Here is a 230686-nt window from a genome sequence, read left to right as displayed (position 1 = left end):
CAGCCCACGAGTCGATCGCCAGGCTCTACGCCGAACTGGATTTCCAGCAGGCCACCCAGAGTTATCTGTGGGCTTTGCCACTGGTGTCCTACGCCCAGTGGCAGGAAGAATTCCGCGACAAACTGGGTGCCCATAACGGCGACCTGATGGTGCTCAACAGTTACGAAGACAAGCTCGGGGTGATCACGGCCAACGCCACCACGCCGTATATCCTCGGGTTTGTCGATCTCAACGAAACCGGGCCGCTGGTGATTGAACTACCGCCAGGCCCGACTGCCGGTGGCGTGGGCGATTTCTGGCAGCGGGCGATCATCGACATGGGCCAGACCGGCCCGGACAAAGGCAAGGGCGGCAAGTACCTGGTATTGCCACCGGGTGCCGAGCCGCCAGCGGATGCCCATAAATACTACCTGGCCAAATCCGAAACCATGAATGTGCTGGTGGGCTTTCGTGTGCTTGATCCAGACCCGGCCAAGGGCAAGGCGCTGGTCGAGCAATTCAAGATGTACCCGTATGCCAAGCGAGCGGAGCCTGCCAGAACCAGACTGCTGTCTCCCGGTGGTAAAGCCTGGTCCGGCACCCAGCCTCGTGGCCTGGCGTACTGGCAGCGCTTGCACCAGATCATCCAGAAGGAACCTGTCAACGAGCGCGACCGTTTCTACATGGCCATGCTGGCCAGCCTGGGTATCGAGAAGGACAAGCTGTTCAACCCCAATGACAAGCAACGCGCGGCCCTGGAACAGGGTGCACAGGTCGGTGAACTGATCGCCAAGGCCAACACCTTCGCCAAGCGTTTCCCCAATGCCCGATTCTGGCCGGACCGGCAATGGGACAGCGTGCTGAACATCACCGATCCGTCCCAGCGCGTGGCCTATTACGACCAGTTGTGGGAGCGCAGCGCCTGGTTCTACGAGGCGGTGACCAACACCAAAGGCATGGTCTCGAAAACCCCGGGGCTGGGCCAGACCTACCTCGGCGCCTACACCGACAGCAAGGGCAACTGGCTCGACGGCGGCAAAAGCTATCGCCTGCACGTCGGCGCCAACCCGCCGGCCAGGCAGTTCTGGTCGATGACCGTATACGACATCGACAGCCGCTGCCTGATCGACAACCCGCAGCGCAAGGCCGACCTGTCGTCCCGTCAGGACTTGAAGAAAAACGCCGACGGCTCGGTGGACCTGTACTTCGGCCCGACCGCGCCAAAAGGCTTTGAGGACAACTGGGTGCAAACCCTGCCGGGCAAACACTGGTTCAGCTACTTCCGTCTGTATGCGCCGACAGAAACCTATTTCGACAAGAGCTGGAAACTCGATGACATCACGGCTGTGCAATGACGCCGAACGTTCAATAAGGGATGTATATGAATCACCGCATTTTGTTCACCGGCCTTGCGCTGACCCTCAGCACCAGCGCCTGGGCCGACTTCACCGCCACCCCGGACGAAGCCCGGGCCATTGCCAGGGAGGCCTACTTGTACGGCTTTCCGGTGGTGGAGATGTACAAGACGCTCTACACCCAGGCCGTGGACAAGAAGAGCCCGAACTTCAAGGCGCCGTTCAATCAGATCGGCAACACCGCCAAGGCCTTCACTGCCAGGGACACCGCGTTTGTCACGCCGAACGCCGACACGCCCTACTCCTTTGTCTGGATGGATTTGCGCGCCGAGCCACTGGTACTGACCCTGCCGCCCATCGAAGAGCATCGTTACTACTCGGTGCAACTGATCGACGCCTATACGCAGAACTTTGCGTACCTGGGCACCCGCAGCACCGGCAACAACGGCGGGCATTTCATGATCGCCGGGCCCAACTGGCAGGGCCAGCAACCGCTGAACATCGACCGTTTGCTGCGCAGTGAAAGCAACATCGCCTATGCGCTGTACCGCGCACAACTGTTCGATGAGAAGGATCTGGCCAAGGTCAAGCAGATCCAGAAGGGCTACAAGGTTGAAACCCTGAGTCATTACGACAAACACAAGGCGCCGGCCAAAGACCTGCAAAGCAATTGGCTGCCGGCACCGAACGGACCCTTCTACGGGATATTGCGCCTGTATTTGCCAAAACCGGAAGTCAGCAACGGCGAATGGAAAATGCCGCTGTTGAACCCCGTCAATCAAAAACAATAAGTGGAGTCAGTCATGATCAGGCCTTTCGTAGTGCGCCCCCTGTTGTTGGCGCTGTGCATGGTCAGCGGCAGCCCGTTGGTACTGGCGGCTGAAGGTGGTGTCGGACGGCCGATTACCGGCCAGCAGGTGTTCTCCAATGCCGGGATCGTGCCCCCGGAGCCGGGTTGGGTCATGTCCCTGACCAGCATCTGGTATGACGGTGATCTCAAGGGCAACGCCCAGGTGCCGATCGTCGGTGCCCTGAGTACCGGGCTGGACATGAAAGTGTCCTACACCATGGCCAACTTCACCCATGTCTGGGACACCGGCAAGGGTCGCTGGAATTACGCCTCGGCCATTGGCGTTCCGGTGCAGTACACCGACATCACCGCGAGTATCACCGGCCCTCGCGGCAGAACCCTCGGTTCTTCGGACACCGGCACCCAGTTCGCCGACATGCTGGTGACACCGATTGCCGCCGGTTATCACTTCGACGAACTCAACCACATCGCGTTCTCGCTGCCGATCTACGTGCCCACCGGCGCCTACAACGACGATCGCCTGGCCAACCCCGGGCAGAACAACTACACCTTCATGCCGACCGTGGCGTTCACTCATCTGGACGGCAAGGGCGGCGAATTCACGCTGTCGAGCGGCCTGGAGTTCTACACCGAGAACGACGCCACCGATTATCGCAACGGCAACATCTACACCCTCGATGCACTGTGGACCCACGGCTTTGGCAATGGCTGGAACGCCGGCATCGCAGCCGGCTACATCCAGCAAATCACCGATGACTCGGGGTCCGGCGCCGACAGCGGCTTCCGTGGGCGCTCCGTGGGTGCCGGCCCGACAGTGGGCTGGACCGGCAAGTTCGCCGACGCCCAGGCCAACTTCAATGCGCGCTGGGTGCCGGAATTCGACACCAAGAACCGCCCTGAAGGCAATGGATTCAGCGTCAACATGACCCTGGCGTTTTTCTAGGAGACCGCATGAGCGCACTCAACGACCTCAACGCCCTGCAAGCCAGCATCGCCGAAGCGGTGCTCGGGCAGGACCAGGTGATCCGGCAGATGCTTGTCGGTTTGCTCGCCAACGGGCATTTGCTCCTCGAAAGCCTGCCCGGCCTGGCCAAGACTCGCACGGTCAAGTCACTGGCCAGACACCTGGACGCGAAGATGAGCCGCATCCAGTTCACCCCGGACCTGCTGCCGTCGGACATCACCGGCGCCGAGGTGCTGCATCAGGTCGAAGGCAAGAACGAAATCCGCTTCCAGCCAGGCCCCCTGTTCGGCAACCTGATCCTCGCCGACGAAATCAACCGTGCGCCGGCCAAGGTCCAGGCGGCGTTGCTCGAAGCCATGGAAGAACGCCAGATTACCGTGGCCGGCAACAGCCATGCGCTGCCGGAACTGTTCATCGTGGTCGCCACCCAGAACCCGATCGAACAGGAAGGCACGTACCCGCTGCCGGAAGCACAGATGGACCGTTTCCTGATGAAAGTGCTGCTCGATTACCCGAGCGCGGAAAACGAAAGCCAGGTGCTGCGCCTGCTGCGCGAAGAAGAACAGGCCCTCGGCGCCAAAATCGCTGCCGTGCAGGGCTTCTCCCTGTCTCAGGACGTGGTGTTCGCCGCACGCCGTGAAGTCAGCGCCGTGCACGTTTCTCCGGCCATCGACCGCTACCTGATCGACCTGATCAATGCCACTCGCCACCCGGCCGATTACGACGCCGACCTCGGGCGCTGGATCAGCATCGGCGCCAGCCCCCGCGGCGGCATCGGCCTGGACCGTTGTGCCCGGGCCGACGCGTGGTTGCAGGGCCAGGATTTCGTTTCTCCGGACAACTTGCGCGCCGTGGTGCACCCGGTGCTGCGCCATCGCCTGCAACTGAGCTACGACGCGGTGGCCGATGGCGTCAGCGCCGATCAGGTGCTCGACCGTCTGCTCGATAAAGTGGCGATTCCTGCCTGATGTCCATGAACAGCGTCGACGGCCTGGTGTATGTCTCTCTGGCGCAACTGATGGCCCTGGAGTTCAAGGCTCGCGACCTGAGTTTTCTGGCGCGTCAGCCCCAGGGCAGCATCCTGGCCGGCAACCACGCTTCGCGTTTGCGTGGCCGGGGCCTGAACTTCGATGAACTGCGGCGCTATCAGCCGGGGGACGATTTGCGTCACCTCGACTGGCGCGCGTCCCTGCGCACCGGCAAACCGGTGGTACGGACATTCACCGAAGAGCGCGACCGCCCGACCCTGATCCTCGTAGACCAGCGCATGTCGATGTTCTTTGGCTCGCAACGCAGCTTCAAATCCGTCGTCGCCGCCGAACTCGGCGCCCTGGCGGCGTGGATGGTGTTCAACGCCGGCGACCGCGTCGGTGGACTGGTCTTCAACGATCAACGCATCGACAGCATCGCCCCGCTGCGCAGCCGCAAACGGATCGAAGCGCTGTGCAGCCGCATCGCCGAGCAGAACCAGGCACTCAATGCCGCCAACCCGGACACCGAAGGCGAAGACCAGCTCGACAAGGTCCTGCAGCACTGCCTGGCCGTGGCCGGTCACGATCACTTGATCTGCATCGTCAGCGATTTCGCCGGGGCCGGCGAACGCACCTTGCAACTGATGCGGCAACTGGCGGCGCACAACGATGTGATTGCCATGCAGGTCTACGACCCGCTGGCGCTTAACCTGCCGAAAAACGGCCGCGTGCTGATCACCCAGGGGCAATTGCAGGTGGAGCTGGCGGTGGATCGGCAACAGGTGCATCAGCCGCTCGGGGATTTTCTCAGCGGGCGGCTCAAGGACGTCGCGACCTTGCTGCGCCGCAGTCAGGTGCCGTTGATGATGTTCAGCACCGCTACAGAAGCCCACGAACAACTGCGTACCGAACTGGGCAAGTTTGCCGGAGGACGCCGATGAACCCCGCTATCCCGAGCATCGACCAACTCAAGGAAATGGCACTGCCGGCGCCAGTCAGTTATGCACCGCAAACCTGGGGTTGGTGGGCGTTGCTGGCGCTGTTGATCGTTACGCTGGTAGTGCTTGGTGCGCGGCGATACTGGCAATGGCGGCGCGATCGTTATCGGCGCGAGGCGTTGGTGCGGCTGGAGGAATTGCAGCAGCGCAGTAATGACCTGAGCGCGTTGCGTGAGCTTCCAGAATTGCTCAAGCGCGTGGCCCTTTCAATGCCCTCCGGTTGGAACACAAAACCTGTGGGAGCGAGCCTGCTCGCGATAGCGTCAGGTCAGTCGACACCACCTTTGAATGTCATGGCCTCATCGCGAGCAAGCTCGCTCCCACAGGGGTCTCCTGCGGCGTTGGGGAAAGAGGACTGGCAGGCATTTTTGCAGCGGCACAGTAAACAACCCCTACCCGCCGACTTCAGCCAACAACTGTCGCTGCTGGCCTACGCCCCCGACGCAACATTGCGGGCCATGCCGATTGAACAGCGCCAGCAGCTGTTCAGCACCTGCAAAACCTGGGTGGAGCGTCATCATGTGGCAGCTTGATTACCCCTGGCTGTTGATCCTGCTGCCGCTGCCGTGGCTTGGCTATCGCTATCTGCCCGATTACCGTGAGGCGCGCAGCGCCGTGCGTGTACCGTTTTTCGCGGCGATGAGCCGTGCTGTCGGCCAGGCCCCGAGCCAGGCCGGCACCCGCAACAACCGCTGGCAGTTGCTCCTGAACCTGCTGGTCTGGACGTTGCTGCTGGTGGCGGCGAGCCGGCCGGTGTTGGTGGAAAAACCCATCGAGCGCCAGCAGCCGGTGCGCGACCTGATGCTGGCCATCGACATTTCCCAGTCGATGGAAACCACCGATTTCACTGACGCCAACGGCCAGAAGATCAATCGCCTGGCCGCGGTCAAGGAAGTGGTGCACGGGTTCATCGACAAACGTAAAGACGATCGGATTGGACTGATCGTGTTCGGCACCGGTGCCTATCCGCAGGCGCCGTTGACCCTCGACCACGCGAGCCTGTCACTGCTGCTGGACGACACCGGCATCGGCATGGCTGGCCCCAACACCGCTATCGGCGATGCCATCGGGTTGAGCCTGAAACTGCTGGACCAGGCCCGTGAGCAGGAAAAAGTGCTGATCCTGCTCACCGACGGCAACGACACCAGCAGCGCCATCACCCCGGATCACGCGGCCGCCATGGCCGCGGCCAAAGGCGTGGTGATTCACACCATCGGCATCGGCGACCCGAATGCCGAGGGCGAAGCCAAGGTCAACCTGCAAGGCTTGCAGGAGATTGCCCACGCCACGGGCGGACGCTTCTTCCGCGCCGAAGACCGCAACGCCCTGGATCAGGTCTACAGCACCCTCGACAAGCTCACCCCGCATCAGGTGAAAACCCTCAGCCACCAGCCCAAACGCGATCTGTTCTGGTGGCCGCTGGGCGCTGCCATCGCCCTGCTCGCGCTTTATCACCTGGGCGCCCTGCTGCTTCCACGGCTGATGCTCGCCCGTCAACGGCAGGAGGCCTGACATGGACATCAACCTCAGCGACTTCCATTTCCTGCGCCCCCTGTGGCTGCTGCTCGCAGTGTTCGGCGCATTGCTGCCATTGCTGTGGCGGCGCAACCAGGACCTGCAACGGCGCTTGCGCAGCAACATCGCCGCGCACCTGCTGCCGCATCTGCTGATCACCCCGCAAGACCGGCAACGCCTGCGTCCGGTGCATCTGGTGTGTGCGCTGCTGGTGCTGGGCGCCATCGCCGCCGCCGGGCCGACCTGGGAGCAGGACCGGCCGGACTTTCTGGAAAACCGTGCGCCGCTGATCATCGCCGTCGACCTGTCGCCCTCCATGGACGCCAGCGATGTTCCCCCCAGTCGCCTGGAAGCGGTCAAGCACAAGCTCCATGACTTGATCCAGCGCCGCGCCGGTTCACGCAACGCCCTGATTGCCTACGCCGGCAGCGCGCATCTGGTATTGCCCGCCACCGACGACCCGGCGCTGCTCGATACGTTCATTCAGGCCCTGAGCACCGACCTGATCAACAAAGCGGGGAAAAATGTCAGCGCGGTCATCGATCAGGCCAAGCGCCTGCTCGCCACCGAGAAAACACCTGGCACCCTGCTGCTGATCACCGATGGCGCCGACACCTCGGCACTGGCCGGGCTGGACAAGCAACTGGCGGACAGTGCACTGCAAGTGCTGATACTGGCGGCTGGCAGCAGCGACGGCGGGATCATCCGCGATGCCAGCGGCCAGCCACGCACCGACAGCAACGGTCGCCCGCAAATGGGCAGCTTCGATCAGGGCGCCCTCAAGCAACTTGCATCGTCGATGGATGCGCCGCTGGGCAGCCTGACCCTCAACGATGACGACCTGGACTGGATCGAACTGCACGCCGAGCAGCACTTCCAGTCAGCCAGTGATGAACAGCGCGAACTGCACTGGAAGGACGCCGGTTACTGGCTGTGTTGGCCGCTGTTGCTGATCGCTTTCTTCAGCATACGCAGGGGCTGGAACCTGAACTGGATCGCCGGACTATTGCTGGCGGTGGGACTGGGCTTGCAACCGGCGCCGGCACAGGCCAACGCGCTGACCGATGCCTTTTTCACCCGCGACCAGCAAGGTCGCTGGGCCTTCGAGCATGAGCACTACCCTCAGGCGGCGGCGCTGTTTGTCGATCCGTACTGGAAAGGCGTGGCCGCCTACAACGCGGCCGATTTCGACCTGGCACTGGCCAGCTTCGCGCGGCTCGATACACCGCAGGCGTACTTCTACCTGGGCAACATCTACGTGCGCCGCTTCAAGTTCGATCAAGCCATCGCGTCCTATACCCAGGCGCTGAAATTGCAGCCGCAATTCCCGCAAGCCACGGCGAACCTGGCCCTGGCCATTGCCTTGCAAAAAGACACCGAAAGCGCCGAGAAAAACACGCCAGAGGTCAAACCCGACGAGATCAAGATGGATAAGGCGCCGGGTAAAGGCCAAAGCAAAAAGGTAGAGACCCAGCAAGCGGCCTCGGATGAGCAATGGTTGCAGAACCTCACCACATCGCCGGCGAAATTCCTCAAGCAGAAATTCAGTCTGCAGGATCAGGCGGGGGCCAAGCCATGATCGGTCTGAAAGTCCGAGTCGTGGCCTTCGCGAGCAGGCTCGCTCCCACATTTGATCCAGGCGCACCACAAATCCCTTGTGGGAGCGAGCCTGCTCGCGAAAGGGCCCGACCACTCACCACAACACTCGGCGCCCTGCTCATTGGCCTGATCAGCCTCAACACATTCGCCGCCGACCCTCAGCTGAAAGTCCAGGCCAGCCTGCAACCCGCCACCCAGGTCATGGTCGGCAGCCTGGTCGAGTTACAACTCGATGTCTTCACCGACTCCTGGTTCACCAGCGCCCCCACCCTGCCCGACCTGAAACTGCCCGGCGCATTGGTGATGCCACCGGACGGCCATGCCCAGCACATCAACCAGACCTTCGATGGCCAATCCTTCAGCGGCATGCGCTACAGCTACCTGATCACCCCGAACCTGGCCCAGGGCTTCGACATTCCGGCACTGACGGTACAAGCCACACCGGGTCAGGCCAGCCACGCACTCAGCGCCCAAAGCCAGCCTTTGCATTTCAACGCCGCGCAACCACCGGGGTTTCAGCCTGGTGAGGCGGTACTGGTGGCCCAAGGCCTGCGGTTTACCCAGAAGACCGTCAACTCGGCCACACCGCTGAAGGTCGGCGACAGCATCACCCGGGAACTGACCTTGCAGGCCGACGGTGCCCTGGCCATGGCACTGCCGACACCAACGCTGGACGACATCAAGGGTCTGAGCCGCTACCCGAAGGCGCCACAAATCCACAATCTGGACGACGGTCGCGGCAACTTCAATGGCGGCCAGCGCATCGACAGCGTGACTTATCGAATCGACACCGAAGGTCACTACAGCCTGCCCTCCGTCGAACTGAAATGGTGGGATGCCAGCAGTCAGCAAACCCGCACGGCCACGGTGCCTGCCGTGACCTTCGACGCGGCGGCCAACAGCGCTTACAAGCCGGTGTTTTCAATCACCGAAGACCTGAAAAAACTCGGCCAGCACAATCGCCTGCACCTTTCCGGGCACTGGTTCGGGCTATTGGCACTGGTGTTGGCGGTGGTGGCACTCGGCTGGTTCAGTCGCCCGCTCGTACGCCGCGCGCACCTCATGTGGCAAGCCCGACGCCACGCCCGACACGCCGCCTGGCTCGAGTCCGCCGACTATGCGTGGCGGCAGATCCCGGCACAAATCGAAGGCAAACCGGCGCAACTCAGCGCCCTGTACCTGTGGACCCGACGCAGCCGCCACGGCCTGAAACTGACCGGCCTCGGCCCGCGCCTGCAAACCTTCCTGCGGGCCTGCTATGGCCGCGAACCGGACAAAGAACAGGCGCTGCGCCAAATCGGGGAATCCTTGTCTACGCTGCATAGTCAGGCCGGGCGCAATAGAGAATCAGTCGTCTCTGCTCTTCATCCGCTCAACCCCGTTCACGAGAAGGACTTGCCATGACGAACTCGATATCGCTACGCCATCATCGCGCATTCAGTTTCCTGCTGACCCTGGCCTTGAGCCTGCCGCTGCTGGTGCAGGCCGCCGAGCCGCTGCCCTCCTGGAACGACGGGCCGTCGAAAAAGCAGATCATCGAATTCGTGCAGACAGTCACCGATCAAAACAGCAAGGACTTTGTAAAACCCGAGGAGCGCATTGCCGTGTTCGATAACGACGGCACCTTGTGGAGCGAGCAGCCGATGTACTTCGAGTTGCTGTTCGCCCTGGAAGAAGTCAAGCGCACCGCATCGCAGCACCCGGAATGGAAAACCACCCAGCCGTTCCAAGCGGTGCTGGAAAACGATCACAAGGCCCTGGCTGCCAGCGGCCTTGAGGGCATGATGAAAATTTTCGGTGCCACCCACACCGGGATGACCACCGAAGCCTTCGATGACTACGCCAAGACCTGGCTGAGTCAGGCCCGCCATCCGAAAACCGGCAAGCCGTACACCGAGATGATCTTCCAGCCGATGCTGGAAATGCTCGACTACTTACGCGGCAAGGACTTCAAGACCTACATCGTCTCCGGCGGCGACACCGGGTTCATGCGCGCCTTCGCCGAGAAGGTCTATGGCGTTCCGCCCGAGCAGGTTATCGGCACGACCTTCGTTACCACCTTTGATTACAAGGATGGCAAGGCGTCGATCCTGCGCACGCCGAAACTGGCGCACAACGACGATGGCCCGGGCAAACCGGTCAGCATCGACGCGGTGATCGGTCGTCGGCCAATCCTCGCCTTCGGCAACTCCGACGGCGACCTGCAAATGCTCCAGTGGACCGCAGCCGGTCCCGGCAAACGCTTCATGGGCCTGGTGCATCACACCGACGCCAAACGCGAATGGGCTTACGACCGACAGTCACAGATCGGTCGCCTGGACAAGGCCCTGGACGAAGCAAACAAACGTGGCTGGACGGTCGTCGACATGGCATCCGAATGGCGTCGAATCTACCCGTTCGATGCCGCCACACCTGAGCAAGTGCAATAAAAAGACGTAATGCAGGACCGCAATAAACGTTTGTCGCAGTACGCGACGCAAGTGAGCATAAGGAGCCAGTCAGATGACTCGCATACGTAAGTGGATACCGAAGCTCGCCTTTGTGGCAGCGTCGGTCATGGCAATTTCGGCAACTGCCGGGGCCGCCGAAAAACCCAACATTCTCGTGATCTTCGGCGACGATATCGGCCAGACCAACATCAGCGCCTATTCCATGGGCGTGGTCGGCTACAAGACTCCGAACATCGACCGCATCGCCAAAGAAGGCATGATGTTCACCGACTACTATGCGGAGAACAGTTGCACCGCCGGCCGATCGACATTCATCACCGGACAGTCGGCGCTACGTACCGGGCTGTCGAAAGTCGGGATGCCGGGTGCACCGGTGGGCCTGCAAAAACGCGACATCACCATCGCCCAGGCCCTCAAGTCCCAGGGCTACGCCACCGGTCAGTTCGGCAAGAACCACTTGGGCGACAAGGATGAATACCTGCCGACCAACCATGGTTTCGACGAATTCTTCGGCAACCTGTACCACCTCAACGCCGAAGAAGAGCCTGAGCGTCCGTACTGGCCCAAGGACGACCCCGCGTTCGTCAAGGCCTACTCCCCGCGCGGCGTGATCCACAGCTTTGCCGATGGCAAAATCGAAGACACCGGCCCGCTGAACACCAAGCGCATGGAAACCATCGACGACGAAACCACCGCCGCGGCGCAAGCGTTCATCGAGAAACAGGCAAAGGCGGACAAGCCGTTCTTCGTCTGGATGAACACCACCCGCATGCACTTGTTCACCCACGTGCGTGAATCGATGAAGGGCCAGAGCGGCATGCCCGGCAACGATTACGCCGATGGCATGATCGAGCACGACGGCGACGTCGGCAAACTGCTGAAAACCCTCGATGACCTGAAAATCACCGACAACACCATCGTCGTCTACACCACCGACAACGGCCCGAACCAGTTCTCCTGGCCGGACGCGGCAACCACGCCGTTCCGTAACGAGAAGAACTCCAACTGGGAAGGTGCCTACCGCGTTCCGGCGATGGTCCGCTGGCCAGGCAAGATCAAGCCGGGCGAAGTGTCCAACGAGATGTTCTCGGGCATGGACTGGTTCCCGACCTTGCTGGCCGCCGCTGGCGATGCCGACGTGAAAACCAAGCTGCTCAAGGGTTGGGCACCGACGTCCGGCGGCACCAACTTCAAGGTGCATCTGGACGGTTACAACCAACTGCCCTACCTGACCGGCCAGGCGCCAAAGGGTGAGCGCAAGGAGTTTTACTACTTCAACGATGACGGCGTGCTGGTGTCGATGCGTTTCGACAACTGGAAAGCCGTGTTCTGCGAACAGCGCGCACCCGGCGGTTTCAAGGTCTGGAGCGAACCCTTCGTATGCCTGCGCGTACCGAAGATCTTCAACCTGCGGATGGACCCGTATGAACGTGCCGACGTGGTTTCCGACCAGTATTACGACTGGCAGACCAAGAACGTCTACCTGGCGGCTGTAGCCGTCGAAAAATCGGCGACGTTCCTGCAGACCTTCATCGACTATCCACCTAGCCAGAAACCGGCCAGCTTCAGCATCGACCAGATCCGTGCTGCGGTAGACGCCAAAATCGCTGAAAAAATGAAAGCTGCACAGTAAGACCGCTGGACTACCGCTCGCCTTCATTGGCGAGCGGACTTATTTTCGATCTGGGACCGCATCGACTTCATTCGCGAGCAGGCTCGCTCCCACAGGGGCAGCATTGCAAATGTGGGAGCGAGCCTGCTCGCGAAGGGCCGGTGCGGTCACAGGCTATTTCGAATTGGAACAAGGCAATCCGCAATGACCTCACGTGTCGCCAGCAAGTCGTCGGCCATACCTGCCCCTCAAGTCGCCTCCCCGGCGCTGTTGATCCCCGCCCTGTTGCTGTTTGTCTCCGGCGCCGCCGCGCTGGTGTACCAGGTGCTGTGGATCAAGCAGCTGTCGCTGGTCGTAGGCGTCGAGGTCTATGCCATCACCACCGGGATCAGCGCGTTCTTTGCCGGGCTGGCCCTGGGCGGCTTGCTGTTCGGGCGCTGGGCGGACCGGATGCAGCAACCGGTTGTGCTCTACGCCGGGCTGGAAGTACTGGTGGCCGTGCTCGGAGTCGCTGCGACCTTTGCCATGAGTCTGGCAGCCAGCCCGTTTGCCTGGCTGGAAGAACACGTGGGTTTGCTGGCCTGGGTACTGCCGTTCGCGCTGGTGGGCATTCCCGCGCTGTTGATGGGCGGCACCCTGCCGGTGCTGGTTCGCTCCCTGGCCACTGACCCGCAACACCTGGGCAAGGCCGGCGGGCAGCTGTATGCGGCGAACACTGCCGGGGCCATCGCTGGCACCCTGCTCGCTGCGTTCTTGTTGATTGCCACCCTCGGCGTGCGCGGCAGCGCGCTGGTCGCCGCCATGCTGAACCTGCTGGCCGCCGCAGGGGCCTTGTGGTTCCAGCGCCAGCGCGTGGCACCCGTCGATGCCCCGGTGAAACATCACACTGAAAAAGCCCCCGACCGCCTGGCCCTGTGGCTGTACTCCATTGCCGGTGGCGTAGCCCTGGGCTACGAAGTGGTGTGGTCGCAATCGATCGTGCAATTCATGAGCACCCGCACCTACGCCTTTGCCGTGGTGCTGGCGACTTACCTCACCGGGTTGTTCCTGGGCAGCATGCTGCTGGCCCGTCGGGTCGATCGCCTGCGCGATCCCTGGGGGGTGTTCGGTTTGCTGATCGCCGCAGCCGGCGCGATTGCCTTGCTGGAAGTGGCGTTGCTCGGACGCTGGCTGGTGCTCGCCCAGACCCTGGCCGAATCCTGGGTATTGTCATTGGGCGGCAGTGAACTGGCGGGCATGAGCACACGCTTTGCCGTGGCCGCCTTGAGCATCGTGTTTGTACCGACCCTGTTGCTCGGTGCGGCGTTCCCGTTGGCCCTGCGTTTGAGCGTCGGCGGCGAACAGGTGGGGCGCAACGTCGGCGAAGTCGTCGCGTTCAATACCCTTGGCGGGATTGTCGGCGTGATGCTCTGCGGCTTTGTCCTGATCCCGATGCTGGGTCTGGTGCGGACCCTTGGCCTGCTGGCAATGATCGCCGCCGCTATCGCGTACCTTGCCGTGCGCAAGGGCCATGGCGTGAAGAAAGGCCGACGCCAGGCGGTGGTTGCCATCGGCCTGGTATCGCTGGCACTTGCCGTGTTCACGCCGGTCAACAAGCTCGCCAGCCTGCTGCCGGGAGCGCGCAACGGCACGCTGACGTTCTACGAAGAAGGCCGTGGCGGGACCGTCGCCGTGGTCACCCAGGGCAAGGGCGAAAGAGCGTTCCAGCGTTTGTACATTCAGGGCGTGTCCAATACCGGCGACGCCATGCCGTCCCTGCGCTACATGCGGATCCAGGCGCTGCTGCCGCTGTTGATCCACAACGGCGAGCCACGCTCGGCACTGGTGATCGGTTTCGGTACCGGCATCACCGCGGGCGCCCTGACCCGCTACCCCGGCCTGGAACATCGTGTGGTCGCCGAGCTGCTGCCTTCGGTGGTCAAGGCGGCACCCTTGTTCAAGGGCAATTTCAATGCCGCGGCCGATCCGGGTGTCGATGTGCGCTTGCGTGACGGTCGCCAGGAACTGCTGCGCAATCCGCAGCGCTACGACCTGATCACCCTCGAACCGCCACCGCCCTCCGCTGCCGGCGTGGTCAACCTGTATTCCCGGGACTTCTACCAACTGGCCGCCAGCCGTTTGCACAAACAAGGCCTGGTCGCGCAATGGCTGCCGCTGCCGACGCAGAACATCGACGACTCGCGCTCATTGGTGCGCAGTTTCCTCGACGTGTTCCCGTACGCGACCCTGTGGACCAGCGAATTCCACGAAATGCTGCTGGTGGGTTCGATGGAGCCGATTGAACTGGATGCGGCGAAAATCAATGCGCGCTTCCAGCAGGACAGCGTTCGCGGCACCTTGCAGGATGTCGGCGTCGGTTCGGCCGCGGCATTGCTCGCCACTTGGGTGACTGACCGTGCGGGGCTTGAACGCTTCGCTGGCGATGCGCAACCGGTGACGGACGATCAGCCCAGGATCGAATACGCGCCCTGGGTTCGTTCAAAAGAGATCAGCCGCGTGCTGCCGGCCCTGCTCGACTTGCACCAACCGCCAGCCGTATTGAACGCCGACGCCGGGTTCATCGAGCGCATGAATACCCAGCAACAACGCCTGATGCAGTTCTATCGGGCGAGCCTGCATGCCTACGACGGAAACCGTGACGCTTGGGCCAGGGATATGCGCGAGGTGATGCGCGGGGATTCCGGGAATCCGTATTACCGGTGGTTTGTCGGGGAGTGATGTAGCGCCTTGGCGGCCGTCATCGCGAGCAGGCTCGCTCCCACAGATGAATGTGTACCTTGTGGGAGCGAGCCTGCTCGCGAAAGGGCCATCAGCTTCACAGCATCTGCTATTTGACAGACGCCGACCATCCGGCAAAGCTGCATCAAGCGTCATCGCGCACCGCAAGGCAATCGCACCTGGACCATGGAAGTCGCAATGCCGAACCATAAAAATAAAGCCGCAACCCCAAACCCTGATTCGCAACCGACCCTGATCAACCGTTATCTGTTCCCCGTCACCATCGGCATCCTGCTCTTGGCCGTGGCAGGCATCGGCTGGTTTTTGCTGAGCAGTACACCGACGACGCCCAAGCCAGTCCCTGTCAGCGCCCCCGTAGTCGAACCGGCCAAACCGCAACCGGTCGCTGTCGCGCCTGCGAAAATGGTCGATGAGCAACAATGCCAGGGCTGCCACGGCGAACAGGTCAAGGACTGGCAAGGCTCCCATCACCAACTGGCGATGCAGCAAGCCAACGCTGATGCCATGCTCGGCGACTTCAACAACGTCACCTTCAAGGCCGAAAAGGAGACCACGGTGTTCTCGCGCAAAGGCGACGAATTCTGGGTCAACACGCCGGGTATCGATGGCAAGAATGCCGATTTCAAGGTGGCCTACACCTTTGGCATCGCCCCTTTGCAGCAATACCTGATCGAAGTCGGCGAAGGCCGGCTCCAGGCCCTCGCCGTGGCCTGGGATACCGAGAAGCACCGCTGGTTTCACCTCTATCCGGGCCAGGGCGTGACCTTCAAGAACCCGCTGCACTGGAGCAAGCCGAGCCAGAACGCCAATTTCATGTGCGTCGAGTGCCACACCACCGGCTACAAGCGCAATTTCGATGCGGTGAAAAACACCTTCGACAGTCACTGGAACAGCCTCGGCGTCGGCTGTCAGGCCTGCCATGGCCCGGCGTCCAATCACCTGGAATGGACCTCGAAGAAAACCGACCTGACCCATGCCGGGTTTGCCGTCGATCTCAAGGACAAGAACGCCACTGTCGAAATCGAAACCTGCGCCCGCTGCCACTCCCGCCGTGCGCCCCTGGACGATGGTTACACGGTCGGCAAGCGGCTGATGGATGACTACCTGCCGAGCGTCCTGACCCGCGAGCTGTACGCGCTGGACGGCAAGATCAAGGACGAAGTGTTCGAACACGGCTCCTTTGCCCAGAGCAAAATGTTCGACAAGGGCGTGCGTTGCAGCAACTGCCACAACCCCCACAGCACGCAGTTGAAAGCGCAAGGCAATGGCGTGTGCCTGCAATGTCACAACACCGCCGGCAAAACCACTGTGGAAGGCGTCGACGGCAAGGGCCTGCAAGCGAAAAACTACGATTCCGTCGAACACACTCGCCACACCATGGGCCAGCCGGGTTCGCAGTGCGTGGATTGCCACATGCCCGGCAAGTTCTACATGGGCAACGACTTTCGGCATGACCACAGTTTCAGCATCCCCAACCCCGAGCGGGCGAAAAAACTGGGGACGCCTGACGCCTGCCTGACCTGCCACCAAGGCAAGGCCGGCGACAAGGTCACCGAGCAGTTCAAGCTGTGGAACACCGCCAACGCCAGCACGGTACAAGCCCCGCGCTACGACGAAAGCCTGTGGCTGATTCGCAACGGTCAGGCCGGCGCCGCGCAGGCATTGTTCGAGCAATTGCAACGCAGCAACCTGCCGGCGATTCAGCGGGCGACGCTGCTGGCGGAACTGCCGGCGTACCCGAGCGAACAGGCGTTAAAACTGGCCACCAAGGACCTGGGCAACCCGGCGCCGCAAGTCCGCGAGAGCGCGGTGCGAGCGGTCAGCGCCTTCCTGCCGCCAGCGGAGCGTGCGCCATTACTGACGCCGTTGCTGAGCGACCCGGTGCGGGCCGTGCGCATTGCCGTCGCCCGGGACCTGCTCAGCGTGGCACGCAGTGGCTTGGGCAACGCTCAGGACAGCTGGAATGCCGCCATCGCCGAATACGAGGCGGTACAAAAGAGCCTGGCCGAGCGTGCCGAGGCCAACCTGAACCTGGCCATGCTCTATCAGGCCGATGGCCGCAGCGCAGAAGTCGAAGCTTTGCTGCGTACCGCCCTGCAGCGCGATCCGGACTTCTACCCGGCACTGGTCACCCTGGTGCAATGGCTGGAGGCCAACGGTCGCCGTCAGGAAGCCCATGCCCTGCTGGCGCAAAGCCTCAAGGACCACCCCGACTCAGGTCTGCTGCAACACACCCAGGGCCTGGCGCTGATTCGTGCGGGCCAGGCCGCCCAAGCCATGCCGTACCTGCGCAAGGCCGCGCAACTGGAGCCACAGAGCGGACAGTTCGGTTATGTGCTGGCGGTGGCCCTGCATGACAGCGGCAAGATTGACCAGGCGTGCGCAGAGCTGGAGCGGCTGCTGAAAGAACAACCGGCCAACCGCAATGCCCGCTTGTCGTTGATCCAGTACTACCTGGACAACGGCCAGGAACCCAAGGCCCAAGTGCTGTTGCAGGGCTGGAAGAAAATGAACATGGGGGATCCGGCGTTGAAGTGACGGGAGATTCTTGTAGGAGCGAGCTTGCTCGCGATAGCGTTACAGGCGACGCGTTTATCCAAAAAAATCGCGTTTTCGTTGACGTCCATCGTCGGAGCGCCGCCCGGAGCAAGCTCGCTCCTACAGGGACCGAATTCAGCGGCGCCTGAACAACGGCCGCGGCTCAATCACCGAACGCCCGTACAACACGCTCATCCCCGCCAATCCCTTCAATGCATCTTCTGCGGATTTGTCTTCACGCACGGCAAAGCTGTCGAAACCGCATTGGCGCATGTGGCTGAGTTGATCGCGCAAGACATCGCCGATGGCGCGCAACTCGCCGGCCCAGCCTAATCGGGTGCGCAGCAGATACGCCTGGCTGTACCCGCGGCCATCGCGAAAGCTCGGAAAATCCAGGGCGATCAAGGGCAGTTGGGCAAACCATGGCTGAAGGCTTTCCACTTCATCGTCCGGCCCCAGCCACACGCCGCTTTGCGACGGGTTTTCCAGCCAACGGCGCAGCGGCAGAATCGCGGCACCCACGGGCAGCGGTGCTTGCGGGTCGCGCACGAGCTTCCACGGATCATCCGCGACAATCCGCGCCATGCCCTCTTCCAGCCGCAGCAGATTGTTCATGCCGACACCTCCAGCACTTTCGCATAGACCGCCTCCTTGAACGGCTCTAGCCCGATCCGCTGGAAGGCGTCGACGAACAGTTCTTCGCTCTCGCGATAGCGCACGAAGGTGTCGATGATGCGCTCGATCACCTCGGGCACTTCGGCGGCGCTGAAGGACGGGCCAATGACCTTGCCCAACGCGCTGTGCTTGCCCTGGGCACCGCCGAGGGTGATCTGGTACCACTCGGCGCCGTTCTTATCGACTCCCAGAATGCCGATGTTGCCGATGTGATGGTGACCGCAGGCATTCATGCAGCCGGAGATATTGAGGCTGATGTCGCCCAGGTCGTGCAGGTAGTCGAGGTCTTCGAAGCGTGCGGCAATAGCCTTGGCGATGGGGATCGACTTGGCGTTGGCCAGCGCGCAGAAGTCGCCACCGGGGCAGGCGATGATGTCGGTGAGCAATCCGGCGTTGGCGCTGCCCAGATTGTGTCCGCAGGCCAGGCGCCACAGGGTGAACAGATCGGCCTTGGACACGTCAGGAAGGACGATATTCTGCTCATGGGCAATGCGGTTTTCACCGAAGCCGAAGCGTTCGGACCACTCGGCCACCGCCTCCATCTGTCCGGTAGTGACATCGCCCGGTGGCGCAGCGCCGCCGGGCTTGGTCGACAACACCACGCTGGCATAGCCCGATACTTTGTGCGGCTGCACGTTACGCTGCACCCAACGAGCGAACGCCGGGTTTTCGGCCAGGTGCGTGCCGAAATCGAGATGGGTGTCGGACAGATCACGATATGGCGGTGCGACGAACGCACTGGCCACACGCTCGAACTCGTCAAGGGTCAGTTGCGCCGGGCCGTCCTTGAGGTACTGCCACTCTTCCTCCACTTCCCGGGCGAAGGCCTCGATGCCCAAGGCTTTGACCAGTATCTTGATTCGCGCCTTGTACTTGTTGTCCCGCCGGCCATGGCGGTTATACACCCGCAGCACCGCCTCTACGTAAGACAGCAGGTGCTGCCACGGCAAGCCTTCGCGGATCTGCAAGCCGAGGATCGGCGTGCGCCCCAGGCCGCCGCCCACCATGACGCGCAGGAGCATGTGTCCTTCGCAACCTGGGTAAAGATAAAGGCCGATGTCATGCATCATGATCGCCGCGCGGTCTTGCTCGGCCGAGCAGATGGCGATCTTGAACTTGCGCGGCAGAAACAGGAATTCCGGGTTGATGGTCGACCACTGCCGCAGAATTTCCGCCAACGGTCGCGGGTCAATCATTTCGTCGGCCGCAACCCCGGCAAAGGCTTCGGTGGTGATGTTGCGCACGCAGTTGCCGGAGGTCTGGATCGCATGCATTTCCACCCCGGCCAGGCGTTCGAGAATGTCCGGCACCTGAGCCAGTTCGATCCAGTTGAACTGCATGTTCTGCCGGGTGGTGAAATGGCCGTAGCCGCGATCGTAATCCCGGGCGATGCTCGCCAACGTACGCATCTGCCGGGCACTCAGCGTGCCGTAGGGAATCGCCACCCGCAGCATGTAGGCGTGCTTTTGCATGTACAGGCCGTTCTGCAGGCGCAACGGCAGGAACTCTTCTTCGTTCAGCTCACCGGCCATGAAGCGCTCGACCTGATCGCGAAACTGCGCAACCCGTTCGAACACCAGTGCCCGATCGTAATCATCGTATTGATACATAGCTACCTCATCAGGATTGCGGGGCATCGGGCTCTGTGGCTCGTTCATAAGAGCGACTATGCGCCAGCGGTGCAGCACGTTACAGATTCACCTGAATCGTTAAAAACCGTATCAGAGCGCGCAAGATCGCCGCAGCAGCGCAATTTATCTGATCCGCACAAATGAAATATTCCTGAGCCTGTTTTGTTTTCGCCACGGTTTTTACAGTGCACGTCATTGCAACCGTGGAAGCATCGATCATGAGCACAACAACTATCGGACAGGCCTATAACTACAAGGTCGTCCGCCAATTCATCGTGGCGACCGTGATCTGGGGCGTCGTGGGGATGGCGATGGGCGTGTGGATCGCCTCGCAACTGGTGTGGCCGCAGATGAACCTGGACCTGCCGTGGACCACCTTCGGCCGCTTGCGCCCGCTGCACACCAGCCTGGTGATTTTCGGTTTCGCCGGCAGCGCGCAATTCGCCGCCAGCTATTATGCGGTGCAGCGTACCTGCCAGGTGCGGCTGTTCTCGGACACACTCGCCGCCTTCACGTTCTGGGGCTGGCAGTCGGTGATTGTGGTGATGCTGATCACCCTGCCACTGGGCTACACCACCACCAAGGAATACGCCGAAATCGAATTCACCGGCGCGGTGTGGATGACCGTGGTCTGGATTGCTTACGCCGTGGTGTTCTTCACCACCGTAGTGCAACGCAAGACCAGACACATCTACGTCGGCAACTGGTTCTTCGGTGCATTCATCGTGGTCATCGCCATGCTGCACGTGGTCAATCACCTGTCGATTCCAGTCGACTGGTTCAAGTCCTATCCGGTGTATTCCGGGGCCACCGACGCCATGGTGCAATGGTGGTACGGGCACAACGCCGTGGGTTTTTTCCTGACCACCGGTTTCCTGGGAATGATGTATTACTTCGTGCCGAAACAGGTGGGCCGGCCGGTGTATTCCTATCGCCTGTCAATTGTGCACTTCTGGGCGCTGATCACCTTGTACATCTGGGCCGGCCCGCACCACTTGCACTACACCGCGCTGCCGGACTGGGCGCAGTCGCTGGGCATGGCCATGTCGCTGATCCTGCTGGCGCCGAGTTGGGGCGGGATGATCAACGGTATGATGACCCTGTCCGGTGCCTGGCATAAGTTGCGCACCGACCCGATCCTGCGTTTCCTGGTGCTGTCCCTGGCCTTCTACGGCATGTCGACCTTCGAAGGGCCGATGATGGCGATCAAGACCGTCAACGCCCTCTCCCACTATACCGACTGGACCATCGGCCACGTGCACGCCGGGGCGCTGGGCTGGGTGGCGATGATTACCTTCGGTGCGACCTATCACATGGTGCCAAAGGTATTCGGACGCGATCAGATGCACAGCACGCCGCTGATCAACCTGCACTTTTGGCTGGCGACCATCGGCACCGTGCTGTACATCGCCTCGATGTGGGTCAACGGCATCACCCAGGGCCTGATGTGGCGCGCGATCAACGATGACGGCACGCTGACCTACTCCTTCGTCGAAGCCTTGCAGGCCAGCCATCCGGGATTCGTCGTGCGCTTTGCCGGCGGGGTGTTCTTCCTCAGCGGCATGCTGCTGATGGCCTACAACGTGTGGCGCACGGTGCGGGTAACGGACGTGGCGATGGCCGAACGCGAGGCGCGGTTAGCCTGATGATTGAAGTCATATTGAACATTCTGGGTGTGGCATTTTTGTGGTTCGCCATCGAGTATTGTCTGCGCCACCAGACCGCCGAGAGCCTGGACGATGCGAGCCTGATCCCGTTTGCGGATGACCCGGAAGTGGCGCGGCGGGTGGAATTGGCGACGGGCAAGACAGTGAATGCAGTGGTGCCTGAAGTGCCGAAACCGGGGTGGGGCAACCTCGAAATCTGAGGCACCGCCGACCACAGTAGGAGTGAGCCTGCTCGCGATGGCAGACTGTCAGCAACATACATGTTGAATGCTGAAACGCCATCGCGAGCAGGCTCACTCCTACAGGGTTATTTGTCTCAGGTACGCTCCCGGGGAATCAGGCTTTGCAGTTGTTGCGCCAGGAAGTTTGCATCGAACTCAAAAGTGTCCGGGTCTTTCAAGCCATTGGTCTTGCGCCACTGCCAGCTAGTGGATGGCGGCAGGCACACCAGTGACACGCTGCCATAACGTGCTGCTGTAAAGCCCATCACCGCCACGGAAATCTGCCCGCCGACACCCATCACCTCCGGCACGAATTCCACCGGTTTGCCAGCGATCAGGATGCTCAGCTTTTCGGTCTTGAATGGAGAGGTCTCCACCGGAACACTCGGCCCCGACGCGACATACACTTCGCGGTTCACTTCGAGCAGGTTAGGTGCCTTGACCGGTTCCAGCCACTGCTGGATCTGATCGAACAGCGCACCAATGCGCTTCGCCCACTCGGCCGATTGCGACTCGAACACTTGCTTTTTGTGCGCTTCGCTTTCGGCATAGTGGCGAAGCATTTCGCCCAGTTGCTGTACATCGTCCATAGCGGTGTTCCCTGAATAGACCGGTGTTGCGGACCTGGAGCATGGCAGATGCCCGAACGCTGCGTACGACTAAAACCTGACGACAGTTTGCACCGTCGCGTAATCGCGGGCACTGTAGGTGCGCACTTCACCTGACAAACGGAGCACGATATGCGCACCATCGGCCTGATCGGCGGCATGAGCTGGGAGTCCAGCGCCGAGTATTACCGCCTGATCAACCAGCAGGTACGCGAGCGCCTCGGACCGTTGCGTTCGGCGAAATTGCTCATGTACAGCGTCGACTTCGGTCCAGTCGAACAGGCCCAGCACGCCGGTCGCTGGGACGATGCGGCGCTGATCCTGGTGGATGCCGCGCAGCGCTTGCAGGCGGGCGGCGCCGATTGCGTGGTGTTGTGCACCAACACCATGCACAAGGTCGCCGGGCAGATTCAGGCGGCCATCGACATTCCCTTCCTGCACATCGCCGATCCGGCCGCTCAGGCTGCGGTCGAGGCCGGTGCATTGAAGGTGGGACTGCTGGGCACCGCGTTCACCATGGAACAGGACTTCCTCAAGGAACGCCTCGCCGCCCGGGGCTTGACCGTGCTGGTGCCGGAGGCCGGGGAGCGCCAGGCCGTGCACCGGATCATCTACGACGAGTTGTGCGTCGGCGTCATCAGCGAAACCTCGCGCCGGATGTATCAGCAGGTCATCGCTTCGCTGGAGCAGCGCGGCGCCCAAGCGATCATCCTCGGCTGCACAGAGATTGGCTTGCTGATCAAACCCGAACACAGCGCCCTGCCCTTGCTCGACACCACCGAGCTGCATGCGCAAGCTGCGGTGGCGTTCGCCCTGGGCGACTGACTCAACCGGCCTTGGGCGTGCGACGCAGGCGCGCCATGCTCAAGGTGTCCACCAGCACGCCGTCGCGCACGGCGTAATCACGGAACAGACCCTCGGTTTCGAAGCCGTACTTGCGGTACAGGGCAATGGCCGCTTCGTTGTCGGCATATACCGAAAGCTCGATGCGCTGCAGATTCATCCAGTTATCGGCAATATCCAATGCCGTTTCGAGCAACTTCGACCCTACGCCCTTGCCCTGCCACGCCACCGCAACGCCCATGCCGAAACTGCCGGCATGGCTGCGACGAATGCGTGAGAACTGCTCCAGGCCAATGTTGCCGACGACCGTACCTTGATGCAGGGCCACCACTTTCACCAAGCGTTCGTTATCCAGCGCCAGGCGACTGCGCCAGAGTTCGGTGGACTGAAACGGCATTTGCAGGGTTTGACGGGCGATTGCCGGATCGTTGTACAGCGCCGCAATGCCTTCGATATGGGATTCGTTGAAGCGTTCGAGGGTGATGACGGGTTCGGTGGTTGGCATGGGTGAATCATCCTTGAAGCAGGCATGGCCGTTCACTCTATAACGCTACCTGCGGGTGTGGCGAGAACCAATGTGGGAGCGGGCTTGGTCCCACATTTTGATCGCATTCAGTTTTCGAACCATTCGCGACGCTCTGCGAAGGTGTTTTCAATCAACTCGACGATCATCCGCACCTGCGCGTCGTCCCCGGAATGGGCGTTGACCGCCATCCACACCTGACGCCGCATCGGCTGGTCAAACAAGCCCGGCAAGGCAATCAGCCCGCGGTCGAAGTGGCTCATGTAGTGCGGCAACAGGCCGATGCAGGCACTGCAACGGATCATCTCCAGCATCAGCCCGTAGGATTGCAGTTGCACCGCCCCCGCCAGGCGTTGATCCACCAGTGCATTCCAAGGCCGGAAGCTTTCAACCTGACAGTCCTGTCGCCATTGCACCAGGAGAAAATCGGCTAACTCATCCAGGCTTTCCGGCCTGGAAGCGACCCGCGAATAGCGCTTGGCAATGTGCGGCAGGTATTCCAGTTGCACCAGACGCCGGGCTTCGGTGGTGGCAAAGCTTGGCCCCGGTAACGGCGACCCGGTTTCACCCAGCCACACCACCACGTCGGCGCTGACCGACTGCAAGGCCAATTCGCTGTCGAGCGTGATGATGTCCAGGCGCACGCTGGCGTTGCGCCGCAGCAGTGCAACCAGGTCACGTCCGAGAATGTCATGCAGGATCGAATCCGCCACGGCCAGGCGAATCAACGGCTGCTCGATCACTGGCAAATTGCGCTCATGGGCCAGGGCGATCAATTGTGCATGCAAGCGCAAGCCATCGCGGCTGAGGCTGAAGCCATTGTCGGAAGGGTTGAACAGTGAACACTGGAGCTGCGCTTCCAGCAGCACCAGTTGCCTGCGCAGGCGGGTGGCCTTGATGTTGAGACTGCGGGCGGCCTGCATGAAACAACCGCAACGGGCGCTGACGGTGAAATACAGCGCCAGTTCGGGGTCGATTGTCGCCGCCAACTGGCGCCAGGGCGCGTTTTTATCGATGGCTACACGATACTCGGCAGCACCCTGTTGGGCGCAGATTTCCATGACTGACATCGAAGACTCCCTGTCGACCTGACACTGACAGTTGCATCCTGCAGAACGTTCATGAACCTGCTGTGACAATGATTCAGGCGCTGGGTGTCTGCCGAAAGCTCACCGCCAGGCGATTCCAGCTGTTGATGGTGGTGACGGCGATGGTCAGGTCGACCATTTCGCTTTCACTGAACTGCTCCCGGGTTTGCGCGTAGACATCGTCCGGCACGTGGCTTTCGGAGATCAAGGTGACCGCCTCGGTCCAGGCCAGCGCGGCTCTTTCCCGCGGATTGAAAAAGTTGCTGTCGCGCCAGACCACAATGGAATACAAGCGCCGGTCGCTTTCGCCCAGGCGCCGTGCATCCACCGAGTGCATGTCGGTGCAAAAGGCACAGCCATTGAGCTGCGATGCGCGAATCTTGATCAGGTGCAGCAGGCCCTGCTCGATGCTCAGGCTGCTGGTCAGGGCCTCCATGGCGATCATGGCTTTCATCGCCTTGGGGGACGCGCTGTAGTAATCCAGACGGGGGTTCATGGAGCGATCTCGTGCAGGCGTGAGGTGATCTTCACGGTAGTCGCTGGCGCGCAGGCATGACAGATCCAATCAGGCGAATTCCCCGGGGACCACCGCCACCAGACCAATGGACGGTTTTTCCACTGCACAACTTCTGTACCACAAGCGGATAAGGGTAATCTTGCGCGACGCACACGCGCCTCAACAGCCCCGGAGCCTCGCCGGTATGGAACTACATGTTGTCATCAACGGCCGCAAGGACCTGGCCGGCCAGCTGTACAACCAACTGCGCAGCGCCATCGAGTCCGGGCGCCTGACCGCCGGGACGCAACTGCCGCCCAGCCGTTTGCTGGCCGAACAATTGGGTATTTCGCGCAAGACCATTTCCGATACCTACGCCCAGCTGACCTACGAAAACTTCCTCACCGGGGTGGTCGGCAAAGGCACTTACGTCAACGCGCGCGCGTCGAAGGTGCAGCGCAAACAGAGCCACACCGAGCTTGGCGGCTTCGAGGTGATCGAGTCCTGGCGCAACCTGCCGGTGTTTCTGCGTCATCCGACCCTGGAAGGCTCGCTGCGCTACGACTTCATTGGTGGCGCCACCAGCAAGGGCCAGTTCCCCCAGGATGACTGGCGGCGCTGCACCTCTCATGCGCTGCGCCAGATGGCCGGTTCCAAGGGTCTCTACAGCCTGCCCGAGGGCTTGCCCGCCTTGCGCAACGCCATTGCGCAGCACATCGCGTTCTCCCGCGGGGTCAATTGCCAGGATGAGGATGTGGTGGTGTGCAACGGCGCGCAACAGGCGCTGGACCTGATCGCCCGGGTGCTGATCAGTCCGGGCAGCCTGGTCGCCATGGAGGACCCCGGCTACCCGCCAGCGCGTCTGCTGTTCGGCACCCATGGCGCCACGGTGATAGGCGTGCCGGTGGACGCCGAAGGCATTGTGGTGGACCGGATTCCTCGCGGCACGCGCCTGATCTACGTCACCCCGTCGCACCAGTTCCCGCTGGGCATGCCGATGAGCCAGGCGCGCCGGGAAGCACTGCTGGCCAAGGCCTATGAGTTGGGCGCGATCATCATCGAGGACGACTACGACAGCGAATTCCGCTATGAAGGCCGCCCCACCGATTCCCTGCAGAGCATGGATGAACGGGGGATCGTCGCGTACGTCGGGACGTTCTCCAAAACCCTGTTGCCGGAACTGCGGCTCGGCTATGCGATCCTGCCGCCGGCGATCCTCGAGGCCGTGGTGCGCGCCAAACAGCTCACCGACCTGCACACCTCGACCCTGCCGCAATGGGCACTGGCCAAATTCATCGCCGAAGGCTGCCTGCTCAAGCACATCCGGCGCTGCCATACGATCTATGCCGGGCGCCGCGAGCGGATCCTGACGCGCATGGCCGGCGATCTTTCGCCCTGGCTGGAGGCGGTGCCGTCCACCGCCGGTTTCCACATGGTGGTGATGTGCAAAGCGCCGATGGATATTGCATTGGTGATCGAACTGGCGAAAAAAGTCGAAGTCGGGCTCTATGCCATAGACAGCTTTTTTTATCAGGAAACGCCCAGGGCCGGGCTTTTCTTCGGTTTTGGCGCCATTGAAACCCTCGACATCGACATCGCCCTGGACCGTTTGCGCGACATCCTGCAGCAGGTGGCCTGACGGATTGGCCTGCGACTTTATCCGGTGATTGGCTATTGGCGGTCCCGGGGGCCGGGCCTATCCTGCATAGGCGTTATCCCTCAGTGAGCAGGATTCGTCCGGCCTGATTCAGGAGTGTGAGCAATGTCCCATGAAGTGATCAATACCGTACAGGTGCAGGCCGCCGCCGGCCGCTCGGATGAACTGGGCAAGCAACTGCAGAAGATTGTCGAAACCCTGCGTGAACTTCCCGGTTGCGAATCCTATATGGTCGACCGCTGCCCCGAGGACACCAATCGCTGGACCGTCAGCGCCCACTGGCAATCGGAAGCGGCCATGCGATCGCATTTCAACTGTCCGCAGGTCCAGGGTTTTATCAGCCTGATCGATAGCCAGCTGGCCAATGCCGTGGACTTCAACAGTTTTCCGATCGTTTAACCATTTCCTGTGGTGAGGGAGCTTGCTCCCTCACCATCATTTTTTCTCCGTTGGCCCTTCTGCAATTGGTCCCCTCGCCTTCCAGAATATTGGCTGTTTAACCTCTACTGCTTGCGGACTACTGTTGTTTTCGACAACTAACCCACCGCAGGTAAAGAACCATGAACATGTCGCGCTTCTGTGCTGCCCCCCTTGCCGCCCTGGCCCTGATATTTTGCGCATCGGCCTTTGCCCATGACCCTTCGGAAAAGGTCACCGTTTTGCAGGACGAAATGCTGAAAAACGTGCCTGGTAAAAAAGCGCTGATGATCGAAGTCGATTATCAACCCGGCCAGTCGTCCATCGCTCACAAACACGATGGCACCACCATGGCCTATGTCATTTCCGGAGAAATCACCTCCCAGGTGAAGGGCCAGCCAGCGAAAACCTACAAGGCTGGTGAGTTCTGGTATGAGCCGGCGGGTTCGGAACACATGGTGTCGAAAAACGCCAGCGCAACCCAGCCGGCCAGGTTGCTGGCATTCATGGTTTTGGCCACGGACGAGAAAGTGTTGATCCCACTGGAACACTGATGGCTGAACGTACAGCTATAAATAAAAAGGCTCGAATCGCGGATTCGGGCCTTTTTATTTCCTCACGCAATTAACCGATGACGTTTAAACCAAACAAAACTATTGGTCGCCTGACAAGTGTGGATATTGGCTATTTAAATAAATCAACCTGGGTTTAGTCTTGAGTTACCGCCGGCACAACACCGGCAACTTTAACTTTCGACTGAAGTTGTTTCACTGGAGAAACACCATGAAACTTGCGCTCGCCAGTACATTAACGATAACTGCCCTATTAGCCGGTTGCTCCGTTCCCACCGCACCGACAGCTGTCTCTGCCCTGGACGGCATCTTCACTGAACCGGTTGGCCGCAGCGGTGCCGCGCATATCCCCAATGGCAGCGATGTCTCGCTGGGCGTTGTCTACAGCCGCAATACCCAGACCAATCGTGCATACCTTCGGGACTATCAGGCCAACGCCGGCACCGGCTTCGGGCAGAGCTTGCTGGTGCAGCCGATCCATGACGCCTATGTAGCCACATCCAATCCTGACTTCGCCATAGAAGGCATCAAGACCTCCTTGCAGCGTCGGTTTGGCTCGGTCACGGTGTACCCGGACATGCAAAGCCTCAGGGCCGCGAGACCGGATGTCGTGGCGATCGTCGACACCCGCAGTCAACTCATGACGTCGCGCAGTTCAGACATCGAGTCTCATGTCAGTGCAGACTTTTATGATAAAAACTTCAATTACATTGGCACTGCAAAAGGGTATGACGCCAAAGCACTCAGTCCGGTTTGGGCCGACTACAAACGCAGTGAAGAGATAGTTGCGGACATTAATGAGCAACAGAATGTACAAGTCAGGGCGCTGCAAAAGTTTGACCAGTCGCTCAGTAGTTTACTGACCAGCCCGACAAGTAATGTGTCGATGCTTGGTAATGAACCAGGCCAGAAGTTGTATTGATTTCACAGCCCTCTTCGCGAGCAAGCCCGCTCCCACAGTAATTGGTGTCTTACACACCACTCATGTACACCCCGATTACTGTGGGAGCGAGCTTGCTCGCGATGGCGCCGGTACAAACACCACAAGATTCCCAGGCGAAAAAAAACCCCGCATCTTTCGATGCGGGGCTTTTTCATTCAGCGCCTGATCAGGCAGCCGGTTCCAGCTCGGCGGCGACAGCGGCAGGCACTACCGCTTGACCGCTCAGTGCCAGGTCCAGCAGTTCGCGGTTGGCCACTGCGTACATGGCGTAGTCGGTGCCGCTGGCGGCACGGATTTCCACCAGCATGACGCGCCAGCGCTCGATCATGCTCTCGTGCTGCGCCATCCACAGGGAAAGCCGTGTTTCCACGTCCTGGGTGCCGTCGCCCTGTTGCAGGACCGAGATGGTGATCGCACGTTGCTGCCAGTCCACATCATCCCGGAACGCTTCACGGGCCAGGGCCTGCCAGTTGTTTTCAACCGGCAGAGCGCTGATCTGTTGTATGTACCAGGTGATGTCCAGCGCACTGCCTACGGCGAAGTAGGCCTTGGCCACTTCGGCCGGATCCTGGCCAGTCACGTCGGAAGCCTCGATGATCGGCAGCAGGGTGTACAGGTGCGAAGTACCAGCCACCATGCGCGCCAGCAACTCCGGCACACCGGCTTCGACGTACGCCTGATAACGGGTCTGCCAGGTTTCGCGGATCTCGCCACTGAGCAGCTCGTCGAGTTTGAGACCCAACTCTTTCAGGTGCGGACCGAAGTGAGCGACGTCACGGGCAGCGTTCTGCTCGTTGCGACGGGCACGCAGGAACCAGCGCGTAGCGCGACGGCCCAGACGCATCAGCTCGTCCATCAGCTCCAGTTGCACGTCGGCGGAGACCTGGTAGTCCAGGGCTTCGATCTGACGGAACCAGTGCGGGAGATGGAAAATGTCGCGCACGATCACGTAGGCGCCGGCCACGTTCGCCGGGCTCATGCCGGTCGACTCTTTGAGTCGTTGAACGAAGGTGATGCCCATGTGGTTGACCAGATCGTTGGCGATCTGGGTGCTGACGATTTCGCGCTTCAGACGGTGACGACGCATGGCCGCGGAGAACTTGCTCACCAGGGTTGGCGGGAAAGCGGTTTCCATGTCACGGGTCAGGTAGTCGTCGTCCGGCACCAGGGAACCCAGCAGCTGCTCCTTGAGGTCGATCTTGCTGTACGAGATCAGCACCGACAGCTCGGCACGGGTCAGGCCATGGCCTGCCGCAATGCGCTCGTTGATTGCATCTTCGGCCGGCAGGAACTCGATGGCGCGATCCAGCTTGCCACGGCCTTCCAGGTCGTTCATCAGGCGCTTGTATTCGGCAATCCGCGGCAAGGCGCGACGGGCTGCCAGCGACAGGGCCTGAGTCTGCTTGTAGTTGTTGCCCAGCACCAGACCACCGACTTCGTCGGTCATGCTCGCCAGCAACTGGTTACGTTGCTTGTCGGTCATGTCGCCGGCCTGAACCACTTCGTTCAGCAGGATCTTGATGTTCACTTCGTGGTCGGAGCAGTCCACACCACCGGCGTTGTCGATGAAGTCGGTGTTGGAACCGCCACCATTGAGGCCGAACTCGACGCGACCCAGTTGGGTCATGCCCAGGTTACCGCCCTCGCCCACGACTTTGCAGCGCAGTTCGTTGCCGTTCACGCGCAGTGCATCGTTGGCCTTGTCGCCGACATCGGCGTGGGTTTCGCTGCTGGCCTTGACGTAAGTACCGATACCGCCGTTCCACAGCAGATCCACCGGTGCCTTGAGCAAGGCATTGAGCAGTTCGGTCGGGGTCAGCTTGTCGGCCGAGATGTCGAAGCGTTCCTGCATTTGCGGGGAAATCGCAATGCTCTTCGCGCTACGGGAGAAGATGCCGCCACCTTCGGACATCAGGCTGGTGTCGTAGTCCGACCAGGCCGAACGTGGCAGGTCGAACAGGCGCTGACGCTCGGCGAAGCTGCTGGCTGGTTCAGGGTTCGGGTCGATGAAGATGTGCAGGTGGTTGAACGCTGCGACCAGTTGCAGCTTGTCGGACATCAGCAAGCCGTTACCGAACACGTCACCGGCCATGTCGCCGACGCCCACCACAGTGATGTTGTCTTCCTGGACATTGATGCCGCGCTCGCGGAAGTGGCGTTGTACGCCGACCCACGCGCCCTTGGCGGTGATGCCCATCTTCTTGTGGTCGTAACCGGCCGAACCACCGGACGCAAACGCGTCACCCAGCCAGAAGCCGTAGTCGATGGCGATGCCGTTGGCGATGTCGGAGAAGGTCGCAGTGCCCTTGTCCGCCGCCACTACCAGGTACGGGTCATCGTGGTCATGACGCACGACGTTGGCCGGTGGCACCAGGGCGCCGTCTTTCAGGTTGTCGGTGATGTCCAGCAGGCCCGAAATGAAGATGCGGTAGCAGGCGATGCCCTCGGCCGCGATCTCGTCACGGCTGCCGCCCAGTGGCAGGCGACGCGGCAGGAAGCCGCCCTTCGCACCCACCGGCACGATCACCGAGTTCTTCACTTGCTGGGCTTTTACCAGGCCCAGGACTTCGGTACGGAAGTCTTCTTCACGGTCGGACCAGCGCAGGCCACCACGAGCCACGTTGCCGAAGCGCAGATGCACGCCTTCGACGCGCGGCGAGTAAACGAAGATTTCGAACTTCGGTACCGGCTTTGGCAGCTCGGGAATCAAGTGCGGGTTGAACTTGAAGCTGAAGTACGACTTGTTATGGCCGTTGGCATCGGTCTGGTAGAAGTTGGTGCGCAGGGTGGCCTTGATCAGGTCCAGGTAGCGACGCAGGATGCGGTCTTCGTTCAGTACCTGGACGTCGTCCAGGGCGCTGTGAATCGCATGTTCCAGGCGTTGCTGCTTGTCGTCCAGATCGTCGCCGGTCAGCTTGCGCGCCAGGTAGAAACGGGTCTTGAACAACCGGGTCAACTCGCGAGCGATGTCCGTGTGGTTGTTCAGGGTGCTGGCGATGTAACCCAGGTCGAAGCCCAGACGAATCTGCTTCATGTAGCGGGCGTAGGCACGCAGCAGCGCCACGTCGCGCCATGGCAGGCCGGCGGTCAGTACCAGACGGTTGAACGCGTCGTTCTCGGCATCGCCACGCACGATGTGGACGAATGCATCCTGCAGCGTGTCGTTGAGCTGCTGGATGTCGAGTTCCAGGCCTTCGGCGGCGGTGAACGCGAAATCGTGAATCCAGAACTCGCGGCCACTGTTGTGGCGCAGGCGATACGGGAACTCACCCAGCACGCGCAGGCCGAGGTTTTCCAGGATCGGCAGGACGTCGGACAGCGCCAGCGGGGTATCGGCGTGATACAGCTTGCAGTGCAGCATACGCTGGCCGGAAACCTGGCCCAACGGCTGGTAGAAGCTCATCACCAGCGGATTTTTTTCGTTGAGGCTCAGCAGGTGCTGCATGTCGACCACAGCCGAGTGGGCTGCGAATCGCTCGCGGTAACCGGCCGGGAAGCCTTTAGGGAAGTCGGCCAGCACGTTGGTGCCGTGGGCTTCACCGAAGCTTTCAATGGTCAGGGCGGCGTAGTCGTCCTGCCAGCTGCGGCAGGCCTGCACCACTTCTTTTTCCAGCAGCAGCGGGTCGATATCGAGGCGATTTTTCGGATCGACGCGCAGGATCAGCTGCACACGAGCCAGCACGGACTCGGAGAAGAAGGTCCAGAACTCGCAATCGGTCGCTTTCAGGCGATCCATCAGCACTTGCTGGATCTTCTGGCGCACTTCAGTGGAGTAGATGTCACGCGGCACGTAGGCCAGGCAGTAGCAGAAACGGCCGTACGGGTCTTTGCGCAGGAACACGCGAATCTTGTTGCGTTCCTGGATCTGCACGATCGACATCACGGTGCTGAACAGCTCGTCCACCGGGGTCTGGAACAGATCGTCGCGCGGCAGCACTTCGAGCACCTGCGCCAGTTCCTTGCCCAGGTGAGCCTTGGCCTGGAAGCCGGAACGGTGTTCGATTTCCTCGACCTTGCGGCGGATGTACGGGATCACCCGCACGCTCTCGCCATACACCGACGAGGTGTACAGGCCCATGAAACGGCATTCCTTGATGACCTTGCCGTTGGCGTCAACTTCACGGATCGACACGAAATCCGGGTACGCCGGACGGTGGACACGGCTTGGGTGCGAAGCCTTGGCGAACGACAGCAGGGTCGGTTCGCGCAGGTAGTTCACGGCGTAGTCTTCGATGCGCAAGTCATCGTAGGTCAGGCCGGCACGCAGCAGTTTGGTCAGGCCGAGGAAGGAGTCCTTGTCGTAGACGATATGGCCGCCATCGGCTTCATCGCTGACCACGAACTCCTCATAACCGAGGAAGGTGAAGTGGTTGCCCACCAGCCATTCCAGGAAGCTCTTGATTTCGTTCTTCTCGTCGCCATCGACGGCGAACTGGCTGTTGTCCAGCATGGTCAGGATTTCCTGGACCTTGGCCTTCATCGGCTCGAAATCGCCGACGGCCACGCGGACTTCACCGAGCACCTGCTCCAGCTCTTTGCTCAGTACATTGAGCTCGGCGGTGTTGGCGCAGCGGTCGATTTCCAGGTACATCAGCGATTCTTGCTGAATGTCGTCGCCCTGGGTGCCTTTAGGCAGGATTTCCAGCAACTCGCCCTTGCTGCCACGACGCACGCTCAGCACGGTGGTTTGCAGGGTATGGATGCTGTAGCCGCGGCGGTTCAGCTCGGTACGCACCGAGTCCACCAGGAATGGCAGGTCGTGGTGCAGCACTTCGACCGCGGTGTGGGTCGACTGCCAGCCGTGGCGTTCGTAATCGGGGTTGTAGACGCGCACTTGCGGCTGCGCGTGATCGAAGCGCTCAAGCATGCGCCACGCAGAAAGGGTGCAGCCAGCAAGGTCGGACAACCGACGCTGGGTCAGCTCGTCAAGAGAAATGATGCCGAAGAATTGTTCAGCGAACAGCGCCACTTGTGGCAGTGCCTGTTCACTGATGTGCTGCGCCAGTGCCGCTTGCAGTTGGTGCTGGAAGTCGGCTTTGCTGGCTGCGGTGAAGAACGCCATCTGTGGTACTCCGCTTGGGCTTGTTATTGATGGAAGCGTCGCGTGCAAAACCCCTGTTCGGGGCTACCCGTCACCCTGTTCCTGATTCTCGGGCAGAGGAAACAGGGTGACAGGTGGGTGAAGCTGGACGAGACACTCAGGTCACATTCACCTTCCGTGAATGGGCATCTGCAAAAACGACTGGGCCAGGTGCAGCGCAATGTCTTTACGGGTGCTCATCCGTTGCGCAGCTTAACCAGTGCGGCAAGGCCCATGCTTGCGGTGCTGCGACATATTCGGTCATCGGTACGCAGCTCAAGGCATGCGCATCGAACAACACTAGCATCCGCACAGGAAAATGACGGTTTTCCGTCCGGTTTTACGGGACATGCGTACCAGAAATGACCAGTAACACTCTGTCCGTCCACGACCCGGTCATCGACACTCGGACGAGCAGAAATGTGCGCGGGCTGGCAGAATCGCCCTTTGTTGCGTTTACCACGCCCGCCGAGCCAGGAATTTCCCATGAAAATGAAAACCGCCCTCTTGATCGTCAACCCTTGCGACGACGAAGAAGACAACATGGCCATGCTCTGCTGCCACAGCGACCAGGGCGAAATGTTCCTGATGAGCCGCTACCCGGATGAAGACGAGCTGGAAATCACCCTCGACGGCGAACCTTCGACCCTGGATGGCGTGAAAATCACCCTCAGCCCTTCCCTGCTGAAGATTGAAATTGCTGCTGCGGATGCTGATGCGTTGAATGGGGATGATGTGCTGGAGATTACCTTTGATGCCGATATGGTGGATCTGGCTGAAGTGGAAGAGACTTTGCAGAACATTCTTAAAGGTACCGGGACTTACATCAGCGAGCTCTGATAGCGTTTGGGCTGGCCTCATCGCGAGCAGGCTCGCTCCCACAGGGGATCTCCAGCGGACGCGAAACTTGCATCCGGCACTGTCCCAATGTGGGAGCGAGCCTGCTCGCGAAAGCAACCGAAAGAACACCACCTCTCTCCCGCCCCATAAAATTCAAACAACTTTGCCAACCAATTCCCGCACTTTGCGCAAAATGCCGTTAGTCGCCGCCCCCCGCGATGGATTAAAGTAACGCCCCCAGCCCTGGCGTACTTCAAACGTCCTCGGCCACCCTTTTGCAGGAACAGTCATCGATGGAACATCGTGAAGCGCTGCTGGCGCTGCGAACCTTTCTTTCAACGCAGATTCTCGGCCAGGAAAAACTCATCGAGCGCTTGCTCATCGCCCTGCTCGCCGACGGCCATATGCTGGTCGAAGGCGCTCCTGGCCTGGCCAAGACCAAGGCCATCAAAGAACTCGCCGAAGGCATCGAAGCCCAGTTCCACCGCATCCAGTTCACCCCTGACCTGTTGCCGGCCGACATTACCGGTACGGAAATCTACCGCCCGGAAACCGGCAGTTTCGTGTTCCAGCAAGGTCCGATCTTCCACAACCTGGTACTGGCGGACGAAATCAACCGCGCCCCGGCCAAGGTTCAGTCGGCCTTGCTCGAAGCCATGGGCGAGCGGCAAGTCAGTGTCGGGCGCAGCACCTATGAGCTGTCGCCGCTGTTCCTGGTGATGGCCACGCAAAACCCCATCGAGCAGGAAGGTACCTATCCGCTGCCAGAAGCCCAACTTGACCGGTTCCTGATGCACGTGAAAATCGGCTTTCCCGATGCCACTGTCGAGCGCCGGATTCTGCAGCAAGCCCGTGGAGAAGCCCTGAACGGCGAAGCGAAGCCTGAGCGTCGGGTCACTCAACAGACGATTTTTGTCGCACGCAAGGAAATCCTCGGCTTGTACATGGCCGACGCCGTGGAGGAATACCTGGTGCAACTGGTCATGGCCACCCGCACCCCGGCCAAGTTCGATCCGGAGATGGCCGAGTGGATCGCCTACGGCGCCAGCCCGCGCGGTTCGATTGCCCTGGACCGCTGCGCCCGCGCCCACGCCTGGCTGGCCGGACGTGATTTCGTCAGCCCGGAAGATATCCAGGCCGTGCTGTTCGACGTGCTGCGCCATCGCATCATTCTGTCCTTTGAAGCCGAAGCCGCTGGCATCGATCAGGACCGGGTGGTCCAGCGGATTCTCGACGTCGTAGCCGTCGCTTGACCCTGATGAACGCCAGCCTGCCGCCCGAGCCGGGCATCCGTGTCAGCCTCGCCGACCTGATCGAGATGCGCCATCGCGTGCGCGAAGTGCAGCTGTTTTCCACGCCGAGCCAACGCAGCCCGCTGATCGGCCTGCACCACTCCAAATTGCGCGGCCGTGGCGTCGACTTCGATCAGGTGCGGGTCTATCAGGCCGGCGACGATGTGCGCACCATTGACTGGCGCGTGACTGCGCGCACCCAGGAGCCTCACACCAAGCTGTTCCACGAAGAACGTGAGCGGCCGATTTTCATCATGGTCGAACAAAGCCGCCGGCTGTTTTTCGGCTCGGGCCTGATGTTCAAGTCGGTGCTCGCCGCCCAGGCCGCGAGCCTGATCGGTTGGGCTGCCCTGGGGCACAACGACCGGGTCGGCGGCCTGGTGTATGGCGACAATGTGCACTACGAAATCAAGCCTCGGCGCAGCAAGCAAAGCCTGCTGCAGTTGCTCAACCGGCTGGTGCGGGTCAATCAGTCGCTGACCGCCGAAGGCGAGCCGGACCGCGACGCCTTTGGCATTGCCTTGCGCCGAGCGCGGGAGGTGTCACGTCCGGGCAGCCTTGTGATTGTGATTTGCGATGAACGCGCGCTATCGGAAAGCGCCGAGCAACAGCTGAGCCTGTTATCGCGTCATTGCGACCTGCTGCTGCTGCCGGTGTCCGATCCGCTGGATCATGCCCTGCCCGCCGCTGGCCTTTTACGTTTCGCCGAGCGTGGCGCGCAATTGGAACTCGATACGCTGAATTTCGATCTGCGCCAGACTTACCGGGCCCAGGCCGAAGCACGCATCGCCCGCTGGGAGCTGCTCGCGCAGAAACTGCGGGTCTTGCTGATGCCCCTGAGTACCCAGAGCGAGATGGTCGAGCAATTACGCGAATACCTGAACCCACAGAAACCGGGGAAAGGTCGATGAGCAGCCTTGATCAACTGCAACCACTGATATCCCCGCCACCGGTGGAATTCTGGCCTCCGGCACCGGGTTGGTGGTTGCTGCTTCTATTGGTGCCACTGATCGGTTTGGGCCTGTGGCAGCTGCGTCGCTTTATTCCGGACAAGCGCCCCGTGGTACGTGCTGAACAGCCGCTTGACCCGGTGCGCCTGGCCGCCCTGGCGGAGCTGGCCTTGATGCCCAAACCCTACGACGGTGCGCCAGCCGGTGCCTGGCTGCAGCAACTCAACGGCTTGCTCAAGCGCCTGTGCCGCAACCACTACCCCTACAGTCAGAGCCATACCCTCAACGGCCGCAAATGGCTGGCGTTCCTCGACAACCGCTGCCCGGCCGCCGGCCTGACCCGCTGGATGGTGCTTGTGGAAGGCGCCTACAAACCCGAATGCAAACTCGACGACAAGGCCATCGCCGGTTTGACCCAGGCCGTCGACACATGGATTCGCAAGCATGTTTGAGTTCGCCTGGCCGTGGATTTTTGCCCTGTTGCCGCTGCCGTGGCTGATGCGCATCGTATTGCCGGTGGCCGACAGTGGCGAACCGGCGCTCAAGGTCAGCTTCCTCAGCGACCTGGAAGGCCTCGCCGGGCGTCGCGCCCGGGCCAACCTGCCTGCATGGCGCCAGCAGGCACCGTTCATACTGCTGTGGATGTTGCTGCTGGTCGCGGCGGCGCGCCCGCAGTGGCTCGGCGAACCCTTGCCGATTGCCGCCAGTGGCCGCGATCTGCTGGTGGCAGTGGACGTTTCCGGTTCCATGGACTTCCCTGACATGCAGTGGCAGGACGAAGATGTGAGCCGACTGACGCTGGTCCAGCACCTGCTCGGTGATTTCCTCGAAAGCCGCGAAGGTGACCGGGTCGGCCTGATCCTGTTCGGTAGCCAGGCCTACCTGCAGGCACCGCTGACCTTCGACCGCCACACCGTACGCGTCTGGCTCGATGAGGCACGCATCGGCATTGCCGGCAAAAACACCGCCATCGGCGATGCCATCGGCCTGGCCCTCAAGCGCCTGCGCTCGCGCCCGGCAACAAGCCGCGTGCTGGTTCTGGTCACCGACGGCGCCAACAATGGCGGTGAAATCGACCCGCTCACCGCTGCGCGGCTGGCGGCCAAAGAAGGCGTGAAAATCTACCCGATCGGCATCGGCGCCGATCCGGAGCAAAGTGGCACGGTCGGCTTTCTCGGCGTCAATCCGAGCCTGGACCTTGACGAGCCTTCCCTCAAGGCAATCGCCGAGGTCACGGGTGGCCAGTACTTCCGTGCTCGCGACGGCAAGGAACTGCAGGCGATCAAGAACACCCTCGATCAACTGGAGCCCGTGGCTCAGCAACCGACCCAGGCCCGCCCGGCCCAAGCCTTGTATCACTGGCCACTGGCCTTGGCGCTGTGGTTGAGCATGCTGCTGGTGGCCCCCGTACTCTGGCCAGACAACCCGTTGCAACGCCTGTTTACCAAGGACCTGTATTTGCAAACGCAATTGCTGCCCGACTGGCGCCAGCGTCTTAAACGCCTGCGCCTGCGGAGGCGCCGATGAGTGCGCTGTGGCCTTACTGGTTCCGGCCCTGGTGGCTACTGTTGCTGCCGCTGCTTGGCTGGTTGCTCTGGCAACTCTGGCACCGCAAGAAGCGCGCCGGGCGCTGGCAGATGATCCTGCCACCGGCCTTTCACGCAGCACTGCTCAGCGGTGGCAGTGGTCGCGACAGCAAATTGCCCTGGATCGCCCTCGGTCTCGCCTGGCTGTTGACCGTGCTCGCCCTGCTGGGTCCGGGTTGGCAGCGTGTCGAGCAGACCAGTCAAAAGCCCGCCGATCCGCTGGTGGTGATTCTCGAGCTGACCCCGGAAATGCTCGCTACCGACGTCACACCCAACCGACTCGAACAGGCACGACGCAAGCTGCTTGACCTGCTGCAGATCCGCAGCGACGCGCAAACCGCCATCGTCGTCTACGCCGGCAGTGCCCACACACTGGTACCGCTGTCAGATGATCTTGCCACCAGCCGCAACCTGTTGGATGCACTGAAACCGTCGTTGATGCCAGAGGCCGGTCATCGCGCCGATCTGGCGGTGCTCAAGGCCCTGGCGCTGCTCGATCAGGCTGCTTTGGGCGACGGACGGATCCTGCTGATCGGTTCGTCCCTGACCGACCAGGAGCGACTGGGCATCCGTCGCGCGCTGAGCGGCAAATCGACTCAATTCCTGATGCTCGGCATTGGCACCGCCGAAGGTTCGCCGATCACCCAGGAAGACGGCAGCTTCCTCAAGGATGAACAAGGCGCCATTCTCGTGCCGCGCCTCGACGAGCCTGGCTTGAAAAGTTTTGCCAACGACCTGGATGGCCGCTATCGCCAGGCGCGCCTGGACGATAGCGACCTGCACGCCCTTGGCCTGCTCGACGGTCCACGCAACTTGCGCAACGACGGTCAGACCTTGCGCCTGGACACCTGGGCCGATCAGGGTTACTGGCTGCTGCTGCCACTGTTGCTGCTCGCGGCCTGCGCAGGACGTCGCGGTTGGCTGCTGTGCCTGCCGCTGCTATTGGCGCTGCCTCAACCGAGCTACGCCTTCGACCTTGCAGACCTTTGGCTTCGCCCTGATCAACAGGGCCTGCATTTACTCAAGCAGAAGCGCCCTGCCGAAGCCTCCCGACGCTTCGAAAACCATCAGTGGCAAGGCGTCGCGCTCTATGAGGCCGGCGACTACGCAGGCGCCGCCCAGCGGTTTGCCGAAGGCGACGATGCCCACGCCCACTACAATCGAGGCAATGCCCTGGCCAAAAGCGGTGAACTGGAGGCAGCCCTGGACGCTTACGAACAGGCACTGGAACGTCAACCGGATTTGCGTCCGGCACTGACCAACAAGGCGCTGGTCGAACGCCTGCTCAAGGAGAAAAACACGCCACCCGCTCCTGAGCCAGACGCAACCAGCAACGCCCGGCCCGAAACCGAATCGGCGGAGCCACCGCCCGGTGCCGCCGCCCAACCCTCGAGCAGCGGCGAACCGAAAACCGAGGGGCAACCGCCCCGCCCGGGTGAGGAACAATCGCCCACCAGACCGCCGAAACCGGGGACCAACGAGGTACCGGGCAGCGAACTGGGTGACGAACAACACACCACACCGCCCTTGCGCCCGGCCACCGACAGCATCGAAGGTGAACAGCGCCAGGCACTGGAGCAGTGGCTGCGGCAGATCCCGGATGACCCCGGTGAACTGCTCAGACGCAAATTCTGGTACGAACAGCAACAACATCAGGATCAGGAAGAAACTCGATGACCCGCTTCACCGTTTTATTGCTCGCGCTGCTGCATGGCCTGTTGTTCTGCACCGTTCAGGCACAGGCAGCAGAACTGGTCGCCAGTGTTGATCGCAGTCGCCTGAGCTCGGGCGAGACGGTCGAACTGACCCTGGAATCCAGCGATGTTACGCAGTTCGGCAAACCTGACCTGACAGCGCTGGAGCCGTTGTTCGAAGTGCGCGGCACACGCCAGGTCAACCAGCTGAACACCCTGAGCGGTGAAAACCAGGCCACCACCCGCTGGATCGTCACCCTCCTGCCCCGGCAAAACGGCAGCGTGGTGATTCCGTCACTGCAACTGGGCGAACTGCAGAGCCAGCCGATCACCCTGCAAGTGGTCGAGAGTGAAACACCGGACAACCCGGACAAACGGGCCCCGGTGTTCATTGATGCCAGCCTCGATCAAACCAGCGTGTACGTGCAAGCCCAGGCGGTCCTGACCCTGCGCATCTATCATTCGGTGTCGCTGTACGACGACAGCAGCCTGCCGCCCTTGCAGATACCTGACGCACGCATCGAACAATTGGGCGAATCACGCACCTACGAAAAAGACATCGACGGCCAGCGCCATGGCGTGATCGAAATGCGCTACGCGATCTACCCGCAACACAGTGGCGAACTGATCATTCCGGCGCAGGTTTTCAACGCCGCGCTGGTCGACCCACAACCGGTACAGGACACCGCCCAGGGGCCCAAAGCCGGCAAGCTGATGCGCGTCACCTCGACCGAACTGCTGTTGTCGGTCAAGGCCAAACCCATTACCTATCCGGCCGACGCGCCCTGGCTGCCTGCACGCAGCCTGACCCTGAGCGAAAGCTGGAACCCGGAGCCGGATCACACCCTGGTCGGCGATTCGCTGACCCGCAGCCTGACGGTGAAGGCCGAAGGCTTGTCCAGCACCCAACTGCCACCGCTGCCTGGCACCGATGTCGGTGGCCTGCGCCGCTACCCGGATCAACCGGTGCTCGGCAACCAAATCAGCGAACGTGGCCTGGTCGGCAGCCGTGAAGACCGCGAGGCCCTGGTGCCGACGCGGACCGGCGCCATCGAGTTGCCCACCGTCGACGTGGTCTGGTGGAACACCTTCGAAGACCATCTGGAACACAGCAGCCTGCCTGCCCGCACGCTGCACGTGGCGGCCAACCCGAGCCTGGTGGTCGACACCCCGTCCGGCACCTCACCGACCGATGCCAGCGCCGACAGCGAAGCACTGTGGCGCTGGAAACTCAGCACCTTGATCCTGGCCTGCACCACCCTGCTCGGCTTCGGCCTCTGGTGGCGTGGCCGCTGGCAACCGGCGGTGGCGCGTGCCGCTCAAACCGGCCCGAGCCCGCGCACCGTGCTCGACGACCTCAAGCGCGCCTGCCAGGCCAACGATTCCCACGCCACCCGCCAGGCCCTCGACGCCTGGGCCCGCCAACAACCGGAAACCCTGGCCGACATGGCCGCCCGCTTCGTGCCACTGTCCAACGCCCTCGACGGCCTGAACGGCGCGCTGTACAGCGAAACCGGCCAGTACTGGCAAGGTGACGAGTTGTGGCGGGCGATCAAGGCGATCCCGATTGCCGAACGGGTGCAGGACCCGGTCGGTGACAGTGGGTTGCCGCCGCTTTACCCCAAGTAAACACCAACCTAGAAGCAAAGATGCATTTGTGGTGAAGGGCTTGCCTGTGGCGAGGGGGCTTGCCCCCTCGCCACAGGCAATCTCCCTCGCCACAGAGCATTCCATTGCGCGACCGGGCATTTAAACCAGTAAACTCTCCCCCCTTTCGCCGCCTTCATTTTTCACGCGGCCATTACCAATTTTGTAGCGGAGTCCGCCTTGCGCTTGTTTCACACCTCCGACTGGCACCTGGGGCAGAACCTGCACGGCCAGGATCGCGATTTCGAGCACGGCTGTTTTCTCGACTGGCTGTTGCGCCAGCTGAAACTGGATCAACCGGATGTGCTGTTGATCGCCGGCGATATCTTCGACACGGTCAATCCACCGGTCAAAGCCCAGGAACGTCTCTACGACTTCATCGTCAGCGCCCACGAACAGCAGCCGTTGCTGACCATCGTGATGATCGCCGGCAACCACGATTCCGGCTCGCGGATCGAACTGCCCGCGCCTTTGATGCGGCGCTTGCGCACCCATGCCCTCGGTCGTGTGTTGTGGCTGGATGACGGGCAACTGGATGCCGAACGCCTGTTGCTGCCCTTGCCCGATGCCAGCGGTGAAATCGCCGGCTGGTGCCTGGCGCTGCCATTCCTGCGTCCCGCGGAAGTCACCGGTGCGCACTTGGGTGACAACTACCTGCGCGGGATCGGCCAGGTGCACGAATGGCTGATCGAAGCGGCCAACGCCAAGCGCCAGCCGGGCCAGGCACTGATTGCCATCAGCCACGCGCACATGGCCGGTGGCTCGGTGTCGGAAGACTCCGAGCGCAGCCTGATCATTGGCAATGCCGAAGCCCTGCCCGCCAGCCTGTTCGGGCCGAGCATCAGCTACGTTGCCCTCGGCCACTTGCACAAACCGCAGAAGGTCAACGACGAGGAGCGCATCCGCTACAGCGGCTCGCCGATTCCGCTGTCGTTTTCCGAGATCAGCTATCAGCACCAGATTCTCGACATCAAGCTCGACGGCGAAACCCTGGTTAGCGTCGAACCGAAACTGATCCCCCGCGCGGTCAACCTGCAGCGCATCGGCCCGGCGCCATTGAGCGAGATCCTGCTGCAACTGGCGGACCTGCCGAACATCGACCTGTTGGCCGAGATCCAGCGCCAGCCGTGGCTGGAGGTGCGGGTGCGCCTCGACGAACCGCAACCCGACCTGCGCAATCAAGTGGAAACCGCCCTCCAAGGCAAGGCCGTGCGCCTGGTGCGCATCGCCGTCGAGTACGCCGGCAACGGCGGCCGTGACGGTGCCGACGAAGGCAGCACGCTGATCGAACTGGACCAGCTCACGCCTCAGGAACTGTTCAGCCGCGCCTGGCAGGACAACTACGGCAGCGAGGTCGACGAGCAGACCCTCAAGGACTTCGCCGAGCTGTTGCAGGACGTGCAGATGGAGAGCGAACAGCCATGAAAATCCTCGCGATCCGCCTGAAAAACCTCGCCTCCCTGGCCGGGCCATTTGAAATCGACTTCACCGCTGAACCCCTGGCCAGTGCCGGACTGTTCGCCATCACCGGTCCCACCGGCGCCGGCAAAAGCACCTTGCTCGATGCCCTGTGCCTGGCGCTGTTTGGCGCCGTGCCACGCCTGAACAACACCGGCCGCGACGCCAAGGTGCCGGACGCCGATGGCGAAATCGCTACCGGCGACCCGCGCACCCTGCTGCGTCGCGGCACGGGTGAAGGCTATGCGGAAGTGGATTTCGTCGGTGTCGACGGTCGCCGCTACCGCGCCCGCTGGGAAGCCAATCGCGCCCGGGACAAGGCCGCTGGCAAGCTGCAGGCCAGTCGCCAGAGCTTGCGTGACATCGATCAGGATCAATTGCTCGCCAGCCAGAAAGGCGAATACAAGACTCAGCTTGAAGCCGCACTGGGGCTGAATTTCGAACAGTTCACTCGCGCAGTGATGTTGGCGCAAAGCGAGTTCAGCGCATTCCTCAAGGCCGACGACAACGACCGCAGCGAACTGCTGGAAAAGCTCACCGACACGGCGCTCTACACCCGCCTCGGTCGTCGCGCCTTCGACAAGACCAAAGAGGCTCGCGAGGCGCACAAGCTGCTGCAGGATCAGGCCAGCGGTGTGACGCCGTTATCACCCGAAGCCCGCGCGGAACTGGACGGGCGCTTCAACCAGGCGCAGCAACAACACAAGGCCCAGCAGGCGCAGCTCAAACAACTTGAACTGCAGGACACCTGGCTCAAGGACCTGCGTCGCTTGCAGGATGAACATCTGGCCGCCAGCGAACAACTGCAATCGGCGCAGACCCACTGGGAAGCCCTGGCCAGTGAACGCTTGAGGTTCACCCGCCTCGAACAGCTGGCCCCGCAACGGCACCAGTTCGCCCGTAAAGCCGAGGTCGATGCGCTGCTGACACCCTTGGCGGCGCAAATTGCCTTGCACACGCAGCAGCATGGCGAACTCGGCGAGCGTCAGACGCAGCTTGAGCAACAGCTCAGCGCCGCCCGAATCGCCTTGAGCGAAACCCAACAGCGACAAGCCGACAGCACGCCGTTGCTGCGTCAGGCCTTCGAAGCGCAAAGCACCCTCGCCCGCCTGGCCAAGGACACCGCCCTCAGCGCCGAAGCCAGGCAACAGGCGCAACAGGCCTGCACCCAGGGCCAGGGCACGATTCAGACCTTGCTCGATCAGCAAGCCCGCGGCGCCGCGGACTTGCAGCGCATCGCCAGCGGGCTGGAGCAAAGTACGCATCTGGCACCGTTGAGCGATGCCTGGAATGCCTACCGCGACCGGCTGCAACAGTTGATGTTGGTCGGCAACCGGTTGAATCAGGGTCAGGCCGAATTGGCCAGCCTGGAACAAAACGCCGCGAGCACCGACCAGGCACTCACCGCGCAGAAGCAGCAACTGGAGGTGCTGTTCAAGGAGGCCGGTGCCGAACCGGATGCCGTCGCCGAGCAGATCGGCATTCTGGGCAGCCTGTTGCAGGACAACCGCAAGCAACTGCGCGCCGTCGAAGACCTGGCGCGCCTGTGGGCCAGCCAGCAGGACCTGGACAAGCGCGGCGCCGAGCTGCAACAGCGCCAGCTCACCGCGCAGCAGGAACGTGAACGCCTGACCCAGGACGGGGTCAAGGCCAAGGCTGATCTGAGCGTTGCCGAACAGACCCTCAACGTCACCCGCGAACTGCTGGAGCGTCAGCGTCTGGCGCGCAGTGCCAGTGTCGAAGAGCTGCGCGCGCAATTGCAGGATGACCAGCCGTGCCCGGTCTGCGGCAGCAACGAGCATCCGTATCATCAGCCGGAAGCCCTGCTGCAGAGCCTCGGCCGCTTTGATGAAAGCGAACAGGCCAACGCGCAGAAGGCCGTCGACCTGCTCAAAGAAAGACTCACTGACTTGCGCGCCGAAGTCGGTGGGTTGATCGCCCAGCAAAAGGAACTGCTGCAACAGCAGGAGCAACTGGCGACCCAGCAGAAAGCCCTCGCCCCAAGTCTGGAAGCCCATCCGCTGGCGACCCAACTGCTGAATCAGGATGCCGCCAAACGCGACGCCTGGCTCATCCAGCAAAACAGTCAGCTCAACCAGAGCATCAGCCAGGACGAGCAACGGCAGAGTGCACTGCTCACCCTGCAACAGGATGCCGCGCGCCTGACCCAGCAACTGCGCCATGCCGAAACCGCGCACCAGCAAGCGGCTCAGCACCTGAGCAATCAACAGCGCGAACTGGGCAACGACCGCCAGCGCCTGGACGAAGAACTCAGCGCATTCGCCAGCCTGCTGCCGGCCGAAACCCTGCAAGCACTGCGCGTCGAACCGGCCGCGACCTTCATGCAGCTCGACCGGCAGATCGCCGAGCGCCTGACGCAACTCGAGCAACAAAAGGAAGAACTGGCCGAGCAGCAACAGCGCCAGCAAAACCTGGAGAAGGAACAGGATCGCCAGCAAAGCCGCGTGCAGCAATTGCAGGCCGCCGAACAGCAGTTCAGCGGGCTGGCCGAGCAGCAACAGGCGAGCCAGCACACGCTCGGGCAACTACTCGGTGAACACAGCAGCGCCGAGCATTGGCAGCAGCAACTGGAACAGGCCGTGGAACTGGCACGCAGCGCCGAAGCCAGCACCGCGCAGACATTGCAAAGCGTCCTCACGCAGTCCGTGCAACTCGCCGCCGAGCTCAAGGCCCAGCAGGAACGCGTGAACGCGCTGGAAGGCGAAGAACGTGAGCTCGCCGGCAAGATCGGCGACTGGCGTGCCCGTCATCCCGAGCTGGATGACGGCGGCCTCGAAGACTTGCTGCGCGTCGACGACACCCAGGTCAGCGAACTGCGCCAGCGCTTGCAGCACAGTGAAAAAGCCATCGAACAGGCCAGCGTCCTGGTGCAGGAACGCGACAAGCGCTTGCTCGATCACCAGGCACAACACAACGGCAACCTTGATGCCGAGCAGTTGGCCAGTTCGCTGATCGACCTGCAAAACCTCGCCGCCACCAGCGAGCAACACTGCGCCGAACTGCGCGCCGAGCAGGCCGAGGACCAGCGCCGGCAGAACGCCAATCAGGCCCTGGCGCAGCAGATTGCCGACGCCTACAGCGAGTATCAACGCTGGGCGCGCCTGAATGCGTTGATCGGCTCCGCCACCGGCGACACCTTCCGCAAGATCGCCCAGGCCTACAACCTCGACCTGCTGGTGCACCACGCCAACGTGCAATTGCGCCAACTGGTGCGCCGCTATCGCCTCAAGCGCGGCGGCAGCATGCTCGGCTTGCTGGTGATGGACACCGAAATGGGCGACGAACTGCGCTCGGTGCATTCTCTGTCCGGTGGCGAGACCTTCCTGGTGTCGCTGGCGCTCGCCCTCGGCCTGGCATCGATGGCGTCGAGCACGTTGAAAATCGAGTCGCTGTTCATCGACGAAGGCTTCGGCAGCCTCGATCCGGAATCCCTGCAACTGGCCATGGACGCCCTCGACGGCTTGCAGGCCCAAGGCCGCAAGGTCGCGGTGATTTCCCACGTACAGGAAATGCATGAACGGATTCCGGTGCAGATCCAGGTCCAGCGCCAGGGCAACGGCCTGAGCACCCTGGAGGTGAAATGAACACCCTGTATTCCTTCCGCCGCTGCCCTTACGCCATGCGCGCACGCATGGCCCTGCGCTACTCGGGCGTGGCCGTGGACATTGTCGAAGTCAGCCTGAAGGCCAAGCCCGCCGAAATGCTCGCGCTGTCGGGCAAAGGCACGGTGCCGGTGCTGAGCGCCGATGGCCGGGTGATCGACGAAAGCCTCGACATCATGCGCTGGGCCCTGGCACAGAACGATCCGCAGGACTGGCTGCTCAAGGATGATCCTGTGGCAGCGGCGCAAATCGCCCCCCTGATCGAACAGAACGATCAGGAGTTCAAGGTGCACTTGAATCGCTACAAGTACGCCGAACGTTATCCCGAGCAGCCGATGGAGGTTTATCGCGGCGAAGGCGAGGTGTTTCTGCAAAGGCTGGAGACGTTGCTGGAGGGACGCGACTACTTGCTGGCCAGCCATCCATGCCTGGCCGATGTGGCGTTGATGCCCTTCGTGCGCCAGTTCGCCCACGTAGACCGCGACTGGTTCGCGCAGACGCCGTATCAGCGGTTGCAGGACTGGTTGCAGCGGTTTCTGGAGTCGGATTTGTTTACCGGTGTGATGCGCAAATAAGAACACCACCACATAAGAACCTGTTGCCAGCAGGCTTCAGGCCAACACCTCACACATCCCTATCGCCGAGCAATCCACCTGGAACGGCCCGAACACCACGCCTTCATTCCTGATCGGCGGATTGCCGGTCAGCATGCGCTAGGCGCTGGCGTTTCGTAATTCTGACGTGTGGCTTTCAGTCGATTCTTGTCTTGCCAGACGTGTACTCTCTCTAGCTTCTTTTCAGATCAAGACGAATTCCGGGCACAGGCTCTCGGGTCCGCACGATAACTCAACACTCGGTCGCCCCCAAGGAAACGGGACGCCTCTGCACCAGAGTCGGCCACGAGTCTAACGTCGTCCAATCGATGCCTTTTTCTAGTTCAAATCGACAGACGGGTCCGCTCATCAAAATCTGCGTCTGGATGGCCTGCTCCGCGTCAGCGGTACATCCCCACGGAATAGCGTCCAAGTCCTGTAGGAGTCCCGTCAATATGTCCTGATCAAGGCAGTCGCCGAATCGAGCGACCAAAAGGTGTTTCGCGCGGCGAAATCGCATTCCGGTGCCGACCAGTTGCGCAGCCAAGAGCGATGCGCCATGGGCCGCTATAGCAATTTCGGGGGCATGCCGCACGATCATCCCCGGCATTCCCGATAGCATTGATCCCGCCGCCGCGACTTGCCGCAAGTCATCCGCCAGGTCCGAGCGTTTGAATAGGCAGGCTGCGATCAGGTCATCGCCGACATTGAAGACGCCCCGCCCGGCTAATTCCGAAAGCGCCTCCTTTGGCCACTTGGCCGCCAGGAAAAGGCTGGCCTGCCGGAGCGACTCATAGCGACCGGACCACCGTCCATTGTCCTCGGCCTCCTCATTCAGCCAGTACGCATACCCGTCAATCAAGGCCCGACAATAATCGAATCCCCTGCGTAGACAACGTAGCAGCAGACCGCGAACAATTCGGCTGCACGCCATCGCGGCGACCGTCGACGACATTGGCAGGGCGTGCAAGGCGACGTACTGCGCCCTGTCCTCGATCACCGCTCGATACCGTATCAGTGTGGTAAGTATCTCCTTCCATTCCAATCCGTCGAAACGTTCGGCGAAACCGTCCACGGCTTCGTTGGCGACATACGAGAAATCGTAAGAGGCGTCAAATAGCAAGCGCGTGGCGACCACAAAGTGCCAGAGATGCTCGTAATCCCAGGGATCTGATCCTTGCGCGTTGAGGCGGATGAACAGTGTCCAGGTACCCAGCACTTGCTCGCGCCGGACCGTCAGTGCCGGGAACATCCAAATTTGGAATCGATCCAGAAATACCTCAAACGCGAGGATCCGCGCGATTTCGCCCCCGGGGCAATCAGGTGGCTCCGTCCACTCTACCGAGATCTGCCGCGGCGTGAACACGTAGCTCGCCTTGTGAGTTCCCATCGGAATCTGAATCTCGAGCAACTCTCGCTCGAAACGCAGAACCTTCGTCGAGCGACTGCTGAACGTCGAACAGAAGTGTTCTAGCGCTTGTACGCGCCGTGGTAGCCCCAGCGCGTCAAGCCGCAGCCCCGCCAGGGAGTATTGATGAAGGAGATTGTGAAGAACGTGCGGATTCTCGTACCGTTGCGGCGTTCCATGGGAAACCACAATGGCGTCAAATTCGAATCGCCAATTGCGGTCCTGTATCTCGAATGACTCGGGCATCTCGTCATCAGTCCATTGACGCAGCCAAATTTGAAAACGCTGAAGCACTGCGGCATCGCGCTCAGACAGCGATCCGATGTTCAGGAATTCGATCCACCATTGCATCACTATGAGGTAGCGGCGGTAGCTGCCAACGTCGCCCTCTTCCACCGCTCGCCATAGCAGCCCTTTCAATGAGGCGTCATACGTTTCGACCAGCGACCCTTTGATCTGCTCAGCGACGTTTTCCAGACCGGCTTCGTACAGCGCACCCCGGAGTGTCAAATAAGTATCGTTGAGTTGCAGAGGAAGCCGCGCGGTCGTGCTGCCACCCGACACCATTTCTCTAAACGACGCTACTGACTGTCGGAATGCGTCCACTGGTTCGAGGACGGCGGGATTATCGAGAGCCTGCCGCGCAAGCAGGATCCCACTTGCGATCGGCAACTCCAAAGAACGGATGGATACCATCGATTCGACAAACAAGCCATCTTCAAGATCGTGTGCCAATGCAACGAGGTAGGAGACGGCGTCGTCCAGCTCATAAACCGGCAGTCGCGCACATTCCGTCCTGACGAAGGCCACGCTTTCAAGAATCAACACGGCGTTGTCACGCTGAAGCGCCTTCAATTGCACGGCAGCCGAATCGATCAGGCGCCGCAACGTTTGCGTCAGTAGCCAGGACGTCGCCGCTTCACAGTCGAGCAGTGCCAGGACAATACGAAGATCACCACTCGCGACCAACGTGCGTGTCGCGGACGACAGCGCGAACAGCGTGCGCAGTTCGCGCTGCGGCTCATTCTGTGACACTTGGAACGCACGTTGGTAGTCCCTTGCAAATTCAGTGAGCGCGAAGTATTCGCCGGCATACCCTGAATTCTTTGACCGCCAGATTGCCGCGAGCAGTGAGGGTGACTCCACTACTCCGTCGTCGCGTTGCATCCAACTCGCCGACATCGGCTGCTCGCTACGTGCGAACAGCCGCTCCTTGACTTCGAGCGCGATCGGCAAACAACGCAGCTGGGAAAGGACTTCGACGCAGTCTCGCGTCAGCTCGCCGCCAGGTGCCAGCACCTCATCGGTGAAAACAAGAGCGCAGTCGTCGGGCAACACCAACTCTCGGCGACGTTCACTCTGAATTGATCGCAGCAGCGTCGAGTCACCGAGAATGCAGGTGCCGCGGTCAAATACAACGCAGTCTGCTCCGGCTGGCATGCGTCGAGTGTCCATCCTGACGCAGGTAGTTTTCTGCTGGCGGAACATGATACCCGCGTGTTCCTCCGCACTGCCTTCGTCCACTAATACCACCGCCACGTCGGCCTGCTCGCGCGCGTTGAGCGCAAGATATCGGCGCCAAGCGCTCATGAGATCAGGTGCCACCAATGCGCGGCCCGAGGATTGTGCACCCAGCATCAACAAGCCGGCTTCCACGACATCGTAGCGACCGATCAATGTTTCACGACATGCATCAGTCAACACATCACGATTGCGAAAGGCATCATCAGAATACGCCGGCCGCGCCTGCAGCAGATGCAACCGCTGGACCGTCGTCGCGCGCAGATGGCGTGCGCGCCATAACCTAAGGTCTGAGCAAGCAGGACGCAGCACCAAGGCCGTCGCCAGCGAGCCGGTATTCTGAGCGCTGGCAAAACCGAAACCGATCGTATGCGCGACGTTCATCAGTTGTGGGTTTCGCGGCATGACGGTGGTCACGGACACGAAGCCAAGTGTCGTCTCCAGGCCCCATTCGCAATCGATCGCAATGAAGTCGAACGTCTGCATCAGTTCATTACATACCGCCTCCATGTGATCAAGAACGGCTGTGTCCAGATACGGCGAATGATCGCGACCGACATCGCCACAGACATCGATCTTCAGTAGCTGCTGCACAAAGCATGGAATTGCCTCGACATGATCGTAACGCCCCGAGAGCGCAAGTTGGCGTCGTGCATGCTCGGTCGATCCACTCATGGCCACAGTGGCAATGCACCGTATCAGCGCTTGTGGCTCGGGACATATCAGGCTTTCGTAGCCGCCGGCATTGACGTGATCCGTCAGGTCCTCGTTACCTGCACTACGCACGATCCAGGGCGCTGAACCACAAACGTCCTCCACGCTTCGCGTCAGCAGCGGAAAAGCCTCCTCCAAAGCGGCTGCGTAGATCGCTACCGCTTCATCCGGCTGTGCCAAGCCGCCCGCCACTGCGGTTGGCAATGGGGCAATCGGAAAGATAGGCAGGACAAGATTCCCCAGGGATTCGATGTTCCGGATGCGCAGGAGCCGATCCGCCTTGGGTCCGTAGAGTTGTTCTTCGTCTGTAGTCATGGTTTAGCACGCAAGATCCGATGATTGTGGTGGTGCGGTATGCAGCTGGGCCAGCAATTGGCATATATCAACCTCGCTGACTTTCGGCGCAGGCGCCTCTTCAAAGGGCCGCGCATTTTCATTTAGGGTCGCCCAGGTATCCGCCGCTCTGGTGAGCCCACAACCTCGCGTAAAGCCCCCCTTGCGCAAGCAGCGTTGTGTGATCGCCCTCTTCGACAACACGTCCCTCATCAAGCACGATCAAACGGTCCATCGCCGCGATGGTGGACAGCCGGTGTGCGATCGCAATCACAGTCTTGCCCTCCATTAATCGGTAAAGGCTTCGCTGGATTACGGCTTCGACTTCGGAATCAAGTGCACTGGTCGCCTCGTCGAGCAGCAGGATCGGTGCGTCCTTCAGCATCGCGCGCGCAATGGCGATACGCTGACGCTGTCCGCCCGAGAGCTTGACGCCGCGCTCGCCCACATGCACCTCGTAACCGCAGCGCTTGCCCGCATCGCTGAGATTCCGGATAAAAGTGTGTGCCTCTGCGCGCCGGGCCGCCGCCTCGATCTCCACCAACGTCGCATTGGGTCTACCGTAGGAAATGTTGTCGGCTACTGACCGATGCAGCAGCGAAATATCTTGCGTGACCATACCGATTTGGCTGCGCAACGAATCCTGCGTAGCGTGTGCGATGTTCTGCCCGTCGATCAGGATGCGACCGCTTTCCAGATCATGAAAGCGCAGCAGCAAGTTCAATAGCGTCGACTTGCCGGCACCCGAGCGGCCGACCAGACCAATTTTTTCACCAGGCCTGACCGTGAGGTCCAGATCGTCGATTACGCGGAGACCGCTTTCAGCGTAGCGGAAGCTCACTCGTTCGAAGCAAACCTCGCCACGGGTTGCTGCGAGATCGACGGCGTCAGGCGCATCGAGAACGGTAGGTCGGATCGACAGCGTCTTCATGCCGTCCTGCACTATGCCGACATTCTCAAATAGACTGGTCATCTCCCACATGAGCCATTGCGAAATGCCCTGCAGCCGCAACGCCATAGCGGTGCCGGCGGCAACGGCGCCCACTCCCACTGCACCTTGCGACCACAGCCACAACGCAGTACCCGTCGTGCCAATCGTGAGCCCAATGCCCAAGAGATGGTTGACGATCTCAAAGGCGCTCACTAGCCGCATCTCGCCGTAACCGGTGCGCATGAATTCGCGCATGGCCTCGCGCGCGAACCCTGCCTCGCGCTGCGAGTGCGAGAACAGTTTGACAGTGGCGATGTTGGTATAGGCGTCGGTCACACGTCCAGTCAACAGCGCACGCGCGTCAGCCTGCTCCTTGCCGAACTTGCCAAGGCGAGGCACAAAATAAAACAACGCGGTGACGTAGAGGACGAACCAGCCTACAAAGGGCCATACCAATTGCGTATCAAGTACGCCAACCAGGATGATCATGGACGTCACGTAGATACTCATAGCGACAATGACGTCGGCCAGCACGAAAATGGTTTCGCGCACTGCAAGTGATGTTTGCATCACCTTGGCCGTGATGCGACCCGCGAACTCGTCCTGATAGAAGGCCATGCTTTGTCCCAGCATCAGCCTGTGGAAGTTCCACCGTAGCCGCATGGGCAAGTTCACGGTGAGTGTCTGATGTTTTACGACGGTCTGCAGGGCCACTACTGCGATGCTGGCCACCATTACGGCGACCAGCCATAGTAGTATCTCGCCGCGCTCCGCCCACAGGCGCGACGGCACTTGGACGCTGAGCCAGTCGACGATGTGTCCGAGCATGGCTATTAGCATCACATCTAACGCCGACATTATCATTGTGAGTACCGCCATGGCTGCGATCTTGCCACGTACGCCCTGCGTGCAAGCCCAAAGAAAGGCGAAGAATCCCCGGGGCGGCGGCGATGGCTCGGAAGCAGGGAACGGGTAGAGCAGTTTTTCAAAGAAGCCGAGCAAAATTTAGCCTCACTGACAGTACACGACTGATGTAACCGCCCAACCAGATGTCGGGCAATGCTTCGACATACCAAGACAATGCGATAAATGCGCCGTTTGCGCGTCCGCTTAAGCTCGCTGGTTGTCAATCAACCTGGTTAACTTTTCGAAGGCGGCGGCCACACGTTCCATGGCGCTCGTATCGGCCAATAGCATGCGATGAGGCAAAGCGATGCAGGACCTGGAAAACTCTTGCGCTCTGGGCAATTGATAACGGGATGGATCAATCGCATCGGTAAATACCTTGCCCAACTCGAACCGGTTTCGCGAGAACGGCTTGTAGAGAGGATTCTGGTTAAGCGCGCTGTACATCGTCTTGCAGGGCAACTGGATTTCCGCAGACAGCGCCGCAGCGAACCATTCAGCGCCCTGCGTCTCCACAATCGACTGCGGCAACCGCACCACGTAGGTGTAGTGCGCCCTCTCCGTGGTGCGAGAGGAGGTAGCCTGTGGCAAGAAACCAAGAGAAACCAGAAAGCTATCCAGAGCGGCGGCATTACGACGCCGATGTGCCAGCTGCTCGTCCAACACCTCTAGTTGCGCCACCAAGATGGCGGCATGAAATTCCGAGAGACAATGGTTGTTACCCATGATCTCCGCAGTCTCAACCAGCGCCATCTCGTCTATTACAGGCGGCTGCGCGGAGAGCGTTCGGCCGTCGGCCCGCAGATGCGCCAGGCGGCGTGCGAGGCTCGCGTTGTTGGTAATCACCGCCCCACCTTCGCCGCTCGTCAGCAGCTTGCTATGCTGCATCGAAAAAGTACCTGCCGCGCCGAAGCAACCGACATGCCGACCGGCATAGCGGGCACCATGTGCCTGGGCGCAATCTTCGATTAATGGAATGGAGTGCGCTTGAGCGATCGCCACCAAGCGATCCATGTCGGCGACCGCCGATCCAAGGTGGACCACAGTGATGGCTCGGGTACGCGACGTGATTGCGCGTTCAAGTGCCACTGGATCAAGGCAACCGGTCTCGGACTCCACGTCGGTCAGGACGGGAATAGCATTGATCCCGAGTACCGCGGACGCTGATGCGACCCAGCTCACGCCCGGCACGATTACCTCGTCGTACGCCCCGACCTCGCAGGCCTCCAAGGCCATGCTCAAGCTGGCGGTGCCCGTCGAGGACGGCACGCAATACCCGGCGCCAGTGTAAACGGCAAACGCCTGTGCGAAGCGCTCTTCCCAAGACGGCCGCCCACGGTATTGACCACTGATGGACCATCGGTGGCTACTCAGCACGGCATCAACATTACGTCGAGTGTTGTCAGTGCTCTGGGGCCAATTGGGCCAATTCCCGTCGTGGACCGTAGCCCCTCCGTAAATTGCAAGTTTTTCCAACATGGATGCCTCCGTCAATCAGGGTTAATTCGGTCCGCCCATGACAGCCACGGGATCAGGCCAGCGGTTGTTTCGGATCACTTCTTTCGCTTAAACGGGTTCAACTCGTGCGGCGCCACAGGCGCTCCGCATATCGTGCGGTGCCAGTCCCGACACGGCCGGCATGTAGCAACATCTCAGCGATGGTGGATGCACTGGTCTGAGAGCGGTATCCCCACATGTCCTCGCACTTGCTTTCCAACACAACTTCGATGTCGGCCGTCAGGGCGGGTGTTAGGCCTTGAACGGCAAGCTGTCTTTCGAGTTGCGATAGCGGCAAGCTGGAACTGTAGGGAACGTCTTCGTAGTAAAGGACTTCAACGTGATCCAGCGCATCTGCGGCAATTCGTACGATCTGATGATCGACATGCCCGCCAAGACCGCACGGAGCAAGCACAATCTGAGGCACCCGACACGCCACGGCGTTACGGATCAAGTTCACGACGCCCTCGGTCCTAGGGTCATCGGTAGCGGCAATGCCAAGTTCTGTCGCTTCGTCATATCCCATTACAAAGCTGTCCGGACAGGGCAGAAGTTCGTAATCGATCCACCGTCGTGCGCAATACGCACGATCCTCCCGCTCCCGTTCTGCCGATATCGCATCTGCGGATGTCTCGCACGAAGCCTGCGGCAGTGCCCATCCGCTGTGGCCGAAAACTGTCATCAGATGGAGATCCGCTCGCATGGAAAGCCGCACTACAATGCCGCCTATGGAGTAGGCAACATCATCCGCGTGCGGTGAAAGCAGCAGGATTCGCTGGCCCATCATTGACTCCAGGGATGGCGGGATCATCGCTCCTCCTTGATCCAACGAATCGCTTCCTCGACAGGACCGACATCGTTGGCTCCGTCTATCATGCGAAAGGCAGCCTGGAAGCGCCGTTGCCGGCTGATCGACGCGGGGTCGCCTCGTCCGAACCATAGCGAAGTGACAGTGAGCCCTTTCTCGAAACGTTCGAGTAATTCGTCAAGCACGTCGCTGGTCGCGAGCGAGACAGCTTGATTGTCACCTTCGTACAGAAGTAGGCCCGCCATGGCGCAATTCGCGTACAGGGCCTGATCCAAAGCCTCGGTGGCACTCACGATTTGCAGCAATGGACCATCGCCGTATATCTCTATCGGCAGCTCCCTGCGTTGCACGATGTTGCGCATTTCGGCAGCCAGGGTCGCTCCGCACTGGACCAATCGCTGGTAACCGTCGTGGCTGTCCATGTAGTCCAGTGTGGCCAACGCCGCCACGATCGGGATCGTGTCAAAATAGGCGGTATAGGTAAATTCCTTCGCCGCGGCCATTACATCTGAACGGCCTACCAGGCACGATATTCGATGGCCATTCGCCAATCCTTTAGCGAAGGTGTACAGATCTGCGTGGAAGCCGACCGTCCTTGGAAATTGGGAGGCGGGTACCGAGCGGTAGCCTTGCTTGACGTCATCGCAGCACAGCAACACTCCCTCACGCACAGCGATCTGCGCCAGTCGACGCAGTGTGTCCGGTTGCAGGTGGACGTAGTCGGGAGACAAAATCACCAAGGCTGTTTGTCCGCGATACCGCTTGAGCACCTCTTCCAGCAGTTCTGGCACGAAGTAGAAGTCAATGACTCCACTCGCATTGGCTTCCAGCAGGTAGTCGCTGCTGGCCCAGTAATCGCCCCAGCCGTGATAACCCGCACTCGCGATGACGTGCCGGCCCGTGAATTGCCGCGCGACCTGAACGGCAGCCCGGCAGGCTTCCGTCCCCGTGCTGAACAGGGCAAGCCGTGCTTCGTCCATTCCGACGTCGTCGATAATCCGGTTTGTGAGCTCCTCATGCAGGTTGCTCCAGCAGGTTCCCGATGCCAGCCCGCGGTGTAAATGGCACGTAATCGCCGAATTCACTGCGGGGTGGTGGTGCCCGAGCGTGACGCTGCCTTTGCCATTCATCAGATCGATATACTGCTTACCGTCCGAGAGCGTAACCGTGGCGCCACTGGAACTGACGGCGCGCAGCCTAGGCTGTGCGGTGTAGATGTCGGTAACGATGTGGTGAGGTCTGTCCATGTCACCTCCATGAAGGCGTGTCGATCTCGGCCAACTCGGAAGTTGTCCTGATCAATTGATGAAAATCTTCGCAGAGGGTGATACGACCACTGTCGCTGGTTACTCTCACGCTGCGCAGCCTGGATTCGGCGATCATCAGCGCAGCTAGTGACAAGCCCTCCCGGACGCTCGACCAGGCGAGACCGCACAATGATGCGAGCTGCCCAGCGTCTTCGATCGCCAAGCGATTTTCGAGAATGAAAGCTGCCACCTCCAGCTCGGGAAAGCTGATATCGCCCCAGTTCGCTTCCAATTGAAAACGATGAAGCCTTCCGTGTCGGTCAACCTGCCAATGCCAACCACCGCAGGCATAGCGCAGTGACGAACGGAACGCTCTGCCCGCCCGCCCCGGCCACGGTACTGGCTCCGCTAGAAACGCGCGCAGTGGCCCAGATATCTCCTGCAGCGGATCGCAATCGCAGCAAACTCGCATGGTATCTGCCATTGCCGACCAGCGCGGATCAAGTGCCATTACCACGGGGCTGTGATAAGTATGCGCAATGGTTTGCCATGCAAGGACGTCCAGCCATGTCGCCGCTTGATGCAGTAAGTCGGCTCGCCTCGGCTGATTCGAGGCATGAAACTGCTCCTGGAAGGTTCGCGTAGCCCCGACGTCAACCGTAATTGCATAACCGTCAACTAGCCAGGCGGTGCCCGTAGATCTCATCTCTCGCACGCGCTCGAACTCCGCACGACCGAACACACCTTCACCAATGAAGCGCAGATGTAATAGTGCATCACCATCCGGCCCAAGAATTTCGATCGGAGTCTTGCGTGGGTTTACCAAAGGCCGATGCCCGGTCAAGACCTGCGGGTCGCTCCACGGAAGCCAGGCCCGACTGAACCCGTAACGCACCTCACCTTGTGGGCACCGGAAGCGCAGTCGCGCCTGGGTTGGGAGTGAAGGTATGCCTGCTGTATCCCGCAGTCGTGCGATAAATTCAGGTTGTTCACCAGGTAGCAAGCATTCCCAAAGCCGTGGTGCACGTGAGTTGCGCATCATGTGCGCCGGTGGGTATGTCGGCTTCGGATGACCCGCGGGACCACGCCAGAGCTTTCCGACGCTCGAGAACCATAGATCGACGCCGGGCTCGCGCAACCGTGCCGCTACGCGTTCCATGGTGGCCCCGGTATCCGGACGATCGTCCACCACCACGATCACAGGGGAGATTCGGTGCTCTATCCAAGCCCGAGCTGTTTCCAAGCCATCAGACGTTGCGCTTCCTTCTTGCGGTCGCACCGTACACCAGTGCACATCGACAATGCCCAATCCGGTCAGCACTGCCTTCCATAGCGGAGCAAGATATGCTCCACCGGTGCGGATCCCGACAATCAGGAAGGCCCGATCAAGGTGCACCTGCGCAGTCAGTCGATCAGCGTCACCAGCAATCAATGCCAGATCAGCAATGTCGTAGCCGCAACACTCCGGCATTGGCAGGTGGAGCACCTTTGCGAGGGAATCGGGTGATGAATTTACATGGAGGCCGACACTCACAGAGGCCATCTGATCGATGCTTTCGGATGCGGCCACAATCCGCCCCAGCATCACCTGTGCAACGCAATCGGCTTCGAGTTCGGCGTGCCGAAGCTGCTCTTCGAGTCCTTCCGTCGTTGTATCGTCGAGCACGCTGTTCAGTTTTGCCACAGCAAGCAGGTCGGCCCAGAATTGCACGCTGGCGCAGGTCACCAGATATCGATCCAGGGTTCCTGGGGCGGCTGCGGCACGTAGGTGACTCAGTACTCGCCCAATATCGATGCGCATCAGTCCAATAGGTACCGCGTGGGCAGACTGGTCAACAAGAGTATCGTTCATAGTCATCGCACGTATCGAGATCCATAGGCGCGTCGATCAAGAAACCTCGACATAGTTAGAGATCGGTTGGCCCGCCATAGGCCAGGGCATAAAAAGCGCACTTGTCATTGAGGACTTTCCTCGACGGCAACATCCTTGATCCCTATTAAGCAATCCTCAATGCAAGACTGAACTAGCGAAGCGTCGACCAGTATCAAGGGTTTACCGACCGGTCCGGCCGGAACCCCCAAGCTATCAAGAAGGATCATGGCAACTTGGTCAGGACGAGCGCAGACGTAACCTCGCTTGTTGTCCGTGCGCAGCAGCGACATCACCGCGGCAACAGTAACTCCTGCCGGCAACCTAACTGTCAGTCCGTTACGTCTAAGCAGCCGATGATGAAGACTCTGATCTGCTTCGCTCAGTCGCCCTAGGCGACTGGCAACTTCCGCTGCCACGATCATTCCGAGGCCGACGGCTTCACCATGCGGTACACGACCCTCCGCCGCCAGTTCAATAGCGTGGCCGACCGTATGGCCATACTCGAATATCAGGGCCTCTTTGCGTTCGCATTTGTCGGCCTTCATCACCTTTTGCTTTGCAAGCAAACCTGCCTCGACAATGACCATGAGTTCTGTATCGGAATAATTTGCGTCCGACTTCAATCCACTTTCGAGCAGCGGAATGCTTTCGGTGGCCACGGTCAATGCGTTCTTGATGATCTCGTACATACCGGACCGAATTTGCGCCGCCGGCAATGTTCGCAGGAAGTTGAGATCAATCAGAACAGCTGTGGGCTTGTGAAAACAACCCATCAGATTTTTACCCACAGAAAGATTCACTGCTTGTTTGAGCGAGGCAACTGAATCCGCTGCCGCAATCAACGTCGTAGGCACATGTACAAGACGAATGCCGCGAAACAGTAATGCTGCTATTAATCCTGCGAGATTCCCTACTACACCGCCACCCACGGCGACAATCACACTACCCCGGTCGATGCCAGCTTCTACCATTTGTTGTGCAAGATGCTCGACAGTCTCCAAGGATTTGAACGATTCGCCGTTGCCAACAACCCATAGGCTGGCAAGAGCTTGAGTCGAAAGCTGCTCGTACAATACGCCCGCATGCAATTGACTGACTGTTCTATCGCTTATCAAGTGATAGCTTGAGGCTCTGACCTCACACAAATTCGAAATGATTTCATCCAGGCATCGAACACCAATCAAAACCGGATAGTATTCATCTTCGAACTGCAGTTGCAAGTTACGCATAAGAACCTCTCAAGGTATGCAATAGCGTTGCTAGCAAGATGACGCTTATCGATACTCCCCCAGTCAACACGGCTACGGGATACTGCGCTATCCCTTGTGCGTCGTACCGAACAGAGCGTGAGCACTGCGAATATAAATGCGACTAAGGCTGCCGCTCCGTCAACAATTTTTTTATGCAATATGCAATATCTGAAAAGCACTACAGAGTCCTAGGACGCGTACTACACCTAACTCTTACATAAATAAATTTTGAAATTTTTAATTTTCAGAGCTCAGTTTCTCTGCTACGGTAATTCAACCTTGACGAACTGGGGCAACTCTTATCGATGGCAATTGATTGTTCTTCAGCAATCAGCCAAGTGCAATATTTGCCAGGACCGTACTACTCCCATGGTGGGAAACTACGCGACTACAGTTGATTTGATATAAAGCGCGGATTATTCACTCAATAGAAAAGCGAGATAACTTCATCGCACGCCTCCGTGTAACCACGTCAGAGGATGACATATAACAATGACTTCTTCCTTAGAGCAGCATGTCGAAGACCGCCCGCTCGGTAAGTCCCATGTTCATGGGCTGCGCTCAACCACTCTGTTGGATGATCCTTTCGACGTGGTCATCATTGGTAGTGGAGCAGCTGGTGCGGTTGCTGCAGACACCTTTGTTCGAGCCGGGCTCCGTACCCTATTGGTGGAGGAAGGAGCGAGACTCAAGACCAGTGCAATAAATTCTGATGTTGATGCACAGGCCGAGCACGCATTGGCTGGCAACGCCGCGCAAGGATGGAGTTCGCAGGGATGGCCGTGGAGCACACGCAATCTTGGTGGCGGCACGGTGTTCTACGGCGGAGCCTCGTTTAGGTATACCGAATTCGATTTCGACCCCAGTGAGCGCATTCGTGTCGAGGGATTACCGGTTAAATGGCCAATCGGCGCTTCCGATCTCGTTCCTTTTTACAACGAGATAGAGTCGATTCTTTCCATCGACCAGGCTGGGTTCGAGTGTAGTCGAACACAGGCACCTAATACCTTGAGCCTGCCCGCGGAGCATCTTTGGGAAGGGGCGCTCCGACTCGGTCTGTCCCCCCGCCCAACTCCTGTAGCGATAGATCGCAGCCGGTGCGACCACTGCTCCTTATGTATCACGGTACAGTGCACACGCGGCGCCAAGCGCGACGTGGTTAACGCCCTGCTCCGCCCCTTGACCGATATGCCCGACCTGCTGCTGCTGACCGGCGTGAAGGCCATGGCATTAACACAGGAACAGTGCAATCGCGCCAGCGCGCTTCAATGCCTGGACACCGCAACTGGTCAGACTCGTTTCATCCGTGGACACCGTTTTGTGCTGGCCTGCAATGCAATTCAAACGGCCGCGTTACTGCTGCGTTCGGTCACACCTCATGCGCCAATGGGGCTTGGCAATGAGCACGATATAGTCGGTCGAGGTCTTTGCATGAAACTCAGCGAGTATTCGCAGGGCGTGGTGCATGCAGACCGGCAACAAATCGACGATCATCCAATAGGTTATCGGGGGCCGTTCTCGACGGTCTGCACGCTTGACCATTATCTGGACGAACGCTGTCCGACCGGTGTCGGTGGGCTGATCTACGAAGCCAAGCACGATAACTGGAGCCGTCTACAGGGTGATGGTCTGGTATTACGTGTGGAAACCATCATTTCTGACCACCCGTCGCTAGGGAATCGGATCCGCCTCTCCAGTAGTACGGATTCATGGGGCCTACCGCGGCTCATGATCGACTACACGACAAACCCACAGGATCTGGCACGCCTCGCTTATATGGTGAAGCGATCAGCCGACTGGCTCAAAGCGGCTGGCGCGAGGGATATCCGACATGAAGCCTCGAACTTCGCAATGGGCAGTACTCACCTACACGGCACCTGCCGCGCGGGTGATGACCCGCGAACTTCCGTAGTGGATCGGGATGGCAAGCTCCATTCGCTGGATAACGTCTACGTTGCAGACGGCAGTTACATGCCCTACCCCGGTGGAGTGAATCCCACTCTGACGATCCAGGCCAATGCCTTGAGAATCGCTCGCCAAATCGCCCGCGACGCAACGGGTCATGTAAACACTGCAGCCTTTCGATAACTGATGATCAATCAAAAAGTGACCACACTCATGACACCCCACTTCATTCGCCAACTTGTCATTCACACAATCTGCAATGTGATTGGCGCGCCGCCTGAAGAGGTTACGGCCCTCGACAGGGTTGAACTGAATACACGCGATTGGGAGCAGGTCTTCAGCCGACTGGAGGCAACGCTCGACATCCAGACCGGTATGTTGACCTCGGCCGAGCGATCTTTTTCCATCTACGCGTTGACGTGTGTGCTGCACGCCAAGCTGACAGACGACATGATTACCTGACCGATACGTGATCGGAATCGTCGTGAGTCCTGACGCGCGACGTGACCTCATCCGGCCGGATCGCTGAGGACGTCGCATGATGTATTGCTTGAGCGTCTCACTGGGCATTGCGACGGGCACACTTATCGCTCACCCGCCTCTGCGCTCTTGAACTGCCATCGGCCCTAATTCATTTATCAAAGGCCTGATTCGTATGAAAGTCCTGAAGCTGACGCCCTTTTTCCATCATCCAGATGCTGACTCCTGGCCAGTCGCCTACGACTCGGTAGGCGGCATGCAGGTTCAGACCTGGCGACAGGCAGTTTGGCTCGCTCAGGAAGGTGTCCATCAACATGTCATGACCATCGGCTTTCCCGGACTGCCTAAGCTGCGACAGTTGCATCCGTTTCTCTGGGTAGAGCGCATGCTACTACCCATGCCGCGGATACGGTCCGAATTCAGCGGCTTGATAGGGCTGACGCAGTCGTGGGCGGTGGCAACACTGTCTGCGCTGCTCCAAAAAGGGCATAAGCATGATTTCGATGTCGTCCATACGCACCTCGACGGGCAAATTCCGGCGCTGCTGGTCGCTTGTTTAGCGCCTCGATTGCTACGACGTCCGTTGATCCTGACAGTGCACTGCTCTCGTCTCGCGGTCTACACGCCGCATTCTTGGCTGGACATGCTTCAGCACCGACTGGCCCGGTGGCTGGAACGCAAGGCCGTGGGCACGGCCTTCGCGGTAGTCGCCCTGACCCAACGAACCGCCTCCCACCTCACACGCGATGCTCGTCGTATCGAGATCGTTCACGACTTGGTCGACACCACTCAATTCGCGCCGCCCCAGCAAGAAGCAGTAACTGCGTTCCGCGAACGTCATAATCTGCGGCGGCAATCGGTGGGCTTTGTCGGCCGTATCGCGAAAGAAAAGGGATGGCAACATCTCATCCCGCTCGCTCAGGCCCTTCGCGAGCAAGAGTGCGGGTTGTTGATCGTCGGCGACGGGACGCAACGGGACCGGTTGCGGCACGCCATTGATAAGGCTGGACTGCAGGACTGGGTGACGGTTACGGGCTTCATCCCCAATCATGAAGTGCCCTTGGCGATGGCGGCCTGCCGTCTGATCGTGATGCCTTCTGCGTATGAAGAGTTCGGGGGAGCCAGCATTGAAGCGCTGGCTACCGGCGTCCCTGTAGTGGCTTTTGCTGTTGGTGGCCTTACGGAAATTCTGTGCGGCATTACACCCGAACTGCTGATTGCACCAGAAGATACGCCCGCGCTGATCGCACGAGTCAAGGAAGTGCTGGCTGGGCACCATTCGCAGAGTATTGATCCAGCCAGGTTACGTGCCTACGTTGAGCAACGTTTTGCCCCATCCGCAATGGGCGCCCGAATCCTGAATCTATACCGACTGGCGCTAATCAACTCTACAAAACCTGTCTGACCGTGAGTGCTGCGGCGCAGCAACTGCGCGGAATCGACAAAGGCTTGCCCAACGGAAAAACGACCCGCCACGGAGGTTTCTCGATGTCACTTATTCACCTTCCCAACACCGTTTCAGCATCGGAAGTGGTTCGGTGCCTGCGCGAGCACGGCTACGCCATCATTGATAAACTCGTGCCCGGCACCGCTATGGATCAAATCGCCGAAGAGCTTGAACCCTACACGGCAGTCACGCCTTTCGGGCCCGACGACATTCTCGGCAGGCGGACCAAACGCACCGGTGGCCTAATTGCGCGATCTATAGGGGCGCGTAACTTGATCCTCAATCCTACTATTCTCGAGACAACACGGCGTTTTCTCTCTCACGCTACGACGTTTCAGATCCATTGCACGCAGGTCGTGTCGATTCACCCAGGTGCAAGAGCGCAGACGCTGCATCAAGACGAGGTGGCTTGGGACATGTTCCCCTTTCCCAACGACTATCACGTGCAATGCAACACACTATGGGCCATGACCGACTATTCCGAGAAGATGGGCGCTACGCGCATCGTACCTGGCAGCCACCGAGCGGGACGCAGTGTCGAGTTTGAGATTGAGGCCAGCTTTCCTGCAGAGATGGAAAAGGGATCGGTGCTCGTTTACGACGGAAAGGTTTACCACGGCGGCGGACCCAATCACTCCGACCGAGTCCGATCAGCCATCAACCTGACTTATGCGCTCGGCTGGCTTCGGCAAGAGGAGAACCAGTTTCTGTCCTGTCCGCTCGAAATTGCCAGTACGCTGCCGGAAGAATTGCTGCGTCTTATGGGCTATCAGTGCGGAGCGTTTGCCCTGGGCTACGTACATGGGTTCGAGGATCCGATGACTGTGCTGGGGCGGAGTCAACCGGGCAAACTCATGGGTGCGGAGTTGATGCTGAAGGCCGAGCAGAACGAGGATCGCAAGTCTTTCCTGCGGGAAGCAAAATTCGATTGAGAACGGGGCGGCGTGACGTTCCGACAAGCCCCCTCGCCACAAAAGCCTTTCATCGACAGCGGGCTTCAGGCCAACACCCCACACATCCCGATCGCCGAGCAATCCACCTGGAACGGCCCGAAAACCACGCCTTCATTCCTGATCGGCGGATTACCGGCCAGCATGCCTTGGGCATTGGCGTTTTCGATGTTGCGGGCAATGTTGTGATTGGCTTCGATGGCCCGTGCCACCGAGCCCGCCGAGCCCTGGCCAATCCCCAACAGGGAGGATCCGTTGGTCATGAACGCCAGGAAGGCGATGACCCAGAGCCTGTGCCCTTTCATGCGCCGATGACTCCCGCGAGTTCAGCCTGATCAACGCCCGCGTTTTGCGCACGGTGTTCAAACTGGATGCCGGGGTGAGCGACCTGGATCGGCGCTTCGAAGGTGGATTGCGACTGCGCTGAAAGGCTGACCAGCAGCACCATGGCAAGGTAAAGACCGATCACCACATAGGCGCCGTGTTTGGCAGAAGTGAGAATTGCGCTGGCCATGATGTTCTCCGCAGGCATGTTTCAATACCCACAGAATCGATCAAAACAGCCTGGGTAACCACTCAGGGTTATCCATAGTGACCATCAACTTCATTGATCATTAAGCCAGACTATTTCAGTCTTCAATAAAACTTATCAAGCGCTCGCGCGCAGCCTCCGGCTCACCCGAAACAGGGTCGGCCGCCGACAGAATGGGGGTGGAATAGAGAAACAGAAGAACCAATGCCAGACGCGTCACCATGCTGCCGATCCTTGCCGTGAGGAGGAGTCAAAAAGTCAGCGTCAATTTAAACTCATGGCAATGTGATATCAAGCGCGATATTGATGGCAAACTGATGCTGTCGCAAATGCGTTATGCAGGAGCGACATCACTCTGATCGTTTTCAACACCCGTGTTTCAACATCAGTGTCTTCGATCATCAGTGACTTCGCTCCTGCATAAAGGCAGGGTGAGCGTTCAGGCTTGGGTTTTGTGATCCAGCGCGGCGTAGAAGTTGGCGCTCTGTTGCAGGTACTTCTGGGTGTAGCTCTGGGTGTGGGCTTTTTTGTCGCTGATTTCAACGTTGGCACTGGCTGGCAGCGCAACGGTGGCAGAAATGGCGGAAGCGGCGATGACAGAGAAGATGTTGAAGTTCATGGCGTTATTCCTCGGATTCAGTTGGCTTGCTTGCCCGGTGGGGCCGTGAAGCAAACTTAACCCTCGAGGGTCCGTGCCTTGAAATGCTTTGTAGCAGTACCAGATATCAGCGTCATTGATAAAAGCGGCAGGCCCCATCAACCGGGGCCTGCGGCTTATTGACGCAGCAAAAACCTGAGGTCGCTCGGGGCGTCCATCGGCAGTTTTTGCACGGTCTTGCCCAGCAAACCGGTCTTGGCGTCGCGTTCGACGACGACAATCTGGTTGCTCTTCTGGTTGGCGATCAACAGGAATTTGCCGCTCGGATCGAGGCTGAATTCCCGCGGATGATCGCCCTCCACCGCCCGCCGTTGCAGCTCACTGAGGTGGCCGGTCGCAGGATCGATGGCAAACACCAGCAGTTGATTGGCGGTGCCACGGTTGCTGACATAGAGGAACTTGCCATCAGCCGAGGCATGCAACGCTGCCGCAGCCTTGTCCGAGACCGGTTGCCCGGCAGCCAGATCGACCATCTGCGTCTGTTTGAGTTGGCCGTCGTGGTAATCGAACACCGCCACTTGCGCGCTCATTTCCATGGTCAGCCAGGCGTGTTTGCCATCGGCGCTGAACAGCAAGTGGCGCGGTCCGCTGCCCGGCGGCAGTTGCACGAATGCTGGGGTGGCCGGGGTCAACGGCAGCTCCGGGTTGGCCTTGGGGTCGAAGCGGTAGGCAAACACCTTGTCGGCGCCCAGGTCATTGGCGAACACGTATTGGCCGTCCGGTGAGGGGATGGTCGAATGCACGTGGGCCGAGGCCTGGCGCTCGGGATTGACCCGGCTCGCCGGGTGGCTGCTCATCTGCACCACCGGTTTGAGCTTGCCATCGGCCGCCACCGGCAATACCGCAAGGGTCCCGCCCGGGTCTTCGGCCACCGAGTAATTGCTGACGAACAAATGACTGCCATCGGTGCTGAGGCTGGAATGGGTCGGCTCGTTGCCCAGGCTTTGCACCTGACTGATCAGGCTCAGCGCATGGGTCTTGGGATCAATCGCGAAACTGCTGACGCGCCCTACCGGATCGGTCTGGCCCGGGCCGTTTTCGTTGACCACGAACAGGTGTCGCTGATCTTTCGACAGGGTCAGCCACGACGGGTTTTCGCTCTTGATCACTTGCAGGGGGCTGGCATCGATCTGCCCGGTGCGGCTGTCGAAAGCCAGGCGGTAGATGCCCTGGCTTTGACCGGCGGTGTAGGAGCCCACCAGCAATTGGACACTTTCGGCCATCGCCGTTTGCACGCCCATGGCGCCGATGCTGCCGGCCATCAACAGTGGCCAGAGGTTACGCATCGCCATTCGCGTCTTCACCGTCATCGTTGTCACCGCGAAATGCCGTCATGCACACCAGTCGGTGCTCGCCGGAATCGCCGGTGATCAGCCAGCTTTGCAGGGTTGGATCGAACGTCGCCGCCTGGATCTGCGCCAGCGTGAACTCCCAGTGTTTGGCCGCGCGGCCATCCATGCATTCGATATGCAGGTTGTCGATTTCATCGAGGGAGAATTCGAAAGCGTGCAAGCCGTCGATTTCCACCATATCGCAGTGTTCGAGGACGTTGAGCAGGGTGTCGGTTGCGGAAGTCATGGCAGTCAATCTTTGAATGGGAAAGCGCCAATGATAGCTCATTGTGTCCCGATCCAATGTGGGAGCGAGCCTGCTCGCGATAGCGGTATTCCAGTCGATGTAGATGTTGACGGGTAGTCCGCTATCGCGAGCAGGCTCGCTCCCACAGGGATTGTGGTCAACCGCTAGAGTGCCTCGCGGGACGATTGCACATCCACCAGACGCTGGATGCGCAGCGGATGGCCGTTCTTCAGCGCGTCCGGCAGCAAGCTGTCCGGGTAGTTCTGGAAGCACACGACGCTGGTGCAACTGGACGATGCCCGTAGCGCGCTGAATGTCGTACTCGGCTCCGAGCTGTCCTGAGCGACACACCGGCTGGTCACCAGGCACGATCTGACACACTTTTCGAGCGCTCAGGTGGTAGCGGGATACCGCACTTGCCTGCGACGAACTCGCCATTCTGGCAGCGAAACCACACTTCTTTCGCTACAGAACGGTATCCGATATGCAGAATCAATCCGCCGTCCCGCCAGACGAGAATCAGGGACAACCCACACGCCCCGCTACCAGCGACGCTCCCGCTCAAGCGGTCGCCCGCCGATTCGCCAGCCGACCGACGTTGCGCCAGGTCGCCGGACAACTACTTCACGACAGTATCCTGGAGCACTACCCGCCTCTGGCCCTGGATCTGGATGTCACCCGACTGGCCATACCCAACCGGACGGGAGGATGGGACCTCAAGCTATTGATCGACGTGGCCCTGGACTATCTGGGCAACAACACATCGCTGAATCTAACGGCAGAAATTGACGGACGCGTACACTTCCTCACCAACCGCGCTCCCTCGCGTCTGACCTACGAAGCGCAAGGGCCAAAGCGTCCCGACATGGGCGTTATCCAGGAAAAAATCCAGTCATTGGCCTTGACCCTGGGCACCCGGTTTCAGGATGCCCTGACGGCCTACTGGAACCAGGCGCACGACACCAGGGTCAGCCACTGGCAATGGTTGGGTGACCTGTTGGCAAGCGGTCTGAACAGTGCGGCGAGCCTTCTTCCCGCCGCTCAAAAAGATGACAGGACCGCACTTTACGAACTGGCTCGATATCCCGACCGTCGTGAGCGCCAGGCCATCCCCCACCCTGACGGTTTTGTGCATGCCTATTGCCTGGAAACCTGCTTGATCCGCAACGACGAAAGCACGTCCTTCACCTCGCCGGACCTGCTCGTGGTGCAAGGAAGCCGGACATTTTTGTACCGTGTTTCAGGCCGTCTGGAGTCGTACCCGAACGTGGAAGCGTTCAATCAGGCCTGGGGGCGTGAGGTGGAGCGCCAGTTCATCGCCGACAAAGTCGTCATCAAGTGCTCTGAGCCCAATGGCAATATCTTCGATACTCAGGCCGCATTGCTGCTGGAGCGTCAGTTGGAGAACCTGGACGCCATCCATCTTCCCGCCGACCAGGGTGTTCGCGCACTGGAAGAACGCTTCGCGGCCAGTACCGACCCGGCCCCTTACTTCAGCCATGCCCCGGCGCCTGACCAGCAACCTGTCGAAAAGATACGCGCGACCCTGCCCCAATGGCTCAAGGACGCCAGCGACAGCGAGCGTGCCGAATATCGTCAATGGCTGGTCGAGCAGGCGCAATGGCAACGACTGACAGGCGGCAAGTCCTTCCTCGACGGCATCGAAAACCTGCATGATTTCACCAACAATGCCTTGCGTGATCAGATGCGCCTGGACCATCCCGATTCCGATTGCGAACCTGGCGATCTGCTGCTCAATTTCCGGGTGGCGGCCGGTGATCTGGGCAGCGGCTTCATCACCCGCGTCCCCATGACGCTGACCGAACTGGCCATCCAGAACCTCAGCGCCACGCCCTCGGGCAGCATGACCATCACAGACAAGACCGGTAAAGCCGTCCCGTCGTGGCTGACCGCCGACTACATCCTGGGTGAAAAAGGCCTGTTCAGCAGCACCGAAGGGCTGGTCAGTCGGGTGAACATCGGCGAACGTTACCCGCACACCCTCAAAACCCTGCTGCTCGATGACAACAGCGAATCGCAACGTCGGGAAATCCGGTTTGGCCAGGCGCTCAAGGTACAGCTGCCACTTCAGGCGCTGGAACACACGATCCGCGGCGAGCACGGACTGAGCTTCCAGGGCTACCGATTTATCAAGGCCGTCTTGCACACCCAAGCCCCCGAGCGCGTTGTCGACGGCCAGGACATCGTCATCCGCGCGCTTGCCTTTACCCGCAAGGCCGGCGCGGCCGCCGATGTCGTCGACAACATGTTCATCATTGAGCCGCGGGACACCGGCATCGGTCCGCACATCCTGTATCGGCCCGTATACCAGGACGCCTTGCAGCAATTCTCCAGTCGTGAAGCATTGTTCAACGCCATTGCACAAGCCGGCCCCCTGCAAGACAGCGTACTGAGCTGGCTGCCGGACAGGGCCCGGCCGATCTACAGCAATGACGGGTTCAACAGCCCCCACATCCTTCGTTTCGGCCTGGGCGACGACACCGTCCGTTGGGAAAAACCGGAGTCTGCGCAATTGACTCAGGACTCCAGCACCGAAGAAATACCTGGTTCACTGGCACAGGCGCTGGCCACCGGGAATCTCACTCAGCACCTCTACGCCAGCAACGCACGGGCGCTCATCGACCTGGCTGACAGAGAGTCGGTTTCCAACGCCGAAAGCCGCTGGGCCATCGTGCGCGAGGGCGGCTGGTTGCTGTTCAACGCCTTGCTCCTGCCAGTGCTTCGTGGCCCGGCGATGCTGGCCGGCTGGATGCTGCAGCTGGCCGTCGCCCTGAAAAGCGATGTGACGGCGCTGCACAGCAATGACCCGACGGCCCGGGAACTGGCCTGGGTCGATCTGCTGCTCAATGTCGGGTTGATACTGCTGCATGTGTCGTCCCGGCCCCATCCGCCCGAGCTTTCGACACCCGCACCCCAGCAGCCACCGCGCCTCGCCCGCCTGCGTCGTCCACCCCAGGATGTCGCTCCTCCGACCGCCGTCATAGAGCAAGGCGTGGTCGGCTTGCCCGCAGAACCTCCGGCCGGCGATAAAACGCAGATCGATTTCATTCACTCCACCGCCAGGGATTCGTCAAGCCAGCGCCTGTTGAATGCATTGCTCGAACTCAAGGTCGCCTGGCCCGTCCCGGCTCCCGCCCCCGTTGAAATCGGCATGTTCAAGGGGCTGTACCGTATCGACCATCAATGGCATGCCTCACTGGGAGGATTGCTGTTCGAGGTCAGTATCGTTCCAGGGTTCGGCGACGTTTACATCATTCACCCCGAAAAGCCGCTCCATCCCGGCTTCAAGCTCAAGACGGACGGACAAGGCAGATGGTCGCTGGACACGGGTCTGAAGCTACAGGGCGGAGGCCCCAAGAATCGACTCAAAGCCAAACTCGCGGAAATAGACAAGAAACGTGAGCAAGCCACCGTTGAGGTCAACCGAATCGGTGGGACCGTATCGACGCTGGCAACACAGGCAACGGATATGGACCAGCAACTGGAAGCCGCCAAAGTCGCGTACGAAAGTGCCCACAACGAACTGGGAGCCGCTCGTATGCGTCTTCGCGCATCGCCCGAGGACCAGGCCCTCCAGGGCGACCATCGGCTCAAGGTCATTGCGCGCTCCCGCAGCCGGCTGGATTTCCAGGTATTGCAGGAAAGCGATCAGGTCATTGTCGATCAGTTGATCCAGGCCCGTCGCGATTTGATCCAGGCCTATCGACAACTCAAGGACGTTGACGTGCGCTTCGACTACGAGCAGAAAGCCACCGACGAGTACACCGCGATCCTGTCGCTTCATGAACTGAGGATTCGCCAACTGGCGTCCCTTTACCTGGCCAGCTTCATTTCCGAACAGGGCGAGTCGCTGATTGAGTTGCAATACAACATCAGTGACATCGAAGGCGCCCAGCGCATGTACGACCTTCTGGAAACCAACTTCGCCGCCTCCGAGCGACATGCGCAGGCAATCATCACGCTGGATGGCGTGCTGACGGAGCTTGCACAGAACTTCAAGACCGGACCGGCGCAACGCCTGAAATACCTCAAAGGCCACCCTGACCGCAGGTTCTCCAACCGAGTGGCCGCCCTCCTCGAATCGCTCGACGTACTCAACACCTTGAGCATTGACACCACCGTCGAGGCGAAAACGCCGCAGGAACAGTACTTTCTCAACGTTCATGAAGACCGTCTGGGCGCCATGTCAGCGCTCGAAGACTCCCACCTGGACCTGCTGAGCACGGATGGCTTTACCGCTCAGGAGCGCAAGGACGTCCTGATCAACCTGATCAAACACTACAAAAGGCGCCTGCAAATCAACACCTCACTGCTGGAGCTTGAGTCCCCGTTGATCCGCCCCCGCTATATGTCGCTGCTGATGGAGCGTCTGGAGATCACACGGGACAGTGCCGAGTCCGAACTGGCCGATCTGTTGCGCGAGGACGAATTTCTGCCGGTATCGCCCGTCGCCTTCAAACCCATCAAAGCACCGTCGAAGACCAAACGGGTGTTCAAGTCGCGGGATAACGGCGACCTGGTCGGAGAGCTGGAACCGGCGACCACCGGTATGCCGTTTGCGACCATCGTCACTCGAAACCCGGTCACCCTTCAGGTCAGTGGTCGGTTCATGGAGCACCCCAATGAGGGATGGGTCGAGATTGTCGACGCCGCGCCTGTGCGGCCGACCCCGACACTGCAACCGCGTTCGTTTGCCGCGCTGCGCACGGAGGGGCAGCGGCTGATCGATGAAATCCCGGCCATTGAACGCTCGATCGAATTTCAGAAAAGAAAGCTCAGTGATCCGCAACGGCGGGATGAGCTTAACCCCCGCGACTGGAGCGATATGCTGGAACACCAGGCCAAACGGATCGAAACGTTGGCCAGCGAATTGGAGCACGCCCATCCAGACAACCCGCAAATCAACAACGTGCTTGAATCATTACGAAGTACGGCCACCGCCACCCAGCTCAAAGGCCAGCAGCATTGCATCGAGGGATACAAGGCGCAGCGCCCCCGGCAGGAAAGCATCGAGTACCTTCGCGACCGACAGGCGGTGGACATCGGCCTTGTGCAGGCGCTCAAACGCACGGCAGCCAAGGACTACCTCACGGAGTTCGCCATTCGGGAGAAGAACTCGGTGAAGGTGCTGTGGTACGCCCATTTCCACTACGCCCAGGCGAACAGCGCGCCTTCGACTTACACGATTGCCCACCTCAAGCGTCCCGAACATCGCTTCGTGACCCTCAAGGATCTGATCGCCCAGGCCGGGCCTGACAACAAATTGATCATCCGTGACCTCTACAGCCCCATTACCCCGCCACGGGATCAACGGCTGTTTCTGGATCTGGTGCCTGATCAATAACGTCTAAAACGCCGAAAGCCGCGCCTTTTCGAGGCAGCGGCTTTCGGTGTCGGCACAACCACGCAATCAGTGGGCGAACAACGAATTGCCCTTCTGCCCCGCCAGTTTCTCCGGCTTGATCAGGAACCGCGCCAGTGCCGGCAGCAGCCACAGCGCACCGAACATATTCCACAACAGCATGAAGGTCAGCATCAGACCCATGTCGGCCTGGAACTTGATGGCCGAGAAGATCCAGGTGCACACGCCGATGGCCAGGCACAGACCGGTGAACAGCACCGCCTTACCGGTGGACTTCAGCGTCTGGTAGTACGCCTCTTGCAGCGGCAGGCCGGCACGCAGGAAGCTTTCCAGGCGGCTGTAGATGTAGATGCCGTAGTCCACGCCAATCCCCACCCCGAGCGCCACGACCGGCAAGGTCGCCACTTTCACGCCGATGCCCATGAAGGCCATCAGGGCGTTGCCGAGTACCGAGGTCAGCACCAGCGGCAGCACGATGCACAAGGTCGCCGCCCACGAACGGAAGGTGATCATGCACATGACCGCTACACAGATGTACACCAGGATCAGGATGGTCAGCTCGGACTTCTTGATCACCTCGTTGGTGGCCGCCTCGATCCCGGCGTTACCGGCAGCGAGGATGAACTCCAGGCCATCCTTGTTGTTTTCCTTGGCGAACTCCTGCACCGCATGCACCGCACGATCCAGGGTCTCGGCCTTGTGATCGTTGAGGAACACCAGCACCGGCGCCAGGGAACAGCTGTTGTTGTACAGGCCGTCAGCGCGGGCAATGGAGTTGTTCAGCACGTCAGGGTTACGCGACAGGGTCTCCCATTTCAGGTTGCCCTCGTTCATGCCCTTGATCATTTGCTTGGACACGGTCACCAGGGAAATCGCCGACTGCACGCCCTCGGTGTTCTGCATCTTCCACATCAGCTCGTCGATCGGCCCCATGGCTTCGTAGCGCGAGCAGCCTTCGGACTTGGTCTTGACCATCACCACCAACACGTCGGAGCTGGTGGAGTAGTTGTTGATGATGAAGTTGTTGTCCTTGTTGTAGCGCGAGTCCGGACGCAGCTCCGGGGCACCCTGGTCGAGGTCGCCGATTTTCAGGTTCTGGCTGTACCACAGGCCACCGCCAAAGGCGATCAGTGCCAGCAGAATGGAAACCGGGGCCACTTTCGCGCTGGCAAAGTTCGACAGCAGGCGCCAGAACGGATGCTCGCGAGTCGCGTCTTTCTTGCTGCGGTCGACGGCACGCTTGCTGATGCCGACATAGGAAATCGCCACCGGCAGCAGGATCAGGTTGGTGAACACGATCACCGCCACACCGATGGATGCGCCGATGGCCAGTTCACGGATCACACCGATATCGATGATCAGCAGCGTGATGAAACCCACGGCATCGGCGAGGATCGCGATCATCCCCGGCAGGAACAATTGACGGAACGTACGGCGCGCCGCCGTCAGGGCGTTGTCCGCCTCGCTCGATTGCAGGGCGATCCCGTTGATCTTCTGCACGCCGTGGGAAATACCGATGGCGAAGATCAGGAACGGCACCAGCATCGAATACGGGTCGAGCCCGAAGCCGAAGAAGTGCATCAAGCCTAGCTGCCAGACCACTGCCACCAGCGTCGTGCTCAACACGGCGACGGTACTGCGCAGGCAGTTGGTAAACCACAGCAGGAGGATCAGGGTGATGACGAAGGCGACGCCGAAGAACATCACCACCATCACCAGGCCGTCGATCAGGTCACCGACTTTCTTGGCGAAACCGACGATGTGGATCTTCACGTTCGGGTTCTGCGCTTCGAACTTGGTGCGGATCTTGTCTTCAAGCTCGTGGGAGAACTGGCGATAGTCCAGCGCCAGCAGCTTGCCCTGGTCCTGCGGGTCCGGGTAGGACTCCAGCAAAGGAATGTCGACGATGCTCGACTTGAAGTCGTTGGACACCAGCCGCCCGACCTGGCCGGACTTGAGCACGTTGTTGCGCAGCAAGTCGAGGCTGGCCTGGGAGCCGTTGTAGCTCTGCGGAATCACTTCACCGCCGGCGAAGCCCTCTTCGGTCACTTCGGTCCAGCGAACGCTCGGACTCCACAGCGACTTGAGGCCGGAACGGTCGACACCGGAGATGTAGAACACCTCGTCGTTGATCTGACGCAGGGTCTCCATGTACTCCTTGGAGAAGATGTCGCCATCGGTGGCTTCCACCGAAATCCGCACCGTGTTACCCAGGTTCGCCAGATCGTTGCGGTGCTCCATCATCTTCTGGATGAAGGGATGCTCCAGCGGGATCATTTTTTCGAAACTGGTGGACGGACGAATCAGCGTCGCCTGCCAGAACAGGAAAATACTGACCAGCAGACAGATCGTGATCACTGCCGGGCGGTTGTTGAAGATCAGGCGCTCGAGGAACGTCGCCTTGTCCTGATGATGAGTACTCAAGGAAGTCATAGCTCCGCCTTCTTATTATTAACCCGGCTCATTTACCCGACTCGGTGCCGTTTGGCGAGGTGACGCGAACGCCACCCTGCCCGGCCAGAACCAGATTGCCATTGCCTGCCGCCGTCACTGCCGAGACCGAAATACGGTCCGGACGGTTGACCACCTTGAAGGTTTCTCCATTGTCGCTGCTGCGAATCACCGAGCCGCCGTTGCCGACGATCACGATGGAACCATCGTCGAGCAGCGTGCCACCGGACAGCCCGAACTCCAGGTCGCCACGTTCAGCCTTGAGCTCGACTTGCTCCCAGTTGCTGCCGAAATCCGTGGAACGGTAAAGGTTGCCACGCAGTCCGTAGGCCAGCAGCGTATTGGGCTGCGCCGTGCCGATCACGCCAAACAGCGAGCCTTCGTACGGACCTTCGAGTTTCTCCCAGGTTTGGCCCCAGTCCGCGGAACGGAACATGCTGCCCTGCTCGCCGACGATGAACAATCCGGCGTCCTTGACCGCAGCGATCGAATTCAGGTGGTACTGGTCTTCGTTGTCCAGGCGGTCGCTGGCGTCTTCCCAATGCTTGCCACCGTCGGTGGTTTCCATCAGCGAGCCATAAGCGCCCACGGCAAAGCCGCTGTCGACGTCCTTGAACCAGACATCGAGCAGCGGCGATTCGCGAGTCAGATCTTCGAATTGCTTGGTCCAGGTCGCGCCGCCGTCGTCACTGGCGAGGATCTGCGCGTCATGGCCGACGGCCCAGCCGTGCTTGTCATCGACGAAAAACACCGACGTCAGCAGGGCCCGGGTCGGGACCTTGGCTTGGGTCCAGGTAGCGCCCTGATCATCGGAATACAGGATGTGCCCACGGTCCCCGACCGCCACCAGGCGCTTGCCGGCGTGGACGACATCGAGCATCAGGCTTTTGGCAGCCTTGGCCGATTCAATGGAATAAACAACATCGGATGCTGGCGCCGCCGCGGCCAGCGCAGGCGCCGACAGCATGGCAGAGCCCAACAGCGAGAGCGCTGTGGCCAGCAACGCGAATTTGCGTAATGCCGGCGGGCGGCAGATACCCACACCCATGACAGGCTCACTCATAGACCTTCTCCCATTATTATTGTTAGGTCGTTCAACCTTTCTGGGCGCCGCAAGGGTGCGTGTCTGGACTGGCTGTTTCAGAGCATAATCCTGAAACCCGCAATCCAGAGCCCCTTCGGAAGCTGGCTTATCCTATCGGTGTTTTTTCATGTCTGACAATCGACGCCACGTTATGTTTTGTTAACCGGGGGGGATGGGTGGTTGTTCTGAATGGTTGGGTATCAGGTGGGGTGATTGCGGTTTTGGGGTTTGGTGTTTGGTGTTTGGTGTACATATCCGTTGCTGCGGTTACGGCCGCTATTGGTTCCGCCCTTACGGCGGGTCACTTTCGAAAAGCGCGAAAGTAACCAAAGCGCTTTGCCCCTTACGTTCGGTGCCTCGCTTAGGCTCGGCATGCCCTCGCTCCGGTCCTGCTCCGTGGGCCCGCCGCCATCGGCCATCCATGGCCGGCGGCGGCTAACCCGGCATCCATGCCGGGTTGCCCACTGCGCAGAACCTCCACTCGGCCTCACGAGGGGGCAAGAAGATCAAAAGCCAAAGCCAAAGCCAAAGCCAAAGCCAAAGCCAAAGCCAAAGCCAAAGCCAAAGCAGCTATGGATCTCTGAAAATCCCGGTGCAAGCAGATGCGACTCGGTCGACTGGCAGGCCGCCATCGCGAGCAAGCTCGCTCCCACAGAAAGGCAAAGGCAAAGGCAGAGCGGCGTACACCGCGCCGCTTTTCACCACTCATCAGGCCGAGCGTTAGCTCGCCTGCAGCTTTTGATCTTGATCCACCCGCCCCCTCGGCAGGCTGAGCGGAGGCGTTCATCCGGGGGTAGGCGCGCAGCGCCGTTCGGCGCAGCCGAACACATCGAGAGGAGGTCGAGCGAAGCCGACCGGAGGCGATGCCCCCGGATGAATGCCGGAGCGAAGGAACCCCGAGCCTTAGCGAGGGGCCGTACGTTCGGGGCGAGCGTTTTTTTGGTTACTTTTTTTAGGCGCTTGTAAAAAAAGTGACTCGCCGTAAGGGCGAAACCACCAGCCGCCATTACCGAAGAAACGGATATGTACCCAATCAACCCATGCCCCTGGTCGGCCCGAAGGCCGCCAAGGTCAACAACAAACTCAGACCAAACTCTTGCTGACCACTTCAAACACATCACTGGACAACTGCCCCGAAGCCCGAATCCGCTCCAGCTCCCCCTTCATCAAAACCTGACGAGCACTGTCGTACTTGCGCCAGCGAGTCAAAGGCGCCAACTGACGAGAAGCAATCTGCGGATTAAAGCCATTCAACTCAATCACCAGATCCGCCAGGAAGCGATACCCGGAACCGTCAGCGGCATGGAAGTTGATAAGGTTCTGCCCGGCAAACGCACCGACCAGCGCCCGCACCTTGTTCGGGTTCTTGATGTTGAACGCCGGGTGCTGCATCAACGCCTTGACCCGCGCCAGACCACCCGGCAACACGCTGCCGGCCTGGACGCTGAACCACTGGTCCATCACCAGCGGATTGTCCTTGAAGTGTTCGGCGAAGCTGGCCAGCGCCTTGGCCTTCTCGGCTTCGAACGATGAATTGACCAACACGGCAAGTGCGGTCAGACGCTCGGTCATGTTGTCGCACGAATCGAACTGCTCCAGAGTCGCCGCCACAACTTCCGGCTTGCCGCTGAGCATCAGGTACGACAGCGCAATGTTCTGCAACGCGCGGCGAGCGAAGTGCTCAGCTTCGGCCACGTACGGCGTCTGCTTCGACAACTCGCGGTTGGCCTGGTAACGCAGCCACAGGCCTTCGAACAACGCATCGGCCAGTTGCTTGCGGGCAAACTCGCGAGCCGTATGAGTCGCTTCGACATCCGCCACTTCGCTGATCTCGGTCAGGTACGCCTCGCTTGGCAGCGAGAGCATTTCTGCGACCATGGCCTGATCCAGCGACTCATCCGAAAGCACCGTGCGCAGCGCCGACACCAGACGCTGATCGAGTACCAGCGCCTGGCCCTTCTGCTGCTGGGCGATCAATTCCTGCAGCACCTGCACCGACAGTTGCTGGCCGGCATCCCAGCGGTTGAAGCCGTCGCTGTCGTGCTGCATCAGGAACATCAACTGGTCACGGTTGTACGGGAAGCTCAGCTTCACCGGCGCCGAGAAGCCGCGCAACAACGAAGGCAACGGTTGTTCGGCGATATCGACGAAGGTGAAAGTCTGCTCGGCTTCGGTCACCGAAATGACCCGCGAGGTGCCTTGCGCGGCGGCTTCACCGGACAGACGCAGGGCAATCGCCGCGCCTTTGGAATCCAGCAGGCCCAGTTCGACCGGGATCACGAACGGCAGTTTTTCAACCTTGTCCGGGGTTTCCGGGCAGCTCTGGCGGAAGGTCAGGCTGTAGGTTTTCGCCGCCGCATCAAAGGACTCGCTCACCGCCAGACGCGGTGTACCGGCCTGGCTGTACCAGCGCTTGAACTGGGTCATGTCAACGCCATTGGCATCTTCCATGGCCTTGATGAAGTCATCGCAGGTCACGGCCTGGCCGTCGTGGCGTTCGAAGTACAGGTCGCTACCTTTGCGGAAGCCTTCGGCACCGAGCAAGGTGTGGATCATGCCGACCACTTCCGAGCCTTTCTCGTACACAGTCAAGGTGTAGAAGTTGGAAATCTCGATGAAGCTGTCCGGGCGCACGGCGTGGGCCATGGGGCCCGCGTCTTCGGCGAACTGGTGGGTGCGCAGGTACGCCACGTCCTGGATGCGCTTGACCGTGGCCGAGTTCATATCCGAGGAGAAACCGGCATCGCGGAATACCGTGAAGCCTTCCTTGAGCGACAGCTGGAACCAGTCACGGCAGGTCACGCGGTTGCCCGACCAGTTGTGGAAGTATTCGTGGGCGACGATCGCTTCGACCCGTTGATGCGCGGCATCGGTGGCGGTTTCGGCCTTGGCCAGCACGGCGCTGGAGTTGAAGATGTTGAGGCCCTTGTTCTCCATGGCACCCATGTTGAAGTCATTCACGGCGACGATCATGAAGATGTCCAGATCGTACTCGCGACCGTAGACCTCTTCGTCCCAGCGCATGGATTTCTTCAGGCTGTTCATCGCGTGCTGGCACTTGTCGATGTTTTCCGGCTCGACGTAAATGCGCAGCGCCACGTTGCGCTCGCTCATGGTGGTGAAGCTGTCTTCGACGCACCACAGATCACCGGCCACCAGCGCAAACAGGTACGCCGGCTTCTTGAACGGGTCTTCCCAGGTCGCCCAGTGCCGGCCTTCTTCACCGGGACCGGAAGCGATCGGGTTGCCGTTGGACAGCAGCACCGGATAGCTGTGTTGTTCGGCGACGACCGTGGTGGTGAAGGTGCTCATCACGTCCGGGCGGTCGAGGTAATAGGTGATCTTGCGAAAGCCTTCGGCCTCGCATTGGGTGCAGAACATCGTGCCGGACTTGTACAGGCCTTCCAGCGCGGTGTTGGTTTCCGGGTGGATCCGGACGCTGGTATCGACCGTGAAGGTGGTGCTGGTCGGGTGCAGGGTCAGGTGATTCTCGGTCAGCTGATACTGCGCCTCGGAAAGCTCCTGGTCAGCCAGAGTGACCGACAGCAGTTCCAGCTGCTGGCCGTCGAGCTCCAGCGGCGGCAGGCCCGGGCCACGCTCGGGGTTGCGGCGCATCACCAGTTGCGCATGGACCAGGCTGTGGTCCTCGTACAACTCGAAGGTCAGGTGCGTTTCGTCGATCAGGTACTCGGGTGCCTGATAGTCCTTGAGGTAGATCATCTTCGGTTGTTCGGTGCGCATGCTGGAGTCCTTACTGATGCACGGCGAGCTGGTAAGCCGTGTATTTACGAATATTGATCACGCCGGTATCGAAGATCAGGTATTGGCCCTTGACCCCCATCAGCGTGCCTTCGGCAATCGGGTTCTTGTCCAGGTTGAAGCTGACGATCTTCGCCGGGTACTGCTCGACCGGGTAGCGGATTTCCAGCGGTTCGACATCGGTCACCGGCTGGATCGCCTGCAAGCCAAATCGCTGCTGCAACCCGAGCAAGCCTTCAGCGCAGCTGTCGAACAGTCGATCGCGGACCTCGGCCAGGTTCACCGCCGCCGCATCGCCCTTGAGCAAAGCACGCCAGTTGGTCTTGTCGGCCACCTGGCTGCGGAACAGATCCTCGACGAAACCGGACTGCTGGCGGGTCGATACGCGCATGATCGGCAAGGCCTGACTCGCACCCTGGTCGAGCCAGCGGGTCGGCAGCTGGGTAGCACGGGTAATCCCGACTTTGACCCCCGACGAGTTGGCCAGGTACACCACGTGGTCGGTCATGCAGAACTTCTCGCCCCACTCAGGTTCCCGGCAGGTGCCGGCATCGAAGTGGCAACGCTCCGGACTCATGATGCACACGTCACACTGGGCCAGCTTGGTCATGCACGGGTAGCAGTAACCCTGGCTGAAACTGGTTTTGGTCTTGCGTCCGCAATGGACGCAGTGGATCGCACCCAGGTATTCCAGGCGCACCGTGGTGCCGATCAACGGATTGACCGGGACCTCGGTTTCGCCCAGACGGAAAGCGTATTGCACGTTCGGCCCGTCCAGACGCGCCGACATTTTGCTGATTGCACCGCGGCCAATCTCGATCAATGGATGGCATCCGACTTGAACAGGATATTCGGCACTTGAATCGACTTCGAGCTGCACTCCTGCGGACCCATGTAGCCGGTACGCTGGTCCTCGGGCAGGTTCTGGATTTCCCAGGCGATCATCGCCTGCAGCGACAATTCGCGTTGTTCCGCGGTGAGCTTGCCACCGTCGGACCATTTGCCGATTTCCACGGCCAGTTTCAGGCTCTCGTAGATATCAGGGGTGATGTTGTTGATCATTTCGTTAAAAGAGGACATTGGGTCTCCGTCTCTTTGTTGCATGTTCTGAATTAGGCGGCCAGTTTACGGCGGTTATACAAACCGCCCAACAAACCGCTGAAGCATCCGATGAGTAACCCGCTGACGTGGGCCGCGTTGGCGATTTCGCCGAAGCCGATCATCGACACCAGCCCGGACAGGCACAGCAGCAACCACACCAGCATCATCACCAGCACGCCGCGCGGCAGGCGATAAGCCGGGTTCGGTGCCAGCAACTGGAAGATCCAGCAATGCCCGAGCAGGCCGTACAGTACGCCGGACAAACCGCCGAACAAGGTCGGGCCGCTGAACAAATACTGGGCGAAGTTGGACACCAGGCTGAACAGCAAGGTCAGGCCGATCAGGTTGATACTGCCCTGGCGCGACTCGATACGCCGCCCCAGTTCCCAGTACCACATACCGTTCATCGCCAGGTGCAGGATGCCGAAGTGGATCAGCATCGGCGTGACCAGGCGCCACCACTGCCCCGCCGCCAGGCTGTCGGCCAGTGGCGTGAAGTGGATGTACTCGCCGACCACGCGGAATTCGAGGAAGGTCAGCCAGCGCATCGTTTCAAGGTTGTCACCCAGCAAGGTGATCGCGCCGACGATCATGCTCAGCAGCAATACCAGCGCGGTGGCCCTGGCGTATTTCAACTGCTCGACGAACCCCGGACGGTTGACGGTTTGCGCCAGCGGAATGTCCAGTTGCTGATCGGGATCGCCCGCCGGAAAACGTTCGTACAGTGCACGCACGTCTTCACTGATGTTCTGTGGCACCCATAACACCTGCTCGCCAGCTTCCTCGCTGACCCGGTGGGGCACTTGCATGCGCTTGAGCAGGGTGACGAACCCGCTCAAGTCCACCGCCAGGGGCAGACGCAATACCGCTACAGCACTCATTGCAGCACCTCCGGCCGCTCGACATCGACCCAGACGAATTTTTGCGGATCCAGGCGGGTTTCCTGATCCAGTCGGTAGGCAACCAGTTTGCCGTACAGCACCGCGCTGTAATCCAGGCAGGCCAGGTTCGGCCGGATCGGTGCCGGCTTGCCGCTGCGCCAGTAATGGCCAACGAACAACAGCGGCTCATCGATGCCGTAGCGCAGCAAACTGTTCTTTTCGGTGGACGTCAGCGGCGTCCGGGCCACGGGTTCCGGCAGTGCATCCGGCTGGAACACGATGTCGCCGTAGGTTTTCGGATCGTCTTCCCAGAACTTGGTCCGGAAGAACGAACGCACCAAGCCGTCGCCGCTGGTCATGGTCAGGCCATGGGGCAAGCGCATATCCGTGCCGCGCAGCAGCCGGTCGAATACGGTGCAGGCAAAAGAGCCCGACTCCGCCGACGCCTGGAGAAAATGCTCATCGACGCAACCGTTGGGGAACAACGCCCGCAGCGGCTCGATCAGCCCGGCGTCCCAACAGGCGTGGACCACGCGAAAACGCCCGGCATCGACGAACAATGGCAATTTGTAGAACCATTGCTGGAAGTCATGCCAGTCACCCGGATGGTGTTCGAACTGGGTCAGGGTTTCGTGCAGCAGGCGGGCATGGCGCGGCGTGTGCTCGCGCACGAACTGCTTGCCGCTGCCGGGCAGCGCCGGCGTGCTCCAGCCCAGCGCGTTGAATTCATGGTTGCCCATGATGCACAGCGCCTGACCGGCCTCGACCATGTCGTGGACGATATGCAGCGCCTCGCGAATACGCGGGCCGCGGTCGATGATATCGCCGACGAACACCGCCATGCGCGAGGCATGCCGCCAGACGCCACCCTGCTTGTGATAACCGAGTCGGTCGAGCAAGTGCTCCAGGGTCAGAGCGCAACCGTGCACGTCACCGATCAGGTCGTAGCTACGCGCGGGATCGAGCATCAGTCGCCTCCACCCCCCAACTTGCTGCCCCAGCCGAGCTTGGTCCGGCAGACTTCATAGTAGTTGTGGTCAAGCGGGTGAATCAGCCGCAGTTTCTGGGCTTTCTTACTGACGGTAATGGTGTCGCCCGGCGCGCAGGTGAAGTGGTTCTGCCCGTCGCACGAAACTTGCGGGTAAATCTGCATATCCTTGGACACGACGATTTTCAGCTCACTGTTACCATCGACCACGATGGGTCTACCTGACAAGGTATGGGGGTACATCGGCACAATCACAATAGCGTCGAGCTTGGGATGCATGATCGGCCCGCCGGCGGACAACGCGTAGGCGGTAGATCCGGTCGGCGTCGCGACGATCAGGCCGTCGGCCTTCTGGCTGCAGACGAACTGGCCGTCGATGTACAGCTCGAATTCGATCATTCGCGTGGATTTGCCGGGGTGCAGCACCACATCGTTCAGTGCATCACCCTGGCCGATGGCCTCGCCGTGGCGACGGACTTCGGCCTGCAACAGGAAGCGGTTTTCCACCAGATAGTGGCCGTCCAGCACTTCGGCGACCTTGGTTTCCAGCTCATCGGGACGGATGTCGGTGAGGAAACCCAGGCTGCCACGGTTGATGCCGAGCACCGGAATATTGTGCTTGGCCAGCGCCCGGGCGGCGCCAAGCAGGCTGCCGTCACCACCGACCACGATGACCATGTCGCAGACTTCGCCGAGCATCTTGCGCGACGAGGTTTGCAAGCCGTGCCCTGGCAGCACTTCGGCGATGGTGTCTTCGAGGATCACGTGCAGGTGACGATCGAGCAGAAACCGTTTCAGTCGGCGGACGGTATCCAGCACCTGGGAACTGCCCAGGCGACCGATGATGCCGATATTGCGAAATTGCTCCATGGGGCTCCTGCGGGGATCTGCGTGGCGGCGAAAACCACGATTATGGGCGAAAGCCGTCCGTAGACAAAATCCTTTCAGCTTCAAGGGTGTGCCCGGGTTTCGGGCTATGCTCGCAAGATGATGCTATTTCCCGATTTGCTCCACCTGCCCCATCAGTTACGCCATCCCGAAGTGCGTGACCTGGCGTGGGTCATCCTCGCGCCGCCCATGCTGGACGATACCCCGTGGCCGCAGCGCCACCCGCTGGCCGGCAGCGACTGGGTGCAGGCACCGGATCGGCTGGAGCATTGGCTGCGCCAGCTGGATCGGGACAGTTATGGCTTGCTGCACTGGCTGGCCCAGGCCCGGACCCGGCGTCTGGGCTTGTATTACGAACGCCTCTGGCAATTCGCCGTGCAGCATGCGCCGGGCATAGAACTGATTGCCGCCAACCTGCCGATTCGCCGCGAGGGGCACACCCTGGGTGAACTGGACATGCTGCTGCGCGACCGCGACGGCGTGCATCACCTGGAACTGGCAATCAAGCTCTACCTCGGCCCGCAATCCGGCGACGGACACGACACCGCCCAGTGGCTGGGCCCGGGCTGCCACGACCGGCTCGACCGCAAACTGGCGCACCTGAGCCAGCATCAGTTGCCGATTTCCGCTCGCGCCGAAAGCCGTGAAGTACTGGCGGCGCTGGATATCCAGGCGTTCAGCGCGCATTTGTGGCTGGGGGGTTACTTGCTGTACCCCTGGCCCGGACAGGCCGCCCCGCCGTCGGGTGCCCATCCACAGCATTTGCGGGGTCGCTGGTTGCATCAAAAGGATTGGCCGGCGTTATTGGCCCAGAGCCCGCCCGGTCGCTGGCAACCCCTGCCGCGCCACGCCTGGCTGGCGCCGGCGCATTATTCGGCCGAACACACCTGGAACCCGGGACAGATGCAGGCGTGGCTGGATGACCTGGACCCGTTGGCGCCGGCACAACTGCTGGTGCGCCTGACGGAAAATGCCAGCGGCGACTGGGAAGAGGCTGAACGGCTGTTTCTGGTGGCGGATCTTTGGCCGAATGTGCCGGGTAATGCCTGAGTTTTGCCGTGTATGAGCTGGCCCCATCGCGAGCAGGCTCGCTCCCACAGGGAACTTCAGTGGATACAAAACTTGCGTATGACTGAGATCCAATGTGGGAGCGAGCCTGCTCGCGATGGGGCCAACCCGGTCTAAACGGACAACCGCGCCGAATCACATCACAAGCGAATCACATGCCCCTCCACGGGTGGGACCTGGCCATGGACCAAGCGGGAAATGACCCTTTGCGCCGCCTCGTAACCCTGACTTTCAATGACTTCCAGCAAAGGCTTTTCGCTCCCGGTCACTCGCTGGAAAAACCGCACCAACCCTTCGCCGATATGCTGGCTGACCCCTTCCGGCCCCCATTCGGCATTGCGCTTGCGGATCTGGATCGGCGCAAAAAAGAACACCGGTTGCGGCCCTTCGATAGCCGTCAACCGTGGCTCATCGATACTTTGCGCAGAGCCTGCGAAACAACTGTAGAGCAGGTGCCCGGCAAAGTGCTGGTGGACCTGATCGCGTAGATTGAGGTCGCCGGAAAAATCCACGTACAGCGTAGGACGGTCACCGGTGAGGTTGGCCAACTCGGCATAGGGCAGCACGTGTTCGTAACAACCGAGGGTTTCGACAAAGGCTTTGTTGGCGGCGGACGTCAGCGCCACACGCTCCAGTTGCGGATGATTTTCCAGACACACGGCCGTGCCGTAGGCGGTTTTGCTGGAAGCGCTGGAGAACACCAGGCGGGTCGCATCGAAAAACCGGTTGTCCTGCAGGAAGTCCGCCAGCATCGATGAGGTCAGAAACAACGGCTTGAGCAATATCTGCAGATTTTCGGTTTCTGGCCTGTAGTACAAATCCCAACTGCAGCGCGTGTATTGGTTGTACGCCGAGGTCAACCCCGACCGGTGTTCGGCGCCATCGTAAAAGCCGCGCTCGGTGACCCGTTCCGGACGCATCCACAGGTGGCTGGCCAGCGGAAAGTAACCGTAGAAACGTTCGCCCACCTCGATGCCATCCACCATTGATGCAATGACGTCGGCAAACCCCCAGGCCGGAACGTGACCCCAATCCGCCAGGCCTGTAGGAAAGAAACCCCAGTAGTTCATTGAATCGCCATAAGCCGCGTACGTAATGTTGTTGGTGGTCAGTGCGCAACGATCAATCTTCAAGATCACCTCGCCGGCTGCCGGGATCAGGCTACGTTGTTCCTGCTCGATCCGGCTCTGGTCCAGGGCATTTTTACGAGTAATCAGGCGTGTTACCGTGGTGAAATCCTGCATGTTCGGTCTCCTGCTGCGACACAGTGGCGGGTCACTCAAGAGTAATCACAGCCGATGAAGAGTGGGTTCGGAAACACCAAGGGCCATTCGCCCACCCTCAATTCCCGCGCCAAGCCGCTGAAACGGCCGAGTCAGGCCCGGGCGATTTTCACCGTCGAGGCGATTTACGAGGCTTTTGTTCGGATTTGGCAGCGTGATGGCTGGTCAGGGCTGACCACCCGGGAAGTGGCATTGGAAGCCGGCGTGGCGATTGGCACGCTGTATGACTATTTCCCGAGCAAGGAAGCCCTGCTGTCGGGTTACATCCGGCATCGCCTGGATGTATTGCTGGCGCAAATGGATCAAGACGTCATCCAGCCAACCGACCTGGACTGGCAAACTCGCATCAAGCGTCTTGTGTGCCTGACCTGCGACCCTGACGATGCCCGACAACCCCTGTTCAACCATGCCGTGTCGCTCATCGAGCATCAGATCGCCGAACCCAAGCATCATCGAAGGGTGTACGAGGAACTTTCGCAAAAATGGCGTGAAGCCTTTGCTGCTTGCCGCGATTTGCCGATGCAGCCATCAGCACCGACTATTGAAGCCTGGGTGATCATGGCTTGGGGCGGTCGCCGCTATTGCGTCACGGCGCAACCGGCGGCGGAGCAAACTGCCGCCTGGTTGTTGGAAATGGAAACGATGATTTGTAGCCGGTTATCCAGCGCTTCGTAGGACAAAGCGCTGGCCAATGAACATCAAGCTTTCTTGTGCTGTTCGACCCATTGCCCATAGGCATTGATGAATTTTTGCAGGAACGGCTTGACCGACTCGGACAACCTGCCCGCCTCGTCGAACGCCGAACCGGCGTTCCCCAGATAGGCCTCCGGTTGCTGCATCATCGGCACATTCAGAAACACCATGGATTGACGCAGGTTGTGATTGGCACCAAACCCGCCGACGGCCCCCGGCGAAGCACTGATAACAGCCCCCGGTTTACCGTTCCAGGCACTTTTGCCGTATGGACGCGAGCCGACGTCAATCGCATTCTTCAGCGGCGCCGGCACCGAACGGTTGTATTCCGGGGTCACGAACAACACCGCGTCGGATGAGCTCACCTGTTGTCGGAAAGTGCTGTAGGCTGCCGGCGGTGAAGCGCCATCGATGTCTTCGTTATAGAGCGGCAGATCGCCAATTTCGACGATGTTGAGCTTGAGATTGGCCGGCGCCAGTTCTATCAGGGCCCGTGCGACCTTGCGGTTGATCGATTCCTTTCTCAAGCTGCCGACCACGACGGCGATCGTATAGACGTTGCTCATAAGAGTTTCTCGACTGTCCGATAGGAAGAGCTTGTAGTTATAGATGACGATTCAAGCAGCGGGCGACCGAAAACACCGTCCCTGACTATTTTTTTCCCGTAGGAAAACTTACCTCGCCCAAGTACGGTCTACAGTGCCGCAAATTGAGTGATTTATCTCCAGAGGTTCTAAGCAGATGGCAGCAGTACTCGTCGGTCAGTTCCATGCAAGAGACGCGGAGGGCCGTATTTATTCGGTGCACGAGTTCCAGGACTCCACCCCGGCGGTAGACGGTTCAGGCCCTGTCACCACCTACAAGCTGGCCATTGGCGACCGTGTCAACAAGGTCGACGACAATGAGTTCATGCTGGTGCAAACCGGCGTGACCATTACCCGCGAACCGCAAACCGCCAGCGTTTCATAACCCGTCGTTATGAGCAGAAGTCATAAGCGCGGACTTGGGGTAGGATTCAGCCACTGACTCCTCCACTTGCTGAACATGGACTTCACGCATGCGCTTACGCCATATCGAAGTGATCCAGGCGCTCTTGCAGACCGGTCACCTGGGCACCGCCGCCGAATGGCTGCAGTTGCCGGTGGCCGAAGTCGAGCACTTGCTACGCGACGCCGAGGATCAGTTGGGTTTCATGCTGTTCGCCAGCGTTCGCGGACGATTGCAGGCCACCCGCGAAGCGCGGGAATTGCAGGTGGAAATTGCCCGGGTCTACGATGCGCTTGAACCGGTGCAGCGCCTGGCCAACAGCCTCAGGCAATACCTGGCGCCGCCGCTGCGCATCATCTGCACCCCGCCTCTGGCCAACCAATTGTTGCCACACAGCATCGCTGCCCTGCGCCGACGCCTGCCCGACGCGCCTTGCACACTGCTGAGCCAGCCGACCCGCGACATCGTCAGAAGCCTGCTGCTGCGTGACAGCGATCTGGGCCTGAGCCTGCATGACCCCGATCACGCCGACCTCGATTGCCAGGTGATTGCCCAGGGCAAACTTCAGTTGCTCGCCCCCCATGGCTGGCTGCAACCGAAACAGAAATACATTTCGCTGCAGGATCTGGCCGGTCAATCAATGATCGGCCTGGAAGGGCACGACCCGTTGAGCCCGGCACTGGAAAACAAACTGCACGGCTTGCGCCCTGCCCCGGTGATTCAGACCCGGGTCCAGACGCATCAGATGATGCGCAGCATGGTCGAGGCCGGCGAAGGCCTTGCCATCGTCGACCCCTTCACCGCCCTCGGCGCCAAAGCCTCGGGACTGGACGTCTGCCCGCTCGCGCCAGCGGTCCCGATCAGTCTTTACGCCATGACCCTGAAAAACGCCGAACCGTCTGCGGCGGTTCAGGCACTGTTGGCCATCGTCACGGAACAAGCCGCGGCGATGCTGACGAACTGAACGGGTTTTCCAGCGGATTTTCGAACAGTCGATACCAGAACAGCGCCACTTCGGCGGTGTTCGGATCGATGCCGCGATAGCGCAGATGATCGATCCCGCCAATCAAGTAACCACAGCGTTCATAGAGCCTGCAAGCCCCCAGGTTGTTGTTCTGGGTTTCGAGCATGATGCCCGGGAGCTTTTTCTTGCGGCTCCAGAATTGCGCCACATCCAGCAGGGCCTTGGCCACACCATGCCGTCGGGCCGGTGCGTGCACCGCCAATTCATCGATATGGGCAAAGCCGTTCCAGTTGATACTGACCACCAGGTGTCCCACGGGCTGGTCATCCAGATACGCCATGAAAATCGCGCTGTCGGCGCCATCGCGAAAGCTGCTGAATTCCTCGGGGTCGATGCCGTAGCACTTGCGATAAGGCGTGATCGAGGTGACCGGCCACTGTGCCACCGGCTTGCCTATTTCGGCCGCACCGTAGGCCGCGACTTCAAAACTGAAATCACTGCCCCAGATATAGGCGGCAAAACCCTCGTCGGCAACCCGTACCGACAACCCTGGATAATTCGGATTTATAACCGGCTGCATACTGGGAAAGGTCCTCATTCCTTGATGCAATCGACGGTGTAGCACCGTCCACTGCCCTGATCTTCATGTTGCAATCCGTGCACATCAGCAACGAACCCCGGAAAACTGCTATCGAACGTGCGGGCAAATGCCAGGTAATCGATGATCGAGCGGGTTGATTCGGTAAAGCGCTCACCCGGCATGATCAGCGGAATGCCGGGCGGATACGGCACCAGCATCACCGCCGCGATCCGCCCGTCCAGCGCATCGATCGACACGGCTTCGACTTCACCGCGCACCAATTGATCATAGGCGTCCGCCGGCTTCATCGCGACTTCCGGCAGTACGGTGTACATGCGCTTGAGGTGCCTGGCGGTGGCGTTGCTGCGATAACAGGCATGTAACTGATCGCACAGATCACGCAGGCCCATGCCCTGATAGCGCGCGACATTCTCTTGCGCCACGCAGGGCAGGCAACTGGCCAGACTGACGTTGGCGTCGTAGCTGCGCTTGAACTCCAGCAGTTCGGTGAGCAGCGTGCTCCACTTGCCCTTGGTGATGCCCATGGAGAACAACACCAGGAACGAATACAGCCCGGTCTTCTCGACCACCAGGCCACGCTCCCAAAGGAACTTGCTGACCACCGCCGCCGGAATCCCGCGCGCGCTGAGGGCGCCACCGGCCGTCAACCCCGGCATCACCAGCGTGACCTTGATCGGGTCGAGCAACACATAATCGTCGGTCACGCCGCCAAAGCCGTGCCAGTCGGCATCGGGCTGCAGCAACCAGTCCTCGGTGACGACCCGCTCGATGCCTTGTGCCGACGGTGGTTGCCAGATCGAAAACCACCAGTCATCCGCGGCTATGTGCTGGCGCAAGTTAGCCAGCGCCCGGCGAAAACTCAGGGCTTCGTCGAACATTTCCTGCAACAGCGAACGCCCGGCCGGCCCTTCCATCATCGCCGACGCCACATCCAGCGAGGCGATGATGCCGTACTGCGGCGAGGTCGAGATGTGCATCATGAAGGCTTCGTTGAAGCGATCCCGGTCCAGTTGCCGCGCACCGCCATCGCGCACGTGAATCATCGATGCCTGACTGAAGGCCGCCAGCAACTTGTGGGTCGAATGGGTAGTGAACACCAACGGGCTGTCTGCATCACGGGACGTGCCCATGCCGTAGCGCCCGGCAAAGAACTCATGAAACGCCGCATAGGCGTACCAGGCCTCGTCGAAGTGCAACACCTCAACGCTATTGCCCAGTTGCTGCCTGATCAGCTCGGCGTTGTAACAGAGGCCGTCATAGGTGGAATTGGTCACCACCGCGAGCTTGACCTTCGGTGAACGGCCCTTGGTCAGCGGACTGGCGTCGATCTTGGCCTGGATCGATTCGCGGCTGAACTCACTCAGGGGAATCGGGCCGATGATCCCCAGTTCATTACGCTCCGGACACAAGTACAGCGGGATCGCGCCGGTCATGATGATCGAGTGCAGCACCGACTTGTGGCAATTGCGATCCACCAGCACCAGGTCATCGCGGGCAACCACCGAGTGCCAGACAATCTTGTTGGCCGTGGAGGTGCCATTGATCACGAAAAAGGTGTGATCGGCGCCGAAATTGCGTGCCGCGCGGGCCTCGGCTTCAGCCAGGGGGCCAGTGTGATCGAGCAAGGAGCCGAGTTCGGGCACCGACACCGAAAGGTCCGAGCGCAGGGTGTTTTCCCCGAAAAACTGGTGAAACGCCTGCCCGACCGGACTTTTGTGATACGCCACGCCACCACCGTGACCGGGGGTGTGCCAGGAGTAGTTGGAGTCCGCCGTGTGTTGCACCAACGCCTTGAAAAACGGCGGCAGCAGGCCATCGAGGTATTTGCGCGCAGCGCGGGCCACCTGCCGGGCGAGAAAGGGCACGGTGTCTTCAAACAGGTAAAGAATGCCGCGCAACTGGTTGAGCTCGGCCATGGCGTCGGCGGGGGCGTTTTCCAAGGTCACTTTTTCGCCCAGGGCGAAGATCGGCAGATCCGGTGCACGCACCCGCGCCAGTCCGATCAGTTCGGCCATGTTTTGTAACAGATGGGAGTGGGTGCTGGCGTCTTCAGAGGCAATCAACATGCAGGACAGGCCATGGTAAGTCGATGCCACCAGCCGGCCTTCGGTGTAGTCCACCGCCGAAACGACGCTGAACCCTTCCTGCTCCAGCTCCCGGGCAATCCCCCGCACACGGTCGCCGGCGACGCTGTCAGCCTTGATGTCGCGATGGACAATCAGGACCGGGAATTTCAAGTCTTTATACATGAGGCTCAGTGTCCTGAGGCGGCAGACCAGAGCCTGCCAATCACCTCAGGGTAGAGTGTTGCAGAGGATGTGGCGAGCGGGATGCCCTGAAATGGGTCACAAGGTGTCCCTTTTTTTGAAAGGGTCAAGCCTGCGCTTCAGCCTCGGCCAGTTGCACCCACAACGCCGGGGCACCCGCGGATTTGCCGATGATTTCCAGGCGCGCCGCGTGGCGGGCCAGGTCGTCTTCGCTGGCGCGGATGATGCGCGTCGGCTGGCGGTCCGCCGGCAAACGACGAATCTCGGTGGCCGAATTGTCCGCCCCTTCACCGGAGCCATTGCCATCGGAGGCGTTGCCGGCCAGGGACAGACTGGTCTGCCCCCCGGTCATGGTCAGGTAGACGTCGGCGAGAATCTCGGAGTCGAGCAAGGCGCCGTGCAGTTCACGACCGGAGTTGTCGACGCCATAGCGTTTGCACAAGGCGTCGAGGCTGTTGCGCTGCCCCGGGTGACGTTCCCGGGCCATCATCAGGGTATCGAGGATCGAGCAGTGCTGCGTGATGTCCGCGCGGTCCTGCTGGCCCATCAGGGCGAATTCGTTGTTGATGAAGCCAACGTCGAACGCCGCGTTATGGATGATCAGCTGCGCGCCCTTGATGAACTCGAAGAACTCTTCGGCCACTTCGGCAAAACGCGGCTTGCCCACGAGGAATTCGTTGGTAATGCCGTGGACGCCAATGGCGCCCTCGTCACTTTCGCGATCGGGTTGCAGGTACACGTGAAAGTGCCGGCCCGTCAGGCGTCGGCCGATCAACTCGACACAACCGATTTCGATAATCCGGTGGCCGTCGGTCACCGGCATGCCGGTGGTTTCGGTGTCGAGTACAACGGATCTGGTGGCCATCAGTGCTCAGCTCTCAATCGGTCAATCGTGCAAAAGCGGCGATGTTAACACGCTCGCCGGGGTCTTTCAGGTGGACCGTGTTGCGCCCTTCGCGAGCAGGCTCGCTCCCACAAGAAATCTTCGGCATATGGAAATCAACTGTGGGAGCGAGCCTGCTCGCGAAGGGCCGCAACACGGTGTATCGGTTGAACCGAATCAGCCCTGCTTGTACCCACGCACTTCATCGACGCCACGGTTGGCCAACTGGTCGGCCCGTTCGTTGCCGTGATGGCCAATGTGCCCGCGCACCCATTTCCAGGTGACCTTGTGACGGTTGACCTGCTCGTCGAGCAACTTCCACAGGTCAGCGTTTTTCACCGGTTCCTTCGCCGCGGTTTTCCAGCCGCGCTTCTTCCAGTTGTCCATCCACTCGTTGATGCCTTTCATCACGTACTGGGAGTCGGTCACCAGCAGCACCTCGCAAGGACGCTTGAGCTCTTCCAGGCCACGGATCGCGCCCATCAGCTCCATGCGGTTGTTGGTGGTATTGGCTTCGCCGCCCCACAACTCCTTTTCGACGCCCTTGCACACCAGCAGTGCGCCCCAGCCGCCAGGGCCGGGGTTGCCTTTGCAGGCGCCGTCGGTGAACAGTTCTACGCTATCGCTCATGCCAATCTATCCAGAAAATGCGCTGGCCCGCCGATCGCTGACCGACGGCGCCCGAAGCCGGGACAGGCCCGGCCGCAAATGAAAAGTGTGTATTACGGTTCGATGTTGCGCCGGTTGACCTTGGCCATCGGCAACGGGATCAGCTTGCCCATTGGCTCGCGCCGCTCCTGACGGACCGGTCGCAGGCCCACCACGATCTTGCGCGCCACCAATAAATAGAAGCCGCCGCCCGACAATTGCCAGTCACCGGCCTTGCGCTCCCAACCGGCCAGGCGGGTCTGCCACGCCGGCGACGCAAGCGGCGGACGATAGCACCCGAAGCGGCGTTTCTCCAGCGCGAAGCCCAGCAGGTTCAGCCAGTCCGCGACCCGTGACGGCGAAATGCAGCGCGCCTTGCGCAGCGCATCCTGGGCAAACACATGCCGCAAACCCCAACTGCTCCAGGGGTTGATGCCGATGATCAGCAGATGCCCGCCGGGGCGTACGCTGCTTGCCGCCTCGCGGAGCAGACCGTGAGGCGACAGGCAGAAATCCAGGCCATGCTGCAGCACCACCACATCGGCGGCATGTTCACTCAGCGGCCAGGCCTGCTCCTCACAAACGATCTCGACCCCCGGCAACGGCGCGCCAAGGCGCACATTGCGCTGCACCTGGGGAGCCGACGGCGGGGTCTGGGCCGAGGGACCGTAATGCACCAGATAGCCACCAAAGAACCGCCCGAGCTCGTCTTCGAGCATGCGCCGCTCTTCGTCCAGCAGAAATTGCCCGAGGGGACCGGCCAGCCACTCGCGGGCGGCGCTGATCAACGCCAGCCAGTCAGGATCGGCTTGTGCGAACGCTTTATCAGTCATTGCATTCTCCAACGCGCCAGGAAGTTCTAAGATGCGCCAATGTTTTCCGCTTGGCGAATCCGACGATGATACAGATCACTGCCCTGCCCGCCTTCACCGACAACTACATCTGGTTGTTACAAGACCACGGCAGCAAGCGCTGCGCGGTCGTCGACCCGGGTGATGCCGGCCCCGTACAAGCCTGGCTCGCGGCCAATCCGGGCTGGGTACTGAGTGATATTCTGATCACTCATCACCATCATGACCACGTCGGCGGCGTCGAACAGCTGAAAAAAGCGACGGACGCGAAAGTCTATGGTCCGGCCAGCGAAACGATCCCGGCGCGGGACGTTGCGCTCAAGGACAACGACAAAGTCAGTGTGCTCGGCTGCGACTTCGACGTCCTCGCGGTCCCTGGTCACACCCTGGGGCATATAGCCTATTACCATCACGGCTTGCTGTTCTGCGGCGACACACTGTTTGCCGCTGGCTGCGGACGTTTGTTCGAAGGCACGCCACAGCAAATGTACAGCTCGCTGACACGCCTCGCCGGGTTGCCGGATGACACGCTGGTGTACTGCACCCACGAGTACACCCTCGGCAACCTGAAGTTTGCCGCGGCCGTCGAACCGAACAATCCGGACACCGCCGAGCGCCTGGCCAAAGTCGCCCGCCAACGGGAATCCGGGATCATGACGCTGCCCTCGACACTGGCGCTGGAAAAGCTCACAAACCCGTTTTTGCGCTCCGGTGAAACATCCGTTAAAGAAAAAGCGGACGAACGGACCGGCACCGATAACTCGGCGCCCGATATGGTTTTTGCTGCGCTTCGAGCGTGGAAAGACAGGTTCTAAAGGGGCGTATCAAGATTGCAACAATTCTGAAAGGTTGACCGCGCAGGGTGCGCTTTCTAGAATCGCCCGACATTTTTGCCCGGAACTTACTTCCAGCCAATGTCGTCACCTATTCGCAAAGCCATCAGTTCAGACGCATTGACCCGCTTGGCTCAAGCCATTGCGGTGGCTGTGTCCGCCACCCTGGCGGGCTGTTCCAGCCATGCGCCGCAGACCGATGCGGCGCACGCGCAGAATATCGCCGCGCGCGCCAAGCAGAAGCCGATCTGGCTCAGCGAAAAACCCAGCCCGCAAATTCCCCAGGACGTCTGGGAGCGCATGCGCCAGGGCTTCCAGTTGCAGGACGGGCTGGGCGTCAACCCGCGCATCGAGCAACAGCGCCTGTGGTTCGCCAGCAATCCATCTTTCCTCGAAAACGCCGGCGAGCGTGGCAGCCTCTACATTCACTACATCGTCGAGCGCCTTGAAGAACGCAACATGCCGCTGGAACTGGCGCTGCTGCCAGTGATTGAAAGTGCCTACAACCCGATGGCCTATTCCCGGGCCAACGCGGTGGGTCTTTGGCAGTTCATCCCGTCCACCGGGCGTTACTTCAACCTGCGTCAAACCCGTTTCTATGATGGCCGCCGCGATATCACCGCGTCGACCACCGCCGCGCTGGATTACCTGACCCGCCTGCACGACATGTTCAACGGCGACTGGATGCTGGCCCTGGCGGCCTACAACGCTGGCGAAGGCACCGTCAGCCGGGCCATCGAACGCAACGAACGCCTCGGCCTGCCAACCGACTACTGGAACCTGCCGCTACCCTCCGAAACCCAGGCCTACGTGCCGAAGTTGCTGGCACTGTCGCAAGTGGTGATGGCGCCGGAAGCCTACGGCGTGAACCTCAACCCGATCGCCAACGAACCCTACTTCCAGGTCGTCGAAATAAACCAGCGCATGGACCTGTCCAAGGTTGCTGAAGTCGCCAACATCGACGAAGACGAACTGTTCCAGCTCAACCCGGCCTTCAAGCAGCGCACCACCACCCTTGATGGCCCGCAACATCTGCTGGTGCCGACTTCCAAGGCACAACTGCTGACCAGCAGCCTGCAGACCATGCGGCCTGAAGAACTGATCAGCAAGAAATCGCTCAAGCCAGTCTTCGAAGGTGCCGACGACACCCAGGTCGCCAGCGTCAAGCGTTCCTACCGGGTCAAGCGGGGTGACAACCTCGGCTCCATCGCCAAGGCCAACAACGTTGACGTAAAGGACCTGCAACGCTGGAACAAACTGACCGGCAAGAACCTCAAAGCCGGCCAGACACTGGTCATGCAGGACACCAGCAAACGCAGTTCCGGACGCGTCAACACCGTGATTGCGGCGAACACCAAGAAGCAGCAGACCACGTACAAGGTCCAGCAAGGCGACTCGCTGTATATCGTGGCCAAGCGCTTCAACGTTGAAATGCAGCACCTCAAGCGCTGGAACCCGCGTGTTGGTCAGGCGCTGAAGCCTGGTCAGATGTTGACGGTGGCCAATCCGCATTAAAAAACAGCCCCTGAATTCAGGGGCTTTTTTATGCCTGCGCAGTTTTGTGGGCAGCAAAAAAACCTGTGGGAGCGAGCTTGCTCGCGATGACGGAGTGTCAGTCGCCATCAATGCAAACTGATAGGCCCTCATCGCGAGCAAGCTCGCTCCCACAGGGTTTGTGACCCGGCCGAGATTGCGCATTAACCCCCCGTCTTTTTCCTGCCCATACAAGCTGTTACTGTACGGTCCACAAAGCCCAAGCCGCCTGGATCGGATCCCCTATTTGAAGCGTCCCCTGCCCCTGCTCCTGATCAGCCTGGCCTTGAACTCCACCGCAAGCGCGACGATCAGCGAAAGCCATGGTTATGCGCAGTTCGGCACGCTCAAGTATCCGGCCCGATTTACCCACTTCGACTGGGTCAACCCGCAAGCGCCCAAGGGCGGTACGTTGCGGGTCATGGCGTTTGGCACCTTCGATACGCTCAACCCCTACACCTTCAAGGGCACCAGCCCGGTCACCACGCCGAGTTTCCTGCAATACGGCATCAACGAACTCAACGAGCCGCTCATGGTCGGCACGGGACAGTACGCACCTTCGGGTGACGAACCCGCGTCCAGTTATGGCCTGATCGCCCAGTCGGTGGAGTACAACGAGAACCGCAGCTGGGTGGTGTTCAACCTGCGTCCCGAAGCACGCTTCCATGACGGCACGCCGATCACCGCCTACGACGTCGCGTTCTCCTATCGCGTGTTGCTCAAGGAAGGCCATCCGCTGTATCGCACCAGCCTTCAGGAGGTGTCGCGGGTCGACATCCTCAACCCGCAGCGGATTCGCTTCGTGTTCAAGCGTGCCGGCAATCCGTTGCTGATCCTGCGCCTGGGCGAAATGCCGGTGCTGGCGCAGCACTACTGGAAAGGCCGCGACTTCAAGGCCACCACCTTCGAGCCACCGCTGGGCAGCGGGCCGTATCGCATCGCCGCGTTCACACCAGGACGACAGATCGTCTTCGAACGGGTCAAGGACTACTGGGGCAAGGACCTGCCGGTCAATCGCGGCAAGTACAACTTCGACCGCATGGAGGTCGAGTTCTACCGCGACAGCGACGTAGCTTTCGAGGCGTTCAAGGCCGATGAATTCGATATCTATATCGAGCATCAGGCGAAGAACTGGGACAGTGGCTACAACTTCCCCGCCATACGCCGCGGTGACGTGATCAAGGCACAGATTCCCCATCAAATCCCGACCCAGACCCAGGGCCTGTTCATGAACAGCCGCCGTCCGGCTTTCTCGGACGCCAGGGTCCGTGAAGCGCTGGGGCTGATGTTCAACTTTGAATGGACCAACCGCACGCTGTTCGGCGGCGCCTACCAACGCGCCATGAGCTACTACCCCAACAGCGAGTTTTCGGCCAGCGGTTTACCGATCGGGCATGAATGGTTGTTGCTCAAGCCCTATCGCGAGCAACTGCCGGCCAAGGTCTTTACCGAGCCGTTCAACCTGCCGCAGACCGACGGCCACGGCATCCCCCGTGAGACTCTGCGCAAAGCCCTCGGCCTGCTCGCCGAAGCCGGCTGGAAGCTCAATGGCCAGCGCCTGCAAAACGCCGCCGGACAGCCGTTGCGCCTTGAACTGCTGCTGGTCAATCCGAATCTGGAGCGCATCCTCCAGCCTTACGTCGAGACCCTGGCCAGCATCGGCATCGATGCGCGGCTGCGCACGGTCGATCGCGCGCAATACAAGCAGCGCCTCGACCAGTTCGATTTCGACATGATTCTCATGACCCTCAACCAGACCCTCAGCCCCGGCCTGGAACAATGGCAGTACTTTCACTCCAGCCAGGCCGGGGTCAAGGGCAGCAAGAACTTCGCCGGCATAACCAACCCGGTGGTCGACCACTTGCTCGAGCAGTTGCTGGCCGCCCAGACCCGCGATGAACAAGTCGCCGCCGGCAAGGCCCTCGACCGCGTGCTGCTGTGGCAGCACTACATCGTTCCCAACTGGTACCTCAATTATCACCGTCTGGCGTACCGCAACCGGCTCGCCTTCGTCACCACGCCGCCCTACACTCTGGGCCTGAACGCGTGGTGGCTGAAATCTTCGGAGAAAGATCAATGAAACCCATCCGTGCCCTGCTCCTGCAGGCCAGCGGTCTGCTGTTCGCCGGGCTGGCCTGCGCCGCCCCGCAACATGCTGTGACCCTGTATAACGAGCCGCCGAAATACCCGGCCGATTTCAAACACTTCGACTACGTGAATCCCGACGCACCCAAGGGCGGGATTTTCCGTCAGGCCGGTTTCGGCGGCTTCGACAGCCTCAACCCGTTCATCAGCAAAGGCGTGCCGGCGGACGATATCGGCAACATCTACGACACCCTGGCCAAGCAAGGTCTGGACGAGCCGTTCACCGAGTACGGCTTGATCGCCCGCCTGATCGAGAAAGCCCCGGACAACGCCTGGGTGCGCTTCTACCTGCGCCCGGAGGCACGCTTCCATGATGGCCATCCGGTACGCGCCGAGGACGTGGTGTTCAGCTTCCAGATGCTGACCAAGGACGGCGCGCCGATGTACCGCGGCTACTACAGCGACGTGGCTGAAGTGATCGCCGAAGACCCGCTGACCGTGCTGTTCAAGTTCAAGCACACCAACAACCGCGAGCTACCGCTGATCCTCGGCCAGTTGCCGGTGCTGCCCAAGCATTGGTGGGCCGACCGCGACTTCAACAAGGGCAACCTGGAGATCCCGCTGGGCAGCGGTCCGTACAAGGTCAGCGAAGTGAAGGCCGGACGCTCGGTGCGTTACGAGCGGGTCAAGGATTACTGGGGCAAGGACCTGCCGGTCAATCGGGGTTTCTACAACTTCGACGTGATGACCACCGATTACTACCGCGACAACACCGTCGCCCTGGAAGCGCTCAAGGCCGGGCAGTTCGACTACTGGCTGGAAATGACCGCGAAAAACTGGGCCAACGCCTACAACACTCCGGCGGTCACCGAAGGTCGACTGGTCAAGGAACAGATTCCCAACGGCAATCCGACCGGCATGCAGGGATTCGTCTACAACCTGCGCCGCCCGGTGTTCCAGGATGTGCGCGTGCGTCAGGCCTTGTCGCTGTTGCTGGATTTCGAATGGACCAACAAGCAACTGTTCAACGGCGCCTACGCGCGTACCCGCAGTTACTTCGAGAACTCGGAAATGGCCGCCACCGGCCTGCCCGACGCCGGTCAGGTGGCGATCCTCGAACCGTTCCGCGCCAAGCTGCCACCGCAGGTGTTCAACGAAGCCTTCAAGAACCCGACCACCGATGGCAGCGGCATGATCCGCGCCCAGCAACGGCAAGCCTATCAATTGTTGCAGGAGGCCGGCTGGCGCATCGTCGATGACAAAATGGTCGACGCCACCGGCAAACCGGTGGTCATCGAGTTCCTGTTGGCCCAGACCGAATTCGAACGGGTGCTGCTGCCGTTCAAGCGCAACCTGAGCGACCTGGGCATCGACCTGGTGATTCGCCGGGTCGACGTCTCGCAGTACATCAACCGCGTACGCTCCCGGGACTTCGACATGATCGTCGGCAGCTTCCCACAGTCCAACTCGCCGGGTAACGAACAGCGGGAATTCTGGATGTCGGACGCCGCCGACAAGCCCGGCAGCCGCAACTCCATGGGCCTGAAGGATCCGGTGGTCGATCAACTGGTCGAGCAACTGATCAACGCCGATTCGCGCAACAGCCTGGTGGCCCACGCCCGCGCGCTGGACCGCGTTCTGCAATGGGGCTATTACGTAATACCCAACTGGCACATCAAGACCTGGCGCGTGGCGTACTGGAACCACATCGGCCATCCCAAGGTCTCGCCCAAGTACGACATCGGCACGGCCACCTGGTGGGTCAAGCCCGACATCAAGCCGGCGATAGAAGTCGAAACCACACTGCAGGCCGATCCTGCGGGCACGGAGTAATCAGATGCTGGCGTACATTTTTCGGCGACTGTTGCTGATCATTCCGACCCTGTTCGGCATCTTGCTGATCAACTTCGTGATCATCCAGGCCGCCCCGGGCGGGCCGGTGGAGCAGATGATCGCCAAGCTCGAAGGCTTCGAAGGCGCTACCAGCCGTATCGCCGGCGGCGGCGCCGAAGTCTCGGTGGCAGGTTCCGCCTATCGCGGCGCCCAGGGCCTGGACCCGGCGCTGATCAAGGAAATCGAGCACATGTACGGCTTCGACAAATCGGCGCCGGAACGCCTGTGGATCATGGTCAAGAACTATGCGTCCCTGGATTTCGGCGACAGCTTCTTCCGCGACGCCAAGGTCATCGACCTGATCAAGGAAAAGATGCCGGTGTCGATCTCCCTCGGGCTGTGGAGCACGCTGATCATGTACCTGGTGTCGATCCCGCTGGGGATCGCCAAGGCCAAGCGGCACGGCAGCCACTTCGACGTCTGGACCAGTTCGGCGATCATCGTCGGCTACGCGATCCCGGCGTTCCTGTTCGCCATTCTGTTGATCGTGGTGTTCGCCGGTGGCAGTTACCTGGACTGGTTCCCCTTGCGCGGGCTGACCTCGAACAACTTCGATGAACTGAGCATGGGCGGCAAGATCCTCGACTACTTCTGGCACCTGGCGCTGCCGGTGACCGCGCTGGTGATCGGCAACTTCGCGACCATGACCCTGCTGACCAAAAACAGCTTCCTCGACGAGATCAACAAGCAGTACGTGATCACCGCCAGGGCCAAAGGCCTGACCAACCACCGCGTGCTGTACGGCCATGTGTTCCGCAACGCCATGCTGCTGGTGATCGCCGGTTTCCCCTCGGCCCTCATCGGCATTTTCTTCACCGGCTCGTTGCTGGTGGAGGTGATCTTCTCCCTCGACGGCCTTGGCCTGATGAGTTTCGAAGCGGCGATCAACCGCGATTACCCGGTGGTGTTCGGCACGCTGTTCATCTTCACCCTGCTCGGACTGGTGGTGAAACTGATCGGCGACCTGACCTACACCTTTGTCGATCCGCGCATCGACTTCGAAAGCCGGGAGCATTGAGATGAACCTGTCCCCTCTCAATCGCCGCCGCTTCGAACTGTTCAAGGCCAACAAGCGTGGCTGGTGGTCGCTGTGGCTGTTCCTGATCCTGTTCGGCGCCAGCCTGGGCGCCGAGCTGATCGCCAACGACAAGCCGCTGGCGGTGCATTACGACAACAACTGGTACTTCCCGGCGCTCAAGCGCTACCCGGAAACCACCTTCGGCGGCGAATTTCCGCTGGAAGCCAACTACAAGAGTCCATACATCCGCGAACTGCTCAAGGCCAAGGACGCCTGGGTGCTGTGGGCGCCGATTCCCTACAGCTACCAGAGCATCAACTACGACCTGAAAGTCCCGGCCCCGGCCCCGCCATCGACGGATAACCTGCTGGGCACCGACGATCAGGGCCGCGACGTGCTGGCCCGGGTGATCTACGGCTTCCGCATTTCGGTACTGTTCGCCCTGACCCTGACCGTACTGAGCTCGATCATCGGCGTGATCGCCGGCGCCTTGCAGGGTTTCTACGGGGGCTGGGTGGACCTGGCCGGGCAGCGGTTCCTGGAGATCTGGTCCGGACTGCCGGTGCTGTACCTGCTGATCATCCTTGCCAGTTTCGTGCAGCCCAACTTCTGGTGGCTGCTGGGGATCATGCTGCTGTTCTCGTGGATGAGCCTGGTGGACGTGGTGCGCGCCGAGTTCCTGCGCGGACGCAATCTGGAATACGTGCGCGCAGCCCGCGCCTTGGGCATGCAGAACGGTGCGATCATGTTCCGCCATATCCTGCCCAACGCGATGGTCTCGACGATGACCTTCATGCCATTCATCCTCACCGGCGCCATCGGTACGCTGACCGCCCTGGACTTCCTCGGTTTCGGCCTGCCGGCGGGCAGTCCCTCCCTGGGTGAATTGGTGGCCCAGGGCAAATCCAACCTGCAGGCGCCGTGGCTGGGCATCAGCGCCTTTGCGGTGCTGGCCTTGATGCTGAGTCTGCTGGTGTTCATCGGCGAGTCCGCTCGCGATGCCTTCGACCCGAGGAAGTGAAATGAATCAGCACAATCTGATCGAAGTGCGCGACCTGGCCGTCGATTTTGTCGTCGGCAATCGCTGCCAGCGGGCGGTCGAAGGTGTCAGCTTCGACATCAAGCGCGGTGAAACCCTGGCTTTGGTCGGCGAGAGCGGTTCCGGTAAATCGGTCACCGCACACTCGATCCTGCGCCTGCTGCCCTACCCGCTCGCCCGGCATCCGTCCGGCACCATCGAATATTCCGGGCAGAACCTGCTGGACCTGAAAGAAAAAACCATTCGCCACATTCGCGGCAACCGCATTGCGATGATCTTCCAGGAGCCGATGACCTCGCTCAATCCCCTGCACTCGATCGAAAAGCAGATCAACGAGGTGCTGGGGATCCACAAGGGCCTGACCGGCAAGGTCGCGACCAAGCGCACCCTGGAGCTGCTGGAGATGGTCGGCATCCCCGAGCCGCACAGACGCCTCAAAGCCCTGCCCCACGAATTGTCCGGCGGCCAGCGCCAGCGGGTGATGATCGCCATGGCCCTGGCCAACGAGCCGGAACTGCTGATCGCCGACGAGCCGACCACCGCGCTGGACGTGACCGTCCAGCTGAAAATCCTCGAGTTGCTCAAGGAATTGCAGGCCCGATTGGGCATGGCGCTGCTGCTGATCAGCCATGATTTGAACCTTGTGCGAAGAATTGCGCATCGCGTATGTGTCATGCAGCAAGGTTGCATCGTCGAACAGGCATCGTGCGAAGAATTGTTCCGCGCGCCGCAGCATCCGTACACTCGGGAACTGCTGGCAGCGGAGCCCGGCGGCAAGCCTGCAAGCAACGTGATCGGCCCGCCCTTGCTGGCGGTCGAAGACCTGAAAGTCTGGTTTCCGATCAAGAAAGGCCTGCTCAAGCGCACGGTGGATTACGTCAAGGCGGTCGACGGCATCAATTTCAGCCTGCCCCAGGGCCAGACCCTGGGGATCGTGGGTGAAAGCGGTTCTGGCAAATCGACCCTGGGCCTGGCGATTTTGCGGTTGATCGCCAGCAAAGGTGCGATCCGTTTTGAAGGCCAGCAGCTAGACTGCCTGACGCAGCAACAGGTACGGCCGCTGCGGCGGGAGATGCAAGTGGTGTTTCAGGACCCGTTCGGCAGCCTGAGCCCGCGGATGTGCGTGAGCCAGATCGTTGGCGAGGGCCTGCGGATCCACAAGATGGGCACCGCGGCGGAACAGGAACAAGCGATCATTGCGGCACTCAAGGAGGTAGGTCTGGATCCGGAAACCCGGCACCGCTACCCCCACGAATTTTCCGGTGGGCAAAGGCAGAGAATCGCCATTGCCCGGGCATTGGTGTTAAAACCGGCGTTGATTTTGCTGGACGAGCCGACTTCGGCCCTCGACCGCACGGTACAACGCCAGGTAGTGGAGCTTTTGCGTTCGCTGCAAAGCAAGTACAACCTGACGTATCTGTTTATCAGCCATGACCTGGCTGTGGTGAAAGCGCTGAGCCACCAGCTGATGGTGGTCAAGCATGGCCAAGTGGTCGAACAGGGAGACGCGCAAAGCATTTTTGCCGCCCCCCAACATCCGTATACACAGCAGTTGCTGGAAGCCGCTTTTCTGGCTCCGGCCACTGCGCAATAACCTGAAAGAGGAGCAACACATGGGTTTTCTCGCCGGTAAGCGCGTACTGATCGTCGGTGTCGCCAGCAAACTGTCCATCGCATCCGGCATCGCTGCCGCCATGCATCGCGAGGGCGCTGAGCTTGCCTTCACTTATCAGAACGACAAACTCAAGGGTCGTGTCGAAGAGTTCGCACAAGGCTGGGGCTCGAGCCCTGAGCTGTGCTTCCCGTGCGACGTGGCCAGCGATGAAGAAATCGCCAAGGTCTTCGAAGCGCTGAGCAAGAAGTGGGACGGCCTGGACTGCATCGTGCACTCCGTCGGCTTCGCCCCGGGCGACCAACTGGACGGCGACTTCACCGAAGCCACCACCCGTGAAGGTTTCCGCATCGCTCACGACATCAGCGCCTACAGCTTCGTGGCCCTGGCCAAGGCCGGCCGCGAAATGATGAAAGGCCGCAACGGCAGCCTGCTGACCCTGTCGTACCTGGGCGCCGAGCGCACCATGCCGAACTACAACGTGATGGGCATGGCCAAGGCTTCCCTGGAAGCCGGCGTACGTTACCTGGCCGGCTCCCTGGGCCCGGACGGTACTCGCGTCAACTGCGTATCGGCTGGCCCGATCCGCACCCTCGCCGCTTCCGGCATCAAGAACTTCCGCAAGATGCTGGCCGCCAACGAAGCGCAAACCCCGCTGCGCCGCAACGTCACCATCGAAGAAGTCGGCAACGCCGGCGCCTTCCTGTGCTCGGACCTGGCGTCCGGCATCAGCGGTGAAATCATGTACGTGGACGGCGGTTTCAACACCACGGCCATGGGCAGCCTCGAAGAGTAATCTTCGGTCAGCCTAAAAAACCCGCCTCTTTTGGCGGGTTTTTTATGCCTGCGATTTTCCTGCCCGATGCACTCGCCCCTGTGGGAGCGAGCCTGCTCGCGATAGCGGTGTATCAGCCAGAAGATATGTTGAATGAGATTGCCTCATCGCGAGCAGGCTCGCTCCCACAGGGTCAGTGTTGAATCAGGCAGTTGGCAAACAACCGCTGAATCGGCTGATTACGCTGGCTGTAACGCTGCAACAAGATAATCTCTCGATAGAAGGTCAGCTCGCCTAAGCGGATCACCCTGACTTTCGCCCCATGCTCAAGCCATAACCCGGCTTCCGGCAACAGGGAAACCCCCAAGCCACACTCGACCATTTTCACAATCGCCTCCAGTTCATCCAGCTCAAGCGCCACCTGCACCTCGATCTGCCGTTCCCGCAGAAACCGCGTCACCAGCCGCCCGCCAAACGAATTGCGGTCGTAGCGCACATGAGGGTGCTCAGCGAGCAGTTGTAACGGATCATCACCGTCCAGATCCGCCGGCACGATCAGCACGAAGGGCTCCCGGCGAATCACCTGCGCGAACAACTCCTTGGGCAAGTCAAAAGGCGGCTTGATCAGGATCGCCAGGTCCACTTCTCCGGTGTCCACCTGGCTCAGCAGGTTCAGTGACACCCCGGGCACCAGCTTGGGTTCCAGCAAGGGTGCCTGTTGGCGCAATTTCAACAATGCCTGGGGCAGCAGGCCGGTCTGCACCGTCGCCACCGCGCCGATTTTCAATTCGCCACGGTACTCACTGACATCGTCACTGACGGCCATGCGGCTGAAGGTCTCGAGCATTTCCCTGGCCATCGGCAACGCTCGTTGCCCCGCCGCATTGAGCAGCGCCTGGCGCCCGGTGCGGTCGAACAGACGGATGCCAAGGGCCTGTTCCAGATTGCGAATCTGCGCGCTGACTGCCGATTGCGTCAGGCCGATGTGCATGCCGGCCGCGGCGAAGGTGCCGTAACGCGCCACGGCGATAAAGGTTTTCAGTTCTCGCAGCATGGCGACCTCGATTGATCGAAATAATTTGAGCTCGATGCAAAAATTATCGTCTTTCAATCAAAAATCACAGGACTAAACTCGACACATCCCCACCCACACCGAGGTTCGCCTGATGCAACTGTCCCCTTTTCACTTGGCCATCCCGGTCTACGACTTGCCGGCCGCCCGACATTTCTATGGTTCAGTGTTTGGCCTGGAAGAAGGTCGTTCCAGCGAGCATTGGGTGGATTTCAATTTCTTCGGCCATCAACTGGTGATTCACCTGGCACCGAAAAACCCTTCGCAGGAAGCCGCGCACACCAATGCCGTGGATGGTCACGATGTGCCAGTGCCGCATTTTGGCGTGGTGCTCGGAATGGCCGAGTGGGAGGCGCTGGCCGAGCGGTTGAAATCGCTGGGGACGCGCTTCGTGATCGAGCCGGGAATTCGTTTTCAGGGGCTGGTGGGTGAACAGGCGACGATGTTTCTGTTTGACCCTTGCGGGAATGCGCTGGAGTTCAAGGCGTTCAAGGACATTGGGCAGTTGTTTGCCAAATAGGTGTTGTCTGTCAGGACGCTTTCGTCGGATCGCCGCCCGGAGCAGGCTCGCTCCCACATTGGATTTGTGGCGTTCACAAAACCTGTGGGAGCGAGCCTGCTCGCGATGAGGCCCGAACAGGCACCGTTGTTCTAACGGCTCATCACCCGCTCGGCCTCACCCAGCAGTTCCTCGATTGAGTCATGAACAATGGGGTCATATTCGACCTGGGTAACACTGAACCGAATGTCATAACTGCGATGCGCCGTGGCGTTGCGCTCGTCGAGTATCTCATTGAGCCGTGCCTTGATCGCCGCAATCTCCACGGCAGTGGAACCGGTCAGCAGCGCCACGAACCGGTCGCCTTCGAGCCGGCCGACCACATCGTTTTCACGAAAGCCGATCCGCAGGACATCGGCGAACGTCTTGAGCGCATCGTCACCTTTGGCCCGGCCATACAGATAGCAGATGTGTTTGAATTCATCGAGGCTGAAGTACAGCAGCGTTGCCGACGTCTCCAGCTCCCGGCAAGCCTCCAGCCCGAGCCGGGCCAGTTCGGTGAAGCCGTGGCGATTGGACAGCAGCGTCAGCTCATCCATGCTCGCCATCTGCACGCCTGCCAGTTCTTGCTCGGCCTGGCGAGCCAGGTTGCGCAGCCGTTCACGTTCTTGCTGTGGCGTAAGCAACGGGTTTGCGGATCGGCCCGTTTTGCCCGTTTTGCCTGAGATCAACATCGTTCACTCCTTGGCGGGTATGTACGTTAGAGTCGCCCGTACCCGCATTGACTCCCTGTAAGCGTGCCGCTGGTCAGCTACCCGCCATCGGGCACGGCCCTCCTGCATCGGCCCAGCGTTTGAACTGGGTGACGAAGATATCGTGCGGCACCGGCACCGGCGCGCGATTGCCGCCGGGGTTCCAGCCCCACAGCACCAGCTTGTCGTCGCTGACGTGTTTGATCAGCGCCGTGAAATCCCGATCGCCATTGCTGGAGCGATTCTTGATCATCGCGCACAGCCGGTCGGCTGGCAGGCCGATCCAGGCCATCCGGTGTGCTGCCGGCGGCAGGCTCCAGTGTGGCGCCCCGGGTGGCGCGTGCGGGCCGTAACTGGCCGGCGGATTGCTTTGGCCATGGCACGTTGCACAGGGCAACCCGGCCGAGCCCTTGCCGTCCATACCCCGCACGACATTCATGGCGTGGGGCACGCCGGCATCGAATTGCAGCGGTGAATCACCGGGAATGTGGCAGTTCTGGCAACGGGGGCTCTGGAAGACCTTCTGCACCGTGTCGAACGCCTGCAAGGCCTCGCGGTCATCGGCGAACACGTGGGATGCGTAGGCGACGAGAAAGATCAGGATCAACGCCCCAAGCAACCAGTGATGTCGTTTCATCTCACACCCCCGATAGCTGCAAGGGCAGTTCCCGCAGGCGCTGCCCGGTCAAGGCAAACACCGCGTTGGCCACCGCCGGCGCCATGGGTGGCACACCGGCTTCGCCGATACCGCCGGGTTTGTCGCTGCTGGGCACGATATGCACTTCGACCACCGGCATTTCGTTGAGCCGCAGCACCTGATAGTCGTGATAGTTGGACTGCACCACCTGCCCGTCCTTGAGCGTCAGCTTGCTGTGCAAGGCGAAGCTCAGGCCAAAGGTGATGCACGACTCCATCTGCGCGGCGATGCTCTGCGGGTTGACCGCAATGCCGCAGTCCACCGCACACACCACCCGGTGCACACGGATGGCGAGGTTGTCCTGGGACACCTCGGCCACCTGGGCCACGTAACTGCCGAACGACTCATGCACCGCCACACCCAAGGCATGGCCATCCGGCAGCGGCGCCTTCCAGTTGGCCTTCTCCACCGCGAGGTTCAGCACACCGAGGTGGCGCGGATGATCCCTGAGCAAGGTGCGCCGATATTCCACCGGATCCTTGCCGGCCGCCGTGGCCAGTTCATCGATCAGCGACTCCATGACAAACGCGGTGTGGGTGTGCCCCACCGAACGCAGCCACAACACGCTGATGCCGGTTTTCGGTGAGTGCAGTTCGATCTGGTGATTGGCCAGTCCTTCGAGGTAAGGGCTGTCGGCCACGCCTTCGACGGAGGTCTTGTCGATCCCGTCCTTGACCATGCTCGCTTCGAGCGAGGTTCCGGCCATGATCGACTGCCCGACCATCACATGTTTCCAGGCCAGCGGCAGGCCGTCGGCGCCCAGCCCGATACGCGCATGGTGCAGGAACGCCGAGCGGTAATAGCCGCCGCGGATGTCGTCTTCCCGCGCCCACACGGTTTTCACCGGTGCACCGGCGGCCTTGGCGACATACACCGCTTCGCTGACGAAGTCCGAAGTCGGATTGGCCCGGCGCCCGAAGCCGCCGCCGAGAAATTCGGTATGGATCACCACCTGTTCCGGTTTGAGCCCGGTGATTTTCCCGGCGACCATCTGGTCCAGGGTCTGGAACTGGGTGCCGGTCCAGATTTCGCATTTATCCTGGGTGATGCTCACCGTGCAGTTCAGCGGCTCCATCGGCGCGTGGGCCAGGTAAGGCACGCTGTATTCAACGTCGATCCTCCTGGTCGCTTTCGCCAGCGCAGCCAGGGTATCCCCCGCCTGACCGGCGTTGATGCCGGGGGTGGTGGCGAGTTTGCGGAAACTCTCCAGCAACGCTTGGCTGTCGAGCCCGGCGTTCGGCCCTGGATTCCACTCGATTTTCAGCGCATCGCGCCCCAGCTTCGCCGCCCAAAAATGATCGGCAATCACCGCGATTCCCGTCGGCACTTGCACCACTTTGTGCACCCCCGGAATCGCCAGCGCTTCGGCGCCTTCAAAGGATTTGACGCTGCCGCCGAAGGTGGGTGAACGGGCGACCATCGCGGTCATCAGCCCGTCAAACTGCACGTCCATGCCGAACTTCGCCCGGCCGGTGATTTTCTCCGGTGTGTCCAGGCGCCTGGTGGGTTTGCCGATCAGCCGCCAGTCCTTCGCGTCCTTGAGTTTGATCGAGGCCGGGTCCGGTCGTGGCAACTGCCCGGCGTCATCGGCCAATTCGCCATAGCTGGCACGGTGTTCACCGGCAATGACCACCCCCGACTCTGTATGAATCTCGGACGGTGCGACGTTGAAACGCTTGGCCGCCGCGTCGATCAACATCAAGCGCGCCGCCGCGCCGGCCTGGCGATAGCGGTCGAACTCCATCCAGGTCGAGGTCGAGCCGCCGGTGATTTGCATCCCGCCAAAACCAGACAGGCCGTAATCGGCGGCCGAGGCCGGGGAATGCTCGACGCGGATCTTCGACCAGTCGGCGTCCAGTTCTTCGGCAATCAGCATGGTCAGCCCGGTCCAGATGCCCTGGCCCATTTCCGAGTGACCGAGCAACACGGTGACGCTGTTGTCGTTGCCAATGCGCAGGAAGGCGTTGGGTGCAAACACGTTGCCCTGGTTCTCCGCGCCCATGGCGAAACGGTGGGCGCCGGGCATGGCAAACGCCACCACCAGCCCACCGCCCAGCACGGCACTGCCCTTGAGAAAACCACGACGCGATAACGCGTTGATGCTGTTCATGCTCACCTCAACCCAGCTCGGCGGCGCGTTTGACCGCCGCGCGGATCCGCGGGTAAGTGCCGCAACGGCAGATGTTGCCGGACAGCGCCTGATCGATGTCGCTGTCGGTCGGTTGCGGAATCTTCGCCAGCAACGCCGCCGCCGACATGATCTGCCCGGACTGGCAGTAACCACACTGGACCACGTCAAGTTCCGCCCAAGCCTGTTGCACCGGGTGCGAACCATCCGCAGACAGGCCCTCGATGGTAAGAATCTTTTGCCCGTGGGCCACGGCCGTGGCCGGCGTGATGCAGGAGCGCAGCGGCGCGCCATCGACGTGCACGGTGCAGGCCCCGCATTGGGCGATGCCACAGCCGAACTTGGTGCCGGTGAGGTGGGCAACATCGCGCAAGACCCAGAGCAGCGGCATGTCGGCGGGGACATCCAGCTCCTGATCCTGGCCATTGATGTTCAGGGTGAGCATGGCGCGGTTCCTCAGACTCAGGGTGATCTGAAGGGGCGTCGCTGTGGTCCTGGAACACCTGCGCGCGCCTCGGGTTATCCCTTTAGCTAAGCGCAATTTTCCCCGGTGTCCTGATGCATCGACCACCGGTCACAAAAAAGCCGCCTCGATGGGCGGCTATGCAAGCTTGGCTTAGAGCCTCGGACGCCACAGTATCCTGGCATAACGCCACACGAACAGGCCAAACGCCGTACACCAGAGAAGCGCCGACAGCGCCAACCCATTAGTGGAAAATGCCACCAGCCCAACCCGGCACACCCCGGCCGCCAGCAGCACGATAAAACCCGCCACGATCATCCTGGACGGTTTCAACTCACGCCCGGTATGACCGAGACGGACCCGCGCGATCATCGCCAGGATCAACCCGCCAATACCGCCTACCGCCAGCGCATGAGTGGCCAGGGTTTGCTGATGGATCAAACCGGCATGCCACAGCGTCATGGCCAGCGTCGCGATCACAATCCAGGCATAGGCCAGATACAACGACCACAACAACGGCACCCGCCACAGTCCCCGATCATGCCAGCGCCACAGGCGTATCACATGCAGCGCGCTCATCAATCCAAACAAACCGGCCAGCCAAAGCCGGGGGACATCATTCAAACCACCGGCAAACGAAACCGCCGCGAGCATGGCGCTAGCCATTAGCATTTTGCCGGGTAACGGGTTCACTGCAGGCGCGGCAGGACGATTCAGTCCACGCTGGATGAAGAACGGAATCACACGACCGCCAATCACACTCATCAGCGCGCCGATCAACCACAAAGCGGCCAACACACCGTGCCGTTGCAGATCGGCGTCATCCAGGACGATGCCGGTCAGCGTCAATGCCTGACAGCCAGCCAGCAACGTGATCATCAACAGAATCGGATAATTTTCGCGCTTGCAGGCAGCCACCAGATCTCGCCCCAGCACCCAGGCCAACAGCGGCAGAAATGGAATTTCCATCACGAACAACAGCGACGAAGAAATCGGCAGGAACCACGCCAGACGCGCCAGCAGCCATACCAGCACCAGCCCGATCAGCGGCCAACCACTGAGCCCCGGCCGACCGGTCCAGTTCGGCACTGCGGTCAACAGGAACCCGGCAATGATCGCACCGGCAAAACCGAAGGGCATTTCATGCCGATGCCAGGCGAGCATGCCACCCACCGGTTGCGTACCGGATAAATGGCCGTACAGCCAGGCGGCCCAGAGGGCCACGGCAATCGCCGCGAACCCCGCTCCGGCGAGAAAGAACGGGCGAAAGCCCAGGCTGAAAACGGGAGCAGCGGCCAACTTGCGCATCAAGCGATCGCTCCGACTGCCGGTGCGTTGAGGCGATACTGGGACAGCAGCCGCATCACATAACCGATTTTCAGCAAGGTCGGACCAAGGATGATCATTGCATGCATCGACACCAATGCCGGGATTGATAGCGAGCCGGCGTACAGATAGGCGCCGTAGATGCCGGCAAGCAGCATGGCCAGGCCCACCCCGAGCACGTGACTCGACAGGTGCAAAACGTTCTGAGGGCTGCTGAAGAGTTGGGACATTTTCCGGTACTCCTGAAGTCGTTCAGTTGTACGGTTGTTGTTTCACGATCCGTGCCATCTCGACAGCCCTTGCAGATCGAGCCTCTTAGGCATCAGCAGTCAATATGACCAACACTAAAAATAGTCACAATGACCCAACATAAAGTCATTATGACTACATTAATTCCGACACGAGCTAAAAGCAAACCAATATCATTTGCACTGCTCATGGCCTTTTGCTTTAATCGCGATCAATTCTTATTTGCACAAGGGCGCGGATCGCCCACGGACATGCACTCACGATGACGGTTGCCGACACCTCCTGCGTCCAGAACCTCTACATCAGCCATCACCGCTGGTTGCACGAGCTGCTGCGTCGACGCCTGAACAATGCGTTCGATGCCGCCGACCTGGCCCACGACACCTTCATCCGCGCGCTCAAGCGCCCACAGGTATTCGACGGCGAAACCCACGAACGGTCTTACCTGGCGACCATCGCCCGGGGCTTGTGCATCGATCACTGGCGGCGGCGACAGCTCGAACAGGCGTGGCTCGACACGTTGGCCGCGCAACCCCAGGTGGTCCAGCACTCGCCGGAGCAGCGCGCGATCATCGTTGAGACGCTGTATGAAGTGGACGCCATGCTGCAACGCTTGCCCCAACGCGTGCGCGAGGCGTTCATTCTGGCGCAGCTGCACGGCCTGCCTTACCGCGTCATTGCCGAGGAAATCGGCGTGTGCGAGCGCATGGTGAAAAAGTACCTGGCCCAGGCCTTGATGCATTGCGCGATCCTTGAGGCCGAACTCGACGGCCTGTTGATTCAATGAACCGGATCGCCACCAACGCCATCAGCCATGGAAGCCTTGAGCAAGCGGCGCAGTGGTATGTGCAACTCAATGATGAGCAGGTCGGCGAGCAGGAACGTCAACACTGGCAGGCCTGGCTGGCGCAAAGCGGCGAACATCAGGCGGCCTGGCAGTATGTCGAACGGGTCGGCCAGCGCTTTGCCGCGTTGCAGGACGATCATCAGCAAGCGGCCGGCCAGGTGTTGCGCAACGCCGGGCGCATGCCAATCAGTCGTCGCCGGACCGCCAAGAGTCTGCTGATCCTGGCGTCGGGTGGTTTGTTGGGGTGGAGTACCTGGAGGGAAACCGCCCTGCCGCTCACACTGGCGCGCTGGACCGCCGACCTCTCCACCGGCACCGGCGAAACCCGCGAAGCCCGCCTCAGTGATGGCAGCCAGATCTGGCTCAACGCGTTGAGCGCAATCAACGTGCGTTTCGACGCCACGCAACGCCTGCTGCTGTTGCAGGCCGGGGAAGTGTTGATCGACACCGCCAAGGACCACGTTCGTCCGTTGCTGGTGCAAACCAACGAGGGCCGGATGCGCGCACTGGGTACGCGTTTCAGCGTACGTCAGGACGACCGGCAAACGCTGCTGAATGTCTACGAAGACGCCGTCGAAGTCCGCACCGCCCATGGGTTGGTGCAGGTGGTCGAGGCTGGACGACAACTGTCGTTCAGCGAACACCACCTCCCTGCCCCGACTGCTGCCACGCCAAGCCGTGAAGCCTGGCGCCGTGGACTGTTGCTGGCAGACAACCTGCCGCTGGGCCAGTTGCTCGAGGAATTAAGCCGTTATCGCCCCGGACATCTGGGCTGCGACCCGGCCGTTGCCGGGTTACCGGTCATGGGTTCGTTCCCGCTCAAAGATACTGACCAGGCCTTGCGCCTGCTGGAAGCGGCGTTGCCGATCCGGCTGGAAAAGCCGCTGGACTGGTGGGTCAATGTTGCCGCGAAAGCGTGAAGCTGATTTTTTTCGTCGTGCCGGTACCCTTTTCGGGTTTTCGCTCGGTTAACCCTTAAAGCCGTTAGATTGCCGGGAACTTCATGTCGCGCGTCACCCTTACTCGCCGCTCCTGCGCTTTGCACCTGTCGGTGCTGGTCTTGGCGTTCGGCTTGACGGGTTTTGCAGCGCCAACAGTCCGAGCCGACACCCTCTCGGGCATTGAACTATCCGGCGGGCAACAACGTCATTACGCGATCCCTGCCGGCTCCCTGGTCAGCGCCCTCAACCGTTTTGCCGAGCAAGCAGGCGTGTTTCTCGCCGGGCACAACGACCTGGCAACTGGCAAACGCAGCCCTGGCCTGAGCGGCGACTACAGCGAGCCGCAAGCGTTGCATCAATTGCTGCAAGGCACTGGCCTGCAAGCGCAAGCCCAGGGTCACGGCGGTTATGTGCTGCGCGCCGCGTCCGCCGCAACAGGCACGCTGGAACTGGGCGCCACGAACATTTCCGGACAAGCGCCGGGGCCAATCAGCGAAGATTCACATGCCTACACCATTGGTTCGACCTCTACGGCCACCGGTCTGCCCCTGTCCCTGCGCGAAACACCGCAATCGGTCACGGTCATCACCCGTCAACTCCTGGACGACCAGGGTTCCACCAGCATCGCCGACGCCTTGCGCCGCGTACCCGGCATCAGCGTGCAAAACTACGACAGCGAGCGCTGGGAGTTCTCCAGCCGCGGCCTGCCGATCACCAATTTCCAGTACGACGGCGTCAACACTGACTACGACGGTGTCTACGATTACGGCACCACCAGCACTGACATGGCGATCTTCGACCGCGTCGAAATCATCAAGGGCGCAACCGGCCTGATGACCGGTTCGGGGGATCCGTCGGCGACGGTCAACCTGATCAGGAAACGCCCGACCCAGGCATTCCAGGCCGCGGTCAGCACTGCCGTCGGCTCCTGGGACAGCTACCGCAGCGAAGCGGATATCGCTGGCCCGCTGATCGAAAGCGGTCACTTGCGTGGACGCTTTGTCGGGGTTTACCAGGACCGCAGCGCCTATGTCGACCACTACCAGAACACCAAGGACATCGCCTACGGCATTCTCGAAGCCGACCTGACACCGAACACACTGCTGACATTCGGCATCGACCAACAGAACACCCGCTCCCGTGGCGCCAGCTGGACCGGTTTCCCGATGTACAACAGCGACGGCTCACGCACCGACTTCTCGCGCTCGTTCAACCCAGCCACGGACTGGAGCCGCCGCGACTTCAACAACCAGACACTCTTCGCCTCGGTGAATCAGCAACTGAACAACGAATGGGTCCTCAAGGTGAGTTACGACCGCAAGCACCGCAAGCACGACACCTTCCTTGCCTCCGCCAGCGGCGGCAATCCGGACCCGGTCACCGGGGGCGGCATGTTCATGTACATGGGCAAGTTCGAAGGCGATCAGGTCCAGGACAATATCGACATCAACCTGACCGGCCCTTTCGCCCTGTTCGGCCGCGAGCATGAATTGATCGCAGGCTTCATGTCGATGAACACCCGCCAGGACATCCCGGTCTACGGCTCGGTTTATCCGCCCTTGAATGGCAGCATTTTCGACTGGCACGGCGAGTTTGCGAAACCGGACATTCCACGGGTGGGTGACAACGATATCGAGCAGCGCCAGACCGGCGTCTACCTGGCTACCCGACTCAAAACCAGCGACGACCTGGCGCTGATCCTCGGCACGCGGATCAGTGATTTCAAGGGTCATGATGATCTGGACTACAGCGCTCCGGACACCGCCGACATCCGCGACAGCTATCGCCAGACCGGCGTGGTCACGCCCTACGCCGGGCTGATCTACGACCTCGACGACACCTACTCGCTGTACAGCAGCTACACCAGCATCTATCAGCCGCAAATGAGCAAGGACGCCAATCGGCAATTGCTCGACCCGGTGCAAGGCAACAGCTACGAGGCGGGGATCAAGGCCGATTATTACGGCGGTCGCCTGAATGCCAGGTTCGCGCTCTATCGCATCGAACAGGACAACATCGCCGAATACGTCAGCGGCGTCGACGCCGAGTCGGTGTACCGTGCGGTGCAGGGCGCGACCACCAAGGGCTTTGAAATCGAACTGACGGGGGAAGTGAGCGAAGGCTGGAATCTGTCGGCCGGCTATACCTACAACCATACCCGCGATGCCCAAGGCGATTATGTCTACGGTTCGATCCTGCAAACCACGACACCGGAACAACTGGTGCGATTGTTCAGCACTTATCGGTTGCCGGGGCGATGGAGCCCCCTCACGCTCGGCGGCGGCGTGAACTGGCAGAGCGAGTTCTTTGGCAACGTGTTCCAGCCCAACCCCGCCGACACCGTCAATTTCGGCCAGAACTCGACCATCACCCAGCGCAGCTATGCGTTGGTGGACGTTATGGCGCGCTATCGCTTCAACGAGCACCTGAGCACTACGTTGAACGTGAAGAACCTCTTCGACAAAACCTACTACACCGGGCTGGGCAACTTTGGCACCGGCTTCTACGGCGAGCCTCGCTCCCTGCAACTGACCACCCGCTGGCAATTTTGAGCGCGGGTCGATCTACGGTACTGCCGAACTCCTCTGGGCTGGCTACGCTTTAAATCCAGCCTGCATAACCTGCCGAGGAGTGCCCGCCATGCAACGCGTTCAAAAACTCACGCCCTGCCTGTGGTTTGAAGATCAAGCCGAAGATGCCGCGAAGTTCTACTGTTCGATCTTCGATCATTCGAAAATCACCGGCATGACCCACTACGGCAACGCCGGGTTCGAGTTCCACGGCCGCCCCGAAGGCTCGGTCATGACCGTCAGCTTTGAGCTCGACGGGCAGAGCTTCACTGGCCTGAATGGCGGACCGCTGTTCAAGTTCAGCGAGGCGATTTCGTTCCAGGTCAATTGCCAGACCCAGGAAGAAGTCGACCATTACTGGGGCAACCTGTCGGCCGGTGGCGTGCCTGAAGCGCAGCAATGCGGCTGGCTCAAGGATAAGTTCGGGCTGTCGTGGCAAATCGTGCCCGTCGCAATGATGGACATGATAAAAGACCCCGACACGAAAAAATCCCAACGCGCCATGGCCGCGATGATGCAGATGAAAAAACTCGATATCGCCGCGTTGCAGCGAGCCTTTGACGGCGAGAGCTAATACACTCGGGCGCTGACCTGCCGAGGACCGAGCATGAAGCACACCGCCGCCAAACACGCTGACAAGGCCCCTCGCTTCTGGCGCGATGACGCCCTGCCCTTCATCGAAGCCCGCTCGATCGTCGACGGTCGCGAGGTCTGCTACACCCGGCATTCTCACGAGCACTTTTCCATCGGCGCGATCACCGCAGGCAGCAGCACCTATATCCATGAGCAGTCCGAGTTTGCGGTCAGCGTCGGCACCGTCGTGTTGATGAACCCGGGCGACGTCCACGCCTGTAATCCCATCGATGATCAGCCGTGGTCGTATGTGATGCTGTACGTCGATACGCCGTGGCTGACCGATTTGCAGCATCAGCTCGGGTTCAGTGACGACTTGGCGTTTCGCCGGTTTTCGGTCACCCATACGCGGGATGCGAGTCTGTTTGCAGGCCTCAACGATTTGTATGCGGTGCTGGTCGATCCGCAACAGGATGTCTTGCGCAAACAAAGCCTGGCGGTGGAGTTCTTCAGCGAAGTGCAATTGCAGCTCAACCCGGTAGCGCAGCCGTTGCGCGAGCCCAACTTCAAACTGGAACGCGCCGCCGAATACATCCGCGACAACTGCACGCACCTGCTCAAGCTCGAAGACATTTGCGCGGCGGCACAACTGTCGCCGTCCTACCTGATCCGGACGTTCAAACAACATTTCGGCATGACGCCCCACGCGTTCCTGGTCAACCGGCGCATCCAGTTCGCCCAGGATCAACTGCGCAGCGGCAAACTGATCGCCGACGTGGCACTGGAAGCGGGGTTTGCCGATCAGGCGCATTTTCAGCGGGCGTTTAAACAGCATTTGGCCGCGACACCGGGGCAGTATCGCGGCTGAACCCTGTGCTCAGGGCAGCAATAAATACACCGCACTCACCACCAACAGCATCGCCATCGCCCGGTTGAACAAGCGCATGCCGGCCGGGTTGTTCAGGTAACCGCGCAGGAACGTGCCGGCATAGGCCCAGCAGCCGACCGAGGCATAGCAGATCACCAGATACACCGCCGCGAACTGCCACACCAGCCGCGCCTCGCCATCGGCTACGAACGCCCCCATACCGGCCACGCAGGCCAGCCAGGCTTTCGGGTTGAGCCATTGCATGACCGCGCCGTACAACATCGACGGGGCACGCGCCGAATCCTTGGCCTCCACCTGTCCATTGTCAGCCGCCAGTTTGTAGGCCATGTACAACAGAAACGCCACGCCCGCCCATTGCACCGTTTGCGTCAACGCCGGCCACAACTGCAACAGCTCATGCAGCCCCAACCCCATCAACACCAGCAGCAAGACAAACCCCAGTGTGGCCCCGGCGACATGACGCTGGCTGGCCCTGAAACCGAACCGTGCCCCGGAGCTCAACGCCACAATATTCACCGGCCCCGGCGTGATTGAAGCGACCAGCGCGAACGCCGCCATGGACATCAACAGACTCATTGCACACCTTCTTCCATTCAGTTGAACCAGGCTTGAAGGTAATGACCCACCGTAACCCCGTATTGAAGAAAAATGCCCTGTGCTGGATTAACTGGCGAAAATCAGGTGTACAGACTGACGACCCTCTTCACTTTCACCAGCGCCTGGCGCAGTGAATCCATGTCCACCGACCCCAGCGCCAGGCGTATCGCGTGTGGCACATAGGCCGTGATCGCAAAGGGTTCGGCTGGCGAAACCGACACCTGCTCGCGCATCAGGGCCATGGCAACCTGATCGGCCCGAGCGTCTTCGGCCAACGGCAACCAGATGAAGTACGAAGAGGGATGGGTGATGTAGTCGAGCCCTTGCAGCACCTCGCGGGCCAGGGTTTGCCGGGCCTGCGCATCGGCGCGTTTTTGCGCCTCCAGATGGTTGACGGTGCCGTCGTCGAGCCAGGCAGTGACAATCGCAGTCATCACGCCGGGAGTGTTCCAGGTGGTCGCCATGATCGTGCGCTCGAACGCCGCCATCCATTGGGCGGGCGCGGCCACAAACCCGACGCGCAGTCCGGTGGCGACATTTTTCGATAAACCGGACACATACACCGTTCGTTCGGGCGCCATCTCGGCCAAGGGTGGCGGCACGTCTTCAGCCAGAAACGCGTAGGCGGCGTCCTCGATAATGATCAAGTCATGCTGACGCGCAATCGCCACCAAATGCTCGCGCTGATCGGCACCCATCACCCAGCCCAAGGGGTTGTGCAGGGTCGGCATCGAATAGATCGCCCGTACCGATCGGCTCCGGCAGAGTTTCTCCAGGGCCGGCAAATCAGGCCCATTGTCGGTGACCGGAATGGGCAAGACTTCGAGGTGCAGGGTTTCGGCCAGTGTCTTGAATCCGGGATAGGTCAATGCATCGGCCGCAATCACATCGCCGGGTTTGAGCAACGCCATCATCGTTACCGCCAGGCCATGCTGGGCGCCGCTGACGATCAACACCTGCTCGGCCAGTACGTTCAACCCACGCTCCACCAGATGCCGCGCCACCGAGGCCCGCTCGTGCAAACGCCCGGCGTGGGGCTGATAGCGCAGCAGGGATTCGAGATCACCGGACAACGCCAACTGGCGCAAGGCATTGCGCAGCAGGTCCGCCTGGCCCGGCAATGACGGATAGTTGAAGTTGAGGTCAATCATTCCTGCCGCCACCACGGACTGCGAAATGCCCTGGCCGGGCGGCAGCGATGTCTCCCGCACGAAAGTCCCGCGGCCGGTTTCGCCGCTGACCAACCCCATGCCCTCAAGCTCTGCATACACCCGGCTGGCGGTCACCAGCGCCAGTCCGTGTTCGGTGGCCAATTGCCGGTGAGTCGGCAAGCGTGTACCGGGCGGCAAAAGTCCCGAACGGATATCGGCGGCAAAGGCGTCCACCAGGGATTTATAGCGTGATCGCGACATGTCGAGATGTATCCATGACAATTTTTTGATTGTATCGGTAGCCGATCATACGATGGATTCCATGCAATCAAAACAGTGAGCGAACGCCGAATGGAACGGACATCTGACCTGCAAAAACACACCCTGGAAAACGCCACCCGCAGCTGGCTCAATGGCCTGATCGGCGTGGTGGTTTTCAGCGGTTCGCTGCCGGCGACACGGGTGGCGGTGCTGGAATTCGATCCGGTTTTCCTGACGGTCGCCCGCGCCACCATCGCTGCGATTCTGGCGTTGTGTTTGCTGTGGTTGTTCAAGGAGAAGCGCCCCGCACGCAATCAACTGTTGCCCCTGGCCATCGTCGCCCTGGGCGTGGTGATCGGTTTTCCCCTGCTGACTGCGCTGGCGCTGCAATACGTAACGTCCGCGCATTCCATCGTCTTCGTCGGCCTGTTGCCGCTGGCAACGGCGGTATTCGGTGTGTTGCGCGGTGGCGAGCGACCACGGCCGGCGTTCTGGATTTTCTCGGTGCTGGGCAGTCTGCTGGTGGTGGGCTTCGCCCTGTCCCAAGGGTTGACCGCCTCACCCGAGGGCGACCTTTTGATGTTGTTGGCGATCCTGGCCTGCGGACTCGGTTATGCCGAAGGCGCAAAGCTGTCCCGCACCCTCGGTGGCTGGCAGGTGATTTGCTGGGCGCTGGTGTTGTCGTTGCCGTTGGTCGCGGTGCTGACCTGGATGCGCATGCCCGCGTCGTTCAGCGGCATCAGCACCCCGGCGTGGTTCAGCCTGGGTTACGTGTCGCTGTTCAGCATGTTGATCGGTTTCGTGTTCTGGTACCGCGGGCTCGCCCAAGGCGGAATCGCGGCTGTCGGGCAACTGCAACTGCTGCAACCGTTCTTTGGCCTGACACTGGCCGCCACCCTGCTGCACGAACAGGTCAGCCTCGGCATGCTGGGCGTTACCGTGGCGGTGATCCTGTGTGTCGCCGGGGCGAAGAAGTTCGCAAGGTAGCCCGTTGTACGGTGGTTTGTGCCCCTGACTGTATGGGTCAAGCCACCACCGAACCGTGATAAAAATACGGTTCTTGCTTCAGGAGCCACCGATGGACATCGCCACTCTCACCCTGTTTCTGCCCGCCTGCTTCGCCCTCAACATGGCGCCGGGCCCGAACAACCTGCTGTCGGTCAGCAACTCGACCCGCTACGGCTACCGCACGGCCTGTGTGGCCGGCATCGGTCGATTGCTTGCATTCGCCGGGATGATCGCTCTCGCCTCGGCAGGCCTGGCGGTCGTGCTGCAAACCTCTGAGCTGTTGTTCTACGCGATCAAGATCCTCGGTGCGGCGTACCTGTTCTACCTCGCCTGGCAACTGTGGCGCGCCGATCCTGGCGTCGAAAACGTGATCAGCACCGCCCCGGTGGGGACACTGGCACTGGCCCGGCAGGAATTCCTGGTGGCGGCCGGCAATCCCAAGGCGATCCTGATTTTCACGGCGTTCCTGCCGCAATTCGTCGATTCGACCCAGGCCATCGCGCCGCAATTCTTCGTGCTGGGCACCTTGTTTCTGATACTGGAATGGATCGCCATCGGCGCCTACGCCTATATGGGTCTGCACATGCGTCGCTGGTTCGCCAAGCCGTCGGGCAAGCGGATCTTCAACCGTTGCTGTGCGGGCCTGTTGTCTGCGGCGGCTTCGGTGTTGCTGATGGCACGCCGCACCTGAGGCGCTTGGTTTAAATGCGGGAGCGACGGTACGACGATTCGACTTGCTCGCGAAGGCGTCGTGTCAGTCACTGCAATAGCGAATGATATGACGCTATCGCGAGCAAGCTCGCTCCCACAGAAGTTCTCGAGCATTCATGCCCCCCTGTGGGAGCGAGCTAGCTCGCGCTGAGTCCAGCCCATTCACCACAAGTCCACCTGCCCATCACCCTCTGTTATAGACAATGACACCACCCGCAACCCGGCGATCAGTTGAAACTGCTGGGTGGAGGCCGAGGTGCAACCGGACGACAAGCAGTTCGATGTCTACCCCGAAGAGTCCATCGCCCGGTGGCATGAGCGGCTCGGTCTGGCTTTCTGAGAATAATTATCAACATTTTTCACGCTGCAGTTCCCCTTTGCGTTTTTCGTTCGGTTAACCCCTCAGAAGCACTTCAACTACCGACCGATTCGACGCAAAGGGATCCCCATGTCGCACCAGCTTGTCGCCCGTTTCCGTTTTGCCTTGTGCCCTCTGGCGCTGGCCCTGCCCGCCGCCCTGCTGAGCCTCGCCGCCCACGCCGCTGAAACCGACACCGAGAGAAAACCGGCCAGGGACGACAGCGTCCTGCAACTGGGCGCGACGACCATTTCCGGCCAGGCGCTGGGCGCCACCACCGAAGGTACGCGTTCCTACACCACCGGCTCGACGTCTTCGGCCACCGGCCTGCCGCTGTCGATCCGCGAAACGCCGCAATCGGTGACGGTCATTACCCGTCAGCAGATGGACGACCGCGGCGTCCAGAGTATCGGCGACGCACTGCGCAACACCCCCGGCATTTCCACGCAGAAGTACGACAGTGACCGCACCGAGTTTTCCGCCCGTGGTTTTGCCATCACCAACTTCCAGTACGACGGCGTCAACATTCCCTATGACGGCGTGTACGGTGAGAACCCGAACAACGGCGACGACGCGTCCAGCCTGGACCGCATCGAAATCGTCAAGGGCGCGACCGGCCTGATGACCGGTTCGGGCGATCCATCCGCCACCGTCAACCTGATCCGCAAGAAACCGACCAAGGAATTCAAGGCGTCGATCAGCGGCACCGTCGGTTCGTGGGACGCCTATCGCGGCGTCGGCGATATTTCCGGCTCGCTGAACGATACCGGCAGCGTACGTGGTCGCTTCGTCGGCGCCTATTCCGACAAGAACTCCTACCAGGACCATTACAGCCAGAAAAAAGACCTGTTCTACGGCATCCTCGAAGCCGACCTGACACCCGACACCCTGCTGACTTTCGGCATCGACAAGTCAAGCACCACCCCGCGAGGCTCGTCCTGGACCGGCAACCCGGTGTACTTCTCGGACGGCGGCCGTACCGATTTCCCGCGTCACTTCAACCCGGGTGCCGACTGGAGCCGACGCGACTTCGACGACATCACCTACTTCGCCTCCCTGGAACAGGCCCTGGCCAACGACTGGAAGTTCAAGGCCAGCTTCGACCAGAAAACCACCGATCACGACACTCGCCTGGCCTCGGCCAGCGGCGGCAACCCGGACCGCGCCACCGGTGAGGGCATGTTCCTGTATTGGGGGCGCTGGGAAGGTCATCGCGTGCAAAACACCGCTGACGTGAACGTTACCGGCCCCTTCTCCCTGGGTGGCCGCGAGCATGAACTGGTGGCCGGTTTCATGGCGTCCCACTCGCGCCAGACCGGTGCGACCTACGACACCAGCGCCTTCGCAATGGTCCCGGGCAGCATTTATGACTGGAATGGCGACTTGCCGGAACAGAACTTCCCGAAAAACGGTAAATACGAGCGCACCCGAAGTCAGAACGGCCTGTACCTGGCCACGCGCCTGCATGCGACTGACGACCTGTCGATCATCCTCGGCAGCCGTCTGAGCACGTTCAAGTACAACGAAGACTATTCGTATTATCCGGGTGCGGGACTCGATGACACCCATGCCAGTTACAAGGAACATGGGGTGGTCACGCCTTACGCTGGTGTGGTCTATGACCTGGACGACACCTACTCGGTGTACGCCAGCTACACCAGCATCTACCAGCCGCAAACCTACAAGGACGCTGCAGGCTCGACCCTGGCACCGGTCGAAGGCGACAGCTACGAGGCCGGCCTGAAAGCCGCTTACTTCGACGGTCGACTGAACGCCAGCCTGGCCTTCTTCCGCATCGAGCAAGACAACGTCGCCGAGTCGATCGGCACCAACCTGGTCACCAACGAAGGCATCTACAAAGCCGTCGACGGTGCAACCACCAAAGGTGTGGAACTGGAACTGGCCGGTGAAGTGGCCGATGGCTGGAACGTGTCGGCCGGCTACACCTACGCCCGCACCCGTGACGCCGATGAACAGCGGATCTACGGATACCCATTGTCGACCACCAAACCGGAACACGTCGTCCGCACATTCACCACCTACCGCCTGCCTGGCGCACTGGATCAGGTGACCGTCGGTGGCGGCATCAGCTGGCAGAGCGCGTTCTACGGCCAGATCTACAGCCCGACCGTGGGCGACTACACGAGCATCAAACAAGGTGGCTACACCCTCGTCGACCTGATGAGCCGCTACGAGTACAACGAGCACCTGAGTTTCACCGTCAACGCCAACAACGTCTTCGACAAACGCTACCTGACGGGCCTGGGCAACTTCGACACCACGTACTACGGCGAACCGCGCAACGTGATGCTGACCACGAAGTGGGATTTCTAAGCTGAGCGCCCGGCCAGAAAACTGAAACCTGTCAGTTAAACACCAAAAACCGTGTGCGAGCTTGCTCGCGATAAGGGAGTAACTGTGACATCAATTTTGCATAACACTCCGCCATCGCGAGCAAGCTCGCTCCCACATTGACTCGCAGTGTTCAAAGGAGCGAAATTCACTGTCGATTCTCCGGTGGAGGTCGCCCATGCCGCGATCTATGCTGCGCCCATGAACCTACAAAAAACGCTGCTTCCGCCCCGTGCCGAGATGGTGCGCGCCATGCTCGAGCGAGACACCTCCTACGAGGGGGTGTTCTTTACGGCGGTCAAGACCACAGGCATCTTCTGCCGCCCCGGTTGCACCGCCCGCAGCCCGAAGCCGGAAAATGTCGAGTTCTTTGCCAACGCCGAACAATGCCTGGCGGCGGGCTATCGCGCCTGCCTGCGCTGCAAACCGCTGGACACCGCCGCCAGCGCGCCGGCCTGGGTGCAGACACTGTTCCGATCGGTAGACGCCGACCCGGAGCAGCGCTGGACCGACGCCCAGCTACTGGTCGCTGGCATCGAACCGCTGAAACTGCGTCGCTGGTTCAAGCAGCATTTCGGCATGACCTTCCACGCCTGGCTACGCGCCCGACGCCTGGGCATGGCGTTGGGCGGGATCAGACAGGGCGACTCCATCGATGACGTCGCCTTCGATTCCGGCTACGAGTCCCTCAGCGGTTTTCGCGATGCCTTCCAGAAGTCCTTTCACATCACCCCAGGCCGCGCGGCCAACAGCGAGCCGCTGCTGTTCACGCGCCTGACCACGCCGCTGGGGCCGATGATCGCCATGGCCGAACGGCGTGGGCTGGTGCTGCTGGAGTTTCTCGACCAGACCTCGCTGAATCCCGCGGTCGAAGCGCTGCAAAACCGTTTCGGTTATGCCGTGGCGCCGGGGCACAACGCGCATTTGCAGCAGATCGAAGCGCAATTGTCCGCGTATTTCGCCGGCACGCTCACTGAGTTCAGCGTGGCCTTGCACATGCCCGGCAGCGAGTTCTCCCGTCGGGTCTGGGCTGAACTGGCGAAGATCCCCTACGGCCGGACCACCACCTACGGCGCCATCGCGGCGAGCCTGGGCAAGCCCGGTGCCAGCCGGGCCGTGGGCCTGGCCAACGGGCATAACCGCTTATCGATTGTCGTGCCCTGCCACCGGGTGATCGGCGCCGACGGCTCGTTGACCGGCTACGCTGGAGGCCAGCCGCGCAAGGCGTTTCTGCTCAGGCTGGAGAACGCGGCGGTGCAGCTCACGGAGCAACTGGCGCTCTGATCCCCCCACAGATTTTTCATAAGGAAGGAAACTCGATGGACAGGCTCGACAATCAACTGCACCAACTGCATCACGAGGGTTTGCTGATCCTCACCAACGTCGCCGATGCCGCCGGGGCGCGACTGGTGGAGCAACTGGGCAACAAGGCCGTGGCCACCAGCAGCGCGGCAGTGGCCTGGGTGCATGGCTATCCGGACGGCAACACCCTGCCCCTTGAGCGCCTGGTCTCGACGGTCGAGTCGATTGCCCGGGTCATTTCGGTGCCGCTGACCGTGGACATCGAGGCCGGTTATTCCGATGACCTGGAACGGGTGGCCCAGGTGGTTGATGCGGTAATCGCCGCCGGCGCTGTCGGGATCAATATCGAAGACGGCTCCTCGCCGCCGGAGTTGCTGGTACGCAAGATTGAGATCGCGCGCCAGGTGGCCGACCGACGCAACGTGAACCTGTTTATCAATGCGCGCACCGATGTCTACCTGCGGGGCCTGGTGCCTGCCGAAGACCGCGTCGCCGAAACCCTCAGGCGCGCCGCGCTGTATCAGGCGGCCGGTGCCAATGGTCTGTTTGCCGCAGGCGTTACCGCGGAGTACGAGATCAAGGCGCTGTGCCAGGGCACCTCGCTGCCACTGAATGTGCTGGGGTTCCCGGGCCTGCCGTCGCCCGAAGCGCTTGAAGCACTGGGGGTACGACGCCTGACTGCAGGTTCGGGCATCGCCGAGTTCCTCTACGGCGCCATGGCCGGCATCGCCAAGAGTTTTCTGCAAACCGGCAAGTTCGATAGCCACGATCTGAAGGCTTTGACCTATGGCGAAGTAAACGCCTTGTTGAAACCGTCCGGGAAAGCCTGAGCCCATGGCCGACGGCTATCAGGCGGCCAGTGCCTTCCTTGCCGCCATCGATGACGACTGGCGCCGCCACATCGACGCCATCGGCCCGTGCCTGCACCAGCCGCATGCGGCGCGTGACCCGTATGAGTCGCTGGTGCGGGCGATTGCCTATCAGCAACTGCATACCAAGGCCGGCGATGCGATTGTCGGCCGGCTACTGGCGCTGTTCGGTTCGGGTTCGTTTCCCCGGCCGGAACAGATCGTCGCCACGGATTTCGACCGACTGCGCAGTTGCGGGTTTTCCGCGAGAAAGATCACGACCATCCAGGGCATCGCCCAGGCGTCGCTGGACGGCGTGGTGCCGGATTACGCCACGGCACTGGCCATGGACGATGAAGCGCTGATCGAGCGCTTGATCACCCTGCGCGGCGTGGGTCGCTGGACCGTGGAGATGCTGCTGATCTACAGCCTGGAGCGCCCGGATATCCTGCCGGCCGACGACTTTGGCGTGCGCGAGGGTTATCGACGGCTCAAGGGCCTGGAGGTGCAGCCGACGCGCAAGCAGATGATCGAGATCGGGTTGGCGTGGAGCCCCTATCGGACGGTGGCCTCCTGGTATTTGTGGCGGGTGCCCAACCGGTAGACCGCGTTATCGTTCATCGCGAGCAGGCTCGCTCCCACAGGTCTTATGTCGAACACAAAACCTGTGGGAGCGAGCTTGCTCGCGATGACGCCAGTAGCGACACCACATCATCCAAAACCAATCACAACCCCGACTTCAACCGACTGAACGCCCTGATCAACGCCCGGTTGAACGCCTTGCCATTGTCATTCTTGCTATACAGTGAAGCCCTCACCGCGGCCGGCGGATACGTCCCCGGATCGTTGCGAATCACCGGGTCGACCAGATCATCCGCCGCCGTGATCGCATTGGCGTAATGGATGCTGTCGGTGATCGGCGCAATCACCTCCGGGGTCATCAGGTAGTCCATCAATGCCAGGCCGGCCTTCGGGTGCGGCGCGTCCTTGGGAATGACCATGGCATCGAACCAGATCAACGTGCCCTCCTGCGGAATCCGGTACTTGAGCGAATACGGCTTGCCCGCAGCCTCGGCCTGGCCCGCCGCGATGGCCACGTTGCCGTTCCACGACATCGCCACGCAGGTGTTGCCGTTGGCCAGGTCGCTGATGTTCAGGTCGTTGTCGAAGTAGCGAATGTACGGCCGAATCTTCGCCAGTTGCTGCTCGGCCAGCTTCAGGTCATCGAGGTTCTGGCGGTTGATGTCCAGGCCCATGTACTTCATGACCGCCGCAAACACTTCGTTGGGATCGTTGAGCAGGCTGACCCCGCAATCGGCGAATTTCGACACCACGGCCGGGTCGAACAGCATCGCCCAACTGTCGGTCGGCGCGTCTGGCAGGCGCTGTTTCACCGCCTGCTCCTGATAACCCACGCCCGTGGTGCCCCAGGCGTAGATCCCGGCGTAGCGGTTGCCCGGATCGAACACCGCCATGTGCTGGCGAAACTCCTCGCCGACCCCGGCGAAATGCGGCAGTTGCTGCTTGTCGACCGTCTGCACCGCGCCACTCTCGATGGCCCGGGACAGATGCTGCCCCGCCGTCAGCACCAGATCGTAGCCACTGCGGCCGGTGAGCAGCTTGGTCTCGACGGTTTCCAGGGAGTCGAAGTGGTCGACCACCACATGGATGCCGGTTTTCGCTTCAAAATTCTTCAAGGTGTCCGGGGCCAGGTACTCGCCCCAGATGTACAGGTTGACTACCGGTCTGGCGGTGTCGGCGGCCTGCACACACAGGGGTGCAAGCACCAGCAGTATTGCTTGAGTCAGTTTGTGCAGGCCCATTTTTACACTCCTTTGCCCGCGTACTGCGGCATGGTGATGCACGCGACGTTGCCGCCACCGAGGAGGATTTCCCGGGAGTTTTCGATGCCGACGATGCTGTGTTTCGGGAACAGCTCGGCCAGGGTCGCCAGCGCCACCTTGTCGTTGCGATCACCGAACAGCGGCACCACGATCGAACTGTTGCCGGCGTAGTAGTTGATGTACGACGCGCAGATTTTCGTCCCGGCCTGGCGGGTATGGGTGCTGTCCTGCTGGTCCAGGCCTTCGGCTTCTTCGGCGGTCCACTCCAGCACATCCGGCTGCGGCAGCTTGTGCACGATCAACTCGCGACCGCGACTGTCGCGGGTGCTGCGCAGGATGTCGTAGGCCTCCTGATAGATTTCCCACTGCGGGTCGTCGCGGTTGTCGGTCCATTGCAGCACCACTTCACCGGGGCGCACGAAACACGCGAGGTCGTCGACGTGGCCGTCGGTTTCGTCGAACTTGCAGCCCCGTGGCAGCCAGATCACCTGCTCGGCACCCAGGTAATCGGTCAGGCGACGGGTGACTTCGTCCTTGCCCAGGTGCTGGTTGCGATTACGGTTGAGCAGGCATTGTTCGGTGGTCAGGATGCTGCCCTGGCCGTCGCTTTGGATGCCACCCAGTTCGGCGATCAACGGCGCTCGATAGCGGTCGAAGCCTTCGATTTCGAGGATCTTGCTGGCGATCTGGTCGTCCTTGTCCCACGGGTAGTACAGGCCGCCGTCGAGGCCGCCGTAGGCGTTGAATTCGAAGTCGACGCCACGCACTTCGCCGCTCTGGTCATTGACCACAAAGCATGGGCCGCTGTCGCGGAACCAGGTGTCGTTGCAGGTCATTTCCACCACGCGCACTTGCGGTGGTAATTGACGGCGCGCGGTGGCGAACTGTGCCGCCGAGGCACACACGGTGACCGGTTCGCTCATGGAAATGGCGGTGACGATCTGCACCCAGACTTTCTGCGCCGGTTTGGCACCGTTGCGCCAGACGTCGGTGCGCTCCGGCCAGCCGAGCCAGCAACCGGACTTGGCTTCGAATTCGCCGGGCAGACGGAAACCGTCCAGTTTGGGAGTGGTGTCGAGCAAACGGGCCATGGTCAAACCTCTTCAGCAGGGATTGGAATGACCACAGGCTAAGGGCGTTGGCGACTGGCTCGCCAACGATGATTATTTCGGAATACTTGAATCTAACTCATCAATCGAGCAATTGATCGTTGAACCATTCCAACATCTGCGCCACCGCCGGACGCTCCAGCCGCACCCGCTCGCACACCAGCGCATATTGGCCCAACGCGGTCATGCTCGAGGTGAACGGCCGCACCAGACGCCCGCTGAGCAAATCTTCCTGGGCCGTCAGGTTGTCGCCCATGGCCACGCCCTGCCCTTGGGCCGCGGCCTCCAGTGCCAGCCCGGCATGGGCGAAATACAGTTGACGGTCCGGGCGTTGGTCGCCGGCATGGCTGGTGAGCCACGCAGTCCAGGTCTTGCCGTCCTGGTCGTCGTGCAGCAGACAGTGGCGGGCCAGGTCCTTCGGGGTTTTCAGTGTGCCCTGGTTGAACAGGCCGGGGCTGCACACCGGGAAGAACTGCAACGCCGGCAGCGGCCGGACGAAATACGCGGAGCTGTCCACCGGACCGGTGCCGTAGGTGATCGCCAGGTCGATGTCTTCCCCGGGCGCCGTGGCATCGATCGGCTGTTCGTACAGATGCAAGGTGATGTGCGGGTAGCGCGCATAGAAATCCGTGAGCCGGCTCATCAACCACTTTTGCGCCAGCTCGGCGGTGACCGCCAGACGCAATACCGCCAAGGATGAAGGATCGCGCAGTTCATCGCAGGCATCGCCAATCAGTTCGAAAGCCTGCTGCAAGCTCTGCATCAGGCGCCCGGCGGCCAGGGTCGGGCGAATCTGCCGGCCCTCGCGCACGAACAGCGGCACGCCCAATTGCTCTTCAAGCTGGCGAATCTGGTGGCTGACCGCGCTGTCGGTAACACACAACTCGGCGGCCGCCCGACCGAAATGGGCGTGGCGGGCGGCGCATTCGAAGGTTCGCAGGGCTGCCAGGGAAGGTAATCGTCGCATCAGGTCATGTCCCGGTTTCGAGGGGGACATGCTGACTTGGCCTTTGGTGGGCGTCCAGTGGGACCGCGTTATCGTTCTTCGCGAGCAGGCTCGCTCCCACATTTGGAACGCGGTCCCCTGTGGGAGCGAGCCTGCTCGCGATGGGGCCCACCCATTCACCACCAACCCACCTGCCCATCACCTTCCCTTATGAACCATGACATCCACCCGCACCTGGCGCATGTTGAACCCTCAACCGGAGGGATTCGCCATGCTCAACACACTCAAGCACATCAACTCGACATCAGCCTTCAACCGCTGGGCCGGCTTCGAAGTCACCCGCGCCGAAAGCGGCGAAGCCGAGCTCTCCATGGCTTTTCGCGAAAACGACATGGCGCAATATGCCGGTTTCCTGCATGCCGGCCTGATTGGCGCGATGCTCGACACAGCCTGTGGCTTCGCGGCTGGCACCGTGGCGGGCAACGTGCTGGCGTCACACTTTTCAGTCAACTGCCTGGCGCCTGCCATCGGTGAAGTGTTCATCGCCCGGGGCCGGGTGGTGAAGGCTGGCAAGAAACAGGTATTTGCCCGCGCCGAGCTGTTCGCGCAGACCGGTGATCAACTGAAACTGGTGGCGACCGGCGACGCGATTCTGGTGCCGGTCGAGTAGCCCTGACGGTCTAGGCTGTTCGGGGTACGTTCCAGACAGCCGGAGGCTCCCATGCAACTCGAAGGTTCCTGCCATTGCGGCGCGGTGTCGTTCAGTCTGAACTGCGCCCACCCCTACCCTTACCAGCGCTGCTACTGCTCGATCTGCCGCAAGACCCAGGGCGGTGGTGGCTTTGCGATCAACCTCGGTGGCGATGCCGCCAGCCTCAAGGTTCGCGGGCGCAAGCACATCGCGATCTACCATGCGCGGCTCAAGGAAGACGGTGACAAACGCGCCCACAACAGCACCGCCGAGCGGCATTTCTGCTCGGTCTGCGGCTCGGGATTATGGCTGTTTAGCCCGGAGTGGCCGGAGTTGATTCACCCGTTCGCCTCGGCCATCGATACCCCGCTGCCGGTGCCGCCGGAGCACACGCACCTGCTGCTGGGTTCAAAGGCATCATGGGTGGAAGTCGAGGCGCAGCCCGCAGATCTACAGTTCGATGTGTACCCCGAAGAGTCCATCGCGCAATGGCATGAACGACTGGGTCTGCGTTGTTGATGGCCCCTTCGCGAGCAAGAACAACACCGAATGTTCAGGCCGCAGCCGGCACACCACTATGAAAACGGAATTCCACGTCCGGCGACTCGATCAGTTCCTGCTCGGCGGCGCGGACCTTGTCGATCACCTGGGCGATGTCCTTGGCGTCGCCATACTGGTACGCCAGTTTCAGGTAACCCTGGAAATGCCGGGCCTCGCTCTTGAGCAGGCCGAAGTAGAACTTGCCCAGTTCTTCGTCCAGGTGCGGCACCAGCGCTTCGAAACGCTCGCAACTGCGGGCCTCGATGAAGGCGCCGACCACCAGGGTGTCCACCAGTTTCACCGGCTCGTGACTGCGTACCACCTTGCGCAACCCCGACGCATAGCGCCCGGCGGACAATTGGCGCAGTTCGATCTTGCGCCGCTTCATCAGGCGCATGACCTGTTCGTGGTGCACCAGCTCTTCCCGGGCCAGGCGCGACATCATGTTGATCAGATCGACGTGGGAGTGATACTTGGCGATCAGGCTCAACGCGGTGCTGGCGGCCTTGAATTCGCAGTTCTTGTGGTCGATCAGCAGGGTTTCCTGATCGGCCAGCGCGGCCTCGATCCAGCCGTCGGGGGTGCGGCAGCCAAGGAACTCGTGAATTTCGGGAAGGATCATGGGGCTCACGGAAAAATAGGTTCAAAACGAAGGGCGCCGATTATACCGGCCTGCCCGCAGACCACCAGTCGCCAACCGTTGATATGCATCAAGTCCCCGAATCGCAGACAGCAACTATAGTTGTGCAACGCCGTGCTTTTTTATTTTCAGGAGATCGCGCACATGCAAGCCGTTCGCAGCATTCTGGTGGTCATCGACCCCGAGCATTCCGAAAGCCTGGCGCTCAAACGGGCGAAGTTGATCGCCGGTGTGACCCAGGCACAGTTGCATCTGCTGGTGTGCGACCCCAAGCACGATCACAGTGGCATGTTGGGTGTGCTCAAGGCCGCTTTACTGGAAGACGGTTACAACATCACCACTGAGCAAGCCTGGAATCAGAGCCTGCATCAAACCATCATCGATGTGCAGCAAGCCGAAGGCTGCGGTCTTGTGGTGAAGCAGCACTTTCCCGACAGCGCACTGAAAAAGGCCCTGCTGACACCCGAGGACTGGAAATTGCTGCGCCAATGCCCTTCCCCTGTACTGTTGGTGAAAACCGCTGGTTCATGGAAAGACAAAGTGATCCTGGCAGCTGTCGACGTTGGCAACACCGACCTCGAACACCGCCACCTGCACGACACCATCATTGATCATGGCTATGACATCGCCACCCTGGCCAAGGCCCACTTGCACGTGATCAGCGCCCACCCGTCGCCGATGCTGTCGTCGGCCGACCCGACGTTTCAACTCAGCGAAACCATCCAGGCGCGCTACCGCGAGCAATGCAAGTCGTTCCAGGCGGAATTCGACATCGACGATGATCACCTGCACATCGAGGAAGGCCCGGCGGATGTGCTGATTCCGTTCATGGTGCACAAGCTGCAGGCGGCGGTGACGGTGATCGGTACCGTGGCCCGTAGCGGATTGTCCGGGACCTTGATCGGTAATACGGCGGAAGTGGTGCTCGATGCGGTGGAGAGCGACGTGCTGGTGCTCAAGCCAACGGAAGTGGCGGATCACCTTGAGGAGATTGCCGACAAGCATTGAGATTTGTGGTGTTCGGCCGGACGCCATCGCGAGCAAGCTCGCTCCCACACTGGATCTGTGTCGCTCACAAATCCCCTGTGGGAGCGAGCCTGCTCGCGATGATCTTAGCCGCCAAACGCATCCTTGAGAAACCCCGGCGCAATGTAGCGCTGGTAATGAGCCTCGGAGAGCAGGAAAAATTCCCGATCAATGGCGTCGCGCAATTCCGGCAGGTTCCACTCGCGAAACTCCGGCAGCAACACCATCCCGTAGGCTTCCAGGTTGTTGATCACCCGCGCGCCCCGGGCGATCAACTGGTAGGCCCAGCAATATTCCGACTGATGGGGCACGAAGCGGATCTTGCGTTGCTCCAGCTGCATTCTCAGCAGTGCCGGATCGAAAATTTCCACCTTGGCGGCCATCACCTGCGACAGCAACTGCTCAAGACGCAGCCATACCGCGCGCTTTTCTTCCTCGTTGTAACCGTTCCAGTGGATCACTTCGTGGTGGAAACGCTTGCAGCCACGGCACACCAGGTCACCGTAAACAGTGGAGCAGAGGCCGACGCAGGGTGTCTTGATGGTCTGATTGGGCATAGATAGGCAAAACGCGAAAAAGCAGGACAGGCCGGCATGTTAGCCCTTTGTCGGCCATTGATCACCCCTCAAAGTTCAGGGCCCATGGAGAATCGGGCTCTGGTGACTGCCTCCACCAAAGTCCAATAAACACTGACTTACCTTTAATTTTTTTTTGCCGTAGAATCAGCCTGCCTTTTTAGGCGCCAATGTCCGTTAGAAGCTGTTTTCAAAGCGTCACGAGCACAGTCGTTCCTTCAGAGCGGTGTTGGCGAGGGGTTTTTCCAGCGGGGAAAAGCCCAACGCCAACCCTCATCAGCTCCCGTTCTGCAGGCGTAAAACTTTGAAAGCAGCTTCTGTAAGGAATTGTCGGTAATTCTGGCTAAGTGGCTCACAACGCCATGCAGCGCATGAGTACGGCAATTTCGGGATGAGCGTCCCGGACACCCATTTGGGACCACTGATGAGGGTAATAACTGTGCTTGAAGCCTACCGCAAACATATCGAAGAGCGCGCAGCACTGGGTATCGTTCCCCAGCCGCTAAACGCCGAACAAACTGCAGGCCTGGTCGAGCTGCTGAAAAATCCCCCGGCTGGCGAAGAAGCATTCCTCGTTGACCTGATCACCAATCGCGTTCCGCCAGGCGTGGACGAAGCAGCCTATGTCAAGGCCGGCTTCCTGTCCGCCATCGCCAAAGGCGAAGCCAAATCCCCCCTGATCGACAAGAAGCGCGCTGTTGAACTGCTCGGCACCATGCAGGGCGGCTACAACATCGTGACTCTGGTTAACCTGCTGGACGACGCCGAACTGGCTCCAGTAGCTGCCAAAGAACTCAAGCACACCCTGCTGATGTTCGACGCCTTCCACGACGTCGCTGAAAAAGCCAAGAACGGTAACGTTCACGCCCAAGGCGTGCTGCAATCCTGGGCTGACGGCGAGTGGTTCGTGAAGCGCCCGACCCTGGCCGACAAGATCAGCCTGCGCGTGTTCAAGGTCACCGGCGAAACCAACACCGACGACCTGTCCCCTGCCCCTGATGCCTGGTCCCGTCCAGACATCCCGCTGCACGCCCTGGCCATGCTGAAAATGGCTCGCGACGGCATCGTGCCTGACGCACAAGGCGTCACCGGTCCGATGAAGCAGATCGAAGAAATGCGCAACGCCGGCTTCCCTATCGCCTACGTCGGTGACGTGGTCGGTACCGGTTCTTCGCGTAAATCGGCAACCAACTCCGTACTGTGGTTCTTCGGCGACGACGTTCCTTACGTGCCGAACAAGCGTGCCGGCGGTTTCTGCTTCGGCAGCAAGATCGCTCCGATCTTCTACAACACCATGGAAGATGCCGGCGCACTGCCAATCGAATTCGACGTTTCCAACATGCACATGGGCGACGTGATCGACCTGTACCCGCATGCTGGCAAAGTCTGCAAGCACGGCACCGACGAAGTCCTGACCACCTTCGAAATGAAGACCCCGGTCCTGTTGGACGAAGTTCGCGCTGGCGGCCGTATTCCGCTGATCATCGGCCGTGGCCTGACCGAAAAGGCTCGCACCGAGCTGGGTCTGCCACCTTCGGACCTGTTCAAGAAGCCTGAAGCACCGGCTGAAAGCACCAAGGGTTTCACCCTGGCGCAGAAAATGGTCGGCAAGGCTTGCGGCGTGACCGGCGTTCGTCCGGGCACCTACTGCGAACCGAAGATGACCACCGTCGGTTCCCAGGACACCACCGGTCCCATGACCCGTGACGAACTGAAAGACCTGGCGTGCCTGGGCTTCTCGACCGATCTGGTGATGCAGTCCTTCTGCCACACCGCGGCTTATCCAAAGCCGATCGACGTGACCACCCACCACACCCTGCCTGACTTCATCATGACCCGCGGCGGCGTTTCCCTGCGTCCGGGCGACGGCATCATCCACTCGTGGCTGAACCGCATGCTGCTGCCAGACACCGTCGGTACCGGTGGTGACTCCCACACCCGTTTCCCGATCGGCATCTCGTTCCCGGCCGGTTCCGGCCTGGTTGCGTTCGCCGCTGCCACCGGCGTCATGCCGCTGGACATGCCTGAGTCGATCCTGGTTCGCTTCAAAGGCGAACTGCAGCCAGGCGTCACCCTGCGTGACCTGGTTCACGCCATTCCTTACTACGCGATCCAGGCTGGCCTGCTGACCGTAGAGAAGAAAGGCAAGAAGAACGCCTTCTCCGGTCGCATCCTGGAGATCGAAGGTCTGCCTAAACTGACCGTCGAGCAAGCGTTCGAACTGTCTGACGCCTCGGCTGAACGTTCGGCTGCCGGTTGCACCATCCAGCTGTCCAAAGAGTCGATTGCCGAATACCTGCAGTCCAACATCACCCTGCTGCGCTGGATGATCGGCGAAGGCTACGGTGATGCACGTACTCTGGAACGTCGCGCCCAAGCAATGGAAGCCTGGCTGGCCAACCCTGAGCTGCTGCAAGCGGACAAAGACGCTGAATACGCTGAAATCATCGAGATCGACCTGGCCGACATCAAAGAGCCTGTGCTCTGCGCGCCAAACGACCCGGACGACGCTCGCCTGCTCTCCAGCGTTGCTGGCGAGAAGATCGACGAAGTGTTCATCGGTTCGTGCATGACCAACATCGGTCACTTCCGCGCTGCCGGCAAGTTGCTGGAACAGGTCAAGGGCCAGCTGCCAACCCGTCTGTGGCTGTCGCCGCCGACCAAGATGGACGCTCACCAACTGACCGAAGAAGGCTACTACGGCATCTACGGCAAGGCCGGCGCGCGCATGGAAATGCCGGGCTGCTCGCTGTGCATGGGTAACCAGGCACGTGTAGAGCCGAACTCGACCGTTGTGTCGACTTCGACCCGTAACTTCCCGAACCGTCTGGGTGACGGCGCGAACGTCTACCTGGCTTCGGCCGAACTGGCGTCCGTGGCTTCCATCCTGGGTCGCCTGCCGACCGTCGAGGAGTACATGGAATACGCTGGCAAGATCGACAGCATGGCGGCCGATGTCTACCGCTACCTGTCCTTCGACCAGATCGCCGAGTTCCGTGAAGCTGCTGCGAACGCCAACATCCCGGTCGTTCAAGCCTAACGTTGCAACGCAATGAAAAACGCCGCCCATCGTGAGATGAGCGGCGTTTTTTTATGCCTCAAGAATGCTCATTTCCAGGAAGACCGAGGCGCTTGAATCGCGAGCAGGCTCGCTCCCACAGGTTTTGCGCGGTCCCTGTGGGAGCGAGACCGGCTTGCCGGCGATGGCGGACTCACAGCCCCGAAGAAATCATCAGGCGGTCAACGAATAGATCAACGCCGTGATCGCCACCAGGCCCACCGCCGTCACGAAGACGTTGGATGCCTGACCGCGATAGCGTGCCATCGCCGGGACCTTGCGGATGGCGTACATCGGCATCAGGAACAGGATCGCCGCGATCACCGGGCCACCGAGGGTTTCGATCATGCCGAGAATGCTCGGGTTCAGCGTGGCGACGATCCAGCACACCACCAGCATGAACGCGGCGGTCATGCGGTCCAGGGCCTTGGCGGACGGACGCTTGCCGCTCTTGACGATCAGGCCCTTGAGGCCTTCGCTGGCACCGATGTAGTGCCCCAGGAACGACTTGGATATGGCCACGAAGGCAATCAACGGCGCCGCGAAGGCGATGGTCGGATTGCTGAAGTGGTTGGCCAGGTACGACAGGATCGACAGGTTTTGCGCCTTGGCTTCAGCCAGTTGCGCTGGCGACAGGGTCAGCACGCAACTGAAGACGAAGAACAGCACCATCACCACCATCAGCAGGTGGGCGCGGGACAGGATCTGCGAGCTGCGCTCCTCGGCGTGCTCCCCGTAGCGACGCTTCTGGTCCACGGCGAACGCCGAGATGATCGGCGAGTGGTTGAACGAGAACACCATCACCGGAATCGCCAGCCACAAGGTGTGCAGCAACGCCGATGGCGCCGGCACGCTGCTCGCGGTGGCGAGGATGCCACCGTTCCAGTGCGGAACCAGGTACACCGCCAGGAACAGCAGCGCGACGATGAACGGATAGACCATCAGGCTCATGGCCTTGACGATCAATTGCTCACCGCAACGCACCACCGCCAGCAGGCCGAGGATCAGCACCAGCGACAGCACGGCGCGCGGTGGCGGCATGATGTGCAGTTGATGTTCCATGAAGCTGCCGACCGTGTTGGTCAGGGCCACGCTATAGATCAGCAGGATCGGGAAAATCGCGAAGAAGTACAGCAAGGTGATCAGCGCGCCGGCCTTGATGCCGAAATGCTCTTCCACCACTTCAGTAATGTCGGCGCCTTTGCGACCGGACAGCACGAAACGGGTCAGCCCGCGGTGTGCGTAGAACGTCATCGGGAACGCCAGCAACGCCAGGACCAGCAGCGGCCAGAAACCGCCCAGGCCTGCGTTGATCGGCAAAAACAGGGTTCCCGCACCAATCGCCGTGCCAAACAGGCCCAGCATCCAGGTGGTGTCCTGGCGATTCCAGCTCGAAAGCGTCGCGGGTGTCGCGTCTACATAGCGTTCGTTAACGCTATTGGCCTGATCATTCATCCGGTGGGATCTCCACATTCCGGTCACTTGCCACCCGGCCAGGACGCGTCGGAATACCCGACAGGCAGCGCCCGGCCGAAACAGGGGCGCGATTCTGGAGGATTAGTGAGCAGAAGCAAAGACTTAGGTGAGGAACGGTGGTACCAGATAGACGAAAATCCCCTGTGGGAGCGAGCTTGCCGTAGTTTTTCAGTATTTTTTGAAATTTTTTCATTATTGATTGGATTTAGAGCACTTCTCGATACTTTGGGCCGGACTGCAACTCCTCTGACAAAAGTAAATACTGGGGTCCGCATCGAAGCCATTTCTACTGATCTGTTGTATAGCAGCGAAACCATGCGTTTTTATACGGGCAGGGAATTGTCATCAACAGAAAAAACACGATCCCAATCCCGAGCGGCCAATGTCTTGCACACAGCTTCCAATCCTCCGAAGCAGCGACGTGAGACCACTTGCATGTCCTTGTCCGTTACGTATCGAATTGACCTTCCATTTTCATTGAGCAGGACTCCACCCGCACCTCTCAACAATGCATGACCTGCAACGACGTCATGTGCAGAAACTGGGTAGAGAGAGACACCACAAATGCCGTCACCTGCGGCCACTTTCGCAAGCCTGTAGGCAATCGAGGGCATCGCGACAAAGGCACTAGGTGAGCAGAGCTCCAGATTGATATCTGATTTGTTTACGGCAGCGGAACTGAGCATGACCCGGCTACCGCTCCACCAAGGCAGGTCCAGAAGTTTACGAACTAAGGGCTGCCCATTACGCAATAAAGCTGGCAATCCTTCAGCCCAAGCGATGCAATCCGAAATGCCTTCTTCCGTCACAGGAGCATAAACCACGCCTAGTACTGGAATGTGTTTGTAAAGAAGGCCGACTGAAATAGCTGAACCTTTCAGCCCTCTCAAAAAATCATTCGTGCCATCGTTGGGGTCAACAACCCAACACCATGGGTGTCCTGTAAGGGTATGGCCAGTTTCCTCCCCCCAAAAGTCGCAGAAAAACAGACCAAGTAGCTGCTGACGTAAAAGTTTTTCAATTTCGACATCGACAACTGCCTTGTCACCGTGCCCTCTTGGCCCCTCTACCCGCTCCCATTCTGCGACAAGAAGCTGCCCAGCCTGACAAACTGCATCGATGACGAGGGAAAGCAGCGCCGGCAGATCTAGTTGTTGAGGGCTGCCTGGCGCCCCGGCGATCCTGCCTATGGGCTCGCTCGAGGAACCCAATTGCAAGGCGACATCAAGAAAGCGATTCGAGGCATTTTTGGATCTCGAGGTCATCAACCGCTGAGCCTCCGTTTCGAATTGAAACGTCATAGCCCATTTCGTTGTTTTCGCTTTGCGTCTACCTTTCATTGCCAATCCCACCCGTGCGTGAAGAGAAACACATCGCGTCGATCAACCATTCGCTCTCCACCGCCTGCGCAAAAGAGCCGGCAGTTGGCTGAGTTCAACGGAACGGGATCACACGGTTCGAACACAAGCGGATCTCTTGTTCATTGCGCCAGCACTCATAGGCTTTGAAATTAATGATAAGCACATCAGAAAACGGCCAGCAGCTGCTGGCGATAGTTTTTCGAGAAGCTTATTTGATAAGTCGAGACAGGGTCTAAGTCGACCTGCGATGAAAACTTCTGCTTTGTGGTGACAGGTGTTGAGTTTCCTGGCTCTCCCGGGAGAGCTTGCGCGAAGAGATCCTCACCTTCTATTGAACAAGGCTCAAATTTAGGTGCGCTTACAGCGCAGACAACAGCCAAATCATCCGGCAAATCATCGGCGATGCGCTGGGAAAGTCGCCTCAGTGTCGGCTCTGCCAAGACGAACAACCAAGCCTGATCGTCAATGTCGCCCATACGTCGAAGGACTCTTCCCAGAACCTGACGATAATGCAGCTCAGTACGAATTCGACTGAGGTAGCAGCAGACCTGCAGACGAGGAATGTCGGTCCCCTCGCTGATCATTCCTACAGCTACGATCCAACGGCAGTCACTATTTTTGAACCTGTTGATTACCTGCTGTGAATTTGGGGTTCTGGTGGTCACTACTTGGAAACTCTCGCCCCTGCTTTTTAGCGCCAAAGCAACTTGGTGAGCATGGTCGATATTCGTAGCAACAACCAAACCCGCGGCATTCGGTTTCAGCATTCGTACTTCATCGAGCTTCTTGCTTCCCAGATCAAGCAACTGGCTGAGTGCCTCCTCATGAAATAACAGATCCTCGTATGAAACCGGAGATTCACGCAGTAGCTTAGCGATGCTAGGAAAAAATTTGACGGTGCTATCGTTTGCGAAATCTTCTTTTAGTCTCAGCATTTGGTTATCTAGCAGAACGATGCGAGGTGACCGGCAAACCCCGTCGAAAATGGCTTCTTTGAGACCGTAGCGATAGTCGCAAATCAATCGGCCTTCCGGGTTGGAGTAGCGAGCAAGAGCAATGCCTCTGTCATCGGAGCGCCATGGCGTGCCCGATAGAGCCAAGGTAAAGGCAGCACGATCCTGCATCTTCAGTAAAATCTGTTGCCCCCAAGCGTTGCTTAAAACCGGATCATATCCGGAGCAGTGATGGATCTCGTCGAATACCGCAAACACACGGTAGTCATCGAAAAGCCTCCAGAAGGCTTCATCCTGATGCTCCATCGATTGATAGGTACTTGCGGCTCCAACGGCACCAATAAGCCCATCCAAGCGCCGCCCTAATACAGTGGCGAATGTCGAGCGAAAACCGTCGACGACTTGGCATGAGGGAGCAAAGCAGAGCACGAGATCAATCTTGCCCTGCTCCAACAGTCGTCGAGCCAGCTCTGCGGCCATTCGTGTCTTCCCAGCCCCAGGAGTGGCTTGACAGAAGAAGTGCGGCGTTTCGGTGTAGTGCTCAAGCGCAACTTCAATGCATTGGCTCTGCCATTTTCTCGGCGATGCTTTCATCGTGCGGACATGACTGTCTTGAGCGTCTTTTCGACCGCCCGGAGATGTCCTAGAAGGCGAGAGCTTCGGTCTCGAGCCTCGAGATACTCATCTTCAACTTGGTCTTTCAGATGCGGCATTTCGTCGAGTAGTTGCTTATAGCGCTCCGCCTCTCCCATGGAGGAAAGGAAGTCGAGACGAATCTCTTTGAGTATGGATTCTAAGTGCTCGATCACATCCGGCCCAAGCTGATCTTGGTTGACGCTATTCGAAGGCTGCTGAAGCGGATTATTCACCGGTTTAGCCCTGTTCTCGTACCCATTATCTATGAGCTGCAACTGCAGATTCTCTGGAATACTTTGCCAGTGATAGATCTGTCCCCGCTTTTGTCGTTTTTCATCCTGAATGACCCATCCGGTACGCAGCATCCGCCTGATCTGCTCATAGATATATCTCCGCAGGTCGCTGCTGTTGAACGTGATACCCGCCAAGTGAGTGGCGTAAGCATTACGTAGGTCGTTGGTCGTAAATTGGCGTAGGTGCCCCTGCTGAAACAGGCCGTAAAGCCGCCTGTCGAAGATGAATGAATCGGATTTCATGCAGGCACCTGGAAGGGAAATTCACGGAACAGTCAAAATGCGGATTATAGTCCGTGGCCGATTCATCCGCAAACGCAAGATAGTGCCGCCTCAGTGGGGACCGAGGCGGATATGCATCAGCTTGCAAAGGAATTGGGCCAAAGAATACGGACACTACGGAAAGCCAGAGGATTTTCCCAAGATGCCTTGGCGCACTCCTGCAGTGTCGATCGTAGCTATATGGGGCGTATTGAGCGTGGTGAGGTGAATATCACCGTAGAAAAGCTTTATCGCATAGCCAGCGTTTTGGAATGCGAACCTCAGTACCTACTGCCCGAAACGCTTTCTCTTCAGGAGTTAGCTTCTGATCTGGCGGCAGGCGAATAAACCGGATTTATCGGAACTCAGTAACCAGAACTGACGAATTATTTATTTAAAGGCGCAGCATCCTTGGCAAAGTCCGCCATGGACCCTACCAAGGGTACGACCGTGCGTCAGCTTTCACTACGATTGGAGTTCTTTTCATTAGGAGCGGAGTCAACGCGAGCATTAAGTCGGCTGGAAAAGCGAGAGACACAGGAACCCTGTCTCCAAAACGAGTGAGCATCTTGCTGATGGAAGATCAGCCCTTTCAGCTCATCGCCGTCTCTCAACGACCATCGTCTGGCCTCTGCCCACCGCCTCCAGCTCGGTAGCGACGGGGCCCCTCAGACCAGCTAGGTCGTCCAGATCTACATTGGTTCAATGGGCAAAATGCTCGTGACACCTCATCTCAGCAGCAAGGCAGTCTGCCACCCGGGCACTGACTACATTGACCAATGCGCTCCCATGGCCTGCAATCTGCACACGCTGGCGATGGCCCTCCGTCTTGGTATGTCCGATCTTGCTGAGCCCCGTCATCCCATCGAACAAGACATAGAAATAGCCGGCGAACCTGTCAGGGGGGGGGCTCTTTGCAGTCCCGTGAGCTCGCGAAGCGAGACGCGGGAGGAATTCTTTTGCGGCTTGTACGAGATGTACCCAGTTCGGCGTTATATCGAAGCTCACTGGATCGATGCTCCACTGTTCAACATTGCGAGCGAAGTCGTCTGCGTGCGCCAAGCGGGTGGCCTTTTGGACAATCATGCCCCAGCCTAGGAGCGCCAACTCCCGCTGGAAGCGCGTCGCAGGCAGATCGAAAGTGGACGCCAGGTCGGCGAGCTCAACGTTTAGGACTTGCTTCGCCATGCCTTATGCCGCCTTGAGTTGTTGTGGTGCCAACTTCTCAGCCAACATCAAATAATTTTCCGAACTATGTCGCCCAACTGAACAGGGTAATCCGATCAGAGCTTGATGACTGCTTCCCAGAGGCAGCTTTTCCAATCCTGCTGCGCCAGGTTCAAGTTGCATAAACTCATGCGTTGCAGGCGGCGTTGAATCTATGGCGCTCTGACTAAGCTAGCAGTTTCCATGCATGAGTGTAGAAGGTGCATGTAGAAAGGGCAGCCTTTTGCCACGGCTCACGCTTAAAATTGTCCTTGGTGTCCCTAAAAAAAGGGCCTTAGAAGGGCCCCTTTGTTTGTACTCAAAAACCATCTCACTTTGTCAGCCAGGATTCGACTGTGGCTGAACCGTGCTCGGCCTTCCACCCTTTCAATGTTTTGTGATTACCACCCTTGGTTTCTACGACTTCACCAGTCTTAGGGTTCTTGTAGATCTTCACTTGGCGAGGTTTTCGCGTACCAGACTTGGGTTCATTTGCAGGAGGGCGACGCCCAGCCTGAGGGTCAAGCAAACCAATGATGTCTTTCAAGCTGTAGCCGTATTTGGCAAGCAATGCACGCAACTTCGTTTCGAATTCAATTTCCTGCTTGAGACCTGCATCACCTTTCAAGGCTTCGAGCGCTTGCAACTGCTCAGCAAGGTGTTTTTCTAACTGACGAAATTCTGCAAGTTTGGACATGGAAACCTCCGTTTGATTAGTACCCTTACAATACACCATTAACAGAATTAACAGAATTAACAGAATTAACAGAGATTCATAGAAATTGCGCCTCAAACGCACCCCTTAAGAGAGGATATTTTTGTAGCTATTTCGCCCACCTGCATCGCTAGACCACCTACTGCCACGCACTTTACTTTGAGAGTAAACGCCACTGTTAATTTGGAACCTCTCACATTCCTACCATCCGCGGCCATTCAATGCCTGGTTCCCTCAGCAGCTACCGCCATTGAAAATGCTGCTTTGGGGCTGATAATGGAGCGCCGTAGAAATCATCGTCCTCATAGTTACCCTACCCAAATCGCAGATGGCCAAAGAGCTAACTTGATAAGCCAGATGCCCTAATAAAAAGGTAATAGCTTCTGCTTGACCTTCTTGCTTTGCCTTAACCGCTACGGGATAGCATCATGGTCCCATCGGCCTCTCCAAAGCGGGCCCAGATAGCGGAATACTACACAGTGGAAAATGACGCGACATCGCAAGATCGAGACTTTCCAATCAGACTGCTGGAACAGCTCAAACGGTTAAGATCGGAATCTTTCTCTGGGGTCGGACTCGTCTTCTACTCTCACCTTGAGGAGTTGCCGAGCACGCCCCTTGGACATCGGACTGCGATGAAACCAGATCTACCGACCTCCGGGTTCGAGGCGATTGCCTGCATGCTAGCTAAAGTGTCAGACCATGAGTCACCTTGGCACGACGGATTCCACATGATCGACATGAAATCGCGATCACTGACACATCTTTCACAGTTTCTGGCCCCCCCGTTGGAGGACTTAGCACAGCCTCCAGAGGATCGACCTAACGGTGCAAGGCAGATGACAGCGCTGCTTACATCCCTGATTCCGGGCATTACGTATGTCGGTGTGCTCAGTACGGGTGATGAAATCGTTGTGTACAAAAATGGAAAAATCCTAGCGCGAGCACCAGAAAAGAATGAGTAACTTAAGCCTTACACAAACCGAACTGCAGCGGCTATTGAAGGTATACGTCTGCCTAGTTTTGGTTGTCGCAATCTGCCTTTATTTCGTCCTCTCCTTTTTAGGTTACGAAATGCTTACTGCTGGGTGGCGTGCCGTTTCATACGGTTTAACCTGTATCACTTTCCTATTCGGTGTTTTTTTCAAGCTGGCATGGAGGTCCCCCCGGATCGCGCGATGGATGCGTAGGCCGATAGTGCATGGGGTATGGCGCGGTACGCTTAGCTCAGACTTTAAGCAGGCGGGTAAGTCGCCGTTGCAGATACCTATCATTTTTGTGATCCGGCAGACGTACTTGACCATCTCGATAGAGTCGTTCACGAAGTCTCAAGAAGGCGAGTCAAAACTCGAAGCGTTGATTCAAAACGGTAGAACAGAGGCGACCCGCCTTTGTTATGTTTTCGAACTCAAAAGGCAATACCAAGGCGAAAACAAGCTCACCACAGGCGCTGGTGACCTCCGACTGATCAATGATTCCAAACACCTAAAAGGCCATTACTGGACCAACTCACCGACCTTCGGTGAGCTGCAGTTGGAACTGATTTCTCGTGAATGTGCTGGTGTAGATTGTTACGAGGTGGCTGAACGGAAATGGCCGACCACTATCACCCAGAGCACCTCCGTGTAAAAACTTGCTGCGCTACTGACGACTCCCTTGCCCTTCGGATGATGCCCAAAAAGCACCTAAAGCATAAGAAGATCGTTTCGCCCATTCCTGCGAGAAGGAGGATCGAGCTAAGTTGATTCGTTTAATTTCGACGATCTCCCTAGACAATTGCACCAGCTCACGTGAGCGACCATACTCGCCTCTTCACTCAAAGCTGGCATTTTAGTATCGGCCAATTGAAAAGTAACAAGGCCGCGCCCAGATTGATATCAACCAGCCAGATCAGGGATGCGCCATGTCGGTAAAGAGTAAGGACGTCAGAATCCTCAGCCTTAATGGTGGGGGGGCAAGAGGACTTTTCACTATCAATGTCCTGGCCGAAATCGAGCGCATCGTTGAGCAGAGGACAGGTCAAGCCGACGTTAAGGCCGGAAACTACTTTGACCTCATCACGGGTACGTCCATCGGGGGTATCCTGGCCTTGGGGCTGGCAGCAGGGAAAAGTGCGCGAGAATTAGAGGCGGTTTTTCGTGAACAGGCCCCGTTAATTTTCCCACCAAACAACTTTCTAAAGCGGAAATGGCGCACCCTTTTTGGTGCTCAATATCGTAGTCAACCGCTCCGTGACGCGGTGACTAGTATGGTTGGTGCACAAACTACTTTTGACGATTTGACTCGTCGAGTCATGATTCCTGCAGTAAACCTTTCGACTGGTAAACCCCAGTTTTTTAAGACTCCTCATAACCCCAATTTCAACCGGGATGGACGCCTGACTCTGGTAGATGCAGCTATGGCCACGTCAGCTGCGCCCACCTACTTTCCTCCTCACCACTGCGAAGCACTTGACTCGTATTTTGCTGACGGCGGCTTGGTCGCGAACAATCCCAGCCTGATCGGGTTGTACGAAGTGCTCCAAGATATGACTAGCGATTTTGACGTCACGGTTAATGACGTAAGGATATTGAATATTGGCACGCTGGGTGAGGAGTACACCATCAGCCCGGCCGCGTTTGAAAAGACTCGTAATAACGGCTACCTGGGGCTTTGGGGGTTGGGCGAGCGGTTGGTTCTAACCACCATGACGGCCAACCAACAGCTCCACAAATCGATGCTAGAACGTCAACTCAGGACCGTTGGGGCATCAGATAACTATGTATATCTGGACGACACAGTTCCTAACGAAGCGGCCTCGGATATCACGCTGGACAATGCCACCGCTAGCAGCCTGCGCAACCTCGCCAGCAGAGGCAAACAACTCGCTACAAATGAGTTCACTAAAAACATCCGGTTGCAGGCTTTCTTCGAACGCCCAGCCCTCCCCTTCAACCGCCTAAAACCTGTTCAACAGGAGCAAAATTCATGACTTGGGATTTTCACCGCTATTACAACGACAGCGCTGATGGACTCATCGGCAAGCTGACACTGGCTGATACTCAGGTCGTGACGCTCAAGGCTTTGCGCGAGTGTGTTCGCACCCGAACTAAGGAAGTATTTGAGGAGGCAAAAGAGATCGCGAGGACATCTAATGCCGCGCTTTCGCTGGAAAGCATCACGGAGCGTGTTGCCAACTCCCAACTCAAACACCTAAGCCCGGAAGCTCAGACTGAGGTGGCTAAGCTCATCCAAGATATGGATGAGGGAGTTAGAAAGGAGTTTTTGAAACTCTCGCCGCGGTTTTGGACGCAGGGTAGCTTCCAGTACGACACCCTCAACAATCCATACTCCACTCCTCCGCAGGAAATGGACATCGATGATGGCACCTACCTGCCTATGGCCATCTTCGAAGATCGCCCAATAATCGGCCATCGCTTGCTCCTCCTGCTTGTCGACTCCTCCCTACAGTCTCTAGCCCACGAAAATCCTGGTTGGAAATTTGAAGCAAAGCGCACGTGCGCTCGTATCAAGATTCCCGCGTTGAACACTCACATTGACGTTCCAATGTATGCCATCCCTGCAGACCAATTTCTGCTGAAGGAAGCTGCTTTGGCGAAGTCCATGGATATAGCTATGGAGTCGGTAAGCGGGATGGACGGATTTACGTACAACCGCGCCGGTTACGAACTTGATGAGGGATGCGTGAATCTTGCCCTTCGCGAAGGAGAAGAGAAATGGATGAAGAGCGACCCCAAGATCGTTGAAGACTGGTTTTTAGATAGCTGTAAACGGATTGGTCCACATTTGCGTAAAGTTTGCCGTTTCATGAAGTCGTGGCGCGATGCTCAGTGGAAGGACGGCGGTGGCCCCTCATCTATCTCACTAATGGCTGCGACTGTCAGCGTTCTCGATCGAATTCCACATGATAGAGATGATCTTGGGGCAACAATGAGGATGCTTGCAAAATACCTCCCTGACGAGTTCAACAACGGCGTAGAAAGTCCTGACCATACCGATGAGAAGCCGCTTTTTCCTCCCCGTACCGAGCACGGGGAACGTGAGCTTGCAATTATGGAAAGGCTTTTTGACTTGAGAGTGATATTGGTTGATGCACAGGGCTGTTCATCCAAGGAACTCGCTCTAGATTCCATTAACCGCGCGTTCGGTCGACGCGTAGTCAAAAGCGATTTGATCGTCAGCGCACCCTCCGCACCTGCGTTTGTGAGCGAGCCCTCGCGTGGTACTCAACCCGCGAGTATCAGCACAACCATGGCAAGCGGTTAATACTTCGTGCTTAGCGATCTACATCAGGCGTTGCTGAGTTGCGGGTACCAGTACACCAAAGCTCAGCATATTCCTAGTGGTACACCTCTACGTATTTCTGACACTGCCAAGGGGTTCTACGTCAAAAGCTATGGAACTGCGGGTGGTGAATTCAGCATTGCGTTGAGCTTCGCCGCAGATCCACATATCACGTTGCCCAGCGCCTATATTCTGAAAATTCCAGACCAGTTTAGAGGCCGATTACTGCCCCATATCAACATGGGATGGTACCTATGTTACGTGCAAGAAATGGAGGCGGATTGGGATGCTAATGACTTGCGAGGAACCTACTCTCTGGTTAATTCCCAAATTCAGCTCACGCTTGATGCTGCCGTAGCCTCTGCAATTCAGGGCGAACCGGATGACCAAGAACTGGAAGGAGAATTCTCTTCCTACTGGTTGCCCGATAAAAAAGTATTCCTGTTGTCCGATGCCGTAGAGAAAGTGGAGCTGCAGTGCATGGTGGCTGTCAACGGGCACGGTGCAGGGAAGTCAGACGCGTCAGGCGAGGAGTGGATCGCCTATGAAAAAGAAGATGAAAGCGAGTTTAAGGAGTGGATGAAGCAAAGGGAGTTGACGCTGCGTGATGACAAATCCTTTCTAACTAGCTACTTCAAAATTAAGCCTTCTCGGCTAGCTGGCGTGGTTTGGCCGCCTGAAGATCTGCGCTCGGTGATTCAATGGCTTACCGAGGTTGATCTTAGCGCCCGCGGTCGCATCTTGGACCATTTTGTTAACAATCCTGTTAAGCGACATGTGCTGCTATTCGATGTGCACCATCAGGACCTAGTGGGGCTCTATGTGGAGCTCAATATTGATGCAACAGGATTGAATACTTATCCCAAGAAAAATAATCGGAAAAAACGAACCGGCCGAGTCGCCAAATCCGGGACGCTGATTAGCTGTCTCTCCGCCAAGCGTTCTGTCATAAAGTTCATCCGTATTGGTGTCACGAGGGCGGACAAAAAGACGATTTTGAGTCGTAATCGACGCCGGTCAGCAATCGGAAACTTAAGCAACCAACGTATTGCTCTTATAGGCTGTGGCACTATTGGGGGATACCTTGCCGGCTTACTACTACGCTCCGGCGCTGGCTGTGGGAACGCGAGATTTGATCTTTATGATCATGACTCCTTTGGTCCTCAAAATTTTGGTCGCCATACCCTATCCACAGCAAATTTTGGGCAGAACAAAGCTGTTGCCATAGCTGCGTCGCTTAAGTCGTCCACACATCTAAGTTGTATAGTGGAAGGAAAGTCTTCTCGATTTTCGATTGATCCCGAGTTATTGAAACTGTACGACATCGTCATCGACGCTACGGGTCGCCCTCCTGTAGCGAAGCGATTGGCTCATGTGGTCCGTACGATGCCATTGACTAAAAGACCTAGGCTTGTCCACGGCTTTAACGATGGTAACGGCCGCGCTTCCAAAGTATTAATTGATGACGGCAGCTGTTGCTTTGGATGCCTTCTTGCGGACCCCGCTTTTTATAAAAATGGGTTGGACATGCGGTTCAGCGAGATTGACTCCAATGAAGAGCGATTCGTCAGTTGCGGCAATACTTTCACGCCTTATGACGCTGCAGTGAGCGTGATCACCGCCAGCATGATGCAGGAAGCTGTTCTTTCGATATTGGAGCCCAAATTGAGCTGGACATATAGCGAGCACATGCTAGATGGCAACCGCTCGAGGCAACCCCGCCACCTACCTCGTCAAACTACCTGCAAGATCTGCTATGACCAACTCTGAGCTGACGTTTACGGATGATTTAGGAGGGTTGCTGGTGATCATGCCCTCTGTCGTAAATAAATTGTTGGAGTATCGCCAAATGGATTCCTCCAGCAATGAGGCCGCGGGAGTACTCATCGGTGAGCGCCGAGCATCACATATTATTGTGTGTGAAATATCAGAACCTGGAGAGGGTGACATTAGGCACCGCTGCTTCGTTGACCGTAGAGGGCCACACCACCAAGCCGCCGTGAATGAGGCCTTTGCTCAATCTTCAGGGCAACTCCAATACCTCGGGGAATGGCACACCCATCCAGAGGATCAGCCTTCTCCATCCACTACAGATTTAGGCAGTTGGCGGCGCCATCTTATCGCGCAAGAGCAAATGATTTTATTGATCGTTGGTCGAAAAGAAATATGGGCTGCTAAGAAAATCAATAAGCAAATCGTCCCGCTTCTCAGGGCTTAGTACCCTTTAACGGCTTGTCCCTATCCTCCTCAAAGTGCTGAAGTTAGGCCGACATTCCGGGAGAAGCGTTGTGCGTTTTCGTTGGGATGACCCCAAGACGTTGCACAAGCTTCTCCAAGCTCTGCGCGCCATGTTTTCGGTGCTGGTGCACAGCATGAAGAGTTACAAGTCCTCGGGACCCAAATAGTTGATAGTCAACTCCCTAACATCATGGCCGACTTCGGCCGACAGCAAACCTTTATGCGCGATATTGATAAGGGAGTCGAATCGTCCGAGCGGGCTACCGTCACCACTGAGTACATGAACCTGGCCATTCCACCTATGTAGCTGCACAGGCGTTCCATGAGGTGGTGGGACATCCAGCCAAGTCACTCCACCGCGGTAGCTACGATTAGCCCAAACTTGACGCTCTTGGGGCTCGAAGCTCTCGGTGAACTCAATCCACAACTGTCTCGTTTCGGGGGTTGGCCAATTCGGTAGGGGGCTGAACAGAGCGAGTCCTACGGAACGGAGCCATTGGTGAAGCCCTTGGCTGTTATCAAAGGTTGCATTGGTATCAGTAACTGCTTTGATTGCGGCCAACCGAGAGCTAAATCCCGCTTGGATTAGCAGCGAAGCGGCGCGATTTAACGTACCTGTTTCGACGGCAGCGACTGCGACGCTTAGCTCAAAATCATCCATTGCCAAACAGAATACCGTATCGCCATTGGCCTGAGCCCTAACGCGAATTGCCTCCATAGCCCAAGGCAAGCGATAAACGAGGCCGTTCTCAATGAAGCGCATGGTTTCAGCGGCTTGGTCAGGGGTATCGCTGGTCAGAGCTTCACCTTGAAGCCATCTCCGAAGAAGGTCCCGCCAATTAGCAGGCAGTACATCGGGCTTGAAGGGATAGAAGGTGAAAACGTGTTCGGCTATGGCGGTGAGCGCAACAACCGCCGCCGCACGGTCATTCTGAAGTATCTGAGCGTTTGCCGTAACCAGCAGCGGATTGAGCGTATCTGCCCAAGCATCAAGAGTTTGGCCAGTGGTCAAGCCAATGCCCGCTAAGAAGTAACCCCGGCGCTGAGTGACAGTTGTTTGTCCCCAAATAAGCTCCGCCCGTGATTTGAGGCCAGCTTGCAAAGCTTGCTGCTCAGGCTCAATGCGCCGCAGCAATCGACGCTGCCACAGCGAAGATTGCAAAATATCATCAAGAGCTGACTCGATATCATGGTCCTCAACTTCATACTCGCCGAGTAAGCTCAGAACAGCTGTGTCGAGCGTCGCGATATGCCGCTCCCATTCTGCCCGGGCGGCCTCTATTTCCTCGGGTTTTTCCACATCTAGTACCGGAAAATCCCATGCGCTCGCATTATTGGTGACGTATTCAACTAACTGGTTGAGGTCGCCGCCGATACGTCTCCACATGCGGTTCAGCAGCGCAATGACAAGCTGGACCAGCCCGCTTTCCATGTTACGCGCCCCTAGATCGCTGATAAGCCCTTCCCAAGCGCGACGCCGCGCCGTTACCTTGTCAAATATGGGGAACAGCACCACACCCTCAACATCGACATACGCTCGGCCTGCCCGCCCGATCACGTTCTTAAACTCGGAAATCTCAATCCGCTCACCAGCTCGGTATAGCGAGTGCATAACCACCGCTGTCGCGGACAGATTTAAACCCTGCGCCAGGGTTGGAGAAGAGATAGTTACCTTGAGGATTCCGTCGCGAAGCAGACGCTCAACTTCCTTTCGGTAGGCTGTAGGCAGTGCGCCATGGTGCAGCGCGACCCCAATTCGCAGGCATCTAAGAATGGCGCTGTCAGCCCCAAGCCACTCTTCGCCCAGCGCAATGGCGGTGTTAAGTAGTGCCGGCTCGACCTCAAGCAGGGAGCGAAGCGCTCCGCGTTCGTGGAGATCAACCACTACGTCAGCGTAAGGTTCCACACTGCTGCGTTGTGGGCAGAAGATGAGCACGGTCTGGCCATCTTCAATCAGACGCCAAGCCGTGGCGAGGCACAGTTCACGCTGATCGCAAGGAAAAATTTTCGTCCGTCGGCGTTTTGGCCGCACCCAATCGGGGGGAACGAGCCCGAGCAGATATCGCTGCACCCACGGTCGCTCATCTCCAACTCGCAGATTGAGACGCGCTGCAGAGTGCGGGGAGCTCCAAATGACCTCGCCGAAACGAAGACGGGTCGGCCGCCATTCGTTTTTAATCACGTCACCTGGATGATCCTTACGCAGCCAATTGGAAAAGTCTTCCAGTTGGTCACCATCGGGAAGGATTGCCGAAAGGCACACAATCCGCCTGTGTTCCGCGTCAGGACGGCGCAGCAACCGCTGGATCTGCACCTCATAACGTACTTCGCGTTCATTCAGGCCGATCATGTGGCCTTCATCGAATACCAACAGCCCCACGTCGTCGAGAATGTCAGGGTCATTACGCAGCGCGAAGTCGATTTTCTCTGGAGTTGCAACAATTATGTTGCGGCCGCGAATCGAATCTTCGTCAATGCCGCTGACCCCGATGCTACCGTAAAGTGCCGAGATGGTTTTACCAAGGGGACCGAACGTCCTCTGTAGGGTGGCCTCAGTCTGGGCTGACAACGCGCGCAGGGGAGTGATAAAGACCACGCGCTTGCCGCCCGCCAAGCACCGAAGAATGCACAATTCGGCGATGCGCGTCTTGCCGGCGCTGGTAGGGAGCGACACCACCAGGTCATCGGTTTCGTCAGCGGCACGCTTAGCTGCTTCGATTTGGGAGGGCCAGAGATCGAACTCCGCACGAGGTCGCCGAAATAACACGGCGATGAATAGCTCGCGTAACTGGGCCCACTCCTGCGCTTCGCCACCGGCAGGTTGAGGTGGGACGTTAACGTGGAACGTACTAGACCAGAGGTCGGTTACCAAGTGGCTAGCGACACGATACGCCCACCAATGGGGCAGCATGTTCAACTCAGCAGAAATTGCGAGTCCAGTCGCAAAGCGTTCCTGGGCATGCTGGAGCAGTACCTGTTCGCCCCGCTCGATTGCTGATATGAACAAGGCCATAGCAGCCATGAAGGTATCCGTTAACGCGGTGTCCAGCCCTGCGAAGAGGAAGTCATCGCCATCGCCGGGTAAATCGCCCGCCGCGGCAATTCTATCCAAGTGGGCCTGGATGCCTGCGGCAATGACAGCATCGCTGCCGATCTCGGCTGCGCGATAGTCGAATACCTGCGCGCGCAGCGATTGAAAGTCCCTGCGCATCAGCAGAACAAGGGCACGCTCTGTTAGGGTGAAGTTCTCTCCACTCACGACCATTTGTAGCAACGAATAAGAGCGCGCAGACAGGTGCGCTAAGTGATAACTCGCCGCGGCCATGACAAAGTGAAAGTCGCGATCCACCTCGTCCGGATTACCTCTGGCAATTACCGCCTCCAGCGCGGTTGCCGCTTGCTCGAAAGCAATCCGCGCTTGGGCCGAGTCCCCTTGAAGCTCTCGGAGCCGCAGCCCCAACCCAAGAAGGGAGTAGCCATAGGAGTGCAAGTCGTAACTCAGTTGTGCTGCAAACTCTGGAGCATCCGGCGGCAGCACTCCGTCGCGCCAGATGATCGCTCTAGCCTGTCCACGAGCAATAAGGCGACCGCGGAACCCGGTGGTCGCAGCTTCCGCTATGCTCGCGACGATGGCTTCAGTTGTTGGCATTAGCGATCACCCGATCATAGACAGCACCCACAAAAAGTGCGTGTTCTTGCACCTGCAAGCCAACGGCTTGTTGCGTGATGTGACCCGGATAGTCTCGCAGAGCGCTGGTGAGCAGTCCTACAGGTGCATTACCCGAAAAAGTGAACAGCAGATGTTGAACCTCCTGTGGCTGGATGCCGTGCAGAAGTTGAGCATCATCGATGGCATCAGCCAGTGCCTCATTGCCTGTCTCTAAGAGGCGTTCAGCAACAAAAGCGAGTGCATGAGCGGAAGGCAATCCACCGTCCTTATCCAAGCCTACCCGGGCCTCATCAAGCACCTGTCTGGAAAGCGTGACACGACTTTTAGCTTCGGTTTTAAGGAAGCGCAGGCGCTGTGTGGCGGGGTCTTGCAGTATCCCGATGACATCGTCGCCGCGCATCGCCATGTTACGGTGATCCTTCCAGCGAAGTCGCTTGATCAGCGCACGGAAGCCTCCGCTCAGCGAGTCGATCCATTCCGTCGCGAAGATCTCACCCAAGTCACCCGAGCGAATCTGCTTGCTCGTCGGCAGCTTGCCTTCGATTAAGTCAGCTGCGGCGTGCTTACCCAGACGTGCAAGCGCCCGTGCAACACGTTCCTCTGAAGCGTAATGACCTGGAATGATCGACGCTGTCGCGTTGATCCCTGTCTGGCGGTTTGCCGCTTGTTCAGTCAACACCCTGCAGGAGTGGTTCCCCACCGCGCTATCCGTGCAATCACACCAATCGTTGAACTGCGCCATTCGTTGCTTCCCTGAACCCGTTTAACCAGCTGAATGCGGCATGACACCCCTGGACCATTCTCTCATCACTGCTCATCGAACTTGCTTCGATCATCTACTGGATAAGCATTCGGCTAGCCGCTTTACCTTTTTAGGTGATGACGAACGTCTGCCCCTCCGCAACCAGCACCAGCACCAGCATACGGCGGCAAGCTTGGCTTTTGCTGTCAGTGGTGCGCATGGCTGATACCCCTAACTAGATTTTAGATAGAGTAGCCTGTTATTCCATTCTGCTACCTCAGCGCACTGACGCCACCACCCCACACATGGAGGTGACAACGGGCTTAAAAAAAGGAGGTGATACCTGCATCGTGGCAATCCAGGATTTTTTTGCTTTTGAAGTGACCTCGATCACCCACAAGCCGACAGTGTTTCCAACCCCACGACCGGATGCAGGTATAAACCAAAAAGAACGCTCGCAGCCCTCTAGCTTACCGTGCGTGGCAATAAGCCAAAGGGCCGAGAGCGTAACTGCTAACCCAGCTCGCGCCTGAGTTGATGGTCACCTAGCGCACTACCCCCGCGCGCAACGAACCGCGTAGCAACGCCATGGCCAATCATGCTCATCAACGCCCGCCTTCAGAGACGAAGCGAAAATCACCTAAAACCAACACATGGCCTAGGGCGGCTGTCACATCTATAGATTTGAATCTCGAAACCAGGTCCATAAATATTCCACTAGTCAGCCAATGTTCCTTTGGAATTTACTGAAGAATAAACAACTACGATAGGCGCAAGTAGAGTTTGGTATTATTTATGGGTATTACTAGTTGGTGGCGATCTTATCTGCTACATGATTGGACAGCCAGCCTTTAACATCGATAGTCCCGATACCTTTCAGATGATTGTACGTTTTTGATTTTTCCCACCACATTCCGGTGCCTTCGGCAAATGCTGTTCGATAGCGAAGCATGACATCTTCCGGCTGCTGAACCAGACTCGCTCTTAGCTCTTCAAGAGACCACTCGATTCGCTCTACGCTTTTACCAATGACTTTTTCAACCACATCAGCCAGTTGGCCGTACGAAATAGTGTCCCCAGCGACGAAAACCACTTCGTTGATAATTCGAGGTTCTTCAAGAATTATAGCCGTTGTAAGCCGACCTACATCCTCCGGTGTCGTAACGGTGACACGGGTTTCCCAACTACCCAGCGCATGAACGGTGAGTTTTTCCAGATCCACGACATCGAATGCAGGCTCGAAGAGAAAGCTTGTGAACATTCCTGTTGATACAATCACCCATTCGGTACCTTTTTGCGAGCGTAAGAGTGTTCTAACATCATACTGCTCGTCGAATACGGGCTGACCACTACCTTTGCCCACTTGATCGTAATCGACACCAAATTGCCATGGGAAATACCGGGACACCCCGGCCTTTAGCACTGCCCGAGTGACTTTCAGTTGCGTGCCAGGTCCGACAACAAAACCTGTACAATTAACGACCGTATGAAACTTCCCGAACAGAACCGCAAGTTCGTCTTCCGTCGTCTCTGACAAGTCAAAGGGAATAAGGACCACACCGAGCGTATCGAGCTCGGCAAAGCTGCGCTTCTCGACCTCATTTGGGGTTGTAATGAAGGAGGGAGAGACTAGGACACTAATCGGAGTAGTCGCCGACTTTACCTTTGGCGCCAGCGCGCGAAGTACCGCGATACCGAGTTGACCTGCTCCGATTACGAGCATTTTTTCAATATCAACTCTATTATTATAGCTAGACATAAAATCCCCTAGAGCAATTTACTTGAAGTATTGACATCCATTAAGAATTTTATCCTTGGAATGCCGAACGAACACGGGTTAAAGGCGTGATTTATGCCTCAGGAGTTTTGATAGGCATTCGGCAATCTGCCACGCGCTCGCAAAACTATAGACTTTATGCCTATATAGCTAGGCTCCCCCTACAGCAAGAGCGGTGCCATGCTCTCGAATAATGCGCCAACTATCTAATGTTCGACGCCAAACTAGGCTCGAGAGCGTATTAGCTTGGTCTGTTACACCGTCTGATGTCTCAAAACTGGTCACAAACTGTACATCCATCACCGCCAGGTCACCAGAGATGAGCGTGTTAGGTTCACCAACCATCCTGTTAGTTAGCGTTCTCATCTGGGGAACCACTATGTCCCAGATGGCCGCGTACTCGGCAACGGTTTTGTTGATACGGCGCTGCGAATCAAAGTTATCGAAGAATTGCGTATCGGCGGAAGTCCAATCGTAGAAACGCTCCAATCGACCCTTAAAGTTGAACGGTTCGTTTTCGCCATGACGCCAACCGATTTCTACCCACTCTCGCACTAAACTATGCAGGACTTTTAGCTCATCTGCGGTGCTTATGGTTTCCGAGGTGTTTATTTGAGTCATTTTTGAGTATCCGATCAAAATGTCGTCTGATGATGGGTCAGTTCGGCAGCCTCCGACCAACCATTGGTTTACAGCGTTACCGCTGGATAAAGACTGGCACACATCAGGATGAAGATAATCGGCAGTTTTTGGTTTAGATTATTCGCAAATATGGCATAATCCGAATTCGCCCGTCTTCATAACAAGAACTGCACCGCTTGACAAACGACTACAGTGGCAACTGCTACACGACAAAACAGTAAAAAACTGAAACTTTAGATATGTGGGAGGCTGTATGGACCGGCTCCATGCTATGCATGTATTTGCACGAATAGTAGAAGTAAATAGTTTCAGGAAAGCGGCTGAAAGCTTATCGCTTCCAGCGTCGACGATTACCCGAACGATAAAGGAACTCGAGACTTACTTGGGTGTGCAACTGCTGCACCGCACCACAAGACGTCTGAGCCTGACCACAGACGGCCACCAGTATTATCAACAATGTCGACGTATTCTCGCCGACATAGAAACAGTCGAATCCGGATTTCAAACTGTGGCTGGGCGACCTAAAGGCAAACTGAGAGTCGACATCACACCTTCCTTAGCCCGTCTATATATTTTGCCAAATATTGACGACTTTCAAAATAAATACCCTGATATAGGGTTGACACTGACGCTGAGTGACAGAACGATCGACCTTGTTCAGGAGGGGATAGACTGTGTAATAAGAGCTGGTAATCCTCAGGACTCTACCAGCTTGGTTGCACTGCAGATCGCCAGTTTCAATTGGATAATTTGCGCATCCCCTTCCTATCTCGAAAAACAGGGAGAACCGATGTCCTTAGAGGATCTCCAGAATCATTATGCCGTTGGATATCTCCTGAGCAGAACGGGCCGCACAATGGGATGGGATTTCGTTGTGGAAGGTCAGCATCAGACTGTCCGGCCCCTAGAAAAACTGATTGTCAACGACACGGATGCTTATGTTGTATGTGGCTTGAAGGGACTGGGTTTGATCCGAGCGTCTAGCTACATGGTCTTACCGCACCTTCAAAACGGGAGTTTGATACGTGTGTTGGCAGAACTGAATGGGCCATCTGTCCCCCTCTCTGTGATGTATCCACAATCCAATCATCCATCACAAGTCGTGAGAGCTTTTGTCGACTGGACAAAAAACTTAATGACACCCCTTACTTCTCACTGGTTGAAAACCGAACTATCCATTAAGTAGCTCACAACGTTCATTTCAAGCATGGACTGCAGTCCCTCAGCGGCAAACATTGAGATCGATAGTGTCCAAAATAGCTGGCCAGAATATGGTCGGCTTATTATTTTTATCTAAAATCTCCCGATCTTTTTGAAACTCTGCTGGCAATCGATCAATATCTAACAACCAGTCTTAACCTTATCTAGAAGACGACGGACTCCAGGGGCTCGCTGACTTATAAATAACATCGTCATTTCCAATGTTATGCGCAGATCGATGCACCTAAGCCTTGAGCACATGGAACGATGCCGTATTGCTCCAGTTTTTACGCAAACTTCTGGATCGAACCTTACTGGAATCTGCCAGAAACATTAATGCCCCTGGCAGATCACAACTATATCAGTAGCCTTCGTTAATTACCTTTATCTGGGTGAACTCAGCTAATCCTAGATCGGCCCACTCAACACCAATTCCCGACTGTTTGGCGCCAGCAAATGGAATGTGCGGACCGAATTTCAAGTGCTGATTGATCCAGACAGTGCCGCACTGCATGCGCGCCGCTAATGCCCGAGCACGCTCTGCATCGGCAGACCACACCGACCCGCCCAACCCGTAAGGAGAGCAGTTAGCCCTGGCAAGTCCATCTTCCGCATCAACAATCCGCACGATAGGCAGCACGGGGGAAAACTGCTCCTGGTCCACCAATTCACTGCCGTCGGTGATGTCCCGCACGATCGTCGGCTTGACGAAGTAGCCAGGGCCCTCGCTAACGGTTCCGCCCGCGATAATGGTGCCGTCGCGCTTGGCCACATCGATAAAATACTGGGCTTTTTCAAATTGAGCAGCGTTTTGCATGGGTCCGATCTGAGTCCCCACGTCCAGTCCATTACCGATAACGGCGCTTTCAGCAAGTGACGCCATGGCTTCGCAGAACGCATCGTAGATCGAGTCTTCGACGTAGACTCGCTTGATCGCCAAGCACGCCTGACCGGCATTGTAAAAGGACGCATCAAAAACCTTCTGCGCCGTGGCAGCCACATCGACGTCACTCAATACCACAGCCGCATCGTTGCCACCCAGCTCCAAAGTCAATCGCTTGAGCGTGGCAGCACTGTTGGTCATGATTTTGCGGCCGGTGGCAGTAGACCCCGTAAAGGTCACTTTGGCCACGTCGGGGTGCCCGGTCAGGAAGGTTCCAAGGTCATTCTGATCACTCACCACGTTGACAACGCCGGCCGGAAAAATGGGTTGGGCAATTTCGGCTAAAAGCAACGTGCAAATCGGTGTGCTCGGTGCTGGTTTGAGCACGACGGTGTTTCCGCACAAAAGCGCAGGAGCCAGTTTGGCAATCGGCACTAGTGCCGGGAAATTCCAGGGACTGATTCCAACCACCACCCCCAGTGCACTATGACCGACTTCGATCTTGCCGCTGGCGTCGTCTTGAATGACCGACACCGGCAACGTCAAGTTGGCAAAGTGACGAACAAAGGCTTCGGTGTAATACACCTCGCCTTGAGCCTCAACCAGTGGTTTGCCCTGCTCACGTACCATCACCTCAACTAATTCCTGCGAACGCTCCCGGATCGCATCGGCGTAAGTCAGCAACAACGTCTTACGTGCCTCCCACCCCAGTGCTTCCCAGGCGGGTTGAGCCGCCTTCGCTGCCGCCACTGCAGCTTGCGCCTGTTTTTCGGAGGCACAGGCCACGACGGCAATAACGTCCCAGGTCGCCGGGTCCAACACTTCAATGGTTCGATCACCAGCAATCAACTGTCCGTTGATCAGCAACTTACTTGCAAAAGACATACATCCTCCTGTGGTTCGCCAAGTCGGTCATCGACCGTCTTTATGGATTACTTTGTCGGGCACTAACCTTGTCCTGCATCCCCCGCAAGTCGGCGTTGCGCTGAGCCAGGTAGTTGAGAATTTCATCCATCTGTTCGTCGTTCAGCTTGCCGGTGAAATTCGGCATGCCCAGTGGCGCAAGGGCGCCCTTGAGAATGACGTGGAAGTTTTCCACCTTGCTGGCACTGAGCATCCGCAGATCTGGCACGATGCCACCGCTGACAGCCTCCAGACCGTGACAGGCCGAACAATGGATCGCGAATTCGGTGTGGCCCCGTTCAACCTTTTTCGGATCGATCGAGGTAAGCAACGGCGTTACCTGCACGTTCTGCGCGATTTTCCTGGCTGGCAATTGCGCGCTACCTCCCAGTTTGTACACGAGGATTCGTGCATCGGCCTTAACCCCGGCGATATTGGAAATTACCCCGGAAAACAACGGAAACGCGCCACCCCAACCAGCCGCGACGGCGACGTATTGCTCGCCATTCACCTTGTAGGTCATCGGCCCGGCCATAACGCCGGTGTTAGCCGGAGTCTCCCAGAGTGACTGGCCATCATTCGCCCGGTAAGCAACAAACCGGCCGTCTGCAGTGCCCTGAAACACCAGGTTGCCTGCGGTCGCGAGCGTGCCGCCGTTGTACATGGTGATGTAGTCGTGACCCCATACCTCTTTCTGCTTGACCGGGTCCCACGCAATCAAGCGGCCAATCCAGCTTTTGCGTAAACGAGCTTCATCGGCAGCCAGTGCCAGGTTCGGAATGTCACTGGCTTTGGGCGCAGGTGCGCCCGGTTTGGGAGGCACGCCTGCAGCGCCCAGATAGCCAAAGTTATAAGCGCCAAAATCGCCAGCCTCCGGATACGGCGTATCAGGCAGTTGCTGGAAGTACCAGGCGTTAATCATGGCCGGGATGTACACGAGGCCGTTTTTGGGATCGAACGACATTGGGTGCCAACTGTGCCCGCCATAAATTCCGGGCGTCACTAGCTTCAACTTGCCGTCGTCATAGCGCGCAGTGGCGGCGTCAATGATTGGGCGCCCGGTCTTGGGGTCCAAACCCTTGGCCCAGTTAACCGGCACGAAATTCTTGCCCGAAATGAACTGCCCGGTGCGACGGTCAATCACGTAGAAGAAACCGTTTTTCGGCGCCTGCATGATCACCTGGCGCAATTTTCCAGCGATTTCCAGATCGGCCAGAATCAGACTCTGTGTGGCCGTGAAGTCCCATTCTTCTCCGGGGGTCGTCTGAAAGTGCCAGACATACTTGCCGGTCGATGCATTCACTGCGACGATGGACGACAAGAATAAATTGTCGCCCTTGCCAGCACTGCGCAACTTGCGGCTATGGGGAGAGCCGTTGCCGACACCGATGTACAGCAGATTCAATTGAGGGTCATAAGCCATTGCGTCCCAGGCTGTCCCTCCTCCTCCAAACCGCCCGTAGCGGTCACCAAACCAAGTGGGTTTGGCGATTTCCATCGCCTTGTCACCGGGTTTGACGGGCTCATCACCGGGAACAGTGAAGAAGCGCCAGGCCAGTGTACCGGTGTCTTCGTCATACGCCGAAACGTAGCCCCGAACCCCAAACTCGGCGCCACCGTTGCCGATGACCACCTTGCCTGCCGCCAGTCGCGGCGCCCCAGTGATCGCATAACTGCGGCCATGGTCGGTGAAGGTGTCGGTGCTCCACTTCACCTCGCCAGTCTTCGCATCCAGGGCAATCAATCGACCATCAAGAGCGCCCACGAACACCTTGCCCTTGGATACCACCACACCACGGTTAACGGCGTCGCAGCAGGTGCGATTTACTTGACCACGATCGATCTTGGGATCGTATTTCCAGATCAGCGTTCCTCGAATGGAGTCCAAGGCATACACAAAGCTGAAAGGCCCGGAGATGTACATCACGCCATCCACTACCACGGGGGTAGCTTCCATGCCTCGGTCATCGTCAACTTTGAAAGACCAGGCAAGCCCTAATTCCGCAACGTTGTGTTCATTCACCTCCTGCAAAGTGCTATAGCGTTGTTCGTCGGGAGTGCCCGCAGTGTTGACCCAGTCGACAGCATCTGAGGTACCGTACGACTGGGTTGATTGAGTGGCGAATACCTGACTTGAGTTTGTAGCCACGAGCATCAAAACCAGGCCGATTGCTTTAATTTCCACTATCGATCTCCAGTTATATTTTTTATTAGTGCACATCTAGTTGCCAGTCGGAAACCAAGATCGCACTGAGATGCAGAAATATATTTATCGGCAGAAATACCGTGAATGGCAGTCAAAGTCGACAGTAAGGGCTATATTGTTCCGTGCTCTGAAAATTGACTGCCAGCACGCCTCTACAACAATGGAATTGTATAGTTCACGACTAAACGATTTTGGTCCTGGTTGCGCACCGCATCACTTCGCAACATTGCGTTATACCAACCCAGCCCAACACCTTTGAACATTCCACTTTGGATGACGTAATCCAATGCAGTGTCTCGTTCCCATTCCTTTTGGCGACTGCCGTTGGCAACTTTGATATTGTCGCCATTCAAGTACATGACTGACGCCCTCAAGCCGGGAACTCCTAGCGCTGCAAAGTTATAAGAGTATTGTGCGAACCTGGTGTCCTCGCCAGCGCGCGTAAAGGTGGTCGCCAAACGGTCCGTCAGCAGCCAAAGACTCGCGCCACCGGCCCCAACATCACCGGCCAGACTACCTTGGTTCAATTGCACGAATGCACTGTTGTCAGAGACGCGTTGATAACCCGCCATCAGGCTATGCCCCCCTGTGGTATAGGTAAACGCCGCACTCCAAGTGTCGTTGTCGATTTCTCCCGTACCATTACGGGTGTAACCCGAAACTTGATAACCGGGCTTTCCGGAGCTGTTGGCGCCATCGGAGTCGGTCTTGAAGTATCTAAGATCGGTCTTGAACGACTGCCCTTCGCCCAACGGTAACACATGCACCAAGCCGGTGAAGTGTTGCTTGTAGTAATCCTCCAGCGTCGCGTAGTAGTACTGCAAAGTCAGCTGGGGCGTGGCTTTGAAGTCGGTGCCAGCAAAGTAAAAACCGTTACTTTCCTGCTGCCCGCCAGTCACTGCCAGCCCCGTGCGGTCGCTCGACCCACGACCGGTGGCCTGCTCGATCTTGCCAGCGACCAGAGTCAGCCTGTCGAAATCGTTGGAGGTGATCATCCCCCCTTGGAACGTTTGCGGCAGCAACCTACCATCATTGGCGACCAGAATCGGCAACTTCGGAAGGAGTGTGCCAACCCGGGCTTCAGTTTTTTTGAAGCGTGTCTTGGCGGTCAATCCAAGGCGACTCCAGGAATCGGCAGCCGAATCGCCGTTAGAAGGAATCATCGTGCTGCCAACATGACGTCCACCGCCGCTGTCCAGAGTAATCCCTACCAGCCCAAGCGCATCTACGCCGAAACCAACGGTGCCATCAGTAAAACCTGACTTGTAGTCAAGCACGAAACCTTGGCCCCACTCTTCGGTTTTGGAAGGCGCTGCATGTCCGTCTCGATTGTCGTTATTGAAGTAGAAGTTTCGAACTCCAAGGTTAGCCTTACTATCACCCAAGAAGTCGGCAAGTGCACAAACACTTAACAATTGCCCTACCACGCCAACACTTACTACCAACGAGCGTTTTGCACTGCGTGTTGTACTATTCATTTTATTATTATCCTCAAATTTAACAGACACCCACTCTCACGCGCTATCGAGACAACAGCCTCAATTCGATCAACCTTCCATTAGCGTTTCAAACAACTGAATGAATCCAAAGATCACTCAACCAACAAGCGAATCTTAAATAATGCTCAGCTCACGCAGTCGATCCAGCTGGACAGCGTTGTAACCCACTTCGTAGAGAATCTGCTCGGTGTGCTCACCGACCGTTGGTGCCCGACGATTAACTTCCAATGGTGTGCGAGACAAGTTCATCGGCGCCCGCACAATGGGGGCTGGAGTCGCAAGTCCGGGATAATCGATCCATTCGAACGCGCCCGTATCGGCAATTTCTTTATCCTCAAGCACCTCTTGCGGAGAATGCACTGGACCTGCCGGAATCTTTGCTCCTTCAAGTGCCGATAAGGCCTGTTGCTGCGAACGCCCTTCGCACCATTTGGCCATACGTGCAGACAGCAGTTGGCCATGCTCGCCGCGACTTTGATCACTGGCCAAGCGCGGATCATCCACCAACTCAGGCGCACCTATCAGGTGGGCCCAGCGCTTGAACATCCCAGTACCAATGACTTGCACAATGATCCACCCGTCGGTCACCTGGAAGATATCCGATGGCCCGGCAATCGGACTGCGATTTCCAGTGGCCTGACGGTTCGAGCCGAGTAAAGCTTCTTCTATCAGCAAACCACTCGAAAAATTCAACGCCGTTTGCAGCAGCGATGCATCTACTTTTTGTCCCAGTCCACTGCTTTTACGCTCGTACAGCGCGGCCAAAACACCCATTGCGCAAGCCAGTGCAGTGGCGAAATCCACTACGGGCACCATTGCCTTCATCGGCTGCCCCGCGAACCCGGAAACATGCACTCCCCCGCTCATGGCTTGGCCGACGCCATCAAAACCCAGGCGCTCGTTCATCGCATCGCTACCACCGAACGCTGACGGCGCAACCAGGACAATGTCAGCTTTCAGCTCACGCAACGACTCATAGTCCAGACCCAGTTTTGCCAACGTCTGAGCCGGCATATTCGCAATCACCACGTCAGCCGTCAGGACCAAACGCCGGACAATGACTTTGCCTTCAGGACTGTCAATGTCCAGGGTGATCGACCGCTTGTTGCGATTGACCTGCAAGAACAGCGCGCCATCACCGCCGGGCGTCACCGGCATGACGAAACGGTCTTCACTTCCACCGACCCGATCTATGCGGATCACATCGGCCCCTAGATCAGCCAACAATGCGCCACAAAATGGCCCAGCAATGTAACGACCAAAATCGAGGACTCTAATACCCTCTAGAACTTTCGACATGAGCACTTTCCTTACCTGAAAAATCAATCGTTAACGTTACCGATGTATGTCGCCACGCCTTGATCAAGGGGTGCCTTCGATGGATGCGAGAAGTTGCTCAAGCCGAGGCGCTGCATCCTTCAATGCCGGCTCAATACGCTTGCGCACCGAAACTAGGCTCGACCCGATATCGACCGCTCCGCAACTGAACCCCATCACCTTGCGTTCGATTCCTACCTTTACAGGCAGGGCGATGCCGAACGCATCGCGCTGGTAACCGCCACGTACAAAACAGGTTCCGGTACTGGCCAATTCAGTGAAACTTTTGTCGATGCCTGCCTGCATGGCGCTGGCCTCGCTACCAACCTCTGCTTGTAACGCGGCAAGCAGTTCGGTCTGTTGATCATCAGGCAGTCCCCACAAGTAAGCCCGGCCAATCGCGGTACTGGCCATTGGTAACAGCGAGCCAATACCCAAGCGCAACGTGGCGATATGTTTTCCGGAGCAGTAAGCCACGTACAGCATGTCCAGTTGATTGCCGGTGGCGAGTGCGACCGATACGTTCAGCTCATCAGCCAATTGCTGCATAAAAGGCTGGGCCAACTGAACAAGGGGGCTGGATTCGACAAATGCATGGCCAATACCCAAGGAGCCAGATGCGAGTTCAAACTGCCTTCCACCTGCCACATGCCGTAGAAATCCACTTCGGATCAACGTCGAGGTCAGCCTGGATACTGTCGACTTTGGCAAACCCGAACGCATGACTATTTGTGCATTGGACAGGGCGGCGCGCTCACCGCGGAAAGTGCGCAACACCTGCAGTCCCCGACTGACCGTCAACATGGTTTTGGCATTATCGTCATCCGAATCCATCTCCATGACACTTCTCACTTGAAGGACTGTTTCAGGTGGTTGGCCAACGAGGCCAGCTTTGGCCCCAATTCCCTAGAAACCCGCGCCTTATTCATACTGACCAACGAACCGAAGCATGCCAGCACGAAAGGAGCCCGATCGGTAATGGTCAACGGAGCGCAAACAATGCTCAAATCCGGCTCCACCAAACTTTGTGCCCGATAAAATCCCTGCACCCGGATCTGCTGGATGGCATCGCTGAGTTTCGGCTCTGTACCGGACCATTCCTCAGGCATGCGACGCTCGATGTTTTCCAGCAGATAGGTGCGCTCCAACGACGGTAATGCCGCCAGCAAGGCAAATCCCAACTGCGATGAAACCAGACTCATTCGGGAGCCGACACTCAAACTGTTGTGGCGTTTACCGCCATCCCATGGACAGTTGTCCAGTACCACCAGATCCAGACGATCACGCATGCCTAGCACGACACTGATTTTGTTAGTGTTGGCAAACTTGATCATTTCGCCACGCACCAGCCGCTGGATATCCGAATGCGCGGTCGCCGCATAACCCAGCGATAACACCGCTGCGGCCAACTGATACTTACGACGCTGGGCCGAATAACTCAGGTAGCCCAGGGCGGTGAGGGTCTTCAAAAAACGGGTCGTCGTCGGCGCAGGCAGGCCTGTACGGTTACAAATGTCCTGATTTCCTAACCAAGGTTCGTGAGCCGTAAACGCCGACAGCACTTCCAGAGCTCGCATCAGTGGTACCACGACTCCCGATCGCGAGGATGTTCGCTCGGAATGCACGTCGCTACCGAGCTCAAGTCGCGACGGCGGGTGATTGAGTGAGACGGGAGTATTGTCCATGGCCGGTTTCGCTCTTAAACGGGAGACGTTGGCGGGAATTTCGGCGTGCGCTTTTCCAGATGGGCATCGAGCCCTTCACGCACCTCAGGTCCTGAAAAGCCAAGGATCTCCAACGCAAGCGAAGTATCAAAAATCGGACCCGCGCTACGCAGCCAGTTGTTGAGTGCATATTTGGTCCAGCGGATCGCCGATGGCGCGCCCTCAGCCAAACGGATTGCTACCGCCAGGGCCTTTTCCTGCAATTCAGCCTCGTCGACGCTCAATGACACCAGCCCCAGTTGCTCAGCTTTTTCACCATTGACCGGCTCGCATAGCAACAAGTGATATTTGGCTTTGGCCATGCTGCACAGCAATGGCCAGATAATTGCCGCGTGGTCGCCTGCTGCCACACCCAGGCGTGTGTGCCCATCAACCAGTTTCGCGGTTTTGCTAGCAATCGAAATATCGGCCAGCAGGGCCGCCACAAGGCCCGCCCCGACAGCGGCACCGTGGATGGCAGAGACCACGGGTTTAGAGCAATTGATGATGTTGTAGACAAGATCCTTGGCCTCGCGCCATACGCGGCAGCGAACCTCGAATGAATCGATCATGTCTTCGACCATCTGAAAATCACCGCCAGCTGAAAAAGACTTGCCGGCGCCGCACAGAATAATCGCGCTGACACTTTCGTCCTCATCGGCATCACGCCAGACCCGTGTCAGTTCGGTATGCCCCAAAGCATCCAGTGCATTCAACTTTTCCGGACGATTGAGGGTAATACGCAATACCCCGGGGGCCGGACGATCGAATGCCAGGCGTTGGTACTTGGTATAAACATCAATATCAGTCATGACTCAGTTCCTTGCTATTCATGTCCGGCTCCTCGCTATGGCGACGAGCTCAACTGATCGACCGCCTGGACGTAATGCCCGCATCGACGGTGAAAATCGTACCGCTGGTGTATCCGGATTTCGCCGAGGCCAAAAAAACCAACAGATCGGCAATTTCCGCCACAGTGGCAGCACGACCCAACGGATAACCGTCCAACAAATCGGTAAATCGTGAGGCGTCGTTGAACAGCTTTTCCGCCCGAGTCTTGAGTACCTTGTTGATGCGATCGGTATCGACCGGGCCAGGGTTGACCCCCACCACTCGAATGCCATCGTTGAGGCTCTTGCCACCTAGCGCCTTGCTAAAAGCCATCAATGCCGCGTTACCGGTAGTGCCGGCAATGTAGTCGAAGTCGAAGTTTTCGCCGCCGTTGCCAATGTTGTTCAAAATCACACCGCCCCCACGCGCCTTCATGGCGGCATACACCAGGCGAGTCAGATTGATGTAGCCAAACACTTTCAGCTCCCATCCCTGTCGCCAGCGAGCCTCATCGACTTCCCAGAGATTTCCCCCTGGAATGCTTCCGGCGTTGTTGACCAGTACATCGATGTCGGCCGCAAACTCGGCAACCTCCTCGATGGCTTGCGGTGCGCACAAGTCGATAGCCAATGTATGTACGCATACCCCGTACTCGTCCTGCATCCGCTGGGCGATGGTCTTCAAACGCTCGGCGTTACGTGCGACCAATTTGAGTTCGCAACCTTCAGCAGCGAACGCCAGCGCCAAGCCTTCACCAATTCCTTGGGAGGCACCTGTGATGAGTACCTTTTTGCCTTTCAAACCAAGTTCCATGATCTGTCTCTTGAGTGTGATGCTTCACGGTCAGGGGAGATTCGCAGCGATCTGCTGAATGCCGTCCAGCGCGCCCGGATTGTCGAGCGACGAGATATCTCCCAGGGGCAATCCGCTGTAGATGTTACGGATCAATCGGCGCATAACTTTCGAACTGCGGGTCTTGGGCAGTTGTTTGACAACGTGTACTGCGCCAGGCTTGAACGGTTTGCCCATGCGCAATTCAACATGGCTGCAGACATGTTGACTCAAAGCGACAAGATCGTTATCAGCACCAACGGCGGTGACGAGAAACACCACCAGTTTCTGACCTTTGCTTGCGTCATCAATGCCGATCGCAGCAGCTTCGTTGACTTGCGGCAGCTCCAGCAAAACCTCTTCCACTTCTGCTGGCCCCACGCGCTTACCCGCAAGCTTGATGGTGTCATCAGAGCGGCCTAGCATGTAACGGGTGCTGCCCTTGCGCATCGCCAAGTCGCCATGAACCCAAAGACCCGGGATCGTGCGCCAGTACGCTTCGAGGTAACGCTCGTCGTCCTGCCAGAATGACTGAGTCATACCCACGAATGGGCGACGGATGACCAATTCACCGACGCTGTCTTCGATCGCCAGGCCCTGCCCATCGACGATGTCGACATTCACACCCGGTGAAGCTGTATTGAAACCGGCCGGGCTGATCGGTTTGACCACAACACTGGAAAGCAGCGCCCCTGAGACTTCGGTGCCACCGGTGTAGTTGATCAATGGGCAGGAGCCGTTTCCAAAGTTTTTCTGGAACCAGCTGAAGTGCTCAGGATCAATGCCCTCTCCCGCCGTGATTAACAATCGCAGGGATGACAAGTCACCTTGCACGGCGACGTCTTCGTTGGCGGCCAGGCCGCGGATCAGCGTAGGAGCTGAACCGAAATGGGTCACCCGATGGCGCTCTATCAGGCGGGCCATGCGCGACCAGTCCGGAAAGTCTGGGGCGCCGTCGTAGCAGACGAGGGTTGCGCCACGCATCAACGCGCTGCATAAAACCAGCGAGCCGGCGATCCAGCCCATGTCCGCCGGCCAGCAGAACACATCACCTTCTTTGACATTGAAATGCACGGCAGAGTCATGAGCGATTTTGAGTGGAAAGCCCCCATGGGTGTGTACGGTTCCCTTGGGTTTACCCGTGGTACCCGAGGTGTAGACGATCATGAAAGGATCGTTGGGCTCCATGATGCAAGCCGGCTGTTCACGATGCAGGCCGGACTCCAGAATAGACGCCCAGTTCAGCGCGTCCTCTATTTCTTCAGTCGGTTTGCCGTATTCGACGATAAGGCTTTTCAGCGTTGGCAGTGAGGCGCGGGCCTCGCGAATCGACGCCAGGATGTCCACCCATTTACCACGACGATGGAAACCGGCACTGGCAATCAGCATCGTTGCCGAACAGGACGACAAACGTGATTTGATTGCATCGACGCCAAAACCGCTGAATAACGGCACGGCAATGGCGCCCAGGTAAGCAATCGCCAGCAGCGACACGGTCGCTTCGATGCCGTTAGCCATCAACAGGCCGATCCGGTCACCCCGCTGAACACCCTGCAACGCCAGTCCTGAAGCGAATGCCTGGACGTGACTAGCCAGAGTGGCGTGGCTGATGCGTGTCGCATCACCGGTTTCGCGCTCTGAGATCACAGCATCGCGCTGGGCCAACTCGGGGGCATGAGCCTTGTCGATGATTGTCTGGACCCAATTGAGTCGACCACCAGGGAACCACTTGGGAAACTCTGGTCCCGCGGACTCATCGATGTAGGCATCGAATGGCGTGTGCCAGGAAATCGCACAAAAATCCACGACCTCACGCCAATAGGCCTCAGGGTATTGGATGGAATAGGCGTAATAATCATCGTAGTTCGCGATACCGAATCTACGCATCAGCGCCGTCACGTTGGATGAAGCGATATCGTCGACGGTAGGCTGCCAAACACAATCAAGAGCTTCTTTCATTTGAAATCCCAGTACGTATCCAGACGAAACCAAAGGGTCTGTCGCAGCTCTCACGGGCATACTCACATTCCCATATAAGCGCGTTGTACTTCTTCGTTTTTTGCAATTTCTGCAGCAGCACCGTGAAACACAATTTCGCCACCCTCCATTACATAGGCGTAGTCGGCGATCTGTAGAGCCGTCTCAGCGTTCTGCTCCACCAGCAAGACATCAACTCCGGTGTTGCGGATCTTTGCAATGACTTGGGCAATTTGTTCCACGATCGCAGGTGCCAGGCCGATAGTAGGCTCGTCGAGCAGCAACAAACGCGGACTGCTCATCAGTGCGCGCCCGACCGCAACCATTTGCTGTTGCCCACCGCTGAGCGACCCTGCCTGGTCATTTAAGCGGGTTTTGAGGTCCGGAAAGAACTCAAGACAACGCTCAAAATCAGTCGCAACCGCACTCTTTAGTTCACGACTGTATGCCCCAAGTAGCAGGTTTTCCTGCACAGTCATGCTCCCGAATAAGCGTCGACCTTCGGGAACTAAACTCAGCCCTTTGCGTAATAGCGCGTCCGGTTGCAAGTGAGTCACGTCGCAATCATCGAAACGGACGCTGCCCGCGCTACTCTTCAGCAGACCACTAATGCATTTGAGCAGGGTGGATTTGCCTGCACCATTGGCGCCGATCAGTGTCACAACTTGGCCTTTGGCGACCGTCATGTTGACCCCGCGCAATGCTGGGACACGCGCATAACTGGCGTTGAGCCCCTGCACGTCGAGGGCGTAGGGACTGCGGCTCATTGCACACCTCCCAAATAGGCAGAAATCACCCGAGTGTCTTGACGGATTTGGCTGGGAGATCCGCTGGCAAGTTTTTGCCCATGGTGCAGCACCACGATCCGATCGCAGACCTGCATCACTGCTTTCATATTGTGTTCTACCAACAAAATGGTGCTGCCGAACTCGTGGCGAATACGCCGGAAAATCTCGAGGGTCGCGCCCACCTCTGTCTGATTCAATCCGGTCAACGGCTCGTCCAGGCAAAGCAAGCGAGGACGTGTTGCAAAGGCGATTGCAATACTGACCAAGCGCTGCAATCCGTGCGGTAACGACCCGGCGATGTCAGTCAGGCGATCTTGCAAACCCAGTAACTCGGCGGTTTCCTGAGCGCGTTGCAGTCTGAGCTTGGCCGACGCACGCGATAAGGAGCCAATAGCGCCGATCAGAATGTTATCGAGCACGGTCATGCTGGGCATCAGACTGCCGTGCTGGAATGTGCGAGCAATTCCCAGCCGGCTGATGGACTCTGGGGCCATACCGGTAACATCAACACCATCAATGTTCAGCACGCCACTGGTAGGTTTATAGAAGCCGCTGATCAAGTTGAACGTTGTGCTTTTCCCGGCGCCATTAGGGCCGATCAAACCAAGTATTTCATTGGCATGAATTTCCAGGTTCAAGCTGGACACCGCGACAACACCGCCAAATGAACGGGTCAGTTCCCGGGTGGAGAGAATCGGATTAACCGTGCTGTTCATTGCTCAGCCCTCCGTACGACGGGTTTGACGACCGGATCAGCTCCACGAGCTTTGACCCATTTTCCTGCCAGCCCCAGAAGCCCCTTTGGAAATAGCAACATGCAGATCACGATCGCGGCACCGTAGAAGATGTGTTCACTACCACCAAACTCCAATGCCACGGCATTGAGCAACACCAACAAGGCGGCCCCGAAAATCGGCCCAAGCGTGTAGTCCTCTCCCCCCACTTTGAGGTACGCCAAAGCAAAAGTTGACAGCAGGAAACCAAAGTCTGCCGGACTGATGACGTTGTTGGTGTAAGCGTGTAGCGAACCGGCTATACCGGCGGCAAAAGAGGCTATGGCGAAGCACAGGATCTTGTTCAGATGCACACGAACACCGACGGACTTCGCCACGTTTTCGTTATCTTTAATAGCCGTAAATACACGACCCAGGTTGGAGCGCTCGATCAAATACATCCCGGCAATCAGCACCGCGCAGACCATCACCACGAACGCCGGCAAAAAGGCTTCCAGACGCTCGGGAACAAAGATTCCGATTAATCCCGAATTGCCTCCCAGCCAGTCCACCTGGGTGTAGATGATTCGCATCACTTCAGTGAAAGCAAAACCGATCAACAGGAAGTACGGCCCACTGGTTCTAAGCGTGATGAATCCGAACACAAGACTGACCACGCAAGCGATTAACCCACCGCTTAGCAAAGCAACCGGAAACGGCAACTCAAGCACTGTTGCAGCGACACCGGCACTGTAGGCACCGATACCAACGAACGCAGCCGTGGCGAAGTTCAGTTCACCAATCAGCAGGACGAACCGAAAGCTCGACGCAACTAAACCGGCAATTGCGATCCAGGTGAGTAGCTTGGCGGTGTAGCCGCCACCGACGAAGAGGCTGAGCACACTGATAGCGATCACGGCCAGGGTGCACGCCGACATTTTGAATTTATCCATGACCGAGCAACCCTTTAGGACGAACCAACAACACGAGCATAACCAGAACGAAAATCGCCAGGCTTGAACTCGACGGATCGAAATAGAACCCACCAAAGGCTTCGATGAAGGCAATCAGCAGGCTGCCGATGATTGCGCCCGGCACACTGCCCAGGCCACCGACGATCACTGCAATGAAACCCTTCACCAAAAAGCTGTCACCGAAGGTCGGCGAGACCGAAGAAATCGGCGCCACCAAAGCACCAGCGATGGCGCCGATCAATGTGGCAAACACAAAGCCGCGAAACGCAATGGACTTGTAAGGAATACCCTGGAGCATGGCGGCTTCATGATCGATAGACACCGCCCGCAATGCATTCCCGAACTTGGTTTTGGCCAAGACCCAAGTCAATCCTGCAGTCAGTAGCACCGCGATGACGCAAATCAGCAATCGTTGGGCACTTAAACGCACACCCAGAAAACTGACAGCGCCGTCGATCAATGCCGGTACCGAGCGCACTGCACCACCGAATACATCCAGGTAAATGCCTTCGAACAGCAATACAAGTCCGGCGGACAATATGAATGAACCCATCATGTCCCGCTGAAAGTACCTGAATCCAAGTTGGTAGATAACGGCTCCTAGCAGCGTCGCTAATAAAACACCCGCCATCAATCCCGTGATATAGGCGACCGACAAAGAATAACCATGACCCGTAAGCCAAGGAATAGCAACTGCCACAATCAGTGCCGACAAAGTAAAGAATTGACCATGCGCAAAGTTAACAATTTTCAATACACCGAAAATCAATGTCAGCCCCAGCGCAAACAATACATAGACAGCTCCAATCTGTATCGTAGTCAGGACAAGCTGTAACAAAGTGGCCATAAGACCCTCCAACTACCCATAGGTTGAATCATTATTATTGTTTACGGGCGACCAACTCCTCGGGTTGAATCCTCTCCACTTCCACTAACTGCCCATTCTTTATTTGCGTGACGATGACCGGAACGAGTATCTGCTGGGGAGTCCCATATATGCTCTGACCGCCAAATGCCGAAGGACCATAAAATGAGTCGAAGGAAATGGTTGGCAGGGTTTTGGCGACTTCCCGCGGATCAATGCTCTGAGATTTCTCAATAGCGGCCGCCAGTGCCTTGACCGAATCATAGAAACCAATCTGCACCGCATTCAGCGACTCCCCCGTCAACGCCCTGGCTCCATCGTTCAAACTGCGCTGATGCTCGGTGGAGTTGGCCGGGTCAAAAGTTATGGCCGCGCCCATATAAGTGTTCTCGACAGCACCATTGCCCGTGGCCAGCAAACCGTCGGACCCGGTTCCCACCTCAATCACCTTTACCCCATTCCAGCCCATGCCATCGAGCTCCTTGAAGACCCGGCCACTGTCAGCTGGCGGGCTGGAGCACAGGTCAATGACGTCTGGCTGCATGGCGGCCATCTTGGCGGCAATCGGTTGGAATTCCGCGGTACCGCGCTCGTACCAGTCACTGGACAACACTTTCACACCGACCGCTTCCCAGGCCTTGCGTGCCACTTGTTCAGTTTCCTGGCCGGTGGCATCGTTGGGATTCAACAGGATGACCGACTTAACTCCTTCGTTTACGCTTTTGACGTACTTAACCAACGGATAGGCGATCTCATTCGGCGTGCTCATCTGAGTGAATGTAAGCGGGTATTTTGGGCCCTTGATACTGGCGCCCCAGGCAGTTGTGAAAATAAGCACACCCTGGCGCTCGGATAATGATTGCAAAGCGCGCACTGGTGCTGTTCCAAGACTACCCGCAACAAATTTTACTTTGTCTTTGCTCAGTAAGGTTTGCGCAACTTTAGCACCGTCCGCAGCATTGTATTTATTGTCATAAGCCAAGCATTCAAAGTTAAAAACTTTGTCTCCGACTTTAACGCCACCCTTTTCAGATATTTCGATTGCCGCTTGCTTGCATAGCCAAAATCCACCGATACCCCAGTTGGCACCCGCGCCAGAAAGGGGCAATGACATGCCAAGCTTTATAATTTCGGGAGCGCTAGCCTGGCTTTGCACAGCAAACACCGAGCCCATCAACAAACAGGCGATAGATGTGATAGTTTTTATTTTTAACGTCATCACTGTTACCTCATTATTTTTGTCTTTTAATCATTTAAATCTCAGCCCGCGAGAGCGTCAATCAAACGAGACCAACTGTTCCGTACAATGAAATTTTTAGCGTCTGAATTTACAAAGCGCTGGCGCGACCGTGGAGCCGAGCCTATAGAGATACCTCCTAATAACTTGAAGTATTAAGCGACTTCCATTGTACGGAACATGCGCAACACTCCCCGGCACTGAGACCAATGGCGGGGCCAAATATCAATAACCGGGCTTAGGTCACCGGCGTCCGGTCGTCCAGTTCGTTACGAAACGCCGGATGAGCAATGGATAGCATCAGCTCTCTACGCTGCTTGAGCGTGCGCCCGCGCAAGTCGGCGACGCCGTGTTCCGTCACGATGATGCCGGCATCTGCCCGTGGAGTGGATACTGGGCCACTCAGGCATTCGACAATTCGGCTGACTGCACCTCCCATGGCCGTAGATGGCAAAGCAATGATTGGCAAGCCACCATGCGATAAGTGAGCGCCGCGGATAAAATCCATCGCACCTCCGACCGCACCGACGTAACGCCCACCCGCCACTTCGGAATTGATCTGGCCGGACAAGTCCACCTCAATCGCCGAATTCAGCGCGACAAATCGCTCTAATTGACCGATGACCGCCAGGTTGTGGGTGTAAGCCGTAGAACGAAACTGCACTCGTGGATTACGGTCGGCAAACTCATGGATTCGTCGCCCCCCCAACATCACACCCGCAATCGTCACATTGGTATCGATGCGTTTGCAGGCATTGGTGATCACTCCGCGCTCGGTCAGCTCGGCCACCTCGTCACCAATGGTGCCTGAATGTATACCCAGATGACGGTGACTTCTCAGGCCACCAAGGATCGCTGCAGGCAAAGCGCCGATCCCCAATTGCAGGGTCGATCGGTCCTCGATAAGCGCACAGACATTCTTGGCAATCGCCTGCTCTACCTCGCTGGCGCGGGTACTCAATAATTCAGGCAAGGGACGCGATACCCGAACGGCGTAGTCAATTTCATCTCTTGTGATCAGTTGCTCGCCATAGGTCCACGGCGCTTGATCGTTGATCTGTGCAATGACCAGTTTCGCAGACTTGAGCAAGGGAACAAGGTATTCATGGGCAACCGAAAAGCTGAATGTGTCAGGAACCGGGCCTTCCGCGACCTGAAGCATCAGGACATCCAGATCGGCAAGTTGCTCGGATAGTCCGGAATAGTGGCTGGGCAAAATATTCAAACCGTTCGCCTTCGCAAGCTCACGATTCTTGCCCATCGCACAATACGACATGAAATGGACGGCGTCGGCATGCGCAGGATTGACCGTGTCAGTCAGACTGGCACCGATGAACACCTTCATATCACCAATGGCATGACGATGTTCCATCAGTCGCTCAGTGAGGGCAAGCGGTTCCGCCGCGCCCTGCCCCCAGACAATCAAGGCACCTGGACGGACCAGCCCTACCAAGTCCAATTCTTCTAATGAGACTAGCTGCATGGCTGCTCTCCTCACCTGGCGCGTTCGAAAATCGCTGCCAGTCCTTGGCCGCCGCCAATGCACATCGTTTCCAGGCCGTAACGGCCTTGCCGACGCTCCAGCTCATGCAACAGTGTCGTCAAAATTCGCATGCCCGTAGCGCCAACAGGGTGCCCGAGGGAAATTCCCGATCCGTTGACGTTCAGTTTGTCCGGGTCATTCCAACCAAGCCCCTTCAGCACGGCGAGCACTTGGCAGGCAAACGCTTCGTTAATTTCCACCAGGTCCATCTGATCAATAGTCAGTCCGGTCTTGCCAAGTAATTTCTGCACCGCAGAAACCGGTCCAATGCCCATTACGGAGGGTTCGCACCCCGCCGCGGCCCAACCATTGAGGTAAGCAAGAGGCTGAAGACCTAACTCTTCAAGTTTGTCCTCAGCGACTACCAGGCAGGCAGCCGCAGCATCATTCTGTTGCGCAGCGTTGCCGGCGGTAACGGTGCCGCCCTGTATCAGCACTCGCAACTTCGCCAAAGAATCGGCGTTGGAGTCGGCGCGAAAACCCTCGTCCTGACTGACGATCTTCGGATCACCTTTACGCTGCGGCACGCTGATGGGTACCACCTCCTGCGCAAACCGACCACTGGCCCATGCTTGAGCAGCTCGTTGGTGGCTTCGTAGCGCGTATTCATCCGCCGATTCACGGCTGATACCGTAAGTCGTTGCCAGGTTCTCCGCAGTTTCGATCATTCCCGAGATGCGACCGAAGCGCCATTCCGGCTGGGAGCGTTCCCGCCCCCGATCCAAGCGGTCATGTAGTTGTGCCGAACCGGAACGCTTACCCCAGCGCATATCGGTACTGTAGTACTCGATCTGGCTCATACTCTCCACTCCACCTGCCAACACTACGTCAGCAGCACCGGTCTGGATCATCATGGCTGCGTTGATCAAAGCCTGCAGGCCACCGCCGCAACGTCGATCCAACTGCATGCCCGGTACCGAAACCGGCAATCCAGCCTCTAGGGCAATCCAACGGCCAACGCAAGGAGTCTCAGAGTTCGCATAGGATTGAGCAAAGACGACGTCATCGATCCTCTCTGGGACGAGGCCCGTTTTATCAAGAATGGCCCTGACCACAGCGGCGCCGAGCTTCTCCACCGGGACGCTGCTCAAACTGCCGCCAAAGGCCCCGACCGGGGTCCGCATGGGCGCTACTATTGCTGCTCTTCTCATGGTTCAAACTCCACAATCAATTCAGGAAAGCGCTTGAGTGAGCTCAGGCACCACATCGAACAGATCCGCCACCAGGCCGTAATCGGCCACCTGGAAAATCGGCGCTTCTTCGTCCTTGTTGATCGCAACGATCACTTTGGAGTCTTTCATGCCGGCCAGGTGCTGGATCGCGCCGGAGATACCGACGGCGATGTACAGCTGAGGAGCAACGATCTTGCCGGTCTGACCGACCTGCATGTCGTTGGGTACGAAACCTGCGTCGACCGCAGCGCGCGAAGCACCGACAGCAGCGCCCAGCTTGTCAGCCAGGGCGTACAGGTGTTTGAAGTTGTCGCCGTTCTGCATGCCGCGACCGCCGGAAACGACGATCTTGGCAGCGGTCAGTTCCGGACGATCGGACTTGGCCAACTCTTCGCCAACGAAGCTGGAGGTGCCAGCGTCGTGAGCCGCAGCAACGGTTTCAACCGAAGCGGAACCGCCTTCAGCAGCAACCGGGTCGAAACCGGTCGCACGCACGGTGATCACTTTCACTGCTGCGTTCGATTGCACGGTAGCGATGGCGTTACCGGCGTAGATCGGACGCTTGAAGGTGTCGGCGCTTTCTACCGAGATGATCTCGGAGATCTGGTCGACGTCCAGCGCAGCGGCTACGCGCGGCAGGATGTTTTTACCGTTGGAAGTGGCAGAGGCTAGGACATGGTTGTATATCGCGTGCTGCTCAATTACCAGGCTGGCCACTAATGGTGCAACGTTCTCCGGGAGTTGATTGGCGAAGGCGGTGTTGTCGGCCACAAGCACTTTCGCCACGCCAGCGATTTTCGCCGCGGATTCAGCCACGTTGCCAACACCTTGGCCGGCAACCAGCACGTGGATGTCGCCGCCGATTTTGGCAGCGGCAGCCACGGTGTTCAGCGTGGCCGGGGCCAGCACCTTGTTGTCGTGTTCAGCAATCACCAAAATCGTCATTAAATCACCTTCGCTTCGTTTTTCAGTTTCTCGACCAGTTCAGCCACCGACTTGACCTTGATACCCGCGCTGCGTGCAGCAGGCGCTTCGACTTTCACGGTCTTGTTGGTGGAGGCGGTGGAAACGCCCAAAGCGTCCGGAGTCAGCACTTCGAGAGGCTTCTTCTTGGCTTTCATGATGTTTGGCAGGGACGCGTAGCGCGGCTCGTTCAAACGCAGGTCGGTGGTGACGATGGCCGGCAGCTTCAGGGAAACGGTCTGCGCGCCGCCGTCGATTTCGCGGGTGACAGCAACGCTATCGCCGCTGATTTCGACTTTGGAGGCGAAGGTGCCCTGACCGTAGCCGCTCAATGCGGCGAGCATCTGGCCAGACTGGTTGTTGTCGCTGTCGATGGCTTGTTTGCCAAGGATCACCAGCTGAGGCTGCTCCTTGTCGACAACCGCTTTCAACAGTTTGGCAACGGCCAGGGAAGTCAGATCTTCGGCGGACTCGACGAGGATGGCACGGTCGGCACCCAGAGCCAGCGCGGTGCGCAGTTGCTCTTGAGCGGTAGACGGGCCCACGGAGACGACGACGATTTCAGTCGCAACGCCCTTCTCTTTCAGGCGTACGGCTTCTTCCACTGCGATTTCGCAGAATGGGTTCATCGACATCTTGACGTTGGCGAGGTCGACACCGGAATTGTCCGCCTTGACGCGAACCTTGACGTTGTAATCCACAACGCGTTTCACTGCGACGAGAACTTTCATTGAAGTTTTCCTGTCCAAATTGTTGTTATTGTTTGCGGGCTAAAATGCGTCTCGCCCGCTCAATAAGCGGACGATCAACCATGTTCCCGTCAACCTGAATGGCGGCACCTTGCTGCGAAGCAGCAACCACCGCTCGCGCCCACGCCAGGCTTTTCTCGTCAGGCTGGAATGCGGCCTGGATAGCCGATACTTGGCGAGGATGAATGGCCAGCTTCCCTCCGAACCCCAGATCAGAAGCGTGACGAGCCTCGTCGCCGATCAAAGCGACGTCATTCAGGTCCGTGCACACTCCATCTAACGGCGCGCTTAACCCCTGAATACGGCTAGCCAAAACCAGTTGCGAACGCATGTAGGCCAAGGCCTCCCAATTCGCAACGCACCCCAAGTCGAGCGCTAAATCCAAAGAACCAAATACAGCCAGAACGACCCCCGGAGCCGCCAACAGCGCCCGCAGATCAGCGAAGCCTTGAGCGGTCTCAACCAACACAATAACGGATACCTGACGGCCAAATTGAGCATGCACCGCAAGCACGTCCTCTGCTCGCTCGGCCTTGGCCAACAACAAGGCATCGAACTTCGTATGACGCAATGCATTGAGGTCCGCGACAAAGTCTTCGGTAAAACTGGCATTGATTCGTACAATCACTGGCACTTCAGTGATGGTGTGCGCTGCAACTGCGAGTCGCGCATCGACCCTGCGATCTGCAGTTACGGCATCTTCGAGGTCGAGGATCACCGCATCCGCACCACTGGTTGCGGCTTTATGAAACCGCTCGGGCCGATCCCCCGGCACGAACAATGGCGCGACAGGCGCCCGGATAACATGATTTACCATGTCGCCCTCGCCACCATGTTCAGTTGGTTGTCAGCACCCTGGGTCCAGCAATCGAACCCGCCATCGGCTGCTTCTTTTCCAGCCACATTGAACGCGCTCCCAGCCACCAGCGGAGCCTGCCCGCGGTAGCTGAACAGCCGGGGAATGCGCCCCTTAAAACGCGTAGCCAAATTCAACAGCAAGCTGGCTTGAAGTGGGCCCTGCACCACTAAACCCGTATAGCCTTCCACTTCTGTTGCGTAGGGTAAGTCGTAGTGAATTCGATGCGCGTTGAAGGTCAACGCGCTGTATCGAAATAGCAATGCCGAAGGGGTGTCGATGCTGACACTGACGTCATGTTTAGGCCTCGCCCCAGCCAATGGGGCCGCAGCGGTTGCCGGCGCTTGTTGATGTGCTCCACGATAGACGATGTCCTGGCGCTCACGAATCGCCACCTCACCCGCACAGCTGTAGGTATGCTCCACGCTCACAAAACACAGCAATCCGGCACGCCCTTCCTTCAACTGAACATCGCTGATTTTGGAAACACGCTTGACGAGATAGCCAACCTGCAAGGGCCGTAGATGTTCAATTTCACCACCTGCCCACATGCGTCGCGGCAAGGGCACCGGCGGCAGGAAATCTCCGGTACGTGGATGACCATCAGCGCCCAGGTCCCCAGTCGCTTCAATCGGCGGAGATAGACACCAGTGCAAACCGGGCGTTAAGAGTTCCGACTCGCTCACAAGCGGCGCCAACGTCGCCCGATAAGACTGCGCTAATCGAGGCGTGATGATGTCGGCGTCTTCTTTCGTACGCCCGATCCAGGTGCGCAGTTCCTGGGTTTCAACTGTAGTCATGGGTTGCTCCTCTCAAGACTTAATAAGACCGAGGCAAGCCGAGTACATGCTCCGCCACATAACTCAGAATCAAGTTGGTTGAGATAGGCGCAACCTGGTAAAGACGTGTTTCGCGGAATTTTCGTTCGACGTCATACTCTTCCGCGAAACCAAAACCACCATGGGTCTGGATGGAGGCGTTGGCTGCTTCCCATGACGCATCGGCGGCAAGCATTTTGGCCATGTTGGCCTCTGCGCCACAGTCCTCGCCGGCTTCGTATTTGCGCAAAGCATCCTTGACCATCAACTCAGCGGCGCGCATGTGCGCATAGGCTGTCGCAATTGGAAACTGAATGCCTTGGTTCTGCCCGATTGGCCGGCCAAACACCTGACGGTCATTGGCATAGCCGACGGATTTTTCGGTGAACCATTTTGCGTCGCCCACGCATTCGGCAGCGATCAGGATACGTTCCGCATTCATGCCCGAAAGGATGTAGCGGAAGCCCTTACCCTCTTCACCGATCAGGTTCTCGGCAGGCACACGCATGTTGTCGAAGAACACTTCGCAGCTGTTATGGTTCATCATCGTGCGGATTGGCCGGATGCTCAGCCCATTGCCTACCACTTCACGCATGTCGACGATAAACGCCGAGAGACCATCCGTCTTTTTGGCGACCTGGTCTTTCGGTGTGGTGCGAGCCAAAAGCAGCATCAGGTCCGAATGCTCTGCACGACTTGTCCAGACCTTTTGGCCATTGACCACGTAATGGTCGTCCTCGCGACGCGCAAAAGTGCGTAACGAAGAGGTATCGGTACCGCTACCCGGTTCGGTAACACCGAAAGCTTGCAAACGCAGCTCCCCACTGGCAATGCCTGGCAGGTACTTGGATTTTTGTTCCTCGGAACCGTGACGAAGGATTGTGCCCATGGTGTAGAGCTGCGCATGGCAGGCACCACCGTTGCAGCCACTTTGCTGGACGGTTTCGAGAATTGCTGCTGCTGCCGAGAGACCGAGGCCGGAACCGCCATATTCCTCCGGAATAAGTACAGAAAGAAAACCTGACTCAGTCAGCGCTTTAACAAACTCCGTAGGGTAGGCACGAACTTCGTCCAGTGCGCGCCAATAATCACCGGGGAATTTGCTACACAACTTCCGAACCTGTTCGCGGATTTCTTGATGGGTTTCAGCAATATTATTGTTCATTGTTGTACCTTCTTGTTCGAGAGCGTGGCTGTTCGCGCACGCGATAACACACAGATCGTGGTTAAACAGGATCCCAGCCGAAAACCGTGCCGCTGACCGCCAAATCCGAGAACGAGGACGACAGCGCTGGCATGGCATGTTCTGCAATGCCATCTGGTGTCCAACCCTCAGAACTGTGGATTGAACGCACCGGACGGCTCTGTCCCATCAGGAAAATTTCGTTGCGACGTACCGCGAAAATCTGTCCGTTGACATGGGCTGCCGCGTCGCTGGCGAGGTACACGGCCAACGGTGCATTCTTCTCCGGGGTCATTTGCTTGAGGCGCTCTACTCGCGCTTGCTCTTCAGCAGTCTGGTTAGGAATTGCGCTGGTCATACGGCTCCAGGCGAATGGAGCAATGCAATTGGAACGCACGTTGAAACGTTGCATGTCTAGGGCAATAGACTTGGACAATGCCACCACACCCAGCTTGGCGGCCGAGTAGTTGGCCTGGCCGACGTTGCCGATGAGGCCCGAGGTGCTGGTCATGTGAACGAAGGCACCGCTCTTTTGCTCACGAAACACTTCAGCTGCTGCCCGGCTTACATAGAACGTACCGTTGAGATGCACGTTGATGACCTGCTGCCAATCTTCGATCGCCATCTTGTGAAAGATCGCATCGCGGGTAATACCGGCGTTGTTGACCACTGCATCCAGTCGCCCAAAGTTATCCAACGCACAGGCCACCATTCGCTTGGCCCCCTCCCATTCGGCGACGCTGTCAGTGTTGATCACAGCCCTGCCGCCCAGCGCCTCGATGAGAGCTTGGGTTTCCTGTGCCGGCGTGGCGGAACCGCCGTCTCCTGCCAGTGATACCCCTACATCATTGATCACCACTGCAGCGCCGGCCTGCGCCATTTCAAGCGCTATGGCGCGACCAATGCCGCCGCCGGCGCCTGTGACGATCACTACCTTCTCTTGCATGCTCATACATTGACCTTCCTGTGTGTGCGCCCACTCAACCCGGAAGGTCGAGCAATGCTTTAGCCAGAATGTTTCGTTGCACTTCAGAACTACCGCCGTAGATGGTCGCGGGACGCGCCTGCAAGAACAGCGCGGCAGGGTTGAGGTTGCGGTTGCCGTCGATGGACTCCAGCAATGCGGCGTCTTCACCAGCGATTTCGAGCATGAATTCAGTGATGCGCTGGAAGAGTTCGGTCTGATGAACTTTCAACAAGGAGACATCGGCACCCAAGTTTTCGCCTTGACGCAGTCGTTCGGCAAAGGACTCAAATAGGGCCTTGTGATCATCCAGATCCAGTCGCAGACGGATGAATCGATCCCGATAAACCGGATCGTGTTCAATACCAATGTGCTGGGCTAACTGGTGAAGACGGATCAGTGCGTGTTCGGATTGCTTCGGCGAGCCAAGGAAAATTCGCTCGAACCCCAACAGCGCTTTGGCCATGGTCCAGCCAGCATTGATCTCGCCCACCAGGTTTTCCTTGGGTACGCGCACGTCGTCAAAAAACACCTCACACAATTCATCGTGCAGGTCCAGATTGAGCATTGAGCGCACGGTCACACCCGGGCTATTCATGGGCACCAGAAGGAAGCTGATACCCGCCTGTTTTTTGACCGTTTTATCGGTGCGCACCAACAGGAATATCCAGTCGGCATCCGTGGCCAGCGTGGTCCAGGTTTTTTGACCATTGACCACCCACTGCTCGCCATCGAGTACAGCTTCTGTGCGCAGGCTCGCCAAGTCAGAACCGGAGTTTGGCTCGCTGTAGCCCTGACACCAGATGTCTTTGCCAGCGAGAATTCGAGGTAGGAAAAATTGCTTCTGCGCCTCAGAGCCGTAGCGAATCAATAACGGCCCCAGCAGCATGATGCCGTGGTCAGGAGTACGTGCAACGCCGTACTTTTCAAACTCTTCGGTGTAGATCAGCTGCTTGGCTGCTGAAAGTCCCATGCCACCGTATTCAGTGGGCCAACCGGGAGCTAGCCAGCCGTGCTCGGAGAGCGTCATGTACCAGGTTTTTACTTCCTCCCAGTGCAGACGCTTGGGTAGGTCGCGTAAAGCTTCGGGGAAGTTGCCAGCGAGAAAATCTCCCACTAATTGCCGGAAGGCATCGTCTTCAAGTACGTTGAAATCAGGTAGTTTCCAGTCGTGTCGAATGCTCATGATCCGTCTCGTTCCAGTCTGCGGTGGCTTATGCGGTTTGAGATAAGAGGCTGTCGTAACGTTTGCGATGGACAGCCGCTGAGCCATAACTATTAGCCAGGGTCATTGCCTTGCGCAGAAACAGACCGATATCGCATTCGTCGGTATAGCCAATAGCGCCGTGCATCTGCACCGCCTGGCGAGTCACCAGCAGTGAAACGTCAGCAGCGCGGGCCTTGGCGCGAGAAACCGCAGCCTGTCGCAACTCTCGGGAACCACTGGAGTCCCAAAGGGATGCCGCGCTCTCGACACTGGCACGCAGCAGTTCCAATTGCAGTTTCAGGTCTACGGCGCGGTGCTGCAGTGCCTGGAAACTGCCTATCAACTGGCCGAACTGTTTACGAGTATTGAGATAGTCAATTGTCAGAGCAAAAGCCCTATCCGCAACACCTGACAAGTAGGCGGCAATCGCAAGAACGGACTCGTCCACTGCGTCACCCACAACTGATGACGATGCAGGCGCAATCGAAGCCTCGGCTCGTATCAACGTCAACGTTGCGAAGTGGCCGCCGTCCTGCGTCATCTCAGTGTCGATGTGGATGCCCGGCTGATTGGCTTCGACCAAGGCGATCCCTTGACGCGTGGTCACGAGAAAAGCATCGGCCGCCCCCCCCATGAATACGCATACTTTTTTACCCGTGAGCTTGTTGGCGTCGATCTGAATCGCAGAATCGACGGTATCCAGCGTCGCACGACTATCCTGCCAGGCCGGAAGGATAATGCGCTCCCCCGTCAGGATCGCCGTACGGGTTTCATCATCCGCCAAGCGCGCAGACATGACAGCCGCAAAAAAAGGCTCGGGTAAGAGGCTGCCACCCAATTCATGTGCCAGAGCGACGTATTCCAACATCCCCAAGCCCACGCCCCCTTGCTCCTCCGGCAGCGTAAGACCCAGCCAACCGTTTTCTGCAATTTCCCGCCATACCGTACGATCAATGCCAGGCAGCTGATAACGCAGACGCCGGACACTCTCCAGTTTATTGCGGGACGTAAACGATGCCGCGCTCTCGCGAATCATCCTAATGTTTTCCCGACGCTCTTGAGATGTACTCATCCTTACCTCCAAACATTCGACCAACCCCGGATGGGGCCTGAAATGGGATCACTCGAACGAAGCGTGACCGTTAGTAATTGCGGCCACATCGCGCTCCACCACCTGCACGTTGAAAGCCCCGTTATTCCAAATATCAAACCTCAACGTTTCTCCGGGAAATACGGGCGCTGAAAAACGCCCCGTCAGGTTGCGCAACGAATAGGGGTCGTAGCGCCCCAATACACGGACCAACGCGTGGCACGCCATACCAAAGGTGCAAAGCCCATGAAGAATCGGAACAGGAAATCCGGAGAGTCGGGCTACCGCAGGATCTGCATGCAGGGGGTTGTTATCACCATTGAGACGGTAATACAGAGCCTGTTCCGGACGGGTCGCCAGCAGGAGCGAGTGATGAGGCAAGAGCGACGTTGGCTCTACAACTACAGGGGGTAAAGTCGTTGTATTTCCCCCGCCAAAGCCCCCCCCCTCTCGGATGAATGTGGTGCTGGAGGTGACCGCAAGCAATTCACCCGACTTGGCGTCAAACAATTTCTTCCGGGTACGCAATAGCGCAGCTTTACCCGGTCCTTTGTCGACCACCTCGACAATACTTGTCTCACCAACAACGTCACCTTCGACAGGCAGGTGACCCAATAACTCGATTGTCTGCTCACCATGTACGACGCGCGTTGGATCGACACCCGATTCAGGGTCAGCCAGCCAGAAACCCGGGTGTCCCAACACCAGCGCCATCGAGGGGACAGCCACCTGGTCACGTAAAGGATCGACAAACCTTAACTGCTGCTCATCCAGAGGGTCACAACCGAAACCTATCGACAGGGCATACAAAGCGCTGTCTTTGCGGGTAAAGGTTTGACGCACCATCGGAATAGCGTAAGCCAGCAATTTTCTTGGATTTATTGGAGCAGTCATGCTGTTCATGCCTCAGGAAAATCATTTCACTGTTTGAAATATCATTTCACCATGCGAATTTTACTGCAAGCTGTTTTTCTCGAACGCCGGAGCGGCCACGAAAATCCAGGCGATTAACGCTGAATGACAGGCAAAAAAAATGCGTCGCTTGAGCGACGCATCCAAGAGGGAGAGGTATCAGCCGTCAGGGAGCGGGGCTAGGTGAAAGCGCAAGGCCATCTGCGATTTCATTGGCGGCCGCTTGTAGAGGCGCCACCAGATTTTTGCGAGCGTCATCAAAAGTCACCGCGCTCTTCAGCATCATGACGTTCATGGTCGCAAACAACTTGTCATCCTTTCTGATAGGCACACCGATAGCCCAGACATTACCGGAGAACACCGTGTTGGTATAAGCCTCACTCATTGTTGCAAATCCTTGCTCGCGAACCTTCTCCAGGATCAATTGGAGCTTCGCCGGTTCCCGAGCCAGATCGTTCCAGGGATCGGGAATCCCCGCGAGTCGTGCAATAATCTGCTGTCGCTCTTCTTCTGGACAAAACGCCATATAGGCAAGGCCGATGGATGTCACGAGTACCGGGGAACGAAACCCGGGCTGACGATTGAACGAAAGAGGCCCCTGCCCTCGAGATGTCTGAATAACCACCATTGCGTCCTGATCGAACAGTGCGATATCTGACGGCCATCCAATTGCATTGCGAAATCTGGAAAGTGTCGGTTCAGCAATGGTGCCAATCCAGCGCGGCTTGTCATATCCTTGGCTGAGCAACAGAGTCCGTGCGGTAACAATGTAAGTTCTACGCACCGGGTCGCGTGCGACGTACCCTTCATGCTCCAGGGTTTCCAGCATGCGCACGATAGTCGCCTTATCAAGCCCCGTGACTCTATGAATGGATGCAACCGTAGTCATCGGCTCTTCATTCACGACCCTCAGCACCCTCAGGGCGCGCGAGACAGCCTCGACGGGTTTGAACGATCTCATCAATTATCTTCCAGTCAATTTGCATACAGTGGCAACGCCCCGAATTGAGCGTGTAGAGTCATCAGCGTTTAGAAATGCCGATCCGCCGCCGCTTATTACAGCCTGCCGCCACAGACTGTCAATGACAGGTTAAAAAGGTCTGATTTAATGGGCTTGAGAAATATCGTCAAGATCATGCTCGACAACACCAGATAAACGCATCAAGAAAAGTGTTCCCTGGCAATTTCCTGCCCCAGCTTGAGTCACCGGTACTTGTCTAAGTAGAGGTCATCCGATCAGGCGATGATGAGTTGCGAGCGCGCAACCTCTCACTCGACGCGTGCTTAATTGATTGACTGCGCCAAAGCGTTAGATTCTCAATCAAAAACTACAGAGTGTTCCACATAGCCAGGATTTGCTTGTTATCAATTGAGCGTGCAGATAAATGCCCTTCACGCATGGCACTCACTAAATCACGGGGCGAGAGTGCATCTCCCACTGCGTAGACTTCCGGTACTCTATCGACTAGCTCGTCCCACAATGAACGCAATGGCTTGCGATACGTCACCAGAACAACGGTATCCGCCGCCACGCTTTCGGGCTCATACCCATCAATCGGACGCACATCCACCGAACCACAATGGATTGTCAGCAGTACGGAACTAGTAATAGTACGAAAACGCCCCAATGCATAGAGTCGGCGTAACGCGGATTGGGATCTGCCAGTCCTTTCCATTTCAGGAGCGAACACTCCGTGACGTGTAACGTAGGTCACGCTCACGCCTTGCTCCAATAGCATCTCGCAACAGCCGATAGCCTCGTAGTGACCTACATCGTCGAAAACCACCGCACTGCTTCCCACGACACCACAGCCCCCCGTTATCAACTCTTCGCAGGCAATGATATGGGCGCCTGCCTGCACTGACACCTTTAGCTGGGGCGCAGCTGTCTGGATAAGATCCGTGCCCGAAGACAATGAACCCGTAGATACGATGACGACATCAGGCTCCATGGCTAGGACTTCATTGACAGTATCGATGTAGGTGGAAAGCCGGACCTTGACACCAAGACGATAGACCTCCCGCTCCAACCAATTGGTCAAGTCGCCGATACCATGATTCTTGGGCAAACATTTAGCGAGATTGATCTGCCCGCCAAGACGGGCAGCGGCCTCTACGAGAATGACGTCATGTCCGGCCAATGCTGAAGTACGCGCGGCCTCCATGCCCGCCGGGCCACCACCGATCACCACTACCTTTTTGGTATGGGCAGCCGTAGTAATCAAGTGCTCTGCCAATGTTGCCTCGTAGCCTACCGCCGGATTAACAGTACAACTCATCCGGCCAGAAAACAGACCGCCGATACATCCTTGATTGCAAGCGATACAGGGGCGGACCTCGAGCGAGCGTCCTTCAATTTCCTTCTGCACCAAGTACGGGTCCGCGATGGTCGCGCGGACAAGATTGACCATCTCGACATGCCCTGTGCGTAGCGTCTGTTCAACATCATCCAGCGTGCCAAATCGCCCCACGACGATCCTCGGAATGGTGACGTTTTTACCGACATCCCTCGCTTGAGCAAGCTGATACCCGGCCACTTGATCCATGGCTGCGTATCGCTCGACATGGAAGTAGTAGTCACCGTGGGAGATATTGACGAAGTCGATCAACCCTTGAGCCTCAAGTCGCAAAATGACCGCGTTGATTTCCTGCGATGAGAGGACCTCTGGAGTAGAGCTGGCACCGAGACGAACGCCTAGCGCGAATTGAGCTGGAACACTGGCGCGTATGTCGTGAAGCAACTCTTCGAGAAAGCGGACGCGATTTTCGTACCTACCGCCGTAGGCGTCAGTACGCGTATTTAACAGGGGGGACAAAAACTGCGAAATCAGATAACCATTTCCCCCCAGAACCTCGGCACCGTCAATACCTGCCTGTACCAGTCTACTAGCCGCCAAACCGTAGGAGCGAATCAGCTCACCGATCTGTCGGGCGGTCATCGCTACCGGGGGCGTCCTTGCATAGCGGCTGGGTAGCGAAGTGGCCGACCAAGGTGGCCCGCCGTTGGACGCAGACTCTACATTGCCACCATGCCAAAGTTGCTGAAACAACTTCATTCCCGTCGGCTCAATTGCCTCGACCAGCCGGCTCAGAGGCGCAATAGCTGAGTCATCGCTCAGATCGAGAGCGAAGGTGGAGGATCGGTGTACCGAAGCCCCCTCCAGAATCGTCAAGCCTATGCCGCCTCTGGCACGCTCCAAATGGTAATTGATATGACTATCGTCAATATGATTACGTGAAAACAATGTCGCATGAGCGGTTCGCACCAACCTGTTCGGCACGGTGACTGACCCTATCTGGATCGGTGACATTGCAAGGCGGTAGTTTGTCGTCATCTATTACTCCGCGATTTTTATGGGGCCATTTTCCTTAATTTGCTTTTATGGCATCCCCTCTGCGAATGGAACCTTCCCTCCCCGTTTGTTCCGCATGTTGAAAATCGACTCGTAATAAACACAGAGACATAAATTCACCTGTTGAAATACAATTTCACTTGATGAATTATGTCCACATAACAATCCCGCACTCCTCGAGCGATCGACACAATCCCGCTCAACGTCTGTTGGCAAACCTGATTGAAGGAAACCTGATGAATCGTGAATACATGGAGTTCGACGTGGTCATCGTCGGTGCCGGACCCGCTGGCCTGTCCGCCGCCTGCCGATTGAAGCAGAAGGCCGCCGAAGCCGGTAAGGAAATCAGCGTCTGCGTGGTCGAAAAAGGCTCCGAAGTCGGTGCTCACATCCTGTCCGGTGCCGTGTTCGAACCACGGGCCCTGAACGAATTGTTCCCGGACTGGAAAGAACTCGGCGCGCCGCTGAACACGCCGGTCACCCGCGATGACATCTTCGTTCTCAAGAACGCCGACAGCGCGCAGAAAATCCCCGACCTCTTTGTGCCCAAGACCATGCACAACGAAGGCAACTACATTATCTCCCTGGGCAACCTGTGCCGCTGGCTCGCCCAGCAGGCCGAGAACCTGGGCGTGGAAATCTACCCGGGCTTCGCCGCCCAGGAAGCGCTGTTCGACGAGAACGGCGTGGTTCGCGGGATCATCACCGGTGACCTGGGCGTTGATCGCGAAGGCCATCCGAAAGAAGGCCTCTACACCCCGAGCATGGAACTGCGCGGCAAATACACGCTGCTCGCCGAAGGCTGCCGCGGCCACATCGGAAAACAGCTGATCAAGCGATTCAACCTCGACAATGATTCCGATGTCCAGCACTACGGCATCGGCCTGAAAGAAATCTGGGAAATCGACCCGGCCAAGCATCAGCCAGGCCTGGTGGTTCACACCGCCGGCTGGCCGCTGGACATCATGGGCACCGAGAACACCGGCGGCTCCTTCCTCTATCACCTGGAAAACAACCAGGTGGTGGTCGGTCTGATCGTCGACCTTTCCTACAGCAACACCTATCTGTCGCCGTTCGACGAGTTCCAGCGCCTCAAGCATCACCCGGTGCTCAAGCAGTACCTGGAAGGCGGCAAGCGCATCAGCTACGGTGCCCGAGCCATCTGCAAAGGCGGCCTGAATTCGCTGCCGAAAATGGTCTTCAAGGGCGGCGCGCTGATCGGTTGCGACCTCGGCACCCTGAACTTCGCCAAGATCAAAGGCAGCCACACCGCGATGAAGTCCGGCATGCTCGCCGCTGAATCCGTGGCCGAGGCGTTGTTCGCCGAGAAGGACGGCACCGAAGAGCTGACCACTTACGTCGATGCGTTCAAGAACAGCTGGCTCTACGACGAACTGTTCGCCAGCCGCAACTTTGGCCCGGCGACCCACAAGTTCGGCGCCATCGTCGGCGGTGGTTTCAACTGGCTGGACCAGAACATCTTCGGCGGCAAACTGCCGTTCACCTTGCACGACACCAAGCCGGACTACGCTTGCCTGAAGCTGGCGGCCGACTGCAAGAAGATCGACTACCCGAAACCGGACGGCAAGATCAGTTTCGACAAACTCAGCTCGGTGTTCATCTCCGGTACCAACCATGAAGAAGAGCAGCCTTGCCACCTGAAACTGACCGACCCGAGCATCCCTATCGCAAAGAACCTGCCGATGTACGATGAACCGGCCCAGCGTTACTGCCCGGCCGGCGTGTACGAAGTGGTGACCAAGGAAGACGGCGAGAAGCGCTTCCAGATCAACGCCCAGAACTGCGTTCACTGCAAGACCTGCGACATCAAGGACCCTGCACAGAACATCACCTGGGTGACACCGGAAGGTGCTGGTGGTCCAACTTATCCGAATATGTAACGAGTCGGTAAAGCTAAAACGATAAGCCTCGAAGGTCTTCGATAGCTACGTCGATTGCATAGTGCGGGTGTGCAACAACTGCCTGATCAGTGTGTGGCTGACAAAGTGATTTTGGTTTGAGTAAAAAAGGGCCCTCCGAGGGTCCTTTTTTTCATCTCATCCAAGAGCGGAAGTTAAAAGCTTCGTCAGCTTGCCTCCCCGCGAAAGCCGGTATCAGTTACAGGCAATAAGCAGCCGCCCCTCACGACAGGCAGCAATCTGGGTAATTGCACTGACTTGACCACCTGTTTGCATAGGACCTGACCAGTTGTTTGCATGGGACTTGACCAGTTGAGCCCCCCTCCGATTCCTGATGAAGGATTTGCCTATGCTGCTGTTCAGCGCCAGCTCTTACCACCGATGAGGAGACTCGCAATGCGTGATCTTATGGCGGAACTCAAAGAACTGCGTCTGCATGGCATGGCCAGCGCCTGGGAAGAACTAGCCTCGCAAGGAGACGCTTCGACGGCATCCTCGAAATGGCTACTTGAGCATCTTCTCCAACAAGAACATGCGGATCGAGCGGTGCGCTCAGTGAACCACCAGATGAACATGGCCAAACTCCCCATGCATCGTGATTTGGCCGGCTTCGACTTCAGCGCTTCCAGCGCAGATGCCCGCCTGATCAGGGATCTGTCCAACCTGGAGTTCACCGATACCGCGCAGAATGTCGTGTTCATCGGCGGGCCTGGAACAGGCAAAACACACCTCGCCACCGCCTTGGCTGTGTCCGGGATCACGACGCATCACAAACGCGTGCGCTTCTACTCCACGGTGGATCTGGTCAATTTGCTGGAACGCGAAAAGTACGACGGCAAGACGGGCCGCATCGCTCAAGGGCTGCTACGAACAGACCTGGTGATACTCGATGAACTGGGGTATTTGCCCTTCAGCCAGAGCGGTGGTGCCCTGTTATTTCACCTGCTATCCAAGCTATACGAGCACACCAGCGTGGTGATCACCACCAACCTCAGCTTCTCGGAATGGTCGAGCGTGTTTGGTGACGCCAAGATGACAACGGCGTTGCTGGATCGGCTGACACACCACTGCCACATCGTCGAAACGGGCAACGAGTCCTACCGCCTGCAACACAGCAGCTTGGTCGCCCAGACCAAGATCAAATCACGTGAACGAAAGCGCAAAGACAATGATGGTGCCGAGGACGATGAGCTGTTTTGATCTGCACCAAAAATACCCTGCCGCATGCCCACATGCGGTGGGGCTTTAATGCCTCTTCCACCGGGACACGACTGCCCAAATGGCAAAACCATGGCGCAGCGAATGTTCGCTTCTGAACACAGCACTGTAAGACCAGTACGTTGAGGGTACGTGTCCGACGGTCACGGTGGTTCTCCACTAGAAAGAAAAAGGGCTACGCCCACGCCCAACATCAATCGGCTAGTTTCAAAATAAACTCAACACAAATCGTCACTTCGAAAAGCCCACCAAGATCTCAGCTACAACAAGAGCCGATCACGGCAGGCACTCCCCATCAGAAATTGTACTTATCGAAACGACGCTTAAAGGCTTCTGCCGATCCTTCCATGATGTCGAGCACTGCGGTCGTAGTCTCAATTTGATCAAGCCCACCCACGGCCAGTCTGGTGCCTCGTCCTTGCGCAACCGCCAAGGCATACACCAGGTCCGAATCGGCATTGACGGGAAGGTTGGCGTTATGAGTGGCCAAGATCAACTGACGCTGATTTTTTACCTTGCGCAATAACGGCACCAACTCGCGATAGATAAAATTGGAATCCAATTCGTCTTCCGGCTGGTCGATGATGATCGGGCCTTCCCCTTTGGCCAGTAATAAATTCAACACGGCCGTGTTGCGCTGCCCTTCTGATAAGGCATTACTTTGCACACTTCCCACCAACGTGCGATCCGCCCGATACAACTCAATGTCGACCCGCTCCTCAACTCGGGTCAGTCGGGCATTGCGCCATTGATGCTTCTGTTCGTTGAAGTAAAGTATTAGCTCTCCCTTATACTCCAGCAGGGGTAATGGCAACGCACGATCATCGGCCAGGATTTCTCGAATATGCGCCCAAGGCGAATCAGCCTCGGGATGAACCTCTTTTAGGTGTCGCAAAAAACTTTCAAACAACACCTTGCCAATGTGCTCCCACGCTCGCCCCAACCGACTGCGACCATCGGGCGCCATGAGGTTCCATGCTTCAAGAAAGCCTTGATCATCCGCCATTTGTTGAATGAGCACGCGAATGGAGCCTCGAGCCTTGTCGCTAATCTCTGCGGCCACCCGCTGTCGAACCGCAAACTGTCGAACCCATAACAAGCTCATGTCGTGTAACGCTACATTCAGGCGGTCGCGTTGTGGAGTCAGGACGTCCAGGCGCTTTTGCTTGTCTTGCAACAAGAGCTGCTTGGCCTGACGGGCTTTGTCAATTTCCTGCAGCCGCGCCACATCCTGTGGTTGTAAACCCCGTTCATGACACGCAGTCAGAAAAGCTTCTTTGGTGCCATCCAACTCTGCCGACACTTGATCCCAGCCGTCCCCTTGCTCAAACAATTGAATCGCGTCTTGGCGCATCTGCTGCGCCAGCGCCGCCACCTGCGCCTGGTAACTTTGTCTAAGCGTGTCGGTTTTTTGCGTCAGCGCATTGAACCAATCGGCTCTGGGCCATGCTTCAACCCGCCCGTCATTGAGAACGCCGCGAGCGGACAATTCCTCCGCAAGTGTGGATAAGCGATTGATATCCTCAGTCACTTGGATATTGACCTGCTCGACGTAACGCCGTGCAGTTTCGGCTCGCTGGTACTGTTGAGCCTCCGCCAACACCTCACTGCGAGCTTGCCATTGCCGATTCAATTCCTGCAGCTCTTGATTGAGCACCTTCACCTCCGCGTTCAAGGCGCTGAGCTGATCCATGGCGGCGAACAGTTGCTGAATCTCCGCACGCAACGTGTCCTCTTGCCCTTTGAGCCCTTGCAGTTCCGCCGAGCACGCCTCATCAATCATCGTTAGTAGGCTGCCGCCGCCATGCACACCGGTGAGTTCACTGATTTGCTGTTGGCTGTAAAACTGAACGGGCAGCTGGCGCAGATACACCGAAAAGTCGTGGGCTTCTCCTTGGAGCAACGCGTGCCCCAGCGGTGGCCTCAGCGAGATGATGTCGACTTGACCGGGAATACTTTCCCAGCCCACTTGTATTTCAGACTCATCGGTGTAGGTGGCTTTTACCCGATCGAACTTCGCGCGCACCGAATCCGAGAAGACGTCGCCCTGATCTCTGCCGAAGGCGAACCGAAGGAGCTCCAGCGCCGTAGACTTTCCGGTGCCCCGGCCGCCAATGACCGTATTGAGATTGGGTGAAAAGTAGATTTCCAGGTCGGCAAGGTACTTGAGACCCCGGCACTTCAGAAATACGATCCGTGGATGGGTTTGCTCATCGGAAGGGCGCGGGGCTTGCAGACGAAGTCGTGATTTGGCATCCAGAAACGCTTGCCGTAACGAAGACACCGAGGGTTTGGAGGACTTGACCCACGTGTGACGATAACCCAGCGCATTCGGGAGCGGTCGACCCTCTGCGTCTACTTTCAGCGACTTGGCATCCGAGGACTGCACATAGGCCGGTTGCAGGCCCACACGCGACCAATCTTTGTTACGCCCCTCAAGGATGGCGCGGTACTTTTCTGAAATGGGGTAGCCGGTCAACTCCAGCGCGAGCAAGCCTGGCAGCTGATAGTCGTCAATATTCCGCGAAGCTGATAACAAACCATCTTGCTGATCTGCATGCGCCGCGATCACGATTCCGCCATGCTCCTTCTGCACCGTATCGAGCAAAGTTTTCAAGCTGATCGCCTGCTCGCCTCGGCGAAGCGCTGCGGGTTCTCCCCCCTTGAAGCGCTGGTTCTCCGCCAACCCCAACTTGATCAAGATCATGTTAACGCGCTGCACGTGGCGCATTTTGGTAGCCGGATCGAAGAGGCATAGAACGTGGTAGCCGATGTCGACTTCAAAACCGGGCAGAATGAAAAGGGGCGCACGGCCAAGTTCCTTGGCGACCGATTTATTTTGCTCAACCAGATGGGTGAGAAACCAGTCGCGCGGCTCGGATTTTTCCGCGAAGTTGTGGTCGGTGATGCCAATCACTTCCAGTTCAAGTTCATGGCAGCGTGTGAGAAAGCGCTTAGCTTTGTGCTGAATATCTTGCTCGTCAGGTACACCATTCTGCAGGGGTCGCCGAGGACTCAAGAGACGCAAGTCATCATCCGCCCAGTGCTTGTTGTCCTCTGGGGTTTGCACCTGAAAATCTGTTTTGAACCAGCGCATGCCTCGATATTCGCTCACCCCGACCTCCTTTTCTCTCGCGAGCTTGTGCAGTTGATGTCAGCCGTATTTGGCGTGGAGGAAATGCTTTACTACCCCCGGATCGAATTCAAGATACACGCTCTAAGGGCAAAAGAAGATAAGCTTGGACACAGGTTCCGCCCGGCAGATCATCCACCTGAGGGCGATCGGTATCGAACGTGGAGTCGCGGCAGGCCAGTCAGTGCTAACTCCAAGATTTCCATGAGTGAGAGATACCCGCAAAGGCGTTTACCTGCCCCCCTAAAATGCCAACTTGTTCTCCTACTTGAAGTCAGTCTTCCTGCCACTAGACGAGAGCCCTAGCTGGTGGAAAGCAGTGCATTGGGTTCTATGTTCGAACAGCGCCTCTTGGATTGCTGAGCTAGTGCCTGACAGTGCTGCCATTCCCAAAAGAGCACCTCGGCCAAGGCGATGGTGTGCACATGACAGAACAAGTGATCACGCTCATGCGCCAACCGAGTGGCCGGATAGTAAGCGAAAGGATCTGGTGTCTGGGTGCACTCAGGTTGTACCGTGTCTCGACACTCGCGCCAGAGTCCCCCCTCAGTGATGAACTCATGGATGTCCTGCTCAATAGCGTCGAGGGGGGATCCGCCGCCGCGTTACCAGCGGGCAATCCTCATATGCCTATAGAGGACATACACGCATTAACACTGTGACATTCACGAGCCCACCCAGCGGAGCCTCACCAGCGAGCGGATCAGGGTTATACAACCAACTAAGCCTTTAACGAAGCAGTTCTCCAAAGGGAGCGGTGGTATCAATGTATCGCATGGCCGACTTCACATCCCGCCAGCCGACATAGTCCATCAATTGCTTGGTGGTCCAGTTGTCGTTGTTCGCCCAGGTAGCAAATCCACGGCGCAATGAATGCCCAGTATAGGCATCACCATCCAGACCGCTGCAAGTAAACGCCTCCCGCAGCACATAGGTCACACCATCGGGCTTGAGCCCTTGAGTGCTTATTTGCCCCCACTGGTTGATGGGACGAAATACCGGCCCAACCTGCAGTTCGCTGATCGAAAGCCACTCCTCGTAAGCCTGCACCGGACATAGACGCTTCAATGCCGGCAGCACGACAACCTGCCCTCGGTACTCTCGATCAGTCTTGCTCCCGCCCAGAAACACCTTCAGCTGCTTCCCGCTGCTTAGCGTATTGTGCTCCACCCGCATTCGACACAGTTCGTCAGCGCGAAATGCCCGCCAAAACCCCATCAAAATCAGCGCCTGATCACGGTAGGCACGCAGACGTGCCGCCGGGTTATCACTGGCGATTATTTCCTGCAGGCCTGCGACACAGCGCTCCAGTTCCGCCAACGGCAGTGGCTCGGCCTGTTTGACCAGACGAGGGTGTTGCGCCCGGATATTGCGCAGCACTTGGCGTACCTTGGCGCTTTTGGTGGGGTCGTCAAAGCCGTGGCTGTGATGCCACTGCGCGAGAGCGGCCAGGTGAAGGCTCAAAGTGCTGCTGGACAGGGTTTCTGCATGTTCTCCCAGATAACGCACCACTGTTTCGCTGGACGCTGGCAGGCAACTGCCCCAACCCTGCTCGAAATATCTCACCACACCCTGATAGCGCCGTTGGGTGCTATCACGCTGCACGGACCTTAAATAACGATTCGCCGGTTCTGTCATGGGAGTTCCCTCCTCGCGTACCGCAAAAAACCCCATCTTGAAAAAATTCCCTATAACTCTGGAGAAATCAGCATTCTCCAGAGTTATTTCGTCGCCTCGCCCGTCGCATTTCGGGCATTTGTACACCTGTACTTCCATACTGCGTAAAACACTACGAAATCGTAGGAGAGCACGCCATGGCGCGCGGCGGCATCAATAAGGCAGTGGTTCAGATCGCACGCAACGCCCTGCTCGCCCGCGGCCTACACCCCAGCATCGACGCGGTGCGCGTTGAGCTCGGCAATACCGGCTCGAAATCCACCATCCAGCGCTATCTCAAGGAACTTGGAGAGGCCGAGGCGCCTGCGCCGGAGATGCCGCTGGATGAAGAGCTCACCCGCTATATTGGCAGTCTAGTCCTGCGCGTCAGACAACGCGCCGAGGAGGCTCTGGCGGCCGAGCGAGCGGCCTTCGACCGCCAGCAACTGGCGGCCCGACAACAACGGGAAGTGGAAGCCGCCCATCTGGAGCACCTGCAACTGGCCCACGCCACCTTGGAGCAAGCCCGACAGGCAGGCTTGATCCATGAGCAGAGCCTGAGCGGTCAATTACAGGCGTGTGAGCTGGAACGCCAGCGGTTGCAGGAGGCCCATGAGCAACAACTGCGCCTGCTTGAGGACCGAGCGGGGCAGATCGTTTCCCTTGAGGGGAAACACCGCCTGACTCAGGAGTCCCTGGATCACTATCGGGAACAGCACGTGCTCCAGCGTGAACAGGAGGTCCAACGTCACGATCAACAACTTCAGCACTTGCAGCGTGAAGCCCGGACAATCCGCGACCAATTGCTCAGCAAACAGGAAGAATTAAGCCAACTGTACCGTGATCTAGAGCGGATGAGCGGCGAACAACTGCGCCAGCATCAGGAGACGCGCCGCCTGGAGCAGGCTCTGCAATCAGCCGAGGAGCAAGCGCAGGCCGCCGACCTCGAACACCAGAGCGATCTGCGGCAGATGCAGGCCATCGCCCACAAGCTGACGGCCTTGCGCGAGAAGACCAAACAGCAGTTGTTCAAACTGCGGCAGACCCAGCGCGAGCTGCGGGCCCGGACTCGCCACATCAGCCAACTACAGACGCTGGTGGAGCATTTGACTCGTTCACCCCCGACCCGCCCCGATTGACCGCGGGCTCGACCGTTGACTCCCGCCTTGTGCCGCGCCGTCCCAGGTACTGGCACCCGGTCTCCCCGAAGACTACGTATCGATAAACAGCCGGCACCGCGACCGTCCGCTCAAGCAGGCCTCTTCTCGCTTGCGCTTTCGCGCCGGCGTTTGCCGTCCGCGGGTAATCCTTCAAGGCTTATTTGCAGCGGTGGAGACAAGTATCGCTTTTCCTTGGCGGTCAATTCCCGCCGGTTCCAATCCGCATCCCAGTACAAGCCATAGCCGAAGCGCACCGCCTCAAACCCTTCAGGATCAGCCCAGAAAAAACCTAGCTCAAGTTCACCCTCGATGTTCACCCGTTTCATCAACCAGCGCGGAAACCCGTGAAACAAGCGCACATCGTTTGCAAATTTCTCGGTACTGACCGGCCACCCCGCCGGCGATGCCAAGTGCCCTTCACCGATATGATAATCCAGGAGTGGATACAGCCATTTCGCCGCATCGGTGAATTCGCGCTGCACGCAGATCAAATGGAGATAGACCATGAAGCGCGCCTGCACAAACTCGCGCGCCCAGCGGTATTTATCCAGGTCACTGGCCAGAATCACCAACCAAAACCCCAGATCCCGCCAGTCGGCGGTCGTGATCCGGCGCTGCAACCGCGGACGCCGCAGTCCGTGCAGTGGCTTGCCATGCAGTCTGAGCTTCATCACCAATGTCTGACCATGATCGCTCGACACTTCCAGCAAGTGCAGAACCGCCCAGAGGGGGTTGTTCAACACCTCCTCCAGTGCCGGAAATTCGTTGATAAGGGCAGACCGCAACTCTCCTTTTGGCAAAACCCCGCGGAGATAACTCTTCCACTTAACCGGTTCTCCACCGCCAAGCCCGATCAATCCCAGCCGCGCCTCGAAGGCTACACCCCAGCACTGCAGCGCAGCGGGGGTCCTACTGATACCAGCCAGAAAAATGAGTTGATTGATAAAAACAATCGCCCTGAGTTGATGGGCGAGGTGATGTACGGGGCTGGTCACTTCGACCGTCCTCCCGCGTTAAAATTATCTAACAGCATAGCTTGCACCGCATAAAAAAAATTTGATGAGGGCAAGATAGTGGCAAGGATACACAAAACGGAAATACGGCCAGAAAAGGCTAACCATTGGACAAAATCGGCGTAAACGAACAAAAAGCTACGTCAAGATGGCGAATTTTACTGCGTTGTTGGGGTTATATTTTTTAAAGTTTTGCGCCAAAACGCCATTTCTTACCGGAAACAGGGGGCGAATAATCTCAGCACAACCGATCTGGTTGCCACTTCCAGCGCTAAACAATGGGAGGAGAACATGATTGATGTAACGGTAAAGGCGGTAATTACTCCCAGGTCTGTGAGTTTGGGCAGCAATTGCAGCAACGCGTTGAATGGCTCGCACTCGGGAAGCGGAGATGGCTGCCAGTCATCCCCAACACCATCGCGCGCCCTTCATCCTGTATCCAGAGCAACTCGTTCCGTCCCGACCAATGATGGCACCTCAAGTTCGTAAACGAACATGGCGGTGTGCTGCGCCTGCAGGGTGTGCAGCTTGGCCTAGCACGGCCCTGACCGGTGTGCTGAAGCTAATGCTGAACGGTCGCTTCACGGCACGCCCTGCAAGAGCGCGGCCGGACACAACGGCGACGGCTGCGCTTTGATCAGCCGAGAGCATGAGTAGGTTCTTTTATTTAAGGAGTCTTCGCATCATGAGCGTAAATACCACGGGTAAACACTGCGCATCTGCCACCATTCTGATCGAGACACGGCAGATCACTTCCAACCTAGAAAAAGCATGCGGCCAACCTGGGCTGCGCTGTTTCCTCTCGACGGCATGGGATCTGCTACACGACTGTCCGATCAACCAACGCGTCTCTTATGATGGAACGCTGGCCAAGGCGACGATCAGGTCGCCGGAAATGCTGTCGAAGTCCTCTACCGATGCCACCGGCCGTTCGGGCCAGTGCCATATCAAGCGCTGGTACGGGTACCACGGTATCCCCTACGAGGTGTGTTTCATTCACAATGGTCGCGTCTGGTTGCGGCCCATTGGAACAAGGCGACTCGCGGCCAACGTCGGTTCTTATGATGCCCGTCCTTCTAAGCATGATTTGGAGCGCCAGGGCACGTCTTCAGCCTACGTGCGCGTACAGCCGGTCAAAGGCCAGCGTCTGCGCAAATCTCAGGCGTCCTTTGCGCAGCAACCATCCGAAATTCAACACCTGGTTGGCTATTATTTCGAGTCCAAATACTGCGTAGCAGGTGGGACGAAGTCTGAATTGGCCCGGCGGATGCGGGCAGAAATTCAGGCGATGAACCTCTCTCGCCCTAGCGATAAGCAGTTGAACATTCCGCCTCTCAAAACATTGTGTTTTTTCATGGACGAGTACTACTTTTTTGCGCTGTCCAAAGGGCGCGCCGCCAAGCGCACGATGTTCAAGCTGCTCGCTGGCGTAAGTAGCAAACCGTTGGATCAGCAGGCAGACCAAACGGGAGAGCAGTCGCCGCCCGAGCTTGAAGAGTAGCACCACACAAACTGCGCACTCCTTGCGGCTGGGCTCCATGTGGGCAAGGTGTGTACTGGCAGGTCGGATCAAATAACACGACTTGCCGGTGATGTGCCTGTGCTCATCGAATGTCAGCCAATGTTTTTGGCGAAATGGGACAAACGCAGCTCCGTGTCAGAGGTCCCGCCGTTTAAACGGCCATCCCGCCATCTGTTGCTTGCGGCTGTGAGTACAGAAATGAGGACAAGCGCCATTCACTGCGCTTGTCCTGTTTCTTTCTGCGTTGCGTTGACCGAAAAGGCAACGCAACCAGGTGAAAGGTTTTCCCTCGGCGAGGACTAAACGATGAAGACCGAACTGTTCTTTCGACAACCCGAGTCTGTCCGCGACGTGGAGGTGCGTCTAATCAAACCACGGCGCTGCGGATCGCCCTTTCAGCAATTGGTGGTGTTCCAGTCAAGGAAAAACGGCAACCATTTACGGATGTCGCCCACCCTGCTGGATTTCTGCCTAATGCTGGAACGCAGACGCGACATCCGCTACTACCAGCCAACCCCATACACGTTAATTCAGCCCAGCCGGGCATTTCGGTACACCCCCGCCGTATGTGCCTATGGCGATGATTTGGGGCTGGTCTTTTTCGAAACCGCCAGGTTTATGTCCGACGGCTGTGAAGACCAACTCGTTCGTCATGAAGACTGGTTCGGGGAGATGGGCTATCTCTTCTGCCCTTGCCAGCCATACACGAACATCAGCTACTGCGAACTGCTTCAATGGCGCTACCTCTACAGCTATTCCTTCAGCTTCAACGCACAAGGCCCTAGCCTCGCGCTGGATATCCTCAAGCATCACAACGACTGCACGGTCCAGGAGCTCTTAGACGCCAGAGCTGATTTCAGCGACATTGCTTACCAGCTCTTCTACGGAGGTGCAACCGCCGACCTGCGTCTCCCCATCACTCGCACGTCTGCCATTGCGTTAACGAGTGCACGGTCATGAACAACGAAGCAGGTGGCCTTGAACTGATTGTCGGTGAGGAGTACCGCTACAACGGGCATGTCTACGTGATCGCGAACGTGTCCTGCGGGTTCGTAGAACTGCACAGCAGCACGCACCCATCGAACATGCGTCTGCAGAAGCTCGAACGCCTTGAGCAAGCCGCGAAACGCCACCGATTTGTAAAGGTGCGTGAAGCTCCATTTTCTGGCCGATACCACCAGATTGTGGCAGCCCTCGATCAGGACAGTCGTGTGGCATTCGATCGCCGCATTGCATACGTACGAGCCGCCGTCGAACGATTCAATAGCCGGTTGCCAAGGGCAGCCTGCAAAGCACTGATCGCCGATGTGAAAGACATTATCGGTGACACCAGCCCGCCGTGCTTCAACACGCTGCGTAACTGGGTGCACCGCTACCTGGAACGCAATGAATCGGTGACCGCCTTGATTCCCTTAAAAAAGCTACACAAGGATCAATGGGAGCGACTGCCGGAGATCACTCGAGAAACGATCGAGGAGTGCCTGGACAAGTACTACTACATACAAGAACCCGAATCGATCCGCGACATCATTGGGGCGATCGAGTCCGCGCTGGAAGCATACAACGCGCTTCGGCCGCCAACTGATCAGCTTATCATTCCGTCCGGCAGCACTCTCCGTCGACGGATCAAGGAAAATGGTGAGTTTCGCCGCCTGCTAAAACAAAAAGGCGCGCAGGAAGCAATCAAGGCCAGCCGATGGAGCGTGAAGCTCAGACGTCAATACCGTCTCCTGCAGCGGATTGAAGGGGATACCCACACTCTGGATATCGAACTGGTCAATGAGTATGGAGACACGATCGGCAAAGCCGCGCTCACCATCTTGTTGGACGTCGCGTCTCGGCGTGTGATTGGTTGGGACATCTCGATCAACCCCCCCTCGGCACAGAAATCGATCCGCGCACTCAAGGACTCCCTCCACCGGGTGGGTGTCGGTGAAGAATACCGGGTAGACAATGGCTCAGAGAACACCAAAAAAGATGCGCTGGATGGTCTCTTTCCCCTGCTCGGACCCAATATCCTATATTGCCGGGTTAGGTGCCCTAACGAAAAACCTTACGCAGAGCGTTGGTTCAAAACGCTGACGACTGGGCTCACACACAGGCTGCGCGGTACCACCTTCTCCTGCCCCGAGGAGCGCGGCGGTTATTCTTCGGAGAAAAAGGCGATCTACACCCTTGAGGACATAAAGAAACGCTTCGAGGATTGGCTGGAAAATGTCTATCACAAGCGTCGGCATCGTGGTATCGGCACGTCGCCAAACAAAATGTGGGCCAAGCTAGCAAAACAACAACCGCCCTTGCGGCTGATCCCTTCCGAGGACATGTCCCGCCTCTTCTTGAGTCAAACAAGCTCCAAACTCGTCGAAGGCAAAGTCCGTTTCAAAAACCTTCAATGGAGCTGCGGTGAGCTGAAAAACCTCCACGATCTGGGGACTAAGGATCAGCTTCTCACCATTTTTTACGACGCAAGCGACCTCGGGCAAGTGGTGGTTACCCACCCCGATTACCCCGGAAAAGAGTTTCGCGCCAAAGGCTGTGAAATGAGTTATCAAGATGGTCTTACCCTAGACCTGCATCTGCTGTTAAACGCCGCTCAAAACAAGGAGGCCAAGGGACTCAACTTCAAAGAGGCACGCGATCACAGAACCCGCATCATGCAGGAACGCTACGACTACGAACACAAACGAGGGCGTCGTAAAGCGGCACAAACGGACGAAAAAATTGGTCAGGCACGCCCCGCGTCGAATACCCCTCGCCGTCCCAAACCGCCCGATAACGCTTATCTTCCTACTACCGATATCGAGAAATTTGTTGGTACGTATACCGCGCCCGCTGTAGGCGACATTTCGGAGGTTACGAAAAATGATTGATATCACCAAACAGCTGAAGTTATTTGAATCACAAATTATCAATTACCGGTCTTATAACCTTGCCTACATGACTGTCATGCGTTCCATTCAGGCCACGCAAATGCGCGGTATTCCCTCTTGCGTGGTCCTCGTAGGAGAGTCTGGCTGCGGAAAAAGCACTTTGGCAAGTCAGGTCATATCGACATACCCTCGGGAGAGTTCAGGAAAAGATGAGCGTGGAGCATGGAACAGGCGACCTACGATGTATTGCGGGCTCCCCACCAAAGCGACGATTAAATCCTTTGCCAAAGCTCTCTTGGAATCCTTGAAGTTTGAAGCATATTCGGGAGATGCTTTCGAACTGACTCAGCGCGCTATACGACAGATCCTACTACAAAAGGTGGAGGTGGCTTTTCTAGATGAATTCCAAATGCTTGCAGACAAAAAAGCCGAACAGGCACGCATTGATGTAATCAACTGCGTCGCACGACTTGTTGATCGCACCGGCATCCCTTTCGTCATACTTGGCACGCCAGACATTGAAAGCTTCTTTTACGAAAAAGACATACTTCGGCGCCGATTTCCTTTTTTTGCCCGTCTCACGCCTCTTCAACTCGATCTAACAGAACCGACCTCAGACTTCCAACTTGTGCTACGTGGTCTTGATAAGAAAATGTACGAAATTGGGAAATTGAACAAAGGCGTCCATTTGCATGAACCTGACATCGCTCTTCCATTATTTGTTGCGTCTGGAGGAATAATGGAGGATCTAAGACTGCATTTGTCGAATGCGTTTTCTTTCTCATTATATCGAGGGGACGCAATTTTGCGGCGTGAAGATTTTTCATATGCTTTTGAAATCACACGCCATGACCATTGTATCTTGTCGGAGGGAAATCCTTTTGAGGTTACTAAAAACCGCCTGCTCGATATGACGAGCGGTGACAAATGAAAATTTCCTTTCTTTCCTTCATACCGTTTCCTTTGCCCGATGAAAGCCCCATCAGCGCCATCCAGCGCACCGCCAAAGAAAATGGGTTTAAAAATTGCCACGCTTTACTGACCTGGCTTAACAAAGCGACACACCAATCACCTTACGGCAATTTTTTGCTGGCCAATTCAGCGATATCCAAGACACTTCAAGTTTGCGCACCAAAGTACGCCAAACATATTATAGCCAACTTTTATCAACCAACACACCCTCTGATAAAACGCTCTAATGCAATAATAAAAGGCATAGAAATTACATATTCTAATTTGAGGTGCGAAGGCTCTGCGCTCTGCACCCAATGTCTGAAGGAAGGCTATGAAAAATTTCCGAAGAACATAAGTTTTTTTATGAGCTGCCCTTTTCATAATCGCGCTTTTTTATTTTGCTGCCCTACTTGCGGTACCAAAATAAAATGGAAGGTGCAGCTAACAAATCGTTGTGAGTGCGGTCACTATTTGGTCAGCCCAAAACTGCCAAACTCCGAAATGACACCCGATCAGCATTTATTGCAATTATTTCAATTGGGTAATGCAGAGAAAATCGCATCTATACAGCGAAACCTTGCAACGCTAGAACATGAAACGTTCGCTGACGAAGAAGCAATGAAAACCGCCCGGCGCAATTTAGCCATAGCAATTAGCTGCGAGGATGTGGATGGTATGAAAGATGCGATCCATGATTTTCTTCCCAGCAGTTCGGCAGAAGAAATAGATGTCATCTTAGCTATCTTCGCTAACGAAATCAAAAGTACTACCGCCGCAACTCTCCGACAGAAATTGATTTCGACAACCTCCGAGCAGAACGCCCACGTAGCAAAAATCACACTTAGCTTGGGAAAACTGCTCGTCTATATCGGTATATCTCAGAGCGCTTGGTACAAATTAAAGCACCGACACTCTTTTTTCAAAGGCATCGGCAGAAGAGCGCAAATCAGTCTAAAGGATGCAATAAATCTAAAGAAGGTTATGGCTTCCGAAAACAAGCTAGACAATGACCTACACCAAAGAAAACTAGACTCCGGATATAAACAAATTTTCTCGCTCGCCGCAGCGAGTTTTTTAACTGGCATTCCAGAGTCAACCATCAAAGTCTTAGCTCTAAACACAAACCTGCTCGGACCTAAAACAAGGTACATCAAACTAGCCGAAAAAGGATTAGAACTAAGATTTGGCCGAACCAACATCGAATTCTTCAACCAGCATTACGTGTGCAGCCAACGGCTAGCGCGGGAGTGGAACACCCCAGCCTCTGTAATCAATAGTACAATACTAAAACATAAGTTCCATGTTGAAAAAAGCAACTTTAGCGAGGGAACAGTCATCATTAAAAAAACACTTTCATTTAGACTCTCCACCATTATCAACGAACGTCAATCTAGACACGCTCCTGAAAGAAGAAAACGCCTTGACGTTCCCCGTGTCGAAATGCAGGACACCTCGAACTTTTTAACCTGCGTTGAATGTGCGAAACTGTTATCCATTTCGACGAGTGAAATAAACTATTTGATTCGAGAACAGCTCATTTCCTGCCAATTCAGAGGTAGCCGAGGGCGTTACCTTATTTCAAAAGAAGAAGTTTTGAATTTTAACAAGAAATACGTTAGAATTTATGAGCTATCAGAAAAGCTTAACACTTCTCCTCAGCAGGTCTCGCACCTTCTCAGTGCGGCTGGGATAATGCCTATAAGCGGCCCGCTTGTAAATTCCGGAAGAGTCCTCATTTATAACAAAACCACCCTTCCGGACACCACTATTAATTCACTTAAAAACCGACCAAGCGCAATAACACGACCTTTAAGACATAACATCACAGACATCAGCGAGCCTGAGTACTGCATCAATACAAACTCAATCTGCGAAAGATTTTCGATTTCAAAGTCATTGTTTTATCGAAAATTTCTAGCCACCGGATTAGCCCGGTTCAAAACATTTAAATCTGCAAGATATATCACTAAAAAAGATAGTGCAACGGTTTGCAATATCCTCCAAAATTATATTTCTTACGAAGAAGCAGAAAGAATCTTAAATGTCCCCCATGGTTATATTCGACATTTAGTCAAAAAAAAGAAACTAATTTTTAACGACGTTACATTCCCCCTAGGAAAACGACTTGGACTAGTGCCGCGGGACCAACTTGATGAGTTTCGCATACAACGGGCTCAAGTTACTATTACTCTGCTCTGATCTAGTGAAAATCACCTCACACGAACACTTAAACATGAGAACGCGTAAAATAACACATTAACCGTGATCACTGTGACGACTGACATTTTATCAAAAGAGTAAGTTGGATAGGTTAATTTTTAATTACCCTACACGCCTTTTTGGCCTACGAGTCGTCAGCACCACGTCATCGCAACTGATCCGCTAAAATATATTTTACGTGGATATCTCCATAACAGGATCAAAGTGACTTTGAAAAATCCCCATAACTTTTTTGTATTTAATTCGTTGCAAGGAGAGTGCTCGACGAGTAACACATTTCAGCGACGAACGTTTAGAAAAATCCATCACTCTACACCCAGCCACCTTTTAGGTCACACGCCATAAGTCCGTCGTCAGAGTCATGCCTCGGTGATCACCCCTCCACCGAAAAACTGCCAGCAAAACCTACCATCATTCATTCCACATAATCATGAGTGAGCACAAGCATGTCCGGGTCTTGCTTCGCAACGGCATCGTGCCTGCTCCGGCATACCAGGAAAGAATGCCTAAACAAAACCGTGTACCAATTTTCCTGAAAAACATATCCAAACTTAATGGCAAATATCACTGCCTTAGTACCTAATCTCGCATTTGTCATGCCAATAAATAATGGAACCCTATGCTTGCTCGCGATGGCTTTGGCACATCCAACATCTACTTGCCAGACACACCGCCATCGCGAGCAAGCTCGCTCCCACAAGGAATTGCAGTGTTTTTGAGGCTACGTTTCATCGCCAGACAGCATCCACCACTTGATAAAGGTCAAACGTCATGTATTTTTAACCGACCTGCATTCCTCCTGGAGTCTTCCCATGCCACTGGTTCGCGTCGATATCAAAAAACATCAGGACCCCACCCACGCCAAACGCATCGGCCAATTGATCTATGCCGCCATGCGCCAGACCATTGGCGTACCGGAACACGACAATTTCCAGATCCTGGCCGAACACGACGAGCAGCATTTCATCTTTGACCCCGGTTATCTGGGCATCAACCGCTCGGACCAGTTGGTGGTGATCCAGATCACCATGAGCGAAGGACGAACCGTCGAGCAGAAAAAACGCCTCTACAAAACCATCGCCGAAAGCCTTAATGCAGAGCTGGCCGTGCGCCTGGAGGACGTTTTCATTAATCTGGTGGAAGTGAAAAAAGAGAACTGGTCGTTTGGCAACGGAATTGCCCAGTACGCCCTCTGATGTTCAACCTGCAAACCGAGAATGACCCATGCCCCGAGTTTCCCGCAAACAAGCCGACCTCAACCGCGAGACCATCGTCGAAGCCGCCACCCGGCTGTTTCGCGAACGCGGCTTGCACGGGATCAGTGTGGTCGATGTGATGGCTGCCGCGGGCCTGACCCACGGCGGTTTCTACGGGCACTTCGAATCCAGGGAAGCCCTGGCGCAAGAGGCCAGCGGCCGGGCTTTCGAGCAGGCCGCGCAACGCTGGCAAGCGCGAGTGGCCGAGCATGACAACAAGGACGCCGCCCGCCGCGCCGTGGTCGAACCCTACCTGTCCAGCGAAAGCCGGGACAATCCGGGCGACAGCTGCCCGGTGGTGGCCTTCGCCGGGGACATGTGCCATGAGGCCGCCGAGAGCGGATTGCGCCAAACCTATCTGCAGGGCCTGAACAACCTGCTCGACTCCCTCGGCTCGCTGCTGGACTCAGAGGACGAAGCCAGCAAGCGGCAGCAGGCGCTGGTGCAGTATTCGCTGATGTTCGGTGCGCTGATGCTGTCCCGAGCCACCCGCGGCGATCCGTTGTCGGATGAGTTTCTTGAGGCCGCCCGGGCCGCTCTCACGCCGTCGAAGTGAAGCGACTTCCCCCCACGCAATAAAAAGCTCGCAGGCTTCGCCAGCTCCTGCACTGCGATCGCTGGTGGTTGCCAAGCCACCCTGAAATCAGCAATCTCAAGTGACATTCGAGCCGATTTACGATGCCACAGGGAGCCAAGCATGCCTGTAACCGTCCTGGTACTGGTTGAAACCATCAATGATTACCTGTCCATCCTCGAACATCAGGGCTTCCACCTGATTCTGGCCCCGACGCCCGCCGAGCGCGCCGAAGCCATCGCCCGCCACGCCGGGCAGATCGACGCCGTCCTCACCCGTGGCCCGTTGGGGCTGTATGCCGATGAAATCGCCGCCCTGCCCAACCTCAAGATCATCTGCGTGATCGGTGCCGGCTATGAACACGTCGACCTGCAGGCCGCCGCCGACCGGGGCATCACCGTCACCAATGGCGCCGGGGTCAACGCCTCGTCCGTCGCCGACCATGCCATGGCGCTGCTGCTGTCGCTGGTGCGCGACATACCCCGCTGTGATGCCGCCGTACGGCGCGGCGAGTGGCCGAAGATCATGCGCCCTTCCCTCGCCGGTAAACGCCTGGGCATCCTGGGCCTCGGCGCGGTCGGCATGGCCATCGCCAAACGCGCCAGCGCCGGTTTCGACATGAACATTTGCTACCACAATCGCCAGCATCGCAGCGATGTGCCCTACACCTTCTGCTCGACGCCGACCGAACTGGCGCGCGCCTCGGACTTCCTGATCGTCGCCACGCCCGGCGGCCAGGGTACCAGGCACCTGATCAATCGCCAGGTACTGGACGCGTTGGGCCCCAAGGGGTTTATCGTCAACATCGCCCGGGCCAGCGTGATTGCCACCGCTGACCTGATCGCCGCCCTGGAGCAACGCCGGATCGCCGGCGCCGCGCTGGATGTGTTCGATCACGAGCCGCAAGTGCCGGATGAGCTCAAGACCCTGAACAACGTGATCCTCACACCCCATGTCGCCGGGCTGTCCCCGGAAGCCACCCAAGGCACCGTGGAACTGGTGGGCAAGAACCTCGTGGCGTTTTTCTCCAATCAACCGGTGCTGACGCCAATCGACTTGCCGCCCGCCATGAGCCGGGTCGCCCATTGATGGCGATTCAAACAGCTGTATCAAAAACAATGATTGGCCGGCAACACGCTCACCTATAAGAGCCGTTCGCGGTTGTGGGTGCGCCGTGTGCGCATTAGATTAGCCAATAGTTTCAGGCCTCCAGAATAAGCAGAAGGGATAAGCATGGCGCTTAACGACCAGTCCACCCGTATCCGCACCGGCGAAGAGCTCGATGCCAGCCTGATCGATCCGTACCTCAAGGCCCATATTCCGGGGCTCAGCGGTTTGCCGCAGATCAGCCAGTTTCCGGGCGGCGCTTCAAACCTCACCTACTTGCTGGAATACCCCGAACAGGAATTTGTCCTGCGTCGCCCGCCCTTTGGCCACAAGGCCAAGTCGGCCCACGACATGGGCCGTGAATTCCGCATCCTCAATCAATTGCGCGACGGTTTTCCGTACTGCCCGAAAGCCTACGTGCACTGCACCGACGAATCGGTGATCGGTGCCGAGTTCTATGTCATGGAACGGGTCAACGGCATCATCCTGCGCTCGGACCTGCCACCGGAGCTGGGCCTGGATTCGGCGAAAACCGAAGCCCTGTGCAAGAGTTTCATCGACAAGTTCGTGGAACTGCACCGCGTCGACTACAACGCCTACGGCCTGGGTGACCTCGGCAAACCCGAAGGCTACGTGGCGCGGCAGATCAAAGGCTGGAGCGATCGCTACGAAAAGGCCCTGACCCCCGATGCGCCACAATGGGATGTGGTGAAAGCCTGGCTCAACGACAAGATGCCGGCCGACCATCCGACCTCCAGCATCGTGCACAACGACTACCGCTTCGACAACGTGATCCTCGACCCGAACAACCCGATGCAAATCATCGGCGTGCTCGACTGGGAACTGACCACCCTCGGCGACCCGCTGATGGACCTGGGCAACACCCTCGCCTACTGGATCGAAGCCGATGATCCGGCGCCGGTGCAGATGATGCGCCGCCAGCCAAGCCACGCGCCGGGCATGCTGACCCGCCGCGAGTTCGTCGATTACTACGCCGAACGTTCGGGCATCCGCATCGACAATTTCGACTTCTACTACACCTACGGCCTGTTCCGCCTGGCCGGCATCGTGCAGCAGATCTACTACCGCTTCTACCACGGCCAGACCCAGGACAAACGCTTCGCGCAGTTCATTCACATGAACAAGTTGCTGGAGCAGATGAGCTTGCAGGTCATTTCGAAATCCAGCCTCTGACCTTGATGCGATCCCCTGTAGGAGCGAGCCTGCTCGCGATGGTCTTTAACGATAACGCTCGCTCACTGACCAAACGCAGCAACCCGCCCCTACCAAACAGCATCAGCGACACCCCGGCATTTGACTCAACAACAAGACTTTTCATAAGGGAATCCCATGTCCAAGACTCAGTTGTTCGACCTCGACGGCAAGATCGCTTTCGTCTCCGGCGCCAGCCGTGGCATCGGTGAAGCCATCGCCAAATTGCTGGCCCAGCAAGGCGCCCATGTGATCGTCTCCAGCCGCAAACTCGAAGGCTGCCAGCACGTCGCCGACGCGATCATCGCCGCCGGCGGCAAGGCCACCGCCGTTGCCTGCCACATCGGCGAAATGGAACAGATCAGCCAGGTCTTCGCCGGCATCAAGGAACAGTTTGGCCGCCTGGACATCCTGGTCAACAACGCCGCGACCAACCCGCAGTTCTGCAACGTGCTGGACACCGACCTCAGCGCCTTCCAGAAAACCGTCGACGTGAACATCCGCGGCTACTTCTTCATGTCGGTCGAAGCCGGCAAGCTGATGCGCGAAAACGGCGGCGGCAGCATCATCAACGTCGCCTCGATCAACGGCGTTTCGCCGGGGATCTTCCAGGGCATCTACTCGGTGACCAAAGCAGCGGTGATCAACATGACCAAGGTGTTTGCCAAGGAGTGCGCGCAGTTCGGGATTCGTTGTAATGCCTTGCTGCCGGGTCTGACCGACACCAAGTTTGCCTCGGCACTGGTGAAAAACGAAGCCATCCTGAACACCGCTTTGCAGCAGATCCCGCTCAAGCGCGTGGCGGATCCGAGTGAGATGGCAGGTGCGGTGCTTTACCTCGCCAGTGATGCTTCGAGCTATACCACTGGGGTTTCGTTGAATGTGGATGGTGGGTTCCTGTCCTGATTCGGTTTCCGAATGAAAGAAAGGCAGTCGATTGACTGCCTTTTTACTTTCGACGATGAACGTTCACTCTTTTTCAATCATCTGACGAGGCGATTATTTATTTATCTCATTCTCACTCGGCGATGTAACATTCAAAAGCAACTTCCCCACATATTCCTTGCCATCCATTGTCATTACCGCAGAACATTCTCGTTTACCCGAAAGCAATATATATAGCTGAGACGCGACCCCGTCAGAATTGGTAGTTCTCGTTGTAGGGGTATAACCATAAACATTAAATGTAACAGAGACTCCCACTACCGGAGAATTGTCGGGTCTTCTAACTCGGATAAGCATGTAGTAGGTACCTGTCACCACGTTTATTTCAATCGGAGGACCGGGTAGCTCTATATACTCACCCCCCACCAGCGCCAAGTACCTCAACCTATAAGCAGGCACCAATCTGTTAGTCGGTGTAAGCAGTGTGGCCTGCGCTCCATCATTGAAAATTTTAAATTTGAACGTTCCCTCCTTTTCAGCGCCAGTAATGCTCCACTCATGCCTACTGGACAGTTCTTTAAGAGGTGGCTTACTTTGAAGATCCTGATATTGAAGTCCGCGGTTGGGAATCCAATCGAGCGCTAATGGAACATCTTGCAAATGATTGCCATTTTTGTAAGCCAAGGTGATTTTTTTTGTTTCGCCGCTGATAAGATCCACACCGCTTTCTGGTATTGGAATACCGTTCAGTAAAGGCACAGCTTCGTCGGCGAGATCGATCGAAATCACACTGCTTCGGTGCTCCCACGACTCCAGCACTTCCCTGCTGAAAAAAACCAGGGTGATACGACCGCTCTTGCCAGCGACCGGCGTAATTTTCCAACTGAACTTGCCATCGACGGGAACCACCCAGTTGCCAAAATCCGGCGACGCAACGATGCTCAAGCCGCCGTCCTCAGCCAGCCCCAAATTGAGCTCCCTGGCGAGCGCGGGTGGAGCCTCCACCGTCACATCGTTCACCTGCCCACGGAGAAAAACAGGTTTCGCGCCCCACTCCACTTTCTTTCCGTTGATCAACAACGTGGCATCTTCCCAAGGGCTTGTTGCAGCGATTGCAGCTTTTAGATTGGTGGTCATGGCGGCGTTTCCCTTTTCAACGGTGTTCATGAAAAATCAGTCCGTTAACTATCAGGAAAAATCGACACACCGGAAACTGTCATAACTGACAGGTCAACTAGAACAAGTTGCGATAAAAACCGCCTATGACTTACAAATCATTCAGTTTTTTTGAGATGACGGGTGCAGTGCTGTACCTCGCCAGGAACGCCAGTCGGCCACAGCCCTAGGAGACGTGGCGCCAATCAGCAAGTCCCGGGGCACCCCGCCGCCCAAGACGACCATGAAGGAAATCACCATCACCCCGAGCAGCCCGGGTTTACTGCGTGACGCAACGAGTCGTGGTGGTGACTCGGGTCACTTGCCCGTCTTCGGCCCGTACATCACCGAGGACATCGGTTTTATCCATGGCCTGGCAGGTGCGTTCAGGAGGTGGCGGAGTGACTGCTGGAGGGGGTGGCGGACTGGCACAGCCGCCGAGGATCGCTACGCACAATGCCAGCGACAAAGGTGAGATAACGCGTTTCCCAAGAGCTTTCATAGGTTGACCCGCGATAAGTGATAGACACATTTTTTGTGACAACAGAACCGGCGCGCAAAATCCACACACCTGTCACAAAAATAAAAATCTGCGAATCACTTATAGCCCGGCCGGTGGCATTTGCACCTTTAGCGCTGCCCCTTGGGCCGCCATTCACTGGAGAACAGTCCCCGCTCCCGCGCCCAGACAATCGCTTCACTGCGGCTGTGCACTTCGAGCTTGGAATACACTGCCGCCAGATGGTTGCGCACGGTGTTCGGCGCGAGTTTCAGGCGCGCGGCGATTTCCTTGTCGGCCCGGCCTTCGCATATCAGGCCCAGCACATCGCGTTCACGGGTGGTCAGGTCGGTGAAGGACACACTGGGCAACCTCGGTGAATTGACGTTCTTCACGTTGGCCAGTTTTTCGATCAGCGTACGGCTGAACCATGAGGCGTCCTTCATCGCTTCCTCGATGACCGACACCAGCTCCAGCTCGGTGCGCCTGCGCTCGGTGATGTCCATCAGCACCAGCAGATAGCAGGGGTTGCCTTGAATGTTCACGGTGTCCGCCGACACGGTGCAATCGATCAACCCGGCATCTTTTCGGCGCAAGCGCACATCGATGCGGTCCAGGCGGCCGGTTTTCTCCAGCGCGGCGAACAGCCAGATGCGCGCGTTTTGGTCATCGATGAAATCGATCTGCGCAATGCTGCTCCCAAGCACATCCTCCCCGGGATAACCCAAGGTATCGAGGAACGCTTCGTTAACGTCCAGCACCCGTTGATCAGCCGCACCGCACAGCAGAATCGGCACCGGCGACAGGCGAAACGCTGTGGCGAAACGTTGCTCGGTGCTGGCCCGGTCAGTGACATCGTCCATGATCAACACCAGCGATTCCGGCTCGCCGTGGTTGTCGGCCAGTACCAGGCTGTGCACGCGATGGACCCAGGACCGCGCTTCGTCCGCCACCGAAGTCACCTTCACCAGCACATCGCTGAACGTCTCGCCACGGGCCACCCGGTTGATCGGGTAGCTGTCGGCAGGCACGACCTGATTGTTGCGATCACGCAGGGCAAAGCGTTTGGCATACGCCTTGGCATTGCTGCCCAGATCGCTGGTCTGCGAGGCACCGTGCATGGCCAGCGCCGCTTCGTTGGCCCACAGGATGCTCTGGTCGGGATCGAGCAGAATCACCCCGTCGGACACGCCGGCGATGATTTGCTGCAACTGGCGGCGATTGGTATCGGTGCTCAGAACGTCCTGGCTCATGGGCTCTCCACACACGCGACGGGCCATTTTGGCCCCTGTGAAGAGTACGACCGCAGCGGTTGATGATCGTGCAGTCTGGCCAGGCAACCGACGTAGGAGCTGCCGAAGGCTGCGATCTTTTTAGGCTCAGGCCGCCAACTCGCCCTTCGCCACCGCCGCCGAAGCCGCCAGCATCGCCCGCAACAGCACCGCACAACCGGCCGCCAGGTCATCCGGCGCGGCGTTTTCGATTTCGTTGTGGCTGATGCCGCCTTCGCAGGGCACGAAGATCATCCCGGCCGGGCCGAGTTCGGCGAGGAAGATCGCGTCGTGGCCAGCGCCGCTGACGATGTCCATGTGCGACAGGCCCAGGCCTTGGGCGGCGTCGCGCACGGCTTCGACGCAGCCTTTGTCGAAGTACAGCGGCGGGAAGTCGGCCGTTGGCGTGAGTTCGAAGGTCAGGCCGTGTTCGTCGCAGGTGGTTTCGATGACTTCGCGCACTTCGGCGATCATCGAGTCCAGGCGCTCCGGTTCCAGATGGCGGAAGTCCAGGGTCATGCGCACTTCGCCGGGGATGACGTTGCGCGAGCCGGGATAGGCTTGCAGGCAACCGACGGTGCCGCAGGCATGGGGTTGATGGCTGAGGGCGGCGCGGTTGAGCGCACCGACGATCACCGCAGCGCCGACCAGGGCGTCCTTGCGCAGGTGCATCGGAGTCGGGCCGGCGTGGGCTTCGACGCCGCGCAGCTTGAGGTCAAACCATTTCTGTCCGAGGGCGCCCATGACCACACCTATGGTCTTGCGTTCGTCTTCAAGGATCGGGCCTTGCTCGATGTGGGCTTCGAAGTAGGCACCGACCTTGTGGCCGCTGACTTTACGCGGGCCGGCGTAGCCAATGGCATTCAGTGCTTCACCCACAGTCACGCCCTCGGCATCGACCTTGGCCAGGGTTTCCTCGAGGGTGAATTTTTCCGCGAACACGCCGGAACCCATCATGCACGGGGCGAAGCGCGAGCCTTCTTCGTTGGTCCAGACCACCACTTCCAGCGGTGCTTCGGTTTCGATGTTGAGGTCGTTGAGGGTGCGCAACACTTCGACGCCCGCCAGCACACCGAAGCAGCCGTCGAACTTGCCGCCGGTGGGCTGGGTGTCGATGTGGCTGCCGGTCATCACCGGTGGCAGGTCGGGATTGCGCCCGGGGCGACGGGCGAAGATGTTGCCGACAGCGTCGATGCTGACGGTGCAGCCGGCATCGATACACCATTTGACGAAGATGTCCCGGGCCTGGCGGTCGAGGTCGGTCAGGGCCAGGCGACACACGCCGCCCTTGACCGTGGCGCCGAGCCTGGCCAGTTCCATGAGCGATTGCCACAGGCGGTCGCGGTTGATGTGCTGATGGCTGGACTGCAGAACGTCGATGGCCGCGTTCATGATGATCTCCTCAGGCTGTTCTTGTGTGTTTCTTCAGGTGTTTCGTCGGTGAACTTGAGGCCGCCATCGCGAGCAAGCTCGCTCCCACAGGGTTCTCGGGTGTTCACAAAACCTGTGGGAGCGAGCTTGCTCGCGATGAGGCCCTCCCTTACACCGTAGATTTAGCGACAGATGGGCTAGGCCGCATCACACTCAACCCATAATAAATAACCCCACCCAGCGCCGAGCCGGTAAACCAGCCATAGCTGTAGAACCAGCTGAACGCATCGCTGCCCAGGGACAGCAGCGTCAGCACCACCGGCACACCAAACGCGATGAACCCGCTCCAGTTCCACGCCGGATACACGTCGTCCCTGTAGAGCCCGGCAAGGTCGAGTTGCTGCTTCTTGATCAGGAAATAATCCACCACCATGATCCCGGCGATTGGCCCCAGCAGGCTGGAATAACCCAGCAACCAGTTGGAATAGACGGTTTCGAGACTGACGTCCGAGACAATCAGGCCCAGTTTTTTCAGCAGCTCATGGGCCATCAATGCCAACCCGACAAACCCGGTGAGCAATACTGCCTTGGTGCGGTTGATCGCCTTGGGCGCGATGTTCTGGAAGTCATTGGTCGGCGACACGATGTTGGCTGCGGTATTGGTCGACAGCGTGGCGATGATGATCAGCGCCATCGCCAGTGCGACCCAAACCGGGCTCTGGATATGGCCGATCAGCGTCACTGGATCAGAAACCGTCACCCCCACCAGTTTCACCGAGGCCGCGGTCATCACCACGCCGAGGGACGCGAACAGGAACATGGTCAGCGGCAAACCGATGATCTGCCCGACAATCTGGTCCTTCTGGCTTTTTGCGTAGCGACTGAAGTCCGGAATGTTCAGTGACAACGTGGCCCAGAAGCCGACCATCGCCGTCAGCCCGGCGGCGAAGTAGCTGGCCACGCCGGCGCCTTCGGGACGCTTGGCCGGGATTGCCAGCAATTCGCTCATCGACACGTTGGGCATGGCCCAGACCAGCAGACCTGCGCCCACCAGCACCAGCAGCGGCGCCGACAGGGTTTCCAGCCATTTGATCGACTCGGCGCCGCGAATCACCACCCACAGGTTCAGTGCCCAGAACACCATGAAGCCGATGACCTCGCCGGTACCGCCCAAAGATTTCCAGCCCTCGAACACCGAGCCGAGGAACAGGTGAATCGCCAGCCCGCCGAACATGGTCTGGATACCGAACCAGCCACACGCCACCAGGGCGCGGATCAGGCACGGGATGTTGGAGCCGAGCACGCCGAAGGACGAGCGCAGCAGCACCGGAAAGGGAATGCCGTACTTGGTGCCGGGAAAGGCGTTCAGGGTCAGGGGAATCAGCACGATGATGTTGGCAAACAGAATCGCCAGCAGCGCCTCGCCGACGCTCAGGCCAAAGTACGCGGTCAGCACGCCACCGAGGGTGTAGGTCGGCACGCAGATCGCCATGCTCACCCACAGCGCGGTGATGTGCCATTTGTTCCAGGTGCGTTCGCGCACCTTGGTCGGTGCAATGTCGTGGTTGTAACGGGGACTGTCGAGGACATCGCTGCCGGCTTCGAGCTCGAACAAGCCGTCGCGCTCGGTCACTTGCGATCTGATCTGTTGCATGGCCGCTCCACTGTTCTTTTGATTATTGTTGCTCATCAGGGGCTGGCGGCATCAATAAACGTGCCGTGTACCCCGATCAAGCATCGGGCAGTTCCATAAACACATTGCAACCAACTGATGTTTATCAGTTTTATTCGCTGACTCGACTATTTGTCAGGCCACTCAGGCCGAATGCCAGGCAAGTTGTCCGGACAGTCAGGACTCAAACTGGTGCGTTGATCTTTTTTTCAATGGCTGCGCATCAACCATAGACCATACTCAAACAGCTGATTTCACATAAGAAATCTTGACTATTTTTCGATCCTGTCAAGTGCGTCAAAATGGTGAACGGCCTCACCATTTTGGTGATTCTTTTATTTAATCGTTAAATATCAATTAGTTAATAACAGCATAAGCTTATAAAAAATATTCTTGCCGATTCGGATAACTGCAGCTAGCGTTTAATCCTGACAGCGCTGACAGGAATCAATCTGTCCGGGCTGTTTTTAAATAGAACATCTAGAACCGGCATAAGCCGGTCATTGCCTGCGAGGAACTCGGAATGTCTCTGTTGATCCGTGGCGCCACCGTTATTACCCATGATGAAAGTTATCGCGCCGATGTGTATTGCGCAGACGGCGTGATCAAGGCCATCGGCGAAAAACTCGATGTTCCTGCTGGCGCCGAAGTGCTCGACGGCAGCGGCCAATACCTGATGCCCGGCGGCATCGACCCGCACACCCACATGCAACTGCCCTTCATGGGCACGGTGGCCAGCGAAGACTTCTACAGCGGTACGGCGGCGGGACTGGCCGGCGGCACCACCTCGATCATCGACTTCGTGATTCCCAATCCGCAGCAATCCTTGCTCGAAGCCTTCCATCAGTGGCGCAGCTGGGCCGAGAAGTCGGCGTCGGACTACGGTTTTCATGTCGCCATCACCTGGTGGAGCGAACAGGTCCGCGAGGAAATGGCCGAGCTGGTCAGCCAGCACGGCGTCAACAGCTTCAAGCATTTCATGGCATACAAGAACGCGATCATGGCCGCCGATGACACCCTGGTGGCGAGTTTCGAACGCTGCCTGGAACTGGGCGCGGTGCCGACCGTTCACGCGGAAAACGGTGAACTGGTGTATCACCTGCAACGCAAACTGATGGCCCAGGGCATCACCGGGCCGGAAGCGCATCCCCTGTCGCGCCCTTCCCAGGTTGAAGGCGAAGCCGCGAGCCGGGCGATCCGCATTGCCGAAACCCTGGGTACGCCGCTGTACCTGGTCCACGTCTCGACCAAGGAAGCCCTAGACGAAATCACCTACGCACGGGGCAAGGGCCAGCCGGTCTACGGCGAAGTGCTGGCCGGGCACCTGCTGCTGGACGACAGTGTCTACCGCGATCCGGACTGGCAAACCGCCGCCGGTTATGTGATGAGCCCGCCGTTCCGTCCTCGCGGCCATCAAGAGGCACTCTGGCATGGCCTGCAATCGGGCAACCTGCACACTACCGCCACTGACCACTGCTGCTTCTGCGCCGAGCAAAAAGCCGCTGGCCGCGACGACTTCAGCAAGATCCCCAACGGCACCGCTGGCATCGAAGACCGCATGGCGGTGTTGTGGGATGAAGGCGTGAACAGCGGACGCTTTTCGATGCAGCAATTCGTCGCGCTGACGTCCACCAACACGGCGAAGATCTTCAACCTCTACCCACGCAAAGGCGCGATTCGTGTGGGCGCCGATGCCGACCTGGTGCTATGGGACCCGCAAGGCACACGGACCATTTCCGCCACGACCCACCATCAGCAGGTGGACTTCAACATCTTCGAAGGCAAGACCGTGCGTGGCGTGCCCAGCCACACCATCAGCCAGGGCCGCGTGGTCTGGGCCGACGGCGACCTGCGGGCCGAACGCGGGGCCGGGCGCTATATCGAACGGCCGGCGTATCCGGCGGTGTTTGATTTGCTGAGCAAGCGGGCTGAGTTGCACAAGCCTGTTGCTGTGAAACGCTGAGAGCGGCCTTCGGCCTATCGCGAGCAAGCTCGCTCCCACAGGTTTTGTGAACACCCGAGATCCACTGTGGGAGCGAGCTTGCTCGCGATGAGGCCCGCACAGAAAACACAAAAAACAATGCCCATTCAGAGGCAGCACCTCAAATAACCGTGAGGCCAAAACCGTGATCAAGACCCTGGACCACCTCCCGCATCCCCATGAGAATGCGGCCACCCTTGCCGGCCACTTCACCGATCTGGCGCCGCCGCTCAACGAGCGCCAGGCGCACCTGGAAGCCTCGCGCTGCCTGTATTGCTACGACGCGCCCTGCGTGAATGCCTGTCCGAGCGAGATCGACATTCCTTCGTTCATCCGCAACATTGCGCAGGACAACGTGCAAGGCGCCGCGCAGAAAATCCTCTCGGCCAACATCCTCGGCGGCAGTTGCGCCCGGGTGTGCCCGACGGAAATTCTTTGCCAGCAAGCCTGCGTGCGCAACAACGCTCACGAATGTGCACCGGTCATGATCGGCCTGTTGCAACGCTACGCCGTGGACAACGCCCACTTCAGCACGCACCCCTTCCAGCGTGCTACCGCCACCGGCAAACGCATCGCCGTGGTCGGTGCCGGTCCGGCCGGTTTATCCTGCGCCCACCGCAGTGCCATGCACGGGCATGACGTGGTGATTTTCGAGGCGCGGGCAAAGGCTGGCGGCCTCAATGAATACGGGATCGCCAAATACAAACTGGTGGATGACTACGCGCAAAAGGAACTCGACTTCCTGCTGGAAATCGGCGGGATCGAAATCCGCCACGGACAGAAACTCGGGGACAACCTGACCCTCAGCGAACTGCACCAACAGTTCGATGCGGTGTTCCTCGGCCTCGGGCTCAATGCCAGCAAACAGCTGGGCCTGGCCCACGAGGACGCGCCCGGCCTGCTCGCCGCCACCGACTACATCCGCGAACTGCGCCAGGCCGATGACCTGAGCCAACTGCCCCTGGCCGACCACTGCATTGTCCTCGGCGCGGGCAACACCGCCATCGACATGGCGGTGCAAATGGCCCGCCTCGGCGCCCACGACGTGAATCTGGTGTACCGCCGTGGCATCGAGGACATGGGTGCCACCCATCACGAACAGGAGATTGCCAAGGCCAATCAGGTGCGGCTGATGACCTGGGCACAACCCGAAGAAGTGCTGCTCGATGACCACGGCCGGGTGCGCGGCATGCGTTTCGCCCGTACACATTTGGTAGAAGGTCGCCTGCAAACCACCGGCGAAACCTTCGAACTGGCCGCCGATGCGATCTTCAAGGCGATCGGCCAGGCCTTCGATGGCAGCGCCCTCTCCGATCCGCTGGCCCGTGAACTCAAGCGCCAGGGCGAGCGCATCGAAGTCGATGAAAACCTGCGCACCAGCATCCCCGGCGTGTATGCCGGCGGCGACTGCACCAGCCTCGATCAGGACCTCACCGTGCAAGCCGTGCAGCATGGCAAGCGCGCCGCCGAGGCGATCAACGCTCAACTGATGCTCAACGTGGAGGCTGCGTAAATGGCCGATCTGTCGATTGTCTTCGCCGGCATCAAAGCACCCAATCCATTCTGGCTGGCCTCCGCGCCGCCGACCGACAAGGCCTACAACGTGGTCCGCGCCTTCGAGGCCGGCTGGGGTGGCGTGGTCTGGAAAACCCTGGGGGAAGACCCGGCGGCGGTGAACGTGTCGTCGCGCTACTCGGCGCACTTCGGAGCTAACCGGGAGGTACTGGGCTTTAACAACATCGAGCTGATCACCGACCGCTCGCTGGAGATCAACCTGCGGGAAATCACCCAGGTCAAAAAGGACTGGCCGGACCGCGCGCTGATCGTGTCCTTGATGGTGCCCTGCGTCGAAGAATCCTGGAAACACATCCTGCCGCTGGTGGAAGCCACCGGCGCCGACGGCATCGAGCTGAACTTCGGTTGCCCCCACGGCATGCCGGAGCGCGGCATGGGCGCGGCGGTCGGCCAGGTGCCGGAATACGTGGAACAGGTCACCCGCTGGTGCAAGACCTATTGCTCGTTGCCGGTGATCGTCAAACTGACGCCGAACATCACTGACATCCGAGTCGCCGCCCGCGCCGCCCACCGTGGCGGTGCCGATGCGGTGTCGTTGATCAACACCATCAACTCGATCACCAGCGTCAACCTCGAACGCATGGTCGCCAACCCCATGGTCGGCAGCCAAAGCACCCACGGCGGTTACTGCGGCTCGGCCGTCAAGCCGATTGCCTTGAACATGGTCGCCGAAATCGCCCGCGACCTGCAGACCCAGGGCCTGCCGATCAGCGGGATCGGCGGCATCGGCAACTGGCGCGATGCTGCGGAATTCATCGCGCTCGGCAGTGGCTCGGTGCAGGTATGCACGGCGGCGATGCTGCATGGCTTCCGGATTGTCGAAGACATGAAGGACGGTTTGTCACGCTGGATGGACAGTCAGGGCTACGCCAGCATTTCGGAGTTTTCCGGCCGCGCGGTGGGCAACACCACGGACTGGAAGTACCTGGACATCAACTACCAGGTGATCGCGAAGATTGATCAGGAGGCTTGTATCGGTTGCGGTCGCTGCCACATAGCTTGTGAGGACACCTCGCACCAGGCCGTGGCCAGCCTCAAGCAAGCGGACGGCACTCACAAGTATCAAGTGATCGATGAGGAGTGCGTGGGCTGCAACCTGTGCCAGATCACCTGCCCGGTGCAGGACTGTATCGAGATGGTGCCGGTGGAAACTGGCAAGCCGTTCCTGGACTGGAATCATGATCCGAGGAATCCGTATCACGTCAGCCCTTGAGGTTTTCAGCGTCTGAGATGACGCCATCGCGAGCAAGCTCGCTCCCACAGGTTTCTCTGGTGTACACAGGATTTGTGTACGACATAAAACACTGTGGGAGCGAGCCTGCTCGCGATGGGGCCGGCAGCCATACCACCCAACCTCAAGGCTCCAGCCCAATCCCCCGCAAAATCACACTGGTCACCGTCTGCACCGCCTTTTCGAACTGCATGTCCGACAATGGCTGATGATCATTGAGAATATTCACCTGGTGATCGAAGTCGGCGTAGTGCTGGGTCGAGGCCCAGATCATGTACAGCAGGCTCGAGGGCTCCACCGGCAGGATGCGTTTGTCCTCCACCCACTGGCGGATTTTCGCTTCCTTCATCTTGGCCCAGTCGTACAGGCTCGCATCCAGCGCCTCGCCGAGGGTCGGCGCGCCATGGATGATTTCGTTGGCCCAGACTTTCGAACCGTAAGGCCGGCTGCGGGAATGGTTCATCTTGGCGCGGATGTAACTGCTGAGCACCACACGCGGGTCATCGAACATCTCGAAGCACAGCGCGTCCTGCTTCCAGACTTCCAGCAAGTCGAACAGCACGGCACTGTACAACTCGGTCTTGGTGCTGAAGTAGTAATGCAGGTTGGAGCGCGGCAGTTGCACTTCAGCGGCGATGTCGGCCATGGCGGTGCTGCCGAAGCCCTTTTCAGCGAAGACCTTTTCCGCCCCCAGCAGGATTTTTTCGACGTTACTGCGACGAATCTCGATCTTGTGATTGCCCATGCGGATCCCCGACAACAACGTTGAGCAAGACTAGCATCCGCTCTGGACCGCGGCGACAGGGGAAAACGAAACTTCGTACAGCCGCTGTCGTAAAGCTAAACTCGGCGCACTTGGAAACTGCCTGAGGTACCCACGATGCTGCTCAAGAAAACCCTGACCGTCGCTGCCCTGCTCGGCTCGATGATTGTGAACAGCGTCTGCAGACACTGCGCGCCAGCGTGATGCTGGAGTGGATGCTGAGGCTTGGCGCAGTGGCGGCGGTTTCTTTACTCGGCACGCTGCCGCCGATGATCTCCAGCTAACAATCCCGTTCCCTGTGGGCCTGGGGTTTTTCTGCATCGAACCGGTGAGCCACCCGCTCAACGCGCACCACCTGCCCGGTCGGCCGGGGTTGCGTTTGCTGGAACAAGGCCAATCCACCGAACCGGGCTTCACCCTGCAATATCGGCCGCTTCAGGCAGATGCCCCCAACAATTGACTCAACACCGCTCGCAACTTGCCGGGCTTCACCGGTTTGTTCAGCAAGGGTGCGTTGAGCCGCTGCAACGCACGCCGACAATGGTCGGTGCGGTCGGCGGTAATGATCACCGCGGGAATGTCCTGGTGAAAATGCTCGCGCAAATGTCGCACCACATCACAGCCGACCACCCCGTGATCGAGGTGATAGTCCGCGAGAATCAGTTCCGGCGCCTGCCCGCGTAGCGCCGCCAGCGCAGCCTCTTCATCGGTGGCGACCAGAACGTCGCAGCCCCACTGCCCGAGCAACGCGCTCATGCTGTCGAGAATGCTCACTTCGTTGTCGATCACCAGTAAACGGCGGCCCGGCAGCGGGTTGCCGGTGCCCGGTTGTGGCACCGCCTGGCTCACGGGCAGCGGAACCTCATCGGATATCGGCACCTCGATGCTGAACATCGAACCCCGCCCCGGCAACGAGTACACGCCGATCCTGTAGCCAAGGATCTTGGCGATGCGCTCGACAATCGCCAGCCCCAGGCCCACGCCCTTGCGGTCGGCGGCGCGGCCGACGTCCAGCTGGTTGAACTCGAGGAAGATCGAGTCGAGCCGGTCGGCGGCGATGCCACGCCCGGTGTCCCAGACCTCCAGGCGCAACATCTCGCCCCGACGCCTTGCCGCCAGCAGGATGCTGCCTTCATCGGTGTAGCGGCAGGCATTGCTGAGGAAGTTGCGCAGGATCCGCGTCATCAGGCGCAAGTCGGTGCTGATGGCACAATCGGCCATGCGCACCCGCAGGTTCAAGCCGGCCGCCTGGGCGACGGACTGGAACTCCGACACCAGCGGCCCGAGCAGTTCGTCGAGGCGGTACGAGGCAACGTCCGGCTTGACCGCAGCCTGATCGAGCCGGGAAATGTCGAGCAGATCCGTCAGCAGGTCTTCGGCCCCTTCCAGCGCCTGGTGAGTGCGCTCCACCAGCACCTGTTCGGCTTCCGGCAACTTGCGTTCGCGCAAGGTCGAAATCAGCAACCGCGCGGCGTTCAGCGGTTGCAGCAGGTCGTGGCTGGCGGCGGCGAGGTATTTGTCCTTGCTGTGATTGGCGGCCTCGGCGGCATCGCGGGCGTCGCGCAAGGCCTTGGCGATCTGTTTACGCTGGGTGATCTGCTGCTGAAGGTTACGGTTGGCTTCGAGCAACTCATCGGTGCGTGCGACGACGCGCTGCTCCAGTTCGTCATTGAGTTGCTGCAGACGTCGCTGGGCCAGCTTGCGCTCGGTGATATCGGAGACGAAGCCTTCCACCAGCCCTTCCTGGCCGGGCTTGAGCAGCAGGTTCATCAATACATCCACATGACTGCCGTCCTTGCGCCGCAAGCGGGTTTCATAGCCGTGCAAGTTGCGCTGGTGCCGGAGGATTTCGCCGATGGTTTCCAGCTCCTGCGCGCCGTCGACGAACAGGGTGCTGGCCAGGTCGGTCAGGGAGAACAGCACCTCCTGCGGGTCCTGGTAGCCCAGCATGCGTGCCAGCGCCGGATTGGCGGCGCGCATGCCGTCGTGCAGGCTGGCCTGGAAGATCCCGTGCACCGCGTTTTCGAACAGCCACTTGTAGCGGTTACGCTCGGCTTCCAGATCATCCAGGCGCGCAGCCAGCTCCGGGTAATGACTCTTGCGCGCCGAATGGCTGCCCAGCCCCAGCAGCCCGGCCAGGGCCCGTTGCTGCTCGTCAGAGGGCTTCGCCATAGACGACCTCGACATCACGCTGGCTGGATTCACGCGGGTTGGTCAGGATGCACGGGTCGTGCATCGCATGCTGCGACAGGAACGGAATGTCCGAGGTCCTGACGCCATGCAAACCGAGGGTTTCGTGAAAGCCGATGGCGTGCTTGAGGGCGATCAGGTGTTCGACCAGGCGCCCGCAGATCTGCCGGTGATTCAGGCCTCGGCAGTCGATGCCGAAGGTCTCGGCGATCACCTTGAAGCGATCTGGCGCCGAGTTGTAATTGAAGGCCACCACGTGCTCGACCAGCACCGCGTTGCACAGGCCGTGGGGCAGATCGAGAAAGCCGCCGAGGCTGTGGGACATGGCATGCACCGCGCCGAGAATCGCGTTGGAAAACGCCAGCCCGGCCTGCATGCTGCCCAGCATGATCTTCTCGCGCAGGGCAATGTCGCTCGGGTTGGCGATCATTTGCACCAGGTTGCCATTGATCAGGCGCATCGCCTCCAGCGCGTGGGGATCGGTCAGCGGCCCGTGGCCGGTGGACACGAAGGCCTCGATGGCATGCACCAACGCGTCGATGCCGGTACAGGCCGACAGGAACGGATCCATGCTCAGGGTGGTTTCCGGGTCGATCAGCGAAACGTCCGGCACCACGGCCTTGCTGACGATGGAGAACTTCATGCGCTCCTGCTGGTTGGAAATGATCACGAATTGCGAGACATCGGCCGAGGTGCCGGCAGTGGTCGGAATCAGGATCAGCGGCGGGCTGGGCACGCGGATGGTGTCCACGCCCTCGAAATCGAGAATGCTGCGGCCATGGGCGACGACGATGCCGATGCCTTTGCCGCAGTCCATCGGGCTGCCGCCACCGACGGCGACGATCACGTCGCAGTGGTTTTCCCGGTACAGCTCGGCGCCGAGCATCACCTCTTCGACCCGAGGGTTGGGCGAGACATCGGAGTACAGGCAATACTGGATGCCCAGCGCTTGCAGGCTGGCCTCGACATCGGCGACCCAGCCGGCGGCAATCACACCGGGGTCACTGACCACCAGGACCTTACGTGCGCCAAAGGTCTTGGCGTAATTGCCGACACTGTGCCGGCTACCGGCACCGAAGATGATTTCAGGGGAAACGAATTTGCGCAGCTGGTTGAGACTCTGGCTCATTGGAAAGCCTGTTTTTATTGTTTTGGAAGGTAGAAACCACACTAAACCATCCAGCTGTGAATGCAATCAGACCAAAGATCAAAGCGCCGCCCTTGTAGGAGTGAGCCTGCTCGCGATAGCGGTTCAACATTCAACATGTTTGTTGGCTGACACTCCGCCATCGCGAGCAGGCTCGCTCCTACAGGGGATTGGTGTCGCCAGGCTTATCCGCGGTAGATCAGCTGCGAAGCCTTCGCATTGCGCAACGTCAGGTGTTCGATCCCCAACCCCGGCGCCTCCGCTTCCTCGCGAGCCTTGAGGATCACCCCGTGGTGCGGCGACTTGCTGCACACCGGGTCGGCATTGCTGGCATCGCCCATCAGCATGAACGCCTGGCAGCGGCACCCGCCCAGGTCCTTGTGCTTTTCATCGCAGGAGCGGCACGGCTCCTTCATCCAGTCATCGCCGCGAAAACGATTGAAGCCGAACGAGTCGTTCCAGATGTGCGAGAGGCTGTGCTCGCGCACGTTGGGAAACTGCACCGGCAACTGCCGGGCGCTGTGGCAAGGCAAGGCCGTGCCGTCGGGGGTGATGTCGAGAAACAGGTTGGCCCAGCCGTTCATGCAGGTCTTGGGGCGTTCCTCGTAGTAGTCCGGGGTGACGAAGATCAGCTTGCACGGGTGGCTCTGGGCTTCAAGGCGTTCGCGGTATTCATTAGTAATGCGCTCGGCACGCTGCAATTGCTCGCGGGTGGGCAACAGGCCGACGCGATTCAGTTCGGCCCAGCCATAGAACTGGCAGGTGGCCAATTCGACGAAGTCCGCTTCCAGCTCCAGGCACAGCTCGATGATCTGCGCGATCCGGTCGATGTTGTGCCGATGGGTGACGAAGTTCAGCACCATCGGATAGCCCTGGGCTTTCACCGCACGGGCCATGGCGAGTTTCTGGGCAAAGGCCTTGCGCGAGCCGGCGAGCATGTTGTTCACCGCCTCGTCGGCGGCCTGGAAGCTGATCTGGATATGGTCCAGTCCGGCCACCTTGAAGTCGCGCACCTTCTGCTCGGTCAGGCCGATGCCGGAGGTGATCAGGTTGGTGTAGTAGCCCATGTCCCGGGCGGCCTTGATCAGTTCGGCGAGGTCCTGGCGAACCAAAGGCTCGCCGCCGGAAAAGCCCAATTGCGCGGCGCCCATGTCCCGCGCTTCGCGGAATACGCGAATCCATTCTTGCGTGCTCAGTTCCTCGCCGTGCCGGGCAAAATCCAACGGATTGGAGCAATAGGGGCATTGCAGCGGACAGCGGTAGGTCAGCTCGGCGAGCAGCCACAAGGGCGGCCCCGGCAGCGTCTCACTCGATCCAGAATTGCGCATGGGCCACCTCCAGAAACGCCAGCACGTCTTCGTCGATCCCGGGTACCCCGGGGAAATTCGCGCTCAATCGCTCAATGATCGCCGCCACGCTGCGCTGGCCATCCACCAGGTCTAGAATCTGTCCGGCACTGGCGTTGAGCTTGATCATGCCTTCGGGGTACAGCAGCACGTGGCAGTCCTGACGGGGCTCCCATTGCAGCCGAAAACCGCGACGCAAGGCCGGTGACTGCTGGCGATCGATCAGGCTCACAGGGCGATCCCCCGGTGCCAGACGTTGTCGCCGGTGACCGTGTGATACGGCTGGCGCCCAAGCTCGTAGGCCATGCTCATGGCATCGAGCATGCTCCACAGCACGTCGAGCTTGAACTGCAGGATCTCCAGCATGCGTTGCTGCCCCTCGGCGGTCACGTAGTGCACCAGGGTGATGCGCAAGCCATGCTCGACATCGCGCCGCGCCTGGCTCAGGCGCGTGCGGAAATAGTCGTAGCCAGCAGCGTCGATCCACGGGTAATGGGTCGGCCAGGCGTCGAGTCGCGACTGATGGATCTGTGGGGCAAAGAGTTCGGTCAGCGAACTGCTGGCCGCTTCCTGCCAGCAGGCGCGACGGGCGAAATTGACGTAGGCGTCCACGGCGAAACGCACACCGGGTAGCACCAGTTCCTGGGACAGAATCTGCTCGCGATCCAGCCCCACGGCTTCGCCCAGGCGCAGCCAGGCTTCGATACCGCCCTCGCTGCCGGGGACGCCGTCGTGGTCGATAATCCGTTGCAGCCATTCCCGGCGCACGTCGCGGTCCGGGCAGTTGGCGAGAATCGCGGCGTCCTTCAGGGGGATGTTGACCTGATAGTAGAAGCGATTGGCGACCCAGCCCTGGATCTGCTCGCGGCTGGCGCGACCGGCGTACATGGCTTGGTGGAAGGGATGATGGATGTGGTAGTAGGCGCCCTTGGCGCGCAGGGCGGCTTCGAATTCTGTGGGGGACATGGCGGTGTCAGTCATTTTGTTCTCCGGGAATTTTTGCTGTGCCTGCGCAGGCCTCTTCGCGAGCAGGCTCGCTCCCACATTGAACAGGCGGTGCTCCCCCTGTGGGAGCGAGCCTGCTCGCGATGGGGCCATCGGCTACAGCTCAATACTCATGCCGTCATAAGCCACTTCAATCCCCCGCCGCTCCAGCAGCGCCCGCTCGGCCGAGTCTTCATCGAGGATCGGATTGGTGTTGTTGATGTGGATCAGCACCTTGCGCTGGCGGTTGAAACCCTCCAGCACTTCAAGCATCCCGCCGGGGCCGCTTTGTGGGAGGTGCCCCATTTCGCTGCCCAGGCTCTGGCCGACTTCGCAGATACGCATCTCGTCGTCGCGCCACAGGGTGCCATCCAGCAGCAGGCAATCGGCACGCCGCATCCAGCCCAGAACTTCATCGTCGATTCGACCAAGGCCCGGGGCATAGAACAGCGAGGCACCGTTGCGCAGGTCCTCAATGAACAGGCCAACGGTGTCGCCCGGTTGCGGGTTGCCGCGATTGGGCGAATACGGCGGTGCGTTGCTCACC

The 230686-nt window shown here is 58.6% G+C and carries 189 protein-coding genes and 3 pseudogenes (2 of these 192 only partly in view); 89 read left to right on the top strand and 103 right to left on the bottom strand.

Features of this window, described 5'->3' with window-relative positions; translation table 11 throughout:
• The 13 genes from WHX55_RS13795 to WHX55_RS13735 all read left to right on the top strand — a co-directional run.
• Positions 1-1334, top strand: partial view of a DUF1254 domain-containing protein gene (locus WHX55_RS13795; RefSeq protein WP_353742896.1) — the 3' portion only. The gene continues 118 nt to the left of window position 1, outside the view; the window shows 1334 of its 1452 coding nt (coding positions 119-1452); its start codon lies off the left edge, out of view; the stop codon is at positions 1332-1334.
• Between the two features lie 26 nt (positions 1335-1360).
• On the top strand, positions 1361-2125 hold the full coding sequence (locus WHX55_RS13790) for a DUF1254 domain-containing protein (protein WP_353742895.1): 765 nt from the start codon (positions 1361-1363) through the stop codon (positions 2123-2125).
• 12 nt (positions 2126-2137) lie between these two features.
• The gene (locus WHX55_RS13785) at positions 2138-3088 is read left to right on the top strand and encodes a transporter (RefSeq protein ID WP_353742894.1); all 951 of its coding nucleotides are present in this window, start codon (positions 2138-2140) and stop codon (positions 3086-3088) included.
• Positions 3089-3096: 8 nt separating this feature from the next.
• Complete coding sequence (locus tag WHX55_RS13780; protein ID WP_353742893.1) at positions 3097-4077, top strand: MoxR family ATPase; 981 nt, start codon at positions 3097-3099, stop codon at positions 4075-4077.
• A 5-nt stretch (positions 4078-4082) separates the two neighbouring features.
• Positions 4083-5021, top strand: a complete 939-nt coding sequence (locus WHX55_RS13775; protein WP_353743049.1) for a DUF58 domain-containing protein — start codon at positions 4083-4085, stop codon at positions 5019-5021.
• Positions 5018-5611: a DUF4381 domain-containing protein gene (locus WHX55_RS13770; RefSeq protein WP_353742892.1), complete on the top strand. Its 594-nt coding sequence runs from the start codon at positions 5018-5020 to the stop codon at positions 5609-5611. The genes WHX55_RS13775 and WHX55_RS13770 overlap by 4 nt, the downstream gene beginning before the upstream one ends.
• Positions 5598-6590 (top strand): VWA domain-containing protein, encoded by a 993-nt coding sequence (locus tag WHX55_RS13765; protein WP_353742891.1) that lies wholly within the window; start codon positions 5598-5600, stop codon positions 6588-6590. The genes WHX55_RS13770 and WHX55_RS13765 overlap by 14 nt, the downstream gene beginning before the upstream one ends.
• A 1-nt stretch (position 6591) precedes the next feature.
• Positions 6592-8172, top strand: coding sequence for a VWA domain-containing protein (locus WHX55_RS13760; RefSeq protein WP_353742890.1), 1581 nt, complete (start codon positions 6592-6594; stop codon positions 8170-8172).
• Positions 8169-9596, top strand: a complete 1428-nt coding sequence (locus tag WHX55_RS13755; protein ID WP_150758143.1) for a BatD family protein — start codon at positions 8169-8171, stop codon at positions 9594-9596. Before WHX55_RS13760 ends, WHX55_RS13755 begins: the two co-directional genes overlap by 4 nt.
• On the top strand, positions 9593-10621 hold the full coding sequence (locus WHX55_RS13750) for an HAD family hydrolase (protein WP_150758144.1): 1029 nt from the start codon (positions 9593-9595) through the stop codon (positions 10619-10621). Before WHX55_RS13755 ends, WHX55_RS13750 begins: the two co-directional genes overlap by 4 nt.
• 73 nt (positions 10622-10694) lie before the next feature.
• Positions 10695-12275 (top strand): arylsulfatase, encoded by a 1581-nt coding sequence (locus WHX55_RS13745; protein WP_150758145.1) that lies wholly within the window; start codon positions 10695-10697, stop codon positions 12273-12275.
• Positions 12276-12458: 183 nt separating this feature from the next.
• A complete protein-coding gene (locus WHX55_RS13740) occupies positions 12459-14972 on the top strand; it encodes a fused MFS/spermidine synthase (protein ID WP_150758146.1) in 2514 nt (837 codons plus the stop codon).
• Positions 14973-15170: 198 nt separating this feature from the next.
• On the top strand, positions 15171-17531 hold the full coding sequence (locus tag WHX55_RS13735; RefSeq protein ID WP_353742889.1) for a tetratricopeptide repeat protein: 2361 nt from the start codon (positions 15171-15173) through the stop codon (positions 17529-17531).
• Between the two features lie 135 nt (positions 17532-17666).
• Here WHX55_RS13735 and WHX55_RS13730 read toward each other — a convergent pair whose 3' ends face one another.
• Entirely contained in the window at positions 17667-18146 is a 480-nt protein-coding gene (locus WHX55_RS13730; RefSeq protein WP_150724036.1) for a DUF934 domain-containing protein, read from the bottom strand.
• On the bottom strand, positions 18143-19816 hold the full coding sequence (locus WHX55_RS13725) for a nitrite/sulfite reductase (protein ID WP_353742888.1): 1674 nt from the start codon (positions 19814-19816) through the stop codon (positions 18143-18145). Before WHX55_RS13725 ends, WHX55_RS13730 begins: the two co-directional genes overlap by 4 nt.
• A 239-nt stretch (positions 19817-20055) precedes the next feature.
• Here WHX55_RS13725 and ccoN point away from each other — a divergent pair, with 239 nt between their 5' ends.
• Positions 20056-21483: a cytochrome-c oxidase, cbb3-type subunit I gene (gene ccoN, locus WHX55_RS13720; RefSeq protein WP_150758148.1), complete on the top strand. Its 1428-nt coding sequence runs from the start codon at positions 20056-20058 to the stop codon at positions 21481-21483.
• Positions 21483-21704 (top strand): cbb3-type cytochrome c oxidase subunit 3, encoded by a 222-nt coding sequence (locus WHX55_RS13715; RefSeq protein WP_150758149.1) that lies wholly within the window; start codon positions 21483-21485, stop codon positions 21702-21704. Before ccoN ends, WHX55_RS13715 begins: the two co-directional genes overlap by 1 nt.
• A gap of 116 nt (positions 21705-21820) precedes the next feature.
• Here WHX55_RS13715 and WHX55_RS13710 read toward each other — a convergent pair whose 3' ends face one another.
• Positions 21821-22315: a hypothetical protein gene (locus WHX55_RS13710; protein ID WP_150758150.1), complete on the bottom strand. Its 495-nt coding sequence runs from the start codon at positions 22313-22315 to the stop codon at positions 21821-21823.
• Between the two features lie 150 nt (positions 22316-22465).
• Here WHX55_RS13710 and WHX55_RS13705 point away from each other — a divergent pair, with 150 nt between their 5' ends.
• Positions 22466-23158, top strand: a complete 693-nt coding sequence (locus WHX55_RS13705; RefSeq protein ID WP_150758151.1) for an aspartate/glutamate racemase family protein — start codon at positions 22466-22468, stop codon at positions 23156-23158.
• Position 23159: 1 nt separating this feature from the next.
• On the opposite strand, the gene WHX55_RS13700 is transcribed toward WHX55_RS13705, so the two are convergent.
• The 3 genes from WHX55_RS13700 to WHX55_RS13690 form a co-directional block, all read right to left on the bottom strand.
• Positions 23160-23681 carry a GNAT family N-acetyltransferase gene (locus WHX55_RS13700; protein WP_353742887.1) on the bottom strand — a complete coding sequence of 174 codons (522 nt, stop codon included), beginning with the start codon at positions 23679-23681 and terminating at the stop codon, positions 23160-23162.
• Positions 23682-23788: 107 nt separating this feature from the next.
• Entirely contained in the window at positions 23789-24769 is a 981-nt protein-coding gene (locus WHX55_RS13695) for a LysR family transcriptional regulator (RefSeq protein WP_353742886.1), read from the bottom strand.
• Between the two features lie 73 nt (positions 24770-24842).
• Complete coding sequence (locus WHX55_RS13690) at positions 24843-25283, bottom strand: carboxymuconolactone decarboxylase family protein (protein WP_150724044.1); 441 nt, start codon at positions 25281-25283, stop codon at positions 24843-24845.
• 205 nt (positions 25284-25488) lie between these two features.
• On the opposite strand from WHX55_RS13690, the gene WHX55_RS13685 reads away from it, so the two are divergent.
• The 4 genes from WHX55_RS13685 to WHX55_RS13670 all read left to right on the top strand — a co-directional run bounded on the left by WHX55_RS13685 (position 25489) and on the right by WHX55_RS13670 (position 28851).
• On the top strand, positions 25489-26922 hold the full coding sequence (locus WHX55_RS13685; protein ID WP_150724045.1) for a PLP-dependent aminotransferase family protein: 1434 nt from the start codon (positions 25489-25491) through the stop codon (positions 26920-26922).
• 123 nt (positions 26923-27045) lie between these two features.
• Positions 27046-27339, top strand: coding sequence for an antibiotic biosynthesis monooxygenase family protein (locus WHX55_RS13680; protein ID WP_108215849.1), 294 nt, complete (start codon positions 27046-27048; stop codon positions 27337-27339).
• 161 nt (positions 27340-27500) lie between these two features.
• Positions 27501-27911, top strand: coding sequence for a cupin domain-containing protein (locus tag WHX55_RS13675; protein WP_150724046.1), 411 nt, complete (start codon positions 27501-27503; stop codon positions 27909-27911).
• A gap of 229 nt (positions 27912-28140) precedes the next feature.
• Complete coding sequence (locus WHX55_RS13670; protein ID WP_353742885.1) at positions 28141-28851, top strand: ATPase; 711 nt, start codon at positions 28141-28143, stop codon at positions 28849-28851.
• 187 nt (positions 28852-29038) lie between these two features.
• Here WHX55_RS13670 and WHX55_RS13665 read toward each other — a convergent pair whose 3' ends face one another.
• A complete protein-coding gene (locus WHX55_RS13665; RefSeq protein WP_150756439.1) occupies positions 29039-33934 on the bottom strand; it encodes an NAD-glutamate dehydrogenase in 4896 nt (1631 codons plus the stop codon).
• Between the two features lie 504 nt (positions 33935-34438).
• Here WHX55_RS13665 and WHX55_RS13660 point away from each other — a divergent pair.
• The 10 genes from WHX55_RS13660 (at position 34439) to WHX55_RS13615 (ending at position 47617) form a co-directional block, all read left to right on the top strand.
• Entirely contained in the window at positions 34439-34792 is a 354-nt protein-coding gene (locus tag WHX55_RS13660) for a hypothetical protein (protein WP_150724049.1), read from the top strand.
• A gap of 293 nt (positions 34793-35085) precedes the next feature.
• Positions 35086-36045, top strand: coding sequence for a MoxR family ATPase (locus tag WHX55_RS13655; RefSeq protein WP_057715002.1), 960 nt, complete (start codon positions 35086-35088; stop codon positions 36043-36045).
• 5 nt (positions 36046-36050) lie between these two features.
• Positions 36051-36995: a DUF58 domain-containing protein gene (locus WHX55_RS13650; RefSeq protein WP_353743048.1), complete on the top strand. Its 945-nt coding sequence runs from the start codon at positions 36051-36053 to the stop codon at positions 36993-36995.
• Positions 36992-37486 (top strand): DUF4381 domain-containing protein, encoded by a 495-nt coding sequence (locus tag WHX55_RS13645; protein ID WP_150724050.1) that lies wholly within the window; start codon positions 36992-36994, stop codon positions 37484-37486. Before WHX55_RS13650 ends, WHX55_RS13645 begins: the two co-directional genes overlap by 4 nt.
• Positions 37479-38561: a VWA domain-containing protein gene (locus WHX55_RS13640; RefSeq protein WP_353742884.1), complete on the top strand. Its 1083-nt coding sequence runs from the start codon at positions 37479-37481 to the stop codon at positions 38559-38561. Before WHX55_RS13645 ends, WHX55_RS13640 begins: the two co-directional genes overlap by 8 nt.
• The gene (locus WHX55_RS13635) at positions 38558-40297 is read left to right on the top strand and encodes a tetratricopeptide repeat protein (RefSeq protein WP_353742883.1); all 1740 of its coding nucleotides are present in this window, start codon (positions 38558-38560) and stop codon (positions 40295-40297) included. Before WHX55_RS13640 ends, WHX55_RS13635 begins: the two co-directional genes overlap by 4 nt.
• Complete coding sequence (locus WHX55_RS13630) at positions 40294-41943, top strand: BatD family protein (protein ID WP_353742882.1); 1650 nt, start codon at positions 40294-40296, stop codon at positions 41941-41943. Before WHX55_RS13635 ends, WHX55_RS13630 begins: the two co-directional genes overlap by 4 nt.
• Positions 41944-42141: 198 nt before the next feature.
• The gene (locus WHX55_RS13625; RefSeq protein ID WP_353742881.1) at positions 42142-43386 is read left to right on the top strand and encodes an exonuclease SbcCD subunit D C-terminal domain-containing protein; all 1245 of its coding nucleotides are present in this window, start codon (positions 42142-42144) and stop codon (positions 43384-43386) included.
• Entirely contained in the window at positions 43383-47024 is a 3642-nt protein-coding gene (locus WHX55_RS13620) for an AAA family ATPase (RefSeq protein ID WP_353742880.1), read from the top strand. Before WHX55_RS13625 ends, WHX55_RS13620 begins: the two co-directional genes overlap by 4 nt.
• Positions 47021-47617: a glutathione S-transferase gene (locus WHX55_RS13615; protein ID WP_353742879.1), complete on the top strand. Its 597-nt coding sequence runs from the start codon at positions 47021-47023 to the stop codon at positions 47615-47617. Before WHX55_RS13620 ends, WHX55_RS13615 begins: the two co-directional genes overlap by 4 nt.
• Positions 47618-47888: 271 nt before the next feature.
• On the opposite strand, the gene WHX55_RS13610 is transcribed toward WHX55_RS13615, so the two are convergent.
• The 7 genes from WHX55_RS13610 to WHX55_RS13580 all read right to left on the bottom strand — a co-directional run bounded on the left by WHX55_RS13610 (position 47889) and on the right by WHX55_RS13580 (position 60102).
• Complete coding sequence (locus tag WHX55_RS13610) at positions 47889-51593, bottom strand: hypothetical protein (RefSeq protein WP_353742878.1); 3705 nt, start codon at positions 51591-51593, stop codon at positions 47889-47891.
• A 118-nt stretch (positions 51594-51711) separates the two neighbouring features.
• Positions 51712-53544, bottom strand: a complete 1833-nt coding sequence (locus WHX55_RS13605; protein ID WP_353742877.1) for an ABC transporter ATP-binding protein — start codon at positions 53542-53544, stop codon at positions 51712-51714.
• Between the two features lie 108 nt (positions 53545-53652).
• The gene (locus WHX55_RS13600; protein ID WP_353742876.1) at positions 53653-54927 is read right to left on the bottom strand and encodes a DegT/DnrJ/EryC1/StrS family aminotransferase; all 1275 of its coding nucleotides are present in this window, start codon (positions 54925-54927) and stop codon (positions 53653-53655) included.
• A gap of 97 nt (positions 54928-55024) precedes the next feature.
• The gene (locus WHX55_RS13595) at positions 55025-55756 is read right to left on the bottom strand and encodes a PIG-L family deacetylase (RefSeq protein ID WP_353742875.1); all 732 of its coding nucleotides are present in this window, start codon (positions 55754-55756) and stop codon (positions 55025-55027) included.
• Positions 55753-57000, bottom strand: coding sequence for an aminotransferase class III-fold pyridoxal phosphate-dependent enzyme (locus WHX55_RS13590; protein WP_353742874.1), 1248 nt, complete (start codon positions 56998-57000; stop codon positions 55753-55755). Before WHX55_RS13590 ends, WHX55_RS13595 begins: the two co-directional genes overlap by 4 nt.
• A 1-nt stretch (position 57001) precedes the next feature.
• The gene (locus WHX55_RS13585; RefSeq protein WP_353742873.1) at positions 57002-58852 is read right to left on the bottom strand and encodes a hypothetical protein; all 1851 of its coding nucleotides are present in this window, start codon (positions 58850-58852) and stop codon (positions 57002-57004) included.
• Between the two features lie 104 nt (positions 58853-58956).
• A complete protein-coding gene (locus tag WHX55_RS13580) occupies positions 58957-60102 on the bottom strand; it encodes an iron-containing alcohol dehydrogenase (protein WP_353742872.1) in 1146 nt (381 codons plus the stop codon).
• A 513-nt stretch (positions 60103-60615) separates the two neighbouring features.
• Here WHX55_RS13580 and WHX55_RS13575 point away from each other — a divergent pair.
• The 4 genes from WHX55_RS13575 to WHX55_RS13560 all read left to right on the top strand — a co-directional run bounded on the left by WHX55_RS13575 (position 60616) and on the right by WHX55_RS13560 (position 64887).
• Complete coding sequence (locus WHX55_RS13575) at positions 60616-62211, top strand: GMC family oxidoreductase (protein ID WP_353742871.1); 1596 nt, start codon at positions 60616-60618, stop codon at positions 62209-62211.
• Positions 62212-62214: 3 nt separating this feature from the next.
• Entirely contained in the window at positions 62215-62490 is a 276-nt protein-coding gene (locus WHX55_RS13570; protein WP_353742870.1) for a DUF6137 domain-containing protein, read from the top strand.
• Between the two features lie 193 nt (positions 62491-62683).
• Positions 62684-63913, top strand: a complete 1230-nt coding sequence (locus WHX55_RS13565; protein WP_353742869.1) for a glycosyltransferase — start codon at positions 62684-62686, stop codon at positions 63911-63913.
• Between the two features lie 83 nt (positions 63914-63996).
• Positions 63997-64887, top strand: coding sequence for a phytanoyl-CoA dioxygenase family protein (locus WHX55_RS13560; protein WP_353742868.1), 891 nt, complete (start codon positions 63997-63999; stop codon positions 64885-64887).
• A 65-nt stretch (positions 64888-64952) separates the two neighbouring features.
• On the opposite strand, the gene WHX55_RS13555 is transcribed toward WHX55_RS13560, so the two are convergent.
• The 7 genes from WHX55_RS13555 to WHX55_RS13525 all read right to left on the bottom strand — a co-directional run bounded on the left by WHX55_RS13555 (position 64953) and on the right by WHX55_RS13525 (position 68035).
• Positions 64953-65210: a hypothetical protein gene (locus tag WHX55_RS13555; protein ID WP_007979945.1), complete on the bottom strand. Its 258-nt coding sequence runs from the start codon at positions 65208-65210 to the stop codon at positions 64953-64955.
• On the bottom strand, positions 65207-65419 hold the full coding sequence (locus WHX55_RS13550; protein ID WP_353742867.1) for a hypothetical protein: 213 nt from the start codon (positions 65417-65419) through the stop codon (positions 65207-65209). Before WHX55_RS13550 ends, WHX55_RS13555 begins: the two co-directional genes overlap by 4 nt.
• A 115-nt stretch (positions 65420-65534) precedes the next feature.
• The gene (locus WHX55_RS13545; RefSeq protein ID WP_263296921.1) at positions 65535-65660 is read right to left on the bottom strand and encodes a hypothetical protein; all 126 of its coding nucleotides are present in this window, start codon (positions 65658-65660) and stop codon (positions 65535-65537) included.
• A 216-nt stretch (positions 65661-65876) separates the two neighbouring features.
• Positions 65877-66056 carry a hypothetical protein gene (locus tag WHX55_RS13540; RefSeq protein WP_007979950.1) on the bottom strand — a complete coding sequence of 60 codons (180 nt, stop codon included), beginning with the start codon at positions 66054-66056 and terminating at the stop codon, positions 65877-65879.
• A gap of 155 nt (positions 66057-66211) precedes the next feature.
• Positions 66212-67381 (bottom strand): lactonase family protein, encoded by a 1170-nt coding sequence (locus WHX55_RS13535; protein ID WP_353743047.1) that lies wholly within the window; start codon positions 67379-67381, stop codon positions 66212-66214.
• Complete coding sequence (locus tag WHX55_RS13530; RefSeq protein ID WP_353742866.1) at positions 67374-67673, bottom strand: DUF5629 family protein; 300 nt, start codon at positions 67671-67673, stop codon at positions 67374-67376. Before WHX55_RS13530 ends, WHX55_RS13535 begins: the two co-directional genes overlap by 8 nt.
• 164 nt (positions 67674-67837) lie before the next feature.
• Positions 67838-68035 carry a hypothetical protein gene (locus WHX55_RS13525; protein WP_191633674.1) on the bottom strand — a complete coding sequence of 66 codons (198 nt, stop codon included), beginning with the start codon at positions 68033-68035 and terminating at the stop codon, positions 67838-67840.
• Between the two features lie 122 nt (positions 68036-68157).
• Here WHX55_RS13525 and WHX55_RS13520 point away from each other — a divergent pair, with 122 nt between their 5' ends.
• Positions 68158-73038: a DUF6543 domain-containing protein gene (locus WHX55_RS13520; protein ID WP_353742865.1), complete on the top strand. Its 4881-nt coding sequence runs from the start codon at positions 68158-68160 to the stop codon at positions 73036-73038.
• A 66-nt stretch (positions 73039-73104) separates the two neighbouring features.
• Here WHX55_RS13520 and WHX55_RS13515 read toward each other — a convergent pair whose 3' ends face one another.
• The 9 genes from WHX55_RS13515 to WHX55_RS13475 all read right to left on the bottom strand — a co-directional run bounded on the left by WHX55_RS13515 (position 73105) and on the right by WHX55_RS13475 (position 84190).
• Positions 73105-75489, bottom strand: coding sequence for an RND family transporter (locus WHX55_RS13515; protein WP_150756450.1), 2385 nt, complete (start codon positions 75487-75489; stop codon positions 73105-73107).
• A 28-nt stretch (positions 75490-75517) separates the two neighbouring features.
• Positions 75518-76570 (bottom strand): YCF48-related protein, encoded by a 1053-nt coding sequence (locus WHX55_RS13510; protein ID WP_151214643.1) that lies wholly within the window; start codon positions 76568-76570, stop codon positions 75518-75520.
• A gap of 527 nt (positions 76571-77097) precedes the next feature.
• Positions 77098-77232: a hypothetical protein gene (locus WHX55_RS13505; RefSeq protein WP_353742864.1), complete on the bottom strand. Its 135-nt coding sequence runs from the start codon at positions 77230-77232 to the stop codon at positions 77098-77100.
• Positions 77233-77674: 442 nt separating this feature from the next.
• Entirely contained in the window at positions 77675-80332 is a 2658-nt protein-coding gene (gene pepN / locus WHX55_RS13500) for an aminopeptidase N (RefSeq protein ID WP_353742863.1), read from the bottom strand.
• A 10-nt stretch (positions 80333-80342) separates the two neighbouring features.
• The gene (locus WHX55_RS13495; RefSeq protein WP_150724071.1) at positions 80343-81173 is read right to left on the bottom strand and encodes a DUF2797 domain-containing protein; all 831 of its coding nucleotides are present in this window, start codon (positions 81171-81173) and stop codon (positions 80343-80345) included.
• Positions 81170-81430 carry a DUF1315 family protein gene (locus WHX55_RS13490; RefSeq protein WP_056727623.1) on the bottom strand — a complete coding sequence of 87 codons (261 nt, stop codon included), beginning with the start codon at positions 81428-81430 and terminating at the stop codon, positions 81170-81172. The genes WHX55_RS13495 and WHX55_RS13490 overlap by 4 nt, the downstream gene beginning before the upstream one ends.
• 32 nt (positions 81431-81462) lie before the next feature.
• A complete protein-coding gene (locus WHX55_RS13485; RefSeq protein WP_150756454.1) occupies positions 81463-82332 on the bottom strand; it encodes a rhomboid family intramembrane serine protease in 870 nt (289 codons plus the stop codon).
• Complete coding sequence (locus tag WHX55_RS13480) at positions 82329-83300, bottom strand: metallophosphoesterase (RefSeq protein ID WP_150724073.1); 972 nt, start codon at positions 83298-83300, stop codon at positions 82329-82331. The genes WHX55_RS13485 and WHX55_RS13480 overlap by 4 nt, the downstream gene beginning before the upstream one ends.
• The gene (locus tag WHX55_RS13475) at positions 83300-84190 is read right to left on the bottom strand and encodes an NAD(+) kinase (protein WP_008016128.1); all 891 of its coding nucleotides are present in this window, start codon (positions 84188-84190) and stop codon (positions 83300-83302) included. The genes WHX55_RS13480 and WHX55_RS13475 overlap by 1 nt, the downstream gene beginning before the upstream one ends.
• A gap of 117 nt (positions 84191-84307) precedes the next feature.
• Between WHX55_RS13475 and WHX55_RS13470 the strand changes: the two genes are divergently transcribed.
• The gene (locus tag WHX55_RS13470) at positions 84308-85258 is read left to right on the top strand and encodes a DUF1853 family protein (RefSeq protein WP_150724074.1); all 951 of its coding nucleotides are present in this window, start codon (positions 84308-84310) and stop codon (positions 85256-85258) included.
• 158 nt (positions 85259-85416) lie between these two features.
• On the opposite strand, the gene WHX55_RS13465 is transcribed toward WHX55_RS13470, so the two are convergent.
• Positions 85417-86520 carry a DUF2855 family protein gene (locus WHX55_RS13465; RefSeq protein WP_353742862.1) on the bottom strand — a complete coding sequence of 368 codons (1104 nt, stop codon included), beginning with the start codon at positions 86518-86520 and terminating at the stop codon, positions 85417-85419.
• Between the two features lie 54 nt (positions 86521-86574).
• Here WHX55_RS13465 and WHX55_RS13460 point away from each other — a divergent pair, with 54 nt between their 5' ends.
• Positions 86575-87234: a TetR/AcrR family transcriptional regulator gene (locus WHX55_RS13460; protein WP_353742861.1), complete on the top strand. Its 660-nt coding sequence runs from the start codon at positions 86575-86577 to the stop codon at positions 87232-87234.
• Positions 87235-87257: 23 nt separating this feature from the next.
• Here the strand turns inward: WHX55_RS13460 and WHX55_RS13455 are convergent, their stop codons facing one another.
• Positions 87258-87818, bottom strand: a complete 561-nt coding sequence (locus tag WHX55_RS13455; RefSeq protein WP_150758175.1) for an NAD(P)H-dependent oxidoreductase — start codon at positions 87816-87818, stop codon at positions 87258-87260.
• 175 nt (positions 87819-87993) lie between these two features.
• On the opposite strand from WHX55_RS13455, the gene WHX55_RS13450 reads away from it, so the two are divergent.
• Positions 87994-88221, top strand: a complete 228-nt coding sequence (locus tag WHX55_RS13450) for a hypothetical protein (protein WP_008051885.1) — start codon at positions 87994-87996, stop codon at positions 88219-88221.
• A gap of 88 nt (positions 88222-88309) precedes the next feature.
• A complete protein-coding gene (locus WHX55_RS13445) occupies positions 88310-89203 on the top strand; it encodes a LysR family transcriptional regulator (RefSeq protein WP_353742860.1) in 894 nt (297 codons plus the stop codon).
• On the opposite strand, the gene WHX55_RS13440 is transcribed toward WHX55_RS13445, so the two are convergent.
• The 5 genes from WHX55_RS13440 to WHX55_RS13420 all read right to left on the bottom strand — a co-directional run bounded on the left by WHX55_RS13440 (position 89169) and on the right by WHX55_RS13420 (position 94435).
• On the bottom strand, positions 89169-89783 hold the full coding sequence (locus tag WHX55_RS13440) for a GNAT family N-acetyltransferase (RefSeq protein WP_150724079.1): 615 nt from the start codon (positions 89781-89783) through the stop codon (positions 89169-89171). The genes WHX55_RS13445 and WHX55_RS13440 overlap by 35 nt on opposite strands.
• 14 nt (positions 89784-89797) lie before the next feature.
• A complete protein-coding gene (locus tag WHX55_RS13435; protein WP_353742859.1) occupies positions 89798-92053 on the bottom strand; it encodes an arginine/lysine/ornithine decarboxylase in 2256 nt (751 codons plus the stop codon).
• Between the two features lie 124 nt (positions 92054-92177).
• Positions 92178-92936 (bottom strand): DNA polymerase III subunit epsilon, encoded by a 759-nt coding sequence (gene dnaQ, locus WHX55_RS13430; protein ID WP_046037200.1) that lies wholly within the window; start codon positions 92934-92936, stop codon positions 92178-92180.
• A gap of 195 nt (positions 92937-93131) precedes the next feature.
• A complete protein-coding gene (gene rnhA / locus WHX55_RS13425) occupies positions 93132-93584 on the bottom strand; it encodes a ribonuclease HI (RefSeq protein WP_007979123.1) in 453 nt (150 codons plus the stop codon).
• Positions 93585-93676: 92 nt separating this feature from the next.
• Positions 93677-94435 (bottom strand): methyltransferase domain-containing protein, encoded by a 759-nt coding sequence (locus WHX55_RS13420; RefSeq protein ID WP_007988453.1) that lies wholly within the window; start codon positions 94433-94435, stop codon positions 93677-93679.
• A gap of 65 nt (positions 94436-94500) precedes the next feature.
• Here WHX55_RS13420 and gloB point away from each other — a divergent pair, with 65 nt between their 5' ends.
• The 8 genes from gloB to fabI all read left to right on the top strand — a co-directional run bounded on the left by gloB (position 94501) and on the right by fabI (position 105262).
• Positions 94501-95268, top strand: a complete 768-nt coding sequence (gloB, locus tag WHX55_RS13415; protein ID WP_150724082.1) for a hydroxyacylglutathione hydrolase — start codon at positions 94501-94503, stop codon at positions 95266-95268.
• Between the two features lie 99 nt (positions 95269-95367).
• A complete protein-coding gene (locus WHX55_RS13410) occupies positions 95368-96801 on the top strand; it encodes a transglycosylase SLT domain-containing protein (RefSeq protein WP_150724083.1) in 1434 nt (477 codons plus the stop codon).
• Positions 96802-97066: 265 nt separating this feature from the next.
• Complete coding sequence (locus WHX55_RS13405) at positions 97067-98899, top strand: extracellular solute-binding protein (protein ID WP_353742858.1); 1833 nt, start codon at positions 97067-97069, stop codon at positions 98897-98899.
• Positions 98896-100737 carry an extracellular solute-binding protein gene (locus tag WHX55_RS13400; protein WP_353742857.1) on the top strand — a complete coding sequence of 614 codons (1842 nt, stop codon included), beginning with the start codon at positions 98896-98898 and terminating at the stop codon, positions 100735-100737. Before WHX55_RS13405 ends, WHX55_RS13400 begins: the two co-directional genes overlap by 4 nt.
• A 4-nt stretch (positions 100738-100741) precedes the next feature.
• A complete protein-coding gene (locus tag WHX55_RS13395) occupies positions 100742-101815 on the top strand; it encodes a microcin C ABC transporter permease YejB (RefSeq protein WP_008051869.1) in 1074 nt (357 codons plus the stop codon).
• 1 nt (position 101816) lies between these two features.
• Positions 101817-102836, top strand: coding sequence for an ABC transporter permease (locus WHX55_RS13390; RefSeq protein ID WP_007979115.1), 1020 nt, complete (start codon positions 101817-101819; stop codon positions 102834-102836).
• 1 nt (position 102837) lies between these two features.
• Positions 102838-104448: an ABC transporter ATP-binding protein gene (locus WHX55_RS13385; RefSeq protein WP_150724087.1), complete on the top strand. Its 1611-nt coding sequence runs from the start codon at positions 102838-102840 to the stop codon at positions 104446-104448.
• A gap of 19 nt (positions 104449-104467) precedes the next feature.
• Positions 104468-105262, top strand: a complete 795-nt coding sequence (fabI, locus tag WHX55_RS13380) for an enoyl-ACP reductase FabI (protein WP_150754704.1) — start codon at positions 104468-104470, stop codon at positions 105260-105262.
• A 172-nt stretch (positions 105263-105434) separates the two neighbouring features.
• On the opposite strand, the gene WHX55_RS13375 is transcribed toward fabI, so the two are convergent.
• Positions 105435-106295, bottom strand: a complete 861-nt coding sequence (locus WHX55_RS13375) for a LysR family transcriptional regulator (protein WP_150758180.1) — start codon at positions 106293-106295, stop codon at positions 105435-105437.
• A 112-nt stretch (positions 106296-106407) separates the two neighbouring features.
• Between WHX55_RS13375 and WHX55_RS13370 the strand changes: the two genes are divergently transcribed.
• Complete coding sequence (locus WHX55_RS13370; protein ID WP_150724089.1) at positions 106408-106833, top strand: VOC family protein; 426 nt, start codon at positions 106408-106410, stop codon at positions 106831-106833.
• 131 nt (positions 106834-106964) lie between these two features.
• Here the strand turns inward: WHX55_RS13370 and WHX55_RS13365 are convergent, their stop codons facing one another.
• The 6 genes from WHX55_RS13365 to WHX55_RS13340 form a co-directional block, all read right to left on the bottom strand.
• Positions 106965-107546 (bottom strand): GGDEF domain-containing protein, encoded by a 582-nt coding sequence (locus WHX55_RS13365; protein ID WP_150724090.1) that lies wholly within the window; start codon positions 107544-107546, stop codon positions 106965-106967.
• A 73-nt stretch (positions 107547-107619) separates the two neighbouring features.
• A complete protein-coding gene (locus WHX55_RS13360; protein WP_353742856.1) occupies positions 107620-108201 on the bottom strand; it encodes a hypothetical protein in 582 nt (193 codons plus the stop codon).
• A gap of 1 nt (position 108202) precedes the next feature.
• A complete protein-coding gene (locus WHX55_RS13355; RefSeq protein ID WP_353742855.1) occupies positions 108203-110371 on the bottom strand; it encodes a xanthine dehydrogenase family protein molybdopterin-binding subunit in 2169 nt (722 codons plus the stop codon).
• Between the two features lie 7 nt (positions 110372-110378).
• Positions 110379-110834 carry a (2Fe-2S)-binding protein gene (locus WHX55_RS13350; protein WP_150754700.1) on the bottom strand — a complete coding sequence of 152 codons (456 nt, stop codon included), beginning with the start codon at positions 110832-110834 and terminating at the stop codon, positions 110379-110381.
• 171 nt (positions 110835-111005) lie between these two features.
• On the bottom strand, positions 111006-112160 hold the full coding sequence (locus WHX55_RS13345) for an NnrS family protein (RefSeq protein WP_353742854.1): 1155 nt from the start codon (positions 112158-112160) through the stop codon (positions 111006-111008).
• Positions 112160-112408: a transmembrane sensor/regulator PpyR gene (locus WHX55_RS13340; RefSeq protein WP_353742853.1), complete on the bottom strand. Its 249-nt coding sequence runs from the start codon at positions 112406-112408 to the stop codon at positions 112160-112162. Before WHX55_RS13340 ends, WHX55_RS13345 begins: the two co-directional genes overlap by 1 nt.
• 281 nt (positions 112409-112689) lie before the next feature.
• Between WHX55_RS13340 and WHX55_RS13335 the strand changes: the two genes are divergently transcribed.
• From WHX55_RS13335 to WHX55_RS13315, 5 genes are all read left to right on the top strand, one after another.
• Positions 112690-113214, top strand: coding sequence for a sigma-70 family RNA polymerase sigma factor (locus WHX55_RS13335; protein WP_150754697.1), 525 nt, complete (start codon positions 112690-112692; stop codon positions 113212-113214).
• The gene (locus WHX55_RS13330; RefSeq protein ID WP_150758185.1) at positions 113211-114194 is read left to right on the top strand and encodes a FecR domain-containing protein; all 984 of its coding nucleotides are present in this window, start codon (positions 113211-113213) and stop codon (positions 114192-114194) included. Before WHX55_RS13335 ends, WHX55_RS13330 begins: the two co-directional genes overlap by 4 nt.
• 83 nt (positions 114195-114277) lie before the next feature.
• Positions 114278-116767, top strand: a complete 2490-nt coding sequence (locus tag WHX55_RS13325; RefSeq protein WP_150754695.1) for a TonB-dependent receptor — start codon at positions 114278-114280, stop codon at positions 116765-116767.
• 88 nt (positions 116768-116855) lie between these two features.
• A complete protein-coding gene (locus WHX55_RS13320) occupies positions 116856-117359 on the top strand; it encodes a VOC family protein (RefSeq protein WP_150754694.1) in 504 nt (167 codons plus the stop codon).
• A 33-nt stretch (positions 117360-117392) separates the two neighbouring features.
• Positions 117393-118226, top strand: coding sequence for an AraC family transcriptional regulator (locus WHX55_RS13315; protein WP_150754693.1), 834 nt, complete (start codon positions 117393-117395; stop codon positions 118224-118226).
• 9 nt (positions 118227-118235) lie between these two features.
• Here the strand turns inward: WHX55_RS13315 and WHX55_RS13310 are convergent, their stop codons facing one another.
• Both WHX55_RS13310 and WHX55_RS13305 read right to left on the bottom strand, forming a co-directional pair.
• Entirely contained in the window at positions 118236-118823 is a 588-nt protein-coding gene (locus WHX55_RS13310) for a LysE family translocator (protein ID WP_150754692.1), read from the bottom strand.
• Between the two features lie 101 nt (positions 118824-118924).
• Complete coding sequence (locus tag WHX55_RS13305; RefSeq protein WP_353742852.1) at positions 118925-120256, bottom strand: PLP-dependent aminotransferase family protein; 1332 nt, start codon at positions 120254-120256, stop codon at positions 118925-118927.
• Positions 120257-120346: 90 nt separating this feature from the next.
• On the opposite strand from WHX55_RS13305, the gene WHX55_RS13300 reads away from it, so the two are divergent.
• The 7 genes and pseudogenes from WHX55_RS13300 to WHX55_RS13270 all read left to right on the top strand — a co-directional run bounded on the left by WHX55_RS13300 (position 120347) and on the right by WHX55_RS13270 (position 127439).
• Positions 120347-121243: a DMT family transporter gene (locus WHX55_RS13300; RefSeq protein ID WP_150754690.1), complete on the top strand. Its 897-nt coding sequence runs from the start codon at positions 120347-120349 to the stop codon at positions 121241-121243.
• A 91-nt stretch (positions 121244-121334) separates the two neighbouring features.
• On the top strand, positions 121335-121955 hold the full coding sequence (locus tag WHX55_RS13295; protein ID WP_150754689.1) for a LysE family translocator: 621 nt from the start codon (positions 121335-121337) through the stop codon (positions 121953-121955).
• Between the two features lie 261 nt (positions 121956-122216).
• Positions 122217-122315 (top strand): annotated as a pseudogene (locus WHX55_RS13290) (GFA family protein); the annotation flags it as partial.
• Between the two features lie 108 nt (positions 122316-122423).
• Positions 122424-124667, top strand: coding sequence for a TonB-dependent siderophore receptor (locus WHX55_RS13285; protein WP_150758191.1), 2244 nt, complete (start codon positions 122424-122426; stop codon positions 124665-124667).
• A 219-nt stretch (positions 124668-124886) separates the two neighbouring features.
• A complete protein-coding gene (locus tag WHX55_RS13280) occupies positions 124887-125969 on the top strand; it encodes a bifunctional transcriptional activator/DNA repair protein Ada (protein WP_151214832.1) in 1083 nt (360 codons plus the stop codon).
• 35 nt (positions 125970-126004) lie between these two features.
• A complete protein-coding gene (locus WHX55_RS13275) occupies positions 126005-126817 on the top strand; it encodes an isocitrate lyase/phosphoenolpyruvate mutase family protein (RefSeq protein WP_353742851.1) in 813 nt (270 codons plus the stop codon).
• Between the two features lie 4 nt (positions 126818-126821).
• Positions 126822-127439: a DNA-3-methyladenine glycosylase gene (locus WHX55_RS13270; protein WP_353742850.1), complete on the top strand. Its 618-nt coding sequence runs from the start codon at positions 126822-126824 to the stop codon at positions 127437-127439.
• Between the two features lie 121 nt (positions 127440-127560).
• On the opposite strand, the gene WHX55_RS13265 is transcribed toward WHX55_RS13270, so the two are convergent.
• The 3 genes from WHX55_RS13265 to WHX55_RS13255 form a co-directional block, all read right to left on the bottom strand.
• Positions 127561-128658, bottom strand: a complete 1098-nt coding sequence (locus WHX55_RS13265; protein ID WP_353742849.1) for an extracellular solute-binding protein — start codon at positions 128656-128658, stop codon at positions 127561-127563.
• A gap of 2 nt (positions 128659-128660) precedes the next feature.
• Positions 128661-129770: an agmatine deiminase gene (aguA, locus tag WHX55_RS13260; RefSeq protein WP_353742848.1), complete on the bottom strand. Its 1110-nt coding sequence runs from the start codon at positions 129768-129770 to the stop codon at positions 128661-128663.
• Positions 129771-129870: 100 nt separating this feature from the next.
• On the bottom strand, positions 129871-130755 hold the full coding sequence (locus WHX55_RS13255; RefSeq protein ID WP_008050806.1) for a LysR substrate-binding domain-containing protein: 885 nt from the start codon (positions 130753-130755) through the stop codon (positions 129871-129873).
• Positions 130756-131005: 250 nt separating this feature from the next.
• Here WHX55_RS13255 and WHX55_RS13250 point away from each other — a divergent pair, with 250 nt between their 5' ends.
• Both WHX55_RS13250 and WHX55_RS13245 read left to right on the top strand, forming a co-directional pair.
• On the top strand, positions 131006-131404 hold the full coding sequence (locus tag WHX55_RS13250; RefSeq protein WP_353742847.1) for a PaaI family thioesterase: 399 nt from the start codon (positions 131006-131008) through the stop codon (positions 131402-131404).
• Positions 131405-131455: 51 nt separating this feature from the next.
• Positions 131456-131944 carry a GFA family protein gene (locus WHX55_RS13245; protein WP_353742846.1) on the top strand — a complete coding sequence of 163 codons (489 nt, stop codon included), beginning with the start codon at positions 131456-131458 and terminating at the stop codon, positions 131942-131944.
• 34 nt (positions 131945-131978) lie between these two features.
• Here WHX55_RS13245 and miaE read toward each other — a convergent pair whose 3' ends face one another.
• The gene (gene miaE / locus WHX55_RS13240; RefSeq protein WP_150724110.1) at positions 131979-132587 is read right to left on the bottom strand and encodes a tRNA isopentenyl-2-thiomethyl-A-37 hydroxylase MiaE; all 609 of its coding nucleotides are present in this window, start codon (positions 132585-132587) and stop codon (positions 131979-131981) included.
• 162 nt (positions 132588-132749) lie between these two features.
• Between miaE and WHX55_RS13235 the strand changes: the two genes are divergently transcribed.
• Positions 132750-133613, top strand: a complete 864-nt coding sequence (locus WHX55_RS13235; protein ID WP_150724111.1) for a universal stress protein — start codon at positions 132750-132752, stop codon at positions 133611-133613.
• Between the two features lie 104 nt (positions 133614-133717).
• On the opposite strand, the gene WHX55_RS13230 is transcribed toward WHX55_RS13235, so the two are convergent.
• The gene (locus tag WHX55_RS13230; RefSeq protein WP_056727706.1) at positions 133718-134188 is read right to left on the bottom strand and encodes a DUF1289 domain-containing protein; all 471 of its coding nucleotides are present in this window, start codon (positions 134186-134188) and stop codon (positions 133718-133720) included.
• A gap of 457 nt (positions 134189-134645) precedes the next feature.
• On the opposite strand from WHX55_RS13230, the gene acnB reads away from it, so the two are divergent.
• The gene (gene acnB / locus WHX55_RS13225) at positions 134646-137246 is read left to right on the top strand and encodes a bifunctional aconitate hydratase 2/2-methylisocitrate dehydratase (RefSeq protein WP_353743046.1); all 2601 of its coding nucleotides are present in this window, start codon (positions 134646-134648) and stop codon (positions 137244-137246) included.
• 192 nt (positions 137247-137438) lie between these two features.
• On the opposite strand, the gene WHX55_RS13220 is transcribed toward acnB, so the two are convergent.
• The 4 genes from WHX55_RS13220 to WHX55_RS13205 all read right to left on the bottom strand — a co-directional run bounded on the left by WHX55_RS13220 (position 137439) and on the right by WHX55_RS13205 (position 142226).
• Positions 137439-138719, bottom strand: coding sequence for a serine/threonine transporter (locus WHX55_RS13220; RefSeq protein WP_353742845.1), 1281 nt, complete (start codon positions 138717-138719; stop codon positions 137439-137441).
• Positions 138720-139063: 344 nt separating this feature from the next.
• Positions 139064-140041, bottom strand: coding sequence for an inositol monophosphatase family protein (locus WHX55_RS13215; protein ID WP_353742844.1), 978 nt, complete (start codon positions 140039-140041; stop codon positions 139064-139066).
• A gap of 224 nt (positions 140042-140265) precedes the next feature.
• A complete protein-coding gene (locus WHX55_RS13210; RefSeq protein WP_353742843.1) occupies positions 140266-141648 on the bottom strand; it encodes a DEAD/DEAH box helicase family protein in 1383 nt (460 codons plus the stop codon).
• Positions 141645-142226: a hypothetical protein gene (locus tag WHX55_RS13205; RefSeq protein ID WP_353742842.1), complete on the bottom strand. Its 582-nt coding sequence runs from the start codon at positions 142224-142226 to the stop codon at positions 141645-141647. The genes WHX55_RS13210 and WHX55_RS13205 overlap by 4 nt, the downstream gene beginning before the upstream one ends.
• A gap of 111 nt (positions 142227-142337) precedes the next feature.
• Between WHX55_RS13205 and WHX55_RS13200 the strand changes: the two genes are divergently transcribed.
• Complete coding sequence (locus WHX55_RS13200) at positions 142338-142592, top strand: helix-turn-helix transcriptional regulator (protein WP_353742841.1); 255 nt, start codon at positions 142338-142340, stop codon at positions 142590-142592.
• Positions 142593-142946: 354 nt separating this feature from the next.
• On the opposite strand, the gene WHX55_RS13195 is transcribed toward WHX55_RS13200, so the two are convergent.
• Entirely contained in the window at positions 142947-143432 is a 486-nt protein-coding gene (locus WHX55_RS13195; RefSeq protein WP_353742840.1) for a hypothetical protein, read from the bottom strand.
• A 349-nt stretch (positions 143433-143781) separates the two neighbouring features.
• Entirely contained in the window at positions 143782-144147 is a 366-nt protein-coding gene (locus WHX55_RS13190) for a histone-like nucleoid-structuring protein, MvaT/MvaU family (RefSeq protein ID WP_353742839.1), read from the bottom strand.
• Between the two features lie 975 nt (positions 144148-145122).
• Between WHX55_RS13190 and WHX55_RS13185 the strand changes: the two genes are divergently transcribed.
• The 5 genes from WHX55_RS13185 to WHX55_RS13165 all read left to right on the top strand — a co-directional run bounded on the left by WHX55_RS13185 (position 145123) and on the right by WHX55_RS13165 (position 150667).
• On the top strand, positions 145123-145794 hold the full coding sequence (locus WHX55_RS13185; RefSeq protein WP_353742838.1) for a hypothetical protein: 672 nt from the start codon (positions 145123-145125) through the stop codon (positions 145792-145794).
• Between the two features lie 274 nt (positions 145795-146068).
• Complete coding sequence (locus tag WHX55_RS13180; protein ID WP_353742837.1) at positions 146069-147136, top strand: CBASS cGAMP-activated phospholipase; 1068 nt, start codon at positions 146069-146071, stop codon at positions 147134-147136.
• Positions 147133-148431 carry a CBASS cGAMP synthase gene (locus WHX55_RS13175; protein ID WP_353742836.1) on the top strand — a complete coding sequence of 433 codons (1299 nt, stop codon included), beginning with the start codon at positions 147133-147135 and terminating at the stop codon, positions 148429-148431. Before WHX55_RS13180 ends, WHX55_RS13175 begins: the two co-directional genes overlap by 4 nt.
• Positions 148432-148437: 6 nt before the next feature.
• Positions 148438-150219 (top strand): E2/UBC family protein, encoded by a 1782-nt coding sequence (locus WHX55_RS13170; protein WP_353742835.1) that lies wholly within the window; start codon positions 148438-148440, stop codon positions 150217-150219.
• Positions 150206-150667, top strand: a complete 462-nt coding sequence (locus WHX55_RS13165; protein WP_353742834.1) for a Mov34/MPN/PAD-1 family protein — start codon at positions 150206-150208, stop codon at positions 150665-150667. The genes WHX55_RS13170 and WHX55_RS13165 overlap by 14 nt, the downstream gene beginning before the upstream one ends.
• A 162-nt stretch (positions 150668-150829) precedes the next feature.
• Here WHX55_RS13165 and WHX55_RS13160 read toward each other — a convergent pair whose 3' ends face one another.
• The 4 genes from WHX55_RS13160 to WHX55_RS13145 all read right to left on the bottom strand — a co-directional run bounded on the left by WHX55_RS13160 (position 150830) and on the right by WHX55_RS13145 (position 157497).
• Positions 150830-154225, bottom strand: coding sequence for a DEAD/DEAH box helicase (locus tag WHX55_RS13160; protein WP_353742833.1), 3396 nt, complete (start codon positions 154223-154225; stop codon positions 150830-150832).
• A 97-nt stretch (positions 154226-154322) separates the two neighbouring features.
• Positions 154323-155099, bottom strand: a complete 777-nt coding sequence (locus WHX55_RS13155) for a Hachiman antiphage defense system protein HamA (RefSeq protein WP_353742832.1) — start codon at positions 155097-155099, stop codon at positions 154323-154325.
• 805 nt (positions 155100-155904) lie between these two features.
• On the bottom strand, positions 155905-156858 hold the full coding sequence (locus WHX55_RS13150) for an aromatic alcohol reductase (protein WP_353742831.1): 954 nt from the start codon (positions 156856-156858) through the stop codon (positions 155905-155907).
• Between the two features lie 168 nt (positions 156859-157026).
• Positions 157027-157497, bottom strand: a complete 471-nt coding sequence (locus WHX55_RS13145; RefSeq protein WP_353742830.1) for a hypothetical protein — start codon at positions 157495-157497, stop codon at positions 157027-157029.
• A 274-nt stretch (positions 157498-157771) separates the two neighbouring features.
• Here WHX55_RS13145 and WHX55_RS13140 point away from each other — a divergent pair, with 274 nt between their 5' ends.
• Positions 157772-158704, top strand: coding sequence for a LysR substrate-binding domain-containing protein (locus tag WHX55_RS13140; RefSeq protein ID WP_353742829.1), 933 nt, complete (start codon positions 157772-157774; stop codon positions 158702-158704).
• 375 nt (positions 158705-159079) lie between these two features.
• Here the strand turns inward: WHX55_RS13140 and WHX55_RS13135 are convergent, their stop codons facing one another.
• From WHX55_RS13135 to WHX55_RS13005, 27 genes are all read right to left on the bottom strand, one after another.
• Complete coding sequence (locus tag WHX55_RS13135; RefSeq protein WP_353742828.1) at positions 159080-160486, bottom strand: aldehyde dehydrogenase family protein; 1407 nt, start codon at positions 160484-160486, stop codon at positions 159080-159082.
• A 40-nt stretch (positions 160487-160526) separates the two neighbouring features.
• Complete coding sequence (locus WHX55_RS13130) at positions 160527-162689, bottom strand: PQQ-dependent dehydrogenase, methanol/ethanol family (protein WP_353742827.1); 2163 nt, start codon at positions 162687-162689, stop codon at positions 160527-160529.
• A 173-nt stretch (positions 162690-162862) separates the two neighbouring features.
• The gene (locus tag WHX55_RS13125) at positions 162863-164188 is read right to left on the bottom strand and encodes an OprD family porin (RefSeq protein ID WP_353742826.1); all 1326 of its coding nucleotides are present in this window, start codon (positions 164186-164188) and stop codon (positions 162863-162865) included.
• 135 nt (positions 164189-164323) lie between these two features.
• Positions 164324-165508, bottom strand: coding sequence for a CoA transferase (locus WHX55_RS13120; RefSeq protein ID WP_353742825.1), 1185 nt, complete (start codon positions 165506-165508; stop codon positions 164324-164326).
• 63 nt (positions 165509-165571) lie between these two features.
• The gene (locus WHX55_RS13115) at positions 165572-166366 is read right to left on the bottom strand and encodes a helix-turn-helix domain-containing protein (protein ID WP_353742824.1); all 795 of its coding nucleotides are present in this window, start codon (positions 166364-166366) and stop codon (positions 165572-165574) included.
• Between the two features lie 8 nt (positions 166367-166374).
• The gene (locus WHX55_RS13110) at positions 166375-167103 is read right to left on the bottom strand and encodes a helix-turn-helix domain-containing protein (RefSeq protein ID WP_353742823.1); all 729 of its coding nucleotides are present in this window, start codon (positions 167101-167103) and stop codon (positions 166375-166377) included.
• A 122-nt stretch (positions 167104-167225) separates the two neighbouring features.
• A complete protein-coding gene (locus tag WHX55_RS13105) occupies positions 167226-168041 on the bottom strand; it encodes an enoyl-CoA hydratase/isomerase family protein (protein WP_353742822.1) in 816 nt (271 codons plus the stop codon).
• A 49-nt stretch (positions 168042-168090) separates the two neighbouring features.
• Complete coding sequence (locus tag WHX55_RS13100) at positions 168091-168873, bottom strand: SDR family oxidoreductase (RefSeq protein WP_353742821.1); 783 nt, start codon at positions 168871-168873, stop codon at positions 168091-168093.
• Positions 168874-168903: 30 nt separating this feature from the next.
• Positions 168904-170850, bottom strand: coding sequence for an AMP-binding protein (locus WHX55_RS13095; RefSeq protein ID WP_353742820.1), 1947 nt, complete (start codon positions 170848-170850; stop codon positions 168904-168906).
• Between the two features lie 62 nt (positions 170851-170912).
• Positions 170913-171635 (bottom strand): ABC transporter ATP-binding protein, encoded by a 723-nt coding sequence (locus tag WHX55_RS13090; RefSeq protein WP_353742819.1) that lies wholly within the window; start codon positions 171633-171635, stop codon positions 170913-170915.
• Positions 171632-172372 (bottom strand): ABC transporter ATP-binding protein, encoded by a 741-nt coding sequence (locus tag WHX55_RS13085; RefSeq protein ID WP_353742818.1) that lies wholly within the window; start codon positions 172370-172372, stop codon positions 171632-171634. The genes WHX55_RS13090 and WHX55_RS13085 overlap by 4 nt, the downstream gene beginning before the upstream one ends.
• Positions 172369-173322 carry a branched-chain amino acid ABC transporter permease gene (locus WHX55_RS13080; RefSeq protein WP_353742817.1) on the bottom strand — a complete coding sequence of 318 codons (954 nt, stop codon included), beginning with the start codon at positions 173320-173322 and terminating at the stop codon, positions 172369-172371. The genes WHX55_RS13085 and WHX55_RS13080 overlap by 4 nt, the downstream gene beginning before the upstream one ends.
• A complete protein-coding gene (locus tag WHX55_RS13075) occupies positions 173315-174190 on the bottom strand; it encodes a branched-chain amino acid ABC transporter permease (protein WP_353742816.1) in 876 nt (291 codons plus the stop codon). Before WHX55_RS13075 ends, WHX55_RS13080 begins: the two co-directional genes overlap by 8 nt.
• Positions 174191-174224: 34 nt before the next feature.
• Positions 174225-175427 carry an ABC transporter substrate-binding protein gene (locus tag WHX55_RS13070; protein WP_353742815.1) on the bottom strand — a complete coding sequence of 401 codons (1203 nt, stop codon included), beginning with the start codon at positions 175425-175427 and terminating at the stop codon, positions 174225-174227.
• A gap of 256 nt (positions 175428-175683) precedes the next feature.
• Entirely contained in the window at positions 175684-176928 is a 1245-nt protein-coding gene (locus WHX55_RS13065; RefSeq protein ID WP_353742814.1) for an acetyl-CoA hydrolase/transferase C-terminal domain-containing protein, read from the bottom strand.
• A gap of 11 nt (positions 176929-176939) precedes the next feature.
• Positions 176940-178112 (bottom strand): acetyl-CoA C-acetyltransferase, encoded by a 1173-nt coding sequence (locus WHX55_RS13060; RefSeq protein ID WP_353742813.1) that lies wholly within the window; start codon positions 178110-178112, stop codon positions 176940-176942.
• A gap of 48 nt (positions 178113-178160) precedes the next feature.
• Positions 178161-179105: an FAD-binding protein gene (locus tag WHX55_RS13055; RefSeq protein ID WP_353742812.1), complete on the bottom strand. Its 945-nt coding sequence runs from the start codon at positions 179103-179105 to the stop codon at positions 178161-178163.
• On the bottom strand, positions 179105-179854 hold the full coding sequence (locus WHX55_RS13050; protein WP_353742811.1) for an electron transfer flavoprotein subunit beta/FixA family protein: 750 nt from the start codon (positions 179852-179854) through the stop codon (positions 179105-179107). Before WHX55_RS13050 ends, WHX55_RS13055 begins: the two co-directional genes overlap by 1 nt.
• A 25-nt stretch (positions 179855-179879) precedes the next feature.
• Positions 179880-180689 (bottom strand): CoA ester lyase, encoded by an 810-nt coding sequence (locus WHX55_RS13045; protein ID WP_353742810.1) that lies wholly within the window; start codon positions 180687-180689, stop codon positions 179880-179882.
• On the bottom strand, positions 180683-181528 hold the full coding sequence (locus WHX55_RS13040; RefSeq protein ID WP_353742809.1) for a MaoC family dehydratase N-terminal domain-containing protein: 846 nt from the start codon (positions 181526-181528) through the stop codon (positions 180683-180685). The genes WHX55_RS13045 and WHX55_RS13040 overlap by 7 nt, the downstream gene beginning before the upstream one ends.
• Before the next feature lie 19 nt (positions 181529-181547).
• Positions 181548-182711 (bottom strand): acyl-CoA dehydrogenase family protein, encoded by a 1164-nt coding sequence (locus tag WHX55_RS13035; RefSeq protein ID WP_353742808.1) that lies wholly within the window; start codon positions 182709-182711, stop codon positions 181548-181550.
• 61 nt (positions 182712-182772) lie between these two features.
• Positions 182773-183681, bottom strand: coding sequence for an SDR family NAD(P)-dependent oxidoreductase (locus WHX55_RS13030; RefSeq protein WP_353742807.1), 909 nt, complete (start codon positions 183679-183681; stop codon positions 182773-182775).
• Between the two features lie 28 nt (positions 183682-183709).
• Positions 183710-184879 carry an acyl-CoA dehydrogenase family protein gene (locus WHX55_RS13025; RefSeq protein ID WP_353742806.1) on the bottom strand — a complete coding sequence of 390 codons (1170 nt, stop codon included), beginning with the start codon at positions 184877-184879 and terminating at the stop codon, positions 183710-183712.
• 28 nt (positions 184880-184907) lie between these two features.
• Positions 184908-185972: an acyl-CoA dehydrogenase gene (locus WHX55_RS13020; protein WP_353742805.1), complete on the bottom strand. Its 1065-nt coding sequence runs from the start codon at positions 185970-185972 to the stop codon at positions 184908-184910.
• A gap of 48 nt (positions 185973-186020) precedes the next feature.
• A complete protein-coding gene (locus WHX55_RS13015; RefSeq protein WP_353742804.1) occupies positions 186021-186893 on the bottom strand; it encodes a MaoC/PaaZ C-terminal domain-containing protein in 873 nt (290 codons plus the stop codon).
• Between the two features lie 175 nt (positions 186894-187068).
• The gene (locus WHX55_RS13010) at positions 187069-187863 is read right to left on the bottom strand and encodes a helix-turn-helix domain-containing protein (RefSeq protein WP_353742803.1); all 795 of its coding nucleotides are present in this window, start codon (positions 187861-187863) and stop codon (positions 187069-187071) included.
• Positions 187864-188230: 367 nt separating this feature from the next.
• A complete protein-coding gene (locus tag WHX55_RS13005; protein ID WP_353742802.1) occupies positions 188231-190237 on the bottom strand; it encodes an FAD-dependent oxidoreductase in 2007 nt (668 codons plus the stop codon).
• Positions 190238-190491: 254 nt separating this feature from the next.
• Between WHX55_RS13005 and WHX55_RS13000 the strand changes: the two genes are divergently transcribed.
• Positions 190492-192156, top strand: a complete 1665-nt coding sequence (locus tag WHX55_RS13000) for an electron transfer flavoprotein-ubiquinone oxidoreductase (RefSeq protein ID WP_353742801.1) — start codon at positions 190492-190494, stop codon at positions 192154-192156.
• A gap of 414 nt (positions 192157-192570) precedes the next feature.
• The gene (istB, locus tag WHX55_RS12995) at positions 192571-193374 is read left to right on the top strand and encodes an IS21-like element helper ATPase IstB (protein ID WP_353742800.1); all 804 of its coding nucleotides are present in this window, start codon (positions 192571-192573) and stop codon (positions 193372-193374) included.
• 313 nt (positions 193375-193687) lie between these two features.
• On the opposite strand, the gene WHX55_RS12990 is transcribed toward istB, so the two are convergent.
• Both WHX55_RS12990 and WHX55_RS12985 read right to left on the bottom strand, forming a co-directional pair.
• A complete protein-coding gene (locus tag WHX55_RS12990; RefSeq protein WP_353742799.1) occupies positions 193688-196507 on the bottom strand; it encodes a TrlF family AAA-like ATPase in 2820 nt (939 codons plus the stop codon).
• A 747-nt stretch (positions 196508-197254) separates the two neighbouring features.
• On the bottom strand, positions 197255-198163 hold the full coding sequence (locus WHX55_RS12985) for a site-specific integrase (RefSeq protein ID WP_353742798.1): 909 nt from the start codon (positions 198161-198163) through the stop codon (positions 197255-197257).
• Between the two features lie 176 nt (positions 198164-198339).
• On the opposite strand from WHX55_RS12985, the gene WHX55_RS12980 reads away from it, so the two are divergent.
• Entirely contained in the window at positions 198340-199320 is a 981-nt protein-coding gene (locus WHX55_RS12980) for a DNA-binding protein (protein WP_353742797.1), read from the top strand.
• Positions 199321-199430: 110 nt separating this feature from the next.
• Here the strand turns inward: WHX55_RS12980 and WHX55_RS12975 are convergent, their stop codons facing one another.
• Entirely contained in the window at positions 199431-200336 is a 906-nt protein-coding gene (locus WHX55_RS12975; RefSeq protein WP_353742796.1) for a hypothetical protein, read from the bottom strand.
• 703 nt (positions 200337-201039) lie between these two features.
• Between WHX55_RS12975 and WHX55_RS12970 the strand changes: the two genes are divergently transcribed.
• The 10 genes from WHX55_RS12970 to WHX55_RS12925 all read left to right on the top strand — a co-directional run bounded on the left by WHX55_RS12970 (position 201040) and on the right by WHX55_RS12925 (position 212975).
• Positions 201040-201855 carry a hypothetical protein gene (locus WHX55_RS12970; protein WP_353742795.1) on the top strand — a complete coding sequence of 272 codons (816 nt, stop codon included), beginning with the start codon at positions 201040-201042 and terminating at the stop codon, positions 201853-201855.
• A gap of 327 nt (positions 201856-202182) precedes the next feature.
• Positions 202183-202836: a hypothetical protein gene (locus WHX55_RS12965; RefSeq protein ID WP_204928896.1), complete on the top strand. Its 654-nt coding sequence runs from the start codon at positions 202183-202185 to the stop codon at positions 202834-202836.
• A complete protein-coding gene (locus tag WHX55_RS12960; RefSeq protein ID WP_353742794.1) occupies positions 202833-204746 on the top strand; it encodes a hypothetical protein in 1914 nt (637 codons plus the stop codon). The genes WHX55_RS12965 and WHX55_RS12960 overlap by 4 nt, the downstream gene beginning before the upstream one ends.
• Positions 204739-205677: a TniB family NTP-binding protein gene (locus tag WHX55_RS12955; protein WP_353742793.1), complete on the top strand. Its 939-nt coding sequence runs from the start codon at positions 204739-204741 to the stop codon at positions 205675-205677. The genes WHX55_RS12960 and WHX55_RS12955 overlap by 8 nt, the downstream gene beginning before the upstream one ends.
• Positions 205674-207899, top strand: a complete 2226-nt coding sequence (locus tag WHX55_RS12950) for a TniQ family protein (protein WP_353742792.1) — start codon at positions 205674-205676, stop codon at positions 207897-207899. Before WHX55_RS12955 ends, WHX55_RS12950 begins: the two co-directional genes overlap by 4 nt.
• Before the next feature lie 833 nt (positions 207900-208732).
• Positions 208733-209116: a tautomerase family protein gene (locus WHX55_RS12945; protein ID WP_353742791.1), complete on the top strand. Its 384-nt coding sequence runs from the start codon at positions 208733-208735 to the stop codon at positions 209114-209116.
• A 28-nt stretch (positions 209117-209144) separates the two neighbouring features.
• Positions 209145-209732 carry a TetR/AcrR family transcriptional regulator gene (locus WHX55_RS12940; RefSeq protein WP_150754676.1) on the top strand — a complete coding sequence of 196 codons (588 nt, stop codon included), beginning with the start codon at positions 209145-209147 and terminating at the stop codon, positions 209730-209732.
• Between the two features lie 141 nt (positions 209733-209873).
• Positions 209874-210839 carry a 2-hydroxyacid dehydrogenase gene (locus tag WHX55_RS12935; protein WP_353742790.1) on the top strand — a complete coding sequence of 322 codons (966 nt, stop codon included), beginning with the start codon at positions 209874-209876 and terminating at the stop codon, positions 210837-210839.
• 144 nt (positions 210840-210983) lie between these two features.
• Positions 210984-212051, top strand: a complete 1068-nt coding sequence (locus WHX55_RS12930) for a phosphotransferase family protein (protein ID WP_150754674.1) — start codon at positions 210984-210986, stop codon at positions 212049-212051.
• Positions 212052-212207: 156 nt separating this feature from the next.
• Positions 212208-212975, top strand: a complete 768-nt coding sequence (locus WHX55_RS12925; RefSeq protein ID WP_008046696.1) for an SDR family oxidoreductase — start codon at positions 212208-212210, stop codon at positions 212973-212975.
• A gap of 93 nt (positions 212976-213068) precedes the next feature.
• Here WHX55_RS12925 and WHX55_RS12920 read toward each other — a convergent pair whose 3' ends face one another.
• The 5 genes from WHX55_RS12920 to WHX55_RS12900 form a co-directional block, all read right to left on the bottom strand.
• Positions 213069-214121: a hypothetical protein gene (locus WHX55_RS12920; RefSeq protein WP_353742789.1), complete on the bottom strand. Its 1053-nt coding sequence runs from the start codon at positions 214119-214121 to the stop codon at positions 213069-213071.
• A gap of 111 nt (positions 214122-214232) precedes the next feature.
• Entirely contained in the window at positions 214233-214355 is a 123-nt protein-coding gene (locus WHX55_RS12915) for a hypothetical protein (protein WP_353742788.1), read from the bottom strand.
• 384 nt (positions 214356-214739) lie between these two features.
• Positions 214740-215861: a PAS domain S-box protein gene (locus tag WHX55_RS12910; protein ID WP_353742787.1), complete on the bottom strand. Its 1122-nt coding sequence runs from the start codon at positions 215859-215861 to the stop codon at positions 214740-214742.
• 126 nt (positions 215862-215987) lie between these two features.
• The gene (locus WHX55_RS12905) at positions 215988-217271 is read right to left on the bottom strand and encodes a Zn-dependent hydrolase (protein ID WP_353742786.1); all 1284 of its coding nucleotides are present in this window, start codon (positions 217269-217271) and stop codon (positions 215988-215990) included.
• Between the two features lie 148 nt (positions 217272-217419).
• Positions 217420-218904, bottom strand: a complete 1485-nt coding sequence (locus tag WHX55_RS12900) for an NCS1 family nucleobase:cation symporter-1 (protein WP_353742785.1) — start codon at positions 218902-218904, stop codon at positions 217420-217422.
• A 541-nt stretch (positions 218905-219445) separates the two neighbouring features.
• On the opposite strand from WHX55_RS12900, the gene hydA reads away from it, so the two are divergent.
• The 3 genes from hydA to preA all read left to right on the top strand — a co-directional run bounded on the left by hydA (position 219446) and on the right by preA (position 223691).
• Positions 219446-220885: a dihydropyrimidinase gene (hydA, locus tag WHX55_RS12895; RefSeq protein WP_353742784.1), complete on the top strand. Its 1440-nt coding sequence runs from the start codon at positions 219446-219448 to the stop codon at positions 220883-220885.
• A gap of 163 nt (positions 220886-221048) precedes the next feature.
• Positions 221049-222416 carry an NAD(P)-dependent oxidoreductase gene (locus WHX55_RS12890; protein ID WP_353742783.1) on the top strand — a complete coding sequence of 456 codons (1368 nt, stop codon included), beginning with the start codon at positions 221049-221051 and terminating at the stop codon, positions 222414-222416.
• Entirely contained in the window at positions 222417-223691 is a 1275-nt protein-coding gene (gene preA, locus WHX55_RS12885) for an NAD-dependent dihydropyrimidine dehydrogenase subunit PreA (protein ID WP_353742782.1), read from the top strand.
• 142 nt (positions 223692-223833) lie between these two features.
• Here the strand turns inward: preA and WHX55_RS12880 are convergent, their stop codons facing one another.
• Complete coding sequence (locus WHX55_RS12880; RefSeq protein WP_223542598.1) at positions 223834-224454, bottom strand: TetR/AcrR family transcriptional regulator; 621 nt, start codon at positions 224452-224454, stop codon at positions 223834-223836.
• A 135-nt stretch (positions 224455-224589) separates the two neighbouring features.
• On the opposite strand from WHX55_RS12880, the pseudogene WHX55_RS12875 reads away from it, so the two are divergent.
• Together WHX55_RS12875 and WHX55_RS12870 are read left to right on the top strand one after the other, a co-directional pair.
• Positions 224590-224756, top strand: a pseudogene (locus tag WHX55_RS12875) (copper resistance protein CopD); the annotation flags it as partial.
• Positions 224757-224767: 11 nt separating this feature from the next.
• Positions 224768-224932 (top strand): annotated as a pseudogene (locus tag WHX55_RS12870) (aldose 1-epimerase); the annotation flags it as partial.
• Here WHX55_RS12870 and WHX55_RS12865 read toward each other — a convergent pair.
• From WHX55_RS12865 to pqqB, 6 genes are all read right to left on the bottom strand, one after another.
• On the bottom strand, positions 224908-226644 hold the full coding sequence (locus WHX55_RS12865) for a NahK/ErcS family hybrid sensor histidine kinase/response regulator (RefSeq protein ID WP_353742781.1): 1737 nt from the start codon (positions 226642-226644) through the stop codon (positions 224908-224910). The pseudogene WHX55_RS12870 and the gene WHX55_RS12865 sit on opposite strands and share 25 nt — an antisense overlap.
• Positions 226628-227791: an alcohol dehydrogenase-like regulatory protein ErcA gene (ercA, locus tag WHX55_RS12860; protein ID WP_353742780.1), complete on the bottom strand. Its 1164-nt coding sequence runs from the start codon at positions 227789-227791 to the stop codon at positions 226628-226630. Before ercA ends, WHX55_RS12865 begins: the two co-directional genes overlap by 17 nt.
• Positions 227792-227994: 203 nt before the next feature.
• Positions 227995-229137, bottom strand: a complete 1143-nt coding sequence (pqqE, locus tag WHX55_RS12855) for a pyrroloquinoline quinone biosynthesis protein PqqE (RefSeq protein ID WP_353742779.1) — start codon at positions 229135-229137, stop codon at positions 227995-227997.
• Complete coding sequence (gene pqqD, locus WHX55_RS12850) at positions 229115-229387, bottom strand: pyrroloquinoline quinone biosynthesis peptide chaperone PqqD (protein ID WP_007972043.1); 273 nt, start codon at positions 229385-229387, stop codon at positions 229115-229117. The genes pqqE and pqqD overlap by 23 nt, the downstream gene beginning before the upstream one ends.
• The gene (gene pqqC / locus WHX55_RS12845) at positions 229384-230136 is read right to left on the bottom strand and encodes a pyrroloquinoline-quinone synthase PqqC (RefSeq protein ID WP_353742778.1); all 753 of its coding nucleotides are present in this window, start codon (positions 230134-230136) and stop codon (positions 229384-229386) included. The genes pqqD and pqqC overlap by 4 nt, the downstream gene beginning before the upstream one ends.
• Before the next feature lie 120 nt (positions 230137-230256).
• Positions 230257-230686: the 3' portion of a pyrroloquinoline quinone biosynthesis protein PqqB gene (gene pqqB / locus WHX55_RS12840; protein WP_150754663.1), read on the bottom strand. Its footprint extends 485 nt past the window's final position; only the last 430 of its 915 coding nucleotides appear in the window; its start codon lies off the right edge, out of view; it ends in the stop codon at positions 230257-230259.

Origin of the sequence: Pseudomonas fluorescens (assembly GCF_040448305.1) — a bacterium.
Taxonomy (GTDB): Bacteria; Pseudomonadota; Gammaproteobacteria; order Pseudomonadales; family Pseudomonadaceae; genus Aquipseudomonas; species Aquipseudomonas fluorescens_BH.
The sequence above is the reverse complement of the archived record's forward strand: the minus strand, read 5'-3'. Positions and strand labels throughout refer to the sequence as shown.

Excerpts from the sequence above, each read along its gene's own strand:
- WHX55_RS13330 (WP_150758185.1), top strand. The coding sequence starts at position 113,211 with ATGAACCGGATCGCCACCAACGCCATCAGCCATGGAAGCCTTGAGCAA.
- WHX55_RS13710 (WP_150758150.1), bottom strand. The coding sequence starts at position 22,315 with ATGGACGATGTACAGCAACTGGGCGAAATGCTTCGCCACTATGCCGAA.
- WHX55_RS12980 (WP_353742797.1), top strand. The coding sequence starts at position 198,340 with ATGGCGCGCGGCGGCATCAATAAGGCAGTGGTTCAGATCGCACGCAAC.
- WHX55_RS13685 (WP_150724045.1), top strand. The coding sequence starts at position 25,489 with ATGGAACTACATGTTGTCATCAACGGCCGCAAGGACCTGGCCGGCCAG.
- WHX55_RS13390 (WP_007979115.1), top strand. The coding sequence starts at position 101,817 with ATGAACCTGTCCCCTCTCAATCGCCGCCGCTTCGAACTGTTCAAGGCC.
- WHX55_RS13400 (WP_353742857.1), top strand. The coding sequence starts at position 98,896 with ATGAAACCCATCCGTGCCCTGCTCCTGCAGGCCAGCGGTCTGCTGTTC.
- WHX55_RS13040 (WP_353742809.1), bottom strand. The coding sequence starts at position 181,528 with ATGACTACAGTTGAAACCCAGGAACTGCGCACCTGGATCGGGCGTACG.
- WHX55_RS13085 (WP_353742818.1), bottom strand. The coding sequence starts at position 172,372 with ATGAACAGCACGGTTAATCCGATTCTCTCCACCCGGGAACTGACCCGT.
- WHX55_RS13780 (WP_353742893.1), top strand. The coding sequence starts at position 3,097 with ATGAGCGCACTCAACGACCTCAACGCCCTGCAAGCCAGCATCGCCGAA.
- WHX55_RS13520 (WP_353742865.1), top strand. The coding sequence starts at position 68,158 with ATGCAGAATCAATCCGCCGTCCCGCCAGACGAGAATCAGGGACAACCC.
- WHX55_RS13660 (WP_150724049.1), top strand. The coding sequence starts at position 34,439 with ATGAAAATGAAAACCGCCCTCTTGATCGTCAACCCTTGCGACGACGAA.
- WHX55_RS13480 (WP_150724073.1), bottom strand. The coding sequence starts at position 83,300 with ATGCTCGATCCCGCGCGTAGCTACGACCTGATCGGTGACGTGCACGGT.
- WHX55_RS13075 (WP_353742816.1), bottom strand. The coding sequence starts at position 174,190 with ATGGCCACTTTGTTACAGCTTGTCCTGACTACGATACAGATTGGAGCT.
- WHX55_RS13440 (WP_150724079.1), bottom strand. The coding sequence starts at position 89,783 with ATGCAGCCGGTTATAAATCCGAATTATCCAGGGTTGTCGGTACGGGTT.
- WHX55_RS13235 (WP_150724111.1), top strand. The coding sequence starts at position 132,750 with ATGCAAGCCGTTCGCAGCATTCTGGTGGTCATCGACCCCGAGCATTCC.
- WHX55_RS13345 (WP_353742854.1), bottom strand. The coding sequence starts at position 112,160 with ATGCGCAAGTTGGCCGCTGCTCCCGTTTTCAGCCTGGGCTTTCGCCCG.
- WHX55_RS13765 (WP_353742891.1), top strand. The coding sequence starts at position 5,598 with ATGTGGCAGCTTGATTACCCCTGGCTGTTGATCCTGCTGCCGCTGCCG.
- WHX55_RS13120 (WP_353742825.1), bottom strand. The coding sequence starts at position 165,508 with ATGTCGAAAGTTCTAGAGGGTATTAGAGTCCTCGATTTTGGTCGTTAC.
- WHX55_RS13020 (WP_353742805.1), bottom strand. The coding sequence starts at position 185,972 with ATGAGTACATCTCAAGAGCGTCGGGAAAACATTAGGATGATTCGCGAG.
- WHX55_RS13770 (WP_353742892.1), top strand. The coding sequence starts at position 5,018 with ATGAACCCCGCTATCCCGAGCATCGACCAACTCAAGGAAATGGCACTG.
- ercA (WP_353742780.1), bottom strand. The coding sequence starts at position 227,791 with ATGAGCCAGAGTCTCAACCAGCTGCGCAAATTCGTTTCCCCTGAAATC.
- hydA (WP_353742784.1), top strand. The coding sequence starts at position 219,446 with ATGTCTCTGTTGATCCGTGGCGCCACCGTTATTACCCATGATGAAAGT.
- WHX55_RS12985 (WP_353742798.1), bottom strand. The coding sequence starts at position 198,163 with ATGACAGAACCGGCGAATCGTTATTTAAGGTCCGTGCAGCGTGATAGC.
- WHX55_RS13750 (WP_150758144.1), top strand. The coding sequence starts at position 9,593 with ATGACGAACTCGATATCGCTACGCCATCATCGCGCATTCAGTTTCCTG.
- WHX55_RS13375 (WP_150758180.1), bottom strand. The coding sequence starts at position 106,295 with ATGCTGCGAGAACTGAAAACCTTTATCGCCGTGGCGCGTTACGGCACC.
- WHX55_RS13165 (WP_353742834.1), top strand. The coding sequence starts at position 150,206 with ATGACCAACTCTGAGCTGACGTTTACGGATGATTTAGGAGGGTTGCTG.
- WHX55_RS12945 (WP_353742791.1), top strand. The coding sequence starts at position 208,733 with ATGCCACTGGTTCGCGTCGATATCAAAAAACATCAGGACCCCACCCAC.
- WHX55_RS12940 (WP_150754676.1), top strand. The coding sequence starts at position 209,145 with ATGCCCCGAGTTTCCCGCAAACAAGCCGACCTCAACCGCGAGACCATC.
- ccoN (WP_150758148.1), top strand. The coding sequence starts at position 20,056 with ATGAGCACAACAACTATCGGACAGGCCTATAACTACAAGGTCGTCCGC.
- WHX55_RS13320 (WP_150754694.1), top strand. The coding sequence starts at position 116,856 with ATGCAACGCGTTCAAAAACTCACGCCCTGCCTGTGGTTTGAAGATCAA.
- WHX55_RS13550 (WP_353742867.1), bottom strand. The coding sequence starts at position 65,419 with ATGGCCAGCGCAATTCTCACTTCTGCCAAACACGGCGCCTATGTGGTG.
- WHX55_RS13140 (WP_353742829.1), top strand. The coding sequence starts at position 157,772 with ATGGACCGGCTCCATGCTATGCATGTATTTGCACGAATAGTAGAAGTA.
- WHX55_RS13205 (WP_353742842.1), bottom strand. The coding sequence starts at position 142,226 with ATGAAATCCGATTCATTCATCTTCGACAGGCGGCTTTACGGCCTGTTT.
- WHX55_RS13115 (WP_353742824.1), bottom strand. The coding sequence starts at position 166,366 with ATGGAGATGGATTCGGATGACGATAATGCCAAAACCATGTTGACGGTC.
- WHX55_RS13365 (WP_150724090.1), bottom strand. The coding sequence starts at position 107,546 with ATGTTGATCTCAGGCAAAACGGGCAAAACGGGCCGATCCGCAAACCCG.
- WHX55_RS13265 (WP_353742849.1), bottom strand. The coding sequence starts at position 128,658 with ATGGGCCTGCACAAACTGACTCAAGCAATACTGCTGGTGCTTGCACCC.
- WHX55_RS13590 (WP_353742874.1), bottom strand. The coding sequence starts at position 57,000 with ATGGACAGACCTCACCACATCGTTACCGACATCTACACCGCACAGCCT.
- WHX55_RS13540 (WP_007979950.1), bottom strand. The coding sequence starts at position 66,056 with ATGAACTTCAACATCTTCTCTGTCATCGCCGCTTCCGCCATTTCTGCC.
- WHX55_RS13285 (WP_150758191.1), top strand. The coding sequence starts at position 122,424 with ATGTCGCACCAGCTTGTCGCCCGTTTCCGTTTTGCCTTGTGCCCTCTG.
- WHX55_RS13645 (WP_150724050.1), top strand. The coding sequence starts at position 36,992 with ATGAGCAGCCTTGATCAACTGCAACCACTGATATCCCCGCCACCGGTG.
- pepN (WP_353742863.1), bottom strand. The coding sequence starts at position 80,332 with ATGCGCACCGAACAACCGAAGATGATCTACCTCAAGGACTATCAGGCA.
- gloB (WP_150724082.1), top strand. The coding sequence starts at position 94,501 with ATGATACAGATCACTGCCCTGCCCGCCTTCACCGACAACTACATCTGG.
- WHX55_RS13125 (WP_353742826.1), bottom strand. The coding sequence starts at position 164,188 with ATGAATAGTACAACACGCAGTGCAAAACGCTCGTTGGTAGTAAGTGTT.
- WHX55_RS13310 (WP_150754692.1), bottom strand. The coding sequence starts at position 118,823 with ATGAGTCTGTTGATGTCCATGGCGGCGTTCGCGCTGGTCGCTTCAATC.
- WHX55_RS13775 (WP_353743049.1), top strand. The coding sequence starts at position 4,083 with ATGAACAGCGTCGACGGCCTGGTGTATGTCTCTCTGGCGCAACTGATG.
- miaE (WP_150724110.1), bottom strand. The coding sequence starts at position 132,587 with ATGATCCTTCCCGAAATTCACGAGTTCCTTGGCTGCCGCACCCCCGAC.
- WHX55_RS13210 (WP_353742843.1), bottom strand. The coding sequence starts at position 141,648 with ATGAAAGCATCGCCGAGAAAATGGCAGAGCCAATGCATTGAAGTTGCG.
- WHX55_RS13245 (WP_353742846.1), top strand. The coding sequence starts at position 131,456 with ATGCAACTCGAAGGTTCCTGCCATTGCGGCGCGGTGTCGTTCAGTCTG.
- WHX55_RS13655 (WP_057715002.1), top strand. The coding sequence starts at position 35,086 with ATGGAACATCGTGAAGCGCTGCTGGCGCTGCGAACCTTTCTTTCAACG.
- WHX55_RS13015 (WP_353742804.1), bottom strand. The coding sequence starts at position 186,893 with ATGAACAGCATGACTGCTCCAATAAATCCAAGAAAATTGCTGGCTTAC.
- WHX55_RS13535 (WP_353743047.1), bottom strand. The coding sequence starts at position 67,381 with ATGCGTAACCTCTGGCCACTGTTGATGGCCGGCAGCATCGGCGCCATG.
- WHX55_RS12965 (WP_204928896.1), top strand. The coding sequence starts at position 202,183 with ATGAAGACCGAACTGTTCTTTCGACAACCCGAGTCTGTCCGCGACGTG.
- WHX55_RS13175 (WP_353742836.1), top strand. The coding sequence starts at position 147,133 with ATGACTTGGGATTTTCACCGCTATTACAACGACAGCGCTGATGGACTC.
- WHX55_RS13515 (WP_150756450.1), bottom strand. The coding sequence starts at position 75,489 with ATGACTTCCTTGAGTACTCATCATCAGGACAAGGCGACGTTCCTCGAG.
- WHX55_RS13595 (WP_353742875.1), bottom strand. The coding sequence starts at position 55,756 with ATGATCCCGCCATCCCTGGAGTCAATGATGGGCCAGCGAATCCTGCTG.
- WHX55_RS13275 (WP_353742851.1), top strand. The coding sequence starts at position 126,005 with ATGGACAGGCTCGACAATCAACTGCACCAACTGCATCACGAGGGTTTG.
- WHX55_RS12900 (WP_353742785.1), bottom strand. The coding sequence starts at position 218,904 with ATGCAACAGATCAGATCGCAAGTGACCGAGCGCGACGGCTTGTTCGAG.
- WHX55_RS13045 (WP_353742810.1), bottom strand. The coding sequence starts at position 180,689 with ATGGTAAATCATGTTATCCGGGCGCCTGTCGCGCCATTGTTCGTGCCG.
- WHX55_RS13585 (WP_353742873.1), bottom strand. The coding sequence starts at position 58,852 with ATGAACGATACTCTTGTTGACCAGTCTGCCCACGCGGTACCTATTGGA.
- WHX55_RS13575 (WP_353742871.1), top strand. The coding sequence starts at position 60,616 with ATGACTTCTTCCTTAGAGCAGCATGTCGAAGACCGCCCGCTCGGTAAG.
- WHX55_RS13100 (WP_353742821.1), bottom strand. The coding sequence starts at position 168,873 with ATGGAACTTGGTTTGAAAGGCAAAAAGGTACTCATCACAGGTGCCTCC.
- WHX55_RS13410 (WP_150724083.1), top strand. The coding sequence starts at position 95,368 with ATGTCGTCACCTATTCGCAAAGCCATCAGTTCAGACGCATTGACCCGC.
- WHX55_RS12880 (WP_223542598.1), bottom strand. The coding sequence starts at position 224,454 with ATGGGCAATCACAAGATCGAGATTCGTCGCAGTAACGTCGAAAAAATC.
- WHX55_RS13610 (WP_353742878.1), bottom strand. The coding sequence starts at position 51,593 with ATGACTACAGACGAAGAACAACTCTACGGACCCAAGGCGGATCGGCTC.
- WHX55_RS13790 (WP_353742895.1), top strand. The coding sequence starts at position 1,361 with ATGAATCACCGCATTTTGTTCACCGGCCTTGCGCTGACCCTCAGCACC.
- WHX55_RS13095 (WP_353742820.1), bottom strand. The coding sequence starts at position 170,850 with ATGAAAGAAGCTCTTGATTGTGTTTGGCAGCCTACCGTCGACGATATC.
- WHX55_RS13385 (WP_150724087.1), top strand. The coding sequence starts at position 102,838 with ATGAATCAGCACAATCTGATCGAAGTGCGCGACCTGGCCGTCGATTTT.
- pqqC (WP_353742778.1), bottom strand. The coding sequence starts at position 230,136 with ATGACTGACACCGCCATGTCCCCCACAGAATTCGAAGCCGCCCTGCGC.
- WHX55_RS13705 (WP_150758151.1), top strand. The coding sequence starts at position 22,466 with ATGCGCACCATCGGCCTGATCGGCGGCATGAGCTGGGAGTCCAGCGCC.
- WHX55_RS13340 (WP_353742853.1), bottom strand. The coding sequence starts at position 112,408 with ATGTCCCAACTCTTCAGCAGCCCTCAGAACGTTTTGCACCTGTCGAGT.
- WHX55_RS13785 (WP_353742894.1), top strand. The coding sequence starts at position 2,138 with ATGATCAGGCCTTTCGTAGTGCGCCCCCTGTTGTTGGCGCTGTGCATG.
- WHX55_RS13300 (WP_150754690.1), top strand. The coding sequence starts at position 120,347 with ATGGAACGGACATCTGACCTGCAAAAACACACCCTGGAAAACGCCACC.
- rnhA (WP_007979123.1), bottom strand. The coding sequence starts at position 93,584 with ATGAGCGATAGCGTAGAACTGTTCACCGACGGCGCCTGCAAAGGCAAC.
- WHX55_RS13395 (WP_008051869.1), top strand. The coding sequence starts at position 100,742 with ATGCTGGCGTACATTTTTCGGCGACTGTTGCTGATCATTCCGACCCTG.
- WHX55_RS13435 (WP_353742859.1), bottom strand. The coding sequence starts at position 92,053 with ATGTATAAAGACTTGAAATTCCCGGTCCTGATTGTCCATCGCGACATC.
- WHX55_RS13665 (WP_150756439.1), bottom strand. The coding sequence starts at position 33,934 with ATGGCGTTCTTCACCGCAGCCAGCAAAGCCGACTTCCAGCACCAACTG.
- WHX55_RS13615 (WP_353742879.1), top strand. The coding sequence starts at position 47,021 with ATGAACACCCTGTATTCCTTCCGCCGCTGCCCTTACGCCATGCGCGCA.
- WHX55_RS13280 (WP_151214832.1), top strand. The coding sequence starts at position 124,887 with ATGAACCTACAAAAAACGCTGCTTCCGCCCCGTGCCGAGATGGTGCGC.
- WHX55_RS13055 (WP_353742812.1), bottom strand. The coding sequence starts at position 179,105 with ATGACGATTTTGGTGATTGCTGAACACGACAACAAGGTGCTGGCCCCG.
- WHX55_RS13755 (WP_150758143.1), top strand. The coding sequence starts at position 8,169 with ATGATCGGTCTGAAAGTCCGAGTCGTGGCCTTCGCGAGCAGGCTCGCT.
- WHX55_RS13450 (WP_008051885.1), top strand. The coding sequence starts at position 87,994 with ATGGCAGCAGTACTCGTCGGTCAGTTCCATGCAAGAGACGCGGAGGGC.
- WHX55_RS13195 (WP_353742840.1), bottom strand. The coding sequence starts at position 143,432 with ATGGCGAAGCAAGTCCTAAACGTTGAGCTCGCCGACCTGGCGTCCACT.
- WHX55_RS13090 (WP_353742819.1), bottom strand. The coding sequence starts at position 171,635 with ATGAGCCGCAGTCCCTACGCCCTCGACGTGCAGGGGCTCAACGCCAGT.
- WHX55_RS13690 (WP_150724044.1), bottom strand. The coding sequence starts at position 25,283 with ATGAACCCCCGTCTGGATTACTACAGCGCGTCCCCCAAGGCGATGAAA.
- fabI (WP_150754704.1), top strand. The coding sequence starts at position 104,468 with ATGGGTTTTCTCGCCGGTAAGCGCGTACTGATCGTCGGTGTCGCCAGC.
- WHX55_RS12970 (WP_353742795.1), top strand. The coding sequence starts at position 201,040 with ATGAGCGTAAATACCACGGGTAAACACTGCGCATCTGCCACCATTCTG.
- WHX55_RS13455 (WP_150758175.1), bottom strand. The coding sequence starts at position 87,818 with ATGAGCAACGTCTATACGATCGCCGTCGTGGTCGGCAGCTTGAGAAAG.
- WHX55_RS13485 (WP_150756454.1), bottom strand. The coding sequence starts at position 82,332 with ATGAGTGCTGTAGCGGTATTGCGTCTGCCCCTGGCGGTGGACTTGAGC.
- WHX55_RS13565 (WP_353742869.1), top strand. The coding sequence starts at position 62,684 with ATGAAAGTCCTGAAGCTGACGCCCTTTTTCCATCATCCAGATGCTGAC.
- WHX55_RS13215 (WP_353742844.1), bottom strand. The coding sequence starts at position 140,041 with ATGACGTTTCAATTCGAAACGGAGGCTCAGCGGTTGATGACCTCGAGA.
- WHX55_RS13350 (WP_150754700.1), bottom strand. The coding sequence starts at position 110,834 with ATGCTCACCCTGAACATCAATGGCCAGGATCAGGAGCTGGATGTCCCC.
- WHX55_RS13355 (WP_353742855.1), bottom strand. The coding sequence starts at position 110,371 with ATGAACAGCATCAACGCGTTATCGCGTCGTGGTTTTCTCAAGGGCAGT.
- WHX55_RS13065 (WP_353742814.1), bottom strand. The coding sequence starts at position 176,928 with ATGCAGCTAGTCTCATTAGAAGAATTGGACTTGGTAGGGCTGGTCCGT.
- WHX55_RS13465 (WP_353742862.1), bottom strand. The coding sequence starts at position 86,520 with ATGCAGGATTTCACCACGGTAACACGCCTGATTACTCGTAAAAATGCC.
- WHX55_RS13760 (WP_353742890.1), top strand. The coding sequence starts at position 6,592 with ATGGACATCAACCTCAGCGACTTCCATTTCCTGCGCCCCCTGTGGCTG.
- WHX55_RS12920 (WP_353742789.1), bottom strand. The coding sequence starts at position 214,121 with ATGAACACCGTTGAAAAGGGAAACGCCGCCATGACCACCAATCTAAAA.
- WHX55_RS13680 (WP_108215849.1), top strand. The coding sequence starts at position 27,046 with ATGTCCCATGAAGTGATCAATACCGTACAGGTGCAGGCCGCCGCCGGC.
- WHX55_RS13030 (WP_353742807.1), bottom strand. The coding sequence starts at position 183,681 with ATGAGCATGCAAGAGAAGGTAGTGATCGTCACAGGCGCCGGCGGCGGC.
- WHX55_RS13360 (WP_353742856.1), bottom strand. The coding sequence starts at position 108,201 with ATGAAACGACATCACTGGTTGCTTGGGGCGTTGATCCTGATCTTTCTC.
- WHX55_RS13470 (WP_150724074.1), top strand. The coding sequence starts at position 84,308 with ATGATGCTATTTCCCGATTTGCTCCACCTGCCCCATCAGTTACGCCAT.
- WHX55_RS13445 (WP_353742860.1), top strand. The coding sequence starts at position 88,310 with ATGCGCTTACGCCATATCGAAGTGATCCAGGCGCTCTTGCAGACCGGT.
- aguA (WP_353742848.1), bottom strand. The coding sequence starts at position 129,770 with ATGGCCCGTTTGCTCGACACCACTCCCAAACTGGACGGTTTCCGTCTG.
- WHX55_RS13560 (WP_353742868.1), top strand. The coding sequence starts at position 63,997 with ATGTCACTTATTCACCTTCCCAACACCGTTTCAGCATCGGAAGTGGTT.
- WHX55_RS12925 (WP_008046696.1), top strand. The coding sequence starts at position 212,208 with ATGTCCAAGACTCAGTTGTTCGACCTCGACGGCAAGATCGCTTTCGTC.
- WHX55_RS13650 (WP_353743048.1), top strand. The coding sequence starts at position 36,051 with ATGAACGCCAGCCTGCCGCCCGAGCCGGGCATCCGTGTCAGCCTCGCC.
- WHX55_RS13580 (WP_353742872.1), bottom strand. The coding sequence starts at position 60,102 with ATGCGTAACTTGCAACTGCAGTTCGAAGATGAATACTATCCGGTTTTG.
- WHX55_RS13510 (WP_151214643.1), bottom strand. The coding sequence starts at position 76,570 with ATGAGTGAGCCTGTCATGGGTGTGGGTATCTGCCGCCCGCCGGCATTA.
- WHX55_RS13110 (WP_353742823.1), bottom strand. The coding sequence starts at position 167,103 with ATGCGAGCTCTGGAAGTGCTGTCGGCGTTTACGGCTCACGAACCTTGG.
- WHX55_RS13420 (WP_007988453.1), bottom strand. The coding sequence starts at position 94,435 with ATGACTGATAAAGCGTTCGCACAAGCCGATCCTGACTGGCTGGCGTTG.
- WHX55_RS13635 (WP_353742883.1), top strand. The coding sequence starts at position 38,558 with ATGAGTGCGCTGTGGCCTTACTGGTTCCGGCCCTGGTGGCTACTGTTG.
- preA (WP_353742782.1), top strand. The coding sequence starts at position 222,417 with ATGGCCGATCTGTCGATTGTCTTCGCCGGCATCAAAGCACCCAATCCA.
- WHX55_RS13715 (WP_150758149.1), top strand. The coding sequence starts at position 21,483 with ATGATTGAAGTCATATTGAACATTCTGGGTGTGGCATTTTTGTGGTTC.
- WHX55_RS13230 (WP_056727706.1), bottom strand. The coding sequence starts at position 134,188 with ATGCCCAATCAGACCATCAAGACACCCTGCGTCGGCCTCTGCTCCACT.
- WHX55_RS13620 (WP_353742880.1), top strand. The coding sequence starts at position 43,383 with ATGAAAATCCTCGCGATCCGCCTGAAAAACCTCGCCTCCCTGGCCGGG.
- WHX55_RS13730 (WP_150724036.1), bottom strand. The coding sequence starts at position 18,146 with ATGAACAATCTGCTGCGGCTGGAAGAGGGCATGGCGCGGATTGTCGCG.
- WHX55_RS13150 (WP_353742831.1), bottom strand. The coding sequence starts at position 156,858 with ATGTCTAGCTATAATAATAGAGTTGATATTGAAAAAATGCTCGTAATC.
- WHX55_RS13070 (WP_353742815.1), bottom strand. The coding sequence starts at position 175,427 with ATGACGTTAAAAATAAAAACTATCACATCTATCGCCTGTTTGTTGATG.
- WHX55_RS12915 (WP_353742788.1), bottom strand. The coding sequence starts at position 214,355 with ATGGTCGTCTTGGGCGGCGGGGTGCCCCGGGACTTGCTGATTGGCGCC.
- WHX55_RS12960 (WP_353742794.1), top strand. The coding sequence starts at position 202,833 with ATGAACAACGAAGCAGGTGGCCTTGAACTGATTGTCGGTGAGGAGTAC.
- istB (WP_353742800.1), top strand. The coding sequence starts at position 192,571 with ATGCGTGATCTTATGGCGGAACTCAAAGAACTGCGTCTGCATGGCATG.
- WHX55_RS13460 (WP_353742861.1), top strand. The coding sequence starts at position 86,575 with ATGAAGAGTGGGTTCGGAAACACCAAGGGCCATTCGCCCACCCTCAAT.
- pqqE (WP_353742779.1), bottom strand. The coding sequence starts at position 229,137 with ATGCGCAATTCTGGATCGAGTGAGACGCTGCCGGGGCCGCCCTTGTGG.
- WHX55_RS13305 (WP_353742852.1), bottom strand. The coding sequence starts at position 120,256 with ATGTCGCGATCACGCTATAAATCCCTGGTGGACGCCTTTGCCGCCGAT.
- WHX55_RS13570 (WP_353742870.1), top strand. The coding sequence starts at position 62,215 with ATGATCAATCAAAAAGTGACCACACTCATGACACCCCACTTCATTCGC.
- WHX55_RS13200 (WP_353742841.1), top strand. The coding sequence starts at position 142,338 with ATGCATCAGCTTGCAAAGGAATTGGGCCAAAGAATACGGACACTACGG.
- WHX55_RS13145 (WP_353742830.1), bottom strand. The coding sequence starts at position 157,497 with ATGACTCAAATAAACACCTCGGAAACCATAAGCACCGCAGATGAGCTA.
- WHX55_RS13555 (WP_007979945.1), bottom strand. The coding sequence starts at position 65,210 with ATGAAAGGGCACAGGCTCTGGGTCATCGCCTTCCTGGCGTTCATGACC.
- WHX55_RS13035 (WP_353742808.1), bottom strand. The coding sequence starts at position 182,711 with ATGAACAATAATATTGCTGAAACCCATCAAGAAATCCGCGAACAGGTT.
- WHX55_RS13640 (WP_353742884.1), top strand. The coding sequence starts at position 37,479 with ATGTTTGAGTTCGCCTGGCCGTGGATTTTTGCCCTGTTGCCGCTGCCG.
- WHX55_RS13370 (WP_150724089.1), top strand. The coding sequence starts at position 106,408 with ATGCAACTGTCCCCTTTTCACTTGGCCATCCCGGTCTACGACTTGCCG.
- WHX55_RS12930 (WP_150754674.1), top strand. The coding sequence starts at position 210,984 with ATGGCGCTTAACGACCAGTCCACCCGTATCCGCACCGGCGAAGAGCTC.
- WHX55_RS12905 (WP_353742786.1), bottom strand. The coding sequence starts at position 217,271 with ATGAACGCGGCCATCGACGTTCTGCAGTCCAGCCATCAGCACATCAAC.
- WHX55_RS13060 (WP_353742813.1), bottom strand. The coding sequence starts at position 178,112 with ATGCGGACCCCGGTCGGGGCCTTTGGCGGCAGTTTGAGCAGCGTCCCG.
- WHX55_RS13220 (WP_353742845.1), bottom strand. The coding sequence starts at position 138,719 with ATGAATGATCAGGCCAATAGCGTTAACGAACGCTATGTAGACGCGACA.
- WHX55_RS13050 (WP_353742811.1), bottom strand. The coding sequence starts at position 179,854 with ATGAAAGTTCTCGTCGCAGTGAAACGCGTTGTGGATTACAACGTCAAG.
- WHX55_RS13325 (WP_150754695.1), top strand. The coding sequence starts at position 114,278 with ATGTCGCGCGTCACCCTTACTCGCCGCTCCTGCGCTTTGCACCTGTCG.
- WHX55_RS13675 (WP_150724046.1), top strand. The coding sequence starts at position 27,501 with ATGAACATGTCGCGCTTCTGTGCTGCCCCCCTTGCCGCCCTGGCCCTG.
- WHX55_RS13135 (WP_353742828.1), bottom strand. The coding sequence starts at position 160,486 with ATGTCTTTTGCAAGTAAGTTGCTGATCAACGGACAGTTGATTGCTGGT.
- WHX55_RS13010 (WP_353742803.1), bottom strand. The coding sequence starts at position 187,863 with ATGAGATCGTTCAAACCCGTCGAGGCTGTCTCGCGCGCCCTGAGGGTG.
- WHX55_RS13080 (WP_353742817.1), bottom strand. The coding sequence starts at position 173,322 with ATGGATAAATTCAAAATGTCGGCGTGCACCCTGGCCGTGATCGCTATC.
- WHX55_RS12935 (WP_353742790.1), top strand. The coding sequence starts at position 209,874 with ATGCCTGTAACCGTCCTGGTACTGGTTGAAACCATCAATGATTACCTG.
- WHX55_RS13695 (WP_353742886.1), bottom strand. The coding sequence starts at position 24,769 with ATGTCAGTCATGGAAATCTGCGCCCAACAGGGTGCTGCCGAGTATCGT.
- WHX55_RS13700 (WP_353742887.1), bottom strand. The coding sequence starts at position 23,681 with ATGCCAACCACCGAACCCGTCATCACCCTCGAACGCTTCAACGAATCC.
- WHX55_RS13490 (WP_056727623.1), bottom strand. The coding sequence starts at position 81,430 with ATGTCCTCTTTTAACGAAATGATCAACAACATCACCCCTGATATCTAC.
- WHX55_RS13180 (WP_353742837.1), top strand. The coding sequence starts at position 146,069 with ATGTCGGTAAAGAGTAAGGACGTCAGAATCCTCAGCCTTAATGGTGGG.
- WHX55_RS12910 (WP_353742787.1), bottom strand. The coding sequence starts at position 215,861 with ATGAGCCAGGACGTTCTGAGCACCGATACCAATCGCCGCCAGTTGCAG.
- dnaQ (WP_046037200.1), bottom strand. The coding sequence starts at position 92,936 with ATGGCCACCAGATCCGTTGTACTCGACACCGAAACCACCGGCATGCCG.
- WHX55_RS13155 (WP_353742832.1), bottom strand. The coding sequence starts at position 155,099 with ATGGCGCAGTTCAACGATTGGTGTGATTGCACGGATAGCGCGGTGGGG.
- WHX55_RS13250 (WP_353742847.1), top strand. The coding sequence starts at position 131,006 with ATGCTCAACACACTCAAGCACATCAACTCGACATCAGCCTTCAACCGC.
- WHX55_RS13255 (WP_008050806.1), bottom strand. The coding sequence starts at position 130,755 with ATGCGACGATTACCTTCCCTGGCAGCCCTGCGAACCTTCGAATGCGCC.
- WHX55_RS13270 (WP_353742850.1), top strand. The coding sequence starts at position 126,822 with ATGGCCGACGGCTATCAGGCGGCCAGTGCCTTCCTTGCCGCCATCGAT.
- WHX55_RS13745 (WP_150758145.1), top strand. The coding sequence starts at position 10,695 with ATGACTCGCATACGTAAGTGGATACCGAAGCTCGCCTTTGTGGCAGCG.
- WHX55_RS13000 (WP_353742801.1), top strand. The coding sequence starts at position 190,492 with ATGAATCGTGAATACATGGAGTTCGACGTGGTCATCGTCGGTGCCGGA.
- WHX55_RS12865 (WP_353742781.1), bottom strand. The coding sequence starts at position 226,644 with ATGGCGAAGCCCTCTGACGAGCAGCAACGGGCCCTGGCCGGGCTGCTG.
- WHX55_RS13005 (WP_353742802.1), bottom strand. The coding sequence starts at position 190,237 with ATGACGACAAACTACCGCCTTGCAATGTCACCGATCCAGATAGGGTCA.
- WHX55_RS13735 (WP_353742889.1), top strand. The coding sequence starts at position 15,171 with ATGCCGAACCATAAAAATAAAGCCGCAACCCCAAACCCTGATTCGCAA.
- WHX55_RS13545 (WP_263296921.1), bottom strand. The coding sequence starts at position 65,660 with ATGGTGACGCGTCTGGCATTGGTTCTTCTGTTTCTCTATTCCACCCCC.
- WHX55_RS13335 (WP_150754697.1), top strand. The coding sequence starts at position 112,690 with ATGACGGTTGCCGACACCTCCTGCGTCCAGAACCTCTACATCAGCCAT.
- WHX55_RS13740 (WP_150758146.1), top strand. The coding sequence starts at position 12,459 with ATGACCTCACGTGTCGCCAGCAAGTCGTCGGCCATACCTGCCCCTCAA.
- WHX55_RS13530 (WP_353742866.1), bottom strand. The coding sequence starts at position 67,673 with ATGACTTCCGCAACCGACACCCTGCTCAACGTCCTCGAACACTGCGAT.
- WHX55_RS13190 (WP_353742839.1), bottom strand. The coding sequence starts at position 144,147 with ATGTCCAAACTTGCAGAATTTCGTCAGTTAGAAAAACACCTTGCTGAG.
- WHX55_RS13670 (WP_353742885.1), top strand. The coding sequence starts at position 28,141 with ATGAAACTTGCGCTCGCCAGTACATTAACGATAACTGCCCTATTAGCC.
- WHX55_RS12950 (WP_353742792.1), top strand. The coding sequence starts at position 205,674 with ATGAAAATTTCCTTTCTTTCCTTCATACCGTTTCCTTTGCCCGATGAA.
- WHX55_RS13630 (WP_353742882.1), top strand. The coding sequence starts at position 40,294 with ATGACCCGCTTCACCGTTTTATTGCTCGCGCTGCTGCATGGCCTGTTG.
- WHX55_RS13185 (WP_353742838.1), top strand. The coding sequence starts at position 145,123 with ATGAGTAACTTAAGCCTTACACAAACCGAACTGCAGCGGCTATTGAAG.
- WHX55_RS13475 (WP_008016128.1), bottom strand. The coding sequence starts at position 84,190 with ATGGAGCAATTTCGCAATATCGGCATCATCGGTCGCCTGGGCAGTTCC.
- WHX55_RS13105 (WP_353742822.1), bottom strand. The coding sequence starts at position 168,041 with ATGACTGATATTGATGTTTATACCAAGTACCAACGCCTGGCATTCGAT.
- WHX55_RS12955 (WP_353742793.1), top strand. The coding sequence starts at position 204,739 with ATGATTGATATCACCAAACAGCTGAAGTTATTTGAATCACAAATTATC.
- WHX55_RS13600 (WP_353742876.1), bottom strand. The coding sequence starts at position 54,927 with ATGTTGGAAAAACTTGCAATTTACGGAGGGGCTACGGTCCACGACGGG.
- WHX55_RS13295 (WP_150754689.1), top strand. The coding sequence starts at position 121,335 with ATGGACATCGCCACTCTCACCCTGTTTCTGCCCGCCTGCTTCGCCCTC.
- WHX55_RS13315 (WP_150754693.1), top strand. The coding sequence starts at position 117,393 with ATGAAGCACACCGCCGCCAAACACGCTGACAAGGCCCCTCGCTTCTGG.
- WHX55_RS13025 (WP_353742806.1), bottom strand. The coding sequence starts at position 184,879 with ATGAGCATTCGACACGACTGGAAACTACCTGATTTCAACGTACTTGAA.
- WHX55_RS13725 (WP_353742888.1), bottom strand. The coding sequence starts at position 19,816 with ATGTATCAATACGATGATTACGATCGGGCACTGGTGTTCGAACGGGTT.